Source organism: Streptomyces sp. NPDC093261 (assembly GCF_044753645.1).
GTDB lineage: Bacteria > Actinomycetota > Actinomycetes > Streptomycetales > Streptomycetaceae > Streptomyces.
In genome coordinates, this window is sequence record NZ_JBIVNO010000006.1 from 112372 (window position 1) to 338746 (window position 226375).

Genomic DNA, 226375 nt, shown 5'->3' on the forward strand with positions numbered 1-226375 from the left:
GCGGAGACGAGCCGGCATCGTGTCAGCCGTGGTCGAGATGGCAGGAATCGGCAAGGCCGTCCTCGCGCTCCACGCCACTCTGCGCGGTGCCCCCAGGCTCGCGGGCATCCACCGCGCGCTGCCCATTGCCTCAAGCCTCATCAAGTCGGAGGACAGGAGCAGTGCTGTCGACACCGTGCTGCAGGCGCCGCGGGTGATTCCCGCCGAATCCAGGCGGTGCGACTGCCTGGTGCTGCGCGACGCCAGTGGCGTCTCAGTTGCCTTGCACACTTCGGAGCAGGCCGTGTACTGCGGCGCGTAGCAGGGAGGCCGAGCCGCTGCCGTCGGCGTAGTCGATGACGGCTGTTTTGGCGTGCTGGGTGATGAACCCCGTCGCAGCGTGCTTGGCGCAGCGGGTGGCCAATACGACTACATCCGCTTGGCGGGCTTTTTGGCGTAGTTGCGGACTGCCCACGCTGTCGTGCGCGAGGGCAATCTTGACTCCTGGGGCGAGTTGGTGCAGCGCATCGCCAACCCGGTCCAGGACCCGCTGGTCAAGGGAGTACAGCAGCAGGTTGCGACCAGTCGCATCCCGCAGGCCGGTTGCGGTCTCCTGTGCCTGTGCCTCGCCAGGCTGGTTCTGCCAGTCCAGTTCGATGCCGAGTTCCGCGGATAGGCGCCGTGCCATGGCGAGATCGGCGGGATCCAGGCGCCCCTGGTGCACGCTGAGCGGCAGTAGCAATGCCAAGGCGAAGGATTCACGTGCATCGGGATCGGGGTGTGCCTCCATGACCAGTCGGTCGGCGAAGTCCAGCACGATTGCGGCTCGCTCGGGGGCGACCCAGCGCTCGCACGTGTCGGCGAGTTCCCCCAGCAGTTGGCCGTAGACGGCGACGGATGGCCCGGATCGCAGCACGATCTCGGTCAACGCCTGCACGGCCAGCAGGTCGCCCGGTCCGAGCCAGTCGTAGGCGAGCGCGCAGGTGATCAGAGCGCGGGCGCTGAGCGGTGCGGGCTGGTCGTAGCCGACGCTTTCGATAAAGGCACCCACGCAGCGCCAGACTTTTGCCTGGCCCTCGTCGTGCAGTTCTTCCAGCAGGGCGGCGATGTTTCGGTCGTCCAAGGCTGGTGAGGGCCAGGCTGTCCAGACTTCCTGTTCCAGGATGTCGGTTAGGCCGGTGTAGCCGTCGGCGATCGCGTGGATCAGGTCCGGCCAAGAGGCGGGGACGTGCTCCGGCGTGTCCGACTCGACGGCTTGCGAGGAAGGCGAAGACGTTGGTGATTCCGCAGTTTTGGCTGCAGTGTCAGTCTGGTCGGTGGGTGCCTCCTGCTGCGGAGTGCTTTGCGGATCGGCGAGGAGCGCCGCGGCTTTTCTAAGAGCGGGTGGTAGGACGTCGTGGGATGCGGTGTGCTCGATGGTGGTGAGTATGTTCTGGGTGCTCTGAGGATCTTCCCGGGTCACGGCGGCCAGCAGGAGGACCATGAGTGCCTCGATGGAGTAGGATTCCGCGCTGTTTTCGAAGGGAGCGAGGGCGAGAAGACCCCGGTCGCGTAGTGCATGTTGCGCAGCTGACAGGTCGCCGAGCTCTAGCGGTTCCTGTAGGTCGCAGGTGAAGGCAGCATTGAGCACCGCCGTTTTCACCGGCGTGGGGGGATCTTGCCGCAAGACGTCGCTGAGGCCTGGATAATCGAGTAGTTCTTGATCGAGGCCGAGCCGGGAGAGTCGCTTGATGTGCAGGTGGGCGAGATTAGCGGCGGTGATGCCTCCTTGTCCGGCCAATTGGTCCAGGGCGGCTTGGGAGGCGGCTTGGCCACCGGCCGCCAAGGCCGCGTCGAACTCGGCCAGCAGTCGCCCGGTGGGCTTTGTTGCCCGCCACAGTCGCGGGGGACGAATCGCCAAGGTGTGCTGCATGAGCAGGGCCACGTCGGTCAGTCTCTGGCGGTAGCGGCGGTGGGGGTGTGTTTCCAGTCGGAAGGTCGTCCCTGTTCCAGCGAAGTCCTGCACCGCTGCTTCGACTGGGTCGTTAGGGTCCAGTGTGCTGGGGTATACGCCAGCGCCGATGAGATGGGTCGGCCCGGCGAAAGCTGTGATGACGTTGCCGATGACAGCTGCGTGTGCCTCGTCGCGGGTGATGACGTAGATCGCGAAGCGGTCCTGGGCCTGCTGGTAGCGCGGCAGTACGACAGGGACGTCGCTGCCGGTGCGGAGCAGGTCGACGAAGGGCCGGGCCCGTTCGCCTTTATGAGGGTCAGGATCCATATCTGGCCACGCGTCGTTACCCAGGCCGAAGAAGCGCTGCAAAAAAGCTTCCAGGTCCTGAGTGGTCCAAACGGGGGAAGCCTGGCGCGCGGCAATCACTGATGCTCCTTCCATCGCTGGGCGAGTTCCAGGCGTGCCTGGGCCGCGTCGCTGCCTCCCACCTTGTAGCTCACCGCCTCGTCGTTCTCCATCAGGCCGCGCACCGTGAAGTTCATAGACCCGGTGAGCAGCCAGTCCCGCCCGCAAATGGTCTTTTCGTGCACTGCGGGGTTCTGCACCACGCGCACGGCGTGCTGCGAGGTCAAGCGGCGCAGACGCCCGAGGAACTGTGCATTATGTGGGTCCGGCCGGGTGACCACCGTTAGGGAAGCGCCGGCCGCCACGATCCGGGCGAGCAGGTCGGACAGAGAGCAGGAGCTGGGAGGATTGTCGTCGAACAGGTCGTCGTACGTCCCCTGGCTGTTGTCCAAGACCTTCACGTCACTGATCCACGGCGAGACTAGCCACATCACGGACCCAGGGCAGACGAGTTCCCCAATTAGTGCCGTTGCCAGGATGGCGTCGGCGCGAACGCCGGTGTGTCCCCCGGTGCGTATGGGGCGCTCGAGTCGACTCACTGTGTCGCCTCCCGGATGTCCACCCGCACGCGCCACTGCTGGCCGTCACGGCTCATTCCTTGCATCTCTCCGTACAGGCGCAGGACGTCCCAGTCCACCGTCAAAGCCGGCACGCGGGCGATGGCGTCAGACAGGGCCGTCGCAGCGTTCGTGTCGGCTGTCAACTCCACGGCGGCATGCTGGGCTATCGCGGTTTGATAGCGCTGCTCCCAGCCCTCTTCGGTGACGTCGATGCGCGGCAGTTGCTCATCGTGCGCGGCGGCGGCCAGGAGGCGGTCCAGGACGGGAGGACGGTCGAGGTAGGGCTGGTAGTGCTGAAGGTGGTGGGTGCGGGCATCGCGGCCGCGCGGCCATAGCAGGCTGAAGGCCTGGTCGGCCGACAGGCGCGGGCCAGGGCCGGTGGGCAGGCGCCCAGAGCCCACGGCGTAGGCAATGACGCGGGCGTCGACTTCCACGCCCAAGCGACGCTCCAGGGCCTGCCACCCCTCGATCAGAGCCAGTGCGCTGGCGTCGGTGGTAGGGCTGCTCCCGGGGCGGAGAAGTCGGGTGGACAACGCTGCCACCGCACTGTGCCGCGGCGGACCGTCGAGTCTGCTCCAGGCGTTGCGAAGATCGGTGAGCGCTTGGCTGGAGTCGGCAGCGGAGGTGTGGGCCCGCAGAACTGCCATGGCCCGTGCTGCGACTCCGGTCGGTTCGGCCGTCACGTGGCGCAGGAGTCGCGTCACGGTGGTGTCGACGTACTCATAGTCGTTGGGGGTCAGAGCCGTCTCAACCAGACGCCAAAAACGCCGCGGGTCCTCGGCATAGTAGCGGAACAGTTGTTCGATAACGCCTAGGCCGCCGATGGAGGTTTCGCTCAGCCACACCACGGCCCGATCCCCTTGATGGGCTGCGGAGACCACGTCCACGATCAAGTCGCCGTCCTGGGCGTCGGGGCAGGCGCGCAGCGCTGCGGCGAGAATGGCCGCGGCCACGGTGTCTGTGTAGGCGCGCCGTGCGAGGTCGGCGCTGCGGATGGCAACGTCTGAAGCCACCAGCAATTGTCCGGCCCGGTCCAGGGCGTCGATGACAGCGGGCACGTCGCTGAGTTCGGTGAGTGTGGCGATGAGACGTTCGTTGCTGTGGGCGGGCTGACCGGTGGGCTCGTCGCGGTAGAGCACGTGGAGGATTTCCGCCAGGTCGTTGCGCCAACTGCCGTCGGCCAGACTGGAGCGGATCGACGACGGGTCGGGAACGTCGTCGCTCAGGCCTCGCAGAGAAAACGACGTCAGGTACACCAGCGCCAGCCAGCCGCGCTGGAACTGGTTGGTCACCTTCCCCAGCGCTGGATCGTCTGCCACCGCCTGGAAATAGGCCAGGGTGCGCCACTGGGGCGACGTGAGGTAGCGCGCGACTTCGGGGTGCGTGGTGTCCAGTGGGGCGAGGGTGAAGGAGGCTGCGTCCACGTTCAGCCGGAAGCCGAGTGCGGCCGGTTCTCCGTTGCGGGTGTAGCGCACGGTGCGGGCATCCGTAGTGCCTGCGTCGTAGCTCACTTCAAAGCGGGATCCGGCAGTCATGCGGCGTACCTCGATCGGATTGCCCGCCGCGTGCAGGGCGAAGCCGACGGAGGTGATGCGGTGTTCCCACGACGAGGGACGGGGAACGTCACCTGGCAGGGGCTGAGTGCCTGCATCGACAACGATCTGTGAGCCCCACAGAGGAAATCCCTGTGACCGGTCGGCGACCTCCTTGGGAGGCTCGCTGAGCTGCAGACGATGGGGGCGCAGTACGATCAGACCTGCCGGGTCCTGCCCCAGGGGGAACCAGCGGCCTTCGAGTGTCGGGCTCGGTACAAGGCTGTCGTCCAGTTCCAGGGTGTCCTGGCCGGTTGGAGGGATGGGGAGCCAGGTGCGGTGGTCGTCACGCTGGTAGCCGTAGCGGCGGCTGACCCTGCCGGGTACGGCTTCCCTCAGAGCCCTGGCGATCGGCAGCAGTTCGTCGCTGCTGTCCTGCTCGGCGCTGCTGGCAGTAGTGCGCGAAGCGAAGGGAAGGATCAGTCCGACCTCGGGCAGGTTGAGCGGATCGAACAGCGTCCGTGTCACGAACTCCGGCAGCATGGCGCGGGGCTCGGCGCCGGGATCCTTCTCCTGGAGGGTCTGCCAGTTGTTCTTCAGGCGGCGTACCGCGGTGGGAACCACGCTGAGCAACAAAGAGCGCGGCTCCTCCCAGAGCAAGGCTTGCACTTCGTCGGCGGTCAACTGCAGCGCTGCTCTGAGATGGCGCGCCAGATCGTCCTGGAGAGCAGGAATGGTCAAGAGGCTCTCCAACACCTGCGCCAAGGCCTGGCGGGCCGCTTTGTTCTTACCGTGGTCCTTTGCTGCTTTTGGTGCGGTCAACAGCGTCCTGGGGTCGGCCCACGGGTGGTGAAAGCGCAGTTTGCGTCCTGCCCAGTCCAGCAGCGACTGCGCTCCTTGAATCTTGATGACGAAGCGGTTGTTGACCGGAAGGTGACGTGCTGGCACTTCGGGCTGGAACAGCGTCTCGTAGGCCTGGTAGGCCAGCCGGTCCCGGCCGTAGTCGGACAGGGTGATCACCGTGACGGGGCGCATGGCGCGCAGACGCCCGGCCCGGCCGCGTCGCTGGATGAAGGCCGCCGCGTCGTGGGGAGCCTTGTGCTGGAGTACCAACCCAACGCGCGGGTCGTTGAAACCGACTTCGAGCGAGGCGGTCGCCACCGTCAGATTTGCCTGCAGATCCACTCCGACGTCCTGGGAGGACGTGCGCGCTATCCGCAGCGCATGGTGACCAACCCCCGGCGCGAGGACGTGGCCGATCTTTTCCATCAGGTCCCACGATTGGCCGTCGCGGTAACGGGTTTGGTGATGGACGCGTGCCGGAGCGCGCAACGCGGCCAGGGCTGGTTTCCGACCCGGATGACCGTAGCGGTTCTGTCCTCCCTCAGCGTCCCGCAGGTCGTCGTAGAAGCGGTTGGTGACATCCAGGTCGTCGGTGAACAAAAACCCGGTAGACCCGTACAGTGCGGCGTCTTCTTCCGGGTCGAGCATGCGTCCAAAGAGCATGGCGGTTTGGATGGAGGTGGACAGCAGACTGCTGCCGGCGATCGGATCGCCGCGCAACGCAAGCGCGTACTCGCGCCCCTCCTCATCCATGCTGTCGTCGGCGGGTTGGATGTACTCGACGTGGCTGTCGCGCAGTCCCACCAGGCGGGCGAAGAACGTACCGGCGTCGCGCAGGGTGGCGCTCAGACCGACGAAAGCGACCGGCTTGCGGACGGCCTGCTGCCAGCGGCGCAGCAGCAGAGCGGTCTGGGCTCCGTGAATCCCGGAGTAGGTGTGCACCTCATCGAGCAGGACCAGGGACGGGACCGCGCCTCCCTGCCAGCCCAGCAGTCGGCTGAGCCCGCCTCCGGCACTGTTCAGGTTGAGCATTTCGGTGGTGGTGAAAAGCAGGTCAGGGGGCGCGTCTTGCTGGGATTGACGGGTCAGGGCAAGGCTGCCCTCCGGAATACTGGCCCGGCAGGCAAGGCAGACCAGTCGCTCCTTATTGCCGCGACGGTCAAGATCACGCCAGAGGAGTTCCCCGCGCTCACACGCAGGACAGGTGAGGTAGGGGCAGATGGCACCCTCTCGAGTCCGTTTCCAGGCAGTGCGTCCGCTTGCGCCAGGCTTGAGCCGGTCGTCCTCATGGTCGTAGGGCGTGTCTCCGTAGAGAGCCCCTAGTCGAAACGGCCGGCGCCCGGAGCCCTGCAGGGTGGGCTCCAGCGAGCGGGCAGTGCTCAGCGCCTCCCGCAACTGATCGCGCAGCAATTCCTTGCGGGGATACAGCGCCAGTGTGTGCAGGCGGAAGCTATTGGGTCGAGCACGCTCGGCCATGGCAGCGAATGCCGGCAGGTAGAAGGACAGCGTCTTGCCGCTACCGGTGCCGGCGCCCACGATCACGCCGCTGGAGTGCGGACGTTGCAGCGCGCTGGTCACCGCCGCGGTGGCGTCGACCTGAAAGCGGGCTAGGTTACGAGGCCCGATGTAGGCCTGGGCCACGAGGTGCTGAAGGTGACCCCAGCCAGCCAGAGTGGCGAGTTCCTTCAACGCGGTCGCCGCGGGGATATTGCGCTGCGGGTAACGGCGCGGCGCGGTGTGCAGGCGGTAGTCGGCCACGAGTCGCTTACCGCTCTGCCACCACTGCGCCGCCTCATCGCGGGCCTGCCAGGGGAAGAGTTGCCGCAACTGCGCTGCCAAACGGACGGTTTCGGCCAGTCGCGTGCGATATTGCGGGGGTGAGGTGTCCGGCACCTTGAACAGCCAGGCACGATCGCGGAATTCATACAGCAGCTCTTCGCTCGATATGCCTGCCGCCTCCCGCGGGGCTTCGGGCAGGCAGAGATCGATGACCTCGAGGACTTCACTCTCGGTCAGGGCGCCATCTGTGATGCCCCAGGACACAAGGGGCAACTCGCGGTCCTCGAGCGCGTTGAGGACGTGGTTGTAGAAACGGGCACGGGACGGTGTGATCACGTGCGCCTCCTGCGGACTTCCAGGTCGGCATCGAGATCGACAAGACGCAGCAGCGCGATCTCCTCGTCCGTGATGTCGCTGAGCAGCAGGGCGGTGCCGGAGGCCAGGCGGTCCAGGAGCATCTGCAGTCCTTCCGGCGGCGGTGGCGCGCTGTCGAGCAGTTCAGCCAGTTCGGCGTGTGCGTTGGCGAACAGGGCGATCACGGCTGCGTCGACGTCGGCGCGAGCAGTCTTGATGAGGTCCTGGTGCAGTGCTTTGGCCCGTGCCTGGTCCTGCAGGGAGAGCATGGCCTGCCGCGCCATCTGCAAGGCCGCCAGTTGGGCTTGCGTCCACTGCCGCCATGCTTCCTGGCTGTCATGGGCTATGCGATCGGCGACCTTTTGCACAGCTGTCGAGGCCCTGGTGAAGGCCGCGTTGGGAGGCAGTCCGCCCTCGCACTGGCGGGTGAACGCTGCTAGACCCGTGTCGAGCCCGGAGAGGTCGATGTCGCCAGCTGCCGGCTGGGCCATCAAGGAGCGGGCGATGCGGAGGCGTCGCTGCAGAGCCATCAACTGGTTGTGCAGGACGCTGATGCGTTCGCTGATGCGCCGGGCCTCCTCCTCTCCCTTCTCTCCCTCGTTGAGTCGGCGTGCCTCCGCCTGCAGGCGCTCGGCCTTTTGCAAGACGGACAGGGGCTCGCTCATCGGTCCTCCTCCGGTGCGCTCAGCGACCGCCACTCGGTCAGAAGTTCCTGGACACCCCTGGCCGCCTCATCGCCATGGGAGTTGGTGCGGGATGCAGCGTGCTCCAAAGCGGTGGTCAGCCATGCATCGCTGGCCTGCAGCAGGGCACGGACCACCTGGGGGGCGACCCCTCGGTCACGCACGGCTGCCGTGATGCGCGCCGCGTCGGAAGCCTCCGGTTCCTCCGCCCGCAGGAGATCGTCCTCGAGTTGGTTCAGGATCTTCCAGTCGACGTCCTGCGCCCGCGACAGAAGGTCGGTGATACCCGTCCGCGTGGCCCGGGGCACCGGGATGCTGGCGTCCTCGGCCGCAAGGAGTGCATCGCGCACGGCGGCCAGGACCTGCTGTCCGGTCGTGCCCCGCGGATGGTGTCGGCGTATGTCGTCCAACTGCCGGCGCAGTGACGCATTCTGCGCCTTCACCAGGTCCGTCCAGTTGGCGAAGGACTTGACGGCCTTCTTCACCCACTCCGGTACGTCCGATCCTGTCACCTGCCAGTCCCACTGGGCTGTCGCTCGGCGCAGCAGCGGCAGCGCCCTCGCGGCGTCGATCAGCCGGGGCTTGCCGTCGCCTTGGGCCACGCCCAGGGCGTCGCGGAGCCGCTCGACGAGGGGGTTCCTGTGCTGAAGGTGGCCCTCCAGGGTACGATTCCACGTCTCATCGCGCGATGCGGCGTCCTCACGCGCCCAGGAGCGCCCGTCGGCGAAGGCGGCGGCAAGCAGTTCGGCCTCGTCCATGCCGGGCCACGCCAGCCCGGCCAGAGCGGCGCCGATCAGGGATGCGCGCAGTCCGAGGACCAAGTCGTCATCAGTGATCTGCAGGTTCTTCTGCAGCGCGGTGGTCAGTGACGCGGTGTAGCGGTCGGATTCTGTGCTCAGCCTGCGTACGTGTTCGGCTCGCTCGGCGGGCTGGCCGTTCTTCAGCAGCAGCACGCTCTGCAGGTAACGGCTGTTGCGTGCCGTTCGCTTGAACCGGATCGGCGCTGCGTCCGCGCCCTGCACGTTCTCCGTTGCGCCTTCGATCGAGACCACACGGGCATTGGAAGGCCAGGCTGAGCGGATCGTCGTCTGTGACTGTTCCCGCATCAAAGGATTGACCCAGCGATAGCGCTGCGCTACGGCGGTGGCGATGACGGTGCGCAACTCGCTGGCCACGGCCTGCTGCAGTACGTGTTCTCGCCTGAGCCAGTCCTCCACCGCATTGACCTTGGCCCGCAGAGAGGGAGGGAGTTTGTCCGTGGTGAAGGGATTTATTTTGGTCGTCTGCTTGACCGGCTCCGTCGCCTGCACCTTGACCGGCTGCCGGGGGATTGCGCTGGCCCCGGAGAAGGTACGGGCTTCCAGGGCAAAGGCTTCTAGGACTGCGGACGGCAGCGCGCCGGCGTGGTCGGGGGCTCCGCCCCAGAACTCCAGGACGATCTTCCGGCGGTCGGCGTCGAGAGGGTCCTCTGCCTCTACGACTTCCTGTACGCCGGTGGAGAGCGGCTCGTCGATGTCCGCAGTGGGGAACTGCGTGCGGAAACGGGCGTCGGGGAAGGTGCCTTCTTTGAGTGCGCCGGCATGCTCGACCAGGACAGGACGGATCACGCTGCCGAGCACGGTGCGCGGGACGAACGCATAGGGGTCGTTGCGCGGAGCCGTCGCGTGGATGGTGCGGACCAGGGCGGACGGGTTGAACGGATACAGGCCGAAGCCCTCGGAGGTGGCCCCGAACTGCTCATGGCATCGGGAGACCAGTGCGCAGGTCTCACAGGGATTGGGCACCTGCCGCTCGCCCGCGTTCTCCAGGGCCTCCCGCCCGACCCGGGCGGCGTTGAGATAACGTCCGACGAAAGAGGTGATCTCGGATTCGCCCCGGTCGTCCCTGGTGAAGGGGACATTGAGGTTGTAGACGTAGCCGGCGGTCGCCCGCACACGGGTGAGTGCGGTCTCCGGAAGGTCGCTGAAGTAGCCCGTGGTGACCGCCATGAGGGTGCGGATCGGGGCCAGGGTGGTGCTGCCGAAGCGGTTAGCGGCCTCGATGACCGCATCGAGGAGATCTCTCTGCACGCCTTGGATCAGCGCGAAGTCCTCGATGAGCAGGATGATCTCTTTGCCCTTGCGGGCATACTCGCGCCGCACCTGCAGCATGGCGTCCTGCAGGCGGCCGGCTCCCAGGCTCGCCACCCGTTTGACAGCTGCTTCCAGATGCTGGTTCAGCAGGTCGACAGCGGCCTGCTGCAGTTGTGTGTTGCCGGAGATCGCATTGATCAGCTTGATCGTGACCTGGGCGGCGCGGTGGAGATCCAGCAGGTCGGTGGGGAGATCTTCCATGGTGAACGCCATCGGGCGGTCGGGCTCACCGTCTGCGCGGTCCTGCAGCAGTTGTTCCGCCAGTCGGGGAATGAATTTCCCCTGTCCGAGCATGAAAGCGCTCACGTGGGGGTCTTGCAGGACGACCGTCAACCCGCGGGGACCGGCAAGCGGACGGGCGTGCTGCGGTACGTCACGGGCCGTCGTGGCGGCCAGGGCCTCGCTGAGGGCGTTCACCAGGCGCCTGCTCAAAGTGGCCGCGTCCACACCGTCGGTGAACCGGTGGATGTCGGCGCGCAACTGAGCCAGCGCGCCACTGTCCGCGTCGGCGAGGAGGGCGTCGATCACAGCGCGCAGGCTGGTCTTGGCCTTCTCCAGATAGATGATCTTGTACTTGTCCGAGGCGGGCAGGTTCTCGCGCACCCAGCGCACCAGGTGCGACTTTCCGGTCCCGGAGTCACCGACGACCGGCAAGAGGAGCGCGCCGGTGTCGGACTGTAGCGACAGGAAGTCCTTCAGCACGGTCTTCTCGTCAATGAGGGGGCCGTCGGAGACGATGGCACGCCCGTCCAGGCCGGCCCGGCGAATACGCAACGGCGCATGCGTGGCCAGGAAGACCGCACGAGAGGGACTGACCGCCTCGGTATTGATCGTCGCGGCCGCGGTTTCGGGCGTCCAGCACAGGAAGCCGCGGAAGTCAGCCATGCTGGTCCTCCGAGATGACGATGTCGGACACGTAGTGCGACGGACGGTCGGGGTCATGAAGGGTCAAGACGCGCTGCGCGTCGGCGTCCTGCTGCAGGACGAGCCAGCCCTCGTCTTCGCCTCGCAATAGGGCGTAGGACAAGGCCGGCCCAGCTGACTGCGCGCCCGGGTCGGGGATGCCCAGGGCGTTGGCGTAGTCCCCACCCGGCAGGACCGGCAGGGCACTGCGCAGGGTTCGGGCAGCGTCGACGGCGTTGACTCGTTCCCCGACGGCCCACAGCCTTTGCACCGACTGCTTGACGGCCGCTGTGCAGTCCGGCAGCAGGGGCCCCTTTCCGCTGCTGGACAGCAAGGGGGCAGCGGCCAGGCCCAGGGCCGGCGCCCAGTGCACGAAACGGTTCCAGCGCGTGTCGTTTCGCGACGCAGTCCCCGCTTCAGGGTTGAGGTCGATGGACTGCTGGCGTTGGGCGATCTCCCAGGTGGCCGGCTCATCGAGAGGATCCCGGGAGAGAAACCACACGAGGATGCGGGTGAGGTCGCGCGAACCGGTCTGTCCTGCGTCGTCGGCCAGACCGGCATTGAGTTCACCGGCCAAGACAGCCTGGCGCAGGGCACAACTGAAGGAGGGGAAGTCCGTGCCGTCGAGGGCGCTGGCGTGTCCGGCGAGCGAGAGTCGGCCTTCGTCAACGGCGACCATCTGCAACTCGCGCAGGCTGCGCAGGGCTTGGTCGAAGGTCTTGTTCTCCTTGCCCTCGGTCAGGGAGGGGGGAGCCAGAAGAGCCCGCGCGCGATCCGTCGGCAGCGGCTTTCGTTCTGCGGCAAGAAGACGAACGACGGCCCACATGAAAGGTGGTATCGAAGATTCCGCAAGCAACAGGGCCACTAGAACGACTCCAAGGCAGTACGCACCCACAAGTGGGCGCGGTGGATTGCAACAAGTGGGGTGTCGGGGCGATCCGGGTGCGCCAAAGACCGTGGATGCAGCAGGTAAGTTACATCCTGGGAATCGAACCGCATCGCCAGATCGTCTCGCATGTGGGAGGCGGAAGAGTCGAGCAGCCAGACCATCGGGTTGGTGTAGCGGCCCAGGAGGTCCTCGTCCCTGTCCAGGATGAGGGGGCGGGGGCGCACGTCGCGTTGCAGTCGTCGAGTGGCGAGACGGGCAAGCCCCGGACCGCCTACCACCGACATTCCCCGCACGGCCAGCCGCTCGAGCAGTTCGGGCACCAGGTCGGTGAACTCCTGCTCGGTTTCCCAGTAGATGGAAAGGCACGGCAGGTCACCGCGGAACCGCTTCAGGGGGTCCTTGCGCCGGCTCGGCCACGACGGCACGGCAGGCCAGGGCTCGACCGCGAGCCGGTAGTAGCCCTCCGGGGCCTTCCGCGGCGGGCCCTGCTTACGGCAAGGCGGGCACCCGCGGCAGGTGACTCCCGTGGTCAGAACACCTCCGCGGTAAGGCACGCGGTAGTGGTCGGCCATTGCCTCGCCCCAGCAGCGGTCGCTGCGCAAAATCCTTCGCAGCCGACCGGCGGCGTCACGTTGGTCGTTGATGATGAGCCGGCGGACGTCGTTGAAACGCTGCAGGAAGTAGGCGCGGTCGTTGGTCTGCCCATCCGCAAGGAAGACGTCGAACTGTTTCCCCAGGGACGTGTAGAACGCGTCGAGGCGTCCTTGCCAGGCCGCGTCGGTTTCCTTCTCGCTACGCTGTGGCGGTTCGGGGATGGTCACCTTGATAAGGCCGGCTCTGACCATGAAGTTGAGGATGCGTTCGTTCCAGCTGCGGTGCCGGCCGAAACCTTCGGGCATGTCGGCAGGCAGGGCTTCGAGGCTGAGCCGGTGGGCGCCGCTGTCGGTGGGAGTGCGCCCCACCCACATGGCCCGCCACCGGGCCCAGGCACGCTCGGCCGTCAATTGCGGGCTGCGGTTGAGGCTTTCGGCCAGTGCCTCGTCCCCGGGAGCGGTGGCCATGTAGGCGATGCAGGGATGTCCGTCACGCCCGGCGCGGCCGACTTCCTGGTAGTAGCGGTCCGTGGTCTCCGGGAGGCAGGCGTGGACCACGGTACGCACGTCGGCGAGGTCAACTCCCAGGCCGAAGGCCGAGGTGCCCAGGACCACGTCGAAGCGCGTGGGCTCAGGACCGGCCGAAGTCGAACCCGCCCAGCCTTCGAGAGCCTGCCGCCGCTGGTCGTCGGTGGACTTTCCGGTGACCTGGGCGACGCGGCGGAAGCCGGCCTGGCGGAGCCGTTCAGCCCAGTCGGCGGCGTCCTTGACCCGAGTGGTGTAGAGCGCCAAGGGCCGAGGCAGCATGGCGACTGCGTCGATGACAGCTTCGTTCCGGCTCTGCTCGTCGGGGCAGGTGTCGACGTAGTAGCTGGGCTCGTGACGGAGTTGGGAGGCCCACACCACCTGGGCCTGCCCTTCCTCAGCGAACAACTGCTCCAGAAGGCTGACCTGCTGGTGGGTGAGCGTGGCGCTCATCGCCACCGTCACCGGCGCCTGGTCCTGGGGGGCCTTGCGCAGCCAGGTACGCCGGTGGCTGGCCATCGTCTGGAATTCGGGCCGAAAGCCGGTGCCCCACTGCTCGACCAGGTGTGCCTCGTCGATGACGAAGTACTGCAGCATTCCCGCCTCGGCGGCGTCCTCCAGGGGCTTCTTCAGCGCCGTCACCACCGCTTCGGGGGAGGCGAACAGCAGGCGTTGGCGACCGGTGCGGACGTCGTCGCATATCTGCCGCTTGACCTCCTCCGGCATGCCGCCGGTGTAGGCATAACGGCCGGTCGGGCTCCGTCTGCCCTGCCGTTCAAGGGTGGCCTGCGTTCTAGCCTCCATGTCCAGGGCAAGAATGACCGTGGGGACGACCACGATGGACACTCCCCCGCGGGCACCGGCCAACAGGGCCGAGGCCTGGGCCACCGCGGTCTTGCCGTGTCCGGTGGGCAGGCACACGATCGTCGTGCTGCCGGCAGGAGCCAGGGCAACGGCTCGCGCGGCTTGTTGCTGCCCAACGGAGACGTACTCGGTGTAGCCGAGGGCCTCTGCCCAATAGGGGTCGGCCGGCCGGGGTTCGAGGTGTCGCCGATGCGGTGAGTCCACACCGAGATAGATCTGCTTCAGGTCCTCCCGGGCGCTTTCTTGTGCTTCGGGCGTCAACTCCCGTGGGTGCCACGGCAAGGCGAAGACCCGCAATCCCCGTGTGGTCGGCAGCGTTCGGCACGCCATCTGTTCCCACTGTTCGCGGCTGGGCAACGCGGGATCCAGGGGCACCTCCAGTCCAGCGTTGTTTCCCCGGACGGCAACCTCCAGCAGTACCTGCCGGGTGAGGGCTGCGATGTCGCGCCAGCCGACCGCATCTGCGCGATGAGCGGCCCGGTCGGCCAAGGCGTCTTCCAGTCGCCGCAGGGTGCCGGTGGCCGTCGTCGTCGACACCTGGGGCCAAGCCGTAAACAGTTCCTGGGCGTGCGCCCACAGATCACCCATCGTGCTTCACCGTCCGGTATCCCCCGCGCACGATGCATGTGGCGGCGACCACGCGTATCGAAGGGCGGCTCAGTGCCTCCGTCAGATCTCGTCCCACGGCAACGTCCAGCAGATAGCTTTCGGTGTCGCCCAGCAGGTGGCCGGCCGCACTGCGTGCCCGCGCCTGCGCGGTCGCGATCGCGAGTTGCTGCTGTGCCTGCTCCTGTGCCTTAGCGCACTTGCTCATCAAGTCGGTTGCCTGGACGAGGTGGGCACGGGCCACCTGCTCGGATGCTTCTGCTGCCTGTCGGTATTCCTGCCAGCCTCCGAACACGGCGACCAGTTCGCCGTGGTTCTTGACGTTGTAGTTCTGATCTCCTCGCCTGCCATAGGGAGCATCCAGCCAGGCGCAGGCCTTGGGATCGGTCAGAGCGATACGGTGCCCGGCAGGCACCCACACCTTGCGGGTGAACGGGGGAAGCAGGCGGTCAGCCTGGCGTCGCAGGGCTCGCCCGGCCTCGGGCACGTCGGCGACACGCCGCAGAGCGGCAGTGATGTCGGCTTCCACGAGGTACTCGAGCCCGAAGTAGGCTTCATCTCCTGTACGGCAGGTCGGGTCAAAGCGCCGGAAGGCCGTCGCCTGACCGCGTTCGTCGGCGAAGACGATGTCGGCGAGCATGTCCACGAACGGGTTGCCCGAGCGGAAGAGCCGGGTTCCCGGGGCGCGCAGAGCGGTGGAGCGGTTGAAGACACCCTGGGCCATCTGGGGATGAATGCGTTCGGCGGCTGCTTTGTAGCGCCGTGGGTCGATCAGCGGATGCGAGGAGGCAACGTCGAACCGGTCACGCTGGTGGCCGGCGACGGTGCGTGTGTCATGCCGAAAACGCAGCCCGCCACTGCCGTCATCGGCGTAGTGCACCAGGCTCTCACGCAGGCGGCGCCAGTCCTGCTCCAGGCGATCGAGCGCGCTCGTTGTGTGACGGGCCTGTTCAGACGTCTCGTGTATGGACTCCAGCATGTCCATGGTGTCAATGTCCCGCTTGGCCTGGCGCAGTTCCTCGCGCACGCTGGGCGCCAGGGTCGTCAGCCCCGCGGGGCCTTCGTCGAGGGCCTGGCGCCACACGCGGGTCAGCCCTTCAGCGATGGTGTCCTGCAGGGTCGAGACGGACGCGGTAAACAGGTCGTATCCCTCGTGGAGCAGGCCGGCCCAGGCCCCACAGAACGCCTCGTTCCCTTCGCGATCGCCGATGCGGAACTGCTGCGCCGGTTGGTTCTGCCGCAGCGATTCCACTCCCCGGTAGCGATCGACCCGTCCGATCCGCTGTTCCAGGCGGTTAGGGGACCACGGCAGCCGCACGTGTACCACCACGTCTGCAACCTGCAGGTTCAACCCGTCCTCAGCCGAGGCGTCAGCGACGAGCACCTGGCACAGGGCGGCGTTCTGCAAAGTACGCCAGGTCTGCACGACCTGCTCGCAGGCGTCCGCGCTGGTGGCTGTGGTGTGCAGGCCCACGACGGCGTCGGGGGCCTGGGCACTGAGCGCCGCCGCGACCTGGGCTGCCAAGGTTCCCGGGCCACAGAAGATCACCGTCCTGGTTCCGGGACGCACGACGGGCAGCAATGCTTTGGCCAGGGCCGTGGGTGCGGCGGTGCGAGGCAAGTCAGCGCGCTGCTTGCTGTAGGTCTCCCCCAGTTCGTTTTCCCGGGAAAGGGTTGCCGGTGCCGCAAGCAGGAGTCGCTCCTGCTCGGTCAGTCCGGCTCGGTCGGCGGCTTCCCCGTCGCGGTGGGTGCGCCAACGCAGCGCGCACAGCAGATCTTCCATCAGGCCGCCGGCCCGAGAGGCAAGCACCGCCAGCGCCATGGCGTAGGCCGTGTGCTGAGTGTCGTCGGCCGCGGTGTCCACCAAGTGGTCGGCGATGAGCGTGCGCCACTCCAGCAGCAGCGCCTGACCGAGGTGGTGCTCGCCGAAATCCACCGCGAGCAGGCGCGGACGGGTACGTCCTCTCACTTCATAAGGCACAAGCTCCGTCTCTTCGTCGTCGCGCAGCACGGAGGCGCGGCGATGGCGGATGACCCGTCGGTGCAGGCGATAGGTCTCGCTGAGATGAGCCCTCAAAGCCTCGACTCTTAGGACCAATTCAGGGGCCTGATCCTCGTTTGCCAGGTCGTCATCCTCGTTGAGGAGAGCCAGCGCATCGGTGGCCAATGCCTCAAAGCGCTCGTCGGACGGCAGGAGTCCCCGCAGGCTATCGATGGTCATCGGCAGCAGCGTGGGGAAATAGGCGTCCAACTGAAACACGCCGTCGGCAAGGTCCTTACGCCGCCGGTAGCGCTCCTCGAAGGAGGCGCGGTCGTCCCAGCGGTACAGGTTCTCGTCCAGCAGATGCAGCAGACCCAGGTGAGTGACGTAGTGAGAGGTCACCGGGGTGGCCGACAGCAGTAGCAGACGCGTGGCCGTGTGCGCAATGCCGCACAGTTCACGGTAGGGCGATTGCGTCGGCTCCGTGATGTCGTGGACGAGGAGGTGGGCCTCATCGACGACAAGCAGGTCGGCGTCGCGATAGCTCGCCCACTTGTGCGGCGTGTCGTGGGCGGTGAAGGTGATGCGCGCCTCGGGAAAGTCATCGATGAAGAACCTCTCGAGCATTTCGTCACGCCACTGCCTCACCAAGGACGCTGGTGCCATGACGACCACACGCGCGTGAGGGTTGTCGATCAGAGTCTGACGAATGACGTAGCCGGCCTGGATGGTCTTTCCGAGCCCGACCTCGTCGGCCAGCAAGTAGCGCTGCACCGGGTCGGACAGGACGGTCAAAGCGGCCTGCACCTGGTGAGGGTAGATCTCCACCGCAGAAGACAGCAGGGCGGGAATGCTTCCACTGGCCCCACGCTGAGCAATGAGGCTGTGCAGCATGGGCAAGCGAGCATCGTGGAAGTAACCGGACTCGTTCCCGCCAGCTCCCAGGGTCGCGACCGGATTCTTTACGGGCCGGTCCCAACGCACGTGCAACTCCGCTGCTCGAACCGGCAGGTGCACGTCCGGATGGTTGGGGAACTGCACGTAGTACACACCGGGGTCACTCCCCCGCACCCGGCCCACGATCCACACGCCGGTGCTGGGATCACGCCGGTAGACCCGGGTCTCCTCCGGCAAAGACACCGGCGTGCACAAGCGCGCAGCGATGCGCTGCGTGTGGGCAACGGACTCCGCTATCGACTCAAAGAAATCAACCTGGACACTTTCCCCCTCAACTGCTGCGACTCGACCCACTCCCGGAGAACCGGCAAAGCGGACAAAATCCCCCACCCTCAGCCCCGCCATCGCACTTCCTTTACACGGCGCTCACATCTGGCCGGTTGAAGGGTAAACGACACCACCGACAACGCCGGCTTTGGTAGCCGCTCGGCGGCGATCAGCAGGTACGAAGTCCCCGATCGCCCACTCCTGCCTGCCGCCCGCCGTCCTCCCCAGGGCGGCTCAAACCAGCCCACTGCCCTCCCGAAGACCCCTCCCCGACACTGAGGGTGAGCCCGCGATAACAGTGATCTTCAACTTTCATAATGCATGCAGTTGGTCCGGTCAATGCGCTACGCGTAAGAGGGGGCGCGAACTTCGAGGCACCAGGCGCACGAGCCGGTGTGGTTCGCGCCGGGGTGCCGCTCAAGCGGGGTGAGAAGGCCGCTGCCCGTCCCGCCGCGTATAGGTGGGCAACGGGCAGTGGGCGGGGTGGCGCCCAGGCGCCACACGGGCAGCCGGGATGCGTGCAGCCACCGGGCGCAGTTGCGCTGCAGAGCGCGCAAACACGCACAATCCGCCGGGGCATGCCTGGGATGAGGGCCGCGACAGTCGAGCGGGCAGCCATACCAAGGGATGGCGGAGACGGCACACCACTGAGCGGCCAGCCTGCGAAGCGGACCGCTGTCCTACCGGTGTGAAGGAGCATCCGCGTTCTCTTCCACCTACGCTGGCGCGCCCTCGTCCCGGTACTTACCGCCGGGAACGCTGCCCCTGGCTGGACGGGCGCCGCAATCTCCGACTCCTCCACGGGGGTGGCGTCATCGTGTCACCCCTTTCGGCATCCCCCTGGCGTGCAGCAAAGACCACCGCTGGTCGGGGCAGGGGGCAGGAGGTTCGGTGCAGTCGGTTCACCGTACCGGGGGCACGGTGAACACGATCTGATGGTCAGCCCCGCACGGAGCGGACCAGGAGGTCGGTGAGCAGGCGGATGTCGTTGGGGGTGTTTTGAAGGCCGTTCCAGCGGCGCTGCTCGCCGTCGGCGAAGCGCCACATGCCGGAGGTCCAGGCGGTCACCGGCATCAGGCCGAGGACGGCGTTGCGGACCTGATCGCAGTCGACGTCTTCGGCGGGCATGCCCTCGGTGAGGGCGTCCATGACGAAGCCCATGGCCTGAATGCCGACGCCGTGGGTGAGGCGGGATTGGCGGGGCGGGAGTTTCCAGGCGTCGCTGAAAGTCTCCTTCACGATGGTCCAAAAGTTGCGCAGGTGCTCCAGCATGCGTTCGACGTCGCCGGAGCCGTCTTCGGGGTTGCGGTACTGGTAGAGGGCGCCTTCGAAGAGGCTGTGCTCCAGCATGCGCAGCAGGCTGGTGTCCTTGATGTTGCCGTCGGGTGAGGTAGGGCTGGCTACCCGACCGTAGAAGGGGCCTTGGCCGTCGGTGTTGAGGCGGGTCATCAACTGGGCCGGCAGGCGCTTGCGGGCGTAGGCGGGGGGCAGGTGTCCGCTGGTTTCGGGCAGCAGTTCGTGGATGAGGCCCTTGGGCAGCGGCTTGGTGGAGTTGACCAGGATGAACTGGGAGCGCTGGTCTTCTTGGTTGTCGGCGATGAAGCCGACGGCGGCGACGGGGAATTCGACGAGGTCGGCGTCGCGGATGGCGGCGCTGCGCTGCTGGCCGTCCACGATGAGGGCGGGCTTGTCCTGGTCGGTGAGGGATTCGTCGACGGGGATGACGAGGACGCCGGGGACGGAGTAGTCCGCGCCGGCGTTGGGGCGGACTCCGGTTTCGAAGCGGACGGTGTCGTCGAAGGCGAGGACGAGGGCGTTGGGGAGCATGGCGTCCTCGGATTCGAGGTAGCGGCGGATGCCCCGGATATGGCTGAGGACCTCGGGGCGCTGGTAGCCCTTCAGGTTGCTTGCGTCGTCGCGGCGGACGCGGGAGACGGCGGCAAAGCTGTGGAGTTTCTTCCCGTCGATCGCAAAGCAGTAGATTTTTCGGTTGCCTTGGCTTACTTCGAGGGCGGGAAGCCTCAGCTCATATCGGTCGGCCATTCATATCTCCTGACAGGGGTTTTAAGAAAAGCTGGGTTGGCGCTGAAGTCTATCCGAAGGTGAGTTGTCTCATCTTCGCCTCGAGCACGGTGAGATTGTGGAATCCGCGGCGCTTGTTACGTTCACTGCCGCGGAATATGGCGATTTCGATTCCGTGTTTCTTGCACAGGGCGCAGGGGCAGGTGCGCCAGGGGGCGTCAGCCAGGGTACGCTCGTAGTGCTCGAGGTAGCTTTTCTTTTTCGGGCCGAGGACGAGGTTTTCGTAGGTGGCGAGAACACCCTTAACTTCTTCGAGTGCTACTTCTTCTTGGTCGAATGCGCGGAGGGCGCGCAGGCACTCTCGTTCGGTGATGATGGCCTCGGCTTGGGATACGTGACCGGAGAGGATGAGGCGCTTGAGGGCGGGGTTGCCGTCGACTTGGGGGACGCGGATGGCGGTGTAGGAGTCGGTGGTGGTGTGGTAGTTGTTGCGGTCGTCCATGAAGGCCTGGCGGAAGGCGCTGGTGCTGTCGAAGCTGGTCACGCCGTGGCGGGCGAACTGTTCCATGCTGTCGAGGCGGTTGATGCCGAGCAGGTGGAGTTCGGTGTCGGGGGTGCGGACGGCGTCGATGGCGCGCAGGCAGGCGAGGATCTCGTGGGACTTGAGGGGGACCATGCCACCGAGGGCGATACGCCGGTATCCCATTTTCTGTAGTTGGGCGACGGAGTGGGCGTAGCTGTCGGGTCCCCATCCCTGGGCGGCGCCGACGGGTTGGAAGTGGGCGCCGTGTTTTTTGGTGGCGGCCAGGAAGTTTTCGGCGAGTTCGAGGGAGATCTGCTGGCGTTCCACCCACGCGGCTTCGGGTTCCGTGTCGGATTCTTGGGGGATGTAGCCGAAGATGATGTGGTCGATGCTGATGCCGGCGTCGAATCCGCAGCGGCCGTAGAAGTCGATGACTTCGTCGATTTCGTACGGGGGTCGTTCTTCGTCGATGTAGTTGAAGGCGCCGCAGTCGCCGATGGTGGAGCAGGTGTCGGGGAGGCGGAAGAAGTTCCGCACGCCCAGGCGGTAGAGGCGCTCGCGTTGCGGGGCGGAGTATTTTCCTGCGCCCTTCATGGATCCGTCGACAACCGCCTTGCTGACGAGGATCCCGTCATACGGGATCGGCGTCACGGCCTGGTGGGCGTAGACGTCATCGCGCTGACGGACTCGGTAGGGTGAGTACTCGTCGTTGATGAAGTCGTAGGTGGGGCTCACCAGGTCCTGGCTGTCAGGGAAATAGAATTTCACGCGGCTTTTGCCTTTTCCTGCACATAGATACGGAGGAGGTAGTTCGACAGGGTGCTGATGTGGCGGGGGTTGTTCTGCAGTTCGTTCCAGGGGGTGTTCAGGTCGGGCCAGCGTCCCTGGGTCCAGCGGCAGTGCGGGGCGATCAGGGCGAGTTCGGCCCGCGCCAAGTCCACGGCATGGGGTGAGGCGGGGTCGATGGCCATCATGACGCGGTCCATCAGGCGTCCCATGGAGCGGATGCCGACGCCGTGCATCAGTCGGGACCGGGTCGCCGGCAGACCCCATGCGTCGGGGAAGGTGTCGCGCACGGCGGTCCAGTAGACGACGAGGATCTGGCGGATGGTGGCGGTGTCGACCGTGCCGTTGGACAGGTTCTTGTAAGGAAAGAAGGCGCCTGAGGGGGAGTTGAGGGATTCCTGAATCGCGGTGGTGAGGCTGTTGTCCGTGACGACGGCGTCCGCTTTCTGTTCGGCCGTGGTGGAGGGGCGGCGCACCAGACCCCTAAACGGTGAGTCCTTGTCGTGGTTGAGGGCCTCGACTAGGACGGCGGGGAGTTTGCGGGCGGAGAGCTTGGTCGGCAGGAGGGTGCCGACTTCCGGGAGGAGTTCGGTGACCAGGTTGGTGGGCAGCGGGGAGACCGTGTTCACGCGCAGGAACTGGTCGCGTTGGGTTTCCAGGTCTTCGGCGACAAAGCCGGCGATGGTCACGGCCAGGCGGGTGTTGCGGGTGCGGGCCAGGGCGAGGCTGCGCTGCTGGCCGTCGACGATCCAGGCCGGCCGCGGGGCATCGGGGGCGTCGGGCACGGGAATTTCCAGCGTGCCCGAGGTGCACAGGCCGTCGCTGCTGCCCGGGCCCGGGCTGGACTTGAACCGCACGCTGGAGGGCAGCGCCATGATCAGCCCGTTGGGAAACAGGACCTCCTCGCCGTCGAGGTACTCGAGGATCTGCTTCACGTGCTGCTTTTTTTCCGGGCGTTGGTAGCCGATCAGTTTGCCGGCCTCATCCCTTGAGATGCGTGCCACGTCGGCGACTTGGCGTACTTCTTCTGCCGCCAGGGTGAATACGTACAGGGGGATCGTGGGGTGCTGCTCGATCCGTAGGGCCCGACGCTTAAGCACAAGGGAGGTCATCGAGGGCCAATCGTCGCTGTGTACAGGTCCGCGAAGCGCCTTTGTTCACAGGCCATCCCCTGGTCTCGCAGCAGGCGCAGCAGACGGGTGCGGGAGTAGCCGGGGTGGCTGTCCTTCGACTTTTCGATGAAGTCGATCACGGCTTCGTCCGTCATCGGCCGGCGCTCATAGCGTTCGGGACGGGCGACCTGGTCGGCCCAGTCGTTCCAACGCGCCTGTGCACGGGGGGTAATGAGGTGGCCGGGCGTGCAGTGCTCGAGCCAGGAAGCCGCCATGCGGACGTTCAAGCTGGTGCGGGTGCCGCCCAGGGCGTGGCGCAGGGCGGCGTTGGCCGGCACGCGCACGATGCCGTCCAGATCGCAGGCGCCCCCGATGAGTACCGTCTCGGTTCCCGTGGCCGCCAGCGCGGCAAGGTCGCCGTGCATGGCTCCTGCGTAGGTCTCGGACAGCACCACCAGCGCCCGGCCGGCGGCGGCTGCGATCTGAGGCAGCGGGCAGCTGGCGTCGATGCGTTGCAGATGATCCCACCAGGCGGCGGCCTGCGCGCTGGAGGAAGCCACGGAATCTGCGTGTCGGGGTAGGAAAGTCGCTGCGTAGGAGGGCGCGAGGCTGGAGACTGGTCGCAGGCCCAGACCGGCCGAGGCCACGTAGAGTCGGGGAACAAAACCAGCCTGAGATGCGGCTTTTGTGAGGGCTTGGGCGCGCCGCCACTGGTCTCCCTGATACAGGTCCTCCAGCGCGATGCGAGGCCCCGGCACGGCGTGCAGGCGGCGAGCCCATTCCGCGGCCCGTTCCGCCAGGCCGGTCTCGGGCAAGGCGCGGGCCTGCAGGGCGGCCTCGGGCGATGAGGTCTTCCGGTCCGTGCACGTGACCACGATGGGCAACTCGTTCACTGCGGTGCGACCTCTAGCTTCCGTAACTCGTATCTGGTTGTGGTTACTGTAGCCGGTAGTTAAGACGGTAGGCTGCCACTGCCTCAAGGAGGCAACTGGACCTCAGATAAGGGAGTGACAGCATGGACCGTCCCGCGATCGTGTTGCTGAGCGGCGGCCTGGACTCGACCACGGTGCTGGCCATCGCCAAGGACCAGGGATTCACTCCCTACGCGCTCAGCTTCCGCTACGGGCAGCGCCACTCCATCGAGTTGGAGGCGGCCCAGCGGGTCGCCAAGGCCCAGGGCGTGGCCCGGCACGTCATCGCCGACATCGATCTGCGGGTCTTCGGCGGCTCCGCTCTGACCGCCGACATCGAGGTACCCAAGCACGACTCGCTCGCGGACGTGGAAGAGACGGGGGTACCGATCACCTACGTGCCGGCCCGCAACACGATCTTTTTGTCCTTCGCGCTCGCGTTCGCCGAGACCGTCGGCGCCAGCGACATCTTCACCGGGGTCACAGCCGTGGACTACAGCGGCTACCCCGACTGCCGCCCCGAGTACATGGAGGCCTTCGCCACCATGGCCAACCTGGCGACCAAGGCCGGCGTCGAGGGCACCTCCAAGATCACGCTGCACTCGCCCCTGATCGCACTCTCCAAGGCCGACATCGTCCGCGAGGGCCTACGCCTGGGCGTGGACTACTCCCTGACCTCCTCCTGCTACGACCCCGACGAGCAGGGCCGGGCCTGCGGCAAGTGCGACACCTGCCTGCTGCGCCTGAAGGGCTTCGCCGAAGCCGGCGTCACCGACCCCGTCCAGTACCAGAGCGCCTGAGCATGACCTACCTGATCAAGGAAATCTTCTACACGCTGCAAGGCGAAGGCGGCCACGCCGGCCGCCCGGCGGTGTTTTGCCGGTTTTCCCGCTGCAACCTGTGGACCGGCCGCGAACAGGATCGCGCCCGCGCGATCTGCCAGTTCTGCGACACCGATTTCGTGGGCACCGACGGCGAAGGCGGCGGCCGCCTTCGCACCGCCCAGGAACTGGCCGACGCCGTCGAGGCCGCCTGGCCCACCACCGACCGTGCGCACCGGTTCGTGGTGTGCACCGGCGGAGAACCCCTGCTGCAGTTGGACGAGGCCGCCATCAAGGCCCTGCACGGCCGCGGCTTCGAGATCGCGGTGGAAACCAACGGCACCCGGCCCGCTCCCCGCGGTATCGACTGGCTGTGTGTGAGCCCGAAGATCGGCTCCACCCTGGTCCTCACCAGCGGCGACGAACTCAAACTGGTCTACCCGCAGGCCGGTGGCGACCCCGCCCAGTTCGAACACCTCGACTTTCGCCACTTCCGCCTACAGCCGCTGGATGACGCCGACCGCGAGGCCCACACCCGTGCCGCCGTCGAGTACTGCATGAAGAACCCGCGCTGGACGCTCTCCCTCCAGACGCACAAGTATCTGGGAATTCAGTAATGGAAATCTTCCGCGACTTCACCTTCGAAGCGGCGCACCGCCTGCCGCGCGTGCCCGAGGGCCACAAGTGCGCCCGCCTGCACGGCCACTCCTACAAGGTCACGGTGCACGTGGAGGCACCCGTCGATCGGGAGGCGGGCTGGGTGATGGACTTCGGCGACATCAAGCAGGCTTTTAAGCCCATTGATGCACAACTCGACCATTACTACCTGAACGACATCGAAGGCCTCGACAATCCCACCAGCGAGAACCTGGCCCGCTGGATCTGGGACCGGATGATCGCCGAGCTCCCCGCCCTGTCGGCAATCACCGTGCGCGAGACCTGCACCTCCGGTTGCACCTACCGAGGCGAGTAGCGGCATGCACGACATCCAAAACGAGGCCGACTCCCGCGGCATCGCCATCGACGAAGTAGGGATCAGCGGCTTGCGCTATCCCGTCACGTTCGATGACGGTCATACGCGCCAGCATGGCATCGCCGACATCAGCGTCACCGTCGGCCTGCAGGCCGACCGACGCGGCACCCACATGAGCCGCATGATCGCCCTGGTCCATGAGGAACTGGCCACCCTCGCCCCGCAGGACTTGCCCATCGCGCTCAAACGAGGGCTCGCCCTGCTTGAAGCCCCCAGCCTGGCCGTGACGCTGTCCATGCCCATCGCTACGACCGTGACCGCGCCCGCCAGTAAGCGGCAGTCGTGGCAAACCCACGACGTCACCATCACCGGCCGTGTCACCGCCGACACCTGTACCGTCGCCACCACGGTGACCACCGACGTCACCAGTCTGTGCCCGTGCTCCAAGGCCATCTCCGACTACGGTGCCCACAACCAGCGCAGCGAGGTCACCCTCACGGTCACCGGGACCGCCGACGCGCCCTACCCCCTGGCGATCCACGAAACCGTCGAGTTGCTGCGCAGCGTCGGCTCCGCCCCTGTCCTCCCCCTCATCAAGCGGCCCGACGAACGCGTCGTCACCATGCAGGCCTACGACCATCCCGTCTTCGTCGAAGACATCATCCGAGACATAAGCCTCGCATGCCGCGAAAAGGGCCTGAAGCATGCGATCCGCGCGAAGAATCTGGAAAGTATTCACAGCCACGACGCCATCGCCACTCTGACCTACACCGAATGAAGCCCCGCACACGCCCTGGGCCGGATACGGGGATGCCCATCCCCTTTCCTACGCCGTGCCTGCGGCGGGAAGGCGCACGGCTTCACCCGAGCCCGCGGGAGTCGTGCACTGGCGGCCATGCACGCGCCACGTGGGCCCGTACAGCGGGCCGGCGCCCGCCGCGCTGACTGGCGGGTTCGCCATTCAGAGATCCACCCGAATGGCTCAGCACGGAATCGCATAACCCCACCCGGACCTTACTCACCCCCGGCAGCAGGCACTTCCCCCGAGCGCGCTGCAGCGGAGGCCGACGCCTTAAAGATGTCAGTGCCGTGCGCTGTACTGTCTGCACGTTCGTCCCACCGCCCGTCCGCCGCTGGAGCCGAGCGCAACACCCCACCACCGAGACAGAAAGTAGATCGTGAAGGCCCCCGCTCCTGCCGGTATTGCCACACTCCTCGCCTACATCTCCACCATCCCTGCCGCCAACTTGGCCGTCACCCACTTCGGCGCGGTACCCGTCGGCCTTGGTTACATGGCGCCCGCCGGCGTCTACGTCGTCGGCCTGGCGCTTGTCCTGCGCGACCTTGCACGCGAGGCAACCGGCCGTGGCGCCATTCTCGCCGCCATAGCCATCGGCACCGTCCTCTCCTACCTCCTCGCCGACCCCAGCCTCGCCACTGCATCAGCGGTTGCCTTCGCCGTCGCCGAAACCATGGACTTCGTCGTCTACGAACCCCTACGCCGGCGAGGACTTCTGGTTGCGATACTCGCCTCGAACGCCATCGGGCTTCTCGTCGACAGCCTCCTGTTCCTCCACCTTGCCTTTGGCTCCCTCAATTACCTGCCTGGACAAATCCTCGGCAAAACGTGGATGACCCTCGCGGCCGTCATAGTCCTGGCACTACTGCGCCGCCGCTACCGCGTTATCGCCTGACGTGCCAGCCTGCCGACTCCGCTCTGCGCATCCACCCCGGCACGCAGGGGGAAGCCCATACGGCCCATCCGGCGGTCAGGGACGCGCGCGCCTCCGCCGCAGGTCAGACATGTACCGGAACCTCGGCGGAGCCGTCCTCAGCACCGGCGTGCCCGCTACATGTCCCGTGCAGTGGCCGGTCACCGGGTTGTCAGTAGTGCCACCGATTGGCTCCAGCCTCATAGTCGCAAGCGATCTCGCGCCCTGCCGCGTCCGTGGTCGTCGCCCCCACGTCGATGTTCCGGCAGAACTCGCCAGCGTGATAGCAGTTTCCGGCGTTGGATCGGATGCTGCACAACTCCGTTGTGGTGGAGCTGCCTGATGCGGGCGGGTCAGTAGTCGTCGACGTGCTTCCGCCCGAACTGGAGCCAGAACTGGCCTTCGAGGACGAGTCGTCATCGGAGCCGGGAAGTGGCGGCGAGTCGCACGCCTCAATCCTCTTCAGCACCGAGAACGTGACGTCTCCGGTGGCCTCGGCACCGGCATCGGGCCACTGCCAGCACACCTTCCAGTTACCGAGGTGAACCGGACTGCGGTTCAGGTCGCTCAGGTCTGTGTACGTCACCGATCTAACGTGACGCTTGTGGGCGTCCGCGACAGCCTTTGCAAGGTTCCAGCCCTGATAGTTGGTCAGTGGCTCCGCATGAGTTGGCTTCTGTGAAGGCGACGCAGCCAAGGAAGACACAACAGAGGGAGAGGCCGTCACGACAGCCGACGCTGTGGGCTTGACGGATGCAGCCTGTTCTTGGTCCCCGCCACCGACACCCGCGCCGATGGCGAAGCAAGCCACAACCCCTGCCATCAGGCCCCCGTAGGCCAAGAGGCGCTTCTCCGCCCTGTTCTTCCTGCCCCAAGCAGCGTTGGATTCGGCGGGCCTCCTGTCGCGGACATGCGCGACAAGTCGCCCCCGTTCCACCTTCGGGCGACGTGATGGGGGCAGCGTGGCGCGTTTGGGGATCTTGACCTTGATGGACTGCGCGTTGCCCTTGGGGATCACGTCCTGGGTGGACAGCGCGTTCTGTGACAACACATCGGAGAGGCGCGCATTCATCTCCGCACGACGCGCTTCCCAAGCCTCCCGCTTCGCCTGCTGGGGATCCAGCTTAGGGAACGGGAACCGGCGGGACCAGTCACTCTTGTGGCAACGCGCGCAGTTGGAGACGCCCTCGTCGTTGACGCGCATCAGTCGGCCTATGCCGTGTCCACAATGTGGGCACGTATGCCTCACTGCGACCATACTCCCCCCTCCTCTGACCTGCACATATTAATGCTCACTTCAACGTTCGTTCTGTTGGCCGGTCAACGGTTCGCCGGGGCAGCGATAACGAAGAACGAGACCTCTGGTAGATCACCCGCGTCGAACAAAGTGATCAAGGACCCGGAGGTCCCGTTGTAAAGAAGTCAGAGCCAGAAGGCCGGGGCCACGAGGCACCGACGAGAGGCCTCTGACGTCACTACCCGACCAGGTCAGGCCGGCCGACGCCACGACGGGGTCGAAATACGCCTTGCGCCACTGCTTGTAGCGCAGCGGCTTGCCACCGGGCGTCGCCGGGTCGGGTACGTACGTCGCCGAGCCCCGACAGCAAGTCCAGCCCTCTCCTATGCGATGGTCAAGTGCCCAATGGACTACCTGTGGACGGACCTCAGCCGACTGAGCATCTGCGGCGCCCTGACCAGCGGCGTTGTTTGGAAGCCAAGCGCCCTCCGGAGCCGTGTGGTCCCCTTACGGAGTCGAGCCCTTCCCCCTCGCCGACGTCAACCCATGAAGAGCCCGTCCAGGGCGGCTGTGCTCAGTTTCGTTGAAAGGGCCAGCTGAAAGGACGACTTGAGGTACCCCAGCTCTCACAACGGCACTTATGCCAAGAAGGGGGCTGGGGATAGAACTGCGCGGAAGGGAGCTGCCATACCCGGACGGGTTCGGTCAGGAGGACGCGGCGCAGTGGAGCACGCCTGGTATGTCACGACGGGACGGCCCACCTTACGTGCTCGGCTCCGGCGGGGCGCAGCAGCGGTGCCAGGGCATGGGCGTCGAGATCAAGACGTCCGTCCGTGAAGGCGTCGGCGCCCAGCTGCCGCAATAAGTCGAGGAGGGAGAAGACGGCCGCCGGCATCGCCGACGTCCGTGCCCCGGGGCAGGGCGGCTTCAAGTTCGTGGTAGGAGCGGCCTGTCGGTGATGCCCCAGATCCAGACGGCGTGTTCGAGTGCGTCCCGGATCGCTCGGGTGGTCTTGGCGATGTTGTCCGCTCCCAGTAGCCGCAGCCTGCCGATGGCCAGGTTCCGCAAGGCGGCCATCGCCCGCGGCGCGCTGCCGGTGTGGACGGTGGAGGCGTCCTCGGCGAACACCACATCTCTGACATGGTGGCTGGAGTTTTCGATTCCCCAGTGCCCGCGTACGTGTCTGCCCAGGTCGGCGGGGCTGGTCTGGTGGGTATCGAGGCTGGTGACGGCGTAGACCGTCTCCCGGGTCTGCCGCTTGCCGCTCTCCTGGCGGCGTCGGTGGATGCGCAGGGCCAGCCGGGCTTTCCGGGAAGGCGATCCCGCCCAGGTTCGCCGCGATGGCCATGGTCTTGACCGAGCGGGACTCCCGCCGCCCGTGCCCGGTGCCGGAGACGGTGTGCGCCACGGGCACCCGCTCCCATGGCAGGGCCTTGATCTAGGCCGACGCGGTTGGCTGGTTTCCCTTGATCACTGCGATGTAGTGGGCTTTCTTCTCCTGGACCAGCCAGCGCACCTGGTCCTTGACGCTGTGCAGGGCGTCGAAGGTGACCACGGTGCCGGTCAGGTCGAGTGGTTCCAGCAGCGGGCGGAAGGCGGCCGTCTCGTTGGTCTTGGCCCCCACCTCTCGCTGGGCCAGGGTGACGGTGGGGGCGTGGGTGACGGCGGACAGCAGGTGCCGGTGGTGCCGGCGTCGGTGTGGTCGTGTCCGGCCAGGTAGGCGCGATCGCGGCGTCCAGGGCATCGCCGTCGAGGGCGGCCAGGAGCCGGGTGAGGGTGGCATGGGACGGGGCTCGGCGACGTCCGGGCAGGTGGCGGCGGATGCCGAGTTGTTCCAGCACCGTGGTGGTGGCGCGCTGTCCCCACTCGGTGATCTCGGTGATGGTCCGGGCGCTGGAGACGACTGCGCAGGCGCAGACAAGCAGCAAGCCGACCAGGGGATACCACCGGCCGCAGCGCGAACGCGGCTCGGGTACGCGCTGGAGGTGGGCACGCAGGCGGCCGGTGTCCTGCTGGTGGAGGGGACCCAGTTTCGCCAGGACGGCGGGGATCGGGGAGGATGGAGCGGCAGGCACGGGACCTCGATGTGATCAGCTGGCGTAGACACACTGATGATCACCGGTCTCGTGCCTGTACTGCTGCCACGTCAACTCCGGCTGGGCACAGACGATCTACGCGATCCCGGAACTTGCAACCGCCCTGGCCCCGGGGCACCGTTCGCGACCGCAGTCTGCTGTAGTCGGCGGCTTCCGCACTTGGGGATTCCACCGCCTGCGTGCAGCCGCCGTACACCACGACCGTGGACGTGGTCCAGCGCTCCGGACATGGCGGCCCCCTCGGCGCGGTCCGTGTCGTCACCCGCCCTCGGACGAGGAAGCTGCGTCCGAAAAGATGGCCGATCGGCCACGGTGGCGCGTATACGTCAGCACAGGCCCGGGAAGTGGTGTCAGGGCCCGGCACGCCGGTGTCCGGAGGCGCCGCGGTGGCGGGGCTCCGCGCATGCCGACCTGCCAGTCAGAACAGCCACACCCCGAAGGCCGCGACCGCCAGGCCGACGGCAAGGAAGACGCCCGCCGTGACGGTGAGCGGAAGTAGTTGCTTGCGCCGACGCGGCGGGTCGAGGCCGCGCCATGTGCTGCGCACCGCGTACACCCCGACGAGCGCGATCACACAGCCGAATACCACGGCCAGCAGCCCGAAGAACTTGGCCCAGGTGTAGGGGTGGTCCGGGTTCGGGGTCCACACCGCGGCGAGGTCGAGGGCGCTCGGTGCTCTCACTCGTCGTTCTCATCCTTCATCAGGTCCTGGAGGTCGGATTCGATACCGGAGCCGGCGGCGTACACACCCGTGTTGAGGGTGGTGCCCACGGTGTTCTTGAAAGCGCCGTCCGCGAGTTTCCCACGGTCGCTGAGGTTCTCTCCGCCGAGGCTGCCGTGTTGCTCCAGGGCATGGTTGACGCCGTGGTTCTGGGCGTTGCCGAAGGCACCCGTGGCGGCGTTGGTGAGCGCGTCCTGGCCGATCGTCGACGGGTCCTGGCCGGCGATGACGTCGGCTGTGAGACCGCCCGCGACATTGCCGGCCGCGCCGTTGACGGTCGTACCGAGGAGGCCGTCGCCGCGCAGGATGTCGCCGGCCGTCCCGCTCAGGCGTGCTCCCGCGGTTCCGGCGACCGCGGTGAACGCCGCCGTACCGGCCGCGGCGCGGCTGCCGGCGGTGAGGTCCGCGCCGACGGTCACCGGCTGGCCGTGGACGGCCTGGTTCAGCATGAGGCTGCCCGAGTCGGCCGCAAAGTTGGTCACAAAGCTCTCCAGGCCCGTCTTGGTGAAGCCCGCGGTGATCCTGGCCACGGTCGTGAGGACCCGCTCCAGGGTGGCGACGGTCTCCGCGCTGAGCCCCGTGAACCGCTCCAGGAGATCGGCCACCTTCTCTGCCGCCGAAGTGAACAGCTTGACCAGGTCCACGATCTTGGCCACACGCTCGGCCACGGCCGTGTTGGCGACGAGGTCGGAGAGGAAGCCAGTAAAGAAGGACAGCGCGGCGCCGGCGATCTCCATCTCGGCGATCTCGACGCAGATGTCGATGATCTCCTCGTTGATCCCGTCGATCTCCGTGGCATACGCCCGCAGCCCGTCGGCCACGTGATGGAAGTTGCCCGCGGTCTCCAGGACGACCCGCCGCTGCTCCCGCCAATGCTTCTCGAAGGCGTCACGCGCCTCGCCGTGCCAGCCCTCCTTGTCGACGCCCGCGATCGCCGCGTCGACGGCTCGTACGAGATCGCTCAACTCGGTGCCCATGGTGTCCCAGTGGCGGGCGACGGAGCGCAGCGTGGGGCCGTCGCCGCCCGGGAGTTCCACACCGAACGCCTGGAGGACCTCCAGGACCTTCCCGTCGATCCAGCTGTTGACGCTCATGCCGGGTCTTCCGGGCGCCGGGCGGCGGCACTGAGATAGCCGACGGCGGTCTGGTCGGAGTCCGAGTAGTTGACCGCGTTCACCCGCAGCCGGTGTCCGTCGCTGATGAGTACGTCGGGAAGGTAGCCCAGCGCCTTTACCGTGTGGCTCAGCAGCTGCCCGTACTTCTCCGCCGCGCCGTCGCAGACACCGAGCAGGCCGAACGCCTGACCGATCTCGGACGCCCCGGCCGCGAAGCCCTCGATCGGCCCGGCGAGTTCCGTGGCTTCCCTGTGGAACTTGCCCGCAAGCTCCGTCAGTGTGGCGGGGTCCACCCCGAACTGCCCGCTCATCCCGCTCCTCGGTCGACTGCCTGGACAGCCGCCAGCATGGCGCGGAAGCTTTCCTCCGGAAAGGATCTTTTACGTACTCGGAGCCAGGCACTGACACACAGTTTGAGCGCCTCTGGCCAAGTCAATACCTGGAGTTGTGCACCGCCGAGCACCCCCGGCGCCGAAGCACTGTCGGCAGCGCAACAAGGTGCCAACCAGCTCGGCGTCCTCGTCAAAGCGCCCACCAGCTTCACACCTGCACCCCAGCCAGTCGGTCAGGCCGTCGTCGATGTCGCCGAGCGCCTGACCGACCAGACAGCGCGCGAGCTCAGGTCACCCGTCAGTCCCAGCCCCTACGGCCGACCCACAGTGCTACCGGTTCAGCCGGACAACGGACTGGATCACCAGTTGCCCTCCCCCACTCATCGGTTTCCCCTGCGTCCATGTCCCGAGTCCCCCGCCAGGCAAACCACATCGGGTTGGCCTGCGGCCTGCCGTCCGGCCTGATGGTAGCCAGATGCCCGAAGAGGGGGCGTGTCAGTAGGTCTCGGTGGCTTTCGGGCACGAGCAATGTCGAGGGCGTCATATGGGGGCTCCGGAGTCGGCTCGGGCGGGCCGTCAGGCCTGGACGTCGAGGACGTACTTGCCGGTGGAGGCCCGGCTCTCCAGCAACTCGTGGACGTGGCCCGCCTCCTTCAGCGGCAGCACTGTGACGTCCACCCGCACGGTGCCGTCGGCGACCGCCTGAAGCGCCCGTCGCAGGTGGTCGCCAAGGACCTCGGGGGCGTTGGCGGCAACACTGCCGAGGTTGTAGCCGGCGAGGGTGCTGTTGGTGTACCAGACGTGGTTGCCTTCGAAGGTGACGTCGTTGTCGGCCGCATTACCGAAGACCACGTGGCGGCCGAACGGGCGACTTCTTCCTCGACGCCCTGGGCCTGAGCCCCGAGGAGCAGCAGGCCCGCAGCGAGCAGGCGCGCTCGTTGCTGCGCCCGGGCCTGCCCCGGGAGGAGGGGAACCGTCTCTTCTACCGCCGGTTCGCCGGGTACAAGGTGGCCGAGGTCGACGAGATCGGCCGTGCGTGGTTCGGCGAACGGCTGCGCGGCGGCGCCCTGTTCCACCAGGACGTGCTCGCCGCGCTGCGGGCCCATCGGGACGAGGGGCTGCTGACGGTGATGGTGTCCGGCTCGTTCCCGGCCTGCCTCGTCCCGGTCGCCGAGTACGCCGGGGCGGACACGGTGCTCAGCACCGTTCTCGAGGCCCGCGACGGTCTCTATACCGGCGAGGTCCTGCGGACCATGATCGGCGATGCCAAGGCGGAGGCCGCTCGCGCCTTCATGACCGAACACGGGGTTCCCGCCGACGCCTGTCACGCCTACGGCGACCACACCTCCGACCTCGGTCTGCTCCGCATGACGGGCCATCCCGTCGTCGTGGGGGACAACCCCGACCTCACGGCGATGGCGTCGGCACACGGCTGGACCCGCCTGCCCGGCACGGTCGGCTGAGGGCGGCCGAGGTGTCTGCGGAAGCGAGGAACGAACGGGTGGCGGAGCTGTCCGCCGTCCGAGAGAGCGCGCGGCGCGGCCCGGGTGACCGGGCCACCGAGGCGCAGCACGCCCGGGGCAAGCTGACCGCGCGCGAGCGGATCGGCCTGCTGCTGGACGAGGAGTCGTTCCATGAGGTGGAGCTGCTGCGGCGGCACCGGGCGGCCAGGTTCGGCCTGGAGGCCAACAGGCCCCACACCGACGGTGTCGTCACCGGCTGGGGCACGGTGCTCGGCCGTACGGTCTTCCTCTACGCCCATGACTTCCGTATCTTCGGCGGCGCACTCGGCGAGGCCCACGCGCAGAAGATCCATAAAATCATGGACATGGCGATCGCGGCGGGAGCGCCGCTGGTGTCGTTGAACGACGGCGCCGGCGCCCGCATCCAGGAGGGCGTGGTCGCGCTCGCCGGCTACGGCGGCATCTTCCGGCGCAACACCAGGGCGTCCGGCGTCATCCCGCAGATCTCGGTGATGCTCGGCCCGTGCGCGGGCGGCGCGGCGTACTCCCCGGCTCTGACGGACTTCGTGTTCATGGTCCGCGACACCTCGCAGATGTTCATCACCGGACCCGACGTGGTGAAGGCCGTCACCGGTGAGGAGATCACCTTGGACGGCCTGGGCGGCGCCGATGTGCACGCCGCGACCTCGGGGGTGGCGCACTTCGCCCACGACGACGAGCGGACCTGCCTGGAGGAGGTGCGCTACTTGCTCTCCCTGCTTCCGCAGAACAACCGGGAGAACCCCCCGTCCGCACCCGGCGCGGACCCGGCCGGCCAGCGCGGCGAGGCACTGCTCAACCTGGTGCCGGCCGACCCGAACCGGGCGTACGACATCCGGGACGTGATCGAGGAGATCGTCGACGACGGCGAGTTCTTGGAGATCCACGAGCGCTGGGCCGCCAACATCGTCGTCGCGCTCGCCAGGCTCGACGGCCACGTCGTCGGCATCGTCGCCGACCAGCCGAACCGGCTGGCCGGCGTGCTGGACATCGAGGCGTCGGAGAAGGCCGCCCGTTTCGTGCAGATGTGCGACGCCTTCAACATCCCGCTCGTGACCCTGGTCGACGTGCCCGGCTTCCTGCCCGGGGTGCAGCAGGAACACGGCGGCATCATCCGGCATGGCGCGAAGCTGCTCTACGCCTACTGCAACGCGACCGTGCCGCGGATCTCGGTGATCCTGCGCAAGGCATACGGGGGCGCGTACATCGTCATGGACAGCCAGTCCATCGGCGCGGACCTCACCTACGCCTGGCCGACGAACGAGATCGCCGTGATGGGCGCCGAGGGCGCGGCCAACGTCATCTTCCGGCGGCAGATCGCCGAGGCCGCCGATCCGGAGGCCGTGCGCGCCGCGATGGTCGAGGAGTACCAGGCCGAGCTGATGCACCCGTACTACGCGGCCGAACGGGGTCTGGTCGACGACGTCATCCACCCCGCCGACACGCGTGCCGTCCTCATCCGCTCCCTGGCCATGCTGCGTACCAAGCACGCCGACCTGCCCTCCCGCAAACACGGCAACCCCCCGCAATGACACGAGGACATTCGACACGATGAGCAACGACACCGTCCTCCGGATCGAGCGCGGCAACGCCGATCCCGAGGAACTGGCCGCCGTCACCGCGCTCCTGCTGGCCCGCGCCGCCGCTCGCCCCATCTCCGGGCCGCCTGGCCCGCCGCCCACCGCAGCCGCCGCATGGCGACGCCCGGACCGGGAACGGGCCTACCGGCCGCCCCACAGCTGGAAGGGCGCCGGGGCCGGGGGCTGACGCGTTCCCCGCCGGGCTTCCAGGGCGTCACCGACCGGCAGCTCTCGACCCCGCGCAGATTTCCGACTGCCCGTATCGGAGGCGGCGCTCCAGTGCTCCCCTGCGATCCCACACGACTCGCACCAGGGGCGCGGAGCAACCGGTATGACCGTCCGCGACCGATCTCCGTAGAGCTACGGATCAGAAGGTTGTGAGGGGGGGGTGCGGAGCCATTCGGCGTCCCGGGACCCAGTGGTCCGGCGCCCCCTATCCGGCCACCCCCCTTGGCCGCCGTGTTCTTCAGCGAGAACATCGAACCGGCTCATCTTCGCCACGGACGTTAACAGCCCCCACTGACAACGCCTTTGTCCCTGAGGGCGGCACCCCGGCGGACGTGCCAGAACCGTGCCAGGTCGTGCGGGAAGCCACGGGGAACACCGGGGGGGTTCAAGCCGCGCCCGTCAGGCGTCGACACCGCTGCGCCGCAGGTCAGCAAGCTTCTCCCCTTGAAGCACCTGAGCTTCCCAAGTTGAGAGCGTGAGTTCGGTTCACGTTATCCGTTCCAGATATGCGCCCCAGATCAAGAACCCAGGGCTCGTTGGTGTTTTCTACGCCGATTCGTCGGTTGCGTGCGCTCTACGTCGTGGCAGCGACGCCGGTGTCCGGTACCCGCCTGGCTGGTGCCGACGACGCGGGTCGTCTGACGCTTCGCCGGGCTTCATTCCACCTCGCTCATTTTCCGGTTCCGTCTGCCCCACTGGGCAGACCTGGGCGAGTGCCGCCGCCCGTCTTTCGGGCCATCAGCCTCGGCAGGAGCTCCTCGACCGTGGGGTTGCACAGTGCCGAAGAGCGGGTTGCCCATGTCGGTCGGGGCGGGCGTGAAGAAAGCCTCCGACCTGCCGGCACCGTAGCTGTCCTGCCAGATGGGCTGCGACGTGACACAGCTCGTGCAGTCGCTGCCGATGCGCCACTTCATGCGCACGATCTGCAACTGCGGATCGATCTGGATCGGGATGATCAGGAGCTGCTGGTCGAACTCGGCGTTGTCGCCGCCTCCCTAACGTGCCCGGCTGTGTACGCGTCACCCGCTGCGGCTTCTGCGCCTTCGAGTCGATGGAGGACGAGGACTGGGCCGCAGGGAACGTCACGTACGGCGCGACGGTGAACGTCGCCCAGGGGGACCACTCCCGCTCGTAGTGGGCGCCGTCATAGGCGGACGTGCGGAAGACGTACGTCCAGCCGGGGTGCAGGGCTGAAGGCCTGGCGGGCATAGCCACCCGGTTCGACAAGACCCCCGAGAGCTACCCGCCGACCTCCACCTCCGCGCCTCGATGATCTGGATCAAGGACCTCGCCAAGACAGCTCCTTGATCACGACCAAATACGTGCCCTGGAGGGATGGCCGTCCAGCCGCATCCTCCTCGAGCCTGTCCACTCTTGGCTGTCGGCGGGCAGAGGCGGCTGTCTGATCGGTCCATGCCATAGGCGTGGTGTTGTTGCGTCTTCGGGCCTGGTGATGGGCGGTAATGCTCCGGTGGGCGGGGCTGGCATCACCGGCCTGGAGGGAGGAGGCTGGGGGGAAGCGACAAGCCGCACATGCCTGGGAGGTGCCGGCATGACGATCCTCCTGGGCAGGGCTGAATTCCCGCAGCTGCGCCCGTTTGAGTCGGCGGACGAGGCGGGGGTGCTGGAGTTGCTCGCGGCGGACCGGCTGCCGGGCCAGCCGGCGTGTTCTACGCGGATGCTTGCCGACGCCGTAGTCGGCCGCTCGGCTACCGACCCCGCCGGGCGGGCCGCGTTGGCGGGGCCGGTCGTCACCACGGTGCTGTGTGCGCCCGGCGGCGGTATCGCGGGCGTCGTCTGCTGCGCCGGGCGCCCCAGCGACGGCCCGCCGTTGTTGCTGTGGTTGCACTGTCGTGAGGACTTCTCCACGGCGCAGGCTTTGATCGCCCAGGCGCTTCAGTGCTGTGCTGCCGGGCCGATGCATGCCTTCACGCTGGCGTGTGCTCTGAGCCGAGGCCTGGTCGGTCTGCCGGAGCGCCACCGTCGGGTCACCCGGGAAGCTCTTCGAGCCGCGGGTTTCACGAGCTGGGGCCGGTGCCGCTACCTGCGTGCCGAGCTGCCCGTCGCAGGCCTGCCCCACCTCGCCGGCGTCCAGATGAACGACACCGCCGCACCGCCGGGCAAGCACCTGGAGGTCCGTCGCCACGGCCGCGTCCTGGCCCAGGCCGCTCTGGAGGGTCCCATCGACGACGAGGTCGGCTTGATCCGCAGCGTCACCGTCGCCCCGTACGCCCGCGGCCAGGGCCTGGGTCTGGGTCTGCTCGGCAACGCGCTGGACGTTCTCACCGGCCTGGGCGCCCGCGAGGCGATCGTCTACCTGGACGAACTCCCCGCCGACCCGGAACGGGACCCGGTCGCCGCCCTGCGCACGTACGCGGCTTCCGACTTCATCGAGGTCGATCGGCTGCTCACGTTCACCAGGACGCCGGCGCCGCATTAGCGGGTGTGGGCAAGATCCGCCCACTGGCGCTCCTCCTGACCGCGGGCCAGGCCGCCGACAGTCCGCAGTTCATCCCCGTGCTGAAAAAGATCCGGGTCCGGGGGCCTGTCGGCCGCCCCCGCACGCGACCGGACGCCGTCGCCGGGGACAAGGCTTACCCGTCCTGCGGCAACCGCGCCCACCTGCGCAGACGTGGCATCCAGGCCGTCGTCCCAGAGAAGAAGGGCCAGGCCGCCAATCGGAAGAAGAAAGGCTCCAGAGGCGGTCGGCCCGTCAGTCACGACCCAGACCCCTACAAGGAGCGGAACACCGTCGAGCGGCTGATCAACAAGCTGAAGGCCTGGCGAGGCATCGCCACCCGGTACGACAAGACCCCGAAGAGCTACCTCGCCGGCCTCCACCTGCGCGCCTCGATGATCTGGATCCGCTCGGGATCGTAGGGCACCGCACACACCGTCACCGGATCCTCCCGGCTGTCCGGCTGTCCGGCTGTCCGGCTGCCCGGCTGCCCGCGGTGCGTCACCGGTGCAGGGACTCGGCGACGGCCGGGTCCTCGAGCACGGTGACGCACCAGGCGAAGTGCTCGTCACCGCCGCCCGGCGCGAAGGCGTCGCTCGTGGCCATCGCATAGGCGGCCCGGTACAGCAGGAGGTCGTCGACCGCGTAGCCGAACTCGTCGGCGAACCGCGTGGTGAGCTGCCGGGTGATCTCCGGGGCGTGCTCGGTGCGCGCCGGGAAGATGGCCGCGGCCACGGCGGCGTCGAACCGGGGGTCCCCGCCCGTGGACAGGAAGCCGTAGTCCACGAGGGCGAGCGGCCGCAGGTCGTCGTCCACCAGCACGGTCTCCGGGAAGACGTCACCGTGGACGACCGCCTCGTCGGTACGGGGCAGCGAGCGCAGCTTCCGAAGCAGCCGGGCGCGCGTGTCGTCGAAGTCGCGGACATGCGTGGAGAGCCGGTCCGCGCACCGGCTGACCCGCCGGTCCACCAGGTCCGCCAGGGCGGATCCGAAAGTGGTGTGTCCTTCCCACAGCGGGCGTTCCTCGTCCAGCACAGGAAGGTGCTTGACCTCGTCGACGTCATGGGCGTCCGCGAGGGCGCGCAGCACGCCGACCAGGCAGTCGACCGCTTCGGGCAGCACCTCGTCCGGGTCGTCGGTGCGGATCCTGCCCGCCAAGGGCTCGCCGGTCAGCTCCCGCTCCACGGTCATCGGGACACCGTCGATGTCCTCGACGGCGAGGATCTCCGGGGAGCCGAACGGCAGGTGCGCCGCGGCATCGGCGTAGAAACGCTGCATCCGCCGCAGTTCGGATCCCCGTCGGCGCTCCCACACCTTGGCCACCGTTCCGTCCCCGAGTCGGTAGACGGCTCCCTCCACCGCCGCCTCGACGGGCCCGGCGTCGGGATATCCGGCGTCGACGAAATGTCGTACGCGCCGGGCCGTGGTGTCCCGTATCGCATCGGACATCTCGTGCCTCCTTCCGCCCCCGGCGTGAACGACCGGCCGGTCGGCGGGGCCGACGCCGGGACCATCTCCCACGGTAGGCCCCTCGCCCGCGCGACACCCGGTGACGGAACGCTGCCGGGCGCCGTGCGGTCCCCCACGCGTATACGGCGGAACAGTGCCGGCGGATCCTGCTATACGGCGGAACAGTGGCTGTTCCTTCGTACACCGGCGGCCGGCCCCCGCCGACAGCCGCGTCCGGCCACTGCGCGGGGACCCGCCGATGGGCACCAAGCACTGCGGCGTCCATCGGCCGCAGCCCCCTACCGCTAATCCGGCCGTGCCCCGCCCGGGGCCGTCGGCCCCAGTGTCGTGGTGAGTGTCACCCAGCCGATGAGTCGGCCCGCCTCGCCGACCCCGGCGAGCAGCACCGCGCACAGGAAGAACGGCCGGAAACCGAGGGCGAGCCAGGTGCGCACGATGGTGGGGCCCTCGCGCCGCGGCGCCTGCGGCGCTTCGTGTGATCTCACACCGACCCGCCGAGGGGAGCGATCCGTACCGGCTTGCGGTTCATCGTCGTCACAGCGGACTCCATCCGATCAAATCCGTGGGCCCTCCCGTCACTGGACCGGCCGGCCCCGAGCGCGGGGGCTCTGTCGTGAGAACGAGAGCACTTCGCCAGAGGTTCGGAAGCAGCCGGCCGCATCGGGTGATGCGGATCTCCGCGTGCTTCGGCGGCCCGGGCAGTCCTGCACGAGTTCTTCGGGCCAGGAGAGTGGCGAGTCAGCCGGGTCACGAACCGGGGCGGCCGATGGTCTCGCTCCGCGTCCGCCGACCGCGAGTGCTCGCGCCGCGCGTTGTCGCAACACCGCAACACCGCAACACCGCGACACCGCAACGGACCGCGGGGTGACCTTCTGGCATCACGCAAGTTTTACCTAACGCAAAGGTTGAGGTTTGTGGCGCATGCGTACTCCCTGGCGTCCACACTGTCCACACCTGGAGGGACCATGCCCATATCACGCGCCACGGCGGGAACCGTCTTCGTGGGCGGGGCGCTGAGTCTGACCCTCGCCGCTCTGGTCTACCCCAGCATGCTCGGGATCCAGAACGTATCCACCAACTCCGCACGCGTGATCGCCAGCACCCAGTGGGGCCCCCTCACCGAGGCCGACCGCAACTTCGTCGTCTTCGTGCGCTCCGCCGGACTGTGGGAGAGCCCCTCCGGGCAGTTGGCCATGCAGAAGGGGACGACCCCGGCCGTACGCGAGGCCGGACGGCACCTGGTCATCGGGCACGCCGCACTCGACGCCGCCTGCCGCAAGATCGCGCCCGAGCTGAACATCACCATCCCCAACCAGCCCACTCCCCAGCAGCAGGGCTTTCTGGACACGTTCAAGTCGGACACGGGCAAGCAGTTCGACTCCGACTTCGCCAACATCCTCCGCGTCACCCACGGCTCGATCTTCAACACCATCGCCAAGATCCGCTCCACCACCCAGAACACCCTCGTGCGCCAACTGGCCGACCAGGCCAACGAGGTGGTCCTGGACCACATCACACAGATGGAGAAAACCGGGCTGATCAACTTCAACCAGGTCAACTTCCAGGAGACCACGCCACCTCAGCTCCCCTCCAACCAGGTCACACCACCCGTGCCCCAGCCGGGGGCACCCCTGGTCACCCTCACCGTGCCCCCCGGACTGTCGGCCGAGGGCGTACCGACGGGCCCGTCCGTCGATGCCCCTACGGCCTCCCCGAGCACGGGATGACAGCCGCCGGGTCCCCCGCCCTCCGGCCCGACGCTCAGCCGCTCAACGGTGGGCGGCTGCAATTCTGCCCCCCGGCCTTCGGGGCATCGAAAGGACTGGAAATCCGATAGGTGCGAACGACGGCGGCCGTGCTCCCGACGACGAGGGCAACAGCCCACCCGGCCAGGCCGCGCAACGACCCCGGCACCCCCGCCCCCGGCTCGACGCCGCGCGGGGGTATGTGCCCCTTCGGGTCGTAGACGACGGCCAGCGCGTCTCCGGGCCGGGTCGTCCCCTGGCAGCCCCGCCAGATGCGGACCTTGAGCGGCACGCCGTTGCGGTCCTCCACCGAACAGAGGTAACGGTCACGCCCGTCGGACGCCACGCCGCCGCTCTCGACCGACGTCACCACCGCGGACTCCACCCGGCCCCGTTCGGCCAGCACCACGCCCGCTGCGGCCTGCGGTGCCTGAAGGGCGAGGCACACGCCGAGCAGGGCGACGATCCCGATCAGCGCGCGTCCCGCCCGCACCGCAACCAGATAGAGAGCAAGGGCCCCCGCGCACACGACGCCGGCCTCGCCGTCGGCCAGCGAGGCCATGCCGGTCCAGGCGCCGGCCAGCGTCGTGCCGACGATCGTCCCGGACCCGAGGAACCCCGCAAGAACCCCCTCGCCGATCAGCCACCACGGCGGCAGCCCGACGAACTCCGCAGGCCCCCACACCGCGGTGCGCAGATGCGCCATCAGGTGCGGCTCCGCCGCGGACGAAAGCCGATACCGTCCCGGCACGCGCCTACTCACCCCTGTGTCGCTCCCCGTCCGTCAGCGGCTTCGCGTCCTGCCGCCGCGCGGAGAAAAGGGACGTCCCGCTCCGGCCGGACACGCGTGGGCCGGCATGCACCGAAGCCCCACATTCGGATTTCACTTGCATTGTGCAACATCAGTCCCGGTCGGAGAAGAGCGACCCGGAAACCGTTGCGGGACATCCCGAGGGCCCGTCACCAGCGGAACGACGACGGGCCCCGCCCTCTGCCTCACGCCTCGTGCGCCACCGCACCGTCCACCAGCCAGCCCAGCGGGTGCGGCTCCGGGTCGTCGGCCGCGGGCGCCGGGGGCTCTCCGCCCGCCTCGTTGAAGGCGTTGAGAGCCTCGATCAGGGCCAGCCGCTCCGTCGGGCGGAGCCGTTCGACGATCTCCGCAAGCGCGGTACGGCGCCGGGCGGTGACGTCCTCGACGATGCGCCGTCCCTCCTCGGTGAGCTGCAGCAGGGTCTCGCGGCGGTTTTCGGGGTTGGCTCGCCGGTCCGCCAGCCCGGCCGCGATGAGCCGGTCGACCATGCGCATCGCCGTCGACAGCGCCACCTGCAGCAGATCCGCGAGAGCGACCAGCTTGGTGGCCCCCGGGTGGCCAACACCACCAGCATCCGGAACTACGGGACGGTCACCCGCTCCTCGACCTCCGCGAGGGAACTGGCAGAGACCGCCACCAGCAGCCGAGAGGCAGTCAGCACCGCCCGGTCACCGCGTCAACATCGTCCATGGCCCCTGCGGGGTTCCTGCGTTCCGGCATGCGTCTTTTCAACCGCGTCACGTTCCCGGCCCCCTCACGCGAGGGGAACAGACTTTCCCGCCGCTTGAGCGCGGTACCGCAGCAGGAGCATGACCGCGTCGTCGTGGGGCGGCCCGGCGGCATGCCGCTCCAGATCCTCGCGCAGAGTCTCCAGGGCGCACTGCACCTCCGGGTCCTGGAGCGGATACGCCCGCTCACCCAGGGGATGGAAGAAGTCGCTCTCATCGCGGGCCTCGGTGACGCCGTCCGTGTACAGCAGCGCTGCTCGCCAGGCGCGAACTGCACCCGATACGGCTTCGGCCCCTCTCCCGCGAGGCCGCCCAGGCCGAGCGGAAGCGCGTAGGAAGGCGGCTGAGGGAAGTCGACAACGCTGTGCCGACGGACGAGCATCGGGGCCGGATGCCCGTAGTTCAGGAAGTCGCCTCGCGGCTCGAGCGGACACCCGTTGCCCTGACCGGCACCACAACCGGGTGCGCATGTGCCGAGCGCACTCGTTGTCCGCGCCACCGGCCCCTGGCCGTCGACGCGACCGGCCGGCGTCGAAAGTCCACCACTCAATCACCCTTGAGGGCGGCACCGAGGACTATTCGCAGGACACCGCCTCGAGTATCCGCAAAACAGCGGCCACGGCATTTTGCATTATGCAATAATGCTGCGCGGGGCCAGCCGACGGTTGGCTGCCGCCCGGCGCCCGGGGTGAATCGGCACATTACGCGGCACCAGGCAAGCGCCGGCCGTCGGCGGGCCCGCCAAGCGGCCAGGGGGTTCGCTCCCGCGTCGCCCGACAGGCCACCGGCCGCGCCGGGCTTCCGGCGCCTCTGGTTTGGCGCTCCGTTCACTCGGATCGCGTCAAAGCGAGGATGAACCGAGCGCGCCTGTACGCGAAGCACTGGCCATGACGATGGCACAGGGGACCTCGGGCTCGCCGTGTTGCCGCGGGACGTACCCTGGCGTGGCCAGACCCGGACAGTCGGAGGCGACCATGCTGAACGATGACCGCCACTGGTTCGGGATCTTCTACTGCAACCGGGTGATCCGCGCCTGGCAGCGCCCAAGCGCTATGGGTGGGGCAGGACGCTGAACTACGGCCGGAGACGACCGGCGCCTCGTCCTCTTCTACGCCGTCTCCGTGTTCGTGGCATTCATCGCCGGACTGGTCACCATGACCCGCTTTTCCCTCCGTGAGGGCAAGTACGGCCACGCGGCGGTCAACCTCCTGGTCGCCCTCGCCGTGGGCTTCGTCCTGCTGGTCAACCTCTCGCGCGGCGAGCCGATCGCCTCCCTCGTCACCGCCCTGGCCATCGCCGTACTGCCGTACCGGATGTGGATCAGGGCCGGACGCCCACGCGGCATCCGCGACGTGGCAGCGGAGGCCGAGGCCGAGGACTGACTCTGCCCGGCGGCCGTCCGCTCCGGACCATCGACCACGACCGGCCATGACGAAGGACACCATGAAGATCCTCGGCTTCTACGCAGAACCGTGGGACAAGCACGCCGGCACCCCGGAAGGACCCATCCGCACCTTCGCACGGGAGGCGCCGGAGCCCGACGAGCAGGACATCCTCGCCTACCTGAAGGCCGGTCACGAGATCTTGGGCGTCACGGGGAAGTCCGACGACGTGCTCGGCAGCGGGAAGCAGGTCCTCGGCGGCGACTCCCTGTTCACCGATGGCGAGTGGGTGTGGCGCGGAGACCTCCGCTTCTATCTCCACACCTGCCACGTCGCCCCTCCCCATGGAGTTCCTCCGGTCGATCCGAGCCGCGAACCACGCACGTCCTGAACTCCAGTCCGAGCGCGTGGATGAGATCTGCGACGCCGTGAGTAAGATCATCTGAACCCGACCGCACGCCGAGACCTTCAATTTCCCGCCTGCAACCCAGCCAGTCGGTCAGGCCATCGTCGATGTCACCGAGCGCATGACCGACCAGCCAGCGCGCGTGCTCAGGTCACCTATCCGGACCCCCAGCCCTTATGGTGGGCCCACAGGGCTACCGGTTCAGTCGGACAACGGACTGGATCACCAATTTCCCTCCCCCACCCATTGGTTTTCCCTGTGCCCATGCTCCGAGTCCCCCGCCGGGGGCACTTCGCAGAAGCTGCCCAAAGACCCCGTCATCAGCGGTTTCGCTGAGTGCGGGGTCTTGTTGCATGTGCAGGCGGATGCCGCCGGAAGCACCTGTCTGCCAGTGATCACGTAATGACGACGTAGTGATATCGGCGGCTTTTTCCGCTGGCCATCAGGGCCCTGCACCACCCGCTAAGCACAGAAGGAGAGCCATGGACTCCAAGGCTCTCCCTCCGAGCCCACCAACTAGAAGCGGTTACGCAAGGTGGGCCATCCAGTGATCGCGTGATCTCCGACTACGGCTTTGGTTTACGCGTAGTTACCCTGACGAATCGCGCTCAGCGCTTCCGAGTGACCGTCGCCGAATGGTTTCGGTGTGAAACCGGCTGCCGCCGTGAGTGAGTGTGCGTTCGGCTGGCGGCTATTCGGGCGAGGACCTCTCGGTTGAATCGTGAGCGTAGCTGGGCGTGTCGCCACCCGCCGATTGATCCGACCTGAATCATTTCTCTTGGTGTACTGGTACCACTTACGGGAACGACACTCGCGATCCGCCGAAGGAGCCCCGATGCGTCTGAGCATCTCTCGTATCGCCCCCCTTCTCATGGGACTCACCCCCGCCGCTTTCGGCGTCGTCACGCCGTCCGCTACCGCACAACCTGCTCCACCGGGTCCGGCCCTACTCGGCGTCTCGCAGTCGGCTACGGCGCCTACCAACCCAGTGGCCGGCACTCCCTCCACCAAGGCAAGCAGAACCGCTCGTGCCACCAGCCGGGCGCTGATTATGAACGTGCCCAGCTGCGGCGAGAGCGACCTGCAAGCCGCGATCGGCGCTGTCGCCACAGTGGGCGGCACGGTCAACCTCAGGCGCGGGTGCACTTACACGCTCACCGATGCCACACCGCCCAATGGCGACAACGGCCTGCCGGTCATCAAGAACCACGTTACGATCAACGGATACGGCGACACCATCACCCGGGCCGCAACCGCGGGCAATTTCCGCTTCTTCGAAGTCGACGGCCCCAATGGAAACCTCACCCTCAACACCCTGACCCTCAGCAACGGTCACGCGTCCAGTGGCCTCGGCAACGGCCGGGGCGGTGCCATCTGGCTCAGTGGCGCCGGTTCCGCACTGACGCTGAACAACACCAACCTCGTCACCAACACCGCCGACACCTTTGGTGGGGCCGTCGACAACGACAATGGCGCGGTGAGCGTCAACAGGAGCACGCTCGCCAACAACAGGGCGAATGCCGGCGGGGCCGTGTTTGTCAGCCCGTTCGGAGGTTCCGGCAAGGCGACCGTCGACCAAAGCAGGATCACCGGCAACCACGCAAGTCTCCTGGCTGGCGGGATCGCCGCCGCCGTCGGCACGACGGTGACACTGACCAGCACCCGAGTCACCGGCAACGACGTCACCGGTAACAATGCGCAGGGCGGCGGCATCGCGCAAGCCGGAACCGTTTCGCTGGAGAGAAGTAAGGTCGTTGGCAACACAACCACCGGCGCCAATACGCAGGGGGGCGGCATCTATAACCTCTCCGGCACGGCGAAGCTCACCCACGACAGCCTGGTCAGCGGCAACACTGCCAACGGCAGGAACTCCCGCGGTGGAGGCATCTTCAATACGGGCGGCGGCACGGTGGCTCTCACCCGCAGCCCGGTAACCAAAAACCAGGCGCTCGGAACGGGTGCAAACGGTGGCGGCATCTTCAACGCCAGCGGCACGGTGACGCCTATCGACAGTCCCGTCTACCGTAACCAGCCCAACAACTGTGGTAGCCCCAGCACCGTACCCGGCTGTTCCTAGCCTCCGTTCCGAGGACGGGGCTGCTCCGCCGGCGGGGAGCCGCAGGCTTCAAAGCGACAACCGCAAAGCGCCTGTTGGAGAACCGTTCAGGACAACCACTTGGCTGGGTAACTTCGGTGCGGGCCGGGCATGGTCTCACGCGGACGCTGCTGCGCCCGGTCCGTCGCCGATATCGAGCCCTGGTCGTAGGGCAACCGGCTGCCCGCTCCCACCCGCTCCCGCCCTCTTCCTGGCCGACTGATGGATGCGGTTGAACCAGCCGGCCATCTACGACCAAGGGGGGAGCCGTTGTTCCACAATGCAGTTGGCACTGTGGGTGGCGCGGGTCTTGCGGTAACGGCCTTGCTGGGCGGGGCGGCAGCGGCATCAGCCAAGGGCGCCGGCCCGGCTCCGGGCGGCAGCCCGTCCGCGGGGGTGCGCCTGGATTACCACGTGCCTCAGGGCAGCACCTTGGAGGCGGGTGACGCGCTCTGGTTCAGCGTCGAGGGAATGCCGCCGGGATGGGACAAGGTCAAGGTCACCTCCCCGGCCCTGCAGGAGCCGATCACCCTGGCTCCCGTGAAGGAGGGATCGACGCAGTCGGTCCAGGTGAACGAGGCGGGAACTGAACACCGCATCCGCTCGGGGCTTCGCCCGGGCACCTATGAGAGGTCGCAAGCGTCATCAGGCTCCGCTGAGTCGTGCCTCAGCCATCGTGACCGCTTGCTTCCGCGCCTGCGGCTTGCGCCGCATCGACGATGGCCTGGAGCGCAGCAAGGTGACGCTTGAGAGCCGTACGGCCGGCTGATGTCAGCGACAACCACGTGCGCGGGCGGCGTCCGACCGCTCCTTTGCGGACCTTGACGTACCCGGCCTCCTCCAGGACCGTCGCGATGCGGCTGACGCTCGCGTCGGAGACCTGGCAGTACTCACGGACCGCGGCGAATTCAGCTTCGGCGCAACCGGCGAGGAAGGCCATCATGGTCAGCCGTGTCGGATGGTGAATGACCTGGTCCAGCGCTGGTGAGGCGGCCTGGTTCATTCTGTGCGCCCCAACGCCCTCAGCGTCCCCACCGTCTCGGAGCGGAGCGCGCTCTTGCGTGTTTCTCGCCACCATAGGGAGCCTCCTCCGAGTATCCCCAGGGCGATCGCACCCACGCTCGAGCCGAAGGCGAGGAACGCGAGGGCGGCGACCCCATAGGCGACCACCGGTAGACCTTCGAGGAGTACGCGTTGGCTCGTGGTTCCACGCGGTGGCCAAGCACGGACCTGCATACGGAGCACCCGGACCCCGCACATGACTGGGAAGACGGACAGCGCTGCGATCGTAGCGACCAGTAACGCAAGCCTCCACGCCGCACCGTCCGCCTTGTACAGGAGCGGCCCGGTGGCCAGGGCCATCCCGACTCCGTGAGTAGCGCCTGCTACAGGGGCCCACCACCCTTGATAGGGGGGCGGCGTACTGGCGGCCAGTTGGGCCTGGTGCGCGGCCTGCAGATCGACCGTCGCCCTGGCCGAGCGGCGGTACTCGCTACTTGACATGGGTTCTCCCATCTCTCGGTAGGCATCCCTCAACTGGCTTCATTCTTGCATCTACTTTCGTGGTGCAAAAGTACTTCTGCCACGATGGATGCACCCGTCCGACGTCGGGTTTCGAGACGTGGGCCCACACCGCCCCGGCGGGGCCGATCCGGGACGTCGGATGGATCACGAGATCCACCTGAGCGGAGCTGAGTACCCGTGCTCATGCGCCCGCCTTGCCCGCGCGGGCATGGTGCGGGTATGGATCTGCCAGTTGCTCCGCCGGCCTTCGATGCGACCACCGGCCCGGGACAAAGCCGCGTTGCCGACCGAGGTGCCGACATCGGAGCCGGGTGCGGTCTGGTGCTCCTGGAGCTGATCGCCTTGGTGGTGATCTTCGGACTCTGGTACCTGTCCGGTTTCAACCTCGACCCAGGCAAGACCGTCACGACCGACTCGTTGTGGAACTACCTGGCCGCCGCCGGCGGAGTCGGAATCCTCGCCATCACGGCGGCCGCGATCGCAGCACGGGCCGGAGCCGTCGTAACGGTTGTCACCCAAGCCATCATGGCGATCCTGACCTGCGCCATCATCTTTGGTGGGGCTACGGTGCAGTCCCACCAGGATCAGTTATGCCGTGACATACCGTCAGCGGCGGGGTGCAAGGGCAACGGCTACACGGCTCACGCTCACGGCTCACGGCTCACGGCTCACGGCTCACGGAGCATCGCCGCAGGTGACGTCCGGGATAGGCGAGGGCCCGCACCAACGCCAGGCGACCCCGCCCACCACGAATCGCCACGCCTCGGGGCCACCCGCGGGCGCCTGTGAGGACCGCCGGCACCCACTGAGGGGCACCGGCCCAGCCGCCTGACTCCCGCGACCCTCGGGTTGTCCTGATGCCGGGCCCGGAAGGTGCCTGCCGGCCGCCTGGCCGTCGGCCGGGGCGAGGGATCGCCTTCTACTTGTCGAGGGCGTCGAGTTGGCGATGGAGGAGGTTCTGCGCCCCGCTGCGGTCGGGGGTCGCGGCGGTGTAGTAGTGGATGTAGACGAACAGGTTCTTGCGGACGCTGATCAGTTTGACACCGGCGTTCCCCAGGTTGTCGAGGGTGCTGATGACGGACCCGGTGGCGTGGTCCGCGGGGTCCGCGAAGGTCTGCTGGTGCGGCGTGCCGCTGGTCTGCCAGGTGTGTGCCAAGGACTTGTACATGCTCTCGGCGCCGGTGGGTGCGGCGAACCGAACGAGGAAGACGTCGGCCTGGCTTCCATCGGTACTGATCCAGCCCTGCCGCGCGGCCGCGACGAAGCGTCGGCGTACGAGCACGGCCTTCTCCCGCGAGACGAGGTCTGCCCTGAAGAGCCCGTGGGCGAAGCCGTCCAAGTCCAGCGCGCCGTTGCGATCGGTCCAGGCATGCGCGCCTGCCGGTACCGGCAGGATGGTGGCCATGAGCTGTGCTCCCGCCCCAGACGCAGGTGCGCCCGATGTCGAGGAGGGGGTCGCGGAGGCCGACGGAGATGAAGCCGCCGAGGCCGTGGCCGCCGGCGAAGCCGGGGAGCGTGGGGTTGAGCAGCCGGCCAGCACTGCCGTCAGAAAGGTTGCGGCGAGCGCCTCGGCGTATCGTCTCGGTATATGCACGCCGGGATCATGGCCGATCGGGTGATCTTGCGTCCAGTGTCTTTCGGGTGCTGCCGGACCACTGGGTGAGGTCTGCTTGAACCGGGTGACGAGGGGCGGTTCGATCACGCGGCGGCCCCGACTGTGAACGGGATCGGGCGGCAGTGCCCGAGGGTCTGTGTGTGGCTGTGATCAACCAATGTGCCCGAGCGCCTTGCTCCCCGCAGCTTTCCGGGAGGGTGATCGGAAGCCTGTCGGCGGTGGCCGTGATCTGTCGGTGGTTTGTCGGTGGAGGTTGCGCCCTTGGGGGGGTCGGTGTTCCCGATGAGCACGCCGCCCCCGAGCACAAGGAGCCTTTCATCGTGTCTTCCGCGTCTCAGAGCCAACCGTGGAACGTTCACCGGCTTCCCTCTGCGGAGGGCAAAAGCTTCCTGGTCACCGGGGGTAACACCGGGATCGGCTACTTCGTCGCGGAGCAGCTCGCCACCACCGGCGCCATCGTCGTGCTCGGCAGCCGGGACACGCGTGTCTGCCCCCTCACGGCCACTCACAGCCCTCCACCGGCCCACCCGAGAGTGCCGCCTTACTCGCGGTGCGATGATCCACCGTCCCTCGCAGGGGTGCGCCCCGGCACACACATCCGGACCTGCGCCGTCCGGCACGTCCCGCGAGGTGAGGGAGCGGCGCGTGGGACCCAGGGGCAGGCTGGATATTGGAGGTGGGTTGCCGTGGCGCAAAACGAAGCCATCTCGCCCGTCGAGGATGCCGCAGTACTGGAGGCTCTCTTCCACCAGTCCCCCACAGGCCTGCTGATCTTGGACACGGATCTGCGAATCCTGCGGCTCAACCGCACCATGCCGGTTCTGCACTCGGCCCCCACTGAACCGATCGTGGGCCGGCACCTCACGGACGTGTATGACCTTTCCGCACCCGGTGAGGTGAAGGCGATGCTGCAGAGCGTGCTGGAGAGCGGCACGCCCACACGGGGGCGGCTGGTGGGGGTGCGTCCGAAGGGCGCGCCGGGGCCGGAGTACCTGTTCTCCGTCTCGGCGTCTCGTCTGGAGAGCCCGCAGGGGACGATCTTGGGAGTGCTGGCGGAGATGCTCGACGTCACCGAACGCGAGAAGGTGGACGCCCGCCTGCGCGTCCTCGGCTCGGTGCGCGAGCACGTGGGACGGACCCTCGACGTGGTGGCCACCTGCGAGGAACTGGTGCAGGCGCTGGTGCCCAACCTCGCCGACATCGCCGTGGTGGAAGTGGTGGACGCGGTGGTGCGCGGCGAGGACCCTCCGCTGAGCCCTCTGGGGCGGGACGTGCCGCTGCGCCGTGCGGCCTTCGGCCACAGCGGCGGCGAGCGGCAGATTCAGGCACATCCGGTGGGTGACGTGCGCGCTCTGCCCTTCCCGACGCCTCACGCCCAGACGCTCGCCGACCTCAAGCCCCGCCTCGTCGCCCTGGGCCCCGAGACGCCCTGGCTCGCGGCCGTCCCGCAGCGCGCCGAAGCGATCCGGGCATCCGGCGCCCACAGCCTCATCACGGCACCCCTGGCGCTGCGTGGAACCGTGCTGGGGCTGCTGAGCCTGTACCGCACCGACCAGGCGGACGTCTACGACGAGGGCGATGTCACCCTCGCCGTCGCGATCGCCGCTCACACCACGCTGTGCATCGACAACGCCCGCCGCTACGCCCGCGAACACGCCATCGCCATGACGATCCAACGCCACGTGCTGCCTCCCCGCCCTGCGACCAGGACCACCGTTGAGACCGCACACCTGCACGTACTTTCCGAGGAGGGCGGAGGCGGCGGGTTCGACACCTTCGACCTGCCCGGCGCCCGCACCGCACTGGTGGTCGGCGAATGCGCCGGCCACGGCATCCTCGCGGCCACCACCCTGGGACAGATGCGGACCGCCATCCACTCCCTGGCCGCACTCGACCTGGAGCCCGACGAGCTGCTCGCACGCCTCAACGACACCGCCCTGGACATGGCCCAGGAACGCGCGGCTCTGCCGCCCGGCGACCCCGTGCGCTCGCAGCCGCTCACGGGAAGCTGCGCCTACGCGGTCTACGACCCGCTCAGTCAGACCTGCACCATCGCCCTGGCCGGCCACCCTCCACCCGTCATCGCCCATCCGGACGGGAGGACCGAGATCCCTCACGTGCCGAGCGGACCTCTCCTGGGCAGCGCCGAGGGACCCCCCTTCGCCGCCACCACGGTCTCTGTCGCGGACGACAGCGTCCTCGCCTTCTACACCGCAGCCCTCCAGCGCAGCTGCCCGTCCCCGGACACCCTCGCACGGGTGCTGGCACACCCTGACCGGCCACTGCAGGATCTGTGCGATGACGTGCTCTACCGGCTGCGGACCGACACCCGCCACGGCGACGTCATCCTGCTCCTCGCCCGCACCCGCCCATTCCCCGCTGACCAGGTCGCCACGTGGCCTGTCGACCAACACCCGACAGCTGTCGCCACGGCGCGCACCCACGCCCAACACCAGCTCGCCCTCTGGGGAGTGGATGAGGAGACCGCCTACACGACCGAAATGATCGTCAGCGAACTGGTCACCAACGCCGTCTGCTACGGCACCCCGCCCCTGCGGTTGCAGCTCGTCAAGGACCGCACACTCACCTGCGAGGTCCACGACGGCAACCCCCTCGCACCGCGGTTGCGCCACGCCAAGACGGTGGACGAAGGCGGGCGCGGCCTTTTCATAGTCGCCCAACTCTCACAGAACTGGGGCGTCCGCTACTCCTCCGACGGCAAGACGGTCTGGGCCGAGCAGGTTCTCTAAGCCAATAGACCAGCGCGGTGGCCCTCATCGCGAGTCGTGGTCGTTGCGATAGCCATCCTCTGATCGAGTTCTCTGCCAGGATGTCCCGCCGGTGGCTGGGGGCGACTCCAGAATGCCACGCACGTCACGCACAAAGTCTCGGTACGCGTACTGAACTCGCTGCTGCAGTTCTTGAAGTTGGGCATTCCTCTCAGAAACGTCAGCTCCTGACAGCAGGTCATCAAGCCAGGCTTCGAGGGAGGTGGAAACCTCCCGTAGGAGAGCTGCCACCTTCCCCGCGCTTTGCGAGGCAAAGGCGGGTCCGGTCACCGCAACCCGACTTCGGGCGGAGATGAAGGTTTCGAGCGAGTCTTTGAAGGAAGCTGACAGATCTTGTGGTACCTCTGTCTGGCCTCGCTTTAATGCGTCCTCCAACGCTATGGCGGCTCCGGTAAAACGGTCGTAGGCGATGAGGAAATCCTCGTATGCCCGCTGACGCTGCTCACGTAACCACTGTCCGTGCTCCACGCGCCCTTGCTGTCGTGTCGCCACATACGTCAGAAACGCGGTACCCAGAGTGCCGATGACGCCGACACCTGCTCCGAGCACAGCCGCCAAGCCCTGGTCCACGCCGACATGATGCCGATCAGTCTCTGGATCTACAACCGCTCGACCAGGTCATGGATCAAGCGCCTTTTCTGTGCAGCGTGTGACCACCCGAAGGACTCCTTCAGCACCGGCCTCAACACGGCGTCTACGCCGCGGCCTCCGGCTCGGTGGCCCCTACCTCCCTTTGTCGGTCGCCGCATGGGCCACTCCGCAGCACCGACCATGAGTCCACCTTGATGCGCATATGGCCGTGGAGGCGCACCACAACCGCACCACAACCGCACCAGATCCAGCTGGAATAGGGGGGAATGGTGAAAGCAGCCGAGCCCTACGAGGCCACGACCCGACCGTTCGCCCAGGTCAGCCCCCCAACTGGCCCTGCCCAGCGCAGATTGGGGGGTTGGCATGCTCTTGACGGTGGTGTGCGGCGGCGGCATGGTGGCCGCACCTCAATCCTGACTCAAATTCAACTGCCTACGGCGCCTACCACCTGCCTCGAACCGACCGCCCGTCCCCAGGCGGCCGATCGTGCGCGGTGCCGCACGAGTGCCCCCAACTCCCCCAGGAGGCTCGATGGACCGTCTTACGGCGCAAAGAGACAGCGGCTCCTCTCCTCACATACGCCGTGCCCGGCGAGCGACAGCCCTGCTGACCGGGCTCATCACTCTCGCGTTCACCGTGCTGGCCGGAGGCGTGGTCGGCGCCGGTGCCGCGCAGGCCGCGGTGCCTGCGCGGGCGGCCTCGTCGCCGGTGCTCGACTTCGGTTGCGCCCACCCCGCGCACGCGGGGCAGGCGCGCTGTTTCGGCCTGATGCGGGCGCACCGCACCTCGTCCGGCCTGCTGGCGCCGCTGACCACGGGGTCGCCGACGACGGCCGGGTATGTGCCGTCGGACCTGCGTTCCGCATACAACCTCGGCGGGACATCGGGCGGCGGCCGTACCGTGGCCATCGTCGACGCGTACGACGACCCGTCCGCCGAGGCGGACCTCGGTAAGTACCGCAGCGCATACGGACTGTCGGCCTGTACGACGGCGAACGGCTGCTTCCACAAGGTGAACCAGAACGGGCAGGCGTCGCCGCTGCCGTCCGCTGACGCCGGTTGGGCCGAGGAGATCAGCCTCGACCTCGACATGGTCTCGGCGACGTGCCCTGACTGCCACGTCCTGCTCGTCGAGGCCAACTCGGCCAACGCGAGCGATCTGATGAAGGCCGAGGACCAGGCCGCCGCCACCCCGGGCGTGGTCTCCATCTCCAACAGCTGGGGCGGCGCCGAGGACTCCACCATCACCTCGGACGACAGCCACTTCGACCACCCGGGGATCGCCGCCACCGCCAGTTCCGGCGACTCCGGCTACGGGGTGTCGTGGCCGGCGTCCTCGCCCTACGTCACCGCCGTCGGCGGTACGTCGCTCACCAAGGCGGCCAACGCGCGCGGTTGGAGCGAGACCGCTTGGGGTTCGGCCACCAGTACGAGCGGTGCGGGTTCCGGCTGCTCAGCGTACGAGGCGAAGCCCTCCTGGCAGCACGACACCGGTTGCGCGAAGCGTACGGTCGCGGACGTGTCCGCGGTCGCCGACCCCAACACCGGCGTCGCGGTCTACGACACCTACAACTCGTGTGGCACCAGCTCCTACTGCGACCTGCTGATCTCGCTCGGAGCCGTCGCGGGCGCGGACGGCTGGGTGCAGGTGGGCGGCACGAGCGCCTCGTCGCCGATCATCGCGAGCGTGTACGCGCTGGCAGGCAACACCGGTTCGGTGGTGGCTGGTTCGTACCCGTACAGTCACACCTCGGCGCTGAACGACGTCACGTCGGGCTCGAACGGCACCTGCGGAAACTACCTGTGCACGGCCGGCACCGGCTACGACGGGCCGACCGGACTCGGCACTCCGAACGGCACCAGCGCCTTCTGACGCCCCGCGCCGCGCATCGGCCCCTGCCCGAACCGCGGGCAGGGGCCGACGTGTCAGACGCTTCGCGGCCTGCGTCGTTCATCCGGGATCGGCTACGGGGACGGCGTCGAGGCGCGGCCGCCGGGGCTGAGCAGGGGGTGCCGGCGGTGTGGTCATCGATCGCCCCGTACGCGAGGGGTGGCGGTTTGTCGGTGGAGGTCGGCCCGGGGCCCGCGCCCGCCGAGCGCGCCGTCGCCGGGAGGCTGCGGCGAGGCTGACGCGACCCGGCAGGGGGTTCCGCCTATGCTCACGTCCGTGACGTGGCTGCGGGCCTTCGGGGAGGTCGTGCGATCCGGGCTCACCATCGAGGAGACGCGGCTGGAGCCCCTGCTCGCGCTGCGCACGGCCGCTGGGGTGGCGATCGTCATCGGGCTGGCGCTGTGGCTGGTCTCCCCCGCGTACGCCGCGTCCGCCGCCCTCGGTGCCTACTCCGCGGGTGGGGCCACCTTCCAGCGCACCTGGCGTCCGCGCAAGGTGATCGCGCTCGGCGCGGGCGCGGGACTGGCGCTCAGCACCTTCGTGGGCTACCTGGCGGCGGGGCGACTCGCGACGTTCCTCGCGCTGCTGGCCGTCTGGGCCTTTGCCGCGGGGATGGCATGGGCCGTCGGGTCGACCGCCGGGATCGTCGCGGCGACGACGGTCGGCAGCATGCTGGTGACCATCACCCTGCCCACGAGCGTAGGGCGAGCCCTGGAGCACACCGGGGTCATCGCGCTCGGAGGCGTGGTGCAGGCCGTGCTGATCCTGCTGTTCCCGGTTCGCCGTTGGGGGGCGCATCGTGACGCGCTCGCCGACGCCCTGGCCGCCGTGGCGGACTACGCCCGTCGGCTGCGGCACGACCCCACCGCCCCGTTCGACCCGGAGCCGTTGATGACGGCCCGGGACGCGGCCGCCGTGACGCCCTCACAGGCCCGCACCCGTCCCCCCGGCCTCCACGGCCCCCGGGGCCTCGCCGAGCGCATCCGGCCGGTCGTCGCCGCGCTCGCCGACCCGGATGTCGGCGCCCCGGCGGAGGGGCCCGGGCGGAGGGGCCCGGGCGGAGGGGCCCGGGCGGGACCGCGCGCGGGAATTGCCGGCGGCGGGGGGCTGCTCCTCCTGGAGCGGGAAGCGGTCCCGCGGCCGCGTCGAGCGCCGCCACAAAGCAGCCCCCGGCCGCCTCGGGCACCGCCCGCGACGAAAGACAAGGCCGTTGTCCAGGGCGGAGAGGACGACCGTCTCCTCCCGGCACGGCCCTGCGCCGACCTGATGACGTCGTGGAGGACCTAAGCGGTCGGAAACCCCACGAACAGTAGGAGGGAAGGCCGCGACGGCCAGGTGGATGCCGTCCTCGGTGAGCCGCAGGAGGCCCTGCGGGGGGCCGCCCAGATGGACGGGCGCAGCCCTCCCTGTGGTGGCAGCCTGGGAGAAGGGACGAGGCACGACGTCACCGAGGCCTACCCGGCAGGACGAGGGTGTATGAGGCAGCCCGAGGCGGACACGACCGGCAGGAACCTGAGGCTCGTCCTGGTCGCCGACCCGGGCCTGCCCTCCGAACTCGCCCGGGACCTCGCCCCCCGTCTGCCGGAGCATCTGCGCCGCCGCATCGGCGGGAACATCCACTGGCAGGTGGACACCGTGACGGCGCCCCTGGTGGCGGACGAGCAGGTCGACGTGTCCGACCTGGTGGAAATCGTCGGCACGCATCTCGAGAACGGCGACTGGGACATCGGCGTCTTCCTCACCGATCTGCCGCGCCGGGCGGAGCGCAAACCGGTGAGCACCGAAGTCGACCCGGAGCACAGGATCGCGCTGATCTCGCTGCCCGCCCTCGGCTCCCGGCGTCTGCCGCGCCGAGTGCGGCAGGCGGTGGTCGGCGCCGTCAGGCAACTGATCGCACAGGACGAGAAACCGCTGGATTCCCCGGTCGTCGGCCGTCCGGCACCCGTGGAGGAGTCCACCCGCGAACGCTACGTGGTGCCGGGGCTGCGCGGCCACGTCCGTCTGGTCCTGGGCATGGTGCGCGCCAACCGCCCATGGCGGCTGTTCACGAGCCTCTCCCGCGCCCTGGCCGGGGTCTTCGCCACAGCGGCCGTCGGGTTCCTCAACAGCACGACCTGGCAGGTCGCGACCGCTCTGGGCATCCCGCAGCTGACGCTCATCGCCGTGCTGTCCACCCTCTCCCTCACCGCGTGGGTCATCATCGACCACCGGCTGTGGGAACGCGCCGGGGACCTGCCCGGCGCCCACGCGCCGCTGTACCCCTACAACCTGGTCACGCTCCTCACCATCGGGCTGGGGGTGTTCTTCCTCTACGCCGCGCTGTTCGTGACCCTTGTGGCGGTCTCGTTCCTGGTCGTGACCCCGTCCGTCTTCGGCAGGATCGTGCACCACACCGTCGATGCCTCGGACTACGTCACACTGAGCTGGTTCGTGACGTCCATCTCCATGATCGGCGGTGCGTTCGGGACGGGGCTTGAGAACGCCGAGGAGGTGCGCGACGCCGCATACGGGCAACGCCACCGAAGACGTCAGCGGCAGCTGACCGAGGCCCGCGACAGGGCCGGGTGAGGACCACCTCGGCCGTGCCGGTGGTTCTCGACCATCCGGGGGCGGTCAAGGCCTTCCACGGGACCCGGGCCGCCGCGGTTCCGACCACGTCCGCGGTTTCGCGCCCTGGCTGCGCTGCGCCGCCCTGAGCCGCTCGACTGGCGGCTTGGCATGTGTGCCGCCGCCCTGACCGCCCTGCTTCTGCCCGCTGGAGACCATGTCGGAGGCCGGCCGTCGATCACGTGCTCCGGAAGATGCGGTCCAGGTGGTGGTCCAGGACTGTGGTGGCCGTCTCCGGGCTGCGCCGGCCGACGAGGATGCCGATGCCGAGTCCCGCGGACATGGCGAGCAGGCTGACCGCCTCCAACCGCACGTCCACACCGGGCCGAAGGAGACCACTCTCCTGCGCCTGCCGCAGGATCCGGACCAGGGCGCTCTCGGCGGCATCCGGGTTCTTGATGAAGGGCTGGGCGGCGAGCGCCTGATCGGTGACGGACAGCACGGCGTACGAGGTGTAGACGAGGTGGAAGGTGCGGCTCTCCTCGTCGGTCGGCAGCGCCGCCCTCAGCATCGCCTCGATCATCGCGCGCGGTCCCGGATCATGGCCGGCGGCCCGGACCAGGGCCGTGGCCCGCTCCCCGAATCTCTCGGCCAGGTGCTGCAGCCCGTGGAGCAGCAACTTCTCCTTGGATTCGAAGTAGTACTGCACCAGCCGGAGTGACACGCCCGCCTCCGCTGCCACATCGCGCATGCCCACGGCGTGCAGTCCGCGTCGCGCCGCCACCCGAAGGAGAGCCTCGGCGATCTCGCTGCGCCGCTCCGCGTGGTCCACGCGCTTGGGCATCAACGGCTCCTCCACTCGCTGTTTCCCCTGGCCGGGGTTGGCCCACGCCTTGATGGTACAGCCGTATCAAGCATGTGATACGTTCGTATCATGAAGAACCCAGCGCGGGAGGTGACCGTGTCCCACTGATCGCCGCGAGCCCGACGGACCCGGGGCGGCCCCGGTGGGCGACGTGCCGGGACTCGACGAGAAGATCCCTATTATCTGACTCATCGTCACATACACTCGTGCCGTCACACACCGTGAGGGGCATGTGAGCAGCGTGAACGAAACTCACCGAAGGCCGCGACTCCACCTCGTGCTCGGCGGAGCACTGATCGCCGCGCTCGTCGTGCAGTCCGTCGCGCTCATCGCAGAGCAGATCCAGATCGACGATCTGCAGGCACATCAGATCGAGGTCGGCCCCTCCGGTCCGCCCGGCCCTCCGGGACCGGCCGGTCCCCAGGGCCTGCAAGGCAAGGACGGGAAGGACGGCAGGGACGGGAAAGACGGCCAGGACGGTCAGGACGGCAGGGAAGGAACGGAGGGCAGGGAAGGCAAGGACGGGACGGACGGCAGGGAAGGCAAGGACGGGACGGACGGGAAGGATGGACAGAACGGCCAGAACGGGCATCACGCCACTTCCTCCCCCTCGGCCGGGTCCCACGGCCACCGCAGGCACGACGAGGACAGGGCCTTCCTCCCGAGCGCCCTCCCCTCTCCACAGGCCTCTGCGTATCTCCGCCCGGATCTCCGCTCGGCCGCATCGACGCCTGGCCCTGCCCCTGCCCCCGCTCCGAGCGACGACGTCCGGCTCCGGGATCCCGACGCTGCGCCGACCGACGGGATGCCGTTGGACGATGAGGGGGCCCGCGGGGAATGACGTCCGTCTCCGGGGTATGGGTGGTCAGGAGCGGCATCCGGAACGGGTACGGCACCGGTGCAGGTACGGGGCTGTGGTCGCCGGGCGTCGCGCACACCTCACCCGGCCCGCTTCCGCCCCGCCGCCTTCTTCTCGGTGGTCTTCTTCGCCGTCGTCTCCCTCGCCGTCGCCTTCTTCGCCGTCGTCTCCTTCGCCGTCGCCTTCTTCGCCGTCGTCTCCCTCGCCGTCGCCTTCTTCGCCGTCGTCTCCCTCGCCGTCGCCTTCTTCGCCGTCGCCTTCTTCGCTGAGGTCTTCTTCGCTGCGGTCTTCTTGGCCGCCGTCTTCGTGCCGGTCTTGGCGTTGGACGTCGACTTCGTCGTACCCGCCGTCGTCTTCTTCGGCGCGGTCTTCGTCGCCGTCGCCTTCTTCGCGGTCGACGTCGACTTCTTGCCGCCGACCTCCTTCGGTGCCGCACGCGCCGGCTCCCGGGACGGCAGGTGTCTCACCTCCGCCTCCCGGCCCGGCTCCCCGCCCCGGGACTCCCGGGCCACGCGCACGCTCTTCTCCAGGGCCGCCATCAGGTCCAGGACCTTGCCGCCCTCGGGCTCGGGAGCCGGCGGGGGCTTCCTGCCCTCCGCCTTCGCCGCGATCAGCTCCTCCACCGCCTCGCGGTACTCGTCGTGCAGCTCGTCCAAGTCCACCTCCCCCAGCGTGTCCATCAGCGTGTCCGCGAGATCCAGCTCCTTGTCGCGGATGGAGACGTCGGCCTCCGGCGCCACCCCCTCCGCCCCCCGGATCTCGTCCGGCCACAGCAGTGCGTGCATGGTGAGCACGTCATCGACCACGCGCAGCATGCCGAGCCGCTCCCGGCCCCGTAGCGCGTACTTCGCGACGGCCACCTTGCCGCTGCGCCTGAGCGCCTCCCGCAACAGGGCGTAGGGCTTGGTGGCCGGGGCGCCGTGCGCCGACAGGTAGTACGCCGTGTCCATCTGGAGCAGGTCGATCCGGTCGGCCGGCACAAAGGCCACGATCTCGATGGTCTTGGCGGTCGGGAGGGGCAGATGCGCCAGGTCCTCGTCCGTGATCGGCACGACCGAACCGTCCGCGTCCTCGTAGCCCTTGCCGATCTCCGGCGGCGAGACCTCGCGGTCCTCCAGCTCGCAGAACTTCCGGTAGCGGATGCGGCCGCAGTCCTTCAGATGGATCTGGCGGAAGGAGAGCGAGTGGTTCTCGGTGGCGTTCATCAGTTTGACGGGGATGCTGACCAGGCCGAACGAGATGGCGCCGTTCCAAATGGATCGCACGTGCCGCACCTTTTCACTCGATACCGGGTGATTTCATGGGATTCTCATCGTATGACGCCGATCACTGAGGTGGAGGGGCGGCGGCTCGCACTCAGCAATCTGGAGAAGGTCCTCCATCCCGCGACCGGCTTCACCAAGGGCGAGCTGCTGCACTACTACGCGACCACCGCGGACGCGCTGCTGCCCCATCTGCGCGACCGCCCGCTGTCCTTCCTGCGGTACCCGGACGGCCCGGACGGCCAGGTCTTCTTCGCCAAGAACGTGCCGCCGGGTACGCCCGACTGGGTCACCACGGCCGAGGTGCCGCGCGCGGAGGGCCCCGCCCGCATGGTGCTGATCCAGGACCTGGCGAGCCTGATGTGGGCGGCGAATCTCGTCACCGAGTTCCACACCCCGCAGTGGCGCGTCGAGACCCCCGACGTGGCGGACCGGCTGGTGTTCGACCTGGATCCGGGCGCACCGGCGACCGTCGTCGAGTGCTGCGAGGTCGCCCTGTGGCTGCGGGAGCGGCTCGCCGAGGACGGGATCGAGGCGTATGCGAAGACGTCCGGCTCGAAGGGACTGCATCTACTGGCCTCGGTGGAGCCCACGCCGTCGCGGCGGACGACCGAGTACGCCAAGCGGCTCGCCGTGGAGGCGGAGCAGGCGATGCCGCGCCGGGTGCTGCACCGCATGACGCGGAGTCTGCGGCCGGGGAAGGTCTTCGTGGACTGGAGCCAGAACGCGGCGCGCAAGACGACGGCGGCGCCCTACACCCTGCGGGCGCGGGCGGAGCCGACCGTGTCCGCGCCGGTGACATGGGAGGAGGTGGCCGCCTGCGCGTCCCCGGGTGCCCTCGTCCTGCGGGCCCCGGACATCGCTCCCCGCCTCCAGGCGTACGGCGACCTGCTGGCCCCCCTGCTGGATCCCGCCGGAGCGGGCCCACTGCCCTCCTGAGCTGGCCTCAGACCGTGAAGCGGGCAGAGCCCCGGGAGGTGGTCACAGCCGCGAACCCGGCCACAGCCACAGACGGGTCACAGCCGCGAACCCGGCCACAGCCACAGACGGGTCACAGCCGCGAACCCGATCACAGCCATGCCCTGATCACGGCCGCGAACCGTTCACGCCATGCCCGGATCACAGCCATGAAGCGGTCACAGCCGTGAAGCGGTCACACCGACACCAACCGACCGGTCATGCCCTCCCCGGTCACACCCTCCGGCCCGTCACGCCCTCCGACCGGTCACACCCCGCCCCGGATGCGCGGTCACACCTTGGCCCACGTATGCCGGTCCCGCGCCATGGCGTGCAGCGCCTCCACGTCGGCCGGCTTGAGTACGCCGCCCAGGCGGGCGAGGCCGGACAGGTCGGTGTCCGTCAGCACGCGGACCTCCCGCGGCGGGGCCGTGACCTCGAGGCGGGCGGGCTCCGTCACCGCCAGGACGGGGTGCACCTCGGCGGTGAGGGCGTACGACACGCGGTCCGCGTCGGCGCGCACCCGGCGCAGCAGCGGGCGGGGCTCGCCGCGGCCCACCCTCACCACCGGGTCGGCCACGCGGACCCGCTGTCTGCGGGCGTTGAGCGCGTGGACGACGAAGAGGCCGCCGGGGCCGATCACCAGGTGGTGGACACGGTCCCCGCCGGGCAGCGGCACCGAGTGCAGGGTGCGCCAGCCCGCGCCCTCCAGCTGGTCCAGGGCGTCCCCCACCGTCTGCTCGGCGGCGAGCGCCTGCCGCCGGGAGTCGGGGCGCAGCCGGTGCGTGGGCCCCGGGTCGCGGTCCAGGGCGATCAGCAGGGCCTCGCCGGGCCGGTTCGGCGCCAGGTCGTCGTCCGGATGCAGGGCGAGCCGGGCCAGCTCGGCAGGGGTGGGAACGGGCGGCGGTCCCACGGTGACGGGGCCGGTCAGGTACGGCCGGAGCGCTTCCAGCACGTCCTGGCGCCGGTCCTCGACGAGCACGTTGACCCGTCCCGTCTCGCGGTCGTACCAGGCCACGTTCCTGCCGTCGGCGCCGCATACGTACAGGCGTTCCTGGCCGTGTCGCCAGGTCGGTATGACGCGCAGTCCGTCCATGCACCATCACCCCATGACCATGGGAACAGGCGGGGTGCTCCAGGGGCAAGAACCCGGTTACCTTTGTGAGCAGTTGGGGACTCGGTGGGAGGCGCCGTTGCGGACCCGCAGAATGCAACCCGAGGTTCCCGCTCCGGATGTCCCGTGGAGCGAGATCGTGCCCGGTCTGTGGATGGGCGGGCACGAGTTCGCGGGGCGTTCAGGGCAGCGGGAAATCGCCGTTGTGAGCGACGAGTTCGATCTGGTGCTGAGCCTGTTGCGGCTGCCGGGGTACGGGCCGGACGAGGGGGTCGAGCACCATGTCTGGCCGATACCGGACGGGCCGCTGGACGGGACGCAGATCGCGGGCGTGATGCGGCTCGCGCAGACGGCCGACGACGCCCTCGAGGACGGCCGCAGGGTCCTCGTCCGCTGTTACCACGGGTACAACCGTTCGGGGCTGGTCGTCGCCCAGGCGCTGATCCGGGCCGGTCACAGCGCCGACGAGGCGATCCGGATGATCCGCGCCCGCCGTGGCCCCTGGGCGCTGCACAACGAGTTGTTCGTGGAGTATCTGCGGGCCGGTCTGGACACGGCCCGTCTTCTGGAGGAACTCGCGGAGTGACACGACCGGCGGTGGTCTCCGGCCGTCAGGCTCCCGTCGAGGGCGGCCGGCCGCCCCACATGCACCGGAACGGCCCGATTAACCCCCTATAACGGGACACGCCAGTCGCGCGCTTGCTACGTTCCGCACATGATCGAGCCCGGAACGCGAGGAGTGGAGACGGCACGGACGGCCGGGGCGACGGCGGACGCCCTCGCTCCCGTCCCGCCTCCGCCCCGGCGCCGTGGCTTCGAGTGCGCCCTCATCGTCCTCGCCGTCTCGCTCTCCGTGTACGGCTACTGCGCCGTCGGTCTCGCCGACCACGGCAGCGTCCCGCCCGGCACCGTGCGCTACGGCGCCGGGCTCGGCCTGCTCGCGCTGCTCGCGCACGGGGCGGTGCGCCTGCGGGCCCCCAGTGCCGATCCGCTGCTGCTGCCGATCGCGGTCCTGCTCAACGGCATGGGCCTGGTGCTGATCTACCGCCTCGATCTGGCGACCCCCGGCGACCGGGCCGCGCCCACCCAGCTCTACTGGTCGACGGTCGGCGTGGCCCTGTTCATCGTCGTGGTCCTGTTGCTGCCCCACCACCGGGTGCTCCAGCGCTACACCTACCTCTGCGTGGTCGCCGCGCTGCTGCTGCTCATCCTGCCGATCTTCTTCCCGGCGGTGAACGGCGCCCGGATCTGGCTCAGGATCGCCGGGTTCTCCATCCAGCCCGGGGAGTTCGCGAAGATCCTGCTGGCGGTGTTCTTCGCCGGGTATCTGGCGGCGAACCGCCATGCGCTGGCATTGGCGGCCCGCCGTCCGGGGCGGCTGCGGCTGCCCGCAGGGCGCGTGCTCGGCCCGGTCGTGGCGGTCTGGCTGCTGAGCGTCGGGGTGCTGGTCCTGGAGCGTGACCTCGGCACCTCGCTGCTGTTCTTCGGCCTGTTCGTGGTGCTGCTCTACGTCGCCACGGGCCGTACCGGCTGGATCGCCGTGGGCCTGGTGCTCGCCGTCCTCGGCGCGCTCGCGGTCGGCCGGCTGGAACCGCATGTGCACGGCCGGGTCGCGGACTGGCTGCACCCCTTCGCGTCGATCGAGGCCGGGCGGGGGGCGGGCCAGCTCGCGCAGTCCCTGTTCGCGTTCGCCGCCGGCGGGGCGCTCGGCACCGGGCTCGGGCTCGGCCACTCGGTCCTCATCGGCTTCGCCGTGAAGTCGGACTTCATCCTGGCCACGGCGGGCGAGGAACTGGGGCTCGCGGGCCTCGCCGCGCTCTTCCTGGTCTACGCGCTGCTGGTGGAGCGCGGCTACCGGGCGGGCCTCGCGCTGCGCGACCCGTTCGGGCGTCTGCTCGCCGTCGGGCTCGCGTCGATCGTCGCGCTCCAGGTGTTCGTGATCGCGGGCGGGGTGACGGGGCTGATCCCGCTCACCGGTATGGCGATGCCCTTCCTCGCGCAGGGCGGTTCCTCGGTCGTGACCAACTGGATCATCGTGGCGCTGCTGATCCGGATCAGCGACTCGGCACGCGGGCAGTACGACGGGACGGCGGTGCCGTGAGCCTCCCCCCGGATCTCGACTTCGCCCGGCCCGGCGGGGCCCCGACCATCCGCCGGGCGGCGGCCCTGTGCGCGGTGCTGCTGGTCGCGCTGCTGCTGAACGCGACGCGGGTGCAGATCTTCGAGTCCGAGCGGTACGGCGACAACCCCGCCAACCACCGGCAGGCGATCGACCGCTACGGCCGGCCGCGCGGCGACATCGTCGTCGACGGACGGCCGGTGACCGGCTCCCGGGACACCGGCGGGATGTTCCGCTTCGAGCGCACCTACACGGACGGCCCGCTGTACGCGCCGGTCACGGGCTTCGCCTCGCAGCGGTACGGGACGACACTGCTGGAGAACGCGCAGGACCCGGTGCTGGCAGGGACCGATCCGATGCTCTCGCTGTTCCCCCTGTGGAACGACCTGGTGCGCAAGCGCCCGCCGGGCGGCCGGGTGGTCACCACCCTCAACGGGGCGGCGCAGCGGGCCGCCTTCCGCTATCTGGCCGGACGCACGGGTGCGGTGGCGGCCATCGAGCCGGCCACCGGGCGGGTCCTGGCACTGGTCTCGGCGCCGTCCTACGACCCCGGGGAGCTGTCGGGTGCTTCGGCGTCCGCCGCCCGCGCCTGGGCTCGGCTGAACGGGGACGCGGCGCAGCCCATGCTCAACCGGGCGATCCGGCAGACGTACCCGCCCGGCTCCACCTTCAAGGTGGTGACGGCCGCGGCGGCGCTGGACTCGGGGCTGGTGTGGGACCCCGACGATCCGACGCCGTCCCCGGACCCCTACCTCCTGCCGGGCACGACGACCCGGCTGACCAATGAGACGGACGGCTGTGCGAACGCGTCCCTGCGGTATGCGTTCGTGTGGTCGTGCAACACGGTGTTCGCGAAGATGGGCGTCGCGGTGGGGCTGCGAACCATGGCGGCCACCGCGGAGGGCTTCGGCTTCAATGACCCAGGGCTGCGGGTGCCGTTCGCGGTGGCGCCGAGTACGTTCGACCGGAAGCTGGACCAGGCACAGCTCGCGATGTCCTCCATCGGGCAGTTCGACACGAGGGCGACACCGCTTCAGATGGCGATGGTCGCGGCGGCTGTGGCGGGTGGGGGCTCGGTGAAGACGCCGTACCTCGTGGAGAAGACGACGACGAGCCACGGCGAGACGGTCAGCGCGACCGGTCCGCGCACCCGGTACCGGGCCATGAGCCCGGCGACCGCGGCGCTGCTGCGGGAGATGATGACGGAGGTCGTTCAGGAGGGGACGGGCCGGAGCGCGGCGATCCCCGGCGCCCTGGTGGGCGGCAAGACGGGCACGGCCCAGCACGGTGTGGGCAACTCCGGCAGGCCCTACGCCTGGTTCATCTCCTGGGCGCAACCGGATGACGCGGCGGAGCCGGCGGTGGCGGTCGCGGTGGTGGTGGAGGACGCGACGGGTGCACGCGGGGAGATCAGCGGCGGCGGGGACGCGGGGCCGATCGCGAAGGCCGTGATGGAGGCGGTTCTGGACTCCCGGCCGGGATCCGGGCCGAACGCCCGGCCGGGATCCGGGCCGAACGCGCGCCCGCGGCCCGGGGTGGGCCCGCGGACGCCGTCCGGGGTCAACGCGCTGTCGCCCACGGCGCGTTGACCGGACGCCGACCGGATCCGCGTGGTGAGACGGGGCTGCCGCGGACCGGGTGCGACGACCTACCGTTCGGTCCATGACGCATACCGACCGCCCCGCAGCCGCGTACGAACTCGCCCAGGTCAACATCGCCCGCCTCACGGCCCCGCTGGACTCACCGCGGCTGAAGGACTTCGTGGACGCCCTGGACCCCGTGAACGCGGTGGCCGACGCCTCGGACGGTTTCGTATGGCGCCTCCAGGGCGACTCGGGCAACGCCACGGACATCCCGGTCCTCGGCGACGAGTGGCTGATCGTCAACATGTCGACGTGGCGGGACACCGACGCCCTCACGGCGTTCATGTACCAGGGGCGGCACCGGGAGCTGCTTGCCCGGCGGCGCGAGTGGTTCGAGCGGCTCGAGGAGGCCGTCACGGCGCTGTGGTGGGTTCAGGCCGGGCATCGTCCGACCGTGGCGGAGGCCGAGGAGCGTCTGCTGCACCTGCGCGCCCACGGGCCGACGCCGCACGCCTTCACACTGCGCACATCGTTCCCGCCCGGGGAGGCGGCGCCGGTGGCGGGCCTGCCCGGTGGGGCCGTCGAGGAGGACCTGGGCCGCCCGGTCCAGCCGTCACCGAGCGCTCTCGCCGGGCAGCGGCTCCCGGCGTCGTAGCCACTCCGGTGGTACGCCCTCCAGTCCTACGGCGGCGGCCACGATGCCGCCCGTGATGGCGCAGGTGGTGTCGACGTCGCCGAAACCCTCGGCCGTCGCCCACAGGGCGGCCGTGAGGTCGTCCGGGTGCCGGGCCGCGGTCCACACGGCGAACGGGACGGTGTCGTCCGCCCTGATCCGCTGTCCGTTGCCGAGGATGTCGGAGGCCTTCCACGGCTCGGTGGTCAAGGGGAGGGCCGCCGCGCGCACCAGGCCGTCCCGCACCGCGCTCGGCGGGGTCAGCGAGACCACCGTGTCGAGGCTCAGCCGGCCCCGCGCGCTGAGCGCGGCCGCGACCGCCACGGCGACCGCGCCCGCGACGCCCTCGGGGTGGGCGTGGGTGACCTCGGCGGACAGGGCCGCCTGCTCCACGACCCGCGGCAGGCTGTCGTGGAACCACGCGCCCAGGGGCGCCACCCGCATGGCCGCCCCGTTGCCGAGGCTGCCCTCGCCGTCGAACAGGCCCCGCGACAACTCCCGCCACCGCTCCGCCCCGTCGAGCAGCCGGGGCAGCAACTCGTGCATCCCGCGCCCGTATCCACGGTCCGGGTCGGCGTCGTAGCCCAGCGCGAAGGCCTGGGCGAGGTCCTCCTGGCGGATCTCCCCATGCTCGTCCAGCACCCGGAGCACGGCCAGGGCCATCGCCGTGTCGTCGGTCCAGGGCCACTCGGGCTCCTCGGGCGTGCGCCGCGCGCGTATCTCCGCCAGCGCCCGCGCCGGCTCGCGGAAGAGGGGGAACCAGCGCTCGCCGAAGGCGTCCCCGAGGGCGAGGCCCGCCAGACTGCGACGGGCGGCGGCGTCCGCCACGGGCCCCCGGTCTCGAACCGTCACCGCTCAAGCCTCCGTTCACCGGTCACGAGGGAGAGGTCCCGCGCCGGCCGCGGCGACCGGCACCTCGGCCACCCGCCGATTCTCCTGCGCCGGGCGGTGATCCGCGCAGCCCGGTTTTCGGTCGGTCCGGTTCCCGGCCGGGTCCGGTCCGGCTTCCGCCGCTCCCACCCCGCTTGGAACGCCCCCCGTGGCAGACGCGGCGTCAACGAGTGCCGCGCAGGGGATTGACGTCCTTGCTGACACGCAGTCTCATAAGACGTGACCGCCGGTAACAGCGGCCCGTACGACGACGTGGTGGGGAACAGCGATGACGACCGTGACCGAAGCCGACGTGCTGCGCGACGCGCTCGGCCTGCTCAAGGACCGGGAACAGGTGGCCGAGCGGCTGCTCGCCTCCTCCGCCAGGCACTCCTTCGACCCGGACAGGGAACTGGACTGGGACGCCCCCTTCGAGGACGGCAAGTGGTTCTGGCCCCCGGAGCTGGTGTCGCTGTACGACACGCCGCTGTGGAAGCGCATGGGCGAGGAGCAGCGGATCCTGCTCTCCCAGCACGAGGCCGCCTCGCTCGCCTCGCTCGGCATCTGGTTCGAGATCATCCTCATGCAACTGCTGGTGCGGCACATCTACGACAAGGCGGCCACGAGCGCGCATGTGCGCTACGCGCTCACCGAGATCGAGGACGAGTGCCGCCACTCCAGGATGTTCGCCCGGCTGATCACCCACGGCGGCACGCCCTGGTACCCGGTCAGCCGGGTCCACCAGAGCCTGGGCCGGGTCTTCAAGACGATCTCGACGACCCCCGGGTCCTTCACGGCCACACTCCTCGGCGAGGAGGTGCTGGACTGGATGCAGCGGCTGACCTTCCCCGACGAGCGGGTGCAGCCGCTGATCCGCGGGGTCACCCGCATCCACGTCGTGGAGGAGGCCCGGCACGTCCGCTACGCGCGTGAGGAACTGCGCCGCCAGATGCTGACCGCTCCGCGGTGGTCGCAGGAGTTCACGCGGATCACCTCCGGCGAGTTCGCCCGGGTGTTTTCGGTCGCCTTCGTGAACCCCGAGGTGTACACGAACGTGGGTCTGGACAAGCGGGAGGCCGTGGCCCAGGTGCGGGCCAGCGGCCACCGCCGGGAGGTCATGCAGACCGGCGCGCAGCGGCTGACCGGCTTCCTCGACGACATCGGGGTGCTGCGGGGGGTGGGCCGGCGGCTGTGGAAGTCCTCGGGGCTGCTGGCCTGACCACGGCGCGCGGGCGGGCGACAACCGGACGGCCGCCCCCACGGCGGCCGCCCCTTCCTCCGGCGTCCCGATTACGCTGCGGGACATGACCTCCGAGGCCCCGACCCGCGCGTATCGCAGGCTCAGCGTCGAAGAGCGCCGGACCCAGCTCCTCGACGCCGCGCTGTCCCTGTTCGCGCACCGCGCGCCCGAGGAGGTCTCGCTGGACGACGTGGCGGAGGCGGCCGGGGTCTCCCGCCCGCTGGTGTACCGCTACTTCCCGGGCGGCAAGCAGCAGCTCTACGAGGCCGCCCTGCGCTCCGCGGCCGAGGAGCTCCAGCAGTGCTTCGCCGAGCCCCAGGAGGGGCCGCTCACCCGGCGCCTGAGCCGTGCCCTGGACCGCTACCTCACCTTCGTCGGCCGGCACGACGCCGGGTTCAGCGCCCTGCTCCAGGGCGGCAGCGTCGTCGAGACGTCCCGCACCACCGCCATCGTGGACGGGGTGCGACGGGCCGCCGCCGCGCACATCCTCAGCCACATCGGCGCCGAGGAGCCGGGACCGCGGCTGCGGATGACCGTGCGGATGTGGATCACCACCGTCGAGGCCGCCTCCCTGATCTGGCTGGACGAGGACAAGCAGCCGCCGGTCGACGAGCTGAGGGACTGGCTCGTGGAGCAGTTCGTCGCGTGCCTCGTGGCCACCGCGGGGCGCGATGCGCAGACCGCCGCCGTGGTGCGGGCGGCACTGGCCCTGGAGAGCGCCGAGGGGCCCGTCGGCTCCCTGGTCCGGCGCGTCCTGCCGGTGATCGGCGATGCGGGGCGCCTGCTGTGACCCGGTACCGCGCCGCGGGGGCCACGCGTCACCCGCTCCGCCCCGGTGCCGGGTGACCGGGTCCGCTGCCGTGCGGAGGACACTGGTGCCGTGAAGAGCCAAGACACCCCGTTCGTGGGCGGCCCCCTGGACGGGCGCGTCCTTCCGGTCCTGCTCGGCCTGACCGGCCACCCGCCGAAGACGTACCGCGTCCCGGTCCCCGACACGGCCGGCGGCCCGCCCACCGTCCTCGTCTACCGGCGCGTCCCGGCGGGACCTCCCGGCAGATTCGGGCTCCACCCCGGCTGGAAGTACGCGTACGACCCCGAGGGGGACCGTGGCGGGCGTCTGCGGTGGCCGTGGTCGAAGCCGCGCACGGGGGCAGGCGGCACGGCGCACGGCGACGGACCGGACGCCACCACCGGGTGACCTCACTGGGCCGGCCGGACCACCGGGCGCGCGCCCGGCCTGCGCGCGTCCCATGCTGCCGGTGCGAGGGGGAAGAACACCCGCACCGGAGGTGATCACATGGCGCAGCGGGTGCTCCGCATGGTGTGCGCGGCGGCGGTGACGGCCTCGGCCCTGCTCGCACCCACGCCCGCGACGGGGGCCCCGGCCCCGTCCCCCGACTCCAGCCGGGCACCGGACGCGGACCGTACGCTCTCCGATCTGCTGACGAACCTCCGGCAGACCTACCGGCGAGCCGAACAGGCGACCGAGACCTACAACGTCACCGCCCAGCAGCTGAAGAAGCGGCAGGCCGAGGCGGCGCGGCTGGACGGCCGGCTCGCCCGGGCCCGGCTCGCCCTGGAGGAGGGCCGTCGCGCGGTCGGCCTGCTGGCGCGGCAGCAGTACCGCGGCAGCATGGACATCTCCTCCTACGTACGCCTGCTGATGGCCCGGGATCCGCAACACGCCCTCGACGAGGGACATGTGATCACGCAGTTGGCCCGGGACCGGGCGGAGAAGGTGCGTGAGCTGGCCGCCGCGGAGAAGCGCGCCGACGAACTGGCCCGCGCGGCGCACAAGGCCCTCGACGGCCAGCGCGCCCTGACCGGGCGGCAGCGGAAGGAGCGGGACGACGTCGAGCGGCGGCTGAACGGCATCGAGCAACGGCTCGCCTCGCTGAGCCCCGACCAGCTCGCGGCCCTCTCCGAGTACGAGCGTGGCCTGACCGAGACCGCGCCGCAGCGCTAGCCGCCGGACACTTGCCCCACCGGCGGCATCGGCCGGTCCGATCCGTTGGGGACCGAGGCTCCTCAGACGGACCTCGGACAGCACGACGGCCCCTGGACAGCTTGCCCGTTCAGGGGCCGTTCACTTGCGCGGTGGCCGGTCAGGCTCCGGACACCGAGGCCAGGTACGCCTCCGTCTTCTCCGGCTCGTAGAAGAAGTTCTCGAAGTCGGCCGGGTCGTTGAAGCCGTTGGCGAACCGGTCGGCCACCGGCGGGAGGGCGCCCGCCGCGCCGATCAGGTTCAGGACGTGCTCCGGCGGCACGCCCAGCATCGCGTTCGTCCACTTGGTGACGTGCCGGGCCACGTCCCAGTAGCGGTCGAACGTCGCCTGCATCCAGGCCTCGTCGAACTCCTTGTCACCCTGTTCGAGGATCGAGGCGAGGTAGACCGCGGCGCACTTGGACGCCGAGTTGGAGCCCTGCCCGGTGATCGGGTCGTTCGCCACGACCACGTCCGCCACGCCCAGGACCAGTCCGCCGCCGGGGAGGCGGCCGATCGGGTTGCGGACAGTGGGCGCGTAGCGGCCCGACAGGGTGCCGTTCGCGTCGGTCAGCTCGACCTTGGTGGCCCGTGCGTACTCCCAGGGCGTGAAGCGCTCCATGAGCGCCAGGGTCAGGGAGAGGTGCTCGGAGGGGTCCTTGACGCCCTTGAAGACGTCGAGCGGACCACCGGGTATGCCCTCCCAGAACAGGATGTCGGCGCGGCCGGAGTTGGTCAGGGTCGGCATGACGAACAGTTCGCCGACGCCCGGGACCAGGTTGCAGCGCACCGCGTCGTAGTCCGGGTGCTCCGGGCGGGGGCCCAGGCCGTGTACGTAGGCGACCGCGAGGGCGCGCTGCGGCTCGCTGTACGGGGAGCGCGAGGCGTCGCGGCCGAACATGGACACCAGTTCGCCCTTGCCCGCCGAGACCAGCACCAGGTCGTAGGTGCGGGAGAAGTAGTCGAGGTCGGAGACCGCCGCGCCGTGGATGACCAGCTGGCCGCCGCGCTGTGCGAACGTCTCCATCCAGCCGGCCATCTTCACGCGCTGGTCCACCGACTGCGCGTAGCCGCCCAGCCTGCCCACCCAGTCGATGACCCTCCCCCAGCCACCGCTGGGGGCAGCCCCGGACTCCGGAGCCGCCACGGAGACACCGAGCCCCTCGATCCTCGGGGCCTGGGATTCCCAGAAGTTCAGCTGAAGGTCGCGCTCGTGCTGAAGCGCCGTGTGGAACATGCACTGCGTCGACATCACCCGGCCGGAGCGGATCTCGTCCGCGGTCCGGTTGGACATCAGGGTGACCTCGTACCCGTGCGACTGGAGGCCGAGGGCGAGCTGGAGTCCGGACTGGCCGGCTCCGACGACGAGTATCTTCCGCATGCGGGTGGTGCTCCTATCGGGACTACTCGGGGGTGACGTCGAGCGCGTGGCCCACGAGGGCCAGGAGGGTCTCGATCACCGAGATCCGGCGCCGCGCGTCCATGATCATGACAGGTATATGAGCGGGGATGGTGAGGGCCTCACGCACATCCTCGGGTTCGAACCGCTCGCTGCCGTCGAAGTGGTTGACCGCGACCACGTAGGGCAGGCCGCTGCTCTCGAAGTAGTCGAGCGCCGGGAAGCAGTCCGCGAGCCGGCGCGTGTCGGCCAGCACCACCGCGCCGATCGCACCGCGCACCAGGTCGTCCCACATGAACCAGAACCGCTGCTGGCCCGGCGTGCCGAAGAGATAGAGCACCAGGTCGTCGTCGAGCGTGATGCGGCCGAAGTCCATCGCCACCGTGGTGGTGAGCTTCTCCGGTGTCTCGGTGAGGTCGTCGGTCTCCTGGCTGGCCTCGGTCATCAGCGCCTCCGTCTGGAGGGGCGTGATCTCCGAGACGGCGGTCACCAGGGTGGTCTTGCCGACGCCGAAGCCACCCGCCACCACGATCTTCGTGGCGATCGGGGCGCGCGTGCGGTCCGTCTGCCAGGCCTGGAGGTGCTCCTGCTCGTCGAGGTCGACGGGGAGCGGTGAGACGCCCGGGGAGGCGTCAGAGACGACGGAGTCCACTCAGCACCCTTTCCAGCAGAGCGCGGTCCGGCTGTCCGGGGCCGTGACCGGTTCCGTACACACGGATCTTTCCCTGGTCCGCGAGGTCGCTGAGGAGCACGCGGACCACCCCGAGCGGCATCTTCAGCAGGGCTGCGATCTCGGCCACCGTGCGCATGCGGCGGCAGAGTTCGACGATGGCCCGCATCTCGGGCATCACTCGGGTGGCCAGTGAACCATTGGTCAGTTCACGGCGTTCTTCGGGGGCCTCCAGAGCGGCCACGAAGGTCTCAACCAGCAGCACATGCCCGAAGCGGGTACGGCCGCCGGTGAGCGAATAGGGGCGTACGCGGGCGGGTTTGCGTTCGCCGCCGCGCACGGGAAGCTTCTTCGGTGTACTGCTCATCGGGTGCTCCCCGCCGACTCGGCCTCGAGGGATTTGCGCAGTTCGCTGCGGAGTTCGGGCGTCAGGACGTGCCCGGCGCGGCCGACGAAGAGCGCCATGTGGTACGCCACCACGCTCATGTCGCAGTCCGCGGAGCCGTGCACGCCGAGCAGCGAGCCGTCGCTGATGGACATCACGAAGAGGCTGCCCTCGTCCATCGCGACCATGGTGTGCCGGACCCCGCCGAAGTCCATCAGCTTCGCGGCGCCGATGGTGAGGCTGCCGATGCCGGAGACGACGGTGGCGAGGTCGGCGGCCGACCCTCTGGGTCCGTTGGGTTTGTCCGTGTGGCCCGCGCGGGCCTGTGCGTTGCGGCCGGGGTCGGACGAGAGGAGCAGCAGGCCGTCGGAGGAGACCACCGCGACCGACAGCAGTCCCGGCACCTCCTCGACGAGGTTCGTCAGCAGCCAGTGCAGGTTGCGGGCCTCACTGCTCAGTCCGAAGGTACTGGGCGCGGTCAACTGCTTGCCTCCTCGACTGTGCCCCCCGTTGGGTCAACGTCCGGTGCGGTACCGGGTGTTGCGTTCTGAGGTGGTGCTGTGGGGCGCTGCGCGGGCGCCCTGTTCTCACCCGTCTTCTCGGCGATCTCCGCCTCGACGTGACGGTAGCCCTGCGCGGCGCCACGGTGGAATCCGCCGAGCCTGCGGCGCAGCGCATCGGCGTCCACCCCGCCGGCGCGCGGGCGGGGCGCCGGGGCGGGCGCGGAGATCTTCGGGGTGCGCTTGGGCAGGCCCTTGGCGGTGACCCGGGGGGCCTCGGGCTCCACGGGGTCCTCGGGGGCCGGCGGCGTCGCGGGCGTTCCCTCGTCGACGGTGCGTTCGTGGGCGTCGGGGCCTATGGCGTACGCGCCCTCCGCGGATCCGCGGACGGCACCGGTGCCGGGCGCGGTCGCGGGCTGCTCCGCCCGGGGCGACGGAAGCAGCAGCTCCATCGTGGTCTCGGGGCCGGGCAGATCGGCGGGGGGCTCCGGGGCCGGGCCCGGGGACGCCTGGGTGGCCCGATCCTCGCGTAGGGCTTCTTCGTGCCGTACGGCGGCTTCGTTCCGCGCGGCCTGTTCATGCCGTACGAAGCGTTCGTCGCGTACGAAGCGTTTGTCGCCTACGGCGCTTTCGCCCCGTAGGGCGCCGGCGTCCCGTAGGGCGCTTTCACCCCGTACGGCGTCCGCGTCCCGTACGGCGCCTTCGGCCCGCACGCCCTCTTCGCCCCGGGCGGCCACGGCATCGTCCCGGTTCCGCACGGCCTGTTCCGCCGCCGCGATCAGCGGGTCCTCGTCGCGCCGCGGCTCCCGGACGGTGATCCGGCCGCGGCCGCTGAGGATGTTCGAGTTGGCCTCCGCGTCGGCGCCGGGCAGGGACACGGAGGCCGTGCCGCCCGCCACCGGGCCCGTGCCCGCCGTGGGCACGGCGGCCACCGGGGCCTCGGCGAGCAGGGTCCTCGGCAGCACGACGACCGCCGCGACACCGCCCTGCTTCTGGTCCCGCAACTGGACGCGGACGCCGTGCCGGTGGGCGAGGCGGGCCACCACGTACAGGCCGAGTCCCAGGCCCTCGCCGCCTTCCTGGTCGTACGGTTCGGCCGGGTCGAAGGCGGCGAGCCGGGCGTTGAGCCGGCTCATCCGCTCATCGGTCATCCCGATGCCCTCGTCCTGGACGGAGAGCATCACCTCGCCGTTCTCCAGGAGCCAGCCGGAGATCTCGACGGCGACGTCCGGCGGCGAGAAGGAGGCGGCGTTCTCCAGCAGTTCGGCCACCAGGTGCGAGAGGTCGTCGGCGACGAAGCCCGCGATATGCGCGTGCGGCGGCAGCGCGGCGATCCGGACGCGCTCGTACCGCTCGATCTCGCTGACCGCGGCCCGCACCACGTCCACCAGCGGCACCGGCCCCGCGTGCTGCTGGACATGCTCCGCACCGGCGAGGACCAGCAGGTTCTCGCTGTGGCGGCGCATCACCGTGGCGAAGTGGTCCAGCCGGAAGAGGGTGGCGAGCCGCTCGGGGTCCTGCTCGCGCTCTTCCAGGCCCTCGATGACGGACAGCTGACGCTCGACCAGGCCGAGGGTGCGCAGCGCGAGGTTGACGAAGGTGGAGTGGATGCTGTGCCGGATCTGCTCCAGGTGCGCCGAGGCCTCGTCGAGTTCGGCGCGCAGGGCGGCGCGCTCGTCGGCCATGGTCTGACGCTGGCCGACCAGGTGCTTGCGGTCGGCCTCCAGGGTCCCGAGGCGCTCCTGGAGGGCGACGGCGTGCGCCTGCAGGGCGTTGACGGAGCGGACGACCTGCGCGAACTCGTCGTTGCGTCCCGTGAACTTCACCGGCTCCTGGCCGGCCGGGTCGGCGGCCACCCGGGCCGAGCCGAGGCGCAGCACGGCCAGCGGGCGGGTGAGGCTGCGGGCCATGGCCATGGCGATGCCCACGGCGACGAGCATCAGCGCGCCGAGGACGGCGATCCGGATCTCCAGCGCGGTGACGTCGTCATCGCGCAGTTGCCCCAGGTCCTTGCTCCGGCTCTCGTAGAGCGAGGACTCGATGCCACGCATCAGGTCGACGCGGGCGGACAGGGCCGCGTCGACCTTCCTGGCGCTGAGGCCGAGGTCGCTGTCGGAGAGGGTGGGCTGGTCGGTGAGCTCGGCCAGGTACTTCTCGGCGGAGGTGACCTCCGGGCCGGTGACCGTGGAGTCGTAGGAGGTCCTGGCCGCCTGCGTAGCGTTGTCGTGGAAGTCGGCGACGGCGGCGTCGGAGCGTACGGCGGCCTGCTGGGCGGCGGCGGTGAGCGCGTCGCGCTGCTTGGTGTCGGCCGTCGAGGAGCCGGTGGTGGTGGTCGGCAGACCGGTGATCGGGTTGATGGTGGTCCGGGTGGTCTGCGGGACGTTCAGGGCCGCGACGAGCAGTCCGCGGGCGGCGGCGGCCTGCTGCACGGCACTGTCCAGCTCGGCGAGCGGGTAGGCGCCTGAGCCCGCGCGGGGCGGCATTCTCTCGGCCAGCCGGTCGGCGAGGGCGTGCAGCTCGGTGATGACGGCGGAGTACGCCCGGTGCACATCGAGAGCACTGCTCTTGCCGACCAGCGCCGTTCTCCGTACGGAGCCCACGTCGTCGAGGTCCTTGCGCAGCGCGGCGGAGAGGTCCGGGTTGGCGCGCAGGTCCTGGATCTCCCGGTCCACGCGGGCGCCCTGCTGCTCGGCCGGCGCCTGCGACTTGGCGCGCCCCGCCGCGACATACGCCGTGACCGCGTCACGCTCGTCCGCCAGCGAGTGGGCGAGGGTGAGGGCGTCCTGGGTCTGCTCGGCGAGCGTCACGAGGTTCTGGGAGTCGTTCAGCTGCCCGGAGGCCGCGATGACGCTCGGCGCCCCGGCGCCCGCGATCGCGGCGGCGACCACGGCCACCGCGACAATCAGCCGATTTCGCACGTGGGCGGTACGGCCGCTGCTCGTGGACTCGGAGGAGACACCCCGTTCGGTGGCCGTCTGCTCGCCTGTGCGCCGAGGCCGCGTCTTCTGCACCGGTGCTCGCATTCCTGACTCGTGTACCCATGGCCGGGTGACGGTCCGTCAACTGGGACGTCGACCCGGTACGACGGCTTCCGACCCTCCCAGCGGCGGTGCGCAGAGGTCTCACTTCGCCTGACCCGCCACCCGAAGGAGTGAACATCGCCGAGGAGTTGGCGGGCAAGTTCCCGTGGCCCGTGTGGATGCCTCGTACGGGGGGCCGGTTGGACGTCGGCGGCGCGCTTTGGCAGTATTCGCCACCACGCTTCACCGGAGTCGATCATTCCATGTCAAAACAGGCGCCTGACCTGGTCGACCGCGCCGATTCCGCAGTCGTTGGCGGCCTTTCGTGGACCTTGTGAAGGGCTGGTGCAGACTGGCCGGATGCGGATGGAACTGATTTCCGAGCCCGGCGACGCGGCCCGTCCCAACGAGGACTTCGCCGCACTCTCCGTTCCGGCTTCAGGACAGGGCGGAGCGCTGGTCGTACTGGACGGAGTGACACCGCCGAAGGGCGACGACGGGTGTCTTCATTCGGTCCCCTGGTTCTGCGCACAGCTCGGCGGCGCGCTGACCGAACTGTCCGTTTCCCGGCGGGATCTGACACTGGCGGAGGTCCTGGCGGAGGCACTCCGCCGTACCGCCGAGGCCCACGCGGCCACCTGTGACCTTTCTCACCCACGCACCCCGCAGGCGACCGTGGTCCTCGGCCGCTGGTCCGAGGCCACGGTGGAGTACCTGGTCCTCTCGGACTCGGCGCTGCTGGCCGAGGCCCCCGACGGCACGGTCACCGCCCTGCTGGACGACCGGCTCGACCGCGTACCGCGCGCCTCGCTGGCCTCGGACGCGATCGCGGACGCCACGGTCCGCAACAAGGAGGGCGGCTTCTTCACGGCGGCCGCCGACCCCTCGGTCTCGGCCCGGGCGGTGACTGGGGAGCTTCCGCGCTCGGCGGTGCGCACCCTCGTCGCCCTGACGGACGGCGCGACCCGCTGGACGGAGAAGTTCCGCCAGGGCGACTGGACGGACCTGTTCACCCTCGTGCGCAAGGAGGGGGCGGAGGCGCTCGTGGAGCGCGTACGGGCCCTGGAGGACGCCGACCGGGAGCGGCGGGCGCACCTGGGCCGCAGCAAGACGCATGACGACGCGACGGTGGTGTACGTGGGCCTGTGAGGCGGCCCGGAGCCTTCTACTTCTCCATGCCCCGGTTCAACTGGTTCAGCAGCCGGGCCAGTTCGGCGACCTCGCGCTGGTCCCAGTGGGCGAGCTGGCGCACATAGCGGGCGCGACGGGCCTCGCGGACCCGGCCGACGCGGCTGCGGCCCTCCTCGGTGAGGTGGACCAGCCAGGCACGGCCGTCGGCCGGGTCGGGCTCCCGGGCGACCAGGCCGAGGTCCTCCAGGGCGCGCAACTGGCGGGACATCGTGGCCTTGCCGACACCGATGTAGGCGGCGAGTTCCGTGGCGCGCTGGCGGCCGCACTCGTCGAGGCGTACGAGAAGGCCGTAGGCCGCGGACTCCAGATCGGGGTGGACCTCGCGGGCCATCTCGCCCTGGCTGGCGCGGGCGCGCCGCAGAAACACGGTCAGCTCGCGCTCCAGCGACAGGAACTCCTGGTCCGCTCGGCCGCCGGGCTCCTGGGCCCCCGCCTGCGCATCGAGGGTGCCGAGCCCCTCGCCAACGGCACCCGCGGCATCGGCGCCACCGGCGGTGGGTGCCCCGGTGCGGTCCACACCACTGCCCGACACGCCGGATTCGACCGGACGCTCCTCGCCGTTTGAGTCCTCGTGCACGTCAGCACCCCTGCCCCGGTTACCCGATCCTGAAAGTTTCTGCCAAACTTCGCCATTGCCGCAGCTCCGCCAGTATTTCGCAGGCGTAGACCAACGGCAGCCCCCGGCTTCCCTTCCCAGCCCCCGGTCTACGTGCGTAGCTTCCCTCTCAGGCAATGACTGGCATGCCCGCGCCATCGAGCGGCGGGGCGATCACGCCCCGCACCCCCACGCATCCCGGCAGGGGCCTGCCCGAGCGATCCCCCACCGAGCTCCACCGAGTCCTTCGGAGACACGTCATGCCCGTGCACAGATCCGGACCCGTCCGATCCCCGCGCCGCCTGTTCGCGGCCGGAATCCTGCTCGCCGCGTTCTCCCTCCTGTTCACCCTCCCGGCCCGCGCCGCCGGCACGCCCGTCCGCGGCAGCGCGTACATGGGGATGGGCGTCCTCGCGCACGACGGCCGCGGCACGGCCCCACAGAGCGCCGCCGTCACCCAGACGGAAGGCGTGGACGTCGCCGGCTACCAGGGCGATGTCGCCTGGACGACCCTGTGGAGCAGCGGGGTCAGATGGGCCTACACCAAGGCGACCGAGGGGACGTACTACACGAACCCGTCCTTCGCCCAGCAGTACAACGGCTCGTACACCGTGGGCATGATCCGGGGCGCGTACCACTTCGCGACCCCCGACACCACGAGCGGCGCCGCCCAGGCGAACTACTTCGTCGACCACGGCGGCGGCTGGTCCAGGGACGGCAGGACGCTGCCGGGCGTGCTCGACATCGAGTGGAACCCGTACGGCGCCGCCTGCTACGGCAAGTCGACGGGCGCGATGACCGCCTGGATCGCCGACTTCCTGAACACCTACCGGGCGCGGACCGGCCGGGACGCCGTGATCTACACGGCCACGAGCTGGTGGACCCAGTGCACCGGCGACTACGCCGGCTTCGCCTCCGCCCACCCGCTGTGGATCGCCCGCTACGCCGCCGACCCGGGCACGCTGCCGGCCGGCTGGGACTACCACACCATGTGGCAGTACACCTCGTCGGGCCCGACCGTCGGCGACCACGACCGGTTCAACGGGGCGCTGGACCGGGTGCAGGCCCTGGCCAACGGCTGACGGTCGTCGGCCGGCCGGCCGGCGACCGCCTCGGCCGGCGGGTGACCGCGGTGCGCGGACGCACCGCAGGGCGAAGGCCCGGGCCTCCCTCACGAAACCCGGGCCTTCGGTCATCCGGAGGCGTCCGTCACGCCGCCACCGGAACCTCCGGCGTCGCGCCGCTGGTGGCCGGGGCGAGCGCCAGCTCCAGGACCTGGCGGACGTCCGTGACGGCGTGGACGTCCAGCTTGTCCAGCACCTCGGCCGGGACATCGTCCAGGTCGGCCTCGTTGCGCTTGGGGATGATGACGGTCGTCACGCCCGCCCGGTGCGCGGCGAGCAGCTTCTGCTTCACCCCACCGATGGGCAGGACGCGGCCGGTCAGCGAGACCTCGCCCGTCATCGCCACGTCCGTGCGGACCAGACGGCCCGACAGGAGCGAGGCCAGCGCGGTCGTCATCGTGATGCCCGCGCTCGGGCCGTCCTTGGGGACCGCGCCCGCCGGGAAGTGGATGTGCACGCCCCGGTCCTTCAGGTCCCCGACGGGCAGCTCCAGTTCGGCACCGTGGGAGCGCAGGAAGCTCAGCGCGATCTGCGCGGACTCCTTCATCACGTCGCCGAGCTGACCGGTGAGGGTCAGGCCCGCCGCGCCCGTCTCCGGGTCGGCCAGCGAAGCCTCCACGTAGAGGACGTCACCGCCGGCGCCGGTGACCGCGAGACCGGTCGCCACGCCCGGGACCGCCGTGCGCCGCTCGGCCGGGTCCTGGGCGGACTCGGGCACGTGGTGCGGGCGCCCGATCAGCCCGCGCAGGTCCTCGTCCCGGACGGCGAAGGGCAGTTCCCTCTCGCCCAGTTCGTGCTGTGCCGCGACCTTGCGGAGCAGCCGGGCGAGGGACCGCTCCAGGTTGCGTACGCCCGCCTCACGGGTGTACTCGCCGGCGAGCTTGCGCAGCGCGCCCTCGTCGATCGTGATCTCGTCCTTGGCCAGGCCCGCCCGCTCCAGCTGACGCGGGAGCAGGTGGTCACGGGCGATGACGACCTTCTCGTCCTCGGTGTAGCCGTCCAGGCGGACGATGTCCATACGGTCGGCCAGCGCCTCGGGGATGGCCTCCAGGACGTTCGCCGTCGCGAGGAAGACCACGTCCGACAGGTCGAGCTCGACCTCCAGGTAGTGGTCCCGGAAGGTGTGGTTCTGCGCCGGGTCCAGTACCTCCAGCAGGGCGGCGGCCGGGTCGCCCCGGAAGTCCGAGCCCACCTTGTCGATCTCGTCGAGCAGGACGACCGGGTTCATCGAGCCGGCCTCCTTGACGGCACGGACGATCCGGCCGGGCAGGGCGCCGACGTACGTACGCCGGTGGCCGCGGATCTCGGCCTCGTCGCGCACGCCGCCGAGGGCGACCCGGACGAACTTGCGCCCCATGGCGTGTGCCACGGACTCGCCGAGGCTGGTCTTGCCCACACCGGGCGGGCCGACGAGCGCGAGCACGGCACCGCCGCGCCGCCCGCCGACGACACCGAGGCCCCGCTCGGCGCGGCGCTTGCGCACCGCCAGGTACTCGGTGATCCGCTCCTTCACGTCCTCCAGGCCCGCGTGCTCGGCGTCCAGGACGGCCTTGGCGCCCCGGATGTCGTACGCGTCCTCGGTGCGCTCGTTCCACGGCAGTTCGAGCACGGTGTCGAGCCAGGTCCGGATCCAGGAGCCCTCGGGCGACTGGTCGCTCGACCGCTCGAGCTTGTCGACCTCCTTGAGGGCGGCCTCACGGACCTTCTCGGGCAGGTCGGCGGCCTCGACCCGGGCCCGGTAGTCGTCGGACTCCTCGCCGTCCTTGGCGTCGCCGTTCAGCTCGCGCAGCTCCTTGCGGACGGCTTCCAGCTGACGGCGCAGCAGGAACTCCCGCTGCTGCTTGTCGACGCCCTCCTGGACGTCCTTGGCGATGGACTCGGCGACGTCCTGCTCGGCGAGATGGTCGCGGAGCTGCTGGGTGGCGAGCCTGAGCCGGGCGACCGGGTCGGCGGTCTCCAGCAGCTCCACCTTCTGCTCGGGGGTCAGGAAGGGCGAGTAACCGGAGTTGTCGGCGAGCGCGGAGACGTCGTCGATGGCCTGGACGCGGTCCACGACCTGCCAGGCACCGCGCTTCTTCAGCCAGCTCGTGGCGAGCGCCTTGTACTCCTTGACGAGTTCGGTGACATGGCCGGGCACCGGGTCCGGCACGCTCTCGTCCATCCTGGTGCCCTCGACCCACAGCGCCGCACCCGGACCGGTGGTCCCGGCGCCGATCCGCACGCGGCTCCGGCCGCGGATCAGGGCACCCGGGTCACCGTCGGCGAGCCTGCCGACCTGCTCGACCGTGCCCAGCACACCGGTGGTGGCGTAGGTGCCGTCGATCCGGGGCACGAGCAGGACCCTGGGCTTTCCGGGCTCCGACCTGGCGGCCGCCTGGGCGGCTTCCACCGCCGCGCGCACCTCGGAGTCACTCAGGTCCAGCGGAACCACCATGCCGGGCAGCACGACCTCGCCATCGAGCGGCAGTACAGGCAGGGTGAGCGATGTGGGCATCGAAGCCATGATCTCCCCTTCGGCAGTCAACTTGAGCTATGCCGACTCAATGCTCGGCGCGATCCCATTGTTCCCCCACAGCTGTTCGCTCTGAGCGATCACGTGGTGGCCTGCGTCACTCCGGGCGTTGGGCAGGGGCGGAAGTGCGGGCGCGTCAGCCGGAGGCGCGTTGCCGGCCGGGCGCGGTCGGGGGCGCCGTGGTCCGGGCTCGTGAGGTCCGGCGAGGTGAGGTCCGGGCTCGTGAGGTGGCAGGTGACGCGAAGGGTCAGCCGTGGGCGCGGGCGCCCTGACGGGCCGTCCGCTGCCACCGCCGCACCCATGGCCAGGTCCCGATGCCGATCGCCAGGGACAGCAGATGACCCCAGTTGCTCAGCGGGTCCGTGAACTGGATCAGATCGGCGAGCAGTATCCCGCCGAACACGGTGAGCACCGCCCGCCGCGGCCACGGCGGCAGCAGCCCCGCCAGCGCGCCGAGGCCGGCCGCGACACCGAAGCTGATGCCGTAGTCGAGGCGGTGCAGCGAACTGCCGGGCAGATGGCCGGCCAGTACCGCCAGGCCGACCGGGATCTCGGTGGCCAGGGTGGCGAGAACATGGCCGAGCAGGAAGACGAAGGCGGTGCGCCGGCCGCCGATCCGCCGCTCCAGCGCCGGCAGCACCAGCAGGAAGACGAGCGCGTACGACGAGGTGAGGCCGCCCGCGATCCACAGCGCGCTGGCGACCAGCACCAGCACCGGGCTGCGCACCAGATGGACGACGTCGGTGCTGGACTCCTGGTACAGGCTGTGCACCAGCGAGGGGTCGGCGTAGCGGGCGAACAGCGACGTCACGACGAGGACGGCCGCGTATCCGAGGGTGAAGGGCGTGTCCGCGGGGGTCGGCAGGAGCCCCAGGGCACGCGCTCCCGGGCGGGCGGCGGGGGCGTAGGCCGGGATCCGGGGGGGTGTCGGGGCGACGGGGAGCGGTGCCGTGCGCTGGCGGGGCATGCCGTCGAGCAGGGGCGTACCCGTCCCGGGGGCCGTGACCATGGCGTCAGCCGCCGAGACCGTGCGTTCCAAGGTGGGGGGCTCCTTCCGTCACGCCCCACCCTTCGTGCCGCCCGGGCCGCTGTCTATGACCGACGCCACCGCCGGCCCCTATTCAAAGCAACTTCTCAGGTCTGTTCTGCGTCCGAGGGGCATATCCGAACATGGATGCGCATCTACGGCGACACCGGAAAACCTCTCGTCCTCGGCACTCCCGCGCCGCCACAATGTGACCCATGCCTCATCCGTACGACATCCATGAGATCCCCGAAGTCGTGGACCGTCGCGAGGGCCCGCACGGCGAGGTGGTGCTGCGCCGCCACGGTGAGCTGCTCCAGATCATCGCCAACGGCTGTTTCCTCATGGACACCTCCGACGGACGCTCGGAGCGGCTGCTCGTGGACGCCGCGTACCGGGCACTGGAGGGACGCCCGGAGCCAAGCCTGCTGATCGGCGGACTCGGTGTCGGTTTCTCGCTCGCACACGCGGCGGCGGACCCGCGCTGGGGAGGCATCACGGTGGTCGAGCGCGAGCGCGCCATCATCGACTGGCACCTCGACGGGCCCCTGGCCGCGCTGTCCGCACCCGCGCTCGCCGACCCGCGCACCCACGTGCTGGAGGCCGATCTCGTCTCCTATCTGTGTGAGACATCCGCCACGTACGACGCGCTGTGCCTCGATATCGACAACGGACCCGACTGGACGGTCTCGGAGGACAACGACAGCCTGTACTCGGCGGCCGGACTGGCAAGCTGCGCCCGGGTGTTGAGGCCCGGCGGGGTACTGGCGGTGTGGTCCGCCCAGCCCTCTCCGGATTTTGAAGGAACCCTCTGGAATGCCGGGTTCCGGCAGGTGCATACCGAAGAGGTCCCCGTTGCCCGGGGCGTTCCCGACGTCGTGCACCTGGCTGTCCGACCTGGATAGCCGACCGGCGGTAACTCCCCGTACCCTGCTTCCCTGACGCGGATCATTCAAGCGTCAAGCGCAGTCATGGGATCACCCCACTGATTCCGGAAAGCAACTCAGGGGCGGGCGATGGAGCAGACACACACCTCGCACAACGGCACGACGGCGACCCCGGGCGCGCAGCGCCGGGTTCTGGTGGTCGAGGACGACCCAACGATCGTCGACGCCATCGCCGCCCGGCTGCGCGCGGAGGGATTCCTCGTGCAAACGGCCGGCGACGGTCCAGCGGCGGTCGACACGGCCGAGGCTTGGCAGCCGGACCTGCTGATTCTCGACATCATGCTGCCGGGCTTCGACGGCCTGGAGGTCTGCCGTCGTGTGCAGGCACAGCGCCCGGTGCCGGTACTGATGCTCACCGCGCGCGACGACGAGACGGACATGCTGGTCGGCCTCGGCGTCGGCGCCGACGACTACATGACCAAGCCGTTCTCGATGCGTGAGCTGGCGGCACGGGTGCACGTGCTGCTGCGGCGGATGGAGCGGGCCGCGCTGGCCGCCGCCACACCCCGCAGCGGCATCCTGCGCCTCGGCGAACTGGAGATCGACCACGCCCAGCGGCGGGTCCGGGTGCGCAGTGAGGACGTCCACCTCACCCCCACCGAGTTCGATCTGCTCGTCTGCCTGGCCAACACACCGCGCGCGGTGCTCTCCCGGGAGCAGCTGCTCGCGGAGGTCTGGGACTGGGCGGACGCCTCCGGCACCCGCACCGTGGACAGCCACATCAAGGCCCTGCGGCGGAAGATCGGCGCGGAACGCATCCGCACGGTGCACGGGGTGGGCTACGCCCTGGAGACCCCGACGCCATGAGCGACGGGCCGGCCGCGCGGAGGAGCCCCGGGGAGCCCTGGGGCGGCGTACGCCCGTTCTCGGTCAAGACCAAGCTGGGCACCCTGGTCGTCATCTCGGTACTGATCACCACGGGCCTGCTGCTGATCGCGGTGCGCACCGAGACCGAGCTGCGCTTCATCACGGTCTTCTCGATGATCGCCACCCTGCTGATCACACAGTTCGTGGCGCACTCGCTCACGGCGCCGCTGGACGAGATGAACGCGGTGGCCCGGTCGATATCGAACGGTGACTACACCCGCCGGGTCCGTGACAACCGCCGGGACGAGCTGGGTGACCTGGCCCACACGATCAATCTGATGGCCGACGAGCTGGAGGCCCAGGACGCCCAGCGCAAGGAGCTGGTGGCGAACGTCTCACATGAGCTGCGCACCCCCATCGCCGGGCTGCGCGCGGTGCTGGAGAACATCGTGGACGGCGTCACGCAGGCCGACCCCGAGACCATGCGCACCGCCCTGAGGCAGACCGAGCGGCTCGGGCGCCTGGTGGAGACCCTGCTGGACCTCTCCCGCCTGGACAACGGCGTCGTCCCGCTGAAGAAGCGCCGCTTCGAGGTGTGGCCGTATCTCTCGGGCGTCCTCAAGGAGGCCCAGATGGTGGCCTCCGCCCGGGCGGGCATCGCCTCGGGCTCCGGCAGCCACACCCGCACGGACGTCCATCTGCACCTCGACGTCTCCCCGCCGGAGCTGACCGCGCACGCGGACCCGGAGCGCATCCACCAGGTCGTCGCCAACCTGATCGACAACGCGGTGAAGCACAGTCCCCCGCACGGCCGGGTGACGGTGAGGGCCCGGCGCGGACCCACCCCGGACTCCCTGGAGCTGGAGGTGCTGGACGAGGGTCCCGGCATCCCGCAGTCGGAGTGGCACCGGGTCTTCGAACGCTTCAACCGCGGCGCCGTCCGCCGGCCGCACGGGCCGGGCAGCGACGGCGGCACGGGCCTGGGCCTGGCGATCGCGCGTTGGGCGGTGGATCTGCACGGTGGCCGGATCGGGGTGGCCGAATCCACACGGGGCTGCCGGATCCAGGTCACCCTTCCGGGAGAGCCATCTCTCCCAAGTTGACGTAAAGTTCGAAGCGGAACGCCAAGATCAACGGATGGACCGGCTGACGGACACGTGTGATCAGGCACAGGCCCGCGAAGCCTCCGTGCCGGGCCCGCGTCGTCGTACCCCTTTTGAAGCGGAACCACGCTTGTTTCCCGCCATTTCCAGGCACGAAACACGCTCTGCGATGTGACTTACGCGACGATGAACCGGCCCGACCTGACCTTCACCCCCCGGGAGGCGTAGCCTTTATTTCCGCTGTCCATAACCTTGTGAAGCGGAAGAGGGCGGTTGCCGCCGTGTCGCCACAGTCCCCCAGTAACTCGAGTGTCTCCACCGACGACCAAGCCGGGAAGAACCCCGCGGCCGCGTTCGGTGCGAACGAGTGGCTCGTCGACGAGATCTATCAGCAGTACCTCCAGGACCCGAATTCGGTAGACCGTGCCTGGTGGGACTTCTTCGCCGACTACAAGCCGGGAGCCCCTGCCTCCCCGGCCACGGCGGGCACTGCGGCCGCGGGGGCCGCAGCGGCCACCACGCAGGCCCAGGCAGCTCCCGCCGCTCCGGCACCGGCCGCCCCGGCCGCGGCACCGCAGGCACCGGCCGCCCCGGCTCCCGCCGCGAAGCCCGCCGCAGCCCCGGCCCAGCCGGCCGCAGCGGCTCCCGCCGCCGCGAAGCCCGCCGCGGCCCCTGCCAAGCCCAGGAAGGACGAGCCCGTGGCCCAGGCGCCCGTGGGTCCCGAGCTGGTGACCCTGCGCGGCCCCTCCGCCGCTGTCGCGAAGAACATGAACGCCTCGCTGGAGCTGCCCACGGCCACGTCCGTGCGCGCGGTCCCGGTGAAGCTGCTCTTCGACAACCGCATCGTCATCAACAACCACCTCAAGCGCGCCCGGGGCGGGAAGATCTCCTTCACGCACCTGATCGGCTACGCGATGGTGCAGGCCATCAAGGCCATGCCGTCGATGAACTGGTCCTTCGCCGAGAAGGACGGCAAGCCGACCCTGGTCAAGCCCGAGCACGTCAACCTCGGCCTCGCCATCGACCTGGTGAAGCCGAACGGTGACCGCCAGCTCGTCGTCGCGGCGATCAAGAAGGCCGAGACGCTCAACTTCTTCGAGTTCTGGCAGGCCTACGAGGACATCGTGCGCCGCGCCCGCGACGGCAAGCTGACGATGGACGACTTCACCGGCGTGACGGTCTCCCTCACCAACCCCGGTGGTCTCGGCACGGTCCACTCGGTGCCGCGCCTGATGCCCGGCCAGTCGGTGATCATGGGCGTCGGCTCCATGGACTACCCGGCGGAGTTCCAGGGCACCTCCCAGGACACCCTGAACAAGCTCGGCATCTCCAAGGTCATGACGCTCACGTCGACCTACGACCACCGGGTGATCCAGGGTGCCGCCTCCGGCGAGTTCCTGCGCATCGTCGCGAACCTCCTGCTCGGCGAGAACGGCTTCTACGACGAGATCTTCGAGGCCCTGCGGATCCCCTACGAGCCGGTCCGCTGGCTCAAGGACATCGACGCCTCGCACGACGACGACGTCACCAAGGCCGCCCGCGTCTTCGAGCTGATCCACTCCTACCGGGTCCGCGGCCACGTCATGGCCGACACCGACCCGCTGGAGTACCGCCAGCGCAAGCACCCCGACCTGGACATCGTCGAGCACGGCCTCACCCTGTGGGACCTGGAGCGCGAGTTCGCCGTCGGCGGCTTCGCCGGCAAGTCGATGATGAAGCTGCGCGACATCCTCGGCGTGCTGCGCGACTCGTACTGCCGCACCACCGGCATCGAGTACATGCACATCCAGGACCCCAAGCAGCGCAAGTGGATCCAGGACCGCGTGGAGCGCCCGCACTCCAAGCCGGAGCGCGAGGAGCAGCTGCGCATCCTGCGCCGGCTGAACGCGGCGGAGGCCTTCGAGACCTTCCTGCAGACCAAGTACGTCGGCCAGAAGCGCTTCTCCCTGGAGGGCGGCGAGTCGGTCATCCCGCTGCTCGACGCCGTGATCGACAGCGCGGCCGAGTCCCGCCTGGACGAGGTCGTCATCGGCATGGCCCACCGCGGCCGGCTGAACGTCCTCGCCAACATCGTCGGCAAGTCCTACGCGCAGATCTTCCGCGAGTTCGAGGGCAACCTCGACCCGAAGTCGATGCACGGCTCCGGTGACGTGAAGTACCACCTGGGCGCCGATGGCACCTTCACGGGCCTGGACGGCGAGCAGATCAAGGTCAGCCTGGTCGCGAACCCCTCCCACCTGGAGGCGGTGGACCCGGTCCTGGAGGGCGTCTCCCGCGCCAAGCAGGACATCATCAACAAGGGCGGCACGGACTTCACGGTCCTGCCGGTGGCGATCCACGGCGACGCGGCCTTCGCGGGCCAGGGCGTGGTGGCCGAGACCCTGAACATGTCGCAGCTGCGCGGCTACCGCACCGGCGGTACGGTCCACGTCGTCATCAACAACCAGGTCGGCTTCACCGCGGCCCCCGAGTCCTCGCGTTCCTCCATGTACGCGACGGACGTGGCCCGCATGATCGAGGCCCCGATCTTCCATGTGAACGGCGACGACCCGGAGGCGGTCGTGCGCGTCGCGCGTCTGGCCTTCGAGTTCCGCCAGGCGTTCAACAAGGACGTGGTGATCGACCTCATCTGCTACCGCCGCCGCGGTCACAACGAGTCGGACAACCCGGCCTTCACCCAGCCGCTGATGTACGACCTGATCGACAAGAAGCGCTCGGTGCGCAAGCTGTACACCGAGTCGCTGATCGGCCGGGGCGACATCACCCTGGAGGAGGCCGAGCAGGCCCTTCAGGACTACCAGGGTCAGCTGGAGAAGGTCTTCACGGAGGTCCGCGAGGCCACGTCGCAGCCGGTCTCGGCCACCTCGCAGGAGCCGCAGGACGGCTTCCCGGTGGCGGTCGACACGGCCGTGTCCGCCGAGGTCGTCAAGCGGATCGCCGAGTCCCAGGTCAACATCCCGGACAGCATCACCGTCCACCCGCGCCTGCTGCCGCAGCTCCAGCGCCGGGCGGCGATGGTCGAGGACGGCACGATCGACTGGGGCATGGGCGAGACGCTCGCGATCGGTTCGCTGCTCCTCGAGGGCGTCCCGGTCCGTCTCTCGGGCCAGGACTCGCGCCGTGGCACCTTCGGCCAGCGCCACGCGGTGATCATCGACCGTGTGACGGGCGAGGACTACACACCGCTCCAGTACCTGTCCGAGGACCAGGCGCGCTACAACGTCTACGACTCCCTGCTCTCCGAGTACGCGGCGATGGGCTTCGAGTACGGCTACTCGCTGGCCCGCCCGAACGCGCTCGTGATGTGGGAGGCCCAGTTCGGCGACTTCGTCAACGGCGCGCAGACGGTCGTGGACGAGTTCATCTCCTCGGCCGAGCAGAAGTGGGGCCAGACGTCCGGCGTCACCCTGCTGCTCCCGCACGGCTACGAGGGCCAGGGCCCGGACCACTCCTCGGCCCGCCCGGAGCGGTTCCTCCAGATCTGCGCCCAGAACAACATGACGGTCGCGATGCCGACCCTGCCGTCGAACTACTTCCACCTCCTGCGCTGGCAGGTGCACAACCCGCACCACAAGCCGCTGGTGGTCTTCACGCCGAAGTCGATGCTGCGCCTCAAGGCCGCCGCGTCCAAGGCCGAGGAGTTCACGACGGGCCGGTTCCGCCCGGTCATCGGCGACGCGTCGGTGGACCCGGCCGCGGTCCGCAAGGTCGTCTTCTGCGCCGGCAAGGTCTACTACGACCTCGAGGCCGAGCGGCAGAAGCGCGGTGTGACGGACACGGCGATCATCCGCCTCGAGCGCCTGTACCCGCTGCCGGGTGCCGAGCTCCAGGCCGAGATCAAGAAGTACCCGAACGCCGAGAAGTACCTGTGGGCCCAGGAGGAGCCGGCGAACCAGGGTGCCTGGCCGTTCATCGCCCTGAACCTCATCGACCACCTGGACCTGGCGGTCGGCGCGGACGTCCCGCCGTCCGAGCGCCTGCGCCGCATCTCCCGTCCGCACAGCTCGTCCCCGGCCGTCGGTTCCGCGAAGCGGCACCAGGCGGAGCAGGAGCAGCTCGTGCGCGAGGTGTTCGAGGCGTAGGGCCGGCGGTCGCGCCAGGGGCCCGCTTCCGAGCTTCGGCTCGGGAGCGGGCCCCTCGGCGTTACGGCCGGTCTCACCCCATCCGGGGCTCGCCTCACGGCAACCGGGGCTCGCCCTCATCCCAACCGGGGCTCGACCTCACCCCAACCGGGGCTCGCCCTCACCCCAACCGGGGCTCGACCTGACCTCGTCCGCCGCTCGGTCTCACATCATCTGCGGCTCGAAGTCCCAGTAGGGGCGCCGCCCTTCGAGCATGTACCGCACCTGCCGGTGCTCCTCGAAGAAGGTGTCGGTGAGCCTGCGCACCGCCTCCCGGCGCACGGTCTCCGCCTCGTCGTGCTGCCCGCACGCCATCAGGTCCTGCGCGAGGCCCGCCGCCAGGTTCAGGGTGAGGACATGCGCGTCCCCGACCGCGGCACGCGCCCGCCCCAGGGCGTCCCGGCCCAGCGCCACGGCACGCCGAAGCTCACCGGTCCGGGCAAGCGCCGTCGCGGTGTTCATCGCGCATCCGATGGACCAGACATGGGCCGTGCCGAGGGCCCGCTCCATCCCCGCCCGGGCCCGCTCCGCGCGCTCCCGGGCGCCTGCCAGGTCCCCCTGGTCCCCCTGGACGAGGGCGCAGTTGTCGAGGGCCCCCGCGATGTAGGGGTGTCCGTCGCCGAAGAGGCCCGTGAATCCTTCGAGGGTGGACTCGGCGAGTTCCCGTGCCTCGTCGAGTTCGCCGATCTCGCGCAGCAGCATCGCGTAGTCCGCGGTCAGCCTCAGCGTCTGCCGGGGGCCGTGCCGGCGCAGGCTGCGGTCGCGTGCCTCACGCATCAGCCCGCGCGCCCGCTGCTGGGATCCGTCCCGGCGCAGACACAGCGCGAGGTTGTGCTGGGCGAGCAGGGTCTGGCCGTGGTCGCGGCCGAGTACCTCCCGGTGCAGACGGAAGTTCAGTTCCTGGATGGCGAGCGCCTCGCCGTACCGGCCCAGCAGCCGCAGCGTCCAGGCGGTGTTCAGCCCGGCGAGGAGCGTCGCGGGGTGCCGGCCGCCGCCGAGCGCGATGTACGCCTCCAGAACGGACCGTTGCAGGGCGAGGGCCTCCTCGTAGCGCCCCAGCAGCCGCAGTGCCAGCGCGAGGTTGCCGCGGATGTCGAGGGTGCGCGGCACCTCCTGGTCACCGAGGTCGGCCGCCGCCTGGGCCTCCGCGTCCTCGTAGAGGAGCCGGGCCTCCTCGTACCGGCCCAGGGCCAGCAGCGTTCCGCCGAGCCCGTTCTTGGCCCGCAGCACCTGCACCGGGCTGCGCTCCGGATCGGCGGTGACCCGGCGCAGGACGTCCCGCCCGATGCGCTCGGCCTCGCGGTAGCGGCCGAGGCGGCGTTCCATGTTCGCCAGCTGGTGCGCGGCGACCAGGACGGCCGGGTCGGTGTCCCCGGAGTCGGCGCTCCAGGAGGCGACGGCCGCGCTGCTGAGCCGCCTGCCCTCCTTGACCTCGCCGCGGATCCGCAGGTACTCGATGCAGTTGAGCACCGTCGCCCGCACATCCGGGTCGGTGGAGTGCAGCGCCCCGGTCGCCTCCAGATGCGGTATCACCTCCGCGTACCGCGACCAGTTGGTGCGATCGCCGGGGCGGCGGGGGTCGGCGGCGACGAGCACCCGGCGGGCGGTCTCGGCCGACTGCCGGGCCTCCTCGGGCCCCAGATGCCCGCGGACGAAGCGGTGGAAGAGCCGGTGCATGCGCAGTGTGCCGACGGTCTGGATGTCCATCGGCCCCTGCTCGTACTCCAGCCGCATGGAGGTGGCCTCGGACAGCACCCGCAGCGCGGTGTTCCAGCTGCTCGGCTCGGTGACCAGGGACACCAGGTAGGGGGGCAGGTCGCCGACGCGGGCCGACTGCACCAGACCCAGCGGGATCACGTCGGGCGAGAAGAACGCGAAGAGGGAGAGCAGTTCGTAGGCGTTGGGGTGCTTCTCGCGCAGGGTGTTGACGGTCTGCGCCCAGGCGGCCTGGAACTCCCTGCGGTACTCCTCGGAGGAGACGACGGGGACGGCGTGCGGGTCGCCCTCCTGGATGCGGGTGATGTACGTGTCGATGTCGGCGGTCTCGTTCAGCTCCACCCACGCCGCGGTCTGGTCCAGCAGCAGCGGATGGTCCTCGACGGCCGCCGCGAGACGGTCCGCGCTGTCGCGGGTGAGCCGGCGGCTGCGGCGGCACGCGAAGTCGACGGACTCCTCGCGGTCGAAGGGGGGAAGGTCGACGACCTGGCCGACCCACCGGTGCCATTCCTTGCGCGGGGTGGTGACCAGCAGATGGCCGGGGCCCTCGGGCAGCAGCGTCCCGAGGTCCTCGGGGTCCTCCGCCCCGTCCAGGACGACCAGCCAGCGGATGCGGTCGCGCAGGGCCCGCTTGGCCGCCTCGATGCGCCCGCGCAGGGCGTCCCCGGTGTCCGGTTCCGCGCCCAGCTTGTCGGCGAGCCGGGCGAAGTCCTCGCGCGCCCGGTTGCGTACCGACGCGTGGACCCACCAGACGATGTCGTACTCGCCCTTGTAGCGGTGCACATACTCGGTCGCCGTCTGGGTCTTGCCGATCCCGCCCGGCCCGCGCAGGGCGATGCGGGTGCCCTCGCCGCCCTCCGTGAACGCCTGGTGAATGCGCTCCAGGACGCGTTCCCGGCCGGTGAAGTCACGGTGGTGGCGCGGGGCGTTGTCGATGCCGGGCCGGTCCTCGGGGAAGCGCGGGCCGCGGGCCCGGTCGAGGCTGACCGGGCCGCCGGACGGCGAGGTCACCTCCAGCGCGTCGATCAGCACCTCGACGGCCCGGTCGGCGTCGAGGCCGCGCAGCGGGAGCACCCGGCCCAGCCGTTCGGCGGCCGGCGGCAGGGAGGCGGCGGTGATCGACACGGCGACGATCCGGTGTCCCTCCCGGGGCATGATCTCGGCCAGCACCTCGGCCCAGGCCTGCCGGCGTGCCTCGTCGAAGCGCACGAACCAGTCGTCGATGAGGAGCAGCAGCTTGCCGGGCCCGGCCAGCAGGCCGTTCAGCCGCTCCGGCTCCGGTGCGGTGTGCAGCGGGTCCCAGCGGACCGCCTGCGGCACCGCTCCCGCGTGCGCGAGACGGTGTTCGATCCATGTCGCCCAGGACCAGGACTGTCCCGCGTAGAGGATCGTGACATGCTCGGGGGACGCGGATGCCATGCCTGGGGTCTCCTTCTGACGTAGGGGATCGCTACGTCGCGGTTCGTCAACTCCACGTTAGACCAGACTCCTTGACGATACGGAGAGCTGCTCGCCGATCCGCGCGGCGGCGTGCCGGATGACGCGCTCCAGGTCGGCGCAGTGCACGCTCGGCTGCCGGAAGTGGCCCGTGACGGCGGAGTAGCGGTGGGCGTAGTTGCCGCCGCCGCAGATCCGCACCACCGGGCAGGCGCGGCAGTCCTCGCCGAGCGCCGCGGGCCCGGCCCGCAGCGCCGCGACCCGGGGGTGGCGCAGCGCCTCGTCGAAGGAGTTGCGGAAGACGTCGAGGCCGGTGGCGGGAGCGTCCGGGTAGGCCGTCTTCAGCGAGTCCAGCCGCTCGATGGTGCCGTCGGTCTCCACCACGATCGCGGCGATCGGCGACAGTCCCACCGCGTCCGTTCGTGAGGAGCCGCCCAGCAGCAGCGCCGCGATCTCGGTGAACAGGCGTACCCGCGGCCGGCCCGGGGTGGTGTCGTCCCACCACAGGTCGAACGCCCCGGCCAGCCAGTCCCCGTACGGCGTGGGGGCCGGCCGGTGGCGGCCGGGCGGGCGGGTGCCCCAGTGCAGGTGCGGCAGCAGGAAGTCGAGCGCGGGCGGGGCCAGGGCCCTGAGGGAGCGGTAGACCTCGGCGGGGTCGGTGGCCGGGTCGACGGTGCACAGCAGGCCGGCGTAGGCGTCCGGCCGCCGTGCGGCCAGCAGCCGGGCCGCGCGACGGGCGGCGGGCCACGAGGGGCGCCCCGCGTGGTCGACCCGGCGGGCGTTGAGGGCGGCCGTGCCGCCGTCGAGGCTGATCCCGACCCGGATGCCGGCGCCGGCGAGGCGGTCGAGCGCGGGCCGGGTGAGCAGGGTGCCGTTGGTCTGGACGGTGACCGTCACCTCGGTGCCGTCCGGTACGGCGTGGCGCACGGTCTCGGCGTACGCGACGAGCGGTTCGGGTCCGGTCAGCAGCGGCTCCCCGCCGTGCAGGTCGACCCGCACCGACCGGGGCCGGTGTGTCTCGACGTGCTCGGCGATGCGCCGGGCGGTCTGCCGCATGGTGTGCTCGTCGGCGTGGTGCGGGCGCTGTCGCCAACTGCGGTCCGGGCTGCGGTAGATGTAGCAGTAGGTGCAGTCCAGATTGCAGCGGCTGTGCACCTTGAGGACGAACTGGCGCAGGCAGTCGGCGCTCATGGCGCGGCTCCCGCCGGGGGCCGTGGCGCCACGGGGTCGGGCGAGTCGCCGTAGTAGGCGGCCGGGGGCTCGTCCTCTGCCTCGCGGGCGCGCAGTTCGGCGAGCACCGCGGCAAGGACCGGATGGGCGGCGCCGCCGGGGCCGGGGCGATCGAAGGCGGGCAGGGGTATGCCCGGGGCGTCGTCCGGCCCTCTCATACGGCGCCCCCGCCGCTCGGATCCAGAGCGCTCAGGGCGGCCCGGGCCTGCTCCGCCTCGTCCCCGTCGCCCAGCCCGGCCTGCTCGTAGAGTGCGAGCGCCGTGCGGTACTCCTCGGCGGCGCGGGCCGGGGCGGAGGCACGGCCGAGGGCCTCACCGCGTTCGACGCGCACCCGGGCCTCCGGGGCAGCCAGGCCCAGGTCCCGGTACAGTTCGGCGGCCCGCAGCAGATGGTCGGTGGCCGCCTCCCGGTGCGACCCCTGCCCCGTGTGCTCGGCGAGGCGCCCGGCGCATGCGGCGCGCAGCCGCCAGGCCCGTGCGGCGAGCAGGTCGTCGTCGGTCTCCTGGGCGGCGGTGCCCACTATCCAGTCGGCCTCGTGCAGATCGGACAGCCCGCCCTGGCGCAGATGGCGGTGCAGGAGCGCATCGCCCAGTTCCACGCGGCGGCGCGGCAGTTCGGGGTCCTGCTCGGAGGATTCGTCGACGGCCATCCGCAGCACCCGTACGGCGTCGGACCACTCGTCGGCCGCGCCCAGCGCGAGGCCCAGCCGCAGCAGCAGCCCGGGCCTGGCCGGATCGTCCGTGGGCAGTTCCCCGGTCGCCTGCCACCAGGACCAGACGGCCGCCTCCAGGTCCCCCGGGTCGCCGGTGAGTTCGTACAGCGCGAGGTAGGCCTCGCCCAGCCGGTCCAAGCACTCGGCCCGCGGCTGCGGGGCCTCGCCCGCGTAGTCCAGCGCCTGTTGGAGCACGGTGACGATCCGGCGGCGGGTACGGGGATCGTGCTCCGCGTCCCGGGTGAGGTCCAGGGCGGCGGCCGTGTCCAGGCAGATCCGGGCCAGCTCCTGGGGTCCGGCGCCCTCGGCGGCACGCAGCGGCAGCGCCTCCCGGAAGCCCACCTCGGCCAGCTCGGCGGAGCGGTGGGCGAGGGCGCGCCGCTCGGGGCCGGGCTCCCAGGGCCGCGCGCCGCGTCCCGAGTCGTGCCGGGCCAGCGCGAGCAGTGCCCGGGCCTCCAGGAGACGCGAGGACGACTCGCCGTTGCGCAGCCGGTACTGGGTCGCGAGGCCCGCCGCCTGTTCGAACTGCTCGGCGGCCCAGACCTGCGGGGTCCCCTCGTCGGGGCCGAGGACGGCGGTGCCGGCCCGGGCGGCCAGCGACGCCGCCTGGAACGCCGCGGAGGCCCGCAGCTCCAGGACGCGGGTCGTCCAGCGCTCCGCGTCGGGCGGGATCTCCTCCAGCCGCTGCCGGGCCTGCCGGTAGGCCAGCAGGGCCAGCCGGCGCGGGGAGGCGTCGGGCTCGCCGAGATCGTGGCCGAGCCCCGCGGGCAGGGTCGCGGCGGCCGCGCCCGCCGCCTCCAGGTCGGCGGCGATGTACAGCAGGATCCGCGCCTCCATGATGAGTTCCGCCGGGTCGCTCTTGCGGTGGCCGGGCAGGACCTCGTACGCCTCCCGGAGGTTGTCGGCCGTCCCCGCCACCCGCCAGCGCTCGAGCAGGGCCGCGGCCAGCCGGCTCCGCAGCGCCCGCTGTTCCGTCTGCCGGCGCTCGACCTCCAGCGCCCGGCGCAGCAGCGCGATGCCCTCGTCCAGGTCACGGGCGGTGCCCTGGGCGGCATAGCGGTCGAGCATCCGGTGCGCGCGCGAGGCCAGCTCCGCCGGGCCCGTGTCGACCACGACCGGGACCTTCCCGTAGCGGGCGAGGACCTGCGAGGAGACCCGGGCGAAGGCGCGCAGCAGACGGTCGTCGGCGCCCTCCTCGGCCGCGGGCGGCGGCGCCGTCGCACCGGAGAGGTAGGCGGCGGCCAGCGCCGGGAAGTTGCGGGCCGCGCGGCCGTACTGCCGCTCGACGTACTGCGAGCTGTGCTTGAGGACCAGTTGGGCCTCGCCGCCCGGCAGATGGCGCAGCAGTTCCTCGCGTACGCTCCCGATGAACTCGTATCCGCCGTCCGCGTCGGCGTCACTGCGTCTCATCAGCCCGCCGAGAAGGACCTCCGCCATCGCCTCGGGGCCGCTGCCGGGCAGCATGGCCCGCTGCACCAGCTGCATCACCGGCAGGGCGAGGGGCACGGTGGCCAGGTACTCGGCGAGGTGCCGCGCGTCCTGCGAGGCGGTGCGCCTGAAGGCCCGGACCCGGTCGCGCGGGCTGATCTCCCGCTCGGCGAGCGGTCGCGCGGCGGTCGCCGGGTGGTCGGCGCGCACCCAGGCCGCGGAGGCGACCTGCCGCTGGGCGGTCGCGTCGCACACGAGACGGACCCAGTGGGCGAGCGAGGAGGGGCGCAGCGCGAGTACGGGCACCGGCAGGGCGCGCCGCGGCGGGGGCCCGGCGCGTTCCGACCGGAACTCCAGGCCGCCGGCCAGTCCCTCGCGGCGGTGCAGTTCCCCGGAGTAGGCGGGCAGATGGGTGCCGCGCCACATCCGCTGCGGCAGCGGTTGCAGTACGGCGACGGGGGCGCAGGTGGCCCAGTCGTGCAGCAGCCGCTGCATGCTGCCGCTGCGCCACAGCGGCCCCGCGCAGTCGCTGAGGACCAGGGTCAGCCGGTGTCCGCTCGGGTCGCGCAGCAGACCGGGGCCGTCGGCGGGGGACGAGGGGTCCGGTGAGGAGGTGACCCGTAACCCGTCCGGCCCTCCCTCATGGAGGTAGTGGGTCCGGATCTCCCGGAACGCGCCGGCGCGTTCGCAGACCCGGCGCAGCTCGGCGAAGGTCTGCTGCCACACCACGGTGGACGAGGAGACGTCCATGACCAATTGCAGGCGTGCCTCACGGCGCTGTCCCGGGGCCGGCACCGGGACGACCACACCGGTGTCGGCGGCCCGCTGCGCGGTCGCCTCCTCGTCCAGCCCTGACCACGAGGGCCCGCTCGGCGGCCGGTAGCGGTTCAGCGGCCGTAACGCCCTTTGCAGGGCGAGCGGTTCGGGCAGCACGGAGGCGGCGGGCACCTGGGTGGAGACGACCGCGCCCATGCCGCCCGCGGGGCCCTCGGTCGCGATGCCGCCGACCGGCGGCGTCGGGCGGTCCGAGGGCTGCTTCCGGGCGGCGACGGCCAGGGACGTCTCGGGCGGAACGGTGCCGCGGCGGCTGCCGGGCCGGGTGCCGGGGACCGGTCCGGCGGCTTCCTCGTCGGTGGATCCGGCGGTCGCCGTGCTCCCGGGGACATGGCGGGCGAGCCAGAGCGCGTCCGCGAGTTCCTCGGCGTCCGGAGCGATCCCGGCCTCGCGCAGCCGGCGGGCGAGCAGCTCCAGGGAGTCGGCGACGGTCATGGCCGGTTACCGCTGTCCGGAGTCGAGTGAACCCATCAGCAGCCGCGCCAGTTCCATGCGGTGCGGACTGCCCGGCGGAGCCACCCGCTGGGTGAGGAAGATGGCGTTGAGCAGCTGGTCGGTCGGCCGGTGCGGGCCCGTCCCGTCCGTGGCGAACAGCTCCAGGAGATCGTGGTGGTCCCGGTCGGCGCCCTCGCCGAAGTGGGCCTGCACCATGGCGGCGAGCCGGTCGCCGCGCGGCGGATCGAGGTGGAGATGGATGCACCGGCGCAGCAGCGGGGCGGGGAACTCGCGCTCGCCGTTGCTCGTCATCACGATCACGGGGAACGCGTGGCAGCGGATCCGTCCGCCGGTGACGGGCGCCCGCAGCCCGTCGTCGGTGAGGACCCGCACGGTGCCCTGGCCGGGGCGGTCGGCGATGCGCTCGAGCTGGGGAATGCCGAACTCCCCCTCCTCGACGACGTTGAGCAGATCGTTCGGCAGGTCGATGTCGCTCTTGTCCAGCTCGTCGATGAGCAGGACCCGGGGGCGTTTCATCGGGAGCAGGGCCGTGCCCAGCGGGCCCAGCCGGATGTAGCGGCCGATCGACAGGTCGCGGCGCGCCCCGGGCGACTCCCGCGTCTCCTCGGCTCCCGCGCGGTCCAGTTGGGCGTCCTGGAGGCGGCCGATCGCGTCGTAGGCGTACAGTCCCGACGTCAGCTCGGTGCGGCTGACGATGGGCCATTGCAGGACCCGGCCGAGCCCGAGTTCATGGGCCAGCGCGTGCGCGAGGGTGCTCTTGCCGGAGCCCGGTTCGCCCGTGACCAGCAGGGGGCGCCTCAAGTAGAGGGCCGCGTTGATGAGTTCCACGGCCCGGGGGTCCTGCACGGGCAGCGGGGGGCGGCGGCCGAGCCGCCGGGAGGAGGCGCTGTCGATCGGGGGTACGGTGTACACGTCGTCGAGGGGCTCACCGTCGAACCGGCGCCAGTGCGGAGGCGGCGGCAGGGAGTCGACGCGCCCCGGCGCGGGCTCGCCCTTGCCCCGGTAGACCAGCCACTCGCTCATGGTTCGCTCCTCGTCGACGATCGATGGCACGGCGCGTCACGGCCGACGAGGGCAGGCGGCGCCCACAACGGGCCCCTGAAAACGTATCGGTCCGCGGTGAGCCGACGGTCGATTTCCGGACAGGCGTACACAGGTGTCGCGGGGTGTCCCTCGGGGGTCATGGGGCGTCGAACACCCCCTCTTCCGCGGGCAGGGGACGGCGCGGGTCGTCGTAGAGGACGGCGACCTCGCCGGCCCATTGATGTCCGTTCCCGGTGCTGATGTGCTCTCTGATACGGCGGAGACGGTCGGGCAGTTCAGCCGGATCGGCCACCTCCGCCAGAAATCCGACGGTCGACCGGTGCAGATCGTCGCAGCGGGATCCGCACTGGTGCCCTGGGTGGTCCCCGGCGTGCCACAGCGCCACCCCGTGCCCGGCGTCCAGGGCCAGGCGCATCGCCGTCCGGCCGGCCCCCGATCCGGCCCGCCGGCACTGCACGGGGATCTGTCCCGGGGCCATCTCCGCGAACTGGCGGGCGTGCAGGGGGTCGGCGTCGAAGACGGTGTTCCGCGCGGTCAGCCGTCCACGGGAGAGCATCTCCGCCCAGCGGGCCGCCCAGGATTCGGCCGGAACTCCCCGGCGCTCGATGTCGCGAATGACCACGGGACGGCGTACGCCGAGGAGTTGCTGGCGCGCACGGTCCCACAGCGGCGCGGAGTCATAGATCTGCCAGGTGTGGACGGGGGTGTCGAAGTGGGCGAGGTTCAGGGCGACCTCCAGCGGTGCCGGCTGCTCCGGCCGGTCCACCGACTCGAAGGCCTCGGCGAGCGGCTCGTGGAGCACGTCCCGCAGCCGGCCCCGGGCGACGCCCGGACCGGTGGTCATCCCGTACCGGGGTATCTCGCTGTTCTCGCCCCCGTCGTCGACGCGCAGCGTCCAGTAGAAGCGGGTGTGGTCGTCGTCGAGCGGTTCGAGTTCCAGCAGCACCACGCCGCGCTCACCCGGTCCCGGGTACGGCTCCACGGCCCGCTGCCCGGACGGGAGCAGCCCGGGCGGCAGCACCGCGTCCTCCACATTGGTGCGCACCGCCGGCCTGACCTCGGTGAGCCGGTCCTGTATCCACGCGCCGAGCCGTTCGACGGCCACCCGGTCCTTGGGGTCGCGGGCCTCCAGGAAGAGCTGGACCAGGCGGAGGTAGCGCAGATGGACGAACGCCTCCTGCGGCCGGTCCCCCTCGTAGAGCTGCCCGTGCCCGTCCCGCCATGAGACGGGCAGGTGCGGGCGCCCGGCCGGGTCGTCGCCGCGCGCCTTGCGCACCAGCTGGGTGATGGTGTGCGGCGCGTCGGCGGGCTCGACCGCCGCCAGCAGCGCGAGCGCCCTGCGGCGGTCCACGGGGCTCCACTGGTCGGGATCGGCCTCGCTCCACGTCCCGGGCAGCTTCGTCTGCCGGGCGACCCAGTTGTGCTCCGTCTTGCGGCGCCCCTCGTGCCATCGGTCGTGTTCGGCGATCACCTGGTGGTACGCCGCGAACCGCCGCATCACCGAGACCGCGATGGACAGGCCCCCGTCCCGGTCGCCGCGGCGGCACTTGATGACGGCCACGACGGCCCCGGTGGCCGGGTCCAGCACCGGGCCGCCGGAGACTCCGGCCGGGAACTCGTTGCTCGGGCCGAGCCGCAGCCCGTAGGGCCCGTCGTGCGCGTTCACCGTGGCCTCGCCGTTCCACGCCTGGGCCGCGCCGTCGCCGAGGGGCCGGTAGCCGTACACGATCCGGTGGTCGCCGAGCGGGTGGTCGGAGCGGTCGCTCAGCCAGACGCACTCGTGCTCCACGGAGCGGTCGAGCAGGCGTACGAGGGCCATGTCCTGGTCCACGGGCAGATTGGTCAGCTCGTGCGCCTGCTCGCCGAGGGGCCCCTGGTAGAGGCACTCCTCCAGCCGGGCGGGGACGGGACGGCCGTCGTACAGGCCGGGGCCCCGCACCCGGAACTCCTCCTCGCCGCTGTCCCCGATCCGGCCGAGCAGCACATGGGCACAGGTCAGCACCCAGCCCGGAGCGACGAGAAAGCCGCTGCCCCACATGGCCTCGTCGTCGGGACGCGCGGAGTGGAAGTGCACCGTGGCGTTCTCGATCAGGTGCTCGAGGCGGGCATCGCGCCGCTCAGACATCCGCGGGGGGCTCGGCGGTCGCGCCCGTGGTGGGGCCCGTGGTGGGCGCTGCGGTGGCGCCCGCGCTGGGCTCGGCGGTGGCGTCCGCGGTGGGCTCGGCGGTGGCCCGGGCGCGGCGCTCGTCGAGCTTCCACACCAGGCTGACCTCCAGGGAGGTCTTGGCCTCGCCGTCGGCGAGCACGGCGATCGCCTTGCCGGGCTTGGCGACGATCTCGACGCCGAAGGTGATGGTCGCCTCGTCCGGCCGCGCGGACCGCGCCGCGTCCAGGACCGACTGCCCGACCCCCTGGATCAGCTCTCCGAGCCGCTCCAGCTTGGCCACCGCCCGGTCCCCCACCCCGATGTCGAGATCGTCCGAACCGTACCCGCCGGGTTTCGTCGCGCCCGGCGCCGGGGTCACCCGCGCCAGCACCGTCTGACCTCCGGGCAGTGTGATCTCGCGCAGCGTCTCGTCCATGGCTCCCCCGCCCCGTGCGACTCCGCTCGCCCGCCACCGACCCGCCGTCGGCTCCGGGCTCTTGAACTGCGACGAGGCTAGCCGCCCGGGCGGTTCCGGAGCGAGACCGGTAACCGGCCAAGTGGCGCATATTCTGAAGGCATGTACTTCACCGACCGTGGCATCGAAGAGCTGGAGAAGCGACGCGGCGAGGAGGAGATCACCTTCGAGTGGCTCGCCGAGCAGTTGCGTGCGTTCGTGGATCTCAACCCGGACTTCGAGGTGCCGGTGGAGCGACTGGCGACGTGGCTGGCCCGCCTGGACGACGACGAGGACGACGAGTAGGGCGACGAGTAGGGCAGGGGCTTACAGGGGGCTTTTCGCGGGGGCTTCCCTACCGGGGGCTGCGGGGATTTTCCGTGGAGCGGCCGACGGGGACTGCGGGGTGTCCACGGGGGCCGGTGCGGGGCGGTCGACGGGGGGCGCGGCGCATGCCCCGCGCCCTGGCGGTGTGGACCGCCCGCCCTGGGGATGGACCGCCCGCCCTGGGGGAGGGACCGCCCGCCCACGCCGCCCGAGATGGGCGCACTCGCCCGGGCGTGGGTGCACTCGCCTGATGTGCGCGCACTCGCCCGACGTGCGCGACTCACCCGGCGTGGACGCATCCGGCCGACGTGCGCGCACCCCCGCGCGCTCGAGCGATGCCGGCCGCACGGGTGCGATGACCGCCGCCGCCGGGGCCGGTGGGCGGTGGTCGCCGGACGGGGCGGGCCTCGTGCGCGCACGGCGGTCATCGGAAGCACGCCGGGCCGCTGTGCACGCCCCTACACAGGACGGCACCGGCGACGTGTCGCGACAGCCTCCCTTCGGCATACGAGACCCCTTTCCCCCGCGTCCCTCCAACGAGTGCCTTGACTTTGCGTGACCGCGATATATCGTGAAGAGCAAGACGCGATATGGCGCGTTGGGTGGCGGCACCCCGCGTCGTCGGCCGAGGAGGTCACCCCATGTCCGAGTGGTCCGTCGCAGAGCCGAGGAAACTCACCTTCGACGCCCCCGTGACGGCACTCCACGTGCGCACCGTCAACGGAACGGTGAACGTGGTGGGCACGGACGAGAGTTCCGCACGCCTGGAGGTCTCGGAGATCGAGGGCCCCCCGCTCACGGTGACGCATGAGAACGGCACCCTGACGGTGGCCTACGACGACCTTCCCTGGAAGGGCTTCCTCAAGTGGCTCGACCGCAAGGGCTGGCGCCGCAGCGCGGTGGTCTCCCTGGCCGTCCCCGCGTCCACCCGTGTGGAGGTCGGCGTGATCGGGTCCAACGCCGTGGTCTCGGGCATCGACGACAGTGTCGACGTGAAGGGCGTCACGGGCGAGACGACTTTGGTCGGCCTCACCGGCCCGGTCCGCGTGACCACGGTCTCGGGGAATGTGGAGGCCCAGGGCGTCACCGGCGAGCTGCGGCTCAACTCGGTCTCCGGCGACCTCACCGTCATCGAGGGTGCCAGTCCGCTGGTGAAGGCCGACTCCGTGAGCGGCTCGATCATCCTGGACCTCGATCCCGCGAGCGGCCCCACGGACGCCCGGCTGGCGAACGTCTCGGGCGAGGTGGCGATCCGCCTGGCCCACCCGGCGGACACGGAGATCGAGGCGAACACGGCGAGCGGTGCCGTGTCCAACGCCTTCGACGACCTGCGGGTGACCGGCCAGTGGGGCGCCAAGAAGATCACGGGCCGCCTCGGCGGGGGCCGCGGCCGGCTGAAGGCGACCACGGTCTCCGGCTCGATCGCCATCCTGCGCCGCCCGACGACGGAGGAGGAACCGTGGGACGCACCCGTCCCACAGGACCCGTCGCCGAAGGAGCGGGCGGACACCGGCCACGGCCCCCGCGGGGCCGGCGGCATACTGTCCAAGCCCTCCCCCGGCGACACCACCGGCGGTCCGGCCGAGCGGAAGGGGCTCTGACATGGCTCCCGTCTTCGCCCATGGACGACTGCGGCTCTACCTGCTGAAGCTGCTCGACGAGGCACCCCGCCACGGATACGAGGTGATACGGCTGCTGGAGGAGCGCTTCCAGGGGCTGTACGCACCGTCCGCCGGCACCGTCTACCCCCGGCTGGCCAAGCTGGAGGCCGAGGGCCTGGTCACCCACACCACCGAGGGCGGCCGCAAGGTGTACGCGATCACGGACGCGGGCCGCGCCGAACTCGCCGACCGAAGCGCCGAGTTGGAGGACCTGGAGCTGGAGATCCGCGAGTCGGTCGCCGAGCTGGCCGCCGAGATCCGGGCGGATGTCCGGGGCGCGGCGGGCGATCTGCGCCGTGAGATGCGGGCCGCGGTCTCCGAGGCGCGCCGGGGCGCCAAGGAGCGCACCGAGTCCTACGGGGAATACAGCGACCAGTCCGAGAAGGAGGCGTGGCGCGCCGCCAAGGAGGAGATGCGCCGCGTCAAGCAGGAGTGGAAGGAGCAGGCCCGGCGCGCCAAGGACGAGAGCCGGCGGGCCCGCGAGGAGGCCGAGCAGGCCCGCCGCCAGGCAAAGGAGGCCCAGGAGCGGGCGCGCACCCAGGCCCAGGAGGAGCTCCAGCGCATCGCGCGGCGGGTCCAGGAGCAGGTGCAGGACCACTTCGCCCGGGGCGACTGGCCGACGGGCGTACGGGAGGGCCTGACCGAGCTGGCCAAGGAGTTCGGCGATTTCGGAAAGGACTTCGGCAAGGGGTTCGGGAAGGACTTCGGCTTCGGCCGCACGGGGGCGGCGGGCGAACCGGAGTACTCGACGACCCCCGAGGACTTCCCCGGTGGCTACGAACCCTCCTGGGCGCACGAGGACTTCCCGGGCGACCCGGCCCGGGCCCTCGACCGGCTGCTGGACCGCTTCCGCGACGACATCCGCGACGCGGCCCGCGACCACGGCGTGACAGAGCAGCAACTCCGGGAGGCCCGCCGCCACTTGGCGACGGCGGCGGGCCGGATCGGCGCCACGCTGCGGGCCCACGGCAGCTGACACCGGCATGCCGCCCGGGCCCGGCGCCGCAGCCGGGCCCCACCGGTCCCAGCCGGGCTCAGCCGGCCTTCGCCTCTCCCCCGCCCCACAGCACCCGTTCCACCCCCGTATACGTCACTCCATGGTCGGCGAGGACTTCCGACGGGACGCCGGGGCGGATGGTGAGGGCGAGGAGCAGATGCTCGTCGCCGATGTGCCGGTCGCCGTGGGCGAGGGCGGCGCGCAGGGACCGGGTGAGGAGGTCCTTGACGCCGCGGGTGAACGGTCGCCGTCCCATGCGCCGCATCCCGCCCCGTCGGCTCGCGGTCAGGGCGCCCTCCCCGTGGGCCTCCTCGACGCGGGAGACGATCTCGGTGAGATCGATGCCGAGCCCGGCGAGCGCGTCCGCGTCGGCACGGGAGAGGCCGCCGCGGCGACGGGCCTCGGCGAGGTCCCGCTCGACGGCGTCACGCCGCCCCGCGAGCCCGAGCGAGGCCAGGGCGAACGCGGCGCGACTGCCCTCGCGATCGAGGAGGGCGAGCAGCAGATGCGCCTCGTCGACGCGTTCCTCACCGGCGCGTTCACAGTGCCCCACAGCGCCGGCGACCACCGCGCGGGCATCCTTGGCGAACCGCTCGAACATCACTGCCTCCCGTACTTCTTGTGCACGGCCTGCCTGCTGACTCCCAGCTCCGCGGCGATCTCCTGCCACGACCAGCCCTGGTTGCGCGCGCTGCGCACCTGTACCGCCTCCAACTGCTCCAGCAGCCTCCGCAGCGCGGCGACGGCCCGTAGCCCGACCCTCGGGTCACGGTCGCCCGCGCGCTCGGCGAGATCCGTTGCTTCGGTCATGATGTCAACTTAGGTTGACATGCAGAGCCTCGTCAACCCTAGTTGACATGAAGGGCGTGAAAACACGAACGGCGGGCCCGGAAGTTTCCGGGCCCGCCGTGGGCACAACCGGATCCGCGGTCCCGCAGGCACGGGAACGCGAAAGAGAATCGGTCAGTTCGCGGTCAGTACGATCTTGCCGAACTGGTCGCCCGCCTCCAGGCGTTCGAAGCCCTCACGGGCGCGGTCGAGCGGCAGCACCTCGTCGATGACGGGGCGCACTCCGGTGGCGGCGCAGAAGGAGAGCAGATCCTCCAGCTCGTCCTTGGACCCCATGGTGGAGCCCACCACCTTCAGCTCCAGGAAGAAAATCCGCGTGAGTTCCGCGTGGGAGGGCCGGTCCCCGCTGGTGGCACCCGAGATGACGACCGTGCCGCCGGGTCGCAGCGACTTGACGGAGTGGGACCAGGTGGCGGCGCCGACGGTCTCGATGACGGCGTCCACCCGCTGCGGCAGCCGCGCGCCGGACTCCAGGGCCTCCACCGCGCCCAGCTCCAGCGCGCGCTTGCGCTTGGCCGCGTCGCGGCTGGTGGCGAAGACCCGCAGCCCGGCCGCCTTGCCGAGCACGATCGCGGCCGTCGCGACACCGCCGCCGGCGCCCTGGACCAGGACGGAGTCCCCGGGGCGTACACCGGCGTTGGTGAAGAGCATGCGATAGGCCGTGAGCCAGGCGGTCGGGAGGCAGGCGGCCTCCTCGAAGGAGAGCTGCCTCGGCTTGGGCAGCAGGTTCCAGGTGGGGACGGTGACCTGCTCGGCGAAGGTGCCCTGGTAGCGCTCGGTGAGGATCGAGCGCGGTTCGTCCGGGCCCACACCGTGACCGGTCTGGCCGATGACCGAGTGCAGAACGACCTCGTTGCCGTTCTCGTCGACGCCCGCCGCGTCACAGCCGAGGATCATGGGGAGCTTGTCCTCGGAGAGACCGACACCCCTGAGGGACCAGAGGTCGTGGTGGTTGAGGGAGGCGGCCTTGACCTTCACGGTCGTCCAGCCGGGCCTGGGCTCGGGGGCCGGGCGCTCTCCCAACTCAAGGCCGGAGAGCGGGTGGTCGCGGTCGATACGGGCGGCGTAGGCAGCGAACATGACCTTGACGATAGGGCCGGGGCCGGACGTACGGAACCAGGACCGACTGTGACGCGTGTCCCGCCACAAGACACACACCGAATCCCGCGCGGCAACGCGGAGGCGCACGCCGACTCCCGCGCGGTACCCCCGAGGCCCACGCCGAATCCCGCGCGGTACCCCGGAGGCCCACGCCGACCCCCGCGCGGTACCCCGGAGGCCCACGCCGACCCCCGCGCGGTACCCCGGAGGCCCACGCCGAATCCCGCGCGGTAGCCCGGAGGCCCACGCCGAATCCCGCGCGGTAGCCCGGAGAGCGCACGCCGAATCCCGCGCGGCAACGCGGAGGCGCACGCCGACTACTCCTCGGCAGCCGGAAGACGCACGACGACTACTCCTCGGCAGCCGGAAGACGCACGACGACTACTCCTCGGCAGCCGGAAGACGCACGACGACTACTCCTCGGCAGCCGGGAGGGCGCACGCCGACCCCCTACGGCAACCCGGAGGCGCACCCCGCCTCCCCGTCACCCCTGCCTCTCGCGCCGCGTCGCCGAGGGCGCCTGCGATGCCGTACGGCATCGGACACCAAACCACCCGGCGCGGCAACGCGTGGGCGGGCGGGTCACACGATCCCGCCCGCCCTGCGCCGCGTCAGCGTCGCGCGACTCCCTCGGCCCGCGCAGCGGCGGCCACCGCCGCCGTCACCGCCGGAGCCACCCGCTCGTCGAAGGGCGACGGGATCACATAGTCGGCCGCCAGATCGTCACCGACGACCGACGCCAGCGCCTCGGCCGCCGCGATCTTCATGCCCTCGGTGATCCGGGACGCCCGCACCTGGAGCGCGCCCGCGAAGATGCCGGGGAACGCCAGCACGTTGTTGATCTGGTTCGGGAAGTCGGACCGCCCGGTCGCCACCACGGACGCGTACTTGTGCGCGATGTCCGGGTGGACCTCCGGGTTCGGGTTGGCCATGGCGAAGACGAAGGCGCCCTCCGCCATCGAGGCGACTGCCTTCTCGGGCACCGTGCCACCGGAGACGCCGATGAAGACGTCGGCGCCCTCGAGGGCGTGCTCCAGCGATCCCGTGAGGCCCGCCTTGTTCGTGAACCCGGCCAGTTCCCGCTTGACCGGCGTCAGGTCGTCCCGGTCGGACGACACCACGCCCTTGCGGTCCGCGACCGCCACATCGCCGATACCCGCCTCGATGAGCATCTTCGCGATGGCGACACCCGCCGCTCCCGCGCCCGAGATGACGGCCCGCAGATCGCCGAGGCCCCTCCGGGTCAGCCGCGCGGCGTTCCGCAGGGCCGCCAGCGTCACCACGGCCGTGCCGTGCTGGTCGTCGTGGAAGACGGGGATGTCCACCCGCTCCTGGAGCCGGCGCTCGATCTCGAAGCACCGCGGCGCCGAGATGTCCTCCAGGTTCACGCCGCCGAAGGAGGGCGCGAGCCGGGCCACGGTCTCGACGATCTCGTCCACGCCCGTGCAGTCCAGGGCGATGGGGACCGCGTCCACCCCGCCGAACTGCTTGAACAGGATCGCCTTGCCCTCCATGACCGGGAGGGAGGCCTCGGGACCGATGTCACCGAGTCCGAGCACGGCCGTGCCGTCCGTCACCACGGCGACGACCGAGGACTTCCATGTGTAGTCGTGGACCAGCTCCGGCTGTTCCGCGATGGCGGTGCACACCCGGGCGACGCCGGGCGTGTACGCAAGGGACAGGTCGTCCTTGTCGCGGATCGGCACGGTGGCCTGCACGGCCATCTTGCCACCGCGGTGCAGCGCGAACGCCGGATCGAAGGAATCGTGGGGCTCGGCCCCGCCGTCCTGATCCGCGCTGTTGTCGCTGCGAGGATTGACGATCTCCGCTGCCACTCTGTCGTACCCCTTAGGTATGCATGGTTTGAGGGTGACCACTCCTGGTGAGGGGTGGGCGGGCACCGCGTATGACCCAGATGACTGATGCGTACGGGTGCACACGCGACGGGCGCGCCGCACACGCGCCCTGAGCCCCTGATGAGGGGTGTAATGCACCTTCTTACCGGACGGATGGTGTCCCGGACGAGTCCATAAAGCTAAGGTCACACGCCGGTGAGATGACTCATGGCCGGAAATATGGACAAGTCTCCGGCATGTGTCCTCGTGGTCCCGGGCGCACGCGGCGCAATGGTCCGCATCGTGAGAGCTGCCGAAGATCTTCCGGCCGGAAGGATCGATTCCCGCAAAAGCCCGGCTGTGATCGGCGCTCCGAGCGCGGTTCGGGGGTCGCCCGTTATCCGATTTTGACATGGCATCGCCCCTGAATATGCGCGACCGAATGGCAAGATGCCTCAACCACACGAGGTCGCGACACCCGAAGGTGTGTGTTCTCGTCGACCCATCGGCATCACTCATCCCGCCGGAGGAACCCACCATGACCGCAAGCTCCACCCGTCGTTCGACCGCCATGCGCTCCCGGATAGCCGCGGTCGGCGCCGTCGCGGTCGCGGGCACCCTGCTGCTCACGGGCTGCGGTGACCAGACGAAGAGCAAGGGCAACGACTCGGGCAGCGCCTCGGCGGCCTCCGCCCCGCTGGCCGGCAAGCTTCCCGCGTCGATCCGCCAGGCGGGAGTCGTCAAGGTCGGCTCGGACATCGCGTACGCGCCGGTCGAGTTCAAGGACGGCTCCGGCAAGACGGTCGGTCTGGACCCCGACCTCGCGGACGCCATGGGCAAGCAGCTCGGCGTGAAGTTCCAGTTCGAGAACGGCACGTTCGACGCCCTGCTCACGGGCATCCGCTCCAAGCGCTATGACATCGCGATGTCCGCGATGACCGACAACAAGAGCCGCCAGGAGGGTGTCGACCCCGACACCGGCAAGAAGGTGGGCGAGGGCGTCGACTTCGTCGACTACCTGACCGCGGGTGTCTCGATCTACGCGCGCAAGGGCGACACCGGCTCCATCGCGACCTGGTCGGACCTGTGCGGCAAGAAGCTCGCCGTGGAGCGGGGCACCGTGTCGGAGGACCTCGCCAAGAGCGAGACCAAGAAGTGTACGGGCGGCAAGAAGATCACCATCGAGGCCTTCGACGACGACCAGCAGGCCCAGACCCGGCTGCGCTCCGGCGGCGCCGACGCCGCCTCCTCCGACTTCCCGGTGGCCGCGTACGCGGTGAAGACCTCGGGCGGCGGCAAGGACTTCCAGCTCGTCGGCGACCAGGTCGAGGCGGCCCCGTACGGCATCGCGGTCTCCAAGGAGAACACCCAGCTGCGGGACGCCCTTCAGGCCGCGATGAACGCGATCATCAAGAGCGGCGAGTACCGGAAGATCCTCACGAAGTGGGGCGCCGAGGACGGTGCCACCAAGGAGTCCGTCATCAACGGCGGCAAGTGACCGCTGCTCCGCGGCCGCTGAAAGGCAAGACCGTGACTGCTGACATCGACAAGACGGCGGGGACCCGGAACACTCCCCCGGCCGGCGCGGAGGCCATCAAGGCCATTCCGGTGAGGCACTACGGGCGGTACGTCTCCGCCCTCGTCGCCATCGCGGTCCTCGTCGCGATCATCTACGCGTTCGGCCAGGGCAGGATCAACTGGCATGCCGTACCGGACTACTTCTTCGACCACCGCATCCTGACGGGTGTGGGCAAGACCCTCATGCTGACGGTCCTGTCCATGCTGATCGGCATCGTCGGCGGCATCGTGCTCGCGGTGATGCGACTGTCGAAGAACCCGGTGACCTCGTCCATCGCCTGGTTCTACATCTGGTTCTTCCGCGGCACCCCGGTCCTGGTCCAGCTCTTCCTCTGGTTCAACCTGGGCCTGGTCTTCGAGTACATCAACCTGATGCCGTTCTACAAGGACTACTGGTCGAACTTCATGACGCCGCTGCTGACGGCGCTGCTCGGCCTGGGTCTGAACGAGGCGGCGTACATGGCGGAGATCTGCCGGGCCGGGCTGCTCGCCGTGGACGAGGGGCAGACGGAGGCGGCGCACGCGCTGGGCATGAGCCACGGCAAGACCCTGCGCCGGATCATCATTCCGCAGGCGATGCGGGTGATCGTGCCGCCGACCGGCAACGAAGTGATCAACATGCTGAAGACGACCTCGCTCGTGGCGGCCGTCCAGTTCCCCGAACTCTTCCGTTACGCCCAGGACATCGGCCAGACCTCCGGCGCCCCGGTGGAGATGTACTTCCTCGCCGCCGCCTGGTACCTGATCATGACGTCGATCCTGAGCGTGGGGCAGTACTACATCGAGCGCTACTACGCGCGGGGCTCCAGCCGACAGCTGCCGCCGACACCCTGGCAGAAGGTCAAGGCCAACATGTTCTCCATCGGCCGTCCGAAGGGAGGCGCGGCATGACCGAGAAGCTCACGAAGGACGACGCTCCCGTGAAGGACACGACCGTCCCCATGGTCAAGGCCGAGGGGGTCCACAAGTCCTTCGGCGCGGTGGAGGTCCTCAAGGGCATCGACCTGGAGGTGAGGTCCGGCGAGGTGTTCTGCCTCATCGGCCCCTCCGGCTCGGGCAAGTCGACCTTCCTGCGGTGCATCAACCACCTGGAGAAGATCAACGCGGGCCGGCTGTACGTGGACGGCGAGCTGGTCGGCTACCGGCAGCAGGGCGACAAGCTGTACGAGCTGCGCGACCGCGAGGTCGCGATGAAGCGCCGGGACATCGGCATGGTCTTCCAGCGCTTCAACCTGTTCCCGCACATGACCGCCCTGGAGAACGTCATCGAGGCGCCGGTCCAGGTCAAGGGCGTGAGCAAGGCCCAGGCGAGGGAGCGCGCGATGCAGCTGCTGGAGCGCGTCGGCCTCGCGGACCGGGCGGGGCACTACCCCTCGCAGCTCTCCGGCGGCCAGCAGCAGCGCGTGGCCATCGCGCGTGCCCTCGCGATGGACCCGAAGCTGATGCTGTTCGACGAGCCCACCTCGGCTCTCGACCCGGAGCTGGTCGGTGACGTCCTCGATGTGATGCGCGACCTCGCCGAGTCCGGCATGACGATGGTGGTCGTCACCCACGAGATGGGCTTCGCCCGCGAGGTGGGCGACTCGCTCGTCTTCATGGACGGCGGCGTGGTGGTCGAGTCGGGCAACCCGCGGGAGGTCCTGACGAACCCCCAGCACGAGCGGACGCAGTCATTCCTGTCCAAGGTGCTCTAGGGGTAGGGGCGTTACGGCAGTACGCCGTGAAGGGGCGGTACGGATCTCCCGTACCGCCCCCTCCGCGTGCGCGCCGCCCCCGGAGGTCTACCTGAGGGCGAGCAGCAGCGTATCCGAAGGGGAGCACCACACCGGGCGGGCCTCGGCGAAGCCCTTCTCGCGCAGGGCCCGCGCATGCCATGCGGCGGAGGGCGTATCGCCGTCGGCGTGCTCACCGTAGATCTCGAAGCGGCGGGCGGTCGGTGCGGCGAGCACGGGGTCCTCGGCCGCGAGCTGCCACCACTCGGCCCAGTCCAGGGCGCCGTCCCGCAGGGCCCGGTCCCTGCGCTCGCGCCGCCGGGCGCTCTCGGCCGCGTTGATCCGGGGCGTGGTGTCGTCGATCATGTGGTCGGCGTTCATGAAGACGCCACCGGGGCGGACGAGTTCCGCGATCCGGCCGTAGAGGGCCTCGAGGGGGTCGGTGCGCAGCCAGTGCAGGGCCGTGGCGGTGAGGACCGCGTCGTACGTGTCGTACGGCAGGCGCGCCGGCCAGTCGGGGTCCTTGAGGTCGGCCTCGACGAGGGTGACCCGGTCGTCACCCCGGAACGTGCCGTGGGCGATGGTCAGCAGCGCGGGGTCGAGGTCGACGCCGGTGCTGGTGCCCTGGGGGAAGCGGGCGAGCAGCCGGGCCGTGATGCTTCCGGTGCCGCAGGCGAGGTCGAGGACGCGGGGCGTGTCGCCGACGAACGCCTCCACCATGTCGAGCATGATCCGGAAGCGGTCCTCGCGGTCGGGCATGTACCACTCCTGCTGGCGGTCCCAGCTCTCCTGCCAGGCGCCCCAGTCGGTCCCCGCCGTGGTCTCCGTGTCCGCCATCGCGAGCCTCCGTCATCCCGTCGCGTAATACCCTTGATGCACGATCGTCTGTTACCCGACCCCATCGACGACCATAGAACGCCCCGGTAAGGACTACAAGTGGAACTGGCCTATTACTCGGATTACGCCGTACGTCTCGTGAACAGCGAGGAGCCGGTCCGGGGCAAGGACTCGCTCACCTCCGTGGAGGCCGTGCGCGACCTCTTCGGCGCCAACCAGTCCGCGGCCCGCCGCGCCACCGACGCCGACGTGACCCGATTCCGCTCGGTCCGGGCCCGGCTGCGCGCGGTCTTCGAGGCGGCGGACCAGGGCGACGAGACACTCGCGGTGGACCTGCTGAACTCCCTGCTCCTGGAGTTCCCGGTGAGTCCGCAGATCTCCGGGCACGACCACCGGGACGAGGACGGCCGCCCGCTGTGGCACATGCACCTCGCGGACCACCCGTCGAACGCGACCGCCGGCTTCGCGGCGATCGCGGCGATGGGCCTCGCCTTCCACCTCACCGAGTACGGCGTGGACCGCCTGGGCCTGTGCGAGGCCGCACCGTGCCGCAACGCCTACCTCGACACCTCGACCAATCGCTCCCGGCGGTACTGCTCGGACCGCTGCGCCACCCGCGCGAACGTGGCCGCCTACCGCGCCCGCAAGCGCCTGGAGGCCGACCGGTCGGCCGGCACGGGCCGGGCCGCCGTGAGCGCCCAGCGCAGCACCGCGAGCGGCGAGCGCTGACCCTCCCTGAGCGGCCGGTAGCGCAGCCACACCCTCCCGAGGACCAGCTCCTCGGGAACGGTGCCGTAGTCGGTGCTGTCCCCGCCCGCGTACGGATTGTCGCCGAGCACCCACCAGCCGCCCTCGCGCAGTTCCACGGCCCGCTTGACGACCAACAGGTCCTGCTGGAAGGGATGCCGCAGGACGATCACGTCGCCCGGCCGGACCCTGGCCCCGTACTGGACCAGCAGCTGGTCCCCGTGGTGCAGCGTCGGCACCATGGACGGCCCCCTGACCTCCGCCGCCCCGAACGGCAGCAGGGCCCTCGTGCGCTCGATCTCCTGCGACAGCTCCGGCATCACCGGCACCTCCCCGGTCCGATCCTCCACCAGTCCCAGTTTCACCCCGGACTTTTGTCGTAAGCCCATGGGGGCACTCGCGAAAACCAGTCCCCTACGGAGTAATGTCCCACCTGAGAAGACGATCACGAGGAAGGACAGCTTCATGCTTTCCCGCCTGTTTGCCCCCAAGGTCAAGGTCAGCGCCCACTGCGACCTGCCCTGCGGCGTCTACGACCCGGCCCAGGCCCGCATCGAGGCGGACTCGGTGAAGGCCATCCAGGAGAAGATGGCCGCAAACGACGACCCGCACTTCCAGGCCCGCGCCACCGTCATCAAGGAGCAGCGCGCCGAGCTCGCCAAGCACCACGTCTCGGTGCTGTGGAGCGACTACTTCAAGGCCCCGCACTTCGAGAAGTACCCGGAGCTGCACCAGCTGGTGAACGACACCCTGAAGGCCCTCTCGGCCGCCAAGGCGTCGACGGACCCGGCGACGGGCCAGAAGGCGCTGGACTACATCGCCCAGATCGACAAGATCTTCTGGGAGACCAAGAAGGCCTGATCTTCGATCATGCCGACTGACCTGCGATTTTCTTCGGTCGCTTGGTCCACTGCCCGCACCCGGTCCGCAGGCCGCCGAACACGGTGTCCTTGACGGCCCGGGTGCGGTCTTCTTCACCCGGCCATCGCGTGGATCGTGGGCCGCCGAGTGCGCCGGCCGAACGGGCCTTTCGCCCGCGCCCGGCCGCCGTCGCAGGCGTTGCGCATCGCCTTCACAGAGCGGGCGGACCTTGTCCGGGCCTTCCGCGCCCCGGGGCCGACTGCCGGGGCCGGGGGGATGCCGCCGGAGCGGGTCCCGTTGTCGGTGGTCCATGCGATGCTGAACGGCGTGGACGTGGACGACCTCATCCGGTTGCGGCGGGCGCGGGACCGGATGGACCGGGAGTACGCGCAGCCGCTGGACGTGTCGGCGCTGGCGCGTACCGCGCTGATGTCGCCGGGACACTTCCAGCGCACTTTCCGCGCGGCGTACGGGGAGACGCCGTACGGCTATCTGATGACCCGTCGGATCGAGCGGGCCAAGGCGCTGCTGCGGCGCGGGGATCTGACCGTCACGGAGGTCTGCCTCGCCGTGGGGTGTACGTCCCTCGGGTCGTTCAGCTCCCGTTTCACGGAGCTGGTGGGCGAGACCCCGAGCGCGTACCGTGCGCGGTCGCACGAACAGGGTGCGGCGATACCGCCGTGCGTGGCGAAGAGCCTGACGCGGCCGCGCCGGGGCCGGTCCGGCGACACACGGACCGATCCACGCACTCAGCTCTAGCGCCTGGCAGGCAATGTGGCGACGGGGCGAACGGTGCCTGTCGGGGCACCAGTTCCCTCCTGCCGTCGGACGCCCCTCGACTGTCCGAACAGCGGGGACATCCGCCGGAAGGGCGGGCGGCAGTCCGGCGACGGGCCTAGCGTGGTGCCATGGACGTGAAACTCTCCCAGTGCTTCATCGCCGTCGACGACCATGACAAGGCGCTCGCCTTCTACCGGGATGTCCTGGGCCTGGAGGTGCGCAACGACGTCGGCTTCGAGGGGATGCGCTGGGTGACCGTGGGTTCCCCCCTTCAGCCGGACGTGGAGATCGTCCTGGAGCCTCCGGCGGCGAACCCGGACTTCTCCCCCGCCGACCGCCAGGCGATGGCCGAGCTGCTCGCCAAGGGCGTGCTGCGCGGGGTCATCTTCTCCACCGAGGACTGCGACGCCCTCTTCTCCCGCGTCCAGGCGTCCGGTGCGGAGGTCCTCCAGGAGCCCATGGACCAGCCCTACGGCGTACGGGACTGCGCTTTCCGCGACCCGGCGGGCAATCTGCTGCGCTTCACGGAACGCCCGCGCTCCTGACGCGGCGCTCCTCACACGGACCGGCTCCGGCGCCTTTCACGCCCCTCCCGCCGACCCGGGGCGCGGTCACGGCGCATGTCCGGGATTCAGCCGGGCGGCCGCGCTCGCGTCCAGGCAGACCACGATCACCGGCTCCCCGAAAGCGCCCTGGGTCGGACACGCCGTGCCGTGCACCTCGGCGGACAGCCCAGGTGCCGGCGCACGCTCCCAGCGGGCGGGGGGATCCGGCTCGTTCTGGTCCTGAAGCCACAGCGTGAGTCCCCCGCCCACCAGCACGAGCGCCGCCCACACCCCGGCCACCCACCGCCACACCCCGCGTCCTCCCCCCGCCGCGGTCACTCCTGCGTCGCCGCCCCGCGGTCCCAGACCTCCACGTCCACCACGGCGGACACCGGGATCGGTCCGTAGACGTGCGGGAACTCCTCACCGCCGGGCTTCACGGCCTCGTAGCGCACCGGAGCCGTCAGGCGCTCCGGATCGATGACGAGCAGCACCAGCTCGTCGGGCCCCTCGTACCCGCCGTACACCCAGCGCGCCACACGGGCCACCTGGTGTCGCAGCGAGCAGTGGATGAAGCCCTCCTCCCGGAGGGTGACGCCGCGCGTCGCCATCTCGAAGACGCCGGTGGTACGGGCCGCCTCCCACAGGGAGCGCTCGGTGAGGTGCAGCAGAGGTTCGGACATGGCGCCCACCCTAGGGCCCGGCTCCGACAGCGCCCCGGACTCCCGGGCCACGAAGGCCGGGCACCGTGGATTGCGGCAGGGACCGGGACGCCATACGGGGACGAAGGCGCCCAGCGTCTTGTGGCGCCGTACGACGGTGGCGAGGGGCTGCCCGCACCACGGACAGACGTGCTCCTGGCGGCCCATGACCTCAGCGTAGGGCGGGCCCGGGGCGCGACGCCTGCCATGTCCCGGGCGGCTCCCCCCGGGCGCGGTCCGCGGGAGGAGGCGGGGCCCCGCGCACCGTGAGGACGCGCGGGGCCGCCCGGACCGGAGCCACCGGTTGCCGTACGGAGTCAGGAGCCGTACGGGCCGTGGCTCCGGGGTTTCGCGGTGATCAGGTGCTGCGCCGGGTCACGAACTCGGCCAGGGCCAGCAGCGGCCCCGCCGCCTCCGGGTCGGGCACCGCCCGGGACAGCTCCTGCATCGCCCTGCCCATCCGGTCGGCCGCCTGCACCTGCGCCCAGTCACGGCCGCCCGCCCGCTCGACGGCCAGCACGGTGCGCTCCAACTCCCCCTCCTCGTAGGGACCCTGGTACAGCTCGGCCAGCTCCGCGGCGGCCGGGGTGCCGGAGGCGAGCGCGGCCACCACCGGCAGTGACTTCTTGCGGGCCATCAGGTCCGCCCCGGCCGGCTTGCCGGTGCGGCTCGGGTCCCCCCAGATCCCGATCACGTCGTCGATGAGCTGGAAGGCCAGCCCGGCCTCGCGGCCGAACGCGTCCAGCGCCTCGACATCCGCGTCGTCGGCTCCCGCGTACAGCGCCCCCAGCGCGCAGGCGCAGCCCAGCAGCGCACCCGTCTTGGCCTCGGCCATGGTGAGCACCTCCTCGAGGGTGACCTCGTGGGGGCCGCGCCGCTCCATGGCCGTGTCCGACTGCTGCCCGGCGCACAGCTCGACGACGCAGGCCGCGAGCCGGGCGGCGGCCGCCGCCGACGCCGGGTGCGGATCCTCGGCGAGCAACTGCTGGGCCAGCGCCTGGAGGGCATCCCCCGCGAGGATCGCGTCGGCGTCACCGAACACGGTCCAGGCGGTGGGACGGTGTCTGCGGGTGGTGTCCCGGTCCATCACGTCGTCGTGCAACAGCGTGAAGTTGTGGACCAGTTCGACGGCCGCGGCGGCCCGGACTGCGGTGGACCGCCGTCCGCCGAGCGCCTGCGCCGCGGTCAGCACCAGCGCGGGCCGTATCGCCTTGCCCGCGTTGCCGGCGGCCGGGGTGCCGTCCGCGTGCTGCCAGCCGAAGTGGTAGAGCGCGATCCGCCGTATCGAGCCGGGCAGCGAGTCCACGGCCCGGCGCAGCTCCGGGTCGACCGAGGCACGGGTGCGCTCCAGGATCGCCAGGGCCTCGTGACCGTCGAGCGGTTGCCCCGGGCCCGGGAGCGGGGCGTGCCGCCCCGCCGGGACCGACGCGCTCCGCCGCCGGCGTGTGGGGCCCTGTTTCGGCTCCGTCATGAACTCACCCATGGGACCGCCTCGAAGAGTCTGCGGACGGAGAGGCCTCCGCCACCGGGCGCGCACCGGGAAGGTGTACCCGCCCGGGGGCCCGGGAACACGGCGTGCCGCTTGTGCGCGGCGACCGGGCCACGGGAGCGCGCCGGGAGTGGTCGAGCGTCGAAGGGGTCACCTCCAGCGGCCGATCTCGACGTTCTCCAGGACGCCCAGCGCGTCGGGCACCAGGACCGCCGCCGAGTAGTAGGCCGTCACCAGGTAGCTGATGATCGCCTGCTCGTTGATGCCCATGAAGCGCACCGAGAGACTCGGTTCGATCTCGTCCGGGATGCCGGTCTGCCTGAGTCCGACGACCCCCTGTTCCTCCTCGCCGGTGCGCATGGCGATGATCGAGGTCGTACGGGCCTCGGTGACCGGGATCTTGTTGCACGGGAACATCGGGACCCCGCGCCAGGTGGGGATGCGGTTGCCGCCGATGTCGATGGTCTCCGGGTTGAGTCCGCGCTTGTTGAGTTCCCGGCCGAAGGCGGCGATGGCGCGCGGGTGCGCGAGGAACAGCTTGGTGCCGCGGCGCCTGCTGAGCAGTTCGTCCATGTCGTCGGGGCTCGGCACCCCGTCATGGGGCTGGAGCCGCTGGTCGTACTCGCAGTTGCTGAGAAGCCCGAAGTCCGGGTTGTTGATCAGTTCGTGCTCCTGGCGCTCCTTGAGCGCCTCGACCGTGAGCCGCAACTGGTGCTCGGTCTGGTTCATCGGCTGGTTGTAGAGGTCGGCCACGCGTGTGTGGATGCGCAGGACGGTCTGGGCGATGCTCAGCTCGTACTCGCGGGGCGCCGCCTCGTAGTCGACGAAGGTGTGCGGGATGTCCGGCTCGCCGCTGTGGCCCGCGGCGAGGTCGATGGCCTTCTCACCGTACTTGTTGGTCTGCTGCTCGGGGGCCGAGCGCTCCTGGTGCAGGTGGTCGCGCAGCGACTGGGCGCGGTCCGCCACCAGTTCGACCTCCCGGCGGGGCAGCGCGAGCACCGTGCAGGCGGTGACCGCACGGGCCGTGTACTCCCAGATGGCGTCCGGGTCGAGCAGGGCCTGGTCGCCGAAGTAGGCGCCGTCGGCGAGGACGCCGAGCACCGCGTCGTCCCCGTAGGGGCCGGTGCCGATCTTCTCCACCTTGCCGTGCGCGAGCAGGAACACCTCGTCGGCCTGACTGCCGAACTCGGCGAGCACGTCCCCGGGTGCGAACCTGCGCTGCTGGCAGCGCTGGGCGAGTTCGCCGAGCACCTCCTGGTCCTCGTAGGTCCGCAGGGCCGGCAGTTCACCCAGCTCCGCGGGGATCACCGTGACCTGGTCGCCGGTCTTCACGAACGTCACCCGGCCGTCGCCCACGGAGTAGGTCAGGCGGCGGTTCACCCGGTAGGTACCGCCCTGCACACCCACCCACGGCAGCATGCGCAGCAGCCAGCGTGAGCTGATCTCCTGCATCTGGGGTGCGGACTTGGTGGTGGTGGCCAGGTTCCGAGCGGCCGCAGTGCCCAGACTCTGCTGCGGCTTGTTCTGCTCGGCACGGACCTCTTCGCCTACCGACATGGATATTGCCCCTCCCGATCACGCATCTGATCTGCGGGAAAAGCGTCCCAGCACGGAGAGTGCCGATGCCATTACCCAAAAGAGCGGGAATGGATCAACGTCCGCCCGGGCACACTGAGGCACCTCGTCGAGCATCCGCCCCGGGCCGCCGCCAGGTGCCCGGGCGCGGGCCGGACACCGCCCGGCCGGTTCGGCCGATCATCGGTCCATCCTCCGCTGACCGGATCGGCTCGCACACCGTGCGAACGACTGGTCCGGTTCCGGCGGTCGCCGGTACAAGCTGCGGTACGAGGCGGGCGCGACCGGCGGCCGTCACGCAGCACGAGGGAGACGGCCATGGCCCCACCCATGTCCGCGGGCACGTTCCTCGACCGGCTCCGCGCGGAGGGCGCCACGGTCGTCGAGGTCGGTGACTGGGAGCATCGCAACCGCAACCACAAGGGCCCCTGGGGGCCGGTCCACGGGGTGATGATCCACCACACGGCGACCACCGGAGCCGAGCGGACCGTGGCCCTGTGCCGTGACGGCCGGCCGGACCTGCCCGGACCGCTGTGCCATGGCGTGATCACCAAGGACGGCCTGGTGCACCTGGTGGGCTATGGCCGCGCCAACCACGCGGGCCTCGGCGACGACGACGTGCTGCGCGCGGTCGTCGCCGAGAAGGCGCTGCCCGAGCCCGACGAGGCGGACACCGACGGCAACCGTCACTTCTACGGATTCGAGTGCGAGAACCTCGGTGACGGCGTGGACGTCTGGCCCGCCGCGCAGTTCGACGCGATCGCGAGGGTGAGCGCGGCGGTCTGCCGCCACCACGGCTGGTCGGAGCGCTCGGTGATCGGACATCTGGAGTGGCAGCCCGGCAAGGTGGACCCGAGGGGCTTCGCGATGGACCTCCTCAGGGAGCGGGTCCGCGACCGGCTGAAGTGACCCCGGCGTCCGACCGCACCAGGCGTCCGCCCAGGACACCGGTTGTCCGACAATGGCGAGGTGACCAGCCCCGATGTGCCGAGCCGACGCCAGGTGCCCGATGTGGACGTGCTGCGTCCGCGCCTGCCGTCACCGTTGCGGGAGGTCGGGGACGAGCGCTTCGCACGCCATGGAGTCCGGCTGCTGCTCAAGCGGGACGATCTGATCCACCCGGACCTGGTCGGCAACAAGTGGCGCAAGCTCGCCCCGAACCTGCGCGCCGCGGCCGGCCGCCCCCTGCTCACCTTCGGCGGCGCGTACTCCAACCATCTGCGGGCCACGGCCGCGGCGGGCCGGCTGCTCGGGCAGCACACCGTCGGCGTGGTCCGCGGCCAGGAGCTGGCCGACCGCCCGCTCAACCCCTCCCTCGCCCGGTGCGCGGCCGACGGAATGCGGCTGCACTTCGTCGACAGATCGACCTATCGACGGGTGTCGGAGCCACAGGTCCTGGCCGGCGTGCTGCGCGCGGCGGACGCCGAGGAGGCGTATGTGGTGCCCGAGGGCGGCAGCAACTCCCTCGCCGTGCGCGGTTGCCGGGCGCTCGGCGAGGAACTGCGCGGCCGGGCGGACGTGGTCGCCGTGGCGTGCGGCACGGGGGGCACGCTGGCCGGACTGGCGGCGGGGCTGGCCCCGGAACAGCAGGCCCTCGGGGTCGCGGTCCTCAAGGGTGACTTCCTGGCCGGCGAGACGGCCGCCCTCCAGACCCTGGCCTTCGGTGGCCGCCGGGGCACCTGGTCCGTGGACACCCGTTTCCACTTCGGCGGCTACGCCCGCACGACCGGCGAACTCGACGCCTTCGCCCGGGACTTCGAGTCGCGCCACGCCCTGCCGGTGGAACGTCTCTATGTCGCCAAGCTGCTGTACGGGCTGGTCACCCTGACCGAGGAGGGCGCGTTTCCGCGGGGAACGACCCTTGCCGCGGTGATCACCGGAACCCCTTTCCCCCCTTCCTGACCCTGGGCGTCCCGGTCCTGGGTCACGCGGTCTCGCGATAGGCCGCCGCCTCCTCCAGGTCCAGGCGTCTGAGCAGCGTGCGGAGCATCTCGTCGTCGATGTAGCGGTGGTTGCGAAGCCTGACGAAGACCTCCCGCTCGGTGCCGATCATCTCCCGGGACAGCCGGCGGTAGGTGTCGTCGACCGTTTCGCCGGTCACCGGGTTCACCGAGCCGAGACGTTCCCACACGGCGTTGCGCCGGCGCTCCAGGACCGTGCGGAGACGGTCGGCCAGCGGCGGCGGCAACGCGTTGCGCTCGTCGTCCAGGAGTGCGTCGAGGTGCTGCTCGGCGGCCCGCGACGCCTGCGCCTGGGCGTTCGCCTCGGCGAGGGTCTCCGCCTGGGGGTCGCGTCCCGGCAGTCCGAGCACGCGGATCAGCAGGGGCAGGGTCAGCCCCTGCACCACCAGGGTGCCGATCACCATGGTGAAGGTCAGGAACGTCGCGAAGAGCACGTACCCGACGGACAGCAGCGCCACCGGCCGCATCTGCGCCCGCAGATCCAGATACGAGCTGTCGGCGGCCGCCGTGTACAGCAGCGGCGGCAGCACCAGCGGCAGGACGACGTCCGGGTCGAGCGTGTACTCCGGCACCCCGGGCACATACGACACCGCGAGTCCCGCCGCCACCAGCAGCAGCGGCGCGGGCACAGGGGTGCGGCGCGCGCCTCCGGCCACGGCCGCACTGCCCGCGACCAGCAACAGCAGCGGCAACACGTTCATGTCCTGCGCCCGCCCCTCCCTATTCGCGCGGCTTTCCGCGGACCCGTCGTAACCTGGCAATCATGAAACAGTGCACGCACGCCAACGCGCTGCCGCACCCCGAACCCGAGCCCCGGAGCGAGACCTGCCTGGAGTGCCTCGCCGCGGGCACCGACCCGGTGCAACTGCGGCTGTGCCTGGAGTGCGGACACATCGGCTGCTGCGACTCCTCGCCCCTGCGGCATGCGACGGCGCACCACACGGAGACCGGCCACCCGGTGATGCGCACCTTCGAGCCGGGTGAGGAATGGCGCTGGTGCTTCGTCGACCATGTACTCGTGTGACCCTGGATCCGGACGGTTCGACGGTGTGACGCCTGGGTACGTCAAACCGGCGCGCGCTCTTCCCGATTGGGCCCGCAGACCCCTAGCCACTGTGCGTATACATAGGTTTACTATGAGTGACAGCAAGGGGCCGGGGTCGCGGGGACAGAAAAGCCGGTAGCGCGATAGCGTCACCGCGGAACCACATAGGACGTTACCCCGGGGGGCGACCCTCGGCCCCCGAAAGAGCTTGTACCACCTTGGAGGTGAGGGTGTCCCAGATCGCAGGCGAGCCCGCGACCCAGGACTTCGTGGAAGTCCGGCTGCCGGCAGCTGGTGCCTACCTGTCGGTGCTGCGTACGGCCACCGCCGGTCTCGCGGCCCGTTTGGACTTCACCCTCGACGAGATCGAGGACCTGCGCATCGCGGTCGACGAGGCCTGCGCGATCCTGTTGCAGCAGGCCGTGCCCGGCTCGGTGCTCAGCTGCGTCTTCCGGCTCATCGACGACTCGCTCGAGGTCACGGTCGCGGCTCCGACCACGGACGGTCACGCTCCGTCACGAGACACTTTCGCCTGGACCGTGCTGTCGGCCCTGGCAGGCAAGGTCTCCTCCGCGGTCGCCGACGACAAGACCGTGTCCATCAGCCTCTACAAACAGCGCGGCGCGGGACCCGGGCCGGCGTGAGGAACGGGGACGGGCCGGTGCGGGACGAAGAGCGCGGCACACGAGAACTCTCCGCCGGGAGTGCCGACGGCCCCAACGGGTCGCGGCGGACGGCGGGCGGTGTGGACGGCATCCCGGAGCAGGCCCGTCCGCATCCGGAGGACGACACTTCGGCGGTCGTGGCACCCGCGCAGGCGGGGGCGGCCGGGACCGAGGAGGCGTTCTCCGTACGGGGCGGCACAGGACGGGATCCGGACGGCGCCCCGCGGAGCACGCCCTCTGGAGGAAGTGGGGCCTCCCCGGCTCATGGGGGTCCCCCCGCTCGAGCGCAGTCGAGAGTGGGGGCGGAGCCGAGAGCGCGGGGAAGGGTGACGGGCGGGACGATGAGCGAGCACGAGCGAAACGCCGAGCAGAGCGTGCCGGGCGGCGCCCAGCACGGCCCACTGGACCGCAGCGGGGCGCGGTCCATGTTCGTCGAGCTGCGCAAGCTGAAGGAGGGCAGCCCGGAGTACGCGGAGCTGCGCAACCGGCTGGTCCGTATGCATCTGCCGCTCGTCGAGCACCTCGCGCGCCGCTTCCGCAACCGCGGCGAGCCGCTGGACGATCTGACCCAGGTCGCCACCATCGGCCTGATCAAGTCGGTGGACCGTTTCGACCCGGAGCGCGGCGTCGAGTTCTCGACCTACGCGACCCCGACGGTGGTCGGCGAGATCAAGCGCCACTTCCGCGACAAGGGCTGGGCGGTACGGGTGCCGCGGCGCCTCCAGGAGCTGCGTCTGGCCCTCACGACGGCCACGGCCGAGCTGTCCCAACTGCACGGCCGCTCCCCGACGGTCCATGAGCTGGCCGAGAAGCTGGCCATCTCGGAGGAGGAGGTCCTGGAGGGCCTGGAGTCCGCGAACGCGTACTCGACGCTCTCCCTGGACGTCCCCGACACGGACGACGAGTCCCCGGCGGTCGCGGACACGCTCGGCGCGGAGGACGAGGCGCTGGAGGGCGTGGAGTACCGCGAGTCGCTGAAGCCGCTGCTCGAGGACCTTCCGCCACGAGAGAAGCGGATCCTGCTTCTCCGCTTCTTTGGCAATATGACGCAGTCGCAGATCGCCCAGGAGGTCGGCATCTCCCAGATGCATGTCTCGCGCCTGCTGGCCCGGACCCTGGCCCAGCTACGGGAGAAGCTGCTGGTCGAGGAGTGACGAAGGGCGACCGGATCCCGGTCGCCCTGGAGTGCGCGCCCCGGCGGCCCGTGCCGCCGACGTCCGCTACTCCTTCTGGTCCTGTACGTTCCCGGGCCCCCTGATGCCCAGCGCCCGCGTGGTCGCCGGGTTCACGAGCAGCACCAGGGCCGCCACCGCGACGACCGCGAGCGCGATGCCGCCCGGGATCGCGACACTGTCGGCCTGGAGCAGGTTGTACGCCACCGGCAGCGCCATGATCTGCGTGATGACCGCGGGCCCCCGGCTCCAGCCGCGCCGCAGCAGCAGACCGCGCGCGGCCAGCAGGGGCAGCAGCGCGAGCACGATGAGGGTGACACCGCCGGTGACGGCCTGCCGGCGGTCGTCCGGCGAGCCGGTGAGGCCCAGGACGAGCATCCATGCACCGCCCACGAAGAGGGCGAGACCCTCCAGTCCGGCGAGTGCCGCCGCGACGGTCAGCCGCACGGGACGGGGCCCGGCGTCGGGGGCCGGGGAGGTCGGGTTCTGCTCAGCGCTCACCCCAGAAGGGTAGCCCTCGCGCCGGACCCGGCCGGCGGGGCGGGCACGCACCGACACGGCCGCCGCACCGGGGTCGCTTCCCGGCCCGCTGTGCTCAAGGCCACTCCCCCTCCTCTTACCCGATCCCTACCTCGGCCTGGGACGAGTACCGCCGAGTAGGTAACCTGCAACCCATGCGTGCACTCCTCGTGGTCAATCCGGCGGCAACCACTACAAGCGCACGTACCCGTGACGTTCTGATCCACGCGCTGGCGAGCGAGATGAAGCTCGAGGCGGTCACCACCGAATACCGGGGGCACGCCCGGGACCTCGGCCGCCAGGCCGCGGAGAGCGAGGACATCGAACTGGTCGTGGCGCTCGGCGGTGACGGCACGGTCAACGAGGTCGTCAACGGCCTGCTGCACCACGGCCCCGACCCCGGCCGGCTCCCCCGCCTCGGCGTCGTGCCCGGCGGCTCGACCAATGTCTTCGCCCGCGCCCTCGGCCTGCCCAACGACGCCGTGGAGGCGACCGGTGCGATCCTCGACGCCCTGCGCGAGGGCCGCGAGCGCACGGTCGGCCTCGGTCTGGCCGAGGGCACCCCGGGTACCGAGGACGAGGCGGTGCCCTCCCGCTGGTTCACCTTCAACGCCGGCCTGGGCTTCGACGCGGGCGTGGTGGGCCGGGTCGAACAGCAGCGGGAGCGGGGCAGGCGCTCCACCCATGCGCTGTATCTGCGCCAAGTGCTGCGCCAGTTTCTGGACGAACCGCATCGCAGGCATGGAACGATCACCCTGGAGCGGCCCGGCGAGGAGCCGATCGAGGATCTCGTCCTGTCCATAATCTGCAACACGACCCCGTGGACGTTTCTCGGCAATCGTCCGGTGTACGCGTCCCCTAAGGCCTCGTTCGATACCGGACTCGACGTACTCGGTCTCAGCCGTATGTCGACGACCTCCATTGCCCGGTATGCAACCCAGTTGCTCACTTCGTCCCCCGAGCGCGGCCCCCGTGGCAGGCATGTGGTCTCCCTGCACGACCTGAGCGGCTTCACCTTGCATTCGAAGGTGCCGCTGCCCCTCCAGATGGACGGGGACCACCTCGGACTGCGCACCAGCGTGACGTTCACAGGCGTACGCCGTGCACTGCGTGTGATTGTGTGAGCAGAAGGCGCCAAAGTCCTTTCACTCGAACGTTTAGGCCAGCATCCACCCCTTGGAAGTACGGCTGTGACCTAGTCGACACCAAGGAATCAAAAAAAACTTTTCGGAAGGGGTTGTATCCGCCGCTGAGGTTTGCGAGTCTCTACGTGGCGCTCGGGGCGGCACGCACCATCGGCCCCCACAGAGAGCCCGAACCCCTCCTCAATCCACAGGACCACGTCAGTGAGTCTGACGATCGGCCCTTCACTTGTTGAGGGATTCGTGAAAGCGTTCACATTCACAAGCAATCTGCACGTAATACCAAGAGAGGTAGCAGCCATGGACTGGCGTCACAACGCCGTTTGCCGCGAGGAAGACCCCGAGCTCTTCTTCCCCATCGGCAACACCGGTCCCGCGCTGCTGCAGATCGAGGAAGCCAAGGCCGTCTGCCGTCGCTGCCCGGTTATCGAGCAGTGCCTGCAGTGGGCGCTCGAGTCCGGTCAGGACTCCGGCGTCTGGGGTGGTCTCAGCGAGGACGAGCGCCGCGCCATGAAGCGCCGCGCCGCCCGCAACCGGGCCCGTCAGGCCTCCGCCTGACACACCCACCCCGTACGAGCCTGAGCTTGGCGGCGCGTGCAGCGAGTACGCATCTCCCGCCCCCGAGCCGCAGCGCGCAGTACCCCCGGTGCGCAGCAATAGCTGGCAACTGAGCTTTAGCCCCGGACCACTTGTGGTCCGGGGCTCATTGCTGTGCGGACGGCGGTCCGGGCGGCGGCGCCTCCCGGATCAGCTGGGGGCCCGGACCGGGATGTCCAGGATCACCCGCGTCCCCCGCCCCGGGGCGGGGACCATGTCGAAGGCGCCGCCCAACTCGCCCTCCACCAGCGTCCGGACGATCTGAAGACCGAGGTTGCCCGCCGTGTGCGGGTCGAAGCCCTCGGGCAGGCCCACCCCGTCGTCCTGGACGGTGACGAGGAGCCGGGCCTCCTTCGTCGTACCGCCGCGGACCGCCGAGACTTCGACGGTGCCGGTGTCGCCCTGGCGGAAGCCGTGTTCCAGGGCGTTCTGGAGGACCTCGGTGAGCACCATGGAGAGCGGGGTCGCGACCTCGGCGTCCAGGATGCCGAAGCGGCCGCTGCGCCGGCCGGTGACCGTGCCGGGCGAGATCTCGGCGACCATGGCCAGCACCCGGTCGGCGATCTCGTCGAACTCCACCCGTTCGTCCAGGTTCTGAGACAGCGTCTCATGCACGATGGCGATGGAGCCGACCCGCCGAACCGCCTCCTCCAGCGCCTCCCGTCCCCGCTCGGACTCGATACGGCGGGCCTGGAGACGGAGCAGGGCGGCGACCGTCTGGAGGTTGTTCTTCACCCGGTGGTGGATCTCCCGGATGGTCGCGTCCTTCGTTATCAACTCACGCTCGCGGCGCCGCAGTTCGGTGACGTCTCGAAGCAGCACCAGCGAACCGATCCGGGTGCCCTTGGGCTTGAGCGGAATCGCGCGGAACTGGATCACCCCGTCATGGGCCTCGATCTCGAACTCGCGCGGCGCCCAGCCGCTGGCGACCTTGGCGAGCGCCTCGTCCACGGGGCCCCGGGTGGGGGCGAGTTCGGCGGTGATCTGGCCGAGGTGCTGGCCGACCAGGTCGGAGGCCAGGCCCAGGCGGTGGTAGGCCGACAGGGCGTTGGGCGAGGCGTACTGCACGATGCCGTCCGCATCGAGGCGGATCAGACCGTCGCCGACGCGCGGCGAGGCGTCCATGTCGACCTGCTGGTCGGGGAACGGGAAGGCACCGGCCGCGATCATCTGCGCCAGGTCCGAGGCGCTCTGGAGGTAGGTGAGCTCCAGGCGGCTCGGGGTGCGCACGGTCAGCAGGTTGGTGTTGCGCGCGATGACGCCGAGGACCCGCCCCTCGCGTCGTACGGGGATGGACTCGACCCGGACCGGGACCTCCTCGCGCCACTCGGGATCGCCCTCGCGCACGATCCGGCCCTCGTCCAGGGCGGCGTCCAGCATGGGGCGGCGGCCGCGCGGGACGAGGTGGCCGACCATGTCGTCCTGGTAGGAGGTGGGGCCGGTGTTGGGACGCATCTGCGCCACCGAGACATACCGGGTGCCGTCCCGCGTGGGCACCCACAGGACCAGGTCGGCGAAGGAGAGGTCGGACAGCAGCTGCCACTCCGACACCAGCAGATGGAGCCACTCCAGGTCGGAGTCGCTGAGGGCGGTGTGCTGGCGGACCAGTTCGTTCATGGAGGGCACGTCTGCGAGGGTACCCGGGAGCTGCGGCAACGCTCGAAATCGGCCAGAGCGGCTGAGGCCGTAGTACGGCGAGAGGGGCCCGGAGACACCCGCGGGCCGCGGCGCCTGGGAGGGACCCTCAACCCTCCCGGCACCGCAGCCCGGAGCAGCAACGGCCGCGGGGTGTGCGGTCCCGGCCGGCCGAAGGTCGAGGATCCGGAGCAGTCAGGGCAGAGAGCGCCGGTTCCTCGGTCCGTCCTCCTGTGCGGGGAAGACGGAGGTTCTTGATGCGAGCTGTTCTCGCTGGCGTGCGCGAGAACACTTTACGTCCTGGTACCTGTGCTTGTGGACTAGACCACATGCCAGGGACCATGGTGCTGGGTCGGGACGCGTGTGTCCATGCGTCGGGGGATGTTTGTTGTTGTCTCTTTATCGGACATCCCCCGAGGTCTCCACCGCAGGGTAGCGGCCTTCGGCCCGCCCGGGGGCCGGATTGCCGCCGTACGCCGTCAGTGCGTCTCGGTCACCTCCGCCGGGGCGCGCGGGGTGCCCGGGGGATCCGGGGAGCGGGCGCCCGGCCCGGGCTCCGGCGTGGCGTGCGAGGCGGATTCCGGGAGGGTGTGGTCATGGGGCCTCCTCGCGGGCTGACCGGTCCGGTACGAGGTCGGCTGACTCCATTGCCCTCCCCCGTCCCCGGAGCCGCGCATCCGGAGGACGACCCGCACGGGAAGGCCAGGAAAATCCGGGACGGCGGCCCCTTTCCCGAAGGGCCGATTCTGCTAGATTGGTCTATACCACATGTGTCCTCGCGTGTGTGCCCCTCGGCTTCCCACGCGAGCCCCTCCTCAGATCGGCAGGCCCAGCGTGGAAGTTGTCATCGTCCCGGACGCCAAGGCGGGCGGCGAGCTCATCGCCGAGGCCATGGCACAGCTGCTCAGGCGCAAGCCCGACGCCCTGCTCGGCGTGGCCACCGGATCGACGCCACTGCCCGTCTACGAGGCGCTGGCGACCAAGGTGCGCTCCGGTGCCGTCGATGTCTCGCGGGCACGGATCGCCCAGCTCGACGAGTATGCGGGCCTGCCGGCCGACCACCCGGAGTCCTATCGCTCGGTGCTCGCCCGCGAGGTGCTCCAGCCGCTCGGCATCGGCATGCAGGCGTTCATCGGCCCCGACGGCACTGCCGAGGACGTCCGGGCGGCGTGCGCGGCGTACGAGACGGCGCTGGCCGAGGCCGGCGGGGTGGACCTGCAACTGCTGGGCATCGGCACCGACGGGCACATCGGGTTCAATGAGCCCTGCTCCTCGCTCGCCTCACGCACACGGATCAAGACGCTGACCGAGCAGACCCGGATCGACAACGCGCGATTCTTCGACGGCGACATCGACCAGGTGCCGCATCACGTCATCACCCAGGGCATCGGAACCATCCTGGAGGCGCGGCACCTGGTGCTCCTCGCGACCGGCGAGGGCAAGGCGGACGCGGTGGCCGCGACGGTCGAGGGGCCTGTCGCCGCGGTGTGCCCGGCCTCCGCGCTCCAGCTCCACCCGCACGCGACCGTCGTCGTGGACGAGGCCGCCGCGTCCAAGCTGAGGCTCGCCGGCTACTTCCGGCACACCTACGCCAACAAGCCCGACTGGCAGGGCATCTAGTCACAGGCGGGAAGGCGCCGGGCCCCGGCGCCTTCCCCTCCCGGCCGGGGCGAGGACCATGCTCGCCCCGGCCCGCTGTCACCTGCCGGCGATGACCTCCGCCGCGGCCCGTCCGCAGACCCGTGCCGCCCCGTGTGTGGCGATGTGCAGGGCACCGCGAGGAGCGGCCCCGGGGAGGCCCATCTCGACCACGACGGTGTCGGGACGCTGCGCGAGGATCACGTCCAGGGCCCCCGCCATCCAGGGGTGACGGTGCTCATCGCGGACCACCGCCACGATCCTCCGCGCCCCCGCGGCCTCCAGCACGGCCCGCCCCGCCGTCTCCCCCGCGACGCTGCCCGTCTGTGTGCCCGGAAGCATGCGGACCAGTTCCGCGGCCACGCCCCACGGGGTGTCGTCGCCCACCGCGATGTTCGCGACGGGGGTGAGGGCGGCGACATAGGGCGGCTCGGTGAGCGGGGTGAAGCCCTCCGCGCCGGTGACGGTCAGCGCGCGCCGGGCCGCGAGCAGACCGATGTCGGCGCCGGGCGCGGGCCGCGCGGCGGCGCCCTCCCCTCCCACCGTCGCCGTCCACCGCGCCAGCGCCCGGACCCGCCCGGCCGCCTCGGCCAGCCGCTCCTCGGCCAGCTCGCCCGAGCGCACCGCCGTGACCAGGGCGTCCCGCAGACGTCGTACCGTCTCGTCGTCCGCGAGGCCGCCGCCCACACAGATGGCGTCCGCGCCCGCCGCGATGGCGAGGACGCTGCCGCGCTCGATGCCGTAGGTCCCGGAGATCGCCCGCATCTCCATGCCGTCGGTGACGATCAGGCCGTCGTAGCCGAGGTCGCCGCGCAGCAGCTCGGTCAGGACGCGCCGGGACAGGGTGGCCGGGCGGTCCGGGTCCAGGGCCGGGACCAGGATGTGCGCGCTCATCATCGCGCGCGTGCCGGCCGCGATCGCCGCCCGGAACGGGGCGAGTTCGCGCCTGTGGAGCACCTGCGCCGGCGCGTCGATGCGCGGCAGCGCGTGGTGGGAGTCGACCGCCGTGTCCCCGTGCCCGGGGAAGTGCTTGGTGCAGGCGGCGACGCCCGCGGACTGCAGTCCGGTGACATAGGCGGCGGTGTGGCGGGCCACCAGGTCCGTGTCGGCGCCGAAGGACCGCACGCCGATCACCGGGTTGGCGGGGTTGGAGTTCACATCGGCGGAGGGCGCCCAGTTGAGGTTGACCCCGCACTCCGCGAGCCGGCGTCCCAGCTCGCAGGCCACCGCGCGGGTCAGCTCCGCGTCGTCCACCGCGCCGAGCGCGTGGTTGCCGGGGAAGGAGGATCCCGACCCCACCTCCAGGCGGGTGACATCACCTCCCTCCTCGTCGATCGCCACGAGCACGTCGTCGCGTTCGGCGCGCAACTGGGCGGTCAGGGCGGCGAGCTGCCCGGGGGAGGCGATGTTCCGGCCGAACAGTCCCACGGAGGCCAGCCCCTCGCCGAGGCGGCGCAGCAGCCAGTCGGGGGCCGTGGTGCCGGTGAAGCCGGGCTGGAGGACGGTCAGCGCATCGCGGGTGAGGGTGTCGGTACCGCTGGCGAATGTCGTCATCGGGTGGCGTTATCCCTTCACGGCGCCCGCGGTCAGGCCCGCGGCCATCTTGCGCTGGACGAGGAGGAAGAGCACGACGATCGGCACGGCCATCATCGTGGCCCCGGCCATCATCGGCGCGTATTCGGTGCCGTGCTTGGTGGTGAAGTTGCCGAGCCAGACGGTCGCGGTCTGGTGCTGCTGGCTCATCAGCATGAGGGCGTACAGATACTCGTTCCAGGCCTGGATGAAGCCGTAGACCGAGGTGGCGACCAGGCCGGGGGCGAGCAGCGGGAAGACCACGCGCAGGAAGGCGCCGGTGCGGGAGCAGCCGTCCACCATGGCCGCCTCCTCCAGCTCGCCCGGGATGTTGACGATGAACCCGCGCAGCGTCCACACGGTGAAGGGCAGGATGAAGGTCAGGTACGTGATGATCAGGCCGGTCAGTCTGTCGTACTGCCCGAGGTCGTTGAGCAGCAGGAAAACCGGGATGATCATGGCGACCAGCGGAATCATCTGGACCGCCAGGATGCCCACGATCACGATCTTCCGGCCACGGAAGGCGAAGCGGGAGATGGCGAGCGCCGCCAGCATCCCGACGACGATGCCGATCGCCACCACCGACAGGGACACGACCAGGCTGCGGCCGACCGGGCCCCAGAAGTCCGCTATGTCCAGCGCCCGGCGGAAGTTGGCCAGGGTGAGACCCGTCGGCAGCAGGCTCGGATCGGGGTCGATGGCGTCCTTCGCCGGCTTGAAGGCCGTGTCGACCATCCAGTAGACGGGGAAGCCCGCGGTGACGAAGACGAGCAGGCCGAGGAGGTTCCAGCCGAGCCTCGGCCCCCGGCGGCCGGGAGCTGTGAGGGTACTCATTCGACCTCTCCGATCTTCAGCATCTGGCGCATGTACACGGCGACCACGCCGAGCAGCAGCACCACGGTGAGCAGGGCGATGGCGGAGCCCTGCGCATAGTCGTTGACGACGAACGCCCGGTCGTACGAGTAGGTGGTGAGAAGCTGGAACTCGGCCTCGGGGTGGCCGCCCCGCATCACGAAGACCTGCGGGAAGACACCCATGTCCCAGATCACCGACAGGGTCGTGAGCATCACGATGATCGGCTTGAGGATGGGCAGGGTGACATGGCGGAAGACCCCCCAGGCACCCGCGCCGTCCAGCCGGGCCGCCTCCTGGAGCTCCCTGGGGACCTGGGTGAGGCCCGCGCTGAGCGTGATGACGACGAAGGGCACCGCCCCCCACACCACCAGCAGCATGATCACGGCCAGTCCCTGGGGCCCCGACGCGAACCAGTTGTGGCCGATCATCTCGACCCCGGGCAGCTTGCTCAGCAACGCGTTGAAGACGCCGTAGTCCGAGTCGAAGAGCCACTTGAAGACGGTGGTGGCCACGATGACGGGCATGCCCCAGCCGGCCACCAGCACGATGTTCACCAGCGTCCTCACCCAGCCGGAGACCCGTTGCAGCAGCAGGGCGATCATCATGCCGGCGGCCATCGTGAAGACGACACAGCCGACCGCGAACACGATGGTGCGCAGGACGACGGCCCAGAACTCGCCGTCGCCCAGCACCTCGGCGAAGTTGGCGAACCCGACCGGCTCGGCGGGCTGGAAGCCCCACAGCTGGGACTGTCCGAACTTCTCGAAGGAGAGGGTGACCAGGCGCACCAGCGGATAACCCATCACCAGGACGAGGACCAGCAGACAGGGCGCCAGCAGCAGCCAGGGGGCCGCCGCCCCGCTCGACGTCCGCTTTCTGCGTGGCCGCTCCGGGACGGCGGGTGGCGGCGCCGGCCGCGGCGGCGGCACGGTGGCAGGGGTGGTCGTGTCTGCGGCACTCATCGCGCGCTCCTCAGCGGTCCCTCAGGTCCAACGGGACGCAGGGCCCCGGCCCCGGACTCCCCCGGGCGACGGGGCCCTGCGTTCAGGTCACTTGGTGTTGATGACCTTGTCGATCGCGGTGTCCGCGTCCTTCGCGGCGGCCTCGACCGACTTCTTGCCGGTACCGATGTCCTGCAGCATGGTCTGGAGGATCTGCGCCTTCTCGACCTGGCCCCAGCCCGGTGCCATCGGGACGAACCAGTTGGACTCGGCCGCGGTGGCGGGGACCGCCGTCGCCGGGTCGTTCTTCAGCGTGGCGAGGTCCGTCTTGTTGTTGGGCAGGTTGCCCTTGGCCATCAGGCCCTTCTGACCCTCGGAGCCGGTGAACGCGTTGATCCACTCGCCGGCCAGGTCCTGCGCCTTGGACTTCACCGGGATCGCGAGGTCGGATCCGCCGAGGAACACCGGGATGTTCCTGCCGGACGGGCCGGGCATCACGAAGTTCTCGAGGTTGTCCTTGAGTTTGCCGGTCTTGTCGTTCTTCGGGTCGGCCGCGGTCGCGCCCTCCCAGGCGGCGGCGAAGATCATGGCGGATTTGCCCTGGCCGTAGACGATGTACCGGTCCGACTCGTCCTTGGTCTTGTCGCCGTGCATGTACGAGTCGACGACGTTCTTGAACTCGGTGAGGCCCTTGACGGACTCGGGCGAGGAGAGGTTCGCCTTCCACTGGCCGCCCTGCTCCTTGGCGATGGAGCCGCCCGCGTCGTAGACGAAGGACATGGCCGCGTACCAGTCGCGCGTGGGCTGGTACCAGGCGCTGAACGTGCCGCCCTCCTTCTTCTGGATCTTGTCCAGGTCGGCGGTCAGCTCCTGGTACGTCTTCGGGGGCGTCTTGACGCCCACCGAAGCGGCTATGTCCTTGCGCCAGTTGGCGACCCGGCCGCCGGCGTAGTACGGGACGCCGTAGGTCTTGCCCTCGTAGGTGACGGAGGTCTTCAGGCCGTCCAGCCACTGGCCGGAGTTGTCGAACTTGGCCGGGTCCACCTGGGCGAAGGCACCCTTGACCATGTAGCCGAGCATCTCGCTGTTGCCCATCTCGACCACGTCGGGCACCTTGTCGGTGGCGAGGACCGCGTCGAGCTTGGTGTTCTTGTCCGGCCAGCCGTAGTACTCGTGCTGGATCTTCAGGCCGGGGTGCTTCTTGGTCACGGCGTCGTCCGCGGCCTTCACCAGCGCGGGCCAGTTGTTCTGCGCGTCGACCGTCAGCCAGACGGTGAGTTCCTTGGCGTCCGACCCCCCGGACTTGCCGCCGCCGTCCCCGCACGCCGCGATGGAGATCATCATGCCCGCGATTCCGATCGCGGCTGTCAGCTTGCGCTTCACGCCCACCCTCCTCAGGGATGCCACCAACCCCCCTTGTCCACGCGGCGACTTGATGACGAGTAGCGCCCGTGGGGCCGGGACCTGGACCAATGGTGTAGACCAGTACGGGGGAGCTTGGCCCAGACCAATAGGAGTGTCAAGGGTGTTCGGCGCGGTCCGGACGTCCGTTATGGGACCTACATATGCAAGGACCTTTAAGCAGGAACCCAGCAGAAAGGGCAGGCCAGTGGCGGCCCGCCGACTGGACCACTTCGGTGCGGTGGACTAGACCAGCGGGAGTGCCGACGGTATACAGAAGGGATCCCCGGCCGCGTGACGGGGATCGCGGAGCATGCGGGGCACCCCCCGCATCGAGCCGTGCCACGATGTGAGCCGCGACCGACGGAGTGCCGGTCGCTTCGGCATCCGGAGCCGGGAAGGCAGAGCATGAGCACCGACGTCAGCAGTGCGGAGAGCGAGGGCGGGGCGACCGTCCGCACCGCGCGCGTGCCCAAGTACTACCGTCTGAAGAAGCATCTGCTGGACATGACGGAGACGCTGCCGCCCGGGACGCCGGTACCGCCCGAGCGCACGCTGGCCGCGGAGTTCGACACCTCGCGCACGACCGTGCGCCAGGCCCTGCAGGAGCTGGTCGTCGAGGGCCGGCTCGAGCGCATCCAGGGCAAGGGCACCTTCGTCGCCAAGCCGAAGGTCTCCCAGGCACTCCAGCTCACCTCCTACACGGAGGACATGCGCGCCCAGGGCCTCGAACCGACCTCCCAGCTCCTGGACATCGGCTACATCACCGCCGACGGCACCCTCGCCGGGCTGCTCGACATCACGGCCGGCGGCCGGGTGCTGCGCATCGAGCGTCTGCGGCTGGCGAGCGGCGAGCCCATGGCGATCGAGACGACGCATCTGTCCGCCAAGCGCTTTCCGGCGCTGCGCCGCTCGCTGGTGAAGTACACCTCCCTCTACACGGCGCTCGCGGAGGTCTACGACGTCCATCTCGCGGAGGCCGAGGAGACCATCGAGACCTCGCTGGCCACCCCCCGCGAGGCGGGGCTGCTCGGCACGGATGTCGGCCTGCCGATGCTGATGCTCTCCCGGCACTCGCTGGACCGGCAGGGCAAGCCGGTGGAGTGGGTGCGCTCGGTGTACCGCGGGGACCGGTACAAGTTCGTGGCGCGGCTCAAGCGGCCGCAGGAGTGAGCCGTTCGCCGGCCTTTCCACACAGCCGAGGCCCGATTCCGGACGAGGTCTTCCGCCTTCGGGACACCGTCACCTAGATTGCCTGCGCATTACACAGGTGAACAGTGAGGGGACGGAGCCACCAGATGTCAGATCAGCCGCATGTGACAAGAGCGGCGACGGTGACGCCCGTGCGCGTCGCCATCGCCCTCTGCCTCGTAGCACCCTTCGTCGCGATGCTGTGGGTCGGCTCCTACGCCAAGACCGACCCCACGTTCATCGGCATCCCTTTCTTCTACTGGTACCAGATGCTGTGGGTACTGATCTCCACGGCGCTGACCATGCTCGCCTACCAGCTCTGGCGGCGTGACCAGCGCGCCCGCGCCGGCCGTGAGGGGGGTGCGTCGCAGTGAAGGACGGAGTGAACGGCGTCGCGCTCGGCGTCTTTGTCTTCTTCTTCCTGGCCGTCACGGTGCTGGGCTTCCTCGCGGCACGCTGGCGCAAGGCCGAGAACGAACACAGCCTCGACGAATGGGGCCTCGGCGGGCGGTCGTTCGGCACCTGGATCACCTGGTTCCTCCTCGGCGGGGACCTGTACACGGCGTACACCTTCGTGGCCGTACCGGCGGCGATCTACGCGGCCGGCGCGTCGGGCTTCTTCGCGGTGCCGTACACGATCCTCGTCTACCCGCTGATCTTCACCTTCCTGCCCCGGCTGTGGTCGGTGTCGCACCGGCACGGATACGTCACCACCTCCGACTTCGTCCGCGGCCGGTTCGGCTCCAAGGGGCTGTCGCTGGCGGTGGCGGTCACCGGCATCCTGGCGACGATGCCGTACATCGCGCTCCAGCTGGTGGGCATCCAGGCCGTGCTGGACGTGATGGGCGTGGGCGGCGGCGAGAACACCAACTGGTTCGTGAAGGACCTGCCGCTGCTGATCGCCTTCGGCGTGCTCGCCGCGTACACCTACTCCTCGGGTCTGCGGGCCCCCGCGCTGATCGCGTTCGTCAAGGACGCGCTGATCTACATCGTCATCGCGGTGGCGATCATCTACATCCCGATCAAGCTGGGCGGCTTCGACGACATCTTCGCCAAGGCGGGCCACGCGTTCGCGCAGACAAGTCCGGTGACGGGGAAGCCGCGCGGCGCCCTCGCACCGCCGGAGGCGGGCCAGTGGACCTATGCGACGCTGGCACTGGGCTCCGCGCTCGCGCTGTTCATGTACCCGCACTCGATCACGGCGACGCTGTCCTCGCGCAGCCGTGAGGTGATCCGCCGCAACACCACGATCCTTCCGCTGTACTCGCTGATGCTGGGTCTGCTGGCGCTGCTGGGCTTCATGGCGATCGCGGCGGGTGTGAAGGTGCAGAACGGCCAGCTGGCCATTCCGCAGCTCTTCGAGGACATGTTCCCGGACTGGTTCGCGGGCGTGGCGTTCGCGGCGATCGGCATCGGGGCGCTGGTTCCGGCGGCGATCATGTCCATCGCGGCCGCCAACCTGTTCACCCGCAACATCTACAAGGACTTCATCAAGCCGGATGCCACGGCGAAGGAGGAGACCCGGGTCTCCAAGATCGTATCGCTGCTGGTGAAGGTGGGCGCCCTGGTCTTCGTGCTGACGATGGACAAGACGGTCGCCATCAACTTCCAGCTGCTGGGCGGCATCTGGATCCTCCAGACCTTCCCGGCCCTGGTGGGCGGACTGTTCACCCGCTGGTTCCACCGCTGGGCGCTGCTCGCGGGCTGGGCGGTCGGCATGGTCTACGGCACGCTCGCGGCGTACGGTGTCGCCTCCCCCACGCAAGCGCACTTCGGGGGCTCGGCCAAGGAGATCCCGGGCATCGGTGAGATCGGCTACATCGGTCTGACGGCGTTCGTGATGAACGTCCTGGTGACGGTCGCCCTGACCTTCGTCCTGAAGGCCGTGAAGGCCCCCGAGGGCGTCGACGAGACCAGGCCGGACGACTACACGGCGGACGCGGGCGACCCCGGGGTGCAGGTCGAACTGCCCCCGGCGACGGCCGGTACGTCCCACTAGGGCCCGGGCCGGGACCTGGTGGCCCGGGTCCCGGGCACCGGGTCCCGGGCGAGCGGGCAGGCATGCAGGCGGGCCGCCGGAGAGAATCCGGCGGCCCGTTGTCGTACCCGTCGGGCACACTCGGGCCCATGGACATCACCATCCGGCAGGCACTGCCCGTGGAGTACGCGGTCCTCGGCGAGATCACCGCCCAGGCCTATCTCCGGGACGGGCTGCTCGACTTCGGCGAGAGCGACTCCTACCTCGGCGAGCTGAGAGACGTGGCCAAGCGGGCCGGTGCCGCCGAGGTGCTGGCCGCCGTGGAGGGCGACCGGGTCCTCGGCGGGGTCACCTTCGTGCCGGCGGCCGGGCCCATGGCCGACATCGCCGGTCCCGGCGAGGCCGAGATACGGATGCTGGCCGTCGACCACGCGGCCCGCGGGCGCGGCACCGGTGAGGCCCTGGTGCGCGCGTGCGTCGAGCGTGCCCGCGCGGTCCCCGGCTGCCGGCGGGTGGTGCTGTCCACCCAGCGCACCATGCACACCGCCCACCGTGTCTACGCGCGCCTCGGCTTCCTTCGCACACCAGAGCGGGACTGGAATCCGCTCCCGCACCTCGACGACCTCACGTTGCTCACCTATGCGTTGACACTCTGACACGCTCCGGAGCCAACACGACACAACATCTGGGGGTGGCCTCGCGACCCAGCACAAGATGTATGCTCATGCTCGCTGTCACCGCAGGGGAATCCGGTGTGAATCCGGAACTGTCCCGCAACGGTGTACTTGTGCCTGTCCGTCCCCCCGGGGCGGATCTGCATAAGCGTCAGTCCGAGGACCTGCCGACAGTGCGCCCGGCCGACCGGCCCAGGCGCCTGACGTCCGGGCCTCGTGGAATGGGCCGGTGGACGCGACGCCCGCGTGCGCTCGTGAGCTGCCCCTGCCCTCCGCCAGGCCCCGTGCCGAGCGAGGGAGAGCCCCACGTGACCATCGCGCCAGCCGAACCGGCTTCAGCGACACCGTCTTCGGTGCCGTCCGCGGTGACCGACGGGACCGACGGTCCCGGTGCCGCGCTGCTGCGGACCCTGACCGAGCTGACCGTTGACCTCCCCGACGCCGACCCCGGCCGGGTCGCCGCCGCCGCGCTGCGCGGCCGGTCGGCGCGCGCGGACGAGACGGAACTGCGCGAGCTGGCCACGGAGGCGGCCGCCGGCCTCATCTCCGAGGACCCCGCCTACTCCCGGCTCGCCGCCCGGCTGCTGACGATCTCCATCGGCGCCGAGGCCGCCTCCCAGGGCGTCACGTCGTTCACCGAGTCCGTAGCCGTCGGGCACCGGGAGGGTCTGATCGCCGATCGGACCGCCGCCTTCGTTCGCCTGCACGCTGCCCGCCTCGACGCCCTCGTCGACCCGGACGCCGACGACCGCTTCGGCTACTTCGGGCTCCGCACCCTGCACAGCCGCTACCTGCTGCGGCACCCGGTCACCCGCAAGGTCGTCGAGACGCCCCAGCACTTCCTGCTGCGCGTCGCCTCCGGCCTCGCCGCGGACGACACGCCCCGCGCGGTGGACGAAGTCGCGGCGCTCTACAGGCTCATGAGCCGCCTGGACTACCTCCCCTCCTCTCCCACCCTCTTCAACTCCGGCACCCGCCACCCCCAGATGTCGTCCTGCTACCTCCTCGACTCCCCCAAGGACGAGCTGGACTCCATCTACGACCGCTACCACCAGGTCGCCCGCCTCTCCAAGCACGCCGGAGGCATCGGCATCGCCTACTCCCGCGTCCGTTCCCGCGGTTCGCTGATCCGTGGCACCAACGGGCACTCCAACGGCATCGTCCCCTTCCTGAAGACCCTGGACGCCTCCGTCGCCGCCGTGAACCAGGGCGGCCGGCGCAAGGGCGCGGCCGCCGTCTATCTGGAGACCTGGCACTCCGACATCGAGGAGTTCCTGGAGCTGCGCGACAACACCGGCGAGGACGCCCGGCGCACGCACAACCTCAACCTCGCGCACTGGATCCCGGACGAGTTCATGCGCCGCGTCAACGCCGACGAGCAGTGGTCGCTGTTCTCCCCCGCGGACGTGCCGGAGCTGGCCGACCTGTGGGGGGAGGAGTTCGACGCCGCCTACCGCAAGGCCGAGGCGGACGGCCTCGCCAGGAGGACCCTCCCGGCCCGCGATCTGTACGGCCGCATGATGCGCACCCTCGCGCAGACCGGCAACGGCTGGATGACGTTCAAGGACGCCGCCAACCGCACCGCCAACCAGACGGCCGAGCCGGGCCATGTCATCCACTCCTCCAACCTCTGCACGGAGATCCTGGAGGTCACCGACGACGGGGAGACGGCGGTCTGCAACCTGGGGTCCGTCAACCTCGGCGCGTTCGTCACCGACGGGGACATCGCCTGGGAGCGGCTGGACGAAACGGTCCGCACCGCCGTCACCTTCCTGGACCGCGTCGTCGACATCAACTTCTACCCGACCGAGCAGGCCGGCCGGTCCAACGCCAAGTGGCGCCCGGTCGGACTCGGCGCGATGGGTCTCCAGGACGTCTTCTTCAAGCTGCGGCTGCCCTTCGACTCGCCGGAGGCCAGGGCCCTGTCCACGCGGATCGCCGAGCGCATCATGCTCGCCGCGTACGAGGCGTCCGCCGACCTCGCCGAGCGCAGCGGCCCGCTGCCGGCCTGGGACCGGACGCGCACCGCCCGGGGCGTGCTGCACCCCGACCACTTCGACACCGAGCTGACCTGGCCGGAGCGCTGGGCGGCCCTGCGCGAGCGCATCGCCGCGGTCGGCATGCGCAACTCGCTGCTCCTCGCGATCGCGCCGACCGCGACGATCGCCTCGATCGCCGGTGTGTACGAGTGCATCGAGCCGCAGGTGTCCAACCTGTTCAAGCGCGAGACGCTGTCCGGCGAGTTCCTCCAGGTGAACTCGTATCTGGTGCAGGACCTCAAGGAGCTGGGTGTCTGGGACGCCCGCACCCGTGAGGCGCTGCGCGACGCGAACGGCTCGGTGCAGGGCTTCGCGTGGATCCCCGAGGACGTACGGGCGCTGTACCGCACGGCATGGGAGATCCCGCAGCGCGGCCTGATCGACATGGCCGCCGCCCGCACCCCGTTCCTGGACCAGGCCCAGTCCCTGAACCTGTTCATGGAGACGCCGACCATCGGCAAGCTCTCCTCGATGTACGCGTACGCCTGGAAGTCCGGGCTGAAGACGACGTACTACCTGCGCTCCCGCCCGGCGACCCGGATCGCCCGTGCGGCGCAGGCGCAGGCGACCATCCCCACCCAGCAGGCGGCCGACCCCGACGCCGTCGCCTGCTCCCTCGAGAACCCCGAGTCCTGCGAGGCCTGCCAGTGATGCCCACCCGTCGCCCGACCACCACCCCTGGAGGACGGCGCTTCGCGCCGACAGACACATGACCCGTAACGCCAATCTGCTCGACCCGGGCTTCGAACTGACCCTGCGCCCGATGCGCTATCCGGACTTCTACGAGCGCTACCGGGACGCCATCAAGAACACCTGGACGGTGGAGGAGGTCGACCTCCACTCGGACGTCGCCGACCTCGCCAGGCTGACGCCGGCCGAGCAGCACCTCATCGGCCGTCTGGTGGCCTTCTTCGCGACGGGCGACTCGATCGTCGCGAACAACCTGGTGCTGACGCTGTACAAGCACATCAACTCTCCGGAGGCGCGCCTGTATCTGTCGCGCCAGCTGTTCGAGGAGGCCGTCCACGTCCAGTTCTATCTCACGCTGCTGGACACCTACCTCCCCGACCCGAAGGACCGTTCCGCCGCCTTCGCGGCCGTGGAGAACATCCCCTCGATCCGGGAGAAGGCCGAATTCTGCTTCACATGGATGGACTCGGTCGAGAACCTGGACCGGCTTGAGTCCAAGGCCGACCGCCGGCGCTTCCTGCTCAACCTGATCTGCTTCGCCGCGTGCATCGAGGGTCTGTTCTTCTACGGCGCCTTCGCGTACATCTACTGGTTCCGCAGCCGGGGTCTGCTGCACGGCCTCGCGACCGGCACCAACTGGGTGTTCCGGGACGAGACGATGCACATGTCCTTCGCCTTCGACGTGGTCGACACCGTCCGCAAGGAGGAGCCGGACCTGTTCGACGACGGGCTCCGGCAGCAGGTCACCGACATGCTGGAGGAGGCCGTGGCGGCCGAGCTCCAGTTCGCGCGGGACCTGTGCGGTGACGGCCTGCCCGGCATGAACACCGACTCGATGCGGCAGTACCTGGAGTGCGTCGCCGACCAGCGCCTCACGCGCCTCGGCTTCGCCCCGGTGTACGGCTCGGAGAACCCCTTCGCCTTCATGGAGCTTCAGGGTGTTCAGGAGCTGACCAACTTCTTCGAGCGGCGTCCGTCGGCGTACCAGGTGGCGGTGGAGGGCACCGTCGACCTGGACGAGGACTTCTGAGACTCCGCCGCCCTCAGCTGACGGTCGATCCGGCGCTCGTGGACAAGGCCCCCGAGCGCCGGGCCGGCGAGGAGAGCGAAGAGGAGCAGGACGGTCGCGTATGCCGTGAAGGTGTCCATGCGGTAACTGTCGTTCACGGCCGACGCTCCTGACAGTGGCAGGACTGCCCTCCACCCTCGAATTACTGCCACTTCCCGGGCACACTGGCAGCATGCTGAAGAACGTCGCCGTCGTCCTCCTCGACGGCGTGCATCCCTTCGAACTCGGCGTCGCGTGCGAGGTGTTCGGCATCGACCGCAGCGACGAGGGCCTGCCCGTGTACGACTTCGCGGTCGCCTCGGCCGAGAAGTCCACGCTGGGCACCCACTGCGGGTTCACCGTGTCCACGCCCTACGGGCTGGAGCGGCTGGAGGAGGCCGATCTGATCGCCGTACCGGCCGGTGACGCCTATGCGACCCGGGAGTATCCGGCGGACCTGCTGGACGCGCTGCGCCGGGCCGTCGCGCGCGGGACCCGGGTGCTCAGCGTCTGTTCCGGTGTCTTCGTGCTGGGGGCGGCCGGGCTGCTGGACGGGCGGCGGTGCGCGGTGCACTGGCGGCACGCCGACGCCCTCGCGCGGCGCTTCCCGCGTGCGGTCGTCGAGCCGGATGTGCTCTACGTCGACGAGGACCCGGTGATCACCTCCGCGGGCACCGCCGCCGGAATCGACGCCTGCCTGCACATCGTGCGCAAGGAGCAGGGGCCGGAGGTGGCCAACAGGATCGCCCGGCGGATGGTGGTGCCGCCGCACCGCGACGGCGGCCAGGCCCAGTACATCGAGCGGCCGCTGCCGCGGTCGCGGTGCGACACGGTCGCCGGGGTGATGGTCTGGATGGAGCGCCACCTCGACCAGGAGGTGACGGTCGAACAGCTGGCCGCCCGTGCGCATATGTCCCCGCGCACCTTCGCCCGCCGTTTCCAGCAGGAGACCGGCACCACCCCGTACCGCTGGATCCTGCGTCAACGGGTGCTGCTGGCACAGGAGTTGCTGGAGCGGACCGACGACACGACGGAGGCGATCGCCGACCGCACCGGATTCGGCACGGCGGCGGCGCTGCGCCATCAGTTCGTGCGCGCCCTGGGCACGACGCCCGCTGCCTACCGGCGCACGTTCAGGGGTCCCGAGGCCGCCTGAACGTGCGCCCGGAAGGTCACCTCGGCCGCGCCCTCAGCAGCAGCCGGCGCGGGCGGAGCGTGATGCCGATGCGGAGCCTCGGGTCGGAGCCGGGCACCTCCTCGAACCGGTAGGCGGACGCCACCTCCGCCATGATCAACGTGAGTTCGGCCATCGAGAAGTGGTCCCCCGGGCACTTCCGGTTGCCGACCCCGAACGGGGTCATCGCGTACTTCGGGACGTCCTTGGCCCGTTCCGGGAGCCAGCGGTGGGGGTCGAACCGCTCGGGCTGCTCGTAGGAGCGCGGGTCGTGCTGAATCGCGTAGGGGCTGTACACGACGTCCGCCCCGGCCGGAATGCGGTAGCCGCCGAGCTGGGTTTCGGTCACGGCCCGCCGGGTCAGAATCCATACGGCGGGGCGCAGCCGCATTGTCTCGACGATGACATTGGCGGTGTACGTCAGATTCCGGACGTCCTCGAATGCGACCGGCCGGCCACCCGTCACGGTTTTCACTTCATCGCGGATCTTGTCCGCCTGTTCCGGATGATGCGTGAGCACCTGGAGAAGCGACATGACCATGGAGCCCACTGTTTCACTCCCGGCCGTGACGATGGCGACGACCTGGTCGTGGATCTCCTCTTCCCCAATGGGCTCACCATTCTGATCCTTCGCGTCCAGCAAAGCCATGAGCAAATCGTTCGGCTTTTGACCGGATGCCCGGCGGGCGTCGACGATCTCATCGACCACGAGATGCAAATCGGCCAATGCCCGATTGAATGCGCGATTGGCCGGAACCGGCAGCCGGTACAGCGGTCCGAGCGGTATCACCATGCGCTGGTACATGCCGCTGAACAGCGTGGCGAGCGAGGCGCAGATACGGTCGGCGCGCTCGTCCATGTAGGTGCCCCCCATCAGACACCGGGCGGCGATGCGCACGGCCACACGGAACGACTCCGTGGTGACGTCGATGGTCGTGCCGGGCCGCCACCGCTCCACGAGCGCGCGGGCCTCCTCGGCCATGACCGGCCCGTACCCGGGGATGGCCTCCTGCCGGAAGGCGGGCTGGATGGCCCGTCGCTGGCGCCGGTGCAGCGGACCGTTGCTGGTGGCGACGCCCTCCTTGCCGAGCAGGTCCTCCAGGGACTCCCACAGCGGGCCGCCGATCTCGAAGTCGGTGCTGAGCGCGAGGGCTCCGGCGAGCGCGGGGGTGGTCACCGCGTACACCGTCTTGGGTCCGAGCCTCAGCCGGACGACACCGCCGTCGTCCCGCAGCCCGCCCAGAAAGCCGAGCGGGTCACGAAAGAGCCTCCAGCCGTGGCCGAGCAGGGGGACGCCGCCCGCGGCGAGCGGGGGAACGCACGGGGGCGCCGCCGCCTCGGGCGCCTTCGAACCGACCGATTCCAGGGTCATTTCTCACCTGCCGCTTCGTTGTCGACGTACGGGGGTGTCGCGCGGTCGTCCCAGCTGTCGACCCGGTAGCGGCCGGACTCATGGTGGAACCAGTAGACGGCGCTGAACCAGTTCCGCATGTTTGCGACGATCGCCCTCACGACATCCCCCAGTTCCTTTCCCTCCACGGAGACGTCCACGAGGGAATCGGCGAACCGGAGTGCCTCCTTTTCGGCGGCGAGGAAACCGGATATGCATTCCTCGATCCGCCGCCGCATTTCTCCGACGGCTTCCTCGAGTGTCAGGCCCTCGTGCTGGACGAGACTGATTCCCAGATTGTGGACCTCGTCTCCCGCGATTTCCTTGGGGAGTGAGCACAGATCGTTGTACCAGGCGGCGAACTCCTGGCTGAGCAATGCCGCCCGCCGGTATGCGGGGTGTTTCCGCACGGCGTCCGGAAGTTCGTATCCCGCGCTGAGTTCCAGCAGATCGGTCCAGATCCAGTGCGCGAACGTCAGCCGCCTCAGCTCCAGATAGGCCTCGACCGTCGGGACGGTCCCGCGGGTGCGGTTGCGGAACTCACGGTCGTACGCCTCGATCACCGCGTGGAAGTGCCGGGCGAAGCGTGCGTTCCACCGCTCACCCAGGAACGCGTACAGGCGCCCCACGCTGTCCGCCAACCCTGCGACCAGGGGATCGGCCTGGTGCAGATGGTGCCCGGGTGCGTCCAGGGCCGCATGGAGCTGGAACCTCAACTTCCGCCAGGCGGCAGGCCGGCGGTGGACGATGTCGCGGTCGTGGCGGTCGTCCCAGACGAAGAACCACGCACTGTAGTCCGCTATCGCCTGAAGGACCTCGTCGGGGGCTCCGAGGTAGTAGCCCGCCATGAGGTCGGTGTAGCGCAGCCCGTCGGCGTGTTCCTCGACCTTGTCCGCGCGCATGAGCCGCTTTTCCAGCAGCCAGGAACGTGTCTTCTCCTGCAGACGGGGCCAATACGGGTGCAACCGACGGGGAAACGCGGTCTCGATGACCGGCAGACAGAGCGCCGGTGGAACCGCGATCACGGTCGTCGTCGGTGAAGTGCTGTGTGGGAAAGCTGGCACGAACAAACCCCTCTCAGCCGCCGGTTGGCGTCACGCCCCTCCCGCCGTGCCGGGCGCGCGCCGTTGCGTATCCCCGCGCTTTCCATTCAGCACCACAACTGACCGCTGTGGGAACGGATTTGGCCTACTCATCTCCGACCGTGCCGAGAATATCCCTTGTGTGACTGAATATCGGTCGGTTCAGACGTACACAGGATCGAATGTGCGACGCACACATGAACGACGCCTGGCCGGGCGCATGCCCGGCCAGGCGCCGTGGACCATGGGTCTCAGTCGTTGGCCACCACGGGGTAGCGGGGCTCGTTCTCGGCCATCTGACGCAGGGCCTCCTTGCGCTCGCGCTTGGACAGCCGGTCGATGTACAGGTAGCCGTACAGATGGTCCGTCTCGTGCTGCAAACACCGGGCGAAGTAGCCCGTGCCGCGCACCTTGATCGGGTTGCCCTTCTCGTCCTGCCCGGTCACCTCGGCGTAGTCGGGCCGGGCGAGCGGCGCGTACGCGGTCGGGACGGACAGGCAGCCCTCGTTGCTGTCGTCGAGGCGGCGCTGGTCGGCGGGCAGGTCGACGAGCTTGGGGTTGCAGACGACGCCGACGTGCCGCACACCCTCGTCGTCCTGGCAGTCGTAGACGAAGACCTTCAGGTCGACGCCGATCTGGTTGGCGGCCAGGCCCACGCCCTCGGCCGTGCGCTGGCTGGCGAACATGTCCGCGACCAGCTTCTCCAGCTCCGCGCCGAACTCGGTGACGTCCTTGCACTCCTTGTGCAGTACCGGGTTCCCGACGACCGTGATCGGCCGCGAGGAGCCGCGCTCGCGCCAGGCCGCCTCGCGCTCCTCGGTGTTCTCGGTGTCGATGACGAAGCCCTCGTCGTCCACGGGGAGCACGCCCGCGTGCTGCTGATCGGTGTCCTGCTGCGCCATGACCGACGTACGCCTTCCTGCAACCATGGGAAATCCTGCGAGTACAGACTACGGGGCACGCTCGGGTGCCTCCCCGGGATTCACAGGCCGGGCCGCTGGTCAGCAGACCTCTTCGAGGTCCCGCCAGTCCCGGGAGTCCGGGCTGTCCGCGACCCAGCCGTCGAGCAGCCCCCGCACCAGCGAGTCGGGCGCCGCGATCCCGCACTCGCGCTCGGGCACCCAGAGCTGCCCGTGCGTGCGGTGCCCCAGCGGTCCCGGATGCCCGGGCTCGCTGTGGTCGTGCGGATCGAGATGTTCGCCCTCGCCCTCGTCGGAGGGCATCCGGGACTCCGAGCACGCGCGGCACAGCAGCCGCACGGACGAGGACCAGTCCTCGGCGGCGAAACCGGCGTCGGCGGCGAGCTGCTCCAGCGCGTCCCGGTCGTCCTCGGTCGCGGCCTCCAGCAGCACCACCCAGGTGGGCACCGGCGAGGGCGCCCACAGCTCGATCTCGTCGAAGACCGGATAGGCGTGCCCGGCGGCCGTGGTGCGCTCCCCGTGGGGCACCCCGTCGTGCAGCACGACCTCGCCCCAGCGGCGCCCGGAGGACGGCAGCGGGATGGACAGCACCTCGATGCGGGCGGGATCCAGCCGGCGCCCCCACACGACCTCCGCCTCGCCCTCCGGCGACAGCCGTACGGCGGCGCTGCCCAGCTCCATCCCGGTGAGCTCGGTGGAGACGGCGGCCCCGCCGGGCACCCGCAGCCCGTACGCCTGCCAGGCGCGGCGGGCCAGCGGCCAGTCCTGGAGCGCGGTGGCCGCGATGCCCACGTTCCACCAGTCCGGTGCGCCCGTCTCCCGGTCGAGCAGGGCCACGGCGCGCAGTCCGGCCGCGCGGGCCTGCTCCCAGTCGTGGCGGAACTTGTGCAGCAGGGCGAGGTTGAACCAGGACTCCGACAGCCACGGCTCCAGGTCCGCGGCACGGGTCAGCAGCGCACCCGCGTCCTCGTACCGGCCGTCGCCGATCAGCGTGAACGCGCGGTCGGTGGCCTGCCGCCAGGAGGCGGAGGGCCGGTGCCGTCCCTTCCCGAAGATCCTCACGATTCCCGCCTGCCAGTCCCTTGCGATTCCCGCCTGCCGGTTTCCTGCCGTCCGCGGGGTCACGCGCGAGCTGTGCCCCCGAACACCTCTCCTCGCATCCAACCACGTACCGCCGGACGGGCGCTCATTACCCATGGGTTACCCCGCTGTCGGCAAGGTCAGACCGTCTCTCTGCAACACTCTCGCGAGTGACTCCACGACCTCGGGCTCGTACTCGCGGGCGCAGGCGAGGCGCAGCCGCTCCAGCGCGCTGAGGGGTCCCCCCGGCCCCGTCTCCTCCCGCGCCATCTCCTCGTAGGCGTTCACGGCCCGGACGATCCTGGCGCTGACCGGCTGCTCCCGGTACGGGTCCGCCTGCCGCTCCACGACGACCGCGACCTCGGCGTCCACCCCGGTCTGCCGGACGACGGCGCCGCCGAGCAGCGCGATACGCCGCTGTTCCTCGGCCGGCAGCGCGGCGGTGGCGCCCGACGGCACGGGGTCGACGAGGCTGAGCTGCCCGATGTCGTGCATGAGCGCCGCGTACTCCAGCACGGTCAGCTCGGGCTCGCTCAGGCCCAGCTCACGGCCCACGGCCCGGCTGAGCGCGGCTACCCGGCGGGCATGCCCGGCGGGCGTGTACCCGGCGATCTCGGTGGCGCGCGCCAGGGAGGCGATGGTCTGCCGGTAGGTGGTGCGCACGGCGGCGTAGCGCCGGTAGGAGAGCTGGGTGAGCAGCAGCGGCAGCGAGAAGACGGGCAGCGCCCACAGGCCCACCACCGCGACGGCCGGTGACATCACGGCGCCGGTCGCGCAGACGGCGGAGCCGATGCCGAGCCTCGCGCGCAGTTCGTCCCGCAGCAGCGGCCCGAACGGCCAGCGGGTCCGGGAGTGCGCCAGGGCGGCGGCGAGCACCGCGTCGCACAGGGTGGTGAGCACCAGCTGGGCGACGACCAGCAGCGTGTATGCGGGGCCGCCCCAGCCGTGCGGTCCCACCTGGCGGTAGACCGGCTGGAAGCAGACGGCGGCGAAGCCCACGGTCAGCAGGCGGCGGGTGAGGTGGTCGGCGGTGGGGCCGCGCCCCCGGGCCACATGCGGGACACAGCCCGCGAGCGCGGCCGCGAGGACCACGGTGACGACCTGCGGGACGCCGTGGTGGGTGGGGCGCCCGGCGATCTGCCCGAGCAGGGCGTAGGAGAGCGCCCCGGCCGCGCCGAGGGGTGCGGGCTCCCGCTCGTCGCTGCCGCTCCACCGGGCCAGCTCCCCCACGGCGACGAGCACCCCGAAGGCAAGGGCGACGGCGGGTTCCTCCAGGCCGTGCCAGAGGGTCAGGCCGAGGCAGCCCGCGGCGAGCAGCGCGGCGGTCGTGTGGGCGAGGACGAGGGGGCGGCGGCCGGCGGTCACGCGCCGCCCCCGCCGTGCCCCCGCCCGGCCGGCTGACCGGCCAGGGGCAGGACCGGCGGCGGTACGTTTCCGTGCTGCTCGTCGGCGGTCACCGCCGGGTGCCGGCCCCCGCCGTCACCGTCCGGGCCGGGGCACCCCCATCGCTCCAGCGCGCGGATCAGCGCGTCCACCATCGCCGGGTCGAACTGTGTGCCCGCGCACCGCCGCAGTTCCTCCAGCGCGGCCGCGACGGGCCGGGCGCGCCGGTAGGAGCGGGTCGACGTCATGGCGTCGAAGGCGTCGGCGACCGCGACCACCCGCGCGGGCTCCGGGATCTGCCGGCCCCTCAGCCCGTAGGGATATCCGGTGCCGTCGAGCCGCTCGTGGTGGTGGAGGATCGCGGACCGGGCCTCGCCGAGGAACCCGATGCCGCGGACGATCTCGTGGCCGTACTCGGGGTGCAGCTCGATGATCCGGCGCTCCTCCGGGGTGAGCGGACCGTCCTTGCGCAACAAACGGGTGGGCACACCGAGTTTGCCCACGTCGTGCAGGATGCCGGCGAAGCGCAGCACCTCCACCCGGCGGTCGTCCAGGCCCAGCTCGCGCGCGATCATCATGGAGGCCTGTCCGACCCGTTCGCTGTGGCCGCGGGTGTAGCCGTCCTTGAGGTCGACGGCCTGGACGAGCGCGCGGATCGTCGCCTGATGGGCGGCCCGCTCCCGGTGGTACTGGGCGAAGGCCCAGCAGGAGACGTACATGGGCAGCAGCACGAGCAGCGCGGTCACCGGCCCGTAGGGGCTGCGCCACAGCACGGCCATCATCAGCCCGGCCAGCCCGTGCACGGCGACGGGCGCGAGGGAGCGCAGAAACAGCCCGCGCCAGGCGGTGCGCGCGGGTGCCCTCCCCCGCTGCCTCGAGGACGCGGGCGGTGCCCCCGCGCCCAGCGCCAGGATTCCGCCGTCGAGCACGGTGAGCACCAGGCAGAACGCCACGACCGCGGCCCCGGCGGTCAGGAGGGCGTGGGGGAAGTGGGGGCCGACGACCGCGCCGTGCCCACCGAGGGACCAGTGGACCCGGGACGCGGCCCACACGGCGAGGGCGAGGCGTGCGGCCCGCCAGCCGCGGCGCAGCCATGACGGCCGTTCGGCGACATGGGCCAGCAGGGCACCGGGCAGCGGCACGAACGCGGCGGCCGCGGGTGGCAGCAGAAAGGCCCCGGCGAGCAGCACGGGATAGAAAGTGCCCATGCCCTCCAGGGCCCGGTGTCCGCCGGGGGACGTGCGCGTCCGCCCGGCCCGGGTGCGGCCGAGGGCCCGGGGCAGGGGCAGTTGCTCGCAGCCGACGTAGAGCGCGGCGAGCAGGGCGACCGCCCACCAGGAGACCGGGAGATCGGGCAGGCGGGCCACGCACACCAGGGCGGCGAGAAGGGCGCACCCGACGAAAGCGGTTGCCGACGGCCGGACCGGCCCCATGTCGTACCTCCCCCGAACCCGCGCCGTTGTGCCGGACCGGCTGGATCCGGTCATGCCCCGTTCAGGCTCGGGAGCCTAGAGGGGAGCACGGCCCAGGGGGGTGGCTTTGGGGGAATCCGTGGGCCTATGACCCACGGATTAGCACATTCGAGTGACGGGCCCTCTGAGATTGACCACCGTCCTCGAACGGACGTTCAGGACTCCTGTGGTGTCGCCGTCACATCGTGCTCGGGCACCGTCTGGCCCGAGCGGATCAGCTCGATGCGGCCCATGACCTTCGCCCGAAGGTCGCTCGGCACATCGTCATGGCCACAGCACCGCTTGACCAGCTTCTTCACGGCCTGCTCCAGGCCGTACTTCTCGAGGCACGGCGAGCATTCCTCGAAGTGGTGCTGGATCTTCGTGCGGTCTACGTCCGGCATCTCACTGTCGAGGAACTCGTAGAGATGGTCGAGGACCTCACTGCAGTCCGTCTCGTGCGGCTCTCCGCAGCTCATGAGCCCGAGCCTTTCGCTTCGTCCGACTCTCCGGCGCCGGCCGGGACCAGCCCGCGCTCTCGGGCGTAGTCCTCGAGCATGCCGCGCAGTTGACGGCGGCCCCGGTGCAGCCGGGACATCACCGTACCGATGGGTGTCCCCATGATGTCCGCGATCTCCTTGTACGCAAAGCCCTCTACGTCAGCGAGATAGACGGCGATGCGGAATTCCTCGGGGATCGCCTGGAGCGCCTCCTTGACGTCCGAGTCGGGCAGGTGGTCGAGCGCCTGCGACTCGGCGGAGCGCAGACCGGTCGACATGTGCGACTCGGCGCGCGCCAGCTGCCAGTCCTCGATCTCCTCGGCCGCGCTGCGCTGGGGTTCGCGCTGCTTCTTGCGGTACGAGTTGATGAACGTGTTGGTGAGGATCCGGTACAGCCAGGCCTTCAGGTTGGTGCCCTCGCGGAACTGGTGGAAGGACGCGTACGCCTTCGCGTACGTCTCCTGCACCAGGTCCTCGGCGTCCGCCGGGTTGCGCGTCATGCGCAGCGCGGCGGAGTACATCTGGTCGAGGAATTCCAGCGCGTCCCGCTCGAAGCGCGCACTGCGCTCGGCGGACGACTCCGCGCCCGTCCCCCGGCCCTCGGGCTGCTCCGCCTGGCCGTGTTCGGTCCCTGCGTCGGTACCGGTGACCGGACCCACCTCCTCCAGCGACGTGGCAGAACCGAAACCGGTCCCACTGAGATCGGAGGATAGACGAACACCCTTGCCCGCCGCCGCCCGAACAGAAGCGGCCCTGGCCGCGTGCAGCACCGTCCAGTCCAGGTCAGCGCTGCTGCTGCGGCTCGGGCAGATGGTCGAACCCATGCGGCGGACTCCCTCTCGTCGTACGGTGCAGCACGGCCGGTGCTGTCTGACCCGCACAACAGTGGTCCGCCCCGCAACATTCCCGGGCGTCACCCGAACGACGCGAGTGACATGGCCCACTTCGCCACCGCGTGGGTGATGATCCCAAGGACCTGCTCCTGGCCGGGATCCGCGCGCTTGGGCACCGCGAAGCCATGATCGGCGTCCGGCACCTCGACGATCCCGTAGGAGCCCCGCGGGAACTCCTCCGGCCTGCCGAAGGGGTCCCGGCCGCCCTGGACCACAAGAGTGGGCACGCCCGCGCCCAGCAGCTCCCCGGCGCGGGACTTCTCGGGCCGGCCCGGCGGGTGCAGCGGGAAGCTCAGCGCGAGGACCGCGACGGCACCGAGCCCGGCGGCCGTGCGGCAGGCGACCCGGGCCCCGGCGCTGCGCCCGCCGGCGATCACGGGCAGCCCGGGTGCCGCCAGGGCGGGCCACACCCCGTGCCAGCCCGCGTCCAGCGTCTTCGGCGCGGGGGCCACCTTCTTGCCGGCGACACGCCAGGGCTGCTCGACGAGCGCGACGGTCACGCCGTGCGCGGGCAGTACCCCGGCGAGCGCCTGGAGGTCGCGCGCCTCGACGCCGCCCCCGGCGCCGTGGCCGAGGGCGAGCACCAGCGCGGGCTTTCTCGCCCGGTGCCAGGTGACACGGGCCGTACCGGCGTCGGTCTGCACGCTCTGCGTCACATCCGCCACGTCCGCCGCCCTCCGGCCGCCCTGTGCGGCACTGTCCGTCTCGGTCCCGCGCGTCCCCTCGGGGGCACGTCACGCGCCCCCTCGGGGACACGTCAGGGGACACGTCAGAAGAGTGTGCCCTCCTCGGGGGCCTCCAGCTCCTTCAGCAGCTCCGGGCCGTTGTTGCGGACATTGCTGACCGCCGTGGAGACCGGGTAGGCGCGCATCAGGCCGGCGGGCGGCGGCTGAAGCAGGGAGCGCAGGTCGTCCGGGTCGGTGCGGGCGGGGTCGAGCCAGGCGTCCCAGCGGTCGGGGGTGAGCATCAGGGGCATGCGCGGGTGGATGTCGGCCAGGGAGCGCGGGCCCTCGGCCGGGGCGACGGCCAGCGGGGTCGTCTCCGCCTCCGTCGTGATCACCGAGCAGGTCACCCACCAGGCGCGCGGGTGGTCGTCGGGCAGCGTCCGGTCCCGCCAGAACTCGTAGAGCCCGGCCATCGCGAAGACCGAGCCGTCGGCGGGCAGCACGAAGTACGGCTGCTTGCGCGGCCGCTTCTTCCGGCCCTCGACCTCAAGGTCGCGCTCCTGCGCGCCGGTGACCCACTCGTAGTAGCCGTCGGCCGGGACGATGCAGCGCCGGGCGGCGAAGGCACGCCGGTAGGACGGCTTCTCGTGCACCGTCTCCGCGCGTGCGTTGATCATCCGTGCGCCGCCCTCGGGCGACTTGGCCCAGGAGGGGACGAGGCCCCAGGTGAGACTCCGCAGCTGGCGAACCGGCCGTTCGTCGTCGGCGTCCTTCAGGGGACGGTCCAGGACCGCGTAGACCTGCTTGGTCGGGGCCACGTTGTAGTCGGGCGCCAGGGTCTCCTCAGGTTCCCACTTCTCGATGTCAAAGGTTCCTACGAGATCCTCAGGCCTGCGACTCGCTGCATACCGTCCGCACATACGTGCCACCCTGCCAGATCCGCCGACACCCCAGGAGCCACTCACCGCAATGGACAGCCTCGCCTCGACCTCGCTGAGCGCCCTCCCCGACCTGTGGGACCGGATCTTCGGAAGCCAGCCCGATCCCGACCTGTGGGTGGTGATCGCCGCCCTGGTCGCCGCCCTCGCCGTGGTCGTCCCCCGGGGCGCCTGGCGGATCGCGCGCAACGCCATCACCATCGCGCACGAGGGCGGCCACGGACTGATCGCGCTGCTGACCGGCCGTACGCTCACCGGCATCCGGCTCCACTCCGACACCAGCGGCCTCACCGTGAGCCGCGGCAAGCCGTACGGCCTCGGCATGATCCTCACCGCCGCCGCGGGCTACACCGCTCCCCCGCTGCTCGGTCTGGGGGGCGCGGCGCTGCTCGCCACCGGGCACATCACACTGCTGCTGTGGCTGGCCACCGTGCTGCTGCTGGCCATGCTGGTGATGATCCGCAACGCGTACGGGGCGCTGACCGTGGTCCTCACCGGCGGCACCTTCCTGCTGGTGTCCTGGCTGGCCGGTCCCCAGGTCCAGGCGGCGTTCGCGTACGCGGTGGTGTGGTTCCTGCTGGTCGGCGGCGTACGCCCGGCCTTCGAGCTCCAGTCGAAGCGCTCGCGCGGGGGCGCCGGGGACTCGGACGCGGACCAGCTGTCCCGGCTCACCCATGTACCGGCGGCGATGTGGCTCTTCCTGTTCCACGTGGTGTCGCTGTGCTCGCTGATGGGCGGCGCACAGTGGCTGCTGCGGCTCTGACGGGCCACGGCCGCACGTTCCGGGCCACTACCAGACCAGGGTTTCGCTCCGGTTTCGCCGTTATTGATCAAGATCTACGGACTGGACCAACCACTACAGTGGGGCGCATGACCGTTAACCCCGCACACACCGCCCTCTGGACCGCCCCGCACGCGAGCGGAGCCGTCGATGCGACGGTCCACGTGCCCGGGTCCAAGTCGGTCACCAACCGTGCCCTCGTCCTCGCCGCGCTCGCCTCCGAGCCGGGCTGGCTGCGCCGCCCGCTGCGCTCGCGCGACACCCTGCTCATGGCCGGTGCCCTGCGCGCGCTGGGCGTCGGCATCGAGGAGGGGGTGGGCCCCGACGGCTCCGGCGAGACCTGGCGGGTGATCCCGGCCGCACTGCACGGCCCGGCCACGGTCGACGTCGGCAACGCCGGCACCGTGATGCGCTTTCTGCCCCCGGTGGCCGCGCTCGCCGACGGCCCCGTCCGCTTCGACGGCGACCCCCGCTCCTACGAGCGCCCGCTGAACGGCGTGATCGACGCCCTGCGCGTCCTGGGCGCCCGCATCGACGACGACGGCCGCGGCGCCCTGCCGCTGACCGTGCACGGCGGCGGCGCGCTGGACGGCGGCCCGGTGTCCGTCGACGCGTCCTCCTCGTCCCAGTTCGTCAGCGCCCTGCTGCTGTCCGCCCCCCGCTTCAACCAGGGCGTCGAGGTCCGCCACACCGGCGCGACGCTGCCCTCCATGCCGCACATCCGCATGACCGTCGACATGCTGCGCGCGGTGGGCGCACAGGTGGACACCCCCGAGTCGGGCGGCGAGGCCAACGTCTGGCGGGTCACGCCGGGCGCCCTGCTGGGCCGGGACCTGACCGTCGAACCGGATCTCTCCAACGCCCAGCCGTTCCTCGCGGCCGCGCTGGTCACCGGCGGCAAGGTCGTCATCCCGGACTGGCCGGCCCACACGACCCAGCCCGGCGACCGGCTGCGCGAGATCTTCACCGAGATGGGCGGTTCCTGCGAGCTGACCGAGCGCGGCCTCGAATTCATCGGTTCGGGTGCCCTCCACGGGATCGATGTGGACCTGGGCGAGGTCGGCGAGCTGACCCCGGGCATCGCGGCGGTCGCGGCCCTCGCGGACTCCCCGTCCACCCTGCGCGGGGTGGCCCATCTGCGGCTGCACGAGACGGACCGGCTGGCCGCGCTCACCAAGGAGATCAACGAGCTGGGCGGCGACGTCACCGAGACCGCCGACGGCCTGCACATCCGCCCGCGCCCCCTGCACGGCGGCGTCTTCCACACCTACGACGACCACCGGATGGCCACGGCGGGCGCCGTCATCGGCCTGGCGGTCGACGGCGTGCGGATCGAGAACGTGGCGACGACGGCCAAGACGCTGCCGGACTTCCCCGAGCTGTGGGCCGGGATGCTCGGGAACTGACGGGCGGACGAGATCATGCGCCGCTACGGCAAGCACACCGACGAGGACGACATCCGCAGTCGCCCGAACCGCAAGGGCAACCGGCCGCGTACGAGCATCCGGCCCAAGCACGAGGACGCGGCGGAGGGCATGGTCCTCACCGTCGACCGCGGGCGGCTGACCTGTCTCGTCGACGGGCGTGCGGTCGTCGCGATGAAGGCCCGGGAACTGGGGCGCAAGGCGGCGGTGGTCGGTGACCGCGTCGCCCTCGTCGGCGATCTGTCCGGCACGAAGGACACCCTCGCCCGCATCGTGCGCATCGAGGAACGCTCCTCCGTCCTGCGCCGTACGGCGGACGACGACGATCCGTACGAGCGAGTGGTTGTCGCCAACGCCGACCAGCTGGCCATCGTCACCGCCCTCGCCAACCCGGAGCCGCGCCCGCGTCTGATCGACCGCTGTCTGGTCGCCGCGTACGACGGCGGCCTCGAACCGCTCCTGGTGATGACGAAGTCGGATCTGGCCCCACCGGACAAGCTCCTGGAGCTGTACGGGGCGCTGGACATCCCGTACGTCGTCACCAGCCGTGAGGAGCTGGAGAGCGGTGACGCGGCGGACCGGGTGCGCGAGCAGCTGGACGGCAAGATCACGGCGTTCGTCGGGCACTCCGGTGTGGGCAAGACGACGCTGGTCAACGCTCTGGTGCCCAAGGACCGGCGGCGCACCACTGGCCATGTCAACGCGGTCACCGGCCGCGGGCGGCACACCACCACGTCCGCCCTCGCGCTGCCCCTGGCGGGCAGTGGCGACAGCTGGGTGATCGACACCCCGGGCGTGCGGTCCTTCGGCCTCGCGCACATCGACCCCTCCCGTGTCATCCACGCCTTCCCGGACCTGGTGCCCGGCACGGAGGGCTGCCCGCGGGCGTGCAGCCACGACGAGCCGGACTGCGCGCTGGACGCCTGGGTGGCCGGGGGCCACGCGGATCCGGCGCGGCTGTACTCGCTGCGGCGGCTGCTGGCCACGCGCGAGCGGAGGGAAGGGGACTGACCTCCCCGGGACACCCAGCGTTTGGCCTGCTCGGGTTTGCGTCCTCCGCACGCAGGTAATTGCTTAACTCGCACCGGGCCTGACCGACAAACGAGGCAGTCGTCGTGGTGACACGGGAGGACGAGACATGGCGTGGCTGCTGGTCATCGTGGCCGGGCTCCTCGAGACCGGATTCGCCGTCTGCCTCAAGCTCTCGCACGGGTTCACCAGACTCTGGCCCACGGCCGCCTTCTGCTGCTTCGCCCTCGGCAGTTTCGGCCTGCTCACCCTCTCCCTGAGGAAGCTGGACGTGGGTCCGGCGTACGCGGTGTGGACCGGGATCGGCGCGGCGGGAACGGCGATCTACGGCATGGTGTTCCTGGGCGACCTCGTCTCGACCTTGAAGATCGTCTCGATCACGCTGGTGATCGTGGGCGTGATCGGCCTGCAACTGTCCGGTTCGACCCACTGACGAACGCCCCCTTCAGGGGGCGGGGAACCGCGGGGCCGTGGACGCGCCCTCACCGCACCGGCCGCGGCAGGGCCTGACGCACCAGCTCGGTGACCCCGCCCTCCCCCGGCGGAGCCGCGACACAGGACAGGGACAGCCGTACGACCAGTTCGCAGACGCGGGCCAGCTCCACCGCCTCCGCCTTGGTCGCCACCGGTCCGGCCACCGCCGTGACGGCGCGGTCGCGGACCAGGGACACGAAGTCCGCCGGGGACGGCAGCGGCCCGTCGGCCCGGCGCTGCGCGGGCACCGCGGACGTGGACGGCACGGCCGAGAGCGTCGGCGTGGGCAGCCGCTCGCTCCAGCAGCCGGTGAGCATGGCGCGGACGAGCGGATTGCCGCGGGCGGCGGACGTCATCCACTCGGCGATCGCGGCCAGCCGCTCCCGGGGGTCGGTGTGCACGGCGAGCGCCCGGTCGACACCGGCGAGATAGCCGTCCGCCTCCCGCCGCACCAGGGCCCGCGCGAGCCCCTCCTTGCTGCCGAACTCGTTGTAGAGGGTCTGGCGGGAGACACCGGCCGCCACGGCCACGTCCACCATCCGCACGGCGGACCACGGGCGACGCGCGAGCGACGTGTAGGCGGCGTCCAGTAGGGATTCCCGCGCAGCAGGCATCATCGCCTCCCTCGGGCCGGCGGCTCTGACGCACAGATTTGACGTGCGCACCAGCACTGTCAAGGGTTCGCGACGGCGTCGGGGAGCGCCTTCCGGCCGCGCACGCCGTGATCGCGCCACCGGGCCGGGTCACCGCGGCGGGCGGCCGTCGGCGCCCAGACGGCCGGGACATCGGGGATCCCGGAAGATCCCTGGGTCGTGTGGCCCTTCCCGGGAAGGGGCGGATACGGTTCGCTCATGCCCGACTATCTCGACGACCTGCGGCTCGCCCATGTACTTGCGGACGCGGCGGACGCCGCGACCATGGCCCGCTTCAAGGCCCTCGACCTCAAGGTCGAGACCAAGCCGGACATGACGCCGGTGAGCGAGGCCGACAAGGCCGCCGAGGAACTCATCCGTGGCCAGTTGCAGCGCGCCCGGCCGCGGGACGCGATCCTCGGCGAGGAGTACGGCATCGAGGGCACGGGGCCGCGCCGCTGGGTCGTCGATCCGATCGACGGCACCAAGAACTACGTCCGCGGAGTGCCCGTCTGGGCGACCCTGATCTCCCTGATGGAGGCGGGCGAGGGGGGCTACCAGCCGGTCGTCGGCGTCGTCTCCGCGCCCGCACTGGGCCGCCGCTGGTGGGCCGCCAAGGGCCACGGCGCGTTCACCGGCCGCAGCCTGTCCTCGGCGTCCCGGCTGCATGTCTCACGCGTCGCGACGCTGTCCGATGCCTCCTTCGCCTACTCCTCCCTGTCGGGCTGGGAGGAGCAGGGACGGCTGAACGGCTTCCTGGACCTGACGCGCGCGGTGTGGCGCACCCGCGGCTACGGCGACTTCTGGCCGTACATGATGGTCGCCGAGGGCTCGGTGGACATCTGTGCCGAGCCGGAGCTGTCCCTGTGGGACATGGCGGCGAACGCGATCGTCGTGACCGAGGCCGGCGGCTCCTTCACGGGTCTCGACGGCCGGCCGGGCCCGCACAGCGGGAATGCGGCGGCCTCGAACGGGCTGCTCCACGACACCCTGCTCGACTACCTGAACGACCGCTACTAGGACACCATCGGTGCTGTTGTGCACCGCGAGCGCCCCTGAACTCACGACGTGCGCCCCCTTGTTGACCCGCGCTTTGCCTGCGAACCTGGGAATCCCCCACTTGTGAAATTGTGAAGCGCGGAACAGGCGCCTCCGGCGGGCGGCATCCATCGGATCCGGGGCCCTGAGCCAGTGCATTCCGGCACACCCAGGAGGTGGCTCCGCCCATGCTCGTCCGCGACGCCATGAGCACGATGGTCCTCACCATCGGCCCCGCGCACACCCTGCGCCAGGCAGCAACCCTGATGTCCGCCCGCCGCGTCGGCGCGGCCGTGGTCCTCGATCCCGACGCCGGCGGTCCCGGCATCCTCACCGAACGTGACGTCCTGAACTCGGTCGGCCTCGGCCAGAACCCGGACACCGAGCGGGCCGATGCCCACACCACCACGGACGTGGTCTTCGCCACGCCCACATGGACCCTCGAGGAGGCCGCCGCCGCCATGGCCCACGGCGGCTTCCGGCATCTGATCGTGCTCGACCGCGACGAACCGGTCGGGGTCGTCTCGGTCCGCGACATCATCCGCTGCTGGGCCCCGGCCCGGCACCGGGTCCCCGCCACGGCCCCCTAGCCGGCCCGCGCGCCCGGCGCCGGCGGCGAACGCGCGAACGGGCCGGAACCCCCTCGGGGATGCCGGCCCGCTCCCTACGACAAGCGGTCCAACCCGGGTCAGCCGCGCAGGGCCTGGACCGCGGCCTCCAGGCGCTTGCCGAAGTCTCCGTCGGCCTGACGGAAGTTGTTGATCGCGCGCTCGGCGATGTCGTCGCGCGAGACCTTCGAGATGGCGCCCGCGAGGTTGGCGATCAGGCGCTCCTTCTCACCCTCCGACATCAGGCGGTAGAGGTTGCCCGCCTGCACGAAGTCGTTGTCCTCGGCGTGGACCGGGGCCTCGTGGTTGCCGGTGGCGGCAGAGAAGCCGTTGAACGACTGCCACAGCGGACGGTCCGCCTGGAACGGGCCGCCGAAGCTGTTCGGCTCGTAGTTCTTCGCACCCTTGTGGCGGCCGTCGTACAGGTAGCCGTCACGCGAGTTGGTGCGCGCCTCGGTGGCGTGCGGGCGGTTCACCGGCAGGTGGTCGGCGTTGATGCCGACGCGGTAGCGGTGGGCGTCGCCGTACGCGAAGAGGCGGCCCTGGAGCATCTTGTCCGGGGAGGGACCGATGCCCGGCACGAAGTGGGCGGGGCTGAAGATCGACTGCTCGACCTCGGCGAAGATGTTCTCCGGGTTGCGGTTGAGCTCCAGCTTGCCGATCTCGATCGGCGGGTAGTCCGCGTGCGGCCACACCTTGGTGAGGTCGAACGGGTTGAAGCGGTAGGTCGCCGCGTCCGCCGCCGGCATGATCTGGACCTGCACGGTCCAGCTCGGGAACTCGCCGCGCTCGATGGCCTCACGCAGGTCGCGCTGGTGGGAGTCGGGGTCCTCACCGGCGAGCTTGTTGGCCTCGTCGGTGGTGAGGGTCTTGATCCCCTGGTCGGTCTTGAAGTGGTACTTGACCCAGAAGACCTCGCCCGCCTCGTTGTTCCACTGGTAGGTGTGCGAGCCGTAGCCGTTCATATGGCGGTACGACGCCGGGATGCCGCGGTCGCCGTGCAGCCACGTCACCTGGTGGGTGGACTCCGGCGACAGGCCCCAGAAGTCCCAGACGTTGTCCGGCTCCTGCGAACCGGTGTAGGGGTCGCGCTTCTGGGTGTGGATGAAGTCGGGGAACTTGATGGCGTCCTTGACGAAGAACACCGGGGTGTTGTTGCCGACGAGGTCGTAGTTGCCCTCTTCGGTGTAGAACTTCAGCGCGAAGCCACGGGGGTCACGCACGGCGTCCGCGGCACCCAGGTTGCCCGCCACGGTCGAGAAGCGCAGGAAGACCTCGGTCTGCTTGCCGACCTCGGAGAGGAACTTGGCGCGCGTGTACGGGGTGACATCGGCGGTGACCGTGAAGGTGCCGTACGCACCCGCGCCACGGGCGTGCACGACGCGCTCCGGGATGCGCTCCCGGTTGAAGTGGGCCAGCTTCTCCAGAAGGTGCTGGTCCTGAACGAGAACGGGGCCGCCGACGCCCGCGGTCTCGCTGTTCTGGTTGTCGGCTACCGGAGCACCGGCTTCCGTCGTGAGCGGTCCCTGCGTCACTGCGCCTCCTGCGTCGTTTCTGACCAACCCGGTCGCTTGGCCAAAGCCGATCTCGATCCTACAATGGACAATGTCTAAGTCAAGCAAAGTTCCAAAGTCACACCCATTCGGGACCTGGTCCCCTTGCTGTTAGGCTGGTCTGTATGAGTGACCTGTTGGAACGGCTGCGCGGACGCGGATGGCGAATGACCGCGCAGCGGCGCGTCGTAGCCGAGGTCCTCGACGGTGAACACGTCCACCTGACGGCCGACGAGGTACATGCGAGGGCTGTCGCCAGGCTGCCCGAGATCTCCCGGGCGACCGTGTACAACACGCTGGGTGAGCTGGTCTCCCTCGGCGAGGTGCTCGAGGTCTCCACGGACAGGCGCGCCAAGCGGTACGACCCCAACGCCCACCGGCCGCACCACCACCTGGTCTGCGCCCGCTGCGGCGCGATCCGTGACGTCCACCCGACGGGCGACCCGATGGCCGACCTCCCGGCCGCGGAGCGCTTCGGTTTCACGGTCTCGGACGTCGAGGTGACGTATCGCGGGCTGTGCCCGGACTGCGCGAGGGCGTAACGCAGGCTCTCCCGGGGGCCCCGGCACCGCACAGGTGCCGGGGCTGTTCGCTGTGTGGGGCGCGTCCATGGCGGGTGATCTTCCCCAGGGGCCGCTTGCGTACGCTTCGCCGGGGGCAGGAAACCGGTCTGTTCACGGACGGGCAAGAGCCGTGCTCTGGCGGGCAGGAATCGTTCTCCGACGGCCGGGAGCCGGTGACCGAGAACCGCCGCGACCGAGAACCGCCGCGACCGGGAGCCACCGGGGAGGGTGGGCGATCACCGGCCGTATACGCGCCAGGGCCGGAACCCTTTCGGATTCCGGCCCTGGACTTCAGTAGCGGGGACAGGATTTGAACCTGCGACCTCTGGGTTATGAGCCCAGCGAGCTACCGAGCTGCTCCACCCCGCGTCGGTGAACGCAACATTACGTCAACAGTGTGGACCGAGGCAAATCACTTCCGCGGGCCGCCCGCGAGTGGTCCTCTGCCTGGCCGGTCGCCCGGGGTCGGTCGCCCGGGGCCAGTGAGCCCGGGGTCGGCCGACGGGTCCGGGCCGGGGCCCAGGGCTCCGGGGGTTCCCGCCGGGTTCCCGCCGTGTCCCGCCGCGACGGTCCGTCACGCCGAAAGCTCCTGCCGCAGCGCATCCCGCAGCCGCGCGGCCCGCTCGGCGACCTCGGCGGGCCCCAGCGACACGGCCCGGTCGGCCCACCGCTGCCCTTCCGCCAGCTCCCCGCGCCGCGCGTACACAAGGGCCAGCCGCAGCGCCGCCCGGCCGTGGCCCGCGTCGGCCGCCCGTGTCCACCACAGCGCGGCCTCCGGCTCGCTCCCCTCCCGGGCGAGCAGCAGCCCCAGGTTGAACGCCCCGTTGCGTGATCCGCCCTCGGCCGCCTCGCGGTACCACCGGGCCGCCTCCACGACATCGCCCCGTGCCGCGGCCAGCATGCCGACCCGCACCTGCGCCCGCCGGTGTCCCTGCGTCGCCGCCCGCTCGTACCACTCCTCGCATTCGCTCTTCTCCTGCGACGACTCTCCCAGCTCGTGCGCGGGCGGGGGCGGCCGGCGCGCGTCCAGCACGGTGGCCAGCCGGTAGGCGGCCTCGGCGCTGCCGCCCCCGGCGGCGCACCGCAGATGCCGCTCGGCCGTCTGCTCGTCCCCCTCCCGCAGCCGCGCGATGCCGACCTGGAGGGCCGCCTCGGTGTGCCCGGCGGCCGCCGCCCGCTCGTACCACGCCAGCGCCGTCTCCTCGTCGCCGCGTCCGGCGTGCAGAATCCCGAGGTTGAAGGCGGCGTCGACGCTTCCCGCCTCCGCGGCCTTGGAGAACCACGGTTCGGCGCCCGTCGTGTCCCCGCCCTGGAGCAGCAGGATGGCGAGCGCGTTCGCCGCCTCACGGTGGCCGGTGTAGGCCGCCCGCCGGTACCACTGCTCGGCCTGCGCGGTGCGTCCCTGCTCCGCGCAGAGCAACGCCAGGTTGTAGGCGCCGTTGACGTCACCCGCGTCCATCGCCGCCCGGTACCAGCGCTCGGCGGTCTGCGTCTCGCCCCGCTCGGCGTGCAGCGCGCCCAGCGCGTTCGCCGCGTTGCCGTCGCCCTCCTGCGCGGCCCGCAGCCACCACACGGCGGCACTCTCGGTGTCCCCCGCGTCCCGCAGCAGGAAGCCGAGCGCGCACGCGGCCCGCGCCTCGCCGTCCTTGGCGCTCGTCAGATACCAGCGCCCGGCTTCCTTGAGCTCGCCCCGCTTCTCCAGGATCGCCCCGAGGTGCAGCGCGGCCCGGCGGTGTCCGCGCGCGGCAGCCTGCCGGTACCACTGCTCGGCCTCCTCCAGGGCGGACGCGCCGACACCGTTGTCATCCCCGGTCTCCTGAGCCTCGAAGGCCATGTGGTCCAGCGCCCGCGCCAGCCGGTAGGCGGCCTCGCGGTGCCCGCGCTCGGCGGCGGCCCGCATCCACCGCTGGGCACCCTCGTCGCCACGGTGCTCCAGCAGATCCGCGAGCGCGTACGCGCCGAGGGTGTGGCCCTGTTCCGCCGACTGGCGCAGCCAGTACTCCGCTGCGGGCTCGTCGCCGCGCTCGCGGTGATGCCGTCCGAGCGCGTGCGCCGCCGCGGCGGACCCGGCGACGGCGGCGACCCGCCACCAGCCCGCGGCCTCGTCGGCGTATCCCCGCTGGTGCAGAAGGACACCCAGATTGTTGGCCGCGGCACGGTCACCCGCGGCGGTGGCGGCGCGCAGCTGGGGCTCGGCGCCGTCCAGATCGCCACGGCGCAGCAGCATGGCGCCGAGGACGCTCATCGCCTCGACGTCGCCGGCCTCCGCGGCAAGCCGGTGGCGCAGTTCCTCGACGGCCTCACCGGTCTCGACGGCGTCACCTTTTTCGCCCACCTCGTCCCGCTCGGCGGGCCTCACAATTCGCCCTGATTCGAACAGAGTTGCCTTGTCCCCCATAACGTCCATCGTCGCACCACCTGCAACCTGGGTACACCTGGTATACCGCAGCCAGTGAGGTCACTTCAGCGTTTTGTCGACATGCCCACAGAGAGACAAGTCAAACACAGAGTGGCCTAACTGCCCTCGCATTCGGCTCCACTTCACACGAGTCGCCAGGTCACGCCGTACGTCCCCTCGTGTCGTCGCACGCCCCCCGCCCCACCGCACGCCCCCGTCGTCCGTCGTACGCTCCGTCGCGCGTCGTACGCTCCGTCGCGCGTCGTCCGTCGTACGCCTCCATCGCCCGTCGCGCGCCCCGTCATCCGCCGTCCGTCACACCCCCCGGCGTCTCACCGCACGCCCCGTCGTGGCATCCGCACACGTCGAGGGCCCGGATCCTGATCAGGATCCGGGCCCTCGACTTCAGTAGCGGGGACAGGATTTGAACCTGCGACCTCTGGGTTATGAGCCCAGCGAGCTACCGAGCTGCTCCACCCCGCGCCGTTGTGGTGCAACCGTATCACGGCGCGGGAGTGCTCTCGCCTCAGCCGCCGCCGGAAGCGCTCGGCGGACCGCTCGGTGAACCACTCGGGCTGCCGCTCGGCGAACCACTCGGGCCGGCGGAGGGATGTGCGCCGCCCTTTCCGCCGCTGCTGCCGCCTGTGGGCTTGCCGGCCTTGGACTGCGCCTCCTCGGCCCGCTTCAGCGCGTCCTGAAGGTTCTTCTGCGCCTGTCCGTACGCGCCCCAGTCGCCCTTTCTGAGGGCCTCCTGGCCGGCGTCGAACGCCTTCTGGGCGTCCTGGAGCGCCTGTTGGACCGTCGGGTTGCCGGACGACGGCGGGTTGGTCGTCCCGGTCTCCGGCGGGGAGGTCGAAGTCTCCGCCCCGAAGACCTTGTTGAGCGCCTGGTCGAGGGTGTCCTCGAACGCCGTGTTGCCGCCGTAGGTCACCAGCACCTTGCGCAGCAGCGGGTACTTGAGGCCGCCGCCGCGCACGTAGACGGGTTCGACGTACAGCAGGCCGCCGTCGATCGGGACGGTGAGCAGGTTGCCGTACTCGATGTCCGAGTCACCGCCCTTGAGGAGCCTGATCGATTCGGCGATGTCCTGTTCGGAGTTGAACTGGCTCTGGACCTGCTTGGGCCCGTCGACCGTCTTGCTCGTCGGCAGTTTCAGGATTCTGATCTTGCCGTAGTCGGGGCTGCCCGCCTCGGCGTTGACCGTCATGAAGGCGCTGAGGTTGTCGCGGCCGTTCGGTGTGAACGTCGTCGTCAGCGAGAACGCCTGCGCGGACTGGTCGGGCATCCTCATGCTCAGGTAGTACGGCGGCACGGCGCTGCCCGACCTGTTGGTGGGGTCGTCCGGAACCTGCCACACCTCGCTGCCGCTGAGGAACGTCTGGGCGTCCTTGACGTGGTAGCGGGTGAGCAGTTCGCGCTGGACCTTGAACAGGTCCTGCGGATACCGCAGATGGGCCATCAGCGAGGGCGGGATGTCGCTCCGCGGTTTCACGGTGCCCGGGAACGCCTTCATCCAGGTCTTCAGGACGGGGTCCTCGGTGTCCCACTGGTAGAGCTTGACCTCGCCCGTGTACGCGTCGACGGTCGCCTTCACCGAGTTGCGGATGTAGTTGACCTGGTTCTGCTGGGCCATCACCGCGCGCTGGGTGTTGCCCGCGGTGAGCGAGTCGGCCGTCGTGTCGCCGAGCGTCGTACGGGAGGCGTACGGATAGCCGTTCGTGGTCGTGTAGGCGTCGACGATCCACTGGATCCGGCCGTCGACGACCGCCGGGTAGGCGTCGCCGTCGATGGTCAGCCAGGGCGCGACCGCCTCCACGCGCTGCTTGGGGGTGCGGTTGTACAGGATCCGCGAGCCGTCGCCGATGGCGCCGGAGTAGAGGATCTGCGGCTCCCCGAACGCGACCGCGTACGCGGCCCGGTTGATCGGGTTGGAGAGGCTGACGCCGCTCTTCTCCCGGTAGGAGGTGGTCTTCTCACCGCTGTCGTCGGAGTAGTCGATCTCCTTCTGGGGGCCTCCGACGATCGAGTACTCGGTGGTCTTCTCGCCGTAGTAGATCCGTTGCTGGTAGGTGCCGAGGTCACCGGAGGACGGCAGGTCGGACTCGGTGAAGACGGGCTGGCCGTTGCTGTCGGCGGTGGTGCCCTTGGCGGCGACCACACCGTAGCCGTGGGTGTAACGGAAGTGGTCGTTGATCCAGTTCTGCTTCGGGATGCCCGCCAGGTTCAGCTCGCGCAGGCCGATGACCGTGTCCTGGTCCTTGCCGTCCTTGCTGTAGCGGTCGACGTCCAGGTTGGTCGGGAAGGCGTAGTAGTTCTTCATCTGCTGCAACTGCTGGAACGTCGGCGAGACGACGTTCGGGTCCAGCAGGCGGATGCTCGCCGTGGCGTCGGCGTCCGCGCGCAGCTTGTTCTTGTCCTTGGTGCCGCTCGTGCCGTCGTACTCGGTGACCTGGGCGTCGTCGATGCCGTAGGCCTCGCGGGTCGCCTTGAGGTTCTTCGCGACGTACGGCGCTTCCTTGGCCTGCTCGTTCGGCTGGACCTGGAACTTCTGCACGATCGCCGGGTACAGCCCTCCGATGAGGATCGCCGACAGGACCATCAGGCCGAAGCCGATGACGGGCAGTTGCCAGGTGCGCCGCCACAGGGTGGCGAAGAAGAGCAGCGCGCAGATGACCGCGATGCAGAACAGGATGGTCTTGGCGGGGAGATAGGCGTTCGCGTCGACGTACCTCAGGCCTGTCCAGTCGCCGGTCGCCTTGAAGTCGCTGGACTTCACGGCGAGTCCGTACCGGTCGAGCCAGTAGGCGACCGCCTTCAGGGCGACGAAGACGCCGAGCAGCACCGACAGATGTCCGGTCGCGGCGGCCGTGGCGCGCGCTCCCGGGGAGGTGAGCCGCAGCCCGCCGTAGAGGTAGTGCGTGAGCGCGGCGGCGATCAGCGACAGCACCGTGGCGGCGAAGCCGAAGGCGAGCAGGAAGCGGTACCAGGGCAGGTCGAAGGCGTAGAAGGCGACGTCCAGGTGGAACTGGGGGTCCTTCTGGTGGAAGGGCACGCCGTTGACCCACATCAGCCAGGTCTGCCACTGACCGGCCGCGGAGGCGCCCGCGATCAGGCCCACCAGGGCGGTGATCGCGAGGAGCAGCCATCGCTTGTAGGGCGCGATCCCCATCCGGTAACGGTCGAGGCTCTGCTGTTCCATGGACATGGCGCTCAGCGGCGGACGCATGCGGTGCGCGAGCCAGATGTTGAAGCCGACCGCGGCCGCCATCAGCAGGCCGAAGACGAAGAAGAGCCCGATCTTGGTCCACAGCGTGGTCGTGAAGACGGACGAATACTTCACCGACCGGTACCAGAGCCAGTCCGTCCAGAAGCCGGCGAACATGACGAACGCCATGCCGAGGACGGCGAGGACCCCCAGTGTCATGAGCAGGGTCCGGGCGCGCCCGGACGGGCGGCCCACTCTGATCCGCGGCCCCGTCGGGCCTCCGCCGCGGTCCGGCATCTGGAAAGCCAAGGTGCGCACCTCGAAGTTCGCTGTTGATCCGAGTTGATCCGTCAGGCCCCCGTGAACGCGGACCATGGATGAGGCTCCACGATCGCGGAGCCCCACCTATGCAACTTACTGGCGCTTTACTCGGTTCCCGATTCCGGGTCGGAAGGAGGCAGGATTGTGACCATGTCCAACACTCCCATGGCAGCGAGTCCCCTCACCCGGGCCGTGCTCGAGATCGACGAGTACGTCTCCGGTCTCGGGTGGGACCAGCCCGCTCGCCTCTTCGCCCTCGTCGACACCGCGCGGCTGCGGGCCCAGGAACCCTCGCTCGCGGCCCAGCTCGGCCTGGAGGACGACTCCGAGGCCGCGGGCCTCACCCCGATCGAGCAGGACGAGATCCCTGCCGACAGTCCGCTGGACGAGTTCCTCGCCACCATCGCCTGGCCCGACGCGGTGGCCGGCTGCGCGCTCACGGTGGAGCGGCTGATGCTGCCGCCGTCCGCGGAGGCCTCGGTCCCGCAGGGTCTGAGCGGGAAGAAGCTCGCCCGGTGGGTCGCCGAGCACCCGGAACGCCAGGAGGTGCGGATGACGGTGGCGGTGCTGCGGGACGGCACGCGCGAATCGGCGCTGCGGCTGCGCGAGAAGGACTCGCCGACGGAGGTGCTGACGGGCCCGGACCTGGTGCCGGGGCTCGCGGAGGCGCTGTCGGCGACGTTCGAGGACTGAGGCCCGCACGTTCTACGACGACGGGGGCGCTCCTGGATTCCAGGAGCGCCCCCGTCGTCGTACGCGCCCCAAGGCGTGCCCTACGCGCCCGCGCGCCCGGCGCGCGTCTCGGCGCCGCTGCTCGGCAGTGCGCCTCAGCCCTTGGTGGTGCACTTCGGCAGGTCGGCGGTCTTCCCGGTGCGGATGTCCTTGAGGGCGTTCAGGGCGTCGCCGATGGTGTTGACCCGGACCAGGGTGAGGCCCCCGGGGGCGTCCTTGGCGGCGGCCGCGCAGTTGTCCTTGGGCGTGAGGAAGTACTGGGCGCCCTTGTCCCGCGCGCCGACGGTCTTCATCTCGACCCCGCCGATCGGGCCGACATGCCCGTCGTCGTCGATGGTGCCGGTGCCGGCCACGAACTTTCCGCCGGTGAGATCGCCCGGGGTGAGCTTGTCGACGATGCCGAGGGCGAACATCAGCCCCGCGCTCGGACCACCGACGTCGGCCAGCTTGACGTCGATCGTGAACGGGAACGTGTGGTCGGTCCCGGCGGAGATCCCGACGATGGCCCGCTGCCGGCCGCTGTCGTGGGACTTCGTCGTGGTGATCGTCACATTCTGGGTCCGGGTGGCCGTCTTCTGCGTCTTCTCGGCGGCGGCCTGCTCCCTGGCGGGCACGATCGTGAACACGACGTCCTGTCCCGGCTTGTGCCTGGTGACCAGCTTGGCGACGTCGTCGGGCCCCTTCACGGCCGCCCCGTCGACGGCCTTGATGACGTCACCGGCGTGCAGCCGGCCCTCGGCGGGCGAGTCCTTGAGGACGGTGGCGACGATCACCCAGGACTTCACGGGAACGCCCAGCTCCTTCAGGGCGGCGACCTTGGCGCTCTCCTGGGACTGGGTGAACTCCTCGGCGTTCTCCTGGGTGGACTGCTGCTCGGTCTTGCCGTCCGGGTAGAGCGTGTCGTGCGGGACGACCTTGCTGTCGTGCGCAAGCCATCCGTAGAGCGCCTCGACCAGGTTCATGTTGTAGTCGGCGCTGGTGACCCGGACCGTGGTCATGTTCAGATGGCCGGTCGTCGGATAGGTCTTGCGCCCCGAGATCTGCAGCACCGGCTCGCCGTCGTGCTCGGCGAGGGTGTTCACCGTCGGACCCGGGGACATCTCCGAGTACGGCACTTTGATGAACACTCCCGCGCACAGGAGCGCGATCAGCATCAGGGTGGAGGCGAGCATCGTCGCGGTGCGGCGTGGCATGGAACGACAGTACGGGACGGTCCTGTCAGTACACCCCCGGGGCCGTCCCATAGGTGTGGGCGGCCCCCCGGGCGGCGGGATCTCAGGTGCCGGAGTGGGACTTCTCCATGGCCTCGCGGAAACGCGCGTATCCGGCCAGTTCCGAGCCGTCACCCGCGGCGTTGCGGTGACGGCCGGCCCAGCCGCCCCACAGTCCGGCACCGATCGCAGCCAAAAGCGGAATCAGCAACCAGGCGAGCGCCGCCATGCCGACCTCCCAACCCCATGAGCGACCGCAACTGACTGATCAGCAGATTAACCATCCGCCATGTCAACGCTCGCGTCAGGGGTGCGGTTACGCAACCGGAGGCCGGTGAGAGCTTGGTTAACCCTATGAGAGGAGTGCGCCGGGGGCGGGCGGCGCCGTCGGGCGGCGCCCGGAGGTCAGCAGGCGCCCACCCATTCCTCCGTCCCGTCGGAGAACGTCTGGTGCTTCCAGATGGGCACGTCGTGCTTGAGGTCGTCGATCAGCCTGCGGCACGCCTCGAAGGCCTCGCCCCGGTGGGGACAGGCCACGGCGACCACCACAGCGAGATCGCCGACCCTCAGATTCCCGACGCGGTGCACGGCCGCGAGGGCCCGGACGGGGAAATCGGCGGCGACCTTCTCGGCGATCCGCCGCATCTCCGCCTCGGCACTGGGGTGGCACGAGTACTCCAGCTCGTCGACGTCCGCCCCGGCGTCGTGGTTGCGCACGGTCCCGACGAACAGTGCCGTTCCCCCGGCCGCGTCGTCCCCGACGGCCCGGAAGACCTCGTCGACGGAGAGCGGGGTGTCACGGATCGCCAGCAACTTGATGGGATCGTCCGCCGCGCGCTCACCGGGGTGGTTGCTGTGGGGTGCCATGCCCCCATCGTGCCGTACGCCTCCGGGAGCGAGGAAGGGAAGATCCGCCTGGTACGCGCGCGTGCTTGTCCTGTGCCTGTCCGCAGGGACCGGGAAGCGGTGCGCCGGGACCGGGGGACTCTCGGCTCCGCCGCCGGCCTCAGATGCGCCGCCGCGCCTTGCGCGCCCGCCGTACCACCGCGGCCGCGCCGAGCAGGGCCACCGTGGCGCCCGCGGCACCCGCCGCCGTCGCGTCCTTGCGTCCGAGCCGCCGCCCGACCACGGTGTGCCGCCCGGACACCTCCTCCAGCAGCTCCGCGAGGACCTCCTCGTTCGTCCACCGGGGCCGCCACCCGGCGTCGTGCAGTCGGCTGCCGCTCACCACCCACGGGTACATCGTGTAGGCGAGGTCCCCGGCAGGCGAGGGCGTCAGTCCGATCCGGTGCAGCCGGGCCGCCGCCCCCAGGGCGACCGCCGAGGGCAGCTCCATCCGCCGGATCCCGCTCAGCTCCTCGACCTCCTCCTGCTCCAGCCATCCGTCGCACCCGACGGCCAGCTCCCCCTCCACCTTCTCCAGGACGGCGTACTCCAGGGCACTGCACAGGTCCTCGACATGGCAGAACTGCCAGGCCGGCCGCGACCCCGCCACCACCAGCAGCCGCGGCGACTCGAAATACCGGGTCAGCGCGGTGTCCGTGCCGCCGACCAGCACGGACGGCCGGACCACGGTGACATTGAGTCCCGGGTGCGCGCGCGGTGCCCGCCGCGCCAGCCGCTCGATCTCCAGCAGGTCCCCGACCCCGGTCGCCTCGGCCGTGGCCCGCAGCTCGGCGTCCTCCGAGAGCGGCAGCTCGTTGTCCGGCAGCGCTCCGTAGACCATCGCCGAGGTGCACAGCACCACCCGGTGAACCCCGGCGGCCGCGGCGGCGGTCAGCACGGTCTGCGTCCCCCGTACGTTGTACGCCGTGCGCGCCGCGGGGTCCGTCTCCAGATCGAGGTCGAGGGCCAGGTGCACCACGACGTCCGCACCCCGCAGCTTGTCCGCGATCGCCGGGTCCCGCACGTCCAGGATGTGCCACTGCGCCGCCGCGCACTCCCCGCGCCGCTCGTCGATGGCGATGACCTGCTTGATCGCCTCGGACGCGGCGAGCCGCTCGGTCAGCAGCGCGCCGACGCCGGACGCGGCGCCGGTGACCGCGACGACGGGCCCGCGGAGGGCGGGCGTCTGGTCGGCGCGCTGCGCCGCCGGCCGGGGGCGGTCGTCGGGCGACGGGCGGGCGGAGGGGTTTCGCGCTGCGCGAACCTGTGGATCTGGGGAACTCACCGGGCGTCTCCAGCGGTTGTCTTCAGTACGGGCGTGAGACACGCGGCCGTACCAGGTGGCATCCATCCTGCCGCAGGCCAGGTGTCGGTGAAGCACCCAGGCCCGATCGCGCCGGGGTGTCTACGCTGGGTGTGTTGTCGGGCAGCCAGCCGCCGGAGAAAGCCGGTGGCCTTACCAGCCGAGGAATCCCGTGAGTGACACCCCATTCGGATTCGGCCTTCCGCCGGAGGAGCCGGAGAACGGCGACGAGGGCAAGAAGAAGGACCAGGAGAGCGGTGGTGGTCAGGGACCGGCCAACCCGTTCGGTTTCGGGCTGCCCGGAGCCGGCGGAGCCGGCGCCGACAACCCGCTCGCCGCGATGTTCGGTTCCCTGAACCCCACCGACCTGGGCGCCGCGTTCCAGCAGCTCGGCCAGATGCTCTCCTACGAGGGCGGACCGGTTAACTGGGACATGGCCAAGCAGATCGCCCGCCAGACGGTCTCCCAGGGCACCCCGGACGGCACGAAGGACGCGAGCGTGAGCCCCGGCGAGCGCTCCGCGGTCGAGGAGGCCGTCCGCCTTGCCGACCTGTGGCTCGACGATGTGACGTCGCTGCCGTCCGGCGCGGGCTCCGCCGTGGCCTGGAGCCGCGCGGAGTGGGTCGAGGCGACCCTGCCGGTGTGGAAGGAACTCGTCGACCCGGTCGCCGAGCGCGTCGGCGCGGCCATGGGCGACGTCCTGCCGGAGGAGATGCAGGCCATGGCAGGCCCGCTGATCGGCATGATGCGCTCCATGGGCGGCGCCATGTTCGGCACGCAGATCGGGCAGGCCGTCGGCGTGCTCGCCGGCGAGGTCGTCGGGTCCACCGACATCGGCCTGCCGCTCGGCCCGGCCGGCAAGGCCGCGCTGCTGCCGCTGAACATCGAGGCGCTCGGCAGGGACCTGGGCGTGCCCCAGGAGGAGGTGCGGCTGTATCTCGCCCTGCGGGAGGCCGCCCATCAGCGCCTGTTCGCCCATGTCCCGTGGCTGCGCTCGCACCTGTTCGGCGCGGTCGAGGGCTACGCGCGCGGCATCAAGGTCGACACGGCCAAGCTGGAGGACGTGGTCGGCCAGTTCGACCCGCAGAACCCGGAGGAGCTCCAGCAGGCACTCCAGCAGGGCATGTTCCAGCCGGAGGACACCCCGGAGCAGAAGGCGGCCCTGGCCCGTCTGGAGACGGCGCTGGCGCTGGTAGAGGGCTGGGTGGACGCGGTGGTGCACGCCGCGGCGAAGCCGCGCCTGGGCTCCGCGGACGCGCTGCGGGAGACCCTGCGCCGCCGCCGCGCCTCGGGCGGCCCGGCCGAGCAGACGTTCGCCACGCTCATCGGTCTGGAGCTGCGTCCGCGCCGGCTCCGGGACGCCTCCCGCCTGTGGGCCTCGCTCACGGACGCGCGCGGCGTGGACGGCCGGGACGGCCTGTGGGCGCACCCGGACATGCTGCCCACGGCGTCCGACCTGGACGACCCGGACGGCTTTGTGCACCGGGAGCAGCTCGACTTCTCCGAGCTGGACAAGATGCTCGGCGAGGCGGCCGGCGGCTCCACCGGGAAGACCGACCTGACCAAGAAGGACGACGGGGACGCCGAGGGCGACGACGCCGAGTGAGCCTCCACGACGACGCGGTCCTCGTCCTGAAGGGTTACGAGGACCAGGAAGAGCTGTGCCAGGTCTACCTCGACCACTTGGCGACCCATCCGGACGGCATGTGGAAGGCCTGCCGTGACGGGCATGTCACGGCGAGCGCCCTGGTGATCGACCCAGAGCACGACCGGGTGCTGCTGACCCTGCACGGGAAGTTGCGGATATGGCTCCAGATGGGCGGCCACTGCGAGCCGTCCGACAGGACGCTGGCGGCTGCCGCCCTGCGGGAGGCCACGGAGGAGTCGGGCATCGAGGGACTGACCCTGCTGCCCGGCGGCCCGGTGCGCCTGGACCGTCACCACACGCCGTGCGCCTGGCATCTCGACGTGCAGTACGCGGCGCTCGCACCGGCCGGTGCCGTCGAGGAGATCAGCGACGAGTCACTGGACCTGCGCTGGTTCGCCTACGACGAGGTGGCGGCCGTGGCGGACGACTCGGTCGTACGTCTGCTGGAGACGACGCGCGCCAGGCTGTGACGGCAGGCACGGATACGAGTAAAGGGCGATCGCCATTGCGGTCGCCCTTTACACGATCACGGGCGGTCAGCTCCAGACGTTGCCCTGGTTCTGCCCCCGCGCCCCGTACTGGCCCATGCCGTACTGGGCGCGCAGCCCCTGCCCGATCACCGCGTTCTGTGGCGGCAGCAGCTCACTGGGCTGCACCAGCGCGAAACCGCTGCCCATGAAGCTCAGCTCCCAGCCCTCACCGGTGTTGCCGCGCCGGCGCCACAACCCCGAGGAGTGCGTCTGGGCCTGCATCTGAACCCGCAGACCGGTGGACCAGGCGACGATCGCGTCCGCGTCACAGTTGACGTACTTGTCGGGTGTGACCTGCATCAGCAGGGGCGCACCCGACGTCATCAGCGCGACCTTGCCGTGCCCGGTGATGTTGAGCTGGTACTTGCCGGAGCCGGAGATGCCGTACTGGCTGTCCACGGCGATGACCTCGTGGTGCAGCGAGGAGTCCATCGCCAGCACATAGCCGCTGTCGACGGTGAGCCCGTCCCGCTCGACATCCATGATGTGGACGTGCTGGGCGAGGTTGGCGAAGTAGACGGTGCCCTGCCCGTGACAGCGCATCAGGTCGAGTCCCTCGCCGGTGTGCGCCCGCGCACGGCGCTGGCCCCCGCTCTGGTACTCGGCGTCGAACTCGATGAGCCCCTGGTAGGCGACCATGGTGCCCTTGCGCGCCAGGACGTCGTCGTGGCCCTCCAGCAGGACACGCAGGAGCTGCGGGTTCTGCAGGCTGTAGCGCTCCTGGGTCTGCTGCTCGTTGTAGCCGAAAAGCGTGCTCTGCATGGTGTGCGGTTCCCCCTCAGCCCCGGATCCGGAGGCGGTCGGTGCTGTCCTCGCTGGGCTGGACGACGACGATGCCCTGCCCGGAGAACGCCATCTGGTACGCCTCGCCGCTGCCGCGCCCGATGAGCGACTGCGCCTTGAAGCTGCGCTTGCCCTTCACCTTCAGGTTCGGGGACCAGGCGACCAGGGCGTCCGGGTCGACGTACGTCTCGTCCTCGCCGCCTCCGCAGTCGACGACGATCGGCGTGCCCCGGGAGGTCAGGGCGACCCAGCCCTGACCGGAGATCTTCGTGTTCCACAGGCCCTGCCCGGCGAACTTGGCGAGCCCCTTGACCCGTTCGACACCCCACTGGAGGTGCGCGTCGAACGCGAGCAGGTTGGTGGCGTTGACGGAGATCGCGTCCCCGCCCAGGTTGATGACGACGACGTTCGCCCCGTAGTCGGCGAGGTAGAGCAGGCCGTCCCCGGAGCACTTCATCAGGGGCGCGCCCTCACCGGTGATCCAGTCCCGCGCGATCTGACGCACGGCCGGCGGGTTGGGCTCGTAGGTGACGAACCCTTCGTAGGCGACCATCGACCCCACGCGCGCGTAGAGGTCGTTCCCCGTCTGCATGGCGACCTTCAGCATGTGGCTGCCGTGGTTCTCCATACGGGCGGTGACGGGTGCGGGGGCGAAGCCCGCGAGCGGCTGGTTCATGACGGGCTCCCTCTAGACCTCGTAGGGCTGGACGACGACGAAGTTGCCGGGCGCGGCACGGAATTGGAGGTTGATGCCCTCCCCGGTGGCCCCCGGGTAGGCGTTGCGGCGCATCCGCACCTGGCTGGAGACGATGACCTGGGCGGCCGCCGACCATGCGACGACGGCGTTGGAGTCCACGAACGTCGTCGGCGTGACGGGCAGCACCACCGGCGCGCCGTGCGTCTTCACGACGATCGTGCCGGTCCCCTGGAACTGCATCGTGAACAGCGCGCCGCCGGGGATGCCGTGCCCCTCGATGCGCCGGACCTCGTACTGGAGGGACTCGTCGAAGGCGAGGACGTTCTCCGCGGAGACGCAGATCGCGTCCCCCTGGAGTTCGATCGGGTGCAGATGGGTGGCGTTCTCGGCGAGGAACACCTGACCCTGTCCCGTGCAGCGCATCAACTGCATCTCCTGGCCGGTCGCGTTGCCCACGATGCGTCCGACGAAGCCGGCGCCCTTGTAGCCGAAGTCGACCTTGCCCTGGTAGAGCACCATGCTGCCCTGCCGGGCCAGCACGGGCTGGCCGCCGATGCCGAGGTCGACACGGACGAGCTTCTTGTTCTGCTGGGTCCACCGCTGGCCGGTGGGCGTCTCCTTGAAGGCCTGGAGCGCGGCTGCCACACCGGCGGCGCCCTGCGGGGCGCCCTGGGGAGCGCCGTACGGGGCGGGAGCACCTGCCTGGCCGGGGACCTGGCCGTAGGGCGGCTGCTGCCCGTACCCGGGGGGCGCCGGGGGCTGCTGACCGTATCCGGGCGGCATGGTGGCGGGCGGCTGTCCGCCGTAGCCCGGCGGCGGGCCCGGCTCCCCGGGCGGCTGGGCGTAGGGCGCGGGGCCCGGAGGCGGCGGCACGGTGCCGCCGGGCGGTGTGGTCAGGGGCGCGACGATGGTGGGCGCGGCATGCACGGAAGGCGCGGGCGGCGCGGGGGCGGGCGCGGGCGGGGCAGGCGCGGGCGGGGCGGGCGCGGGGGGCGGTGCGAAGCCCTGCGGGGCGGCCTGCGGCTGCCGCGGCACCGGGGCCGCGGTCGGGGCCGGAGCGGCGAACGAGGGCGGGGCGGATGCCTGGGCGGGCGGCGCGAAACCGGGAACCGCGCCGGTCGCCGGCTGCTGCGGCTGCTGCGGCGCGGCGGGCTGCTCCTCCTCGAGGACCTCACCGCCGAAGTTCTTCAGCAGCGCCTCGAGTCCGCCGTCGAAGCCCTGGCCGACCGCGGCGAACCGCCAGACGTCCTTCAGATAGAAGTCGCCCAGCATGACCGCACGCTCGGTGGTGAACTCCGCGCCGGTGAACGGGTAACGGGCCACTTCCTCGCCGCCCGCCACAATGCGCAGATATCCGGGGCCGATCTGCGACATCTGCCCGGCGCCGTCGAGCGTCGCCGTGAAGGACAGCTTCTGGATCTGCGGAGGGATCCTGTCGAGCGTGATCCGGAAGGACTCCGTGTCGCCCGCCTGCGGCCCCAGGAGCTGAATGGCCTCCTCCGGCGACTTCGGCTGGTTGAAGAAGACGAAGTACCGGTCGTCCGAGAGCCGTTCGTCGCCGTCCAGGCCGAAGCAGCTGATGTCGAAGGTCAGTCCGGGCCCGGCGATCTGCACGCCTACGTACAGATCCGTGCCCGCGGTGAGGTCACTGATCCTGGCCTTGTGGCCGCGCTGGAATTCCCTGGCCATGCGTAACGACCGTCCCCCGTTCCGAGTGTGAGTGCGTCGCGCCAGGCTAACGGCAATCGCCCACAGCGGACGCAGCCGGTACAGACCCGGTACACAACCGCTTCCCGGACGGGACCCGGCAAGAGGGACGCCGGCGCCCCGGCTACTCGGCGGGAGGCACCGGCTGGTGCGGCAGCCGGCCGGCCGCGACGACCCCTTCCAGATACCCACGGGCGCGTTCGGTGCGCGGATACGCCTCCAGCAGCCGCCAGAACCGCGGCCCGTGCCCGGGCACCAGCAGATGCGCCAGTTCGTGCAGCAGGACATAGTCCACGACGTACTCCGGCATCCCCTGCAACCGGTGCGACAGCCGAATGCTGCCCTCGGACGGGGTGCACGAGCCCCAGCGCGTGTTCTGGTTCGTGACCCAGCGCACCGACGCGGGCCGCGCCCGCCCGTCGAAGTACTGCGCCGACAGCCGCTCCGCACGCTCGGCCAGCTCCACATCGCCGATCACCCGCTTGCTCTCCTGAGCGGCGAGCTTGTCGAGCATGACGGTCACCCAGCGCTGCTCCTCCGCCTCGGACATCCGGGCGGGGATCAGCACGACGGTGCGATCGCCCTCGCGGTACGCGGAGACCGTTCTACGGCGACGCGCGCTCCTGCGAACCTCGATCGCGCTCGCCCCCGAGCCGCTCGGCGGCTGGCTGGTCGTGCTGCGCTGTGGCTTTCCGGCGCGGTGCAGTGGATCGGCGGGCACGTCCCGACGTTACCCGCTGCGCACACGGGAAGTCCCCCCTCCGGAACGGTTCCGCGCCGATCCACACCCCGTGCGCTTGATTAGTACGACTGAATTAGTACGACGAACACCCCCGCCTGTGGACAACCTCACGCACGCCCCCGTCCTCGCCAGGCATCCTGACCCCGTCGGCACACCAGACCACCCGCCGACGAACAGGGATCCACGACCACTACGGGGGCCGCTCATGCATCCGACGGTGAAGCCCGCGCTGCGGCGCGGCTGGCGCGATCTGAACACCGTGCAGTTCGGGATGGCACCCGCGCACGCCATGGTGCTGGGGCCGGTGGACACCGCGACGGGCAGCTTCCTCACGCTGCTCGACGGCACCCGAGGCCTGCCTCTGCTGCGCGAGGAAGCCCACCGCATGGGCCTGCCCGACGGCCATGTGGACGCGCTGGTCGACAGCCTGTCCGGCTCGGGCCTGCTTGACGACGCCACCGGCGGCGGCCCCCAGGCCGACGCCCTGCGTGCGAAAGCCTCGGTCCTGGACCGCCTCCGGCCCGACCTGGCATCCCTGTCGCTCGTCGCCCGCCCACCGGGCGAGCCCGCCCGACGCCTCGCCGCCCGCCGCAACCATCGCGTCCAGGTCCGCGGCGCGGGCCGCGTGGGAGCCGTCCTCGCCTCGCTGCTCGCGGGCGCGGGCGTCGGCGAGGTCGACGTCCGCGACACCGGCTGCGTCGAGCCGTGGGACGTCGCACCGGGCGGCCTGCCGGCCGAATCGATCGGCGCACGCCGCGAGGAAGCGGCCCGCCGCGCCGTGCGAGCGGCCGCCCCGGACCGGCCGCCGCGCCGGGAGCGCACCTCCCGGCGCTCATCCCACGACCACCGGGGCCCGGGCCTCTCGCTGGTGATCCTCGCCCCACGCGACGGTCTGGACGTCCACGCTCCCGACCCGTTCACCGCCGAACCGCTGATCGCCTCCGGCACGCCCCATCTGTACGCCGGGGTCGTGGAGGGTACGGGAGTGGTCGGCCCGTTCGTCCTGCCGGGGGAGACGGGCTGTGCGGGCTGCCTCGACCGGGGCCGCACCGACCGGGACGAGACCTGGCCCCGGCTGGTGGCCCAGTGGCGCTCCGGACGCCCACGGCAGGTCCAGGCCTGCGACCTCGCCCTGGCCGCCGCCGTCGCCGGAGTCGCCGCGGGACACGCGCTCGCCTTCCTCGACGGCGGTACGCCGTCCAGCGCCGGCGCACGCTGGGAGGCGTCCGTGCCCCGGCTCCACTGGCACACCAGACCGGTGTGGCCGCACCCGGCATGCGGGTGCGGCGCGGCGGAGAAAAGTAACCAGGAACACACCTCAAAGGACGGGGAGCCGCACGAGACAATGGCGGAGCAACGACCGTCGAGGAAACCGTCCCGCAGAGCACACGCGGCACGCCTGTCTGGGACTTGGAGGGCGCATGTCTGATCTTCCCCGGAAGGCGGTCACCCGTACCGCCAAGCTCGCCGCGCTCCCGATCGGCTTCGCCGGGCGGGCCACGTGGGGGCTGGGCAAACGCATCGTCGGGGAATCAGCCGAGATCGTCGGCCGCGAACTCCAGCAGCGCACCGCCGAGCAGCTGTTCAAGGTCCTCGGTGAGTTGAAGGGGGGTGCCATGAAGTTCGGCCAAGCCCTGTCGGTGTTCGAGTCCGCGCTCCCCGAGGAGGTCGCCGGACCCTACCGGGCCGCCCTGACCAAGCTTCAGGAGGCGGCCCCGCCGATGCCGACGCGGACGGTCCACAGCGTGCTCGAAGAGCATCTCGGCCAGAACTGGCACGAGCTGTTCCAGGAATTCGAGAACAAGCCGTCGGCGGCCGCGTCGATCGGCCAGGTGCACCGCGGGGTGTGGCACGACGGCCGCGAGGTCGCGGTCAAGGTGCAGTACCCGGGCGCCGGCGAGGCACTGCTCTCCGACCTCAACCAGCTCAGCCGGTTCGCGCGCCTGCTCGGCCCACTGATCCCGGGCATGGACATCAAACCGCTGATCACCGAGCTACGGGACCGGGTCTCCGAGGAACTGGACTACGGCCTGGAGGCACAGGCGCAACGGGCGCACGCGGAAGAGTTCGCCAACGACCCGGACGTCAGGGTGCCGGACGTGGTGCACCAGTGCGAGCAGATCCTGGTGACCGAGTGGATCGACGGCGTACCGCTGTCGGAGGTGATCGCGGACGGCACCCAGGAGCAGCGCGACCGCGCCGGCCAGCTGCTGGCCCGCTTCCTCTTCTCCGGCCCGGCCCGCACAGGCCTGCTCCACGCCGACCCGCACCCCGGCAACTTCCGTCTCCTGCCCGGCTCCGCCCAGAAGGACGACTGGCGTCTGGGCGTCCTCGACTTCGGCACCGTCGACCGCCTCCCCGGCGGCCTCCCGGCCCCCATCGGCCCGTCCCTGCGCATGGCGATCGAGGGTGACGCCCAGTCGGTCTACGAACTCCTCTGCGAGGAGGGCTTCGTCAAGGATTCCATCGACCTCGACCCCGATGCGGTCCTCGACTACCTTCTCCCGATCATCGAGCCCGCCCAGGTGGACGAGTTCACCTTCACCCGCGGCTGGATGCGCAGCCAGGCGGCTCGCATCGCCGACCCGCGCTCCCCCGCCTATCAGCTGGGCAAGCAGCTCAATCTGCCCCCGGCGTACCTGCTCATACACCGGGTGACACTCAGCACGATCGGCGTGCTGTGCCAGTTGGGAGCGACGGTCCGGCTGCGCGACGAACTGGAGGAGTGGCTCCCGGGCTTCCTGCCGGAGGAGGAACCGGCAGCCGAGGCGTGACCGGGCCGGACCAACGCACCGCGGGGGCCGGTCCGTTCGGACCGGCCCCCGCTGGGTTTTCCCACCGTCGACGGTGGGCGGCTACTGCATCACGGCGATGGCCAGCGCACGCCGGGCGCGCAGCGAGGCACGCTCGGCCTTGCGCTGCATCCGGCGGGCCATCACCAGCCGCACGGCCCGGCGTTCCCACTCGGCCTCGCGCAGCCGCTCGCGCATATGCGCGCGAGCCAAGGCTTCTGGGATGAGTTGCATCTCTCGGGTCCTGTTCTGGCGCGAGGCGTTCGCGCCTGTGGTGGTGACGTCTGAGATCGCGGAGCCTGCGGGCTCGCTGGTGGACGGCTTCATCGGGGCCTGCTTCTTGGGGTCGTGCGTGAGGGGGCGGTCGATCGTTCCTGCGATGTTCATGCCGTGACCGGGTTCTTGCGCGGGCGGCCACGAGGCCGCTTCCGGGCGACGACGACACCCTGGACGAAGAGCTCGCCACCCCAGACGCCCCAGGGCTCACGCCGCTCCTTGGCGCCGGCGAGGCAGGCCTCGATCAGCGGGCAGGTGCGGCAGAGGGACTTGGCGTACTCGACGTCGGCCGGCGACTCGGCGAAGAAGACCTCGGGGTCGTAGGAGCGGCAGGGGACGGGTACGCCGAGGTTCTCGATGGCGTCGTCGAGCGCGGTGAGCGCGGTGAGCGGGGTGAGCGGGGTCAAGGTGGAGTCCTCCGTGAGGCCGGGCGGGGGGATCGTTTCGGAAGGCGGTACGGACGGGGCGTGCGCTTCGAGTTGCACGGGTCGTCTTCCTCGTCTGGTCGTTCCGGCCCTGTTGGGCCGGGTGGCGGCTTGGTACCGGGTTCTTTTCTTGTCCCGAGGCCCCTTCGGTCCGCTGTCCCCGTTCGGGGAAAACAGAAGGGCCGCGGATCCCGGGTGGGGTTCCGCGGCCCTGAAGGCGCCGGCCTGATCGGCGATCAGGCTGGATCACTCCAGGGTTCTGGCCCACGGAAGGCCCACATCAGGTGGTGCTGCGTCGTCTGCTTCCGGAATCCGGCACCGGCCGCTGCAAAGGCATAGGCCCGCGCCTGTGCCACTACTGCTTCCAGTGCCTTGCTCGGTCGCTCACTGCGCTCACGGATGGGAAGACCCGCGAGAGACAGGGAGGACGCCGGGCGGTCGGCACGGATGCCGGACAGACCGGTGCCCAGGACGGAGGCGCCGCGCATGCACGCGGAGACGACGGAGGGATCGGTCAGTTTGACGGTGCGGGTGGAGCTGGTCTTGATGCTGATCACTTCAATCGCCTCCTCTCGGCGTCTCGGAGGACTGGGGGTGAGCCAGTCCGGCGGATACGTAAGTACAACACGGAATAGGGGCCTTCGAGAAGGCCGCCGTCCCCGTGGCTAAGAACCTATGGGGATTGCCGGGGCGTGCGCAAACTATTTTTTCGACGAGTTGGCATCAGTCGCCGTTGTTCTCTTCGCCTCTGTCTCCACCTGCGCAGATGGCCAGAACCTCGGCGCCGTAGCGGTTGAGCTTGCGGACTCCGACTCCGGGGATGCGTGCCAGTTCGCCCTCGTCGTCGGGGACCGCTTCGGCGATGGCGATCAGGGTTCGGTCGGTGAAGACACAGAACGCGGGCTGGCCGCTGCGCTGAGCCTGCCGCGCCCGCCACTCGCGCAGCCGTTCGTAGAGGCCCTCGTCCATGTCGGAGGGGCAGTCGTCACAGCGCATCAGTTTCATCTCGCCGGCGTCGGACAGCGTGCACCCGCAGACCCGGCAGCGGGCCGGGGTTCTGCCGGCGCGCCGAGGGGTGCTGCTCGTCGCGGAGTTGCCGAAGCCGCGTTCGACACCGCCGCTCCCGCCGGTGCCGCCGAACGGAGGGCGGCCGACGGTGGCGGACGAGCCGGGGCGCAGTCCGTCGAGGAAGCGGCTGGGGCGCCGGCCTGGGCGGCCGCCCGGTGCGCGGGACAGGGACCAGGAGACGTGGAGGTGCTCTCTCGCCCGGGTGACGCCGACGTAGAGCAGACGGCGCTCCTCTTCGATCTGCTCGTCGGTCCGGGCGTAGGTGATCGGCATCATGCCCTCGGCGACACCCACGAGGAAGACGGCGTCCCACTCCAGGCCCTTGGCGGAGTGCAGAGAGGCGAGGGTGACGCCCTGGACGGTCGGGGCGTGCTGGGCATTGGCCCGCTCGTCGAGTTCCGCGACGAGGTCGGCGAGGGTGGCGCGGGGATGCGCCGCGGCGAAGTCCTGGGCCAGATTCACGAGTGCGGCCAGGGACTCCCATCGTTCCCTGACGGCGCCGGAGCCCGCCGGGGGTGTGGGCGTCCAGCCTTCGCCGGACAGGACGGCGCGGACCTGGGAGGGCAGGTCGACGGCGTCGTCGAGGAGGGAGTCGTTGGCTCCGAAGCGGGCGGCGCCGCGCAGGGCGATGCCGGCCTTGCGGACCTCGGGGCGGTCGAAGAACCGTTCGGCGCCACGGAGCTGGTAGGGGATTCCGGCGTCGGCGAGGGCCTGTTCGTAGGTCTCGGACTGGGAGTTGGTGCGGAACAGGATGGCGATGTCCGCGGCGGGTATGCCGGTGGCGAGGAGGTCGCGGATGCGCCGGGCGGCACCTTCGGCCTCGGCGGGTTCGTCGGTGTATTCGGTGTAGACGGGGTGGGGTCCTGGGTCGCGCTGGGAGACGAGTTCGAGGCGGTGGTCGGCTGCACGGCCGCGGGCCTGGGCGAGGAGGCCGTTGGCGAGATGGACGATCTGGGGGGTGGAGCGGTAGTCGCGGACGAGTTTGACGACGGTGGCTCCGGGGTGGCGGAGGCGGAAGTCGAGGAGGTGGTCGGGGGTGGCGCCGGTGAAGGAGTAGATGGTCTGGCTGGCGTCGCCCACGACGCACAGGCTGTCGCGGTCGCCGAGCCACAGCTCGAGCAGGCGCTGCTGGAGGGGGCTGACGTCCTGGTATTCGTCGACGACGAAGTGCTGATACTGGGCACGGACCGCTTCGGCGATGTCGTGCCGGTCCTGGAGGATGCCCACGGTGAGGAGGAGGACGTCCTCGAAGTCGATGACGGCGCGTTCGCGTTTGAGGTCTTCGTAGGCCGCGTAGAGCTGGGCGATCTCGGCGGGGTCGCGGGGAGCCTCGCGGCCGGCTTTGACGGACGCGGCCGCGTAGTCGGCGGGGACGGTCTGGGTGACCTTGGACCATTCGATCTCGGCGGTCGCGTCCCGCAGCTCGTTGCGGTCGAGGCGGAGGCGGCAGGCGGCGGCCGCGTCCGCGACGAGCTGGATCTTCCGGTCGATGATGCGGGGCAGGCTGCCGCCGACTGCTTTCGGCCAGAAGTACTGGAGCTGACGGAGGGCGGCGGAGTGGAAGGTGCGGGCCTGGACACCGGCGGCGCCGAGCTGGCGGAGGCGGCCGCGCATCTCGCCCGCGGCGCGGTTGGTGAAGGTGACGGCGAGCACGCTGGACGGCTGGAGGATGCCTGCTCGGACTCCGTAGGCGATGCGGTGGGTGATGGCTCGTGTCTTGCCGGTGCCGGCTCCCGCCAGCACGCACACCGGGCCGTGCAGGGCGGTCGCCACGGCGCGCTGCTCGGGGTCGAGCCCTTCGAGCACCGCGTCGGCCGAGTCCGGAACCTGCGGGAAGAGGGTGGAGTGCGTTGCTGCTGTCACCCCGCCATGCTGCCAGGTCCCCGGAGGCGGGTGCGGTGGTTGTCCACAGGGGGACGACTGCGGTCGTACGAATGCCGAGGTGACTCTCGAGACAGTGGGTTCCGAGACGGCGTGTGGCGGGCTGCGGGCGGTGTCGGGAGCCCGGAAGGGGTGGCGGGAATCGTGGAACATTCACGTACGTTCCCTTCTGAGCGAGCAAGCAGAGCACGCATCCCTAGCCGTGAAGGAGCGCGACCGACATGCCGGGCACTGTGACGATGTACAGCACCACGTGGTGTGGCTACTGCCGTCGGCTGAAGAGCCAGCTGGACCGTGAGGGCATCGCGTACAACGAGATCAACATCGAGCAGGACCCGCAGTCCGCGGCGTTCGTGGAGAAGGCGAATGGCGGAAACCAGACGGTTCCGACCGTCCAGGTGATTCCCTCCAACGGTGGCTCTGAGATCGTGATGACGAACCCGAGCCTTGCCCAGGTGAAGCAGGCGCTCGGCGTCTGATTTCGTCTCTCGGAAGCAGCCCTCGCCCCTGTCTTCAGCGCGGGGGCTGCTTCGTTCGCCGAGTCTTCCACCACCGCTTCACGTCATGACGGCCAAGAGCGCCACATGACGGCCAAGAGCGCCACGAAGGCCGGCCATACGTACGGCCCGGAAATGGCCGGCTCCTGCGTGACGGCCCGGAGAAGACCGACGCGCGACGAACGCGCGGTCGCGCGAGGGTGTGAGGCGGTCCCAGAGTTCTCGGGGACCGCCTCCTCATTTTGTGTGTCCGATTGTGCGCTGTGTGACGGATCACACGCTCCGCGTCGGGAGGGGCTTTCCGTACCAGCGTTCGATCAGGCGGGCGGCGATGGAGATGCCGTAGGGAGGCAGCACCTCTCCGGACTCGAAGGCGGCGCGCAGTTCCTCGCGGGAGAACCAGCGGGCCTCGTGGATCTCGTCGCCGTCGACGTTGATGTCGGTGCTGGTGGCGTGGGCGAGGAAGCCCAGCATCAGGCTGGAGGGGAAGGGCCAGGGCTGGCTGGCGATGTACTCGACCTCGCCGACGGCGATCCCCGCCTCTTCGAAGACCTCGCGGCGGACGGACTGCTCGATGGACTCGCCTGGTTCGACGAAGCCGGCGAGGGTGGAGAAGCGGCCCTCGGGCCAGTGCACTTGGCGGCCGAGGAGGATGCGGTCCTCGTCGTTGATGACGGCCATGATCACCGCGGGGTCGGTGCGCGGATAGTGTTCGGCGCCGCAGGCCGGGCAGCGGCGGATGTGCCCGGCGGCCGCGATGACGGTGCGTTCGCCGCAGCGTGAGCAGAAGCGGTGCATGCGCTGCCAGTTCTCCAGGGCGACCGCGTGCACCATCAGGCCGGCGTCGCGGGGCGACAGCAGCAGTCCGGCCTCGCGCAGGCCGGCCGGGCGCGCCGACTGGTCCATGCGGCCGGGAAGGGCGTCCTTCTGGAGCGCGAAGTAGCTGACGCCGTCCTCGTCGGTGCCGAGGAAGTAGCGGTGGGCCTCGGTGAGGGGCGCCTCGAAGGAGGGGGTCATGACGAGTTCGGTGCGGCCGTCGGACGTCTCGTCGATGAGGACCTGGCCGCCGGAGACCACGAAGCAGCGGGTGGTGGGGTGGCTCCACGCCGCGGCGAGCCAGGCCTCGTCGAGCCGGTGGTGAGCGGCCCGGTCGATGCCGCTCGGGGCGGTGAGCGAGATGGGCCGGTCGGCGCTGTGGTCGGTCCAGGTGGTCACGGTTGTTTCCAACTCCCCCGGTGGAACGGTTGTTTCGGCGGGCGGTTCGGCGGGACGTTCGGCTGGGGTGGGACCGGGTCCGGCGGGTCTTGGGCGCGCGGGGCGGCCCTTCCAGTGTGCCGTGCCCCGCGGCCCGTGCGGCCGGCCGTCCGGCGCGCGAGATCGTCAGTGGGCATCGCGCCAGTTCTCCCCCAGGTCGCCCCATAGATATGCGGCGGTTTCGACTCCTTTGAGGAGCAGATCGAGTTCGACCTTCTCGTTGGGGGCGTGCCAGCCGTCGGAGGGGATGGAGATGCCGAGGAACAGGACGGGTGCCCCGAGGACGTCCTGGAGGTCGGCTGCGGGTCCGGAGCCGCCTTCGCGGGTGAAGCGGATCGGCTGCTGGAAGGCGCGGCCCATGGCGCGTACGACGGATTGCAGGGCGGGGTGGTCGAGGGGGGTGAGGCAGGGGCGGGTGGCCGCGCCGAAGGTGATCTCGTACCGGATTCCGTTGGGCAGTCGGTCGGCTGCCCAGGCGCGGACGGCCTTCTCGATGTGGTCGGGGTCCTGTCCGGCGACGAGCCGGAAGGAGAGCTTGACCATGGCAGAGGACGGGATGATCGTCTTGCTGCCGGGGCCCTGGTAGCCGCCGCCGATGCCGTTGACCTCGGCGGTGGGGCGGGCCCAGATGCGCTCCAGGGTGGTGTAGCCCCGCTCGCCATGGGTACCGGCGGACTTGGCGGTGCGCAGCCACTCTTCCTCGTCGAAGGGCAGTTCGGCGAAGAGGGCGCGTTCGCGGTCGGTGAGGTCGGTGATGCCGTCGTAGAAGCCGGGTATCGCCACGCGCGCGTGCTGGTCGTGGAGGGCGGCGACCAGGCGGGCGGCCTCTGTGGCGGGATTGGGGACGGCGCCGCCGAAGGAACCCGAGTGGATGTCCTGGTCGGGGCCGTGCAGGAGGATCTCGCATTCGGCGAGGCCGCGCATGCCCGTGCACACCGTGGGGGTGTTCGCGGACCACATGCCGGTGTCGGAGACGATCACGGCGTCGGCGGCCAGCCGGTCCGCGTGCTGTTCGACCAGGGCGCGGAAGTGCGGGGAGCCGGACTCCTCCTCGCCCTCGACGAGCAGCTTGAGGTGGACGGCGGGGGCGGTGCGGCCGGTGGCGGCGAGGTGGGCGCGGATACCGAGTGTGTGGAAGAACACCTGGCCCTTGTCGTCGGCGGCCCCGCGCGCGTAGAGGCGGCCCTCGCGGATCACCGGTTCGAAGGGGTCGCTGTCCCAGCCGTCCTCGCGGGCGGCGGGCTGTACGTCGTGGTGGCCGTAGACCAGGACGGTGGGCGCCTGCGGGTCGTCGGCGGGCCACTCGGCGAAGACGGCGGGGGCGCCGTCGGTGGGCCAGACCTCGGTGGTGGGGAAGCCGGTGTCGCGGAGCTTGGCGGCGAGCCACTCGGCGCTGCGGCGTACGTCCGCCGCGTGCTCGGGCTGGGCGGACACCGACGGGATGCGCAGCCACTCGGCGAGGTCGTCGAGGAAGGCGGCGCGGTGGCTGCCGATGTACGTGCGGACGGCACTGTCCGGGGTCTCGCTCATGCTCCCGAGCCTATCGGCCCGCGTCGGCATCCTGGTCGGCCGGTTCCTCGCGGGCGGACTCCCCGAGCAGCAGCCGCTCCAGCGCGGCCCGGTCCGGCAGGCCCTCGGGGCGCACGACCTCGCCGCTGCGGACGTAGAGGAACGCGGCCTTGACGCTCTCCACGGGTACGTTCTGCCGTTCGGCCCAGGCCAGCCGGTACAGGGCGAGCTGGAGCGGGTCACCGCTGCGGGTCCGGCTGGTCTTCCAGTCGACGATCTCGTACGAGGTCCCGTCCGCGTCGTCCACGCGGTACACGGCGTCGATGCGGCCGCGGACGACGCGTCCGGCGATGGCGAGCTGGAAGGGCGCTTCGACGCGGTAGGGGGTGCGGTGCGCGTAGGGCGTGCGTTCGAAGGCGTCCTTGAGGGCCTCCAGGTCGCGTTCGTCGGCGATCTCGGCCTCGGTGCCCGGCAGTTCCTCGGGCTCCAGCATGGGCAGGCGCAGTTCCTCGAAGCGTGCCTCGACCCACGCGTGGAACCGGGTGCCTCGGCGCGCGGCGGGTTGCGGGGGGCGGGGCATGGGGCGTGCGAGTTCCTGCGCGAGCCCGTCGGGGTCGGCGGCCAGCCGCAGTACCTGGGAGGCGGTCAGGGACGGTGGCAGGGGCACGTCGGTGACGGCCGTACGGGCGCGCAGCAGTTCCCCGGTGAGGGCGTCCAGGTCGCGGTCCCAGGAGGCGATGGTGCGGGCGTCTTCGGGGGTGAGCACGGGGGTGTCCTCGGCGGGGCGCCGACGGGCGTGGGGGACGGTAGGGGTGGGGGCGGCCGCCGGCGTGGGGGCGTCCACATGTGAGGGAGCGTGCAGGGGCACGCGCGCGTGAGGTGCTGATGGCGGCGGGTCCGACGGGCGGTGGCTCGGCCGGTCGCCCGGTCCGTACGGGTCTTCGTCGCCCGGTCCGTACGGGTCGTAGGGTGCCTCGTCGCCCGGTCCGTACGGGTCGTACGGTGTCGCGTCGCCCGGTCCGTACGGGTCGTAGGGTGCCGCGTCGCCCGTTCCGTACGGGTCGTAGAGTGCCTCGCCGTCCGGCACGTAACGGTCGTCGTCATCCGGCCCGTAGCCGTCGCCGTCCGGCCCGTATTCGTCCTCGTCCTCCTCTGGTGGTGGCGGCCACTCCGGGTCGCCGTATGCGGACGGCTCGTCGTGCGCGGACGTGGTCCGCGAGGCGATCCGCTCCAGATGGGTCAGGACCGTCTGGGCGGCCGCCCTTCGGCGTGTGAGGGCCTCCTCGTCCAGCGGCAGCGGCCAGGCCTGGTCGGCGGCGGCCGCGTGCAGCGCCGGGTTCTCCTCGTCCTCGGCGGGCTCGTCGGCCCACGCCTCGATCTCGCCGTGCCCGGCGGCGCAGTGGTCGTGGAGAGCCTGGAGGAAGGCGGAAGGGCCGCGAGGGCGCTTCTGGGCGGGGCCCCACCAGTGGCCGGAGCCGAGCAGCAGGGAACGGGGGCGGGTGAAGGTGACGTAGCCGAGGCGGAGTTCCTCGGTGTGCTGGTGATCCTTCATGGCCTCGTGGAAGGCCTTGAGGCCCCGCGAGTCCCAGGACTCGACGTCGGGCAGGGTGTCGGCGTCGCCGCGGAGGGCGTGGGGCAGCACCTTGCCCTGCGCGGTCCACTTCTCGCGGCCCTGGCTGCTGGGGAAGGTGCCGGTGACCAGTCCGGGGACGGCGACGACGTCCCACTCCAGGCCCTTGGACTTGTGGGCGGTGAGGACCTTGACGGTGTTCTCGCCGCCGGGCAGGGCGTTGTCGAGGCCCTTTTCGTACTGCGCGGCGGTGCGCAGGAAGCCGAGGAAGGCCAGCAGGGAGGCGTCCGGGTCGTTGGCGGCGAACGACGCGGCGACGTCCAGGAAGTTCGACAGGGTCTCGCGGCGGCGGGCGGCCAGTGCGTGCGGAGAGGCGGACAGCTCGACCTCCAGGCCGGTGACGGCGAGCACCCGGTGCAGGACGTCCATCAGGGGGTCGGCGAGGGAGCGGCGCAGTTCGCGCAGTTCGGTGGCGAGGCGGGCGAACCGCACGCGCGCGTCGGGCGAGAACGGCAGCCCGTCGTCCTCACGGCCGGCCTCCATGGGCAGTTCCAGGAAGGTGTCGAGGGCGTCCGCGAGCGAGATCACCTCGGCGGGGTCGACACCCTCGACGGCCGCGGCGAGCCGACGGTCCGGGTCGTCGTCGGCGGCCACGCGCGCGTGGGACACGAGCAGCCGGGCACGCCGGCCCAGCAGGGCGAGGTCGCGGGGGCCGATGCGCCAGCGCGGGCCGGTGAGGAGGCGGACCAGGGAGGCGTTGGCGCCGGGGTCCTGGAGGACTTCGCAGACCGCGACGAGGTCGGCGACCTCGGGCAGATGCAGCAGCCCGGACAGGCCCACGACCTCGACCGGGATGTCACGGGCGACGAGCGCGCCCTGGATACGGGCGAAGTCGGTCGCCGTGCGGCACAGGACCGCGATCTCCCCGGGCGCGGTGCCGGTACGCACGAGGTGGGCGAGGGAGTCGGCTATCCAGTCGATCTCCTCGTCGTGGGTGCGCAGCAGCGCGCAGCGGACCTGTCCGTCTCGCTCGGCGCCCGGTGCGGGGCGGAGGGCTTCCACGCCCGCGTGCATCGCGCGCAGCGGCTCGGCGAGGCCGTTGGCGAGGTCGAGGAGGCGACCGCCGCTGCGGCGGTTCTCGCTGAGTGCCTGGCGGGTGGCGGGGCGGCCGTCGGCGTGCGGGAAGTGCTCGGGGAAGTCGTCGAGGTTGGCGACGGACGCGCCGCGCCAGCCGTAGATCGCCTGACAGGGGTCGCCGACGGCGGTCACGGGGTGGCCGGTGCCGCCGCCGAAGAGCCCTGCGAGCAGGACGCGCTGAGCCACCGAGGTGTCCTGGTACTCGTCGAGCAGGACGACGCGGTACTCGTCGCGCAGGATGCGGCCCACCTCGGGAAGGCGGGCCAGGGCCGCCGAGAGGGCGATCTGGTCGCCGAAGTCGAGGAGGTCGCGCTCTCGTTTGGCCGCGCGGTAGCGGCCGACCAGCTCGGCCAGGTCCCGGCGGGCGGCGGCCGTCTCGGGGACCTTGCGCAGGTCGGCGTTGGTGAGCCGGACGCCCTCCAGGGTGTGCAGCAGTTCGGCGTCGTAGGCGCGCAGGTCCTCCGGCCGTACGAGGTGCTCGGACAGCTCGGAGTCGAGGGTGAGGAGGTCGCTGACGAGGTCGGGGAAGGAGCGGGTGAGTGCCGGATAGGGCCCCGGGGCCTCGCGCAGTACGCGCGCGGCGAGTTGGTAGCGGGTGGCGTCGGCCAGCAGCCGGGAGGCCGGTTCGAGCCCGATGCGCAGACCGTGGTCGGTCAGCAGGCGGCCCGCGAAGGCGTGATAGGTGGAGATCACGGGTTCGCCGGGCGGGTTGTCGGGATCGATGACGTCCGGGTCGGTGACGCCCGCCTTGACCAGTGCCGTGCGGACGCGCTCGGCGAGTTCACCGGCCGCCTTGTTGGTGAACGTCAGGCCGAGCACCTGTTCGGGTGCGACCTGTCCGGTTCCCACCAGCCACACCACGCGGGCCGCCATCACCGTGGTCTTGCCCGATCCGGCTCCGGCCACGATCACCTGCGGGGCGGGCGGCGCGGTGATGCAGGCCGTCTGCTCCGGGGTGAACGGGATGCCCAGGAGCTCCTTGAGCTGCTCGGGGTCACTGATACGGGCGGGCACGTCGGAGAGGCTAGCGGTGGCCACTGACAGCGGACGCCGGATCGGCCGCCCGGGCGGGAGAAGCGCTGGTCGGCGCGCCTGGTGCCGTCTGTCACACCGGTGCACCGGGGGCTCGCTCACCGGCGTTCCCTCACCGGCTCGCCCGGTGTCCCGCTCGACGTGCTTCCGATGTGCTGGCTCCCCGTCCTCACTCCACGACGGTGCGGCCCTCCGGTCGTGCGCTGCATGAGGCGCGGAAGGCGCAGTGCGTGCAGTGCTGCCCGGTGGTCGGGGAGAACCGTTCGTCGAGGACCTTGCCCGCGGCGGTGGCCAGCAGGTCGCCGATCCACTGTCCGTCGAGGGGCTCCTGAGCCTGCACCCTCGGCAGGGTCTCGCCGCCGTCCTTCTTGGAGGCGCCCTGCCTCAGCTGGACGAGTTCGGCGCCGCCCGGTTCGGGCCGCACGCCGTCGAAGGCGTCGTCGACGGCGCCCTCGCGCACGGCCAGCTGGTAGACGGCGAGCTGAGGGTGGCGGGCCACCTCGGCGGCGCTGGGCGCCTGCTTGCCGGTCTTGAAGTCGACGACATAGGCGCGGCCCTCGCCGTCCGTCTCGACACGGTCCATGGAGCCGCGGATGCGCACTTGGTAGTCGCCCGCCGCGAGCGTGACGTCGAAGTCGTGCTCGCTGGCCACCGGGGTGCGCCCGGCGCGGCTGCCGTTCGAGTCGACGTGCCACCTCAGGAAGCGTTCGAGCGCCACGCGCGCGTTGTGCTTCTCCTGCGCGGACTTCCAGGGCGCGTCGAAGGCGAGGGCGTTCCACACCGAGTCAAGGCGCTCCATGAGGACGTCGAGATCGGCGGGGGTGCGTCCGGAGGCGACCTCGTCGGCGAGGACGTGCACCACGTTGCCGAAGCCCTGGGCGGCGGTCGCGGGCGCGTCGGCCTTCACCTCGCGTCCGAGGAACCACTGCAGGGCGCAGGTGTTGGCGAGCTGGTCGAGCGCGCTGCCGGAGAGGACCACGGGCTGGTCGCGGTCGCGCAGCGGCACCTTGCTCTCGGTCTGGTCCCACATGCCCCACCAGCGGTAGGGGTGCGCGGAGGGCACGAGGGGGCGGCCGTCGTCGTCGGCGAGCGCGGCGAGCCGGGCCAGCCGGCGGGCGGCGGCCTCCCTGAGGACGTCGGAGACACGCGGGTCGACGGTCGTGGCGCGCAGTTCGGCGACGAGCGCGGCGACGGACAGGGGGCGGCGCGGGCGGCCGGTGACGTCTCTGGGTTCGACGCCGAGTTCGGTGAGGAAGCGGGAGGGCTGGTCCCCGTCGTCGGCGGGAGCCTTCACGGCGGTGACGACGAGACGTTCACGCGCGCGTGTGCAGGCGACGTAGAACAGGCGGCGTTCCTCCGCGAGCAGCGCGCCGGGAGTGAGGGGCTCGGCGAGCCCGTCGCGGCCGATGCGGTCGGCCTCCAGCAGGGAGCCGCGGCGGCGCAGGTCGGGCCACAAACCCTCCTGGACGCCGGCGACGACGACCAGGCGCCACTGGAGGCCCTTGGAGCGGTGGGCGGTCATCAGGCGTACGGCGTCGGGGCGCACGGCGCGGCGGGTCGGCGTGTCGGCGGCGATGTCCTGGGCTTCGATCTCCTCCAGGAAGTTGAGTGCGCCCCGGCCGCCGGTGCGCTCCTCGGCGCGCGCCGCGGTCGCGAACAGGGCACACACGGCGTCGAGGTCACGGTCGGCATTGCGGCCCCCGGCGCCGCCGCGCCGGGAGGCGCTCTCCAGGCGCTTGGGCCAGGGCGTGCCGTCCCACAGCTCCCACAGGGCCTCCTCGGCCGTGCCGCCGCCCGCGAGCCGTTCCCGTGCCTTTCTGAGCAGTGCGCCGAGGCGTTGGGCTCCGCGTGCGTACGCGGGGTCGTGCGCGACCAGGCGCTCCGGTTCCGCCAGGGCCCGCGCGAGGAGCTGGTCGGAGGGCGGCGGTACGGGGTTGCCTGCGGCCCGCTCTTCCTCGCGCAGGGCGCGGCCCAGGCGGCGCAGATCGGCGGCGTCCATGCCGGCGAGGGGGGAGGTGAGGAGAGCGAGCGCGGTCTCGGTGTCGAGCCAGACTCGGGCGTGCCCGGGGTCCTGCGTGGCATCCCCGGAGTCGACGCCCTCTTCGGTGTCGGTATGTGCCTCGCCCTGCGGCGTCTCTTCCGGGTGAGTCCGCCCGTCTTCCTCGGGACGGATGGGCGCGGCCTCCTCGGGACGGATGGGCGCGGCCTCCGCGCGGGCCACCGCGCGCAGCGCCGTCAGCAGTGGTGTCACCGCCGGCTCATGGCGCAGCGGCAGGTCGTCTCCGTCGATGTCGAGGGGAACCCCGGCGGCCGTGAGGGCACGGCGGACCGTCGGGATGGCGCGGGCTCCGGCGCGTACGAGGACGGCCATCTCGCTCCAGGGGACGCCCTCCTCCAGATGGGCCCGGCGCAGGATGTCCGCGATGTTGTCCAGTTCGGCGCCGGGCGTGGGGTACGTGTGGACCTCGACGCGGCCCCCGTCCCGTACCGGCGCGAGTTCCCGGTGGGCGCGGACCTTGTCCGCCGGGAGGCGGGTCAGCGGCATGCGCTGGGTGATCAGCCGGGTGGCGGCGAGAAGGGCGGCGCCGGAGCGGCGGGACGTCCTGAGGACGTGCACGGGCGCCGGGGCGCCGTCCGGGCGGGGGAATGTGTGCGGGAAGTCCAGGATGCCGCCCACATCGGCACCCCGGAATGTGTAGATCGACTGGTCGGGGTCGCCGAAGGCCACCAGGGTCCTCCCGTCGCCCGCGAGCGCCCGCAACAGCCGCACCTGCGCCGGGTCGGTGTCCTGGTACTCGTCCACGTAGACCGCGTCGTACCGGTCGGCCAGTTGCCCGGCGACCTCGGGGCGGCGGGCCAGCAGCACCGCGCGGTGGACCAGCTCCGCGTAGTCGATCACTCCCTGGAGGTCGAGGACGTCCAGGTACTCGGCGAGGAACGCGGAGGCGGCCTCCCAGTCGGGACGGCCTATGCGTCGGGCGAACCGGCGCAGGGCCTGCGGGCCGAGGCCCAGCTCCCGGCTGCGGGCCAGCACGGCGCGCACCTCGTCGGCGAAGCCGCGCGTGGTGAGGCAGGCGCGCAGTTCGTCGGGCCAGCGCACATGCGCGAGGCCGAGGCGCTCCAGGTCGGGCTGCCCGGCGAGCAGCTCCCGCACGGCGACGTCCTGTTCGGGGCCGGACAGCAGCCGTAGCGGCTCGACGAAGAGGTCGCTGCCCTGGTGCGCGCGGACCAGGGCGTAGCAGAACGAGTGGAACGTGGTGGCCTGCGGGGCGTGCGCCGCGCCGGTGCGCAGCGCCATGCGGTCGCGCAGGTCGACGGCGGCCCTGCGGCTGAAGGTCAACACCAGGATGCGTTCCGGGTCGCCGCCGCGGGCGATCCGGGCGGCCACGGATTCCACGAGTGTGGTGGTCTTGCCGGTGCCCGGGCCCGCCAGGACGAGCAGGGGGCCGGCCCGGTGGTCAACCACCGCACGCTGCGTTGCGTCAAGTCGAGGGGGATCCACCCGGACGGGCGGGGTACGCACCAGTCGGTAAGCGCCGCGGCTCCCCTGCCGCACCTTGGGGTGCGGCAGGCGCCTGGTGGAGGAAGAGGAGCTCACGTGGTTCGCCGGTCCTGGTGGTCGTGCTCGGGCTTGTCGCTGTCGGTGCGGGGCGCCGTCGTCGGGCGGTGGGGGTCGGGCCGCGGGTGGGGGTGTCGCCGCGTGGGGCGGGCGGTGGCCGCGGGATGAGGGGGACGCGCGCCGTTGACGCTACGCCCGGGAGGGTCCCGGAAGCAGGGCTTCCGCTTGTTCCCAGGAGTCCCTCCGGTCACGCCCGTCCCTCACCGCACGAACGTACGGCATGTCACGGACGTGCCGCGTTTCCCCCGAACGGGCCACGGCTTCCCGTCCGGCGCGTCCGATGCCGGAAGCTGTCAGGTGTGACCTTTCACGCATCCGCCGCCGTCCCATCGCGCGCGCTTCATGTCCAGGCGCGGCAGGTGGCCCTCGGACGCGCGGCCGGCCTCCCGCAGCGGGGTGCTCTCCTCCCGGTAGTGGCCGAGGGCGTCCAGTTCGTGCCCCGGCAGGAGTACTCCGTCGGCGCGGACCACTCGCCACCAGGGGACCGCTCCCCCGTAGAGGGCCATCACACGGCCCACCTGGCGCGGGCCGCCCTCCTCCAGCCACTCGGCGACGTCCCCGTACGTCATGACGCGCCCCGGCGGGATGCGTTCGGCCAGGTCAAGGACCCGCTCCGCGTAGTCCGGCAGGGCGTCCACCGGAAGGCTCTGCTCGCTCATCCGGCCCATCCTGCCCCACGCCACCGACAATGTGAGAAGAGAGAGCGGCCCGGCGCAGCCCTCGCCCCGGCCCGGCGCTTCGGGCAGACTGTGCGCCCCCGCATTTGCACCCTGATGCCCCCGTGTGTCGGGTGGGCATGCCACCATCGTGCGGGCGGTGATCGGTGATACGAGACCAAGAAGAGACGATGAAGCAGCAGGGAGTGCACCCCGACGGAGCGGAGGGCACCTCTGAGGGTTCGTCGCGCCCGGACACCACCGCAGCGGGCCCCAGCGCAGGCGAGGATGCGGGGAAGGCGCAGGACAAGGAGACTCCTCAGGTCCCACAGGTCTCGCTGGAGAAGGCGCCCGGGCACGACGGGCCGCGGAAGGACGCACAGCGGCGCGCGGACGACGCGCAGCGGCCGCCCGACCCGGAGGCGGGCTGCGCGGACGCCCCCAACGACGAGGTGGAGGGCGACGAACCGCTGCTCCCCGCGCGCGTGCACCGTCCTTCCGATCTGATGCGCCTCCTGGTGGGCATCCTCGCGATCGGGGTGCTGCTCGCCATCGCCGCGTTCGCGCACGGCACCACCTCGGGTCTCGAACAGGACATCAACAAGGGCACGGGCCAGGCGCCCGATCTCCTGATCAACATCGCGGGTCTGGCGTCCAGCATCGCGATCCTGCTGGTGCCGGTCGCCTTCGCGATCGAACGGCTGATCAAGCGGGACGGTCTGCGCATCGCCGACGGTGTCCTCGCGGCGGTCCTCGCCCACGGGGTGACACTCGCCACGGACCTGTGGGTCGCCAGGGCCGCGCCGCCCTCGATCCAGGACGCGCTCACCCAGCCCTCCCCCGGCGACATCCATGCCCTGACCGACCCGGTGCACGGCTATCTCGCGCCCGTCATCGCCTATATGACGGCGGTTGGCATGTCACGCAGACCGCGCTGGCGCGCCGTGCTGTGGGTGGTGCTGCTGCTCGACGCGTTCTCCATGCTGGTCACCGGCTACACGACACCGTTCTCGATCATTCTGACGGTGCTGATCGGCTGGAGCGTCGCGGCCGGGACGCTGTACGCGGTCGGCTCGCCGAACGTACAGCCCACCGGGCGGACTCTGATGGCGGGTCTGCGCACCGTGGGCTTCCGGCCCGTGAGCGCGGCGCGGGAGGAGATGCCCGACACAGCCGAGAACGGCGACCGCGGCCGGCGCTACTTCGTCACTCTGGAGGACGGGCCTCCCCTGGACGTCACGGTCGTCGACCGCGAGCAGCAGGCACAGGGCTTCTTCTACCGGGTGTGGCGCCGGCTGACGCTACGGGGGATCACCACCCGCAGCAGCCTGCAGTCACTGCGCCAGGCCCTGGAGCAGGAGGCACTCCTCGCGTACGCGGCGATCGCGGCCGGCGCCAACGCGCCCAGGCTGATCGCGACCTCCGAGCTGGGCCCCGACGCGGTGATGCTCGTCTACGAGCACACCGGCGGCCGCACGCTGGACCAACTGTCCGACGAGGAGATCACCGACGGGCTGCTGCACGACACCTGGCACCAGGTGCGGGCTCTCCAGTCGAGGCGCATCGCGCACCGCCGGCTCGCGGGTGACGCCATCGTGGTGGATCGTTCCGGCATCGTCATCCTGACCGACCTGCGCAGCGGCGAGATCGCGGCCGGCGATCTGGTGCTGCGCATGGACATCGCGCAGCTGCTGACCACGCTCGGACTGCGAGTCGGCGCCGAACGGGCGGTGGCCTCCGCTGTCTCCGTGCTCGGCCCGGACGCGGTCGCCGACTGCCTGCCCATGCTGCAGCCGATCGCACTGACGCGCACCACGCGCGCGACGCTGCGGAAACTGGCCCGGGAGCGGGCCCAGCGCGAACGCGAGGCGGTCCTGGAGGCCTCCCGGCAGGCGAAGCTGGCCCGCGCGGCGGAGGCGGGCGACGCCACCGGGGCGGTCCCCGACAAGCCCGACAAGAAGGCCGCACGCGCCGAGCAGCGGGCCGAGAAGCGCGCGATCGGCGAGGCGCTGGAGGAGGCACGCGAGGAGGACCTCCTCACCCAGATCCGCCACCAGGTGCTGCGGATCAGGCCCCAGGCGCCGGTCGAGCCGGCCCGCCTGGAGCGGGTGCGGCCGCGCACGCTGATCAGTTTCATCGCCGGTGCCATCGGCGCGTACTTCCTGCTGACGCAGCTCACCCACATCGAGTTCGGCACGCTCTTCGCCAACGCCGAGTGGGGCTGGGTGGCGGCGGCCGTGTTCTTCTCCGCGCTGAGCTATGTCGCGGCGGCGATGGCGCTGCTCGGCTTCGTGCCCGAACGGGTGCCGTTCTGGCGCGCCGTGGCGGCACAGGTCGCCGGGTCGTTCGTGAAGATCGTGGCCCCCGCCGCGGTCGGTGGTGTCGCGCTCAACACACGCTTCCTCCAGCGGGCGGGCGTACGGCCGGGGCTCGCGGTGGCCAGCGTCGGCGCCTCGCAGCTGTTCGGGCTCGGCTGCCATGTGCTGATGCTGCTGTCGTTCGGCTACCTCACCGGCACCGAGAAGACCCCGTCCCTGTCGCCGTCCCGCACGGTCATCGCCGGTCTGCTGACGGTCGCGGTGCTCGTCCTGGTGGTGACGTCCGTGCCGTTCATGCGGAAATTCGTCGTCACACGCGTGAGGTCGCTGTTCGCCGGTGTGGTGCCGCGCATGCTCGACGTACTCCAGCGGCCGCAGAAACTGATCACCGGCATCGGCGGCATGCTGCTGCTGACCGCCTGCTTCGTGATGTGCCTGGACGCCTCGATCCGGGCGTTCGGTCACGAGGAGCACACCACGCTGAGCCTGGCCAGTGTGGCGGTCGTGTTCCTGGCGGGCAACGCGCTCGGTTCGGCCGCCCCGACCCCCGGCGGCGTGGGCGCGGTGGAGGCCACCCTCACGGTGGGCCTCATCGCGGTCGGCCTGCCCAAGGAGGTCGCGGCGCCGGCGGTGCTGCTCTACCGGCTGCTGACGCTGTGGCTGCCGGTGCTGCCGGGGTGGCTGTTCTTCAACCACCTGTCGCGCAAGGAAGCGCTCTAGACACGCGAGGAAGCGCTCGGAAGGAAGCGCCCCAAGTGAGTGCTTTCCTGTGCGAACTGCCGGCCCCGAAGTGCGAGCTGCCGACCCGGAAGTGCGAGCTGCCGCTCCGGGAAGCGCAGGATCGGCGCCTCACCCGCACGGACCACGCCCCGAGCGCTCCGCAGCGGACGGGCCCAGGATGGGAACATGCCCAACCGACTCCGCATCCGCGCCGCCGCCCTCATCGCCACCGCCGCCGTCCTGCCCTCGCTGATGGCGGGCTGCGCCGGCGGCTTCGTGGACGGAGAGCTGTCGAGCCAGAAGCTGATCTGGAAGGACTGCCCCGCGCCGTCCGAGGCGGAGGGCGGCGGCAGTGCCCCCGCTCCCCTGCCGAGCGGCACACGGTGGCAGTGCGCGACCATGAAGGCGCCCCTCAACTGGAACGACCCCACCGGCGGCACCATCGGGATCGCGCTGATCCGGGCGAAGACCAGCGGTCCCCCGAACAAGCGAATCGGGTCGCTCGTCTTCAACTTCGGCGGCCCGGGCGGCTCCGGGGTCACCGCGCTGCCCGCCTTCGCACAGGACTACGAGACCCTGCGCACCCGTTACGACCTGGTGAGCTTCGACCCACGCGGCGTCGGCCGCAGCGCGGGCGTCAAGTGTGAGGACGACCCGCAGCTCGACGCGTACTTCCAGCAGGACATGACGCCCGACACCGCGGTCGAGCAGACGACCTTCCTGAACAACACCAAGCAGTTCAACAAGGCCTGTCAGCAGCACTCGGGGCGCGTCCTGCCGTATGTGCGCACCCCCGACGCCGCCCGCGACATGGACCTGATGCGCAAGGTGCTCGGCGACGCCAAGCTGTACTACTTCGGCATCTCGTACGGCACCGAACTCGGCGCCGTCTACGCGCACCTGTTCCCCAAGAACGTGGGACGGGCCGTCCTCGACGCGGTCATCGACCCGACGGAGGACCCGGTGCAGGCCTCGCTGGGACAGGCCAAGGGGTTCCAGCTCGCGCTGGACAACTACGCCCGGGACTGCGCCTCCAAGAGCACCGGCTGCCCGGTCGGCCGCACCCCGCAGGATGTCGAGAACCGGATCGCCAAGCTGCTGAAGGACCTCGAGACGAAGCCGCTCCCCGGCATCTTCCCGCGACGCCTGACCCAGACGGCCGCCACGAACGGCATCGCGCAGGCCCTGTACTCCAAGGACTTCTGGGGATACCTCACCGATGGCCTGAAGCAGGCGTACGCGGGTGACGGCAAGCTGCTGATGGCGCTGTCGGACGCGATGAACGGGCGCAACGAGAACGGCCAGTACAGCAATCTCGTCCCCGCGAACGTCGCGATCAACTGCGCGGACGAGAAGCCGCGTTACACCCCCGCCGATGTGAAGGCGAGACTGCCGCAGTTCCGGGCCGCCTCCCCGCTGTTCGGCGACTATCTGGCCTGGGGCCTGATCAGCTGCACGAACTGGCCGGTGGCCGGAGCCGCCAGCCACCCGGACGTGAGCGCCCCCGGCGCCCCGCCGATCCTCGTGGTCGGCAACACCGGTGACCCGGCGACGCCGTACGAGGGGGCGAAGAGGATGGTGCAGGCGCTCGGGCCGGGCATCGGCGTCGAGCTGACGTACCGGGGCCAGGGACACGGTTCGTACGACAGCAGGAACAACTGCGTGCAGAGCGCCGTCAACAACTACCTGCTGAACGGCAAGGTCCCCGCGACCGGCACCGTCTGCTCCTGATCCCCGGGCGGCTCCCGCCACGGCGATCCCCGCTTCCAACGGGTCCCGCGCTGCGGGCACCTGGCCCCCGACCCCACGGCGTTCGGAGGAAAAGTGCAGGTCAGACCGTTTTCCACAGGCAGCCATGGGCTCCGCTCGATCCGCCTACCATGGCCTGACTGCTCTCCGCTGCTCCGTGCGGGGAGCCGGTGAGGGGGGTGCACATGTCACGTGTCGTACGGTGGTCGGCCGCGGTCGCGGCCGCCATGCTGATCACCGGCTGCGGAAGCGGCTCGTCCGAGTCGAGCGCGGACGACGGCAAGGGCAACTCCGGCACGTCGGCGTCGGCGCCGGCACCGCGGCAGGCCGCCTCTCCGGGGCTGCCCGCCTCGCTCACTGCCCAGAAGCTCGCCTGGAGCCGCTGCAAGGGCGTCTCGGTCCCGAGCGGCGACTGGCAGTGCGCGATGATGAAGGCGCCCCTGGACTGGTCGAAGCCCGACGGTGAGACGATCGGCATCGCGCTGATCCGGTCCGGGGCGACCGGAGGCGACCGCATAGGCTCGCTCCTGTTCAACTTCGGTGGCCCGGGCGGCTCCGGCATCTCCACGATGCCGTCGTACGCGAGCACGGCCTCCCAACTCCACGAGCGATACGACCTGGTGAGCTGGGACCCGCGCGGAGTCGGCGCGAGCGAGGGCATCCGCTGCCGCAGCGACAAGGCGATCCAGGCGGCCGAGTCCATCGACGCCACACCCGACGACCCGGCCGAGTTGAAGGCGTACCTCGACGACGCCACCGACTTCGGCAGGGGATGCGCGAAGGCGGCCGGCAAACTGATCACGCATGTGTCGACGGCCGACACCGCGCGCGACATGGACCTGATGCGCCAGGTCCTCGGCGACCGCTCGATGCACTACTTCGGCATCTCCTACGGCACCGAACTGGGCGGTGTGTACGCCCACCTGTTCCCGCAGAACGTGGGGCGCCTGGTGCTGGACGCCGTGGTCGACCCGACCGCCGACAGCCTGGGCCATGCGAAGAACCAGACCCTTGGTTTCCAGCGGGCGCTCGACGACTACCTGAAGTCGACGGGCCAGGACCCCCGGCAGGGCTCCCAGAAGATCGCGGCCCTGCTCAAGCGGATCGACGCCAAGCCGCTGCCGACGGCGTCCGGGCGCAGGCTCACCCAGACCCTGGCCCTCACCGGCATCGTGCTGCCGCTCTACAGCAAGGAGACCTGGCCTGTCCTCACCAGCGCCCTCACCTCGGCGCGGAACGGCAACGGCTCGGAGCTGCTGCGTCTGGCCGACGAGTACAACGACCGCGACGCCCTGGGGCACTACGGCACGACGACGCACTCACAGCGGGTCATATCGTGCCTGGACGACAGACAGCGGCCGACGGCCCAGCAGGTGAAGGCGCTGCTGCCGGAGTTCGAGAGGATCTCGCCCGTCTTCGGCGACTTCCTGGGCTGGGACACGGCCGGCTGGTGCCACGACTGGCCGGCGGCCGGACAGTTCGACCACCCGGAGGTCAGCGCCCCGGGAGCCGCGCCGGTGCTGGTGGTGGGCAACACCGGGGACCCGGCGACCCCCTACGAGGGTGCCCGCAGGATGGCCGACGGGCTGGGCAAGGGCGTCGGCGTCGAACTGACCTGGAAGGGCGAGGGCCACGGTGCGTACGGCAGCGGAAGCGAGTGCGTGGACGCGATCGTGAACGCGTACCTCCTGAACGGCACGGTCCCGAGGGACGGCAAGGTCTGCTCCTGACGACAGGAAGGCCCACAGCGCCTGAACTCGTCAGGGCCGTGGGCCTCTTCGGTCCCGCTGGTCAGCGGAGGGGCCGGTCAGTACACCGGCTTGTGCGGTTCGATCTGGTTGACCCAGCCGATGACGCCGCCGCCGACGTGGACCGCGTCCGCGAAGCCGGCCGACTTCAGGACCGCGAGGACTTCCGCACTGCGGACACCCGTCTTGCAGTGCAGGACGATCTTCTTGTCCTGGGGGAGGCCCACCAGGGCGGTGCCCAGGAGGAACTCGTTCTTGGGGATCAGCCGGGCGCCCGGGATGGAGACGATCTCGTACTCGTTCGGCTCCCGGACGTCGATGATCTCGATGTTCTCGCCGTCGTCGATCCACTCCTTGAGCTGCTTGGGAGTGATCGTCGAGTCGAGGGCCGCCGCCTGGGCCTCCTCGGAGACGACGCCGCAGAAGGCCTCGTAGTCGATGAGCTCCGTGACCGTCGGGTTCTCACCGCAGACCGCGCAGTTGGGGTCCTTGCGGACCTTGACCTGGCGGTACTGCATCTCCAGGGCGTCGTAGATCATCAGCCGGCCGACCAGCGGCTCGCCGGTGCCGGTGAGGACCTTGATCGCCTCGGTGACCTGGATGGAGCCGATGGACGCGCACAGCACGCCGAGGACGCCGCCCTCGGCGCAGGAGGGGACCATGCCCGGCGGCGGGGGCTCCGGGTACAGGCAGCGGTAGCAGGGGCCGTACTCGGACCAGAAGACGGAGGCCTGGCCGTCGAAGCGGTAGATCGAGCCCCACACATACGGCTTGTTCAGCAGCACGCACGCGTCGTTGACCAGGTATCGGGTCGCGAAGTTGTCCGTGCCGTCGACGATCAGGTCGTACTGGCTGAAGATGTCCATCACGTTGTCGGCCTCGAGCCGCTCCTCGTGAAGGATCACGTTCACATAGGGGTTGATGCCCTTGACCGTGTCGCGCGCGGACTCGGCCTTGGAGCGGCCGATGTCGGCCTGGCTGTGGATGATCTGCCGCTGGAGGTTCGACTCGTCCACCTCGTCGAACTCCACGATGCCGAGCGTTCCCACGCCCGCCGCGGCCAGGTACATCAGCGCCGGCGAGCCCAGGCCGCCCGCGCCCACACAGAGCACCTTGGCGTTCTTCAGCCGCTTCTGCCCGTCCATCCCGACATCGGGGATGATCAGGTGGCGGGAGTACCTGCGGACCTCGTCTACGGTGAGCTCGTCAGCCGGCTCGACCAGGGGTGGCAGCGACACGGGGACTCCGTTGGTCGGTCGATCACTACGGTTGTTCTCCTCGTAACACTGCCACGCCCTTCTTCATTCCGAGACACCCGTTCCGAGACGCGAGACGATGTCGTCCCAGTAGCCGGGCATGGTCTCCCAGGGAGCGGTGCGGCCGCCGCGGAGGGTGCGGTCGGTGAACCAGATGGTGCCGGCGCCCTGCCAGCGGGCGATGCGCAGCGCCTCCTCGAGATGGCCGCGCGGCACCCCGTGCACAAAGTGGCAGAACCGCTCGGGCGGGTAGTCGGCGGTCCACTCGGCCACCTGCGACCAGCGGTAGTCGTTCCAAGTGCCGGAGAAGGTGACCAGTTGGTCGGCGTTCTCGGCGTATCCGGGATGGGGATGGGTGCCATGGCCCAGGACGATGTGCCCGTGGTCGAGAAGGACCCGGAGCGTGGTGGTCAGTCGGCGGATCTCGGGGAGCGCGGCGCGTTCGGTCGGGCACCGGTCCAGGAGGAAGCCGTCGACCTCGTACCAGTCGAGATACCGGTGCGCCTCGGAGATCAGCTCGCCGAAGGACCGCGTGCCCTGGATGAGGTCGAGGTGACCGAGAACACGGACGCCCGCGGTGCGCAGACGTCCGGTGGCCTCCAGGCAGTGCGGGTCGAGGCGGGCGCCGGGGCCGCCGCTCACATTCAGGGCGGCCCAGTGCACCGGGGCGCCCGGGCGGGTGAGCGCGTTCCACTCCAGGGGGGCGACCAGGGGGTGCGCATACCCGGGGATACCGAGGCCCACGCCCAGACCGGTGCTCGCGGTGCCCGCGGCGGTGCTGGTCAGATGCGGCATGCCGCCTCCATCCAGATGTCGGCGAGGGACTCCTCGAGGTTGATCCGGGGCCGCCAGCCGAGCCGGTCGCGGGCCGTGCGCACATCGGCCTGCTGCCAGCTGCCGCAGCCGTCGGGGTAGGGGTAGGCCGTCGGCGCCGGGTGTTCGGGGTCGGTGCGGGGGTGGCCGATGGACGGCCGCATCGGCCCGGGGGGACCGTCGAGCTCATGCAGGGACCCGCTGTAGCCGGCGACCCGGGCGAGGACGGCCGCCGCGTCCCGCAGGCGCACCGCGCGGCCCGAGCCGATGTTGATCACGCCCTGGGCGGCGGAGAGGGACGCGGCGTGGACGGCACGGGCGACATCGCGGACGTCGATGAAGTCGCGTTGCACGCCGAGGCCGCCGAGCTTGAGTTCGCCGTCGCCGGCCTGCATCGCGCGACGCAGCGCCTCTGCCAGGCGGCCGAGCGGGGATCCGGCGGGCGTGCCGGGCCCGGCGGGCGAGAACACGCGGAGCACGACGGCGTCCAGCCCGGAGCCGAGGACGAGTTCGGTGGCGGCGAGCTTGCTGACGCCGTACGGCCCGCCCGGACGCGGGACGGCGTCCTCGGCCGTGGAGGAGCCCGGCTGGCTGGGCCCGTACTCGGCGCCGCAGCCGATCTGCACCAGGCGGGCCCCACAACCGCTGCGGCGCAGGGCCTCGCAGATGGTGGCGACGGCGACGGTGTTGTGCCGGGTGAGTTCCCGGGCGCCGCCGCGGATGGCTCCGGCGCAGTTGATGACGACCCCGGGGTGCACGGCGTCCAGGAAGCGGGTGAGGGCGCCGGGGCTGCCGGACGCGAGGTCGAACCGTACATCGGCGTCGTCGCCGCGGCCGAGCGCGGTGAGCTGCACGGCCGGGTCGGCGAGCAGGCGGTCGGCGACGAAGCGGCCGAGGTATCCGTTGGCTCCGATCAGCAGGACCCTCATCGGGCGGCTCCCGGGGCGGATTCTCCGGTTCGGGAGGTGATCATCTGGCGTTCTCCTTCAGGGGTGGTGCCGTGGGATGAGAGGGGCCCGCGGTGTCGGCCCCGCGGGAGCAAGGAGGCGGGACCGGGTCCCGCGCAGTGGCTGTGGCTCATGACGCCGGGGAGGCCGGTGGGCCGGAGCCTCAGGGTGGTGGGGATGCCATGGGCCGGCTCAGGGTGATCCCGGGGGCCCGGCATGGGCCGAGGCCCGGGTCAGTGTGCGGATCGCGTGGACGAGCAGGGCCAGGGCGACCGGGGCGCAGGCGAGGGCCGGGACGGCGCCGGTGCCCAGGGCCTCGGTCAGGGTGCGCACCGGGGCGGCCAGGAATCCGCAGCCGGGGAGCCGGCCGGCGAAGACCGTGGCCAGGGCGGTCGCCTCGGCGGCGGTCGCGGTGCCGAGGGCGGCGGCCTGGGCACGGCCGAAGCCATGGGCGGTGAGCAGCCGGGCGAGCAGCAGGAGCGCGCCCAGGGCGCCGGCCCCGGCGTAGGCGGCGGGCTCGTGGAGGAGGGCCGCGCACAGCGTGAGCAGAGCGGTCAGTGCGCACAGGAAGAGAGCGACGGTGCCGAGGAGGAGCGGTGTGACCGACGTGGTGAAGTCCTCCAGGCCCCGGCTGTCGGCGAGCCGGCGGCGGGCGCGCAGCGCGAAGAGGCGGGCGCACCAGACGGCCGGCCCGCAGGCCAGGGCGAGGGCGAGGACCGGGGCGATGGCCGCGGGGACGGCACCGTCGGGGCCGCCGTCCAGCGCGGCGCGGAGCAGACCGTCGCCGAGCAGTGCGTAGGCGAGGAGCCAGCATGTCCACGCGCGCGTGGCGATGCGGGCCCGGTGGGCGGGTGCGCTCAGGGGGCCCCGGCCGAGGGCCGCGCGCAGCCCGAACGTGACGGCGAGGGCACCGAGTGCGGCGACGCCGAGGCGGAGCCTGCCGTCGGTGAGCCGGAGCCCGATGACGGTGGCCGTGGCCAGGGCGCCCGGAAGCAGCCCCGCGGCCGCGGCCCACGCACGGGACTGGCGGGGGGCGTCCGCCGGGGCGGCCGGCGGTGAGGGCCGGTCGCCGTCGCGGGGTACGCGCGCGTACATCTCCTCGGCGAGCGAGAACACATCCCGGTGGTGGAAGCGCGCGGCGGCCCGGTCGGTGAGGCCGTGGGCCTCCAGACCGGCCACGATCTCCAGCGGGTCGACGGCCCGTTCGCACAGGTCGCGGTGGCGGTGCATCAGGGCCTTGACGGGATCGACGGTGCCACGGCGGGCGGGGGGCCTGCGGGCGGGGTCAGCGTCGCCGGCGGACGGGGGGCCGGCGGTGCCGGCCGCCTGGGGAGCGGGTTCCGGGGCGGCCTGTTGCCCGGGGGCGCGGTCGGCCCGCGGCCGCTCCTGGGGGGTCAGGGCTTCCCAGGACACCGCGTCCCAGGGGCCCTCCGGGGTACCGGGGCGGCGGTCCAGTTCTCCTACGTCGCTCATCGCGCGCCCTCCGCCGCCGGGACGGGTGTCGGAAGGCCGGTGGCGCGTACGGGTACCGTCGTCTCGCCCGGTGTCCACGCCCAGCGCGGTCGGCCGCGCGGCAGTCGCGGCGCGGTCCAGTGGCCGGGCAGATGGGCCTCCGCCGGCACTCCGAAAGGCAGCGGTTCCCCGCTGCCGTCCACGAGCACGCGCCGGACGGGCGAGTGCGAGACGACCTCCAGATAGAGGTCGTGGAAGGCCGTGACGTTCTGCTCGACGGTGAACAGTTCGAGGGCCCGGGCGCGGGCGGCCGCGCCGAGGCGCTCACGGCGCTCGGGATCGCGCAGGAGCGCCACGCACGCCTCCGCGAGCGCGCGCGGGTTGCGCGGCGGGACGACGAGACCCGTGCCGCCGATGACCTCCACCACGGCGCCCACGTCCGTGGAGACCGTCGCCCGGCCGCAGAACATGGCCTCCACCAGGCTGATCGGAAAGCCTTCGACGACGCTCGACAGGACGACGACCGCCCCTGCCGCGTAGGCCTCCGCGAGCCCGGGCATCTCCGGGCCGCCGATGTCCTCGAACGACACCGGGTTGTCACCGACGTCGTGCACGCCGTCGGCCTCGTCGGGGAAGAGCTGCGCGGCCAGCGCCCGGCAGTGCCCCAGGTAGGCCGTGCCCTCGCCACCCGCCGGGGCACCGACGATCCGCAGCCGGGCCCGCGGCTCCTCCTTGCGGATCTCGGCGAAGGCGTGGAGCAGGGAGATGAGGTCCTTCGCCGGTTCGACACGGCCGACCCAGACCAGGGTGCGGGGGTCCGCGTGGTCGGCCGACTCGCCCACCTCGGTGAAGCGGGCCGCCTCCATGCCGGGGTAGACGGTGCGCAGCTTTTCCCGGTCGGCGCCGCAGCGCTCCTGCCAGCGGCGGGCGTGGGTGTTGCCGGGCGTGATGCACGCGGCCCGGCGGTAGACCTCGGCGGCCAGCAGGCGGTGGAAGGAGGCGAGCACGGCGCGCACAGCGGGGGGTGTCTCGCGCGAGGTCCCCAGGTAGTGCGCCCGTAGGTGCACGCCGTACTCGGTGACGAGCAGCGGGATGCCGGCGAAGTGCCGGGCAAGCAGTCCTGGCAGGGCCGCGGTACCGCCGGCGGTGGCGTGGCAGAGGTCGACCGAGCCGAGCGCGTCGTCGTCGTACCAGTCGAGCGAGAGAGGGCGCAGGGCGCGTTCGAGATGTGCGGCCGTCCGGAGCAGTTCGGGAACGCGCGCCGTGCGCGCCGCCCGCAGGGCGTGGGGCGCGCGGCAGGCCTGTTCCAGGGCGCGTACGGCGGCCTCGGAGCGCAGGGCCCCGGTCAGTCCGCCCTCGTCGCGGGCGAGTTCGGCGAGCGCGTGCAGGGCATTGCCGAAACGGTCCGCCTCGGGACCTGCCGTTCCCGGGGGGTCCTGCGGCGACCCTGGTTCCGGGGCGGTGCAGAGAGCGGCGGCCAGTTCGGCGTAGGCCTCGGCGAACCGGCGGCGCGCCCGGCGCCCGTGCGTGGCCCCGTCGTCCCGCGCGGTCCACAGGGGGGCCGTCCGTACCCGGCCGACGTGCGGCGGCAGCGGCAGCCGGCCCTCGGCCTCCTGCCGCTCGGTGCGGCTGAGCGCGTAGATGTCGAACTCGTGCTGCCCGAGTCCGCGTACGAGGCGGTCGCACCAGAGCCTGGCGTCACCGCACACATATGGATAGCCACCCTCCGTAAGCAGTCCGATGCGCACGAGTGCACCCCCGATCTCCCGTATGGGGAGCCGCCGTTGTGCCGGCGGCTCGCAGCGGGACGAACGTAAGCGGACAAGGCGGTGGCGCGACGGACGGTTGTCCATCGCACCACCAAAAGGGGTGAACGGTCGTAACTTTCGCGCGCGGACGGCGTTCACTCGTGTCAAGGAGTCGCTCGGCCGTGCTGCTTCGTGCTGCTCCGTGCGGCGGCCGGCCCGGGGCCGGACCGCCGCACGGCGGGGCTCACGCCGTCGCGAGCACCTTCCGGGCGGCGCGCCGCTCGGCCGCGACCGCGGGGTCGAGCGCCGGTACGGCCGCCAGCAGCCGCCGCGTGTACGGGTCCCGGGGCGCGTCGTAGACCTCGTCGGCGGCCCCGTACTCGACGATCCGCCCGCGCCGCATCACCGCGACCCGGTCGCTGACCTGGCGCACCACGGCGAGGTCATGGGCCACGAAGACGAGCGCGAGCCCGAGTTCGCGTTGCAGTTCGCCCAGCAGGGCCGCGATCTGCGCCTGGGTGGTGACGTCGAGCGCCGAGACCGGCTCGTCGCAGACGATGACGCGCGGGTCGGCGGCGAGGGCCCGCGCGATGCCCACGCGCTGGCGCTGCCCGCCGCTGAACTCATGCGGATAACGGTCGTAGTGCGCCTCGTCCAGCCCCACGCGCCGCAGCAGTTCGCGTACGCGCGCCCGGATGCGCCCCTCCTCCTTCCCCCACTCCCGGCCTCGCCCGAGCGGCGGGACCCCCATCCCGCGTGCCCGCAGCGGGTCGGCGATCGACTCGCCCACGCTGCGGCGGGGGTTGAGGGAGGAGACGGGGTCCTGGAAGATCATCTGGACGGCCGGGTCGACCCCGGAGCGCACCGCGCCTCCATGGCGGACCTCGCCGGCCGTGGGCTCCAGCAGCCCGACCAGCATCCGGCCCAGGGTGGTCTTCCCGCTGCCGCTCTCCCCGACGATGCCGAGTGTCTCGCCGCGCCGCACCGTGAGCGACACGTCGTCCACGGCGGCGAATCTCCGCCTGCCGCGCCCGAATTCGCGCCGCAGGCCCGATGCCTCGATGACGACCTCGTCGGAGGGGGCGCTCGCGCGCACGCGGGGCGCGTCCACGCGCGGCACCGCGCCCAGCAGGTCGCGTGTGTACTCCTCGCGGGGCTCCCCCAGCACGCCGTCGACCGGGCCGTGTTCGACGGCCCTGCCGTGGCGCATCACCAGCACCTCGTCGACGCTCTCGGCGGCGACTCCCACGTCATGGGTGACCAGCAGCAGCCCCATCCCGGTCTCCTGCCGCAGGGTGTGCAGCAGGTCGAGGATCTGGGCCTGGACGGTCACGTCCAGCGCGGTGGTCGGCTCGTCGGCGATCAGCAGCTCGGGCTCACACGCGAGCGCCATGGCGATCAGGGCGCGCTGGCGCATGCCGCCGCTGAACTCGTGGGGCCGCGAGCGGGAGCGCCGTGCCGCGTCCGGAATGCCGACCCGGTCCAGCACCTCGACGGCACGCGCGCGTGCGGCGCGCCGGGAGGCGCGGGTGCGCACCCGGTAGACCTCGGCGATCTGGTCGCCGATCGCGTAGTAGGGATCCAGGGAGGACAGCGGGTCCTGGAAGACCATGGCGGCCTTCCCGCCGCGCAGCCGGCGCAGTTCCTCCTCGGACGCCTGCCGCACGTCGGTGCCGGCGACGAGGATCGAGCCACCGACGCGGGCGCCCGTGCCGCGGTGCAGCCCCAGCAGGGCCGCCGCCACGGTGGACTTGCCGGAGCCGGACTCGCCGACCAGGCCCAGGGCGGCGCCCTTCTCCAGCCGGAAGGAGAGTCCGTCGACGGCGCTCAGGTCACCGAACCGGACGGTCAGATCCGTCACTTCCACGAGGCTCATACGAGTACCACCCGTCGGTCGGCCACCGCGTAGAGCACGTCCGCGACGGCGTTGGCGACGACCACGAAGAAGCCGATGACCAGGACCATGCCGACGACCACCGGCAGGTCGACGACCTTCACCGCCTGGACCAGTTCCTGTCCGATGCCGGGCAGTCCGAAGAGCGTCTCGGTGAGCACGGCGCCGCCGACGGCCGAGCCGAAGTTGTTGGCGTTCAGCGCGATGACGGGCGCGAGCGCGCCGCGCAGCGCGTGCCGTCCGATGACCGAGCGCTCGCCGACGCCGTAGGCCCGGAAGGTCCGTATGTGGTCCTCGGCGAGCGTCTCCAGCATCGACGCCCTGGTCAGACGGGCGAAGGTGGCGGCCTCGACCAGGGCGAGGGAGAGCCACGGCAGCAGCAGGTTCCACGCCCACTGCTCGGGGTCGTCGGTGAAGGCGACGTACTGCGGGAAGGGCAGCAGACGCAGCTCGCCGCAGACGACGATCATGAGGACCAGGCCGATGACGAAGACGGGTGTGGCGGTGCCCACCAGGGTGATGCCGGTCAGCACCCGCTCGGTGGGCCGGCCGCGTCGCCACGCGGAGAGCATGCCGGTGCCCACGCCGAGGAGGAGCCACAGCACCATCGCGCCGAGCACGAGCGACAGGCTGACCGGGAGCTTGGCCAGGATGAGGCCCGTGACCTGCTGGTCGCTCTGGTAGGAGAGGCCGAGGCAGGGCGCCGTGCAGTGCTCCACCGATGTGCCGGTGGAGTAGTCCTGGCCCACCAGGAGCCCCTGGAGGAAGTGTTCGTAGCGCACATACAGCGGCTCGTCGAGCCTCAGCTGCTGAGCGACCTGGTGCACCTGTTCCGGTGAGCAGCGCGGGCCGCAGGTGATCTGGGCGACGTTGCCGGGGGTGACGTAGAAGACGACGTAGACGATCAGCGAGATGGCGAACAGGGTGATGAGGGCGCCGACGGCGCGCCTGACGAGAAAACCGCCGAAGCCGCTCATGCCTCCGCTCCCTTCCCGGTCTTCTTCTCGCCCGTCCGGTCCTCGCGTTTGCGGCCGGTGCCGACGCGCAGGCGGGAGGCGGCGCGCGGGTCGAGGGCCGTGCGGACGCCGTCGCCGAGGACGGTCAGGGCGAGGACGGTGACGAAGAGGGCGCCCGCCGGGAACAGCAGGTACTGCGGCGCCGCCTGGTACCAGACGTCGGCGGCGGTGAGCATCTGTCCCCAGGACGGTGTCGGCGGTTTCACGCCGACACCGAGGAAGGACAGGGCTGCCTCGACTGTGATGTTGATGGGGACGAGCAGGGCCGCGTAGGTGATGACGGGCGCCGCCAGGCCGGGCAGCAGCTCGCGGCGGGCGATCCGCCAGGTGCCCCAGCCGCTGAGCCGGGCGGCGGAGACATAGTCGAGGCCCTTCAAGGTGAGCGTCTGCGCGCGCACGATCTTCGCGACGTTGCCCCAGGCGATCAGGCCGATGACCAGGGTGACGAGGACGGGCCTCGGGAAGCTCGCCGGCACGATGGCGAGCAGCGCCAGTGACATGATCATCAGCGGCATGCCCACGATGATGTCGGTGGCCCGGCTCAGCAGCTGATCGACCCAGCGGTTGCCGAGTGCGGAGGCGACACCGACCGCGACCCCGATGAGCACCTGGACGGCGGTGGCCGCCAGCGCGACGCCGAGGGAGACCCGGGCGCCGTACACCAGACGCGCGAACAGGTCGCGTCCGGTCTGCGGCTCGACGCCGAGCCAGTGGTCGGCGCTCATACCTCCGAACGACCCTACGGGGACGCCGCCGCGTGCGGAGTCGACGAGCCCGGGGTGGTACGTGGTCGGGTCCTGGCCCTCGATCGCGGTGAGCAGCGGCGCGGCGAGCGCGACCAGGACGAGCAGCGCGACGACGGCCGCCGCGACGAGGGCGGCGCGCTGCGCCCGCAGCCGCCGCCGGAACAGAAGAGCCCCCGAGGCTCCCGGGACGGGGGTGTCCGTCCCGGGAGCCTGGGCGGCGACAAGTGCCTCGCTCACGGCGCTACTTCACCGCGACCTGCGAGATGTCCAGCACACCGGTCCAGTCGCTGATCACGATGTTCTTGACGTCCTTGCCGTACAGGCGCTTGTAGACGGGGTGGAACAGGGGCACGACGAGGGCCTGCTCACCGATCTTGCGGTCCAGTGCGCCCCAGCGCCTGGCGGCCGCGTCGAGGTCGGTCAGCTTGTTGATCGCGTCGATCTCGTCGTTGACCGACTTCTCGTTCAGCAGGCCGGTGTTGAAGTTCGCGCCGTCCTTGACGATCTGCCGGCCGTCGAAGATCGGGGCGAGGAAGGGACCGCCGGACGGCCAGTCGGCGCCCCAGTGGGCGAGAAAGAGACCGGGCTCCGTCCTGACGCTGTGGATCCTGTCCTTGTAGTCGTTCTCCTCCAGGCCCTGGAGCCTGACGGTGATGCCGGCCTTCTTCAGCGCGTCCTGGACCGCGGTCGCGATCTCCGGGCTGGTCTCGAAGTCCTTGCTGTTGGAGTGGGTCAGGGTGATGGTGAGGCCGCCCGGGTAACCGGCCTGCTTCAGCAGCGCCCCGGCCTTGTCCGGGTTGCCGGTCTTCCCCGCCGGAAAGAGGTCGTACGGCGTGTAGCCGAAGGACTTCTGGTCGGGCAGGAAGGTGGTCGCGGGCTCGGCCAGCGAGGAGCCGCCCGCCGCGTTGACGACCGAGGACCGGTCGATGGCGTACGAGATGGCCTGCCGCACCCGAACGTCGTTGAACGGCTTGACCGTGGGGTTGAAGGCCAGGTAGTTCGTGTAGCCGAAGTGGCCGGTGCCCACGCGCGAGGCGAGTTCGCTGTCGCCGGTCACCTTGGCCAGCTCGGCCGGGCCGAGGTTGGTGTCCGTGGTGACCGCGGCGGCGTCCGCTCCCTGGGACGCGGACAGCCGCTGGTTGATCACCGAGGAGTCCAGTCCGGACCGTACGTCGATCCGGTCCGGGTAGGCCTTGCGCTCGGCGTCCGTCGCCGCCGACCAGTGCGGGTTGCGCTCCAGGATGAGCCGCTCGCCGTCGTTCTCGTTCGAGACGACCTTGTACGGGCCGGACGAGACGGGGTGCTCCTCGTACTTGGTGCCGGTGTCCTTGGCCTTCGGCACCGGCGTGAACTGCGTCTGCGTCGCCAGGTACGGGAACTCGCCCTCGGGCTTGTTCAGATGGAAGACGACGGTGCGGCTGTCCGGCGTCCCGATGGCGTCGAGACCCTTCTTGTCCTTGTAGGGGCCCTGGTAGTCGGCCGCGCCGACCAGCCAGTCCCGTAGATAGGGCGCGCCGCCGGAGAGCTCGGGGGCGAAGGAGCGCTCGATGCCGTACTTGATGTCGGCCGAGGTGATCGGGGTGCCGTCCTCGAAGGTGAGGCCCTTCTTCAGGGTGTACGTCCACACGGTCGCGTCCTTGTTCGGGCGACCGGTGTCGGTGGCGAGGTCCGGGACGACCTTGGCGCCGGCCGCACCGTTCTCGCGGTTGCGCGTGGTGAGGGTGCGGAAGACCAGGGAGGGCACATTGCCGCCGCCGGAGGTGTACAGGCGGGCCGGGTCGAAGTCCTGCTGCGGCTCGGAGTTCAGGACGGTCAGCGTGCCGCCCTTGTGCGGGGTGGAGTCGCCACCGGCGCCCTTGCCATCGTTGTCCTTCGGCCCGCAGGCGACGGCGCCCGCTGCCACGACCAGGCCTACGGATGCCGCTGCCACGCGGCGCGCTATGACGGACGATTGACGCATCGGAATGACGACCTCTCGGGAACTGTCTCGCCATGCGAGACAGATTGAGGAAAAATGAGACACAGCTGGGCAGACGTCTGTCCCGGCGTCAGGTCGTCGAAAACCGTGCAGCCGTGCGGTCACGCGGTCCGCAGGAGGGCACGGGGGATTCACAGAGTGGTGAGAACGCGACGCTCACGCCGGAGGCGGGGCGTCAGCGACAGTGGATGTCGGCCACGCACAGGGAGGTCACGCCGATGAGCGCCAGCTCGATGGCGGCGCGAACGGAGGCGTGACGGTGCGACATGCGAAGAAATATGAACGAACTTTCCCCGCGTGTCAATGTGACGAAAGCGGCTTCTGTCAACTCCTGGGATAGGGCCAGGGGTTGGGCAGACAGTGGATTCCGTCGTGGTCGAGGAACTTGGTCTGCTGCTGCATGACCGGGGCCAGCTCGCCGTCCTTGTGGCAGGTGACATGGCCGTGGCCGAGGCGATGGCCGACCTCGTGATTGATCAGCATCTGTCGGTAGGCGTGGATCTTGTCACCGTATGTGGTCGAGCCCTGCGCCCAGCGGTAGGCATTGATCATCACGCGCTCGGTGGAGGCGGAGTCGCAGGAGACGTTGTCCTCCGTCGTGTCCAGACCGGACTTCGCGCACCAGGCGGCCGTGGTGCCCGGGCTGGCGAGCGTGATCACGAAGTCGGGCTTGCCGGAGGAGACGCGTTCGAAGGTGCGGGCGCCGTGGTGGGCCCAGCTGCGGTCGTCGTTGAGGGTCTTCTGGACGGCCTCGGCGAAGAGCCGGCCGTCGAGGCCGAGGCCCTTCTCCACATCCACGCGGTAGGTGTACTTGTGCCCCTTGCCGGGCGCCTTGTCAAAGCCGGGGACCGCGGAGAAGGTGCCGGACCCCTTCAGCGTGGCGCCGAGCGGGTAGGTCCGGTCCATGGCCTGCTCGTAGGTCAGCGGCGTCGCGCTGGGTGAGGCGGACGGCGTCGGGACGCCGTTGCCGCCGGGGCCGGAGCCGTGTGCGTCGCGGGCCTGTCCGGTGGCGGACGACCGCACGGCGGTGCCGCCCCGCCCGCCGGCGAACTGGCCGGCGACGACGACGGCGAGCGCGGTGACGACGGCGGCGGCGGCGACACCGGCGAACGTGCGCCCCTTGCGGGATCCGCCGCGGGACTCCGTGCCGTCCTCGGCCGTCGAGGGGGCGCCGTCCGGCGCCTCCGTCCCCGGGACGCGGTCGCGGGCGTGCGGCGTACGGGCGGCCGGGCCCTTGCGGCGGCGCGCGAAGACGTCGTCGTCCCCGCCGGGGGCGTCCTGGTCGAAGGCGTCGAGGTACTCCTTGCGGGGGCCGGGCCCCGTCCGCTGGCGCGGGACCCGGGGCGCGGGGCGCCCGCCAGGTGCGGCCTGGGACCCTGCCCCGCTCCCCAACTCACCCCAGCCGCCCCCGCCTTCATGCTGCTGGGGGTGGCCGCCGCGGACGGCACGGGTGCCGTGCGCGGGCGTGCCGTCGGCCGGGAGGCGGGGTATGCCGTGGGCCGGGGCGCCCTCCGTGAACCGCGGGACGCCCTGCGCCGGAATGCCCCCGGGCGCGGGGCGCGCACCGCGCTGAGCAGCCGGGTCCGCGGGCGCCCGGCCGTGAGTCATCGCGTCCCGGGGGCCGGGCGCGCCGGGCGCCGGCCGGGGGCCGGGAGGCGTGCTGCCGGCCGGCCGGGGGCCGGGAGATGTGCTGCCGGCCGTCGTCGGTGCCGTGTCGCAGGCCGACGGGGCCGGCGCCGGTATGCCCGGCACCGCGCCCGTGTCCGTGTTCCCCTTGTCGCCCCGCCCCTTGCGGCTGTGCCGTCCCACGCCGCGCCTCAGCTCCCCGCCCCGGCGGCGCCGGACTCGAATCCACCCCGCCCCGCGTCACCGTCGCGGACGCTCGCACCCTCGGGCAACTCGCCCGAATCCGCGAGGAGTTCACGGAAGGCCCTGGCCACCAGGTCCGGGTATTCCATCATGGCCACGTGTCCCGCCTCCGGCAGCGTCAGCAGCCGGGAGTCGCGGAAGGCGCGCGCCGCGCGCCGGGCCATGCGGAAGGCCACGAGCTGGTCCCGGCCGCCGTACACCAGCAGGGTCGGTGCGAGGACCCGCTCCGCCTGGCGCCACAGGCCGTGCTGCCCGCCCAGCGTGTACGCGTTCACGATGCCGCGCGCCGAGCGGGCCATGGCGTCCCAGAAGTACGGCAGCCGCAGCCGCCGCTCCATCTCCTCGACCGCGTTGCGGAAGCCCTCCGGGGTGACGCGCCCGGGGTCGCCGTAGCACAGCGCCGTGACCCCGCGGACGCGCTGCTCGGCCGTCCATCCCTTGGTGTACCTGGTGAACAGGTTCACGACCCCGGGCAGCGCCAGCAGCCCCGTGGGGACCGCTCCGCGCTGCACGAAGATCTCCGGGAGCGCGGGCGAGACCAGGGTGAGCGTACGGACGAGATCGGGCCGTACGGCCGCCACGCGTGTGGCGACGGCCCCGCCCAGCGAGTTGCCGAACAGGTGCACGGACCCGCGTCCGGCCGCGTCGAGATAACGGATGACCGCGCGCGCGTGCCCGGTGATCGAGTAGTCGCCGTCGTCGGGCGGCGGGGAGTCGCCGAAGCCCGGCAGATCGAGGGCCTCACCGTCGACCAGCCCGTCGACCAGCGCCATCAGAGCCGACCAGTTCTGGGAGGAGCCGCCGAGCCCGTGGACGTACAGCGCGGGCGGCAGCCCCTCGCGCCGCGGCGGTCTCGACCGTACCGTCAGGGTGATTCCGGGCAGTCCCACCGACCTGACCTGCTCGCCCTCCGCGACCCGGACAGGCGCCACCTTCGGGAGTACATTGGCGGCCGGAACGGACGGCAACTCGGTCGAAGACATGCGGCAATGTTACGAGACGATCACACAGTGGTTCCTGTGTTCGCCGTCACAGACGGAGGGTCGGGTCGTCCTCAGAGACGGAAGGGCCCGGCTCGCCCTCGCAGGCGGAAGGGCCCGGCACGTCGGCCACCGCAACACGTCGGCCAACCCGAGCCCCTTCACCACACATAGCGTCCGAATCGGGTGTCTCCTAGGCTCATAACAGGGCACCCGCATGTGGACCCTGCCTCTTCAGGAACGTTCCAGGAGTTCTGGGAAGGGAGCCCACCATGGCCGTAGACCCCACCGATCCCGAGACGTTCGAGGACGACGAGACCGACCTCGACGAACTCGACGTGGAGGCCCCGGAGAACGATGCCGCCGAACAGCACCAGGAGCTGACCCCGGAGCGGGACGAGCCGCTGACCGAGGAGGAAATCCTGCGTGCCAACGAGGCGGACCTCGTGGAGCAGAAACGCGTCATCTCCCTCGACGAGGACGACTATCGGTGAGCACCGGTGGAACACACGATCGATATCGGTATCTGTGAGGCGAGAAGACGATCACGTGGGACCGGAGGGGCATCCGGACGGGGCCGTCGCGCGAGGCAGGACGCGAGGGAACGCGAGGGAAGAGGAGCGGTGCGCGAGGCCTGCGGACGGGTGCGCGAGGGGCGGGACCGCCCTTCACCGGCCGGCGCCGGGGTGACGATCCGCCCGGCCCGCCCCCGTTCCGGACGCTCCGCACGGGTATCGCCGACGTCCGGTCCGTGAAATTCTGCGCTCGCACCGCGCACAGCACGGTTACCGAAAAGTACGATGGCGGCGCGGCGCACACCGCATGTGGACAATCTTGGGAGGCGGCGTGACAGCCATCGAGCAGACAGAGGCGGCGCGCCCGCGGGGCACTCGCCTGCCGCGCCGTGCCCGACGGAACCAGCTGCTGGGCGCCGCGCAGGAGGTCTTCGTGGCGCAGGGCTACCACGCGGCCGCGATGGACGACATCGCCGAGCGCGCGGGCGTCAGCAAGCCGGTGCTCTACCAGCACTTCCCGGGCAAGCTCGACCTCTATCTGGCCCTGCTGGACCAGCACTGCGAGGCCCTGCTGCAGGCCGTACGGACCGCGCTCGCGTCGACGACGGACAACAAGCAGCGGGTCCGGGCCACCATGGACGCCTACTTCGCGTACGTGGAGGACGACGGCGGGGCGTTCCGCCTGGTGTTCGAGTCGGACCTGACGAACGAGCCCGCCGTGCGCGAGCGCGTCGACAAGGTCACGATCGAGTGCGCGGAGGCGATCTGCGACGTCATCGCCGAGGACACCGGCCTGTCGCGGGCCGAGTCGATGCTGCTGGCCTCCGGGCTGGGCGGCCTCGCCCAGGTCGTGGCGCGCTCCTGGCTGCACAGCGACCGCAGCGTGCCGCGCGACCAGGCGGTGCAGTTGCTGACGTCCCTGGCCTGGCGGGGCATCGCGGGCTTCCCGCTGCACGGCAACGAGCAGCACCACTGAGCGGAGCCGCCCGGCACCACTGAGCGGAGCCGCCCGGCACCGCTGAGCGGAGTCGACCCGGCGCCGGCGAGCCGGACCGTGCGGTGCCTCCTCGTGGGCCGCACGGTCGTTTGTTCCCGTCGGCTGTTCGCTCCTGGCGTTCCGGGGCGGAGCGTGTACGTCCCCTCACCGGGCTAATGTGTGCTGGTACGGCGCGGACGGCCGCGCACATCACTGACCGTCGGAGGGACAAAGCCGTGGAGGTCAAGATCGGCGTGCAGCACGCGCCCCGCGAGATCGTTCTGGAGAGCGGTCAGAGTGCCGAGGAGGTGGAGCACGTCGTGGCGGAGGCACTGTCCGGCAAGTCGGCTCTGCTGAGCCTCGTGGACGAGCACGGCCGCAAGCTCCTGGTCCCGGCCGACCGTCTCGCGTATGTGGAGATCGGCGAGCCCGCCCCCCGCAAGGTGGGCTTCGGCACGCTGTAGATCCGAACGGAGCAGTGAAGGGGCCCGTTGGCGCACGCCGCCGGGCCCCTTCCCCGTCCTTGCGCCCCAGGGCACGGCGGCCCGTGAGCCCGTATGCGAGGCGCACGGACGGAGCACATCCCGCACACAGTCGATGATTGTGTTCCGGGCGCCGCGGGTAGGACCGGCTACGACCGATTTGCCCTGGCAGCAGCCGTGCGGGAGGAAATCACTCATGGTCTTGGAAGCGCTCGGCTCCGCCGTCCTCGGGCTCGCCATGGCCTGGGCCGCCGCGCACCGGCTGCCCCACCGGCTGCCGGCCCGCGCCCTGGTGCTGTCGACCGGCGTGGCGGGTGCCCTCTTCGGTGCCTTCCTGACCCACAGCGCCCTGGGCGCCGTAGGCCTCCTGGTGATCCTCATGGGCGCCCTGGTCGTCTCGGCGGCCTCGCTGTCGCTGCTGCTGCGACCCGCGGAGCGGTTTCGGCGCAGGTCGGCCACCGCCTGAGACCGGACCGTCTGGGACACCGTCCGAAACCGGACTGTCCGAGACCGGACCGTCTGGGACACCGCCAGAGACCGGATACCGGGGACACCGGCGGCCCCGCCGCCTTCGCTTCCGGGGCCGGCCACGCCCCCGCCTCCGCCTCCGCCTCCGGTGACACGCTCGGGCGGCCCGGTGAGCGTGACCGTGACCGCCGCCGCGTCGGTCCGGGCCCCGAGGCCCGGGGCAGACCGAGGTCAGGCCGCGAGGCCCAGGGCCGCCATCCGCTTGGTGTGCGCCTCGGTGATGCGCGAGAACATCCGTCCGACCTCGGCGAGATCGAAGCCGTCCGCGACGCCGCCGACCAGCATGGTCGACAGGGCGTCCCGCTCCGCGACCACGCGCTGGGACTGCGACAGCGCCTCGCCCATGAGCCGCCGCGCCCACAGCGCGAGCCGGCCGCCCACCCTCGGGTCGGCGTCGATGGCGGCGCGCACCTTCTCGACGGCGAAGCTGGCGTGCCCGGTGTCGTCCAGCACTGCGAGCACGAGCCCGCGCGTGTCGGCGTCGAGCCGCGCCGCGACCTCGCGGTAGAAGTCGCTGGCGATCGAATCGCCCACGTACGCCTTGACGAGCCCCTCCAGCCAGTCCGAGGGCGCCGTCTGCTTGTGGAAGCTGTCGTACGCCGCGACGAACGGCTCCATCGCCTCGGTGGGCCCGACGCCGATCTCGGTCAGCCGGTCCCGGATCTGCTCGAAGTGGTGGAACTCGGCGGACGCCATCTTGGCCAGTTCCGCCTTGTCCGCGAGCGTCGGCGCGAGCTTCGCGTCCTCCGCGAGCCGTTCGAACGCCGCCAGCTCCCCGTACGCCAGGGCGCCGAGCAGGTCCACGACCGCGGCACGGTAGTGGGGGTCTACGGAGGCGGTCGCCCAGTCCTGGGCGGCGACTCCGGTGGGTTCGGCGGATGCCTCGCGGGCGTTGTCAGGCGTCGTCATGAAGCGCACAATAGCCCGCTCACCGGTCCTCGGAAGGCCCTGGTCAATCAGTGTGACGACGACTACGTGACCGAATCGGCCATCGCCTGTGCGTGATTCCGGGGTATGGTGGTAATGCGCCTGCTGAGTACGTTGACGTATCTCGACGGGCCGCATGTATGAGGATGCCCGGTCGGTGGCCCGATCGGCTCCGACCCGACAGCCCTCCTCGTCCGTACGACAGCGTGCGTACGGCATCCGGAGGGACCCTCAGCGGTACGAGCGCTGGAGCGTCGGCGTGGTCCCGTGCCACAGGCCCGTCCCCCAAGCGGCCGACGTCATCCGGCACGGTCACGACCCCCGCGCTCGCCTCGCACCGCACTCACAGAAGAGGCAGCACCCTGACTACGACTTTTCGAGAACTCGGAATCCTTCCCGAGACGGCCGAGGCCCTGGAAGCCGTCGGCATCATCCATCCCTTCCCCATCCAGGAGATGACGCTCCCCGTAGCCCTCTCGGGCACGGACGTCATCGGCCAGGCCAAGACCGGCACCGGCAAGACGCTGGGCTTCGGCCTCCCTCTCCTCGAGCGCGTGACCGTCCCCGCGGACGTCGAGGCGGGCCGCGCGAAGCCCGAGGCCCTCACCGACGCCCCCCAGGCGCTCGTCGTCGTCCCCACCCGCGAGCTGTGCACGCAGGTCACCAACGATCTGCTCACCGCGGGCAAGGTGCGTAACGTGCGCGTCACGGCGATCTACGGCGGCCGGGCGTACGAGCCCCAGGTCGAGGCCCTGAAGAAGGGCGTCGACGTGATCGTCGGCACCCCGGGCCGGCTGCTGGACCTGGCCGGCCAGAAGAAGCTGAATCTGAAGCACGTGAAGTGCCTGGTGCTCGACGAGGCCGACGAGATGCTCGACCTGGGCTTCCTGCCCGACGTCGAGAAGATCATCGACATGCTGCCGCCGAAGCGCCAGACCATGCTGTTCTCGGCCACCATGCCGGGCGCGGTCATCGGTCTCGCCCGCCGCTACATGTCCCAGCCGACGCACATCCGTGCCACGGCGCCGGACGACGAGGGCGCGACGGTCGCGAACATCGCGCAGCACGTCTACCGCGCGCACTCCATGGACAAGCCGGAGATGGTCGCCCGCATCCTGCAGGCCGAGAGCCGCGGACTGGCGATGATCTTCTGCCGTACGAAGCGGACGGCGGCCGACATCGCCGAGCAGCTCCAGCGGCGCGGCTTCGCGTCGGGCGCGGTCCACGGCGACCTGGGCCAGGGCGCGCGCGAGCAGGCGCTGCGGGCCTTCCGCAACGGCAAGGTGGACGTCCTCGTGTGCACCGACGTGGCCGCGCGCGGCATCGACGTCGAGGGCGTCACGCACGTCGTGAACTACCAGACCCCCGAGGACGAGAAGACCTATCTGCACCGCATCGGCCGTACGGGCCGCGCGGGCGCGTCGGGTACGGCGATCACACTCGTCGACTGGGACGACATCCCGCGCTGGCAGCTGATCAACAAGGCGCTGGAGCTGGACTTCAACGACCCGGTGGAGACCTATTCCACCTCCCCGCACTTCTTCTCCGACCTCGGTATCCCCGAGGGAACGAAGGGTGTGCTGCCGCGCTCGGAGCGCACGCGCGCCGGGCTCGCGGCAGAGGAGCTGGAGGACCTGGGCGAGACCGGCGGCCGGGGGTCGCGCGGCCGCCGTGGCCCGGGCCCGGGCCCGTCCGCGGAACGCGAGGGTCCGGCGCGTACGCCGCGCCGCCGCCGTCGTACGCGGGGCGGAGCGCCACTGGAGACGCCGGCCACCACCGAGGCCCCGGCCGCCACGGACGCGCCGGTGGTCACGAGCGGGCCGGACGCCACGACCGAGGCCGTGGAGCCGCGCACGCCGCGCCGCCGTCGCCGCACGCGCGGTGGGGTGGCGGCGGAGCAGGCCCTCGCGGTGACGGAGACGGCGGAGCCGACGGTGCCGGAGGCGGCCGAGGCAGTGGTGGACACCGCCGAGCCGGTGCAGCCGCGCCGGCGCCGCACCCGCAAGACCGCGGAGACGGCTTCGGCCGAGGCCGCCGTCGACACGACGGAGACCGCGCCCGCTGCCGCGGAGGCCGCCGTGGACACGGTGGAGGCCGCCGAGACCAAGCCGCGCCGCCGCACCCGCAAGACCGCGGAAGCCGCACCCGAGACGGCCGCCGTGGACACCGCGGAAGCCGCCGAGACCAAGCCGCGCCGCCGCACCCGCAAGACCGCCGAGGCCGCACCCGAGACGGCCGCCGTGGACACCGCCGAGGCCGCCGAGACCAAGCCGCGCCGCCGCACCCGCAAGGCCGCCGAGGCCGCCGTCGACACGGTCGAGGGCGAGGCTCCGGCCAAGCCGCGGCGTACACGCAAGGCCGCGGAGGTCGCAGAGGCCGTCGTCGAGACGGCGGAGGCCGCCGAGCCCAAGCCGCGGCGTACGCGCAAGAATGCCGAGGCCGCCGAGGCCGCCGTGGACACCGCCGAGGCGACGGAGACCGCGGAGACCAAGCCGCGCCGCCGCACCCGCAAGACCGCGGAAGCCGCACCCGAGACGGCCGCCGTGGACACCGCCGAGGCCGCCGAGACCAAGCCGCGCCGCCGCACCCGCAAGGCCGCCGAGGCCGAGGCGGCGATTCCCGCGCAGGCGGCCGAGGAGGCCGAGGCCAAGCCCCGGCGCCGGACCCGCAAGGCGGCCGCCGTGGAGGCGGCGATCCCGGCGCAGACGGAGGACGCGGAGACGAAGCCGCGCCGCCGTACGCGCAAGGCCGCGCCGTCCGCCGAGGGCTGAGACAGCGAGAACGCCGATGGCCCGTCCCCACTCCGGGGGCGGGCCATCGGCGTTCCCGGCGTTCCGTACACCCGGACGTCATCCGCCCCCGCCTCCGCCGGCCCCCAACCGCCCGGTAACCTCCCCCCATGAGTCGTCCCCCCAGCTTTGTTCCGCCCCCCGGTGTCCGGGCGCACATGCTCACCACGGAGCGCGGGAACTTCGCCGTACTCACGGCGGACGCGGCGACATCGCGGGTGAAGGGGACCGCCCTGCTGCTCCCGGGCTTCACCGGGAGCAAGGAGGACTTCATCGTCGTGCAGCCCCTGCTCGCGGCGGCCGGATACCGGACGGTCGCCGTCGACGGGCGGGGCCAGTACGAGTCCCCCGGCCCCCGGGACGACGAGGCGCCGTACGCACAGAGGGAGCTGGCCCGGGACGTGCTCGCGCAGGCGCGCGCCCTCGGTGCGCCCGTGCATCTCCTCGGGCACTCCCTCGGCGGTCAGATCGCCAGGGCCGCCGTCCTCCTGGACGCCTCCCCCTTCGTCTCGCTCACCCTCATGGCATCCGGGCCGGCGGAGATCTCCGTCCCTCAGCAGCAGCGGGTGAAGCAGCTGCGGGAGGCCCTCGGCATCCTGGACATGGCAGAGGTCTGGGATGCCATCCAGGCCATGGAGCCGCCGCCCGAGGAGGCCGACGCCGCGGACATCGACGAGAGCCTCGCCGACGGGGAGGACCTGCGCCGCCGCTGGCTCCGCAACAGTCCCGCCCAGCTCCTGGCGACGGGACGGCAGCTGTGCGAGGAGCCCGACCGCGTGGCCGAGCTGGCCGCCGTCGGCCTGCCCGTGCACGTTCTGTCCGGCGACCGCGACGACACCTGGCCGATCCCGCTGCTGGACGACATGGCGGCCCGGCTGGGCGCCCACCGCACGGTCGTGGCGCACGCGGAGCACTCCCCCAACACGGACCGGCCCGAGCCTACGGCCGAGGCCCTCGCGGCCTTCTGGGACCGGCACTCCTAGCCGCCGGTTCCCGCTCGGGGACCCGCGGACGCTCCCGGAGACCGTCCGCCGGTCTCCCGCGGGCCGTGTCCGTCAGTACTGCCCCTGCAAGTGCTCCCAGAAGCCGTCCCGTAGCGCGCGCCGCAGGTCCGACTGTCCGCGCAGGGAGTACTGCAACAGGCCCTCCGCCTCCACCAGCAGGTCCTGGTCGACGGAGCCGGGCAGATAGGGATGCCCGGGCAGCAGGTCCGCCAGTGTCTCGCGGCCCCGCGCAACAAGCCATTTCGCCGCGATCTGCGCCCCCACGAAGCGGACGTCGTCGCGCGTGGGACGGGCCGCGGAGGACGGCTCGTACGCCGCGACCGTTCGCCGGGTCACATACGGCTTGAAGAACTCGAGTTCCAGGGTGCGCTGGCTGTCGACCTCCCACAGCAGCGGCTCCGCCTGGTTGCGGCCCTCGGGGGCCTCTATCCCCCACAGATGCACCCGTGCCCCGTAACCCTGCGCCGCCTCGACCGCCGATACCAGGTCCTCGTCGCCGCCGATGAGCGCCGCGTCGCTGATGGCCCGGTGCCGGGCCAGTGACTCGAGGTCGCTCCGGATCAGGGAGTCCACGCCCTTCTGCTGGTTGTTGGCGTTGAGGTTGCCGAGCCGCACCTTGACATCGGGGAGTTCGGCGATGGACTGCTGTTCCGCCGTGTGGATACGGCGTCGCGCGCCGTCGTACCAGTACACGCGCAGCAACCGGCTGTCCGCGAAGATCGAGCGTGCCTTGTCGATGAGTGCTTCGATCAGCCCTTCGGCGTCGAGGTCGAAGGCCCGGCGGTCCTCGGTCCCGGCGACGAGCCGTCCCGCCGCCGCGTACAGATAGCCGGCGTCGACGAAGATCGCATGGGTCGAGGGCGTCTTCGCCACCTCGGCGAGCATGCGCTGGAGCAGCTCGTTGGTGCGGTCGATACGGGCGCCGAGCGCCGCCAGGTCGTCGTTCATATGCCTCCATTGTCCGGGCGGTCACGCTGCGGACACAACCGGTCCCGATCGGTGCCACCTGAAGCCGAGCGCGCCGCCGCCTTCGATGACTCCTCACCGACTTACCGGTCGGTAATTAGCGACTCGAAAAATTTCCTTAGCGTAGGGAATGTTTGTAACAAGCATCCCGTTGACTACTACAGACGGCGGCCCCCGCCGCCCCGCACACCAGTAGTTCTCCTCAGGAGGATGACCAGACGAAGGGAGAAGCCTCATGCGCTTCGAAATCATGCGACTCGACGACGTCGACGGTACGCCCGTGGACACCACCGTCGTGGACGCCGCCTCCGTCAAGCAGATCGTTCAGCAAGCCGCCGCCGTCGGGCAGCGACTCTGGATCCGCCCGGCCGAGCCGACTGCCTCATAAGCCATCTCACCACCGGTCAGACTTCGAAGCCCCGTACGGCACGTCCGTACGGGGCTTCGCGTGTTCCGGGGGGCCGCCCGGCAGCTCAGCTCGCGTGGACGACCTGGGTGATCCCGTTGATGATCTGCTGCACGGCGATCGCGGAGAGCATCATGCCCGCGAGCCGGGTCACCAGGACCACGCCACCGTCCTTGATCACGCGGATGATCAGCAGCGAGTAGCGCATGACCAGCCACAGCACGACATGGATCGCGAGGATCGCCGACCACACGGACACCTGGGTGCCCACGCTGTCGGCCTTCTGGACCGCCAGGATCACCGAGACGATCGCTCCCGGGCCGGCCAGCAGCGGCATGCCGAGCGGCACGAGGGCGACGTTGACGTCCTTGGTCTGCTTCGGCTCGTCCGTCTTGCCGGTGAGCAGATCGAGGGCGATGAGCAGAAGCAGCAGCCCGCCCGCGATCATCAGCGCGGGCACGGAGACATGGAGGTAGTCCAGGATCTGGTGGCCGAGCACTCCGAAGACGGCGATGACACCGGCGGCCACGCACACGGCCTGGAAGGCCATCCGCTTCTGCACCTTGGCCGGGCGGCCCGCGGTGAGCGCGAGGAAGATCGGGGTGATCCCGGGGGGATCCATGATCACGAAGAGGGTGAGGAAGAGGGAACCGAAGACGGCGACGTCGAACATGGGGGCCTTGCGCAGAGGTACGGAGCGGACGCACGGCAAAGGGCGGGCCGTGGCCGCGAGGGGCGGTCGCCGCGCCAAGGGCGCGGCGGGGCGGGGCGGGGGCACGGCGGCGGATGCCGGGTGCCTCCGAGACAGTGGGTGGGGGAAGTTACAGAGAGCCGCGGAAGGGCTGG

191 protein-coding genes, 2 tRNA genes, 6 pseudogenes and 1 riboswitch are annotated in these 226375 nt (G+C 70.7%); of the genes and pseudogenes, 86 read left to right on the forward strand and 113 right to left on the reverse strand.

What is annotated here, in order from left to right; translation table 11 throughout:
• The first annotated feature begins 28 nt into the window (after positions 1–28).
• A complete protein-coding gene (locus tag ACIP94_RS15980) occupies positions 29–301 on the forward strand; it encodes a hypothetical protein (protein WP_402425253.1) in 273 nt (90 codons plus the stop codon).
• Here the strand turns inward: ACIP94_RS15980 and dpdD are convergent.
• From dpdD to ACIP94_RS16040, 12 genes are all read right to left on the reverse strand, one after another.
• The gene (gene dpdD / locus ACIP94_RS15985) at positions 254–2338 is read right to left on the reverse strand and encodes a protein DpdD (RefSeq protein ID WP_402425255.1); all 2085 of its coding nucleotides are present in this window, start codon (positions 2336–2338) and stop codon (positions 254–256) included. The two genes, ACIP94_RS15980 and dpdD, sit on opposite strands and share 48 nt — an antisense overlap.
• Positions 2335–2892: a phospholipase D-like domain-containing protein DpdK gene (gene dpdK, locus ACIP94_RS15990; RefSeq protein ID WP_402425258.1), complete on the reverse strand. Its 558-nt coding sequence runs from the start codon at positions 2890–2892 to the stop codon at positions 2335–2337. Before dpdK ends, dpdD begins: the two co-directional genes overlap by 4 nt.
• Complete coding sequence (dpdJ, locus tag ACIP94_RS15995) at positions 2853–7367, reverse strand: protein DpdJ (protein WP_402425261.1); 4515 nt, start codon at positions 7365–7367, stop codon at positions 2853–2855. The genes dpdK and dpdJ overlap by 40 nt, the downstream gene beginning before the upstream one ends.
• Positions 7364–8050 (reverse strand): hypothetical protein, encoded by a 687-nt coding sequence (locus ACIP94_RS16000; RefSeq protein ID WP_402425264.1) that lies wholly within the window; start codon positions 8048–8050, stop codon positions 7364–7366. Before ACIP94_RS16000 ends, dpdJ begins: the two co-directional genes overlap by 4 nt.
• Positions 8047–11085: a protein DpdH gene (dpdH, locus tag ACIP94_RS16005; RefSeq protein WP_402425267.1), complete on the reverse strand. Its 3039-nt coding sequence runs from the start codon at positions 11083–11085 to the stop codon at positions 8047–8049. Before dpdH ends, ACIP94_RS16000 begins: the two co-directional genes overlap by 4 nt.
• Positions 11078–11929 carry a protein DpdG gene (dpdG, locus tag ACIP94_RS16010; protein WP_402425270.1) on the reverse strand — a complete coding sequence of 284 codons (852 nt, stop codon included), beginning with the start codon at positions 11927–11929 and terminating at the stop codon, positions 11078–11080. The genes dpdH and dpdG overlap by 8 nt, the downstream gene beginning before the upstream one ends.
• A 38-nt stretch (positions 11930–11967) precedes the next feature.
• Positions 11968–14562: a protein DpdF gene (dpdF, locus tag ACIP94_RS16015; RefSeq protein ID WP_402425273.1), complete on the reverse strand. Its 2595-nt coding sequence runs from the start codon at positions 14560–14562 to the stop codon at positions 11968–11970.
• Positions 14555–17863, reverse strand: a complete 3309-nt coding sequence (gene dpdE / locus ACIP94_RS16020; protein WP_402425276.1) for a protein DpdE — start codon at positions 17861–17863, stop codon at positions 14555–14557. The genes dpdF and dpdE overlap by 8 nt, the downstream gene beginning before the upstream one ends.
• 861 nt (positions 17864–18724) lie before the next feature.
• Positions 18725–19828, reverse strand: coding sequence for a DGQHR domain-containing protein DpdB (gene dbpB, locus ACIP94_RS16025; RefSeq protein WP_402425279.1), 1104 nt, complete (start codon positions 19826–19828; stop codon positions 18725–18727).
• Between the two features lie 49 nt (positions 19829–19877).
• Complete coding sequence (gene dpdA / locus ACIP94_RS16030; RefSeq protein WP_402425282.1) at positions 19878–21098, reverse strand: tRNA-guanine transglycosylase DpdA; 1221 nt, start codon at positions 21096–21098, stop codon at positions 19878–19880.
• Positions 21095–22228, reverse strand: coding sequence for a DGQHR domain-containing protein DpdB (gene dbpB / locus ACIP94_RS16035; RefSeq protein ID WP_402425285.1), 1134 nt, complete (start codon positions 22226–22228; stop codon positions 21095–21097). Before dbpB (ACIP94_RS16035) ends, dpdA begins: the two co-directional genes overlap by 4 nt.
• Positions 22225–23121 (reverse strand): hypothetical protein, encoded by an 897-nt coding sequence (locus ACIP94_RS16040; protein ID WP_402425288.1) that lies wholly within the window; start codon positions 23119–23121, stop codon positions 22225–22227. The genes dbpB (ACIP94_RS16035) and ACIP94_RS16040 overlap by 4 nt, the downstream gene beginning before the upstream one ends.
• A 122-nt stretch (positions 23122–23243) precedes the next feature.
• Between ACIP94_RS16040 and queC the strand changes: the two genes are divergently transcribed.
• The 5 genes from queC to ACIP94_RS16065 all read left to right on the forward strand — a co-directional run bounded on the left by queC (position 23244) and on the right by ACIP94_RS16065 (position 26627).
• The gene (gene queC / locus ACIP94_RS16045) at positions 23244–23939 is read left to right on the forward strand and encodes a 7-cyano-7-deazaguanine synthase QueC (protein ID WP_402425291.1); all 696 of its coding nucleotides are present in this window, start codon (positions 23244–23246) and stop codon (positions 23937–23939) included.
• A gap of 2 nt (positions 23940–23941) precedes the next feature.
• Positions 23942–24577 carry a 7-carboxy-7-deazaguanine synthase gene (queE, locus tag ACIP94_RS16050; protein ID WP_402425293.1) on the forward strand — a complete coding sequence of 212 codons (636 nt, stop codon included), beginning with the start codon at positions 23942–23944 and terminating at the stop codon, positions 24575–24577.
• Positions 24577–24933: a 6-carboxytetrahydropterin synthase QueD gene (gene queD, locus ACIP94_RS16055; RefSeq protein WP_402425296.1), complete on the forward strand. Its 357-nt coding sequence runs from the start codon at positions 24577–24579 to the stop codon at positions 24931–24933. The genes queE and queD overlap by 1 nt, the downstream gene beginning before the upstream one ends.
• Positions 24934–24937: 4 nt before the next feature.
• On the forward strand, positions 24938–25711 hold the full coding sequence (locus ACIP94_RS16060; RefSeq protein WP_402425299.1) for a GTP cyclohydrolase I FolE2: 774 nt from the start codon (positions 24938–24940) through the stop codon (positions 25709–25711).
• A gap of 400 nt (positions 25712–26111) precedes the next feature.
• Positions 26112–26627 carry a VUT family protein gene (locus tag ACIP94_RS16065; RefSeq protein WP_402425302.1) on the forward strand — a complete coding sequence of 172 codons (516 nt, stop codon included), beginning with the start codon at positions 26112–26114 and terminating at the stop codon, positions 26625–26627.
• Between the two features lie 190 nt (positions 26628–26817).
• Here the strand turns inward: ACIP94_RS16065 and ACIP94_RS16070 are convergent, their stop codons facing one another.
• Complete coding sequence (locus tag ACIP94_RS16070; protein ID WP_402425304.1) at positions 26818–27849, reverse strand: hypothetical protein; 1032 nt, start codon at positions 27847–27849, stop codon at positions 26818–26820.
• Between the two features lie 772 nt (positions 27850–28621).
• On the opposite strand from ACIP94_RS16070, the gene ACIP94_RS16075 reads away from it, so the two are divergent.
• Positions 28622–28747, forward strand: a complete 126-nt coding sequence (locus tag ACIP94_RS16075) for a hypothetical protein (protein ID WP_402425307.1) — start codon at positions 28622–28624, stop codon at positions 28745–28747.
• A 62-nt stretch (positions 28748–28809) separates the two neighbouring features.
• On the opposite strand, the gene ACIP94_RS16080 is transcribed toward ACIP94_RS16075, so the two are convergent.
• The 8 genes and pseudogenes from ACIP94_RS16080 to ACIP94_RS16115 form a co-directional block, all read right to left on the reverse strand.
• A complete protein-coding gene (locus tag ACIP94_RS16080; protein WP_402425310.1) occupies positions 28810–29013 on the reverse strand; it encodes a hypothetical protein in 204 nt (67 codons plus the stop codon).
• A 307-nt stretch (positions 29014–29320) separates the two neighbouring features.
• Positions 29321–29665, reverse strand: a complete 345-nt coding sequence (locus ACIP94_RS16085; protein WP_402425313.1) for a transposase — start codon at positions 29663–29665, stop codon at positions 29321–29323.
• 1 nt (position 29666) lies between these two features.
• Positions 29667–29957 (reverse strand): annotated as a pseudogene (locus tag ACIP94_RS16090) (transposase family protein); the annotation flags it as partial.
• A gap of 439 nt (positions 29958–30396) precedes the next feature.
• Entirely contained in the window at positions 30397–30660 is a 264-nt protein-coding gene (locus tag ACIP94_RS16095) for a hypothetical protein (protein ID WP_402425316.1), read from the reverse strand.
• Entirely contained in the window at positions 30657–31793 is a 1137-nt protein-coding gene (locus ACIP94_RS16100; RefSeq protein WP_402425319.1) for a WXG100 family type VII secretion target, read from the reverse strand. The genes ACIP94_RS16095 and ACIP94_RS16100 overlap by 4 nt, the downstream gene beginning before the upstream one ends.
• Positions 31790–32125, reverse strand: a complete 336-nt coding sequence (locus ACIP94_RS16105; protein WP_402425322.1) for an ESX-1 secretion-associated protein — start codon at positions 32123–32125, stop codon at positions 31790–31792. The genes ACIP94_RS16100 and ACIP94_RS16105 overlap by 4 nt, the downstream gene beginning before the upstream one ends.
• A gap of 319 nt (positions 32126–32444) precedes the next feature.
• A complete protein-coding gene (locus tag ACIP94_RS16110) occupies positions 32445–32690 on the reverse strand; it encodes a pyridoxamine 5'-phosphate oxidase family protein (RefSeq protein WP_402425325.1) in 246 nt (81 codons plus the stop codon).
• 32 nt (positions 32691–32722) lie between these two features.
• On the reverse strand, positions 32723–32998 hold the full coding sequence (locus tag ACIP94_RS16115; RefSeq protein ID WP_402425327.1) for a zinc-binding dehydrogenase: 276 nt from the start codon (positions 32996–32998) through the stop codon (positions 32723–32725).
• 23 nt (positions 32999–33021) lie between these two features.
• Between ACIP94_RS16115 and ACIP94_RS16120 the strand changes: the two are divergent.
• The 6 genes and pseudogenes from ACIP94_RS16120 to ACIP94_RS16145 all read left to right on the forward strand — a co-directional run.
• A pseudogene (locus tag ACIP94_RS16120) lies at positions 33022–33609 on the forward strand (HAD family hydrolase); the annotation flags it as partial.
• On the forward strand, positions 33606–35180 hold the full coding sequence (locus ACIP94_RS16125) for an acyl-CoA carboxylase subunit beta (RefSeq protein ID WP_402425707.1): 1575 nt from the start codon (positions 33606–33608) through the stop codon (positions 35178–35180). The pseudogene ACIP94_RS16120 and the gene ACIP94_RS16125, both read left to right, overlap by 4 nt.
• A gap of 19 nt (positions 35181–35199) precedes the next feature.
• Positions 35200–35415 (forward strand): acyl-CoA carboxylase epsilon subunit, encoded by a 216-nt coding sequence (locus ACIP94_RS16130; RefSeq protein ID WP_402425329.1) that lies wholly within the window; start codon positions 35200–35202, stop codon positions 35413–35415.
• 1041 nt (positions 35416–36456) lie between these two features.
• Complete coding sequence (locus ACIP94_RS16135) at positions 36457–36591, forward strand: hypothetical protein (protein ID WP_402425331.1); 135 nt, start codon at positions 36457–36459, stop codon at positions 36589–36591.
• A 417-nt stretch (positions 36592–37008) separates the two neighbouring features.
• A complete protein-coding gene (locus ACIP94_RS16140) occupies positions 37009–37896 on the forward strand; it encodes a GNAT family N-acetyltransferase (RefSeq protein WP_402425334.1) in 888 nt (295 codons plus the stop codon).
• A 14-nt stretch (positions 37897–37910) separates the two neighbouring features.
• Positions 37911–38336: pseudogene (locus ACIP94_RS16145) on the forward strand (transposase); the annotation flags it as partial.
• A 79-nt stretch (positions 38337–38415) separates the two neighbouring features.
• Here ACIP94_RS16145 and ACIP94_RS16150 read toward each other — a convergent pair.
• Together ACIP94_RS16150 and ACIP94_RS16155 are read right to left on the reverse strand one after the other, a co-directional pair.
• Positions 38416–39363 carry a phosphotransferase family protein gene (locus ACIP94_RS16150; RefSeq protein WP_402425337.1) on the reverse strand — a complete coding sequence of 316 codons (948 nt, stop codon included), beginning with the start codon at positions 39361–39363 and terminating at the stop codon, positions 38416–38418.
• Positions 39364–39668: 305 nt separating this feature from the next.
• Positions 39669–39869: a hypothetical protein gene (locus ACIP94_RS16155; protein ID WP_402425340.1), complete on the reverse strand. Its 201-nt coding sequence runs from the start codon at positions 39867–39869 to the stop codon at positions 39669–39671.
• A gap of 480 nt (positions 39870–40349) precedes the next feature.
• Between ACIP94_RS16155 and ACIP94_RS16160 the strand changes: the two genes are divergently transcribed.
• Positions 40350–41111, forward strand: a complete 762-nt coding sequence (locus ACIP94_RS16160; protein ID WP_402425343.1) for a DUF4142 domain-containing protein — start codon at positions 40350–40352, stop codon at positions 41109–41111.
• Positions 41112–41145: 34 nt separating this feature from the next.
• On the opposite strand, the gene ACIP94_RS16165 is transcribed toward ACIP94_RS16160, so the two are convergent.
• The 3 genes and pseudogenes from ACIP94_RS16165 to ACIP94_RS16175 form a co-directional block, all read right to left on the reverse strand.
• Positions 41146–41835: a hypothetical protein gene (locus ACIP94_RS16165; protein WP_402425346.1), complete on the reverse strand. Its 690-nt coding sequence runs from the start codon at positions 41833–41835 to the stop codon at positions 41146–41148.
• A 290-nt stretch (positions 41836–42125) separates the two neighbouring features.
• Positions 42126–42660, reverse strand: a pseudogene (locus tag ACIP94_RS16170) (MarR family winged helix-turn-helix transcriptional regulator).
• 34 nt (positions 42661–42694) lie between these two features.
• Positions 42695–43077 (reverse strand): annotated as a pseudogene (locus tag ACIP94_RS16175) (SpoIIE family protein phosphatase); the annotation flags it as partial.
• A 712-nt stretch (positions 43078–43789) separates the two neighbouring features.
• Here ACIP94_RS16175 and ACIP94_RS16180 point away from each other — a divergent pair.
• From ACIP94_RS16180 to ACIP94_RS16190, 3 genes are all read left to right on the forward strand, one after another.
• Positions 43790–44050 carry a hypothetical protein gene (locus ACIP94_RS16180; RefSeq protein WP_402425348.1) on the forward strand — a complete coding sequence of 87 codons (261 nt, stop codon included), beginning with the start codon at positions 43790–43792 and terminating at the stop codon, positions 44048–44050.
• A 46-nt stretch (positions 44051–44096) separates the two neighbouring features.
• Positions 44097–44441: a hypothetical protein gene (locus ACIP94_RS16185; protein WP_402425350.1), complete on the forward strand. Its 345-nt coding sequence runs from the start codon at positions 44097–44099 to the stop codon at positions 44439–44441.
• An 850-nt stretch (positions 44442–45291) separates the two neighbouring features.
• Positions 45292–46533, forward strand: a complete 1242-nt coding sequence (locus ACIP94_RS16190; protein WP_402425352.1) for a hypothetical protein — start codon at positions 45292–45294, stop codon at positions 46531–46533.
• A gap of 685 nt (positions 46534–47218) precedes the next feature.
• Here ACIP94_RS16190 and ACIP94_RS16195 read toward each other — a convergent pair.
• Positions 47219–47554, reverse strand: coding sequence for a winged helix-turn-helix domain-containing protein (locus tag ACIP94_RS16195; protein ID WP_402425354.1), 336 nt, complete (start codon positions 47552–47554; stop codon positions 47219–47221).
• Between the two features lie 740 nt (positions 47555–48294).
• Between ACIP94_RS16195 and ACIP94_RS16200 the strand changes: the two genes are divergently transcribed.
• Positions 48295–48864: a DUF6234 family protein gene (locus tag ACIP94_RS16200; protein WP_402425356.1), complete on the forward strand. Its 570-nt coding sequence runs from the start codon at positions 48295–48297 to the stop codon at positions 48862–48864.
• A 130-nt stretch (positions 48865–48994) separates the two neighbouring features.
• Here ACIP94_RS16200 and ACIP94_RS16205 read toward each other — a convergent pair whose 3' ends face one another.
• Positions 48995–49480 carry a hypothetical protein gene (locus ACIP94_RS16205; RefSeq protein WP_402425358.1) on the reverse strand — a complete coding sequence of 162 codons (486 nt, stop codon included), beginning with the start codon at positions 49478–49480 and terminating at the stop codon, positions 48995–48997.
• 896 nt (positions 49481–50376) lie between these two features.
• Between ACIP94_RS16205 and ACIP94_RS16210 the strand changes: the two genes are divergently transcribed.
• Complete coding sequence (locus ACIP94_RS16210; protein WP_402425361.1) at positions 50377–52440, forward strand: SpoIIE family protein phosphatase; 2064 nt, start codon at positions 50377–50379, stop codon at positions 52438–52440.
• A gap of 24 nt (positions 52441–52464) precedes the next feature.
• Here the strand turns inward: ACIP94_RS16210 and ACIP94_RS16215 are convergent, their stop codons facing one another.
• Complete coding sequence (locus ACIP94_RS16215; protein WP_402425363.1) at positions 52465–53049, reverse strand: hypothetical protein; 585 nt, start codon at positions 53047–53049, stop codon at positions 52465–52467.
• A 552-nt stretch (positions 53050–53601) separates the two neighbouring features.
• Between ACIP94_RS16215 and ACIP94_RS16220 the strand changes: the two genes are divergently transcribed.
• From ACIP94_RS16220 to ACIP94_RS16230, 3 genes and pseudogenes are all read left to right on the forward strand, one after another.
• The gene (locus ACIP94_RS16220) at positions 53602–54942 is read left to right on the forward strand and encodes a peptidase S8 (protein WP_402425365.1); all 1341 of its coding nucleotides are present in this window, start codon (positions 53602–53604) and stop codon (positions 54940–54942) included.
• A gap of 294 nt (positions 54943–55236) precedes the next feature.
• Positions 55237–56007, forward strand: a pseudogene (locus ACIP94_RS16225) (FUSC family protein); the annotation flags it as partial.
• A gap of 429 nt (positions 56008–56436) precedes the next feature.
• The gene (locus ACIP94_RS16230) at positions 56437–57528 is read left to right on the forward strand and encodes a hypothetical protein (protein WP_402425368.1); all 1092 of its coding nucleotides are present in this window, start codon (positions 56437–56439) and stop codon (positions 57526–57528) included.
• 217 nt (positions 57529–57745) lie between these two features.
• Here the strand turns inward: ACIP94_RS16230 and ACIP94_RS16235 are convergent, their stop codons facing one another.
• The gene (locus tag ACIP94_RS16235) at positions 57746–58351 is read right to left on the reverse strand and encodes a TetR/AcrR family transcriptional regulator (RefSeq protein WP_402425370.1); all 606 of its coding nucleotides are present in this window, start codon (positions 58349–58351) and stop codon (positions 57746–57748) included.
• Positions 58352–58649: 298 nt separating this feature from the next.
• On the opposite strand from ACIP94_RS16235, the gene ACIP94_RS16240 reads away from it, so the two are divergent.
• Positions 58650–59213: a hypothetical protein gene (locus ACIP94_RS16240; RefSeq protein ID WP_402425373.1), complete on the forward strand. Its 564-nt coding sequence runs from the start codon at positions 58650–58652 to the stop codon at positions 59211–59213.
• 98 nt (positions 59214–59311) lie between these two features.
• Here ACIP94_RS16240 and ACIP94_RS16245 read toward each other — a convergent pair whose 3' ends face one another.
• Positions 59312–60505 carry a Ku protein gene (locus ACIP94_RS16245; protein ID WP_402425376.1) on the reverse strand — a complete coding sequence of 398 codons (1194 nt, stop codon included), beginning with the start codon at positions 60503–60505 and terminating at the stop codon, positions 59312–59314.
• Between the two features lie 42 nt (positions 60506–60547).
• Between ACIP94_RS16245 and ligD the strand changes: the two genes are divergently transcribed.
• Positions 60548–61432, forward strand: coding sequence for a non-homologous end-joining DNA ligase (gene ligD / locus ACIP94_RS16250; RefSeq protein WP_402425378.1), 885 nt, complete (start codon positions 60548–60550; stop codon positions 61430–61432).
• Between the two features lie 310 nt (positions 61433–61742).
• Here the strand turns inward: ligD and ACIP94_RS16255 are convergent, their stop codons facing one another.
• Positions 61743–62546 (reverse strand): nuclease-related domain-containing protein, encoded by an 804-nt coding sequence (locus ACIP94_RS16255; protein ID WP_402425381.1) that lies wholly within the window; start codon positions 62544–62546, stop codon positions 61743–61745.
• 97 nt (positions 62547–62643) lie between these two features.
• Between ACIP94_RS16255 and ACIP94_RS16260 the strand changes: the two genes are divergently transcribed.
• The 4 genes from ACIP94_RS16260 (at position 62644) to ACIP94_RS16275 (ending at position 66921) form a co-directional block, all read left to right on the forward strand.
• Entirely contained in the window at positions 62644–63150 is a 507-nt protein-coding gene (locus tag ACIP94_RS16260; RefSeq protein ID WP_402425709.1) for a dual specificity protein phosphatase family protein, read from the forward strand.
• A gap of 129 nt (positions 63151–63279) precedes the next feature.
• Positions 63280–64665 carry an FtsW/RodA/SpoVE family cell cycle protein gene (locus ACIP94_RS16265; protein WP_402425383.1) on the forward strand — a complete coding sequence of 462 codons (1386 nt, stop codon included), beginning with the start codon at positions 63280–63282 and terminating at the stop codon, positions 64663–64665.
• Positions 64662–66272: a penicillin-binding transpeptidase domain-containing protein gene (locus ACIP94_RS16270; RefSeq protein WP_402425386.1), complete on the forward strand. Its 1611-nt coding sequence runs from the start codon at positions 64662–64664 to the stop codon at positions 66270–66272. Before ACIP94_RS16265 ends, ACIP94_RS16270 begins: the two co-directional genes overlap by 4 nt.
• Before the next feature lie 73 nt (positions 66273–66345).
• Positions 66346–66921: a DUF3291 domain-containing protein gene (locus ACIP94_RS16275; RefSeq protein ID WP_402425388.1), complete on the forward strand. Its 576-nt coding sequence runs from the start codon at positions 66346–66348 to the stop codon at positions 66919–66921.
• Here the strand turns inward: ACIP94_RS16275 and ACIP94_RS16280 are convergent.
• Positions 66880–67791, reverse strand: a complete 912-nt coding sequence (locus ACIP94_RS16280) for an ADP-ribosylglycohydrolase family protein (protein ID WP_402425391.1) — start codon at positions 67789–67791, stop codon at positions 66880–66882. The genes ACIP94_RS16275 and ACIP94_RS16280 overlap by 42 nt on opposite strands.
• A gap of 307 nt (positions 67792–68098) precedes the next feature.
• On the opposite strand from ACIP94_RS16280, the gene ACIP94_RS16285 reads away from it, so the two are divergent.
• The 4 genes from ACIP94_RS16285 (at position 68099) to ACIP94_RS16300 (ending at position 71015) form a co-directional block, all read left to right on the forward strand.
• Positions 68099–69028: a diiron oxygenase gene (locus tag ACIP94_RS16285; RefSeq protein ID WP_402425394.1), complete on the forward strand. Its 930-nt coding sequence runs from the start codon at positions 68099–68101 to the stop codon at positions 69026–69028.
• Between the two features lie 85 nt (positions 69029–69113).
• Positions 69114–69839, forward strand: coding sequence for a TetR/AcrR family transcriptional regulator (locus tag ACIP94_RS16290; RefSeq protein WP_402425397.1), 726 nt, complete (start codon positions 69114–69116; stop codon positions 69837–69839).
• 90 nt (positions 69840–69929) lie between these two features.
• Positions 69930–70247, forward strand: coding sequence for a hypothetical protein (locus ACIP94_RS16295; protein WP_402425400.1), 318 nt, complete (start codon positions 69930–69932; stop codon positions 70245–70247).
• Between the two features lie 99 nt (positions 70248–70346).
• Complete coding sequence (locus ACIP94_RS16300; protein WP_402425402.1) at positions 70347–71015, forward strand: coiled-coil domain-containing protein; 669 nt, start codon at positions 70347–70349, stop codon at positions 71013–71015.
• Between the two features lie 139 nt (positions 71016–71154).
• Here the strand turns inward: ACIP94_RS16300 and ACIP94_RS16305 are convergent, their stop codons facing one another.
• Genes ACIP94_RS16305 through ACIP94_RS16325 form a run of 5 tightly spaced genes read right to left on the reverse strand, consistent with a single transcriptional unit; the run spans position 71155 to position 77010 of the window.
• Positions 71155–72414: a styrene monooxygenase/indole monooxygenase family protein gene (locus ACIP94_RS16305; RefSeq protein ID WP_402425405.1), complete on the reverse strand. Its 1260-nt coding sequence runs from the start codon at positions 72412–72414 to the stop codon at positions 71155–71157.
• 22 nt (positions 72415–72436) lie between these two features.
• Entirely contained in the window at positions 72437–73084 is a 648-nt protein-coding gene (locus ACIP94_RS16310) for a GTP-binding protein (RefSeq protein WP_402425407.1), read from the reverse strand.
• Positions 73065–73469: a DUF742 domain-containing protein gene (locus ACIP94_RS16315; RefSeq protein ID WP_402425410.1), complete on the reverse strand. Its 405-nt coding sequence runs from the start codon at positions 73467–73469 to the stop codon at positions 73065–73067. The genes ACIP94_RS16310 and ACIP94_RS16315 overlap by 20 nt, the downstream gene beginning before the upstream one ends.
• Positions 73466–73969 carry a roadblock/LC7 domain-containing protein gene (locus tag ACIP94_RS16320; protein ID WP_402425413.1) on the reverse strand — a complete coding sequence of 168 codons (504 nt, stop codon included), beginning with the start codon at positions 73967–73969 and terminating at the stop codon, positions 73466–73468. The genes ACIP94_RS16315 and ACIP94_RS16320 overlap by 4 nt, the downstream gene beginning before the upstream one ends.
• Positions 73966–77010: a nitrate- and nitrite sensing domain-containing protein gene (locus tag ACIP94_RS16325; RefSeq protein ID WP_402425416.1), complete on the reverse strand. Its 3045-nt coding sequence runs from the start codon at positions 77008–77010 to the stop codon at positions 73966–73968. Before ACIP94_RS16325 ends, ACIP94_RS16320 begins: the two co-directional genes overlap by 4 nt.
• A 357-nt stretch (positions 77011–77367) precedes the next feature.
• Here ACIP94_RS16325 and ACIP94_RS16330 point away from each other — a divergent pair, with 357 nt between their 5' ends.
• Complete coding sequence (locus tag ACIP94_RS16330; protein WP_402425417.1) at positions 77368–78156, forward strand: protein phosphatase 2C domain-containing protein; 789 nt, start codon at positions 77368–77370, stop codon at positions 78154–78156.
• 16 nt (positions 78157–78172) lie between these two features.
• Here the strand turns inward: ACIP94_RS16330 and ACIP94_RS16335 are convergent, their stop codons facing one another.
• Entirely contained in the window at positions 78173–78775 is a 603-nt protein-coding gene (locus tag ACIP94_RS16335; protein WP_402425419.1) for a MarR family winged helix-turn-helix transcriptional regulator, read from the reverse strand.
• Between the two features lie 278 nt (positions 78776–79053).
• On the opposite strand from ACIP94_RS16335, the gene ACIP94_RS16340 reads away from it, so the two are divergent.
• The gene (locus ACIP94_RS16340) at positions 79054–79875 is read left to right on the forward strand and encodes a lysozyme (protein WP_402425421.1); all 822 of its coding nucleotides are present in this window, start codon (positions 79054–79056) and stop codon (positions 79873–79875) included.
• A gap of 127 nt (positions 79876–80002) precedes the next feature.
• Here the strand turns inward: ACIP94_RS16340 and lon are convergent, their stop codons facing one another.
• Both lon and ACIP94_RS16350 read right to left on the reverse strand, forming a co-directional pair.
• On the reverse strand, positions 80003–82420 hold the full coding sequence (lon, locus tag ACIP94_RS16345; protein WP_402425423.1) for an endopeptidase La: 2418 nt from the start codon (positions 82418–82420) through the stop codon (positions 80003–80005).
• Positions 82421–82676: 256 nt separating this feature from the next.
• Positions 82677–83468: a rhomboid-like protein gene (locus ACIP94_RS16350; RefSeq protein ID WP_402425426.1), complete on the reverse strand. Its 792-nt coding sequence runs from the start codon at positions 83466–83468 to the stop codon at positions 82677–82679.
• A 203-nt stretch (positions 83469–83671) separates the two neighbouring features.
• On the opposite strand from ACIP94_RS16350, the gene ACIP94_RS16355 reads away from it, so the two are divergent.
• From ACIP94_RS16355 to ACIP94_RS16370, 4 genes are all read left to right on the forward strand, one after another.
• Positions 83672–84358 (forward strand): spermidine synthase, encoded by a 687-nt coding sequence (locus tag ACIP94_RS16355; RefSeq protein WP_402425429.1) that lies wholly within the window; start codon positions 83672–83674, stop codon positions 84356–84358.
• A 111-nt stretch (positions 84359–84469) separates the two neighbouring features.
• A complete protein-coding gene (locus ACIP94_RS16360; RefSeq protein WP_402425432.1) occupies positions 84470–85207 on the forward strand; it encodes a response regulator transcription factor in 738 nt (245 codons plus the stop codon).
• Positions 85204–86310 carry an ATP-binding protein gene (locus tag ACIP94_RS16365; RefSeq protein ID WP_402425434.1) on the forward strand — a complete coding sequence of 369 codons (1107 nt, stop codon included), beginning with the start codon at positions 85204–85206 and terminating at the stop codon, positions 86308–86310. The genes ACIP94_RS16360 and ACIP94_RS16365 overlap by 4 nt, the downstream gene beginning before the upstream one ends.
• Before the next feature lie 281 nt (positions 86311–86591).
• Positions 86592–90392, forward strand: coding sequence for a multifunctional oxoglutarate decarboxylase/oxoglutarate dehydrogenase thiamine pyrophosphate-binding subunit/dihydrolipoyllysine-residue succinyltransferase subunit (locus ACIP94_RS16370; protein ID WP_402425436.1), 3801 nt, complete (start codon positions 86592–86594; stop codon positions 90390–90392).
• A 204-nt stretch (positions 90393–90596) separates the two neighbouring features.
• Here ACIP94_RS16370 and fxsT read toward each other — a convergent pair whose 3' ends face one another.
• From fxsT to ACIP94_RS16405, 7 genes are all read right to left on the reverse strand, one after another.
• Complete coding sequence (gene fxsT, locus ACIP94_RS16375) at positions 90597–93566, reverse strand: FxSxx-COOH system tetratricopeptide repeat protein (protein ID WP_402425439.1); 2970 nt, start codon at positions 93564–93566, stop codon at positions 90597–90599.
• Positions 93567–93623: 57 nt separating this feature from the next.
• Positions 93624–94775: an FxsB family cyclophane-forming radical SAM/SPASM peptide maturase gene (locus tag ACIP94_RS16380; protein WP_402425441.1), complete on the reverse strand. Its 1152-nt coding sequence runs from the start codon at positions 94773–94775 to the stop codon at positions 93624–93626.
• Complete coding sequence (locus ACIP94_RS16385; RefSeq protein WP_402425444.1) at positions 94772–94972, reverse strand: hypothetical protein; 201 nt, start codon at positions 94970–94972, stop codon at positions 94772–94774. Before ACIP94_RS16385 ends, ACIP94_RS16380 begins: the two co-directional genes overlap by 4 nt.
• Positions 94969–98223 (reverse strand): SAV_2336 N-terminal domain-related protein, encoded by a 3255-nt coding sequence (locus ACIP94_RS16390; protein ID WP_402425447.1) that lies wholly within the window; start codon positions 98221–98223, stop codon positions 94969–94971. Before ACIP94_RS16390 ends, ACIP94_RS16385 begins: the two co-directional genes overlap by 4 nt.
• A gap of 6 nt (positions 98224–98229) precedes the next feature.
• The gene (locus tag ACIP94_RS16395) at positions 98230–99267 is read right to left on the reverse strand and encodes an AAA family ATPase (RefSeq protein WP_402425448.1); all 1038 of its coding nucleotides are present in this window, start codon (positions 99265–99267) and stop codon (positions 98230–98232) included.
• A 157-nt stretch (positions 99268–99424) separates the two neighbouring features.
• Complete coding sequence (locus tag ACIP94_RS16400) at positions 99425–101413, reverse strand: trypsin-like peptidase domain-containing protein (RefSeq protein WP_402425451.1); 1989 nt, start codon at positions 101411–101413, stop codon at positions 99425–99427.
• Positions 101406–101870, reverse strand: coding sequence for a CU044_2847 family protein (locus ACIP94_RS16405; RefSeq protein ID WP_402425453.1), 465 nt, complete (start codon positions 101868–101870; stop codon positions 101406–101408). Before ACIP94_RS16405 ends, ACIP94_RS16400 begins: the two co-directional genes overlap by 8 nt.
• A gap of 141 nt (positions 101871–102011) precedes the next feature.
• Here ACIP94_RS16405 and ACIP94_RS16410 point away from each other — a divergent pair, with 141 nt between their 5' ends.
• From ACIP94_RS16410 to ACIP94_RS16420, 3 genes are all read left to right on the forward strand, one after another.
• Positions 102012–102194 carry a DUF6104 family protein gene (locus tag ACIP94_RS16410; RefSeq protein ID WP_402425456.1) on the forward strand — a complete coding sequence of 61 codons (183 nt, stop codon included), beginning with the start codon at positions 102012–102014 and terminating at the stop codon, positions 102192–102194.
• Between the two features lie 662 nt (positions 102195–102856).
• The gene (locus tag ACIP94_RS16415) at positions 102857–103816 is read left to right on the forward strand and encodes a DUF4097 family beta strand repeat-containing protein (RefSeq protein WP_402425459.1); all 960 of its coding nucleotides are present in this window, start codon (positions 102857–102859) and stop codon (positions 103814–103816) included.
• A gap of 1 nt (position 103817) precedes the next feature.
• Positions 103818–104852, forward strand: a complete 1035-nt coding sequence (locus ACIP94_RS16420; protein ID WP_402425462.1) for a helix-turn-helix transcriptional regulator — start codon at positions 103818–103820, stop codon at positions 104850–104852.
• Positions 104853–104910: 58 nt separating this feature from the next.
• Here the strand turns inward: ACIP94_RS16420 and ACIP94_RS16425 are convergent, their stop codons facing one another.
• The 4 genes from ACIP94_RS16425 to ACIP94_RS16440 all read right to left on the reverse strand — a co-directional run bounded on the left by ACIP94_RS16425 (position 104911) and on the right by ACIP94_RS16440 (position 108658).
• Positions 104911–105474 carry a Clp protease N-terminal domain-containing protein gene (locus tag ACIP94_RS16425; protein ID WP_402425465.1) on the reverse strand — a complete coding sequence of 188 codons (564 nt, stop codon included), beginning with the start codon at positions 105472–105474 and terminating at the stop codon, positions 104911–104913.
• The gene (locus ACIP94_RS16430) at positions 105474–105683 is read right to left on the reverse strand and encodes a helix-turn-helix domain-containing protein (RefSeq protein WP_018571396.1); all 210 of its coding nucleotides are present in this window, start codon (positions 105681–105683) and stop codon (positions 105474–105476) included. Before ACIP94_RS16430 ends, ACIP94_RS16425 begins: the two co-directional genes overlap by 1 nt.
• 153 nt (positions 105684–105836) lie before the next feature.
• A complete protein-coding gene (locus tag ACIP94_RS16435) occupies positions 105837–106802 on the reverse strand; it encodes a zinc-binding dehydrogenase (RefSeq protein ID WP_402425468.1) in 966 nt (321 codons plus the stop codon).
• 632 nt (positions 106803–107434) lie between these two features.
• Positions 107435–108658, reverse strand: coding sequence for an NADP-dependent malic enzyme (locus ACIP94_RS16440; RefSeq protein WP_402425471.1), 1224 nt, complete (start codon positions 108656–108658; stop codon positions 107435–107437).
• Between the two features lie 538 nt (positions 108659–109196).
• On the opposite strand from ACIP94_RS16440, the gene ACIP94_RS16445 reads away from it, so the two are divergent.
• Genes ACIP94_RS16445 through ACIP94_RS16455 form a run of 3 tightly spaced genes read left to right on the forward strand, consistent with a single transcriptional unit; the run spans position 109197 to position 111930 of the window.
• On the forward strand, positions 109197–110156 hold the full coding sequence (locus ACIP94_RS16445) for an ABC transporter substrate-binding protein (RefSeq protein WP_402425474.1): 960 nt from the start codon (positions 109197–109199) through the stop codon (positions 110154–110156).
• A 32-nt stretch (positions 110157–110188) separates the two neighbouring features.
• On the forward strand, positions 110189–111127 hold the full coding sequence (locus ACIP94_RS16450) for an amino acid ABC transporter permease (RefSeq protein WP_402425476.1): 939 nt from the start codon (positions 110189–110191) through the stop codon (positions 111125–111127).
• Entirely contained in the window at positions 111124–111930 is an 807-nt protein-coding gene (locus ACIP94_RS16455) for an amino acid ABC transporter ATP-binding protein (protein WP_402425479.1), read from the forward strand. The genes ACIP94_RS16450 and ACIP94_RS16455 overlap by 4 nt, the downstream gene beginning before the upstream one ends.
• An 87-nt stretch (positions 111931–112017) precedes the next feature.
• Here ACIP94_RS16455 and ACIP94_RS16460 read toward each other — a convergent pair whose 3' ends face one another.
• Positions 112018–112785 (reverse strand): class I SAM-dependent methyltransferase, encoded by a 768-nt coding sequence (locus ACIP94_RS16460; protein ID WP_402425482.1) that lies wholly within the window; start codon positions 112783–112785, stop codon positions 112018–112020.
• 99 nt (positions 112786–112884) lie between these two features.
• Here ACIP94_RS16460 and ACIP94_RS16465 point away from each other — a divergent pair, with 99 nt between their 5' ends.
• Positions 112885–113514 (forward strand): CGNR zinc finger domain-containing protein, encoded by a 630-nt coding sequence (locus ACIP94_RS16465; protein ID WP_402425485.1) that lies wholly within the window; start codon positions 112885–112887, stop codon positions 113512–113514.
• Here the strand turns inward: ACIP94_RS16465 and sodX are convergent.
• Positions 113418–113852 (reverse strand): nickel-type superoxide dismutase maturation protease, encoded by a 435-nt coding sequence (gene sodX / locus ACIP94_RS16470; protein ID WP_402425711.1) that lies wholly within the window; start codon positions 113850–113852, stop codon positions 113418–113420. The genes ACIP94_RS16465 and sodX overlap by 97 nt on opposite strands.
• 145 nt (positions 113853–113997) lie before the next feature.
• Here sodX and sodN point away from each other — a divergent pair, with 145 nt between their 5' ends.
• The 3 genes from sodN (at position 113998) to ACIP94_RS16485 (ending at position 115718) form a co-directional block, all read left to right on the forward strand.
• On the forward strand, positions 113998–114393 hold the full coding sequence (gene sodN / locus ACIP94_RS16475) for a superoxide dismutase, Ni (protein ID WP_055492501.1): 396 nt from the start codon (positions 113998–114000) through the stop codon (positions 114391–114393).
• 315 nt (positions 114394–114708) lie between these two features.
• The gene (locus ACIP94_RS16480) at positions 114709–115152 is read left to right on the forward strand and encodes a helix-turn-helix transcriptional regulator (protein WP_402425488.1); all 444 of its coding nucleotides are present in this window, start codon (positions 114709–114711) and stop codon (positions 115150–115152) included.
• Between the two features lie 149 nt (positions 115153–115301).
• Positions 115302–115718 carry a VOC family protein gene (locus ACIP94_RS16485; RefSeq protein ID WP_402425490.1) on the forward strand — a complete coding sequence of 139 codons (417 nt, stop codon included), beginning with the start codon at positions 115302–115304 and terminating at the stop codon, positions 115716–115718.
• Between the two features lie 66 nt (positions 115719–115784).
• On the opposite strand, the gene ACIP94_RS16490 is transcribed toward ACIP94_RS16485, so the two are convergent.
• The 4 genes from ACIP94_RS16490 to ACIP94_RS16505 form a co-directional block, all read right to left on the reverse strand.
• Positions 115785–116030, reverse strand: a complete 246-nt coding sequence (locus tag ACIP94_RS16490; protein ID WP_402425493.1) for a hypothetical protein — start codon at positions 116028–116030, stop codon at positions 115785–115787.
• A gap of 23 nt (positions 116031–116053) precedes the next feature.
• A complete protein-coding gene (locus ACIP94_RS16495) occupies positions 116054–116401 on the reverse strand; it encodes a DUF952 domain-containing protein (RefSeq protein ID WP_402425496.1) in 348 nt (115 codons plus the stop codon).
• A 376-nt stretch (positions 116402–116777) separates the two neighbouring features.
• The gene (locus ACIP94_RS16500) at positions 116778–117890 is read right to left on the reverse strand and encodes a family 2 encapsulin nanocompartment cargo protein polyprenyl transferase (RefSeq protein ID WP_402425498.1); all 1113 of its coding nucleotides are present in this window, start codon (positions 117888–117890) and stop codon (positions 116778–116780) included.
• A gap of 168 nt (positions 117891–118058) precedes the next feature.
• Entirely contained in the window at positions 118059–119465 is a 1407-nt protein-coding gene (locus ACIP94_RS16505; RefSeq protein WP_402425501.1) for a family 2B encapsulin nanocompartment shell protein, read from the reverse strand.
• A gap of 336 nt (positions 119466–119801) precedes the next feature.
• On the opposite strand from ACIP94_RS16505, the gene ACIP94_RS16510 reads away from it, so the two are divergent.
• Both ACIP94_RS16510 and ACIP94_RS16515 read left to right on the forward strand, forming a co-directional pair.
• The gene (locus ACIP94_RS16510) at positions 119802–120392 is read left to right on the forward strand and encodes an N-acetylmuramoyl-L-alanine amidase (protein WP_402425503.1); all 591 of its coding nucleotides are present in this window, start codon (positions 119802–119804) and stop codon (positions 120390–120392) included.
• A 60-nt stretch (positions 120393–120452) separates the two neighbouring features.
• A complete protein-coding gene (locus ACIP94_RS16515) occupies positions 120453–121385 on the forward strand; it encodes a 1-aminocyclopropane-1-carboxylate deaminase/D-cysteine desulfhydrase (RefSeq protein ID WP_402425506.1) in 933 nt (310 codons plus the stop codon).
• Between the two features lie 22 nt (positions 121386–121407).
• On the opposite strand, the gene ACIP94_RS16520 is transcribed toward ACIP94_RS16515, so the two are convergent.
• The gene (locus ACIP94_RS16520; RefSeq protein WP_402425509.1) at positions 121408–122145 is read right to left on the reverse strand and encodes a hypothetical protein; all 738 of its coding nucleotides are present in this window, start codon (positions 122143–122145) and stop codon (positions 121408–121410) included.
• Positions 122146–122207: 62 nt separating this feature from the next.
• Between ACIP94_RS16520 and ACIP94_RS16525 the strand changes: the two genes are divergently transcribed.
• The 3 genes from ACIP94_RS16525 to ACIP94_RS16535 all read left to right on the forward strand — a co-directional run bounded on the left by ACIP94_RS16525 (position 122208) and on the right by ACIP94_RS16535 (position 124308).
• Entirely contained in the window at positions 122208–122468 is a 261-nt protein-coding gene (locus ACIP94_RS16525; RefSeq protein ID WP_402425511.1) for a UBP-type zinc finger domain-containing protein, read from the forward strand.
• Between the two features lie 251 nt (positions 122469–122719).
• Complete coding sequence (locus ACIP94_RS16530; RefSeq protein ID WP_055492491.1) at positions 122720–123133, forward strand: anti-sigma regulatory factor; 414 nt, start codon at positions 122720–122722, stop codon at positions 123131–123133.
• A complete protein-coding gene (locus tag ACIP94_RS16535; protein ID WP_402425515.1) occupies positions 123130–124308 on the forward strand; it encodes a SigB/SigF/SigG family RNA polymerase sigma factor in 1179 nt (392 codons plus the stop codon). The genes ACIP94_RS16530 and ACIP94_RS16535 overlap by 4 nt, the downstream gene beginning before the upstream one ends.
• Before the next feature lie 66 nt (positions 124309–124374).
• Here the strand turns inward: ACIP94_RS16535 and ACIP94_RS16540 are convergent, their stop codons facing one another.
• A complete protein-coding gene (locus tag ACIP94_RS16540) occupies positions 124375–124827 on the reverse strand; it encodes a hypothetical protein (RefSeq protein WP_402425517.1) in 453 nt (150 codons plus the stop codon).
• 173 nt (positions 124828–125000) lie between these two features.
• Between ACIP94_RS16540 and ACIP94_RS16545 the strand changes: the two genes are divergently transcribed.
• Together ACIP94_RS16545 and ACIP94_RS16550 are read left to right on the forward strand one after the other, a co-directional pair.
• Positions 125001–125969 (forward strand): diacylglycerol/lipid kinase family protein, encoded by a 969-nt coding sequence (locus ACIP94_RS16545; RefSeq protein ID WP_402425520.1) that lies wholly within the window; start codon positions 125001–125003, stop codon positions 125967–125969.
• Positions 125970–126287: 318 nt separating this feature from the next.
• The gene (locus tag ACIP94_RS16550) at positions 126288–126545 is read left to right on the forward strand and encodes a WhiB family transcriptional regulator (protein ID WP_003992873.1); all 258 of its coding nucleotides are present in this window, start codon (positions 126288–126290) and stop codon (positions 126543–126545) included.
• 189 nt (positions 126546–126734) lie between these two features.
• Here ACIP94_RS16550 and ACIP94_RS16555 read toward each other — a convergent pair whose 3' ends face one another.
• Positions 126735–128201, reverse strand: a complete 1467-nt coding sequence (locus ACIP94_RS16555; protein WP_402425713.1) for a PAS domain-containing sensor histidine kinase — start codon at positions 128199–128201, stop codon at positions 126735–126737.
• An 852-nt stretch (positions 128202–129053) separates the two neighbouring features.
• On the opposite strand from ACIP94_RS16555, the gene nagB reads away from it, so the two are divergent.
• Complete coding sequence (gene nagB, locus ACIP94_RS16560; protein ID WP_402425523.1) at positions 129054–129839, forward strand: glucosamine-6-phosphate deaminase; 786 nt, start codon at positions 129054–129056, stop codon at positions 129837–129839.
• 78 nt (positions 129840–129917) lie between these two features.
• Here the strand turns inward: nagB and ACIP94_RS16565 are convergent, their stop codons facing one another.
• The 4 genes from ACIP94_RS16565 to ACIP94_RS16580 all read right to left on the reverse strand — a co-directional run bounded on the left by ACIP94_RS16565 (position 129918) and on the right by ACIP94_RS16580 (position 134608).
• Positions 129918–131411, reverse strand: a complete 1494-nt coding sequence (locus ACIP94_RS16565) for a glycoside hydrolase family 3 protein (protein ID WP_402425526.1) — start codon at positions 131409–131411, stop codon at positions 129918–129920.
• Between the two features lie 9 nt (positions 131412–131420).
• The gene (locus ACIP94_RS16570; RefSeq protein ID WP_402425528.1) at positions 131421–132263 is read right to left on the reverse strand and encodes a carbohydrate ABC transporter permease; all 843 of its coding nucleotides are present in this window, start codon (positions 132261–132263) and stop codon (positions 131421–131423) included.
• A complete protein-coding gene (locus ACIP94_RS16575) occupies positions 132260–133246 on the reverse strand; it encodes a carbohydrate ABC transporter permease (RefSeq protein WP_402425531.1) in 987 nt (328 codons plus the stop codon). Before ACIP94_RS16575 ends, ACIP94_RS16570 begins: the two co-directional genes overlap by 4 nt.
• A gap of 87 nt (positions 133247–133333) precedes the next feature.
• The gene (locus ACIP94_RS16580; RefSeq protein WP_402425534.1) at positions 133334–134608 is read right to left on the reverse strand and encodes an extracellular solute-binding protein; all 1275 of its coding nucleotides are present in this window, start codon (positions 134606–134608) and stop codon (positions 133334–133336) included.
• 426 nt (positions 134609–135034) lie between these two features.
• Between ACIP94_RS16580 and ACIP94_RS16585 the strand changes: the two genes are divergently transcribed.
• The 7 genes from ACIP94_RS16585 (at position 135035) to ACIP94_RS16615 (ending at position 143402) form a co-directional block, all read left to right on the forward strand.
• Complete coding sequence (locus ACIP94_RS16585) at positions 135035–135799, forward strand: GntR family transcriptional regulator (RefSeq protein ID WP_402425536.1); 765 nt, start codon at positions 135035–135037, stop codon at positions 135797–135799.
• Between the two features lie 125 nt (positions 135800–135924).
• Positions 135925–136191: a DUF3311 domain-containing protein gene (locus ACIP94_RS16590; protein ID WP_402425539.1), complete on the forward strand. Its 267-nt coding sequence runs from the start codon at positions 135925–135927 to the stop codon at positions 136189–136191.
• Complete coding sequence (gene mctP, locus ACIP94_RS16595) at positions 136188–137816, forward strand: monocarboxylate uptake permease MctP (RefSeq protein ID WP_402425542.1); 1629 nt, start codon at positions 136188–136190, stop codon at positions 137814–137816. The genes ACIP94_RS16590 and mctP overlap by 4 nt, the downstream gene beginning before the upstream one ends.
• Before the next feature lie 128 nt (positions 137817–137944).
• Complete coding sequence (locus ACIP94_RS16600) at positions 137945–138451, forward strand: GNAT family N-acetyltransferase (protein ID WP_402425545.1); 507 nt, start codon at positions 137945–137947, stop codon at positions 138449–138451.
• Between the two features lie 87 nt (positions 138452–138538).
• Positions 138539–138634: riboswitch (cobalamin riboswitch) on the forward strand.
• Positions 138635–138777: 143 nt separating this feature from the next.
• The gene (locus tag ACIP94_RS16605) at positions 138778–141159 is read left to right on the forward strand and encodes a ribonucleoside-diphosphate reductase subunit alpha (protein ID WP_402425548.1); all 2382 of its coding nucleotides are present in this window, start codon (positions 138778–138780) and stop codon (positions 141157–141159) included.
• A gap of 58 nt (positions 141160–141217) precedes the next feature.
• Positions 141218–142228 (forward strand): ribonucleotide-diphosphate reductase subunit beta, encoded by a 1011-nt coding sequence (locus ACIP94_RS16610; protein WP_402425550.1) that lies wholly within the window; start codon positions 141218–141220, stop codon positions 142226–142228.
• 211 nt (positions 142229–142439) lie between these two features.
• Positions 142440–143402, forward strand: coding sequence for a GlxA family transcriptional regulator (locus ACIP94_RS16615; protein ID WP_402425553.1), 963 nt, complete (start codon positions 142440–142442; stop codon positions 143400–143402).
• 16 nt (positions 143403–143418) lie between these two features.
• Here ACIP94_RS16615 and ACIP94_RS16620 read toward each other — a convergent pair whose 3' ends face one another.
• From ACIP94_RS16620 to ACIP94_RS16665, 10 genes are all read right to left on the reverse strand, one after another.
• On the reverse strand, positions 143419–144792 hold the full coding sequence (locus ACIP94_RS16620) for a cytochrome P450 (RefSeq protein WP_402425556.1): 1374 nt from the start codon (positions 144790–144792) through the stop codon (positions 143419–143421).
• Entirely contained in the window at positions 144789–145874 is a 1086-nt protein-coding gene (cyc1, locus tag ACIP94_RS16625; RefSeq protein ID WP_402425558.1) for an epi-isozizaene synthase, read from the reverse strand. The genes ACIP94_RS16620 and cyc1 overlap by 4 nt, the downstream gene beginning before the upstream one ends.
• 269 nt (positions 145875–146143) lie before the next feature.
• The gene (def, locus tag ACIP94_RS16630) at positions 146144–146794 is read right to left on the reverse strand and encodes a peptide deformylase (RefSeq protein ID WP_402425715.1); all 651 of its coding nucleotides are present in this window, start codon (positions 146792–146794) and stop codon (positions 146144–146146) included.
• Positions 146795–146893: 99 nt separating this feature from the next.
• Positions 146894–147874, reverse strand: coding sequence for a tetratricopeptide repeat protein (locus tag ACIP94_RS16635; protein ID WP_402425561.1), 981 nt, complete (start codon positions 147872–147874; stop codon positions 146894–146896).
• A gap of 138 nt (positions 147875–148012) precedes the next feature.
• Entirely contained in the window at positions 148013–149257 is a 1245-nt protein-coding gene (locus tag ACIP94_RS16640; RefSeq protein WP_402425564.1) for an HD-GYP domain-containing protein, read from the reverse strand.
• Entirely contained in the window at positions 149254–150708 is a 1455-nt protein-coding gene (locus ACIP94_RS16645; protein ID WP_402425567.1) for an HD-GYP domain-containing protein, read from the reverse strand. The genes ACIP94_RS16640 and ACIP94_RS16645 overlap by 4 nt, the downstream gene beginning before the upstream one ends.
• A 194-nt stretch (positions 150709–150902) precedes the next feature.
• Positions 150903–151205: a mycothiol system anti-sigma-R factor gene (gene rsrA / locus ACIP94_RS16650; protein WP_402425570.1), complete on the reverse strand. Its 303-nt coding sequence runs from the start codon at positions 151203–151205 to the stop codon at positions 150903–150905.
• Positions 151202–151885 carry an RNA polymerase sigma factor SigR gene (gene sigR, locus ACIP94_RS16655; protein ID WP_402425717.1) on the reverse strand — a complete coding sequence of 228 codons (684 nt, stop codon included), beginning with the start codon at positions 151883–151885 and terminating at the stop codon, positions 151202–151204. The genes rsrA and sigR overlap by 4 nt, the downstream gene beginning before the upstream one ends.
• 254 nt (positions 151886–152139) lie before the next feature.
• The gene (locus ACIP94_RS16660) at positions 152140–152775 is read right to left on the reverse strand and encodes an alpha/beta family hydrolase (RefSeq protein WP_402425719.1); all 636 of its coding nucleotides are present in this window, start codon (positions 152773–152775) and stop codon (positions 152140–152142) included.
• 113 nt (positions 152776–152888) lie between these two features.
• A complete protein-coding gene (locus tag ACIP94_RS16665) occupies positions 152889–153704 on the reverse strand; it encodes an SOS response-associated peptidase (RefSeq protein WP_402425573.1) in 816 nt (271 codons plus the stop codon).
• 49 nt (positions 153705–153753) lie between these two features.
• Between ACIP94_RS16665 and ACIP94_RS16670 the strand changes: the two genes are divergently transcribed.
• The 4 genes from ACIP94_RS16670 (at position 153754) to ACIP94_RS16685 (ending at position 157389) form a co-directional block, all read left to right on the forward strand.
• Positions 153754–154485, forward strand: coding sequence for a M50 family metallopeptidase (locus tag ACIP94_RS16670; RefSeq protein ID WP_402425576.1), 732 nt, complete (start codon positions 153754–153756; stop codon positions 154483–154485).
• A 107-nt stretch (positions 154486–154592) separates the two neighbouring features.
• On the forward strand, positions 154593–155909 hold the full coding sequence (gene aroA / locus ACIP94_RS16675) for a 3-phosphoshikimate 1-carboxyvinyltransferase (protein ID WP_402425579.1): 1317 nt from the start codon (positions 154593–154595) through the stop codon (positions 155907–155909).
• Between the two features lie 15 nt (positions 155910–155924).
• Complete coding sequence (gene rsgA, locus ACIP94_RS16680; protein WP_402425582.1) at positions 155925–156938, forward strand: ribosome small subunit-dependent GTPase A; 1014 nt, start codon at positions 155925–155927, stop codon at positions 156936–156938.
• A gap of 127 nt (positions 156939–157065) precedes the next feature.
• The gene (locus ACIP94_RS16685) at positions 157066–157389 is read left to right on the forward strand and encodes a DMT family transporter (protein WP_402425584.1); all 324 of its coding nucleotides are present in this window, start codon (positions 157066–157068) and stop codon (positions 157387–157389) included.
• Between the two features lie 49 nt (positions 157390–157438).
• Here the strand turns inward: ACIP94_RS16685 and ACIP94_RS16690 are convergent, their stop codons facing one another.
• Positions 157439–158047, reverse strand: coding sequence for a TetR/AcrR family transcriptional regulator (locus ACIP94_RS16690; RefSeq protein WP_402425586.1), 609 nt, complete (start codon positions 158045–158047; stop codon positions 157439–157441).
• Between the two features lie 234 nt (positions 158048–158281).
• On the opposite strand from ACIP94_RS16690, the gene hisN reads away from it, so the two are divergent.
• Together hisN and ACIP94_RS16700 are read left to right on the forward strand one after the other, a co-directional pair.
• A complete protein-coding gene (gene hisN / locus ACIP94_RS16695; RefSeq protein ID WP_402425588.1) occupies positions 158282–159082 on the forward strand; it encodes a histidinol-phosphatase in 801 nt (266 codons plus the stop codon).
• Between the two features lie 206 nt (positions 159083–159288).
• A complete protein-coding gene (locus ACIP94_RS16700) occupies positions 159289–159690 on the forward strand; it encodes a cyclic nucleotide-binding/CBS domain-containing protein (RefSeq protein ID WP_402425590.1) in 402 nt (133 codons plus the stop codon).
• 98 nt (positions 159691–159788) lie between these two features.
• Here ACIP94_RS16700 and ACIP94_RS16705 read toward each other — a convergent pair whose 3' ends face one another.
• A complete protein-coding gene (locus ACIP94_RS16705) occupies positions 159789–161243 on the reverse strand; it encodes a catalase (RefSeq protein WP_402425592.1) in 1455 nt (484 codons plus the stop codon).
• Between the two features lie 143 nt (positions 161244–161386).
• Here ACIP94_RS16705 and ACIP94_RS16710 point away from each other — a divergent pair, with 143 nt between their 5' ends.
• Positions 161387–161803 carry a Fur family transcriptional regulator gene (locus ACIP94_RS16710; protein WP_402425594.1) on the forward strand — a complete coding sequence of 139 codons (417 nt, stop codon included), beginning with the start codon at positions 161387–161389 and terminating at the stop codon, positions 161801–161803.
• A 316-nt stretch (positions 161804–162119) separates the two neighbouring features.
• Here the strand turns inward: ACIP94_RS16710 and ACIP94_RS16715 are convergent.
• The 4 genes from ACIP94_RS16715 to ACIP94_RS16730 form a co-directional block, all read right to left on the reverse strand.
• Positions 162120–162193: transfer RNA gene (locus ACIP94_RS16715), tRNA-Met, on the reverse strand.
• Between the two features lie 205 nt (positions 162194–162398).
• Complete coding sequence (locus ACIP94_RS16720; RefSeq protein WP_402425596.1) at positions 162399–164231, reverse strand: tetratricopeptide repeat protein; 1833 nt, start codon at positions 164229–164231, stop codon at positions 162399–162401.
• Between the two features lie 400 nt (positions 164232–164631).
• A tRNA-Met gene (locus tag ACIP94_RS16725) sits at positions 164632–164705 on the reverse strand.
• A gap of 43 nt (positions 164706–164748) precedes the next feature.
• The gene (locus ACIP94_RS16730; RefSeq protein ID WP_402425720.1) at positions 164749–167724 is read right to left on the reverse strand and encodes a UPF0182 family protein; all 2976 of its coding nucleotides are present in this window, start codon (positions 167722–167724) and stop codon (positions 164749–164751) included.
• A 174-nt stretch (positions 167725–167898) separates the two neighbouring features.
• On the opposite strand from ACIP94_RS16730, the gene ACIP94_RS16735 reads away from it, so the two are divergent.
• Positions 167899–168441 carry a PPA1309 family protein gene (locus ACIP94_RS16735; RefSeq protein ID WP_402425598.1) on the forward strand — a complete coding sequence of 181 codons (543 nt, stop codon included), beginning with the start codon at positions 167899–167901 and terminating at the stop codon, positions 168439–168441.
• A gap of 134 nt (positions 168442–168575) precedes the next feature.
• Here the strand turns inward: ACIP94_RS16735 and ACIP94_RS16740 are convergent, their stop codons facing one another.
• From ACIP94_RS16740 to ACIP94_RS16755, 4 genes are all read right to left on the reverse strand, one after another.
• Positions 168576–169673, reverse strand: a complete 1098-nt coding sequence (locus ACIP94_RS16740) for a PDZ domain-containing protein (protein WP_402425600.1) — start codon at positions 169671–169673, stop codon at positions 168576–168578.
• An 82-nt stretch (positions 169674–169755) separates the two neighbouring features.
• Positions 169756–169920 carry a hypothetical protein gene (locus ACIP94_RS16745; protein WP_402425602.1) on the reverse strand — a complete coding sequence of 55 codons (165 nt, stop codon included), beginning with the start codon at positions 169918–169920 and terminating at the stop codon, positions 169756–169758.
• A gap of 176 nt (positions 169921–170096) precedes the next feature.
• Positions 170097–170558, reverse strand: a complete 462-nt coding sequence (locus ACIP94_RS16750; protein WP_402425604.1) for a molybdenum cofactor biosynthesis protein MoaE — start codon at positions 170556–170558, stop codon at positions 170097–170099.
• 139 nt (positions 170559–170697) lie between these two features.
• Positions 170698–171861, reverse strand: coding sequence for an SDR family oxidoreductase (locus ACIP94_RS16755; RefSeq protein ID WP_402425606.1), 1164 nt, complete (start codon positions 171859–171861; stop codon positions 170698–170700).
• A 190-nt stretch (positions 171862–172051) separates the two neighbouring features.
• On the opposite strand from ACIP94_RS16755, the gene ACIP94_RS16760 reads away from it, so the two are divergent.
• Together ACIP94_RS16760 and ACIP94_RS16765 are read left to right on the forward strand one after the other, a co-directional pair.
• Positions 172052–173485 carry a zinc-dependent metalloprotease gene (locus tag ACIP94_RS16760; RefSeq protein ID WP_402425608.1) on the forward strand — a complete coding sequence of 478 codons (1434 nt, stop codon included), beginning with the start codon at positions 172052–172054 and terminating at the stop codon, positions 173483–173485.
• Positions 173482–173997 carry an NUDIX hydrolase gene (locus ACIP94_RS16765; protein WP_402425610.1) on the forward strand — a complete coding sequence of 172 codons (516 nt, stop codon included), beginning with the start codon at positions 173482–173484 and terminating at the stop codon, positions 173995–173997. The genes ACIP94_RS16760 and ACIP94_RS16765 overlap by 4 nt, the downstream gene beginning before the upstream one ends.
• A gap of 66 nt (positions 173998–174063) precedes the next feature.
• Here ACIP94_RS16765 and ACIP94_RS16770 read toward each other — a convergent pair whose 3' ends face one another.
• The 4 genes from ACIP94_RS16770 to ACIP94_RS16785 all read right to left on the reverse strand — a co-directional run bounded on the left by ACIP94_RS16770 (position 174064) and on the right by ACIP94_RS16785 (position 177965).
• Positions 174064–174819: an AIM24 family protein gene (locus tag ACIP94_RS16770; RefSeq protein WP_402425612.1), complete on the reverse strand. Its 756-nt coding sequence runs from the start codon at positions 174817–174819 to the stop codon at positions 174064–174066.
• Positions 174820–174835: 16 nt separating this feature from the next.
• Positions 174836–175516, reverse strand: coding sequence for an AIM24 family protein (locus ACIP94_RS16775; protein WP_402425614.1), 681 nt, complete (start codon positions 175514–175516; stop codon positions 174836–174838).
• Positions 175517–175528: 12 nt separating this feature from the next.
• Complete coding sequence (locus ACIP94_RS16780) at positions 175529–177226, reverse strand: TerD family protein (RefSeq protein WP_402425616.1); 1698 nt, start codon at positions 177224–177226, stop codon at positions 175529–175531.
• Positions 177227–177368: 142 nt separating this feature from the next.
• The gene (locus tag ACIP94_RS16785) at positions 177369–177965 is read right to left on the reverse strand and encodes a M48 family metallopeptidase (RefSeq protein WP_402425618.1); all 597 of its coding nucleotides are present in this window, start codon (positions 177963–177965) and stop codon (positions 177369–177371) included.
• Between the two features lie 226 nt (positions 177966–178191).
• Here ACIP94_RS16785 and ACIP94_RS16790 point away from each other — a divergent pair, with 226 nt between their 5' ends.
• Together ACIP94_RS16790 and ACIP94_RS16795 are read left to right on the forward strand one after the other, a co-directional pair.
• A complete protein-coding gene (locus tag ACIP94_RS16790) occupies positions 178192–179415 on the forward strand; it encodes a TOMM precursor leader peptide-binding protein (RefSeq protein WP_402425620.1) in 1224 nt (407 codons plus the stop codon).
• A complete protein-coding gene (locus ACIP94_RS16795; protein WP_402425622.1) occupies positions 179408–180760 on the forward strand; it encodes an ABC1 kinase family protein in 1353 nt (450 codons plus the stop codon). Before ACIP94_RS16790 ends, ACIP94_RS16795 begins: the two co-directional genes overlap by 8 nt.
• An 81-nt stretch (positions 180761–180841) precedes the next feature.
• Here ACIP94_RS16795 and ACIP94_RS16800 read toward each other — a convergent pair whose 3' ends face one another.
• The 4 genes from ACIP94_RS16800 to ACIP94_RS16815 form a co-directional block, all read right to left on the reverse strand.
• Positions 180842–181165: a hypothetical protein gene (locus ACIP94_RS16800; RefSeq protein ID WP_402425624.1), complete on the reverse strand. Its 324-nt coding sequence runs from the start codon at positions 181163–181165 to the stop codon at positions 180842–180844.
• Complete coding sequence (locus tag ACIP94_RS16805; RefSeq protein WP_168375784.1) at positions 181162–181539, reverse strand: WhiB family transcriptional regulator; 378 nt, start codon at positions 181537–181539, stop codon at positions 181162–181164. Before ACIP94_RS16805 ends, ACIP94_RS16800 begins: the two co-directional genes overlap by 4 nt.
• A 176-nt stretch (positions 181540–181715) precedes the next feature.
• Positions 181716–182036 carry a hypothetical protein gene (locus tag ACIP94_RS16810; RefSeq protein ID WP_402425626.1) on the reverse strand — a complete coding sequence of 107 codons (321 nt, stop codon included), beginning with the start codon at positions 182034–182036 and terminating at the stop codon, positions 181716–181718.
• A gap of 166 nt (positions 182037–182202) precedes the next feature.
• Positions 182203–184410 (reverse strand): ATP-dependent DNA helicase UvrD2, encoded by a 2208-nt coding sequence (locus tag ACIP94_RS16815; RefSeq protein WP_402425628.1) that lies wholly within the window; start codon positions 184408–184410, stop codon positions 182203–182205.
• A gap of 239 nt (positions 184411–184649) precedes the next feature.
• Between ACIP94_RS16815 and ACIP94_RS16820 the strand changes: the two genes are divergently transcribed.
• Positions 184650–184907, forward strand: coding sequence for a mycoredoxin (locus ACIP94_RS16820; protein WP_402425630.1), 258 nt, complete (start codon positions 184650–184652; stop codon positions 184905–184907).
• A 291-nt stretch (positions 184908–185198) separates the two neighbouring features.
• On the opposite strand, the gene nudC is transcribed toward ACIP94_RS16820, so the two are convergent.
• The 5 genes from nudC to ACIP94_RS16845 all read right to left on the reverse strand — a co-directional run bounded on the left by nudC (position 185199) and on the right by ACIP94_RS16845 (position 195705).
• Complete coding sequence (gene nudC, locus ACIP94_RS16825) at positions 185199–186140, reverse strand: NAD(+) diphosphatase (RefSeq protein ID WP_402425632.1); 942 nt, start codon at positions 186138–186140, stop codon at positions 185199–185201.
• Positions 186141–186305: 165 nt separating this feature from the next.
• Positions 186306–187709 carry a dipeptidase gene (locus ACIP94_RS16830; protein ID WP_402425634.1) on the reverse strand — a complete coding sequence of 468 codons (1404 nt, stop codon included), beginning with the start codon at positions 187707–187709 and terminating at the stop codon, positions 186306–186308.
• 10 nt (positions 187710–187719) lie between these two features.
• On the reverse strand, positions 187720–191409 hold the full coding sequence (locus ACIP94_RS16835; RefSeq protein ID WP_402425636.1) for a UvrD-helicase domain-containing protein: 3690 nt from the start codon (positions 191407–191409) through the stop codon (positions 187720–187722).
• Positions 191410–191596: 187 nt separating this feature from the next.
• The gene (locus tag ACIP94_RS16840; protein WP_402425638.1) at positions 191597–195025 is read right to left on the reverse strand and encodes an ATP-dependent helicase; all 3429 of its coding nucleotides are present in this window, start codon (positions 195023–195025) and stop codon (positions 191597–191599) included.
• A 314-nt stretch (positions 195026–195339) separates the two neighbouring features.
• Positions 195340–195705, reverse strand: coding sequence for an MGMT family protein (locus ACIP94_RS16845; RefSeq protein ID WP_402425640.1), 366 nt, complete (start codon positions 195703–195705; stop codon positions 195340–195342).
• 188 nt (positions 195706–195893) lie between these two features.
• Here ACIP94_RS16845 and ACIP94_RS16850 point away from each other — a divergent pair, with 188 nt between their 5' ends.
• The 3 genes from ACIP94_RS16850 to ACIP94_RS16860 all read left to right on the forward strand — a co-directional run bounded on the left by ACIP94_RS16850 (position 195894) and on the right by ACIP94_RS16860 (position 202219).
• The gene (locus ACIP94_RS16850; protein ID WP_402425642.1) at positions 195894–198740 is read left to right on the forward strand and encodes a lysylphosphatidylglycerol synthase domain-containing protein; all 2847 of its coding nucleotides are present in this window, start codon (positions 195894–195896) and stop codon (positions 198738–198740) included.
• Between the two features lie 186 nt (positions 198741–198926).
• On the forward strand, positions 198927–200471 hold the full coding sequence (locus tag ACIP94_RS16855) for an alpha/beta hydrolase (RefSeq protein WP_402425644.1): 1545 nt from the start codon (positions 198927–198929) through the stop codon (positions 200469–200471).
• A 203-nt stretch (positions 200472–200674) separates the two neighbouring features.
• Positions 200675–202219: an alpha/beta hydrolase gene (locus ACIP94_RS16860; RefSeq protein ID WP_402425646.1), complete on the forward strand. Its 1545-nt coding sequence runs from the start codon at positions 200675–200677 to the stop codon at positions 202217–202219.
• A gap of 77 nt (positions 202220–202296) precedes the next feature.
• Here the strand turns inward: ACIP94_RS16860 and moeZ are convergent, their stop codons facing one another.
• The 12 genes from moeZ to ACIP94_RS16920 form a co-directional block, all read right to left on the reverse strand.
• Complete coding sequence (moeZ, locus tag ACIP94_RS16865; RefSeq protein ID WP_402425648.1) at positions 202297–203475, reverse strand: adenylyltransferase/sulfurtransferase MoeZ; 1179 nt, start codon at positions 203473–203475, stop codon at positions 202297–202299.
• Positions 203476–203538: 63 nt separating this feature from the next.
• On the reverse strand, positions 203539–204288 hold the full coding sequence (locus ACIP94_RS16870; RefSeq protein WP_402425650.1) for a spherulation-specific family 4 protein: 750 nt from the start codon (positions 204286–204288) through the stop codon (positions 203539–203541).
• Positions 204276–205235: an NAD-dependent epimerase/dehydratase family protein gene (locus ACIP94_RS16875; protein ID WP_402425652.1), complete on the reverse strand. Its 960-nt coding sequence runs from the start codon at positions 205233–205235 to the stop codon at positions 204276–204278. The genes ACIP94_RS16870 and ACIP94_RS16875 overlap by 13 nt, the downstream gene beginning before the upstream one ends.
• Positions 205236–205445: 210 nt before the next feature.
• Positions 205446–206726 carry a hypothetical protein gene (locus tag ACIP94_RS16880; RefSeq protein ID WP_402425654.1) on the reverse strand — a complete coding sequence of 427 codons (1281 nt, stop codon included), beginning with the start codon at positions 206724–206726 and terminating at the stop codon, positions 205446–205448.
• Positions 206723–208453 carry a DUF3492 domain-containing protein gene (locus ACIP94_RS16885; RefSeq protein WP_402425656.1) on the reverse strand — a complete coding sequence of 577 codons (1731 nt, stop codon included), beginning with the start codon at positions 208451–208453 and terminating at the stop codon, positions 206723–206725. Before ACIP94_RS16885 ends, ACIP94_RS16880 begins: the two co-directional genes overlap by 4 nt.
• A 244-nt stretch (positions 208454–208697) precedes the next feature.
• Positions 208698–210329 (reverse strand): dipeptide ABC transporter ATP-binding protein, encoded by a 1632-nt coding sequence (locus ACIP94_RS16890; protein ID WP_402425658.1) that lies wholly within the window; start codon positions 210327–210329, stop codon positions 208698–208700.
• Positions 210326–211324 carry an ABC transporter permease gene (locus ACIP94_RS16895; protein WP_402425660.1) on the reverse strand — a complete coding sequence of 333 codons (999 nt, stop codon included), beginning with the start codon at positions 211322–211324 and terminating at the stop codon, positions 210326–210328. The genes ACIP94_RS16890 and ACIP94_RS16895 overlap by 4 nt, the downstream gene beginning before the upstream one ends.
• On the reverse strand, positions 211321–212346 hold the full coding sequence (locus ACIP94_RS16900; RefSeq protein ID WP_402425662.1) for an ABC transporter permease: 1026 nt from the start codon (positions 212344–212346) through the stop codon (positions 211321–211323). Before ACIP94_RS16900 ends, ACIP94_RS16895 begins: the two co-directional genes overlap by 4 nt.
• Before the next feature lie 4 nt (positions 212347–212350).
• Positions 212351–214069: an ABC transporter substrate-binding protein gene (locus tag ACIP94_RS16905; RefSeq protein WP_402425665.1), complete on the reverse strand. Its 1719-nt coding sequence runs from the start codon at positions 214067–214069 to the stop codon at positions 212351–212353.
• 193 nt (positions 214070–214262) lie between these two features.
• The gene (locus tag ACIP94_RS16910) at positions 214263–214355 is read right to left on the reverse strand and encodes an Ms4533A family Cys-rich leader peptide (RefSeq protein WP_402425667.1); all 93 of its coding nucleotides are present in this window, start codon (positions 214353–214355) and stop codon (positions 214263–214265) included.
• 56 nt (positions 214356–214411) lie between these two features.
• Positions 214412–215896, reverse strand: a complete 1485-nt coding sequence (locus ACIP94_RS16915) for a DUF3152 domain-containing protein (protein WP_402425669.1) — start codon at positions 215894–215896, stop codon at positions 214412–214414.
• 8 nt (positions 215897–215904) lie between these two features.
• Positions 215905–216939: an alpha/beta fold hydrolase gene (locus tag ACIP94_RS16920; protein WP_402425671.1), complete on the reverse strand. Its 1035-nt coding sequence runs from the start codon at positions 216937–216939 to the stop codon at positions 215905–215907.
• Positions 216940–217208: 269 nt separating this feature from the next.
• Between ACIP94_RS16920 and ACIP94_RS16925 the strand changes: the two genes are divergently transcribed.
• From ACIP94_RS16925 to ACIP94_RS16940, 4 genes are all read left to right on the forward strand, one after another.
• The gene (locus tag ACIP94_RS16925) at positions 217209–217430 is read left to right on the forward strand and encodes a hypothetical protein (RefSeq protein WP_402425673.1); all 222 of its coding nucleotides are present in this window, start codon (positions 217209–217211) and stop codon (positions 217428–217430) included.
• Positions 217431–217782: 352 nt separating this feature from the next.
• A complete protein-coding gene (locus ACIP94_RS16930) occupies positions 217783–218427 on the forward strand; it encodes a TetR/AcrR family transcriptional regulator (protein ID WP_402425675.1) in 645 nt (214 codons plus the stop codon).
• 236 nt (positions 218428–218663) lie between these two features.
• Complete coding sequence (locus ACIP94_RS16935; protein ID WP_402425677.1) at positions 218664–218891, forward strand: DUF3107 domain-containing protein; 228 nt, start codon at positions 218664–218666, stop codon at positions 218889–218891.
• A 214-nt stretch (positions 218892–219105) separates the two neighbouring features.
• The gene (locus ACIP94_RS16940) at positions 219106–219375 is read left to right on the forward strand and encodes a hypothetical protein (protein WP_402425679.1); all 270 of its coding nucleotides are present in this window, start codon (positions 219106–219108) and stop codon (positions 219373–219375) included.
• 233 nt (positions 219376–219608) lie between these two features.
• On the opposite strand, the gene ACIP94_RS16945 is transcribed toward ACIP94_RS16940, so the two are convergent.
• The gene (locus ACIP94_RS16945) at positions 219609–220346 is read right to left on the reverse strand and encodes a ferritin-like fold-containing protein (protein ID WP_402425681.1); all 738 of its coding nucleotides are present in this window, start codon (positions 220344–220346) and stop codon (positions 219609–219611) included.
• 473 nt (positions 220347–220819) lie between these two features.
• On the opposite strand from ACIP94_RS16945, the gene ACIP94_RS16950 reads away from it, so the two are divergent.
• On the forward strand, positions 220820–223135 hold the full coding sequence (locus tag ACIP94_RS16950; protein WP_402425683.1) for a DEAD/DEAH box helicase: 2316 nt from the start codon (positions 220820–220822) through the stop codon (positions 223133–223135).
• A 128-nt stretch (positions 223136–223263) separates the two neighbouring features.
• On the forward strand, positions 223264–224136 hold the full coding sequence (locus ACIP94_RS16955; RefSeq protein ID WP_402425685.1) for an alpha/beta fold hydrolase: 873 nt from the start codon (positions 223264–223266) through the stop codon (positions 224134–224136).
• A gap of 72 nt (positions 224137–224208) precedes the next feature.
• Here ACIP94_RS16955 and ACIP94_RS16960 read toward each other — a convergent pair whose 3' ends face one another.
• Positions 224209–225105: an NYN domain-containing protein gene (locus ACIP94_RS16960; RefSeq protein WP_402425687.1), complete on the reverse strand. Its 897-nt coding sequence runs from the start codon at positions 225103–225105 to the stop codon at positions 224209–224211.
• Between the two features lie 253 nt (positions 225106–225358).
• On the opposite strand from ACIP94_RS16960, the gene ACIP94_RS16965 reads away from it, so the two are divergent.
• Positions 225359–225511, forward strand: a complete 153-nt coding sequence (locus tag ACIP94_RS16965) for a hypothetical protein (protein WP_402425689.1) — start codon at positions 225359–225361, stop codon at positions 225509–225511.
• Between the two features lie 85 nt (positions 225512–225596).
• On the opposite strand, the gene ACIP94_RS16970 is transcribed toward ACIP94_RS16965, so the two are convergent.
• A complete protein-coding gene (locus ACIP94_RS16970; RefSeq protein ID WP_402425691.1) occupies positions 225597–226202 on the reverse strand; it encodes a MarC family protein in 606 nt (201 codons plus the stop codon).
• Between the last annotated feature and the right edge of the window lie 173 nt (positions 226203–226375).

Bases quoted from the DNA above. Each gene is read 5' to 3' on its own strand.
- ACIP94_RS16000 (WP_402425264.1), bottom strand. From the start codon at position 8,050: ATGAGCGAGCCCCTGTCCGTCTTGCAAAAGGCCGAGCGCCTGCAGGCG.
- dpdH (WP_402425267.1), bottom strand. From the start codon at position 11,085: ATGGCTGACTTCCGCGGCTTCCTGTGCTGGACGCCCGAAACCGCGGCC.
- dpdG (WP_402425270.1), bottom strand. From the start codon at position 11,929: ATGTGGGCCGTCGTTCGTCTTCTTGCCGCAGAACGAAAGCCGCTGCCG.
- dpdF (WP_402425273.1), bottom strand. From the start codon at position 14,562: ATGGGTGATCTGTGGGCGCACGCCCAGGAACTGTTTACGGCTTGGCCC.
- dpdE (WP_402425276.1), bottom strand. From the start codon at position 17,863: ATGGCGGGGCTGAGGGTGGGGGATTTTGTCCGCTTTGCCGGTTCTCCG.
- dbpB (WP_402425279.1), bottom strand. From the start codon at position 19,828: ATGGCCGACCGATATGAGCTGAGGCTTCCCGCCCTCGAAGTAAGCCAA.
- dbpB (WP_402425285.1), bottom strand. From the start codon at position 22,228: ATGACCTCCCTTGTGCTTAAGCGTCGGGCCCTACGGATCGAGCAGCAC.
- queC (WP_402425291.1), top strand. From the start codon at position 23,244: ATGGACCGTCCCGCGATCGTGTTGCTGAGCGGCGGCCTGGACTCGACC.
- queE (WP_402425293.1), top strand. From the start codon at position 23,942: ATGACCTACCTGATCAAGGAAATCTTCTACACGCTGCAAGGCGAAGGC.
- queD (WP_402425296.1), top strand. From the start codon at position 24,577: ATGGAAATCTTCCGCGACTTCACCTTCGAAGCGGCGCACCGCCTGCCG.
- ACIP94_RS16060 (WP_402425299.1), top strand. From the start codon at position 24,938: ATGCACGACATCCAAAACGAGGCCGACTCCCGCGGCATCGCCATCGAC.
- ACIP94_RS16070 (WP_402425304.1), bottom strand. From the start codon at position 27,849: ATGCGCGTCAACGACGAGGGCGTCTCCAACTGCGCGCGTTGCCACAAG.
- ACIP94_RS16075 (WP_402425307.1), top strand. From the start codon at position 28,622: ATGTCACGACGGGACGGCCCACCTTACGTGCTCGGCTCCGGCGGGGCG.
- ACIP94_RS16085 (WP_402425313.1), bottom strand. From the start codon at position 29,665: ATGCCACCCTCACCCGGCTCCTGGCCGCCCTCGACGGCGATGCCCTGG.
- ACIP94_RS16100 (WP_402425319.1), bottom strand. From the start codon at position 31,793: ATGAGCGTCAACAGCTGGATCGACGGGAAGGTCCTGGAGGTCCTCCAG.
- ACIP94_RS16105 (WP_402425322.1), bottom strand. From the start codon at position 32,125: ATGAGCGGGCAGTTCGGGGTGGACCCCGCCACACTGACGGAGCTTGCG.
- ACIP94_RS16110 (WP_402425325.1), bottom strand. From the start codon at position 32,690: ATGACGCCCTCGACATTGCTCGTGCCCGAAAGCCACCGAGACCTACTG.
- ACIP94_RS16130 (WP_402425329.1), top strand. From the start codon at position 35,200: ATGAGCAACGACACCGTCCTCCGGATCGAGCGCGGCAACGCCGATCCC.
- ACIP94_RS16140 (WP_402425334.1), top strand. From the start codon at position 37,009: ATGACGATCCTCCTGGGCAGGGCTGAATTCCCGCAGCTGCGCCCGTTT.
- ACIP94_RS16150 (WP_402425337.1), bottom strand. From the start codon at position 39,363: ATGTCCGATGCGATACGGGACACCACGGCCCGGCGCGTACGACATTTC.
- ACIP94_RS16160 (WP_402425343.1), top strand. From the start codon at position 40,350: ATGCCCATATCACGCGCCACGGCGGGAACCGTCTTCGTGGGCGGGGCG.
- ACIP94_RS16165 (WP_402425346.1), bottom strand. From the start codon at position 41,835: ATGGCGCATCTGCGCACCGCGGTGTGGGGGCCTGCGGAGTTCGTCGGG.
- ACIP94_RS16185 (WP_402425350.1), top strand. From the start codon at position 44,097: ATGACGAAGGACACCATGAAGATCCTCGGCTTCTACGCAGAACCGTGG.
- ACIP94_RS16190 (WP_402425352.1), top strand. From the start codon at position 45,292: ATGCGTCTGAGCATCTCTCGTATCGCCCCCCTTCTCATGGGACTCACC.
- ACIP94_RS16195 (WP_402425354.1), bottom strand. From the start codon at position 47,554: ATGAACCAGGCCGCCTCACCAGCGCTGGACCAGGTCATTCACCATCCG.
- ACIP94_RS16200 (WP_402425356.1), top strand. From the start codon at position 48,295: ATGGATCTGCCAGTTGCTCCGCCGGCCTTCGATGCGACCACCGGCCCG.
- ACIP94_RS16205 (WP_402425358.1), bottom strand. From the start codon at position 49,480: ATGGCCACCATCCTGCCGGTACCGGCAGGCGCGCATGCCTGGACCGAT.
- ACIP94_RS16220 (WP_402425365.1), top strand. From the start codon at position 53,602: ATGGACCGTCTTACGGCGCAAAGAGACAGCGGCTCCTCTCCTCACATA.
- ACIP94_RS16230 (WP_402425368.1), top strand. From the start codon at position 56,437: ATGAGGCAGCCCGAGGCGGACACGACCGGCAGGAACCTGAGGCTCGTC.
- ACIP94_RS16235 (WP_402425370.1), bottom strand. From the start codon at position 58,351: ATGCCCAAGCGCGTGGACCACGCGGAGCGGCGCAGCGAGATCGCCGAG.
- ligD (WP_402425378.1), top strand. From the start codon at position 60,548: ATGACGCCGATCACTGAGGTGGAGGGGCGGCGGCTCGCACTCAGCAAT.
- ACIP94_RS16255 (WP_402425381.1), bottom strand. From the start codon at position 62,546: ATGGACGGACTGCGCGTCATACCGACCTGGCGACACGGCCAGGAACGC.
- ACIP94_RS16265 (WP_402425383.1), top strand. From the start codon at position 63,280: ATGATCGAGCCCGGAACGCGAGGAGTGGAGACGGCACGGACGGCCGGG.
- ACIP94_RS16275 (WP_402425388.1), top strand. From the start codon at position 66,346: ATGACGCATACCGACCGCCCCGCAGCCGCGTACGAACTCGCCCAGGTC.
- ACIP94_RS16285 (WP_402425394.1), top strand. From the start codon at position 68,099: ATGACGACCGTGACCGAAGCCGACGTGCTGCGCGACGCGCTCGGCCTG.
- ACIP94_RS16290 (WP_402425397.1), top strand. From the start codon at position 69,114: ATGACCTCCGAGGCCCCGACCCGCGCGTATCGCAGGCTCAGCGTCGAA.
- ACIP94_RS16300 (WP_402425402.1), top strand. From the start codon at position 70,347: ATGGCGCAGCGGGTGCTCCGCATGGTGTGCGCGGCGGCGGTGACGGCC.
- ACIP94_RS16305 (WP_402425405.1), bottom strand. From the start codon at position 72,414: ATGCGGAAGATACTCGTCGTCGGAGCCGGCCAGTCCGGACTCCAGCTC.
- ACIP94_RS16315 (WP_402425410.1), bottom strand. From the start codon at position 73,469: ATGAGCAGTACACCGAAGAAGCTTCCCGTGCGCGGCGGCGAACGCAAA.
- ACIP94_RS16325 (WP_402425416.1), bottom strand. From the start codon at position 77,010: ATGCGAGCACCGGTGCAGAAGACGCGGCCTCGGCGCACAGGCGAGCAG.
- ACIP94_RS16330 (WP_402425417.1), top strand. From the start codon at position 77,368: ATGCGGATGGAACTGATTTCCGAGCCCGGCGACGCGGCCCGTCCCAAC.
- ACIP94_RS16340 (WP_402425421.1), top strand. From the start codon at position 79,054: ATGCCCGTGCACAGATCCGGACCCGTCCGATCCCCGCGCCGCCTGTTC.
- lon (WP_402425423.1), bottom strand. From the start codon at position 82,420: ATGGCTTCGATGCCCACATCGCTCACCCTGCCTGTACTGCCGCTCGAT.
- ACIP94_RS16355 (WP_402425429.1), top strand. From the start codon at position 83,672: ATGCCTCATCCGTACGACATCCATGAGATCCCCGAAGTCGTGGACCGT.
- ACIP94_RS16360 (WP_402425432.1), top strand. From the start codon at position 84,470: ATGGAGCAGACACACACCTCGCACAACGGCACGACGGCGACCCCGGGC.
- ACIP94_RS16365 (WP_402425434.1), top strand. From the start codon at position 85,204: ATGAGCGACGGGCCGGCCGCGCGGAGGAGCCCCGGGGAGCCCTGGGGC.
- fxsT (WP_402425439.1), bottom strand. From the start codon at position 93,566: ATGGCATCCGCGTCCCCCGAGCATGTCACGATCCTCTACGCGGGACAG.
- ACIP94_RS16380 (WP_402425441.1), bottom strand. From the start codon at position 94,775: ATGAGCGCCGACTGCCTGCGCCAGTTCGTCCTCAAGGTGCACAGCCGC.
- ACIP94_RS16385 (WP_402425444.1), bottom strand. From the start codon at position 94,972: ATGAGAGGGCCGGACGACGCCCCGGGCATACCCCTGCCCGCCTTCGAT.
- ACIP94_RS16390 (WP_402425447.1), bottom strand. From the start codon at position 98,223: ATGACCGTCGCCGACTCCCTGGAGCTGCTCGCCCGCCGGCTGCGCGAG.
- ACIP94_RS16395 (WP_402425448.1), bottom strand. From the start codon at position 99,267: ATGAGCGAGTGGCTGGTCTACCGGGGCAAGGGCGAGCCCGCGCCGGGG.
- ACIP94_RS16400 (WP_402425451.1), bottom strand. From the start codon at position 101,413: ATGTCTGAGCGGCGCGATGCCCGCCTCGAGCACCTGATCGAGAACGCC.
- ACIP94_RS16405 (WP_402425453.1), bottom strand. From the start codon at position 101,870: ATGGACGAGACGCTGCGCGAGATCACACTGCCCGGAGGTCAGACGGTG.
- ACIP94_RS16410 (WP_402425456.1), top strand. From the start codon at position 102,012: ATGTACTTCACCGACCGTGGCATCGAAGAGCTGGAGAAGCGACGCGGC.
- ACIP94_RS16415 (WP_402425459.1), top strand. From the start codon at position 102,857: ATGTCCGAGTGGTCCGTCGCAGAGCCGAGGAAACTCACCTTCGACGCC.
- ACIP94_RS16420 (WP_402425462.1), top strand. From the start codon at position 103,818: ATGGCTCCCGTCTTCGCCCATGGACGACTGCGGCTCTACCTGCTGAAG.
- ACIP94_RS16425 (WP_402425465.1), bottom strand. From the start codon at position 105,474: ATGTTCGAGCGGTTCGCCAAGGATGCCCGCGCGGTGGTCGCCGGCGCT.
- ACIP94_RS16430 (WP_018571396.1), bottom strand. From the start codon at position 105,683: ATGACCGAAGCAACGGATCTCGCCGAGCGCGCGGGCGACCGTGACCCG.
- ACIP94_RS16435 (WP_402425468.1), bottom strand. From the start codon at position 106,802: ATGTTCGCTGCCTACGCCGCCCGTATCGACCGCGACCACCCGCTCTCC.
- ACIP94_RS16445 (WP_402425474.1), top strand. From the start codon at position 109,197: ATGACCGCAAGCTCCACCCGTCGTTCGACCGCCATGCGCTCCCGGATA.
- ACIP94_RS16455 (WP_402425479.1), top strand. From the start codon at position 111,124: ATGACCGAGAAGCTCACGAAGGACGACGCTCCCGTGAAGGACACGACC.
- ACIP94_RS16460 (WP_402425482.1), bottom strand. From the start codon at position 112,785: ATGGCGGACACGGAGACCACGGCGGGGACCGACTGGGGCGCCTGGCAG.
- sodX (WP_402425711.1), bottom strand. From the start codon at position 113,852: ATGCCGGAGCTGTCGCAGGAGATCGAGCGCACGAGGGCCCTGCTGCCG.
- sodN (WP_055492501.1), top strand. From the start codon at position 113,998: ATGCTTTCCCGCCTGTTTGCCCCCAAGGTCAAGGTCAGCGCCCACTGC.
- ACIP94_RS16480 (WP_402425488.1), top strand. From the start codon at position 114,709: ATGCTGAACGGCGTGGACGTGGACGACCTCATCCGGTTGCGGCGGGCG.
- ACIP94_RS16485 (WP_402425490.1), top strand. From the start codon at position 115,302: ATGGACGTGAAACTCTCCCAGTGCTTCATCGCCGTCGACGACCATGAC.
- ACIP94_RS16495 (WP_402425496.1), bottom strand. From the start codon at position 116,401: ATGTCCGAACCTCTGCTGCACCTCACCGAGCGCTCCCTGTGGGAGGCG.
- ACIP94_RS16500 (WP_402425498.1), bottom strand. From the start codon at position 117,890: ATGACGGAGCCGAAACAGGGCCCCACACGCCGGCGGCGGAGCGCGTCG.
- ACIP94_RS16505 (WP_402425501.1), bottom strand. From the start codon at position 119,465: ATGTCGGTAGGCGAAGAGGTCCGTGCCGAGCAGAACAAGCCGCAGCAG.
- ACIP94_RS16510 (WP_402425503.1), top strand. From the start codon at position 119,802: ATGGCCCCACCCATGTCCGCGGGCACGTTCCTCGACCGGCTCCGCGCG.
- ACIP94_RS16520 (WP_402425509.1), bottom strand. From the start codon at position 122,145: ATGAACGTGTTGCCGCTGCTGTTGCTGGTCGCGGGCAGTGCGGCCGTG.
- ACIP94_RS16525 (WP_402425511.1), top strand. From the start codon at position 122,208: ATGAAACAGTGCACGCACGCCAACGCGCTGCCGCACCCCGAACCCGAG.
- ACIP94_RS16545 (WP_402425520.1), top strand. From the start codon at position 125,001: ATGCGTGCACTCCTCGTGGTCAATCCGGCGGCAACCACTACAAGCGCA.
- ACIP94_RS16550 (WP_003992873.1), top strand. From the start codon at position 126,288: ATGGACTGGCGTCACAACGCCGTTTGCCGCGAGGAAGACCCCGAGCTC.
- ACIP94_RS16555 (WP_402425713.1), bottom strand. From the start codon at position 128,201: ATGAACGAACTGGTCCGCCAGCACACCGCCCTCAGCGACTCCGACCTG.
- ACIP94_RS16565 (WP_402425526.1), bottom strand. From the start codon at position 131,411: ATGACGACATTCGCCAGCGGTACCGACACCCTCACCCGCGATGCGCTG.
- ACIP94_RS16570 (WP_402425528.1), bottom strand. From the start codon at position 132,263: ATGAGTACCCTCACAGCTCCCGGCCGCCGGGGGCCGAGGCTCGGCTGG.
- ACIP94_RS16575 (WP_402425531.1), bottom strand. From the start codon at position 133,246: ATGAGTGCCGCAGACACGACCACCCCTGCCACCGTGCCGCCGCCGCGG.
- ACIP94_RS16585 (WP_402425536.1), top strand. From the start codon at position 135,035: ATGAGCACCGACGTCAGCAGTGCGGAGAGCGAGGGCGGGGCGACCGTC.
- ACIP94_RS16590 (WP_402425539.1), top strand. From the start codon at position 135,925: ATGTCAGATCAGCCGCATGTGACAAGAGCGGCGACGGTGACGCCCGTG.
- ACIP94_RS16600 (WP_402425545.1), top strand. From the start codon at position 137,945: ATGGACATCACCATCCGGCAGGCACTGCCCGTGGAGTACGCGGTCCTC.
- ACIP94_RS16610 (WP_402425550.1), top strand. From the start codon at position 141,218: ATGACCCGTAACGCCAATCTGCTCGACCCGGGCTTCGAACTGACCCTG.
- ACIP94_RS16615 (WP_402425553.1), top strand. From the start codon at position 142,440: ATGCTGAAGAACGTCGCCGTCGTCCTCCTCGACGGCGTGCATCCCTTC.
- ACIP94_RS16620 (WP_402425556.1), bottom strand. From the start codon at position 144,792: ATGACCCTGGAATCGGTCGGTTCGAAGGCGCCCGAGGCGGCGGCGCCC.
- def (WP_402425715.1), bottom strand. From the start codon at position 146,794: ATGGCGCAGCAGGACACCGATCAGCAGCACGCGGGCGTGCTCCCCGTG.
- ACIP94_RS16645 (WP_402425567.1), bottom strand. From the start codon at position 150,708: ATGGGGCCGGTCCGGCCGTCGGCAACCGCTTTCGTCGGGTGCGCCCTT.
- rsrA (WP_402425570.1), bottom strand. From the start codon at position 151,205: ATGAGCTGCGGAGAGCCGCACGAGACGGACTGCAGTGAGGTCCTCGAC.
- ACIP94_RS16665 (WP_402425573.1), bottom strand. From the start codon at position 153,704: ATGTGCGGACGGTATGCAGCGAGTCGCAGGCCTGAGGATCTCGTAGGA.
- ACIP94_RS16670 (WP_402425576.1), top strand. From the start codon at position 153,754: ATGGACAGCCTCGCCTCGACCTCGCTGAGCGCCCTCCCCGACCTGTGG.
- aroA (WP_402425579.1), top strand. From the start codon at position 154,593: ATGACCGTTAACCCCGCACACACCGCCCTCTGGACCGCCCCGCACGCG.
- rsgA (WP_402425582.1), top strand. From the start codon at position 155,925: ATGCGCCGCTACGGCAAGCACACCGACGAGGACGACATCCGCAGTCGC.
- ACIP94_RS16685 (WP_402425584.1), top strand. From the start codon at position 157,066: ATGGCGTGGCTGCTGGTCATCGTGGCCGGGCTCCTCGAGACCGGATTC.
- ACIP94_RS16690 (WP_402425586.1), bottom strand. From the start codon at position 158,047: ATGATGCCTGCTGCGCGGGAATCCCTACTGGACGCCGCCTACACGTCG.
- hisN (WP_402425588.1), top strand. From the start codon at position 158,282: ATGCCCGACTATCTCGACGACCTGCGGCTCGCCCATGTACTTGCGGAC.
- ACIP94_RS16700 (WP_402425590.1), top strand. From the start codon at position 159,289: ATGCTCGTCCGCGACGCCATGAGCACGATGGTCCTCACCATCGGCCCC.
- ACIP94_RS16710 (WP_402425594.1), top strand. From the start codon at position 161,387: ATGAGTGACCTGTTGGAACGGCTGCGCGGACGCGGATGGCGAATGACC.
- ACIP94_RS16720 (WP_402425596.1), bottom strand. From the start codon at position 164,231: ATGGACGTTATGGGGGACAAGGCAACTCTGTTCGAATCAGGGCGAATT.
- ACIP94_RS16730 (WP_402425720.1), bottom strand. From the start codon at position 167,724: ATGCCGGACCGCGGCGGAGGCCCGACGGGGCCGCGGATCAGAGTGGGC.
- ACIP94_RS16735 (WP_402425598.1), top strand. From the start codon at position 167,899: ATGTCCAACACTCCCATGGCAGCGAGTCCCCTCACCCGGGCCGTGCTC.
- ACIP94_RS16740 (WP_402425600.1), bottom strand. From the start codon at position 169,673: ATGCCACGCCGCACCGCGACGATGCTCGCCTCCACCCTGATGCTGATC.
- ACIP94_RS16745 (WP_402425602.1), bottom strand. From the start codon at position 169,920: ATGGCGGCGCTCGCCTGGTTGCTGATTCCGCTTTTGGCTGCGATCGGT.
- ACIP94_RS16750 (WP_402425604.1), bottom strand. From the start codon at position 170,558: ATGGCACCCCACAGCAACCACCCCGGTGAGCGCGCGGCGGACGATCCC.
- ACIP94_RS16770 (WP_402425612.1), bottom strand. From the start codon at position 174,819: ATGCAGAGCACGCTTTTCGGCTACAACGAGCAGCAGACCCAGGAGCGC.
- ACIP94_RS16775 (WP_402425614.1), bottom strand. From the start codon at position 175,516: ATGAACCAGCCGCTCGCGGGCTTCGCCCCCGCACCCGTCACCGCCCGT.
- ACIP94_RS16780 (WP_402425616.1), bottom strand. From the start codon at position 177,226: ATGGCCAGGGAATTCCAGCGCGGCCACAAGGCCAGGATCAGTGACCTC.
- ACIP94_RS16790 (WP_402425620.1), top strand. From the start codon at position 178,192: ATGCATCCGACGGTGAAGCCCGCGCTGCGGCGCGGCTGGCGCGATCTG.
- ACIP94_RS16795 (WP_402425622.1), top strand. From the start codon at position 179,408: ATGTCTGATCTTCCCCGGAAGGCGGTCACCCGTACCGCCAAGCTCGCC.
- ACIP94_RS16800 (WP_402425624.1), bottom strand. From the start codon at position 181,165: ATGAACATCGCAGGAACGATCGACCGCCCCCTCACGCACGACCCCAAG.
- ACIP94_RS16820 (WP_402425630.1), top strand. From the start codon at position 184,650: ATGCCGGGCACTGTGACGATGTACAGCACCACGTGGTGTGGCTACTGC.
- ACIP94_RS16830 (WP_402425634.1), bottom strand. From the start codon at position 187,709: ATGAGCGAGACCCCGGACAGTGCCGTCCGCACGTACATCGGCAGCCAC.
- ACIP94_RS16845 (WP_402425640.1), bottom strand. From the start codon at position 195,705: ATGAGCGAGCAGAGCCTTCCGGTGGACGCCCTGCCGGACTACGCGGAG.
- ACIP94_RS16850 (WP_402425642.1), top strand. From the start codon at position 195,894: ATGAAGCAGCAGGGAGTGCACCCCGACGGAGCGGAGGGCACCTCTGAG.
- ACIP94_RS16855 (WP_402425644.1), top strand. From the start codon at position 198,927: ATGCCCAACCGACTCCGCATCCGCGCCGCCGCCCTCATCGCCACCGCC.
- ACIP94_RS16860 (WP_402425646.1), top strand. From the start codon at position 200,675: ATGTCACGTGTCGTACGGTGGTCGGCCGCGGTCGCGGCCGCCATGCTG.
- ACIP94_RS16870 (WP_402425650.1), bottom strand. From the start codon at position 204,288: ATGCCGCATCTGACCAGCACCGCCGCGGGCACCGCGAGCACCGGTCTG.
- ACIP94_RS16875 (WP_402425652.1), bottom strand. From the start codon at position 205,235: ATGAGGGTCCTGCTGATCGGAGCCAACGGATACCTCGGCCGCTTCGTC.
- ACIP94_RS16880 (WP_402425654.1), bottom strand. From the start codon at position 206,726: ATGAGCGACGTAGGAGAACTGGACCGCCGCCCCGGTACCCCGGAGGGC.
- ACIP94_RS16890 (WP_402425658.1), bottom strand. From the start codon at position 210,329: ATGAGCCTCGTGGAAGTGACGGATCTGACCGTCCGGTTCGGTGACCTG.
- ACIP94_RS16895 (WP_402425660.1), bottom strand. From the start codon at position 211,324: ATGAGCGGCTTCGGCGGTTTTCTCGTCAGGCGCGCCGTCGGCGCCCTC.
- ACIP94_RS16905 (WP_402425665.1), bottom strand. From the start codon at position 214,069: ATGCGTCAATCGTCCGTCATAGCGCGCCGCGTGGCAGCGGCATCCGTA.
- ACIP94_RS16910 (WP_402425667.1), bottom strand. From the start codon at position 214,355: ATGTCGCACCGTCACGCCTCCGTTCGCGCCGCCATCGAGCTGGCGCTC.
- ACIP94_RS16920 (WP_402425671.1), bottom strand. From the start codon at position 216,939: ATGTCTTCGACCGAGTTGCCGTCCGTTCCGGCCGCCAATGTACTCCCG.
- ACIP94_RS16925 (WP_402425673.1), top strand. From the start codon at position 217,209: ATGGCCGTAGACCCCACCGATCCCGAGACGTTCGAGGACGACGAGACC.
- ACIP94_RS16940 (WP_402425679.1), top strand. From the start codon at position 219,106: ATGGTCTTGGAAGCGCTCGGCTCCGCCGTCCTCGGGCTCGCCATGGCC.
- ACIP94_RS16945 (WP_402425681.1), bottom strand. From the start codon at position 220,346: ATGACGACGCCTGACAACGCCCGCGAGGCATCCGCCGAACCCACCGGA.
- ACIP94_RS16950 (WP_402425683.1), top strand. From the start codon at position 220,820: ATGACGCTCCCCGTAGCCCTCTCGGGCACGGACGTCATCGGCCAGGCC.
- ACIP94_RS16955 (WP_402425685.1), top strand. From the start codon at position 223,264: ATGAGTCGTCCCCCCAGCTTTGTTCCGCCCCCCGGTGTCCGGGCGCAC.
- ACIP94_RS16960 (WP_402425687.1), bottom strand. From the start codon at position 225,105: ATGAACGACGACCTGGCGGCGCTCGGCGCCCGTATCGACCGCACCAAC.
- ACIP94_RS16965 (WP_402425689.1), top strand. From the start codon at position 225,359: ATGCGCTTCGAAATCATGCGACTCGACGACGTCGACGGTACGCCCGTG.
- ACIP94_RS16970 (WP_402425691.1), bottom strand. From the start codon at position 226,202: ATGTTCGACGTCGCCGTCTTCGGTTCCCTCTTCCTCACCCTCTTCGTG.